223 protein-coding genes, 7 pseudogenes and 1 riboswitch (1 of these 231 cut by a window edge) are annotated in these 230,686 nt (G+C 43.9%); of the genes and pseudogenes, 117 read left to right on the top strand and 113 right to left on the bottom strand.

Annotated elements, in window-relative coordinates; translation table 11 throughout:
* The 5 genes from NSB28_RS01140 to NSB28_RS01120 all read left to right on the top strand — a co-directional run.
* Positions 1–409: the final stretch of an alpha/beta hydrolase gene (locus NSB28_RS01140; RefSeq protein WP_109624593.1), read on the top strand. It extends 629 nt beyond the left edge of the window; the window shows 409 of its 1,038 coding nt (coding positions 630–1,038); its start codon lies beyond the left edge, outside the window; it ends in the stop codon at positions 407–409.
* An 18-nt stretch (positions 410–427) separates the two neighbouring features.
* Positions 428–1,924: an MFS transporter gene (locus NSB28_RS01135; protein ID WP_109624594.1), complete on the top strand. Its 1,497-nt coding sequence runs from the start codon at positions 428–430 to the stop codon at positions 1,922–1,924.
* Positions 1,914–2,909: an alpha/beta hydrolase gene (locus tag NSB28_RS01130; protein ID WP_257497372.1), complete on the top strand. Its 996-nt coding sequence runs from the start codon at positions 1,914–1,916 to the stop codon at positions 2,907–2,909. The genes NSB28_RS01135 and NSB28_RS01130 overlap by 11 nt, the downstream gene beginning before the upstream one ends.
* A gap of 44 nt (positions 2,910–2,953) precedes the next feature.
* Positions 2,954–5,410, top strand: coding sequence for a glycoside hydrolase family 2 protein (locus NSB28_RS01125; protein ID WP_109624596.1), 2,457 nt, complete (start codon positions 2,954–2,956; stop codon positions 5,408–5,410).
* A 117-nt stretch (positions 5,411–5,527) separates the two neighbouring features.
* A complete protein-coding gene (locus tag NSB28_RS01120) occupies positions 5,528–8,125 on the top strand; it encodes a glycosyl hydrolase (protein WP_109624597.1) in 2,598 nt (865 codons plus the stop codon).
* A gap of 484 nt (positions 8,126–8,609) precedes the next feature.
* On the opposite strand, the gene NSB28_RS01115 is transcribed toward NSB28_RS01120, so the two are convergent.
* The gene (locus NSB28_RS01115; RefSeq protein ID WP_109624598.1) at positions 8,610–9,713 is read right to left on the bottom strand and encodes a DNA alkylation repair protein; all 1,104 of its coding nucleotides are present in this window, start codon (positions 9,711–9,713) and stop codon (positions 8,610–8,612) included.
* Positions 9,714–9,964: 251 nt separating this feature from the next.
* Here NSB28_RS01115 and NSB28_RS01110 point away from each other — a divergent pair, with 251 nt between their 5' ends.
* The 22 genes and pseudogenes from NSB28_RS01110 to NSB28_RS24935 form a co-directional block, all read left to right on the top strand.
* Complete coding sequence (locus NSB28_RS01110; protein ID WP_109624599.1) at positions 9,965–10,789, top strand: nitroreductase family protein; 825 nt, start codon at positions 9,965–9,967, stop codon at positions 10,787–10,789.
* A gap of 284 nt (positions 10,790–11,073) precedes the next feature.
* The gene (locus tag NSB28_RS01105) at positions 11,074–11,739 is read left to right on the top strand and encodes a response regulator transcription factor (RefSeq protein WP_109624601.1); all 666 of its coding nucleotides are present in this window, start codon (positions 11,074–11,076) and stop codon (positions 11,737–11,739) included.
* Positions 11,736–13,151 (top strand): HAMP domain-containing sensor histidine kinase, encoded by a 1,416-nt coding sequence (locus tag NSB28_RS01100; RefSeq protein ID WP_109624602.1) that lies wholly within the window; start codon positions 11,736–11,738, stop codon positions 13,149–13,151. Before NSB28_RS01105 ends, NSB28_RS01100 begins: the two co-directional genes overlap by 4 nt.
* A gap of 109 nt (positions 13,152–13,260) precedes the next feature.
* The gene (locus NSB28_RS01095) at positions 13,261–14,493 is read left to right on the top strand and encodes an ABC transporter permease (RefSeq protein ID WP_109624603.1); all 1,233 of its coding nucleotides are present in this window, start codon (positions 13,261–13,263) and stop codon (positions 14,491–14,493) included.
* A gap of 11 nt (positions 14,494–14,504) precedes the next feature.
* Positions 14,505–15,896: an ABC transporter permease gene (locus tag NSB28_RS01090; RefSeq protein WP_109624604.1), complete on the top strand. Its 1,392-nt coding sequence runs from the start codon at positions 14,505–14,507 to the stop codon at positions 15,894–15,896.
* Positions 15,897–15,909: 13 nt separating this feature from the next.
* A complete protein-coding gene (locus tag NSB28_RS01085; RefSeq protein WP_109624605.1) occupies positions 15,910–16,581 on the top strand; it encodes an ATP-binding cassette domain-containing protein in 672 nt (223 codons plus the stop codon).
* Positions 16,582–16,937: 356 nt separating this feature from the next.
* Entirely contained in the window at positions 16,938–17,114 is a 177-nt protein-coding gene (locus NSB28_RS25055) for a Type 1 glutamine amidotransferase-like domain-containing protein (RefSeq protein WP_416388931.1), read from the top strand.
* Positions 17,115–17,592: 478 nt separating this feature from the next.
* Positions 17,593–18,450 carry an AraC family transcriptional regulator gene (locus NSB28_RS01080; protein WP_109624606.1) on the top strand — a complete coding sequence of 286 codons (858 nt, stop codon included), beginning with the start codon at positions 17,593–17,595 and terminating at the stop codon, positions 18,448–18,450.
* A gap of 32 nt (positions 18,451–18,482) precedes the next feature.
* Positions 18,483–18,983 (top strand): GyrI-like domain-containing protein, encoded by a 501-nt coding sequence (locus NSB28_RS01075; RefSeq protein WP_109624607.1) that lies wholly within the window; start codon positions 18,483–18,485, stop codon positions 18,981–18,983.
* Positions 18,984–18,999: 16 nt separating this feature from the next.
* Positions 19,000–19,488 (top strand): hypothetical protein, encoded by a 489-nt coding sequence (locus NSB28_RS01070; RefSeq protein ID WP_109624608.1) that lies wholly within the window; start codon positions 19,000–19,002, stop codon positions 19,486–19,488.
* Positions 19,489–19,914: 426 nt separating this feature from the next.
* The gene (locus NSB28_RS01065) at positions 19,915–20,079 is read left to right on the top strand and encodes a DUF6440 family protein (RefSeq protein ID WP_109624822.1); all 165 of its coding nucleotides are present in this window, start codon (positions 19,915–19,917) and stop codon (positions 20,077–20,079) included.
* Between the two features lie 24 nt (positions 20,080–20,103).
* Positions 20,104–20,898: an MBL fold metallo-hydrolase gene (locus NSB28_RS01060; RefSeq protein ID WP_109624610.1), complete on the top strand. Its 795-nt coding sequence runs from the start codon at positions 20,104–20,106 to the stop codon at positions 20,896–20,898.
* Between the two features lie 44 nt (positions 20,899–20,942).
* Complete coding sequence (locus NSB28_RS01055) at positions 20,943–21,116, top strand: pyridoxamine 5'-phosphate oxidase family protein (protein WP_330665322.1); 174 nt, start codon at positions 20,943–20,945, stop codon at positions 21,114–21,116.
* 26 nt (positions 21,117–21,142) lie between these two features.
* Positions 21,143–21,760 (top strand): DJ-1/PfpI family protein, encoded by a 618-nt coding sequence (locus NSB28_RS01050; RefSeq protein WP_109624611.1) that lies wholly within the window; start codon positions 21,143–21,145, stop codon positions 21,758–21,760.
* Positions 21,761–22,387, top strand: coding sequence for a DUF1905 domain-containing protein (locus NSB28_RS01045; RefSeq protein ID WP_109624612.1), 627 nt, complete (start codon positions 21,761–21,763; stop codon positions 22,385–22,387). It abuts the gene before it with no gap.
* A gap of 59 nt (positions 22,388–22,446) precedes the next feature.
* Positions 22,447–22,860 carry a hypothetical protein gene (locus tag NSB28_RS01040; RefSeq protein ID WP_257497371.1) on the top strand — a complete coding sequence of 138 codons (414 nt, stop codon included), beginning with the start codon at positions 22,447–22,449 and terminating at the stop codon, positions 22,858–22,860.
* A 51-nt stretch (positions 22,861–22,911) separates the two neighbouring features.
* Positions 22,912–23,349 carry a hypothetical protein gene (locus NSB28_RS01035; RefSeq protein WP_109624614.1) on the top strand — a complete coding sequence of 146 codons (438 nt, stop codon included), beginning with the start codon at positions 22,912–22,914 and terminating at the stop codon, positions 23,347–23,349.
* A gap of 177 nt (positions 23,350–23,526) precedes the next feature.
* A complete protein-coding gene (locus NSB28_RS01030; RefSeq protein ID WP_257497370.1) occupies positions 23,527–24,600 on the top strand; it encodes an alpha/beta fold hydrolase in 1,074 nt (357 codons plus the stop codon).
* A 184-nt stretch (positions 24,601–24,784) separates the two neighbouring features.
* Complete coding sequence (locus NSB28_RS01025) at positions 24,785–25,027, top strand: hypothetical protein (protein WP_257497369.1); 243 nt, start codon at positions 24,785–24,787, stop codon at positions 25,025–25,027.
* Between the two features lie 482 nt (positions 25,028–25,509).
* Positions 25,510–26,793, top strand: a pseudogene (locus tag NSB28_RS01020) (MATE family efflux transporter).
* Between the two features lie 38 nt (positions 26,794–26,831).
* Positions 26,832–28,460 carry a ribosomal protection-like ABC-F family protein gene (abc-f, locus tag NSB28_RS01015; protein ID WP_109624824.1) on the top strand — a complete coding sequence of 543 codons (1,629 nt, stop codon included), beginning with the start codon at positions 26,832–26,834 and terminating at the stop codon, positions 28,458–28,460.
* A gap of 208 nt (positions 28,461–28,668) precedes the next feature.
* A pseudogene (locus tag NSB28_RS24935) lies at positions 28,669–28,791 on the top strand (acetyltransferase); the annotation flags it as partial.
* 216 nt (positions 28,792–29,007) lie between these two features.
* On the opposite strand, the gene NSB28_RS25050 reads toward NSB28_RS24935, so the two are convergent.
* The 5 genes and pseudogenes from NSB28_RS25050 to NSB28_RS00985 all read right to left on the bottom strand — a co-directional run bounded on the left by NSB28_RS25050 (position 29,008) and on the right by NSB28_RS00985 (position 32,515).
* Positions 29,008–29,373: a CPBP family intramembrane glutamic endopeptidase gene (locus NSB28_RS25050; RefSeq protein WP_392391491.1), complete on the bottom strand. Its 366-nt coding sequence runs from the start codon at positions 29,371–29,373 to the stop codon at positions 29,008–29,010.
* A 236-nt stretch (positions 29,374–29,609) separates the two neighbouring features.
* The gene (locus tag NSB28_RS01000; protein WP_109624616.1) at positions 29,610–30,317 is read right to left on the bottom strand and encodes a hypothetical protein; all 708 of its coding nucleotides are present in this window, start codon (positions 30,315–30,317) and stop codon (positions 29,610–29,612) included.
* Complete coding sequence (locus tag NSB28_RS00995) at positions 30,314–31,039, bottom strand: ABC transporter ATP-binding protein (protein WP_257497368.1); 726 nt, start codon at positions 31,037–31,039, stop codon at positions 30,314–30,316. The genes NSB28_RS01000 and NSB28_RS00995 overlap by 4 nt, the downstream gene beginning before the upstream one ends.
* A gap of 89 nt (positions 31,040–31,128) precedes the next feature.
* Positions 31,129–31,419, bottom strand: a pseudogene (locus NSB28_RS00990) (MFS transporter); the annotation flags it as partial.
* A gap of 67 nt (positions 31,420–31,486) precedes the next feature.
* Entirely contained in the window at positions 31,487–32,515 is a 1,029-nt protein-coding gene (locus tag NSB28_RS00985) for a MerR family transcriptional regulator (RefSeq protein ID WP_109624618.1), read from the bottom strand.
* Between the two features lie 161 nt (positions 32,516–32,676).
* On the opposite strand from NSB28_RS00985, the pseudogene NSB28_RS24930 reads away from it, so the two are divergent.
* Positions 32,677–32,760: pseudogene (locus tag NSB28_RS24930) on the top strand (transcriptional regulator); the annotation flags it as partial.
* A gap of 580 nt (positions 32,761–33,340) precedes the next feature.
* Positions 33,341–34,723: a group II intron reverse transcriptase/maturase gene (gene ltrA / locus NSB28_RS00975; protein ID WP_109624825.1), complete on the top strand. Its 1,383-nt coding sequence runs from the start codon at positions 33,341–33,343 to the stop codon at positions 34,721–34,723.
* Between the two features lie 261 nt (positions 34,724–34,984).
* Here ltrA and NSB28_RS00970 read toward each other — a convergent pair.
* A pseudogene (locus tag NSB28_RS00970) lies at positions 34,985–35,523 on the bottom strand (DUF6017 domain-containing protein); the annotation flags it as partial.
* A gap of 383 nt (positions 35,524–35,906) precedes the next feature.
* Here NSB28_RS00970 and NSB28_RS00965 point away from each other — a divergent pair.
* The 21 genes from NSB28_RS00965 (at position 35,907) to NSB28_RS00870 (ending at position 52,024) form a co-directional block, all read left to right on the top strand.
* Positions 35,907–36,320 (top strand): LemA family protein, encoded by a 414-nt coding sequence (locus tag NSB28_RS00965; RefSeq protein ID WP_109624620.1) that lies wholly within the window; start codon positions 35,907–35,909, stop codon positions 36,318–36,320.
* A gap of 301 nt (positions 36,321–36,621) precedes the next feature.
* A complete protein-coding gene (locus NSB28_RS00960) occupies positions 36,622–36,954 on the top strand; it encodes a DUF3795 domain-containing protein (protein WP_109624621.1) in 333 nt (110 codons plus the stop codon).
* 45 nt (positions 36,955–36,999) lie between these two features.
* On the top strand, positions 37,000–37,359 hold the full coding sequence (locus tag NSB28_RS00955; protein WP_257497367.1) for a hypothetical protein: 360 nt from the start codon (positions 37,000–37,002) through the stop codon (positions 37,357–37,359).
* Positions 37,337–37,504, top strand: coding sequence for a hypothetical protein (locus NSB28_RS24925; protein WP_334304783.1), 168 nt, complete (start codon positions 37,337–37,339; stop codon positions 37,502–37,504). Before NSB28_RS00955 ends, NSB28_RS24925 begins: the two co-directional genes overlap by 23 nt.
* A gap of 20 nt (positions 37,505–37,524) precedes the next feature.
* On the top strand, positions 37,525–37,998 hold the full coding sequence (locus NSB28_RS00950; protein ID WP_109624826.1) for a GyrI-like domain-containing protein: 474 nt from the start codon (positions 37,525–37,527) through the stop codon (positions 37,996–37,998).
* Between the two features lie 54 nt (positions 37,999–38,052).
* The gene (locus NSB28_RS00945) at positions 38,053–38,556 is read left to right on the top strand and encodes a flavodoxin family protein (protein ID WP_257497366.1); all 504 of its coding nucleotides are present in this window, start codon (positions 38,053–38,055) and stop codon (positions 38,554–38,556) included.
* A 201-nt stretch (positions 38,557–38,757) separates the two neighbouring features.
* Entirely contained in the window at positions 38,758–38,931 is a 174-nt protein-coding gene (locus NSB28_RS00940) for a hypothetical protein (RefSeq protein WP_257497365.1), read from the top strand.
* Positions 38,900–39,199 (top strand): YciI family protein, encoded by a 300-nt coding sequence (locus NSB28_RS00935; protein WP_109624623.1) that lies wholly within the window; start codon positions 38,900–38,902, stop codon positions 39,197–39,199. Before NSB28_RS00940 ends, NSB28_RS00935 begins: the two co-directional genes overlap by 32 nt.
* Before the next feature lie 214 nt (positions 39,200–39,413).
* Positions 39,414–40,127, top strand: a complete 714-nt coding sequence (locus tag NSB28_RS00930) for a LytR/AlgR family response regulator transcription factor (protein ID WP_109624624.1) — start codon at positions 39,414–39,416, stop codon at positions 40,125–40,127.
* A gap of 569 nt (positions 40,128–40,696) precedes the next feature.
* Positions 40,697–41,422, top strand: coding sequence for an ATP-binding protein (locus NSB28_RS00925; RefSeq protein WP_257497364.1), 726 nt, complete (start codon positions 40,697–40,699; stop codon positions 41,420–41,422).
* 175 nt (positions 41,423–41,597) lie between these two features.
* Positions 41,598–42,263, top strand: a complete 666-nt coding sequence (locus NSB28_RS00920) for an ABC transporter ATP-binding protein (RefSeq protein WP_109624626.1) — start codon at positions 41,598–41,600, stop codon at positions 42,261–42,263.
* A 12-nt stretch (positions 42,264–42,275) separates the two neighbouring features.
* Positions 42,276–44,684 carry an ABC transporter permease gene (locus tag NSB28_RS00915; protein WP_109624627.1) on the top strand — a complete coding sequence of 803 codons (2,409 nt, stop codon included), beginning with the start codon at positions 42,276–42,278 and terminating at the stop codon, positions 44,682–44,684.
* A 483-nt stretch (positions 44,685–45,167) separates the two neighbouring features.
* Positions 45,168–45,875 carry a lantibiotic protection ABC transporter ATP-binding protein gene (locus tag NSB28_RS00910; protein ID WP_109624628.1) on the top strand — a complete coding sequence of 236 codons (708 nt, stop codon included), beginning with the start codon at positions 45,168–45,170 and terminating at the stop codon, positions 45,873–45,875.
* Positions 45,872–46,594: a lantibiotic immunity ABC transporter MutE/EpiE family permease subunit gene (locus NSB28_RS00905; protein ID WP_109624629.1), complete on the top strand. Its 723-nt coding sequence runs from the start codon at positions 45,872–45,874 to the stop codon at positions 46,592–46,594. Before NSB28_RS00910 ends, NSB28_RS00905 begins: the two co-directional genes overlap by 4 nt.
* A 1-nt stretch (position 46,595) precedes the next feature.
* Complete coding sequence (locus NSB28_RS00900; protein WP_257497363.1) at positions 46,596–47,348, top strand: lantibiotic immunity ABC transporter MutG family permease subunit; 753 nt, start codon at positions 46,596–46,598, stop codon at positions 47,346–47,348.
* Between the two features lie 29 nt (positions 47,349–47,377).
* Entirely contained in the window at positions 47,378–48,037 is a 660-nt protein-coding gene (locus NSB28_RS00895; protein ID WP_109624631.1) for a response regulator transcription factor, read from the top strand.
* Positions 48,028–49,383 (top strand): sensor histidine kinase, encoded by a 1,356-nt coding sequence (locus NSB28_RS00890; protein ID WP_109624632.1) that lies wholly within the window; start codon positions 48,028–48,030, stop codon positions 49,381–49,383. Before NSB28_RS00895 ends, NSB28_RS00890 begins: the two co-directional genes overlap by 10 nt.
* A 52-nt stretch (positions 49,384–49,435) precedes the next feature.
* Positions 49,436–49,954, top strand: a complete 519-nt coding sequence (locus tag NSB28_RS00885; protein ID WP_109624633.1) for a tetratricopeptide repeat protein — start codon at positions 49,436–49,438, stop codon at positions 49,952–49,954.
* 70 nt (positions 49,955–50,024) lie between these two features.
* Positions 50,025–50,813 carry a class I SAM-dependent methyltransferase gene (locus NSB28_RS00880; protein ID WP_109624634.1) on the top strand — a complete coding sequence of 263 codons (789 nt, stop codon included), beginning with the start codon at positions 50,025–50,027 and terminating at the stop codon, positions 50,811–50,813.
* A 77-nt stretch (positions 50,814–50,890) separates the two neighbouring features.
* The gene (locus NSB28_RS00875) at positions 50,891–51,379 is read left to right on the top strand and encodes a hypothetical protein (RefSeq protein ID WP_109624635.1); all 489 of its coding nucleotides are present in this window, start codon (positions 50,891–50,893) and stop codon (positions 51,377–51,379) included.
* A 156-nt stretch (positions 51,380–51,535) separates the two neighbouring features.
* Positions 51,536–52,024 (top strand): hypothetical protein, encoded by a 489-nt coding sequence (locus NSB28_RS00870; RefSeq protein WP_148408722.1) that lies wholly within the window; start codon positions 51,536–51,538, stop codon positions 52,022–52,024.
* 735 nt (positions 52,025–52,759) lie between these two features.
* On the opposite strand, the gene NSB28_RS00865 is transcribed toward NSB28_RS00870, so the two are convergent.
* Complete coding sequence (locus NSB28_RS00865; protein WP_109624637.1) at positions 52,760–53,431, bottom strand: DUF5680 domain-containing protein; 672 nt, start codon at positions 53,429–53,431, stop codon at positions 52,760–52,762.
* An 854-nt stretch (positions 53,432–54,285) separates the two neighbouring features.
* Between NSB28_RS00865 and NSB28_RS00860 the strand changes: the two genes are divergently transcribed.
* The 4 genes from NSB28_RS00860 to NSB28_RS00845 all read left to right on the top strand — a co-directional run bounded on the left by NSB28_RS00860 (position 54,286) and on the right by NSB28_RS00845 (position 57,751).
* Complete coding sequence (locus NSB28_RS00860) at positions 54,286–55,239, top strand: GNAT family N-acetyltransferase (RefSeq protein ID WP_109624638.1); 954 nt, start codon at positions 54,286–54,288, stop codon at positions 55,237–55,239.
* A 641-nt stretch (positions 55,240–55,880) separates the two neighbouring features.
* Entirely contained in the window at positions 55,881–56,213 is a 333-nt protein-coding gene (locus NSB28_RS00855; RefSeq protein WP_109624639.1) for a DUF3795 domain-containing protein, read from the top strand.
* A 61-nt stretch (positions 56,214–56,274) separates the two neighbouring features.
* Positions 56,275–57,030, top strand: coding sequence for a class I SAM-dependent methyltransferase (locus NSB28_RS00850; RefSeq protein ID WP_109624640.1), 756 nt, complete (start codon positions 56,275–56,277; stop codon positions 57,028–57,030).
* A gap of 94 nt (positions 57,031–57,124) precedes the next feature.
* The gene (locus NSB28_RS00845) at positions 57,125–57,751 is read left to right on the top strand and encodes a CatA-like O-acetyltransferase, family 2 (protein WP_109624641.1); all 627 of its coding nucleotides are present in this window, start codon (positions 57,125–57,127) and stop codon (positions 57,749–57,751) included.
* A 167-nt stretch (positions 57,752–57,918) separates the two neighbouring features.
* Here the strand turns inward: NSB28_RS00845 and NSB28_RS00840 are convergent, their stop codons facing one another.
* Positions 57,919–59,157, bottom strand: coding sequence for an AraC family transcriptional regulator (locus NSB28_RS00840; RefSeq protein WP_109624642.1), 1,239 nt, complete (start codon positions 59,155–59,157; stop codon positions 57,919–57,921).
* 169 nt (positions 59,158–59,326) lie between these two features.
* Between NSB28_RS00840 and NSB28_RS00835 the strand changes: the two genes are divergently transcribed.
* The 22 genes and pseudogenes from NSB28_RS00835 to NSB28_RS00735 all read left to right on the top strand — a co-directional run bounded on the left by NSB28_RS00835 (position 59,327) and on the right by NSB28_RS00735 (position 79,212).
* Positions 59,327–60,172, top strand: coding sequence for an HAD family hydrolase (locus tag NSB28_RS00835; protein ID WP_109624643.1), 846 nt, complete (start codon positions 59,327–59,329; stop codon positions 60,170–60,172).
* 57 nt (positions 60,173–60,229) lie between these two features.
* Entirely contained in the window at positions 60,230–61,939 is a 1,710-nt protein-coding gene (locus NSB28_RS00830; protein WP_109624644.1) for a glycoside hydrolase family 3 protein, read from the top strand.
* A gap of 29 nt (positions 61,940–61,968) precedes the next feature.
* Positions 61,969–63,372: an MFS transporter gene (locus tag NSB28_RS00825; RefSeq protein ID WP_109624645.1), complete on the top strand. Its 1,404-nt coding sequence runs from the start codon at positions 61,969–61,971 to the stop codon at positions 63,370–63,372.
* 115 nt (positions 63,373–63,487) lie between these two features.
* Positions 63,488–64,714: an NAD(P)-dependent oxidoreductase gene (locus NSB28_RS00820; RefSeq protein WP_109624646.1), complete on the top strand. Its 1,227-nt coding sequence runs from the start codon at positions 63,488–63,490 to the stop codon at positions 64,712–64,714.
* Between the two features lie 94 nt (positions 64,715–64,808).
* A complete protein-coding gene (locus NSB28_RS00815; protein ID WP_109624647.1) occupies positions 64,809–66,500 on the top strand; it encodes an AAA family ATPase in 1,692 nt (563 codons plus the stop codon).
* A 169-nt stretch (positions 66,501–66,669) separates the two neighbouring features.
* On the top strand, positions 66,670–67,347 hold the full coding sequence (locus NSB28_RS00810) for a response regulator transcription factor (protein WP_109624648.1): 678 nt from the start codon (positions 66,670–66,672) through the stop codon (positions 67,345–67,347).
* Positions 67,331–68,731 carry a sensor histidine kinase gene (locus tag NSB28_RS00805; protein WP_109624649.1) on the top strand — a complete coding sequence of 467 codons (1,401 nt, stop codon included), beginning with the start codon at positions 67,331–67,333 and terminating at the stop codon, positions 68,729–68,731. The genes NSB28_RS00810 and NSB28_RS00805 overlap by 17 nt, the downstream gene beginning before the upstream one ends.
* Before the next feature lie 266 nt (positions 68,732–68,997).
* The gene (locus NSB28_RS00800; RefSeq protein ID WP_109624650.1) at positions 68,998–69,549 is read left to right on the top strand and encodes a hypothetical protein; all 552 of its coding nucleotides are present in this window, start codon (positions 68,998–69,000) and stop codon (positions 69,547–69,549) included.
* 151 nt (positions 69,550–69,700) lie between these two features.
* Positions 69,701–70,780, top strand: a complete 1,080-nt coding sequence (locus NSB28_RS00795; protein WP_257497362.1) for an ABC transporter permease — start codon at positions 69,701–69,703, stop codon at positions 70,778–70,780.
* Position 70,781: 1 nt separating this feature from the next.
* Positions 70,782–72,209: an ABC transporter permease gene (locus tag NSB28_RS00790; protein WP_109624652.1), complete on the top strand. Its 1,428-nt coding sequence runs from the start codon at positions 70,782–70,784 to the stop codon at positions 72,207–72,209.
* A gap of 15 nt (positions 72,210–72,224) precedes the next feature.
* Positions 72,225–72,890 (top strand): ABC transporter ATP-binding protein, encoded by a 666-nt coding sequence (locus NSB28_RS00785; RefSeq protein ID WP_109624653.1) that lies wholly within the window; start codon positions 72,225–72,227, stop codon positions 72,888–72,890.
* Between the two features lie 187 nt (positions 72,891–73,077).
* Positions 73,078–73,629, top strand: a complete 552-nt coding sequence (locus NSB28_RS00780) for a TetR/AcrR family transcriptional regulator (protein ID WP_109624654.1) — start codon at positions 73,078–73,080, stop codon at positions 73,627–73,629.
* The gene (locus tag NSB28_RS00775) at positions 73,619–73,903 is read left to right on the top strand and encodes a hypothetical protein (protein ID WP_109624655.1); all 285 of its coding nucleotides are present in this window, start codon (positions 73,619–73,621) and stop codon (positions 73,901–73,903) included. The genes NSB28_RS00780 and NSB28_RS00775 overlap by 11 nt, the downstream gene beginning before the upstream one ends.
* Positions 73,890–74,330 (top strand): hypothetical protein, encoded by a 441-nt coding sequence (locus tag NSB28_RS00770; RefSeq protein ID WP_109624656.1) that lies wholly within the window; start codon positions 73,890–73,892, stop codon positions 74,328–74,330. Before NSB28_RS00775 ends, NSB28_RS00770 begins: the two co-directional genes overlap by 14 nt.
* Before the next feature lie 131 nt (positions 74,331–74,461).
* On the top strand, positions 74,462–75,109 hold the full coding sequence (locus tag NSB28_RS00765; protein WP_257497361.1) for a hypothetical protein: 648 nt from the start codon (positions 74,462–74,464) through the stop codon (positions 75,107–75,109).
* Positions 75,110–75,480: 371 nt separating this feature from the next.
* Entirely contained in the window at positions 75,481–75,753 is a 273-nt protein-coding gene (locus tag NSB28_RS00760) for a hypothetical protein (RefSeq protein ID WP_109624658.1), read from the top strand.
* A 297-nt stretch (positions 75,754–76,050) separates the two neighbouring features.
* Positions 76,051–76,291, top strand: a pseudogene (locus NSB28_RS00755) (hypothetical protein).
* Positions 76,292–76,577: 286 nt separating this feature from the next.
* Complete coding sequence (locus tag NSB28_RS00750; protein WP_109624659.1) at positions 76,578–77,039, top strand: YbhB/YbcL family Raf kinase inhibitor-like protein; 462 nt, start codon at positions 76,578–76,580, stop codon at positions 77,037–77,039.
* Between the two features lie 42 nt (positions 77,040–77,081).
* Positions 77,082–77,804: an MBL fold metallo-hydrolase gene (locus tag NSB28_RS00745; protein WP_257497360.1), complete on the top strand. Its 723-nt coding sequence runs from the start codon at positions 77,082–77,084 to the stop codon at positions 77,802–77,804.
* A 64-nt stretch (positions 77,805–77,868) separates the two neighbouring features.
* Positions 77,869–78,438: a GNAT family N-acetyltransferase gene (locus NSB28_RS00740; protein ID WP_109624660.1), complete on the top strand. Its 570-nt coding sequence runs from the start codon at positions 77,869–77,871 to the stop codon at positions 78,436–78,438.
* Positions 78,405–78,716, top strand: coding sequence for a DUF3795 domain-containing protein (locus NSB28_RS25045; protein ID WP_109624661.1), 312 nt, complete (start codon positions 78,405–78,407; stop codon positions 78,714–78,716). Before NSB28_RS00740 ends, NSB28_RS25045 begins: the two co-directional genes overlap by 34 nt.
* Before the next feature lie 46 nt (positions 78,717–78,762).
* Positions 78,763–79,212 (top strand): hypothetical protein, encoded by a 450-nt coding sequence (locus NSB28_RS00735; protein WP_109624662.1) that lies wholly within the window; start codon positions 78,763–78,765, stop codon positions 79,210–79,212.
* Positions 79,213–79,434: 222 nt separating this feature from the next.
* On the opposite strand, the gene NSB28_RS00725 is transcribed toward NSB28_RS00735, so the two are convergent.
* Complete coding sequence (locus NSB28_RS00725; RefSeq protein ID WP_109624663.1) at positions 79,435–79,749, bottom strand: hypothetical protein; 315 nt, start codon at positions 79,747–79,749, stop codon at positions 79,435–79,437.
* Positions 79,750–80,472: 723 nt separating this feature from the next.
* Here NSB28_RS00725 and NSB28_RS00720 point away from each other — a divergent pair.
* The 25 genes from NSB28_RS00720 to NSB28_RS00600 all read left to right on the top strand — a co-directional run bounded on the left by NSB28_RS00720 (position 80,473) and on the right by NSB28_RS00600 (position 103,013).
* Positions 80,473–82,338 carry a TIGR03960 family B12-binding radical SAM protein gene (locus NSB28_RS00720; RefSeq protein WP_109624665.1) on the top strand — a complete coding sequence of 622 codons (1,866 nt, stop codon included), beginning with the start codon at positions 80,473–80,475 and terminating at the stop codon, positions 82,336–82,338.
* Positions 82,322–83,062 carry a TIGR03936 family radical SAM-associated protein gene (locus NSB28_RS00715; RefSeq protein ID WP_109624666.1) on the top strand — a complete coding sequence of 247 codons (741 nt, stop codon included), beginning with the start codon at positions 82,322–82,324 and terminating at the stop codon, positions 83,060–83,062. Before NSB28_RS00720 ends, NSB28_RS00715 begins: the two co-directional genes overlap by 17 nt.
* The gene (locus tag NSB28_RS00710; RefSeq protein ID WP_257497359.1) at positions 82,992–84,269 is read left to right on the top strand and encodes a ribonuclease E/G; all 1,278 of its coding nucleotides are present in this window, start codon (positions 82,992–82,994) and stop codon (positions 84,267–84,269) included. The genes NSB28_RS00715 and NSB28_RS00710 overlap by 71 nt, the downstream gene beginning before the upstream one ends.
* Before the next feature lie 46 nt (positions 84,270–84,315).
* A complete protein-coding gene (locus NSB28_RS00705) occupies positions 84,316–85,152 on the top strand; it encodes a PHP domain-containing protein (RefSeq protein WP_109624668.1) in 837 nt (278 codons plus the stop codon).
* 5 nt (positions 85,153–85,157) lie between these two features.
* A complete protein-coding gene (locus tag NSB28_RS00700; RefSeq protein WP_109624669.1) occupies positions 85,158–85,523 on the top strand; it encodes a VOC family protein in 366 nt (121 codons plus the stop codon).
* A 145-nt stretch (positions 85,524–85,668) separates the two neighbouring features.
* Positions 85,669–85,974, top strand: a complete 306-nt coding sequence (rplU, locus tag NSB28_RS00695; RefSeq protein WP_109624670.1) for a 50S ribosomal protein L21 — start codon at positions 85,669–85,671, stop codon at positions 85,972–85,974.
* A gap of 6 nt (positions 85,975–85,980) precedes the next feature.
* Positions 85,981–86,304 (top strand): ribosomal-processing cysteine protease Prp, encoded by a 324-nt coding sequence (locus NSB28_RS00690; protein WP_109624671.1) that lies wholly within the window; start codon positions 85,981–85,983, stop codon positions 86,302–86,304.
* Between the two features lie 2 nt (positions 86,305–86,306).
* Complete coding sequence (gene rpmA / locus NSB28_RS00685) at positions 86,307–86,594, top strand: 50S ribosomal protein L27 (RefSeq protein WP_109624672.1); 288 nt, start codon at positions 86,307–86,309, stop codon at positions 86,592–86,594.
* Positions 86,595–86,724: 130 nt separating this feature from the next.
* Entirely contained in the window at positions 86,725–88,017 is a 1,293-nt protein-coding gene (gene obgE / locus NSB28_RS00680) for a GTPase ObgE (RefSeq protein WP_109624673.1), read from the top strand.
* 8 nt (positions 88,018–88,025) lie between these two features.
* Positions 88,026–88,319: a ribosome assembly RNA-binding protein YhbY gene (gene yhbY / locus NSB28_RS00675; protein WP_109624674.1), complete on the top strand. Its 294-nt coding sequence runs from the start codon at positions 88,026–88,028 to the stop codon at positions 88,317–88,319.
* A gap of 15 nt (positions 88,320–88,334) precedes the next feature.
* Entirely contained in the window at positions 88,335–88,973 is a 639-nt protein-coding gene (nadD, locus tag NSB28_RS00670) for a nicotinate-nucleotide adenylyltransferase (protein WP_109624675.1), read from the top strand.
* Positions 88,966–89,553, top strand: coding sequence for a bis(5'-nucleosyl)-tetraphosphatase (symmetrical) YqeK (yqeK, locus tag NSB28_RS00665; RefSeq protein ID WP_109624676.1), 588 nt, complete (start codon positions 88,966–88,968; stop codon positions 89,551–89,553). Before nadD ends, yqeK begins: the two co-directional genes overlap by 8 nt.
* Positions 89,554–89,557: 4 nt before the next feature.
* A complete protein-coding gene (gene rsfS, locus NSB28_RS00660) occupies positions 89,558–89,911 on the top strand; it encodes a ribosome silencing factor (protein ID WP_243134602.1) in 354 nt (117 codons plus the stop codon).
* 338 nt (positions 89,912–90,249) lie between these two features.
* Complete coding sequence (locus tag NSB28_RS00655) at positions 90,250–91,101, top strand: MurR/RpiR family transcriptional regulator (protein WP_109624678.1); 852 nt, start codon at positions 90,250–90,252, stop codon at positions 91,099–91,101.
* Positions 91,102–91,127: 26 nt separating this feature from the next.
* A complete protein-coding gene (murQ, locus tag NSB28_RS00650; RefSeq protein WP_109624828.1) occupies positions 91,128–92,084 on the top strand; it encodes an N-acetylmuramic acid 6-phosphate etherase in 957 nt (318 codons plus the stop codon).
* Positions 92,081–93,481: an ABC transporter substrate-binding protein gene (locus NSB28_RS00645; RefSeq protein ID WP_109624679.1), complete on the top strand. Its 1,401-nt coding sequence runs from the start codon at positions 92,081–92,083 to the stop codon at positions 93,479–93,481. The genes murQ and NSB28_RS00645 overlap by 4 nt, the downstream gene beginning before the upstream one ends.
* A 54-nt stretch (positions 93,482–93,535) precedes the next feature.
* Positions 93,536–94,423 (top strand): carbohydrate ABC transporter permease, encoded by an 888-nt coding sequence (locus tag NSB28_RS00640; protein ID WP_109624680.1) that lies wholly within the window; start codon positions 93,536–93,538, stop codon positions 94,421–94,423.
* Positions 94,424–94,434: 11 nt separating this feature from the next.
* Positions 94,435–95,298: a carbohydrate ABC transporter permease gene (locus tag NSB28_RS00635; protein WP_109624681.1), complete on the top strand. Its 864-nt coding sequence runs from the start codon at positions 94,435–94,437 to the stop codon at positions 95,296–95,298.
* 46 nt (positions 95,299–95,344) lie between these two features.
* A complete protein-coding gene (locus NSB28_RS00630; protein WP_109624682.1) occupies positions 95,345–96,298 on the top strand; it encodes an N-acetylglucosamine kinase in 954 nt (317 codons plus the stop codon).
* Entirely contained in the window at positions 96,295–97,209 is a 915-nt protein-coding gene (locus NSB28_RS00625; protein WP_109624683.1) for an ROK family protein, read from the top strand. Before NSB28_RS00630 ends, NSB28_RS00625 begins: the two co-directional genes overlap by 4 nt.
* Positions 97,184–98,518 (top strand): 6-phospho-beta-glucosidase, encoded by a 1,335-nt coding sequence (locus tag NSB28_RS00620; protein WP_109624684.1) that lies wholly within the window; start codon positions 97,184–97,186, stop codon positions 98,516–98,518. Before NSB28_RS00625 ends, NSB28_RS00620 begins: the two co-directional genes overlap by 26 nt.
* 13 nt (positions 98,519–98,531) lie before the next feature.
* Positions 98,532–99,506 carry a GNAT family N-acetyltransferase gene (locus NSB28_RS00615; RefSeq protein WP_257497358.1) on the top strand — a complete coding sequence of 325 codons (975 nt, stop codon included), beginning with the start codon at positions 98,532–98,534 and terminating at the stop codon, positions 99,504–99,506.
* 19 nt (positions 99,507–99,525) lie between these two features.
* Positions 99,526–100,236: a PIG-L deacetylase family protein gene (locus NSB28_RS00610; RefSeq protein ID WP_109624686.1), complete on the top strand. Its 711-nt coding sequence runs from the start codon at positions 99,526–99,528 to the stop codon at positions 100,234–100,236.
* 38 nt (positions 100,237–100,274) lie between these two features.
* Complete coding sequence (locus NSB28_RS00605; RefSeq protein ID WP_109624687.1) at positions 100,275–101,414, top strand: exo-beta-N-acetylmuramidase NamZ family protein; 1,140 nt, start codon at positions 100,275–100,277, stop codon at positions 101,412–101,414.
* 12 nt (positions 101,415–101,426) lie between these two features.
* Entirely contained in the window at positions 101,427–103,013 is a 1,587-nt protein-coding gene (locus NSB28_RS00600; RefSeq protein ID WP_109624688.1) for a glycoside hydrolase family 3 protein, read from the top strand.
* Here the strand turns inward: NSB28_RS00600 and NSB28_RS00595 are convergent.
* A complete protein-coding gene (locus tag NSB28_RS00595; protein ID WP_109624689.1) occupies positions 102,952–103,782 on the bottom strand; it encodes an AraC family transcriptional regulator in 831 nt (276 codons plus the stop codon). The genes NSB28_RS00600 and NSB28_RS00595 overlap by 62 nt on opposite strands.
* Positions 103,783–104,150: 368 nt before the next feature.
* Between NSB28_RS00595 and NSB28_RS00590 the strand changes: the two genes are divergently transcribed.
* The 5 genes from NSB28_RS00590 (at position 104,151) to gnpA (ending at position 109,902) form a co-directional block, all read left to right on the top strand.
* On the top strand, positions 104,151–105,479 hold the full coding sequence (locus NSB28_RS00590) for a carbohydrate ABC transporter substrate-binding protein (protein WP_109624690.1): 1,329 nt from the start codon (positions 104,151–104,153) through the stop codon (positions 105,477–105,479).
* Between the two features lie 224 nt (positions 105,480–105,703).
* A complete protein-coding gene (locus tag NSB28_RS00585) occupies positions 105,704–106,594 on the top strand; it encodes a carbohydrate ABC transporter permease (RefSeq protein WP_109624691.1) in 891 nt (296 codons plus the stop codon).
* 11 nt (positions 106,595–106,605) lie between these two features.
* On the top strand, positions 106,606–107,499 hold the full coding sequence (locus NSB28_RS00580) for a carbohydrate ABC transporter permease (protein WP_109624692.1): 894 nt from the start codon (positions 106,606–106,608) through the stop codon (positions 107,497–107,499).
* 12 nt (positions 107,500–107,511) lie between these two features.
* Positions 107,512–107,691, top strand: coding sequence for a DUF6903 family protein (locus tag NSB28_RS00575; protein WP_109624693.1), 180 nt, complete (start codon positions 107,512–107,514; stop codon positions 107,689–107,691).
* Between the two features lie 54 nt (positions 107,692–107,745).
* A complete protein-coding gene (gene gnpA, locus NSB28_RS00570; protein WP_109624694.1) occupies positions 107,746–109,902 on the top strand; it encodes a 1,3-beta-galactosyl-N-acetylhexosamine phosphorylase in 2,157 nt (718 codons plus the stop codon).
* A 50-nt stretch (positions 109,903–109,952) separates the two neighbouring features.
* Here the strand turns inward: gnpA and lexA are convergent, their stop codons facing one another.
* Positions 109,953–110,576, bottom strand: coding sequence for a transcriptional repressor LexA (lexA, locus tag NSB28_RS00565; RefSeq protein WP_109624829.1), 624 nt, complete (start codon positions 110,574–110,576; stop codon positions 109,953–109,955).
* Between the two features lie 242 nt (positions 110,577–110,818).
* Here lexA and NSB28_RS00560 point away from each other — a divergent pair, with 242 nt between their 5' ends.
* The gene (locus NSB28_RS00560) at positions 110,819–111,205 is read left to right on the top strand and encodes a LysM peptidoglycan-binding domain-containing protein (RefSeq protein WP_109624695.1); all 387 of its coding nucleotides are present in this window, start codon (positions 110,819–110,821) and stop codon (positions 111,203–111,205) included.
* Between the two features lie 185 nt (positions 111,206–111,390).
* On the opposite strand, the gene NSB28_RS00555 is transcribed toward NSB28_RS00560, so the two are convergent.
* Positions 111,391–112,380 (bottom strand): DUF4097 family beta strand repeat-containing protein, encoded by a 990-nt coding sequence (locus tag NSB28_RS00555; RefSeq protein WP_257497357.1) that lies wholly within the window; start codon positions 112,378–112,380, stop codon positions 111,391–111,393.
* A 59-nt stretch (positions 112,381–112,439) separates the two neighbouring features.
* A complete protein-coding gene (locus NSB28_RS00550; protein WP_109624697.1) occupies positions 112,440–112,766 on the bottom strand; it encodes a PadR family transcriptional regulator in 327 nt (108 codons plus the stop codon).
* A 231-nt stretch (positions 112,767–112,997) separates the two neighbouring features.
* Here NSB28_RS00550 and NSB28_RS00545 point away from each other — a divergent pair, with 231 nt between their 5' ends.
* Entirely contained in the window at positions 112,998–114,059 is a 1,062-nt protein-coding gene (locus NSB28_RS00545; protein WP_109624698.1) for a tyrosine-type recombinase/integrase, read from the top strand.
* 99 nt (positions 114,060–114,158) lie between these two features.
* Here NSB28_RS00545 and NSB28_RS00540 read toward each other — a convergent pair whose 3' ends face one another.
* The 8 genes from NSB28_RS00540 to NSB28_RS00505 all read right to left on the bottom strand — a co-directional run bounded on the left by NSB28_RS00540 (position 114,159) and on the right by NSB28_RS00505 (position 125,037).
* Positions 114,159–115,925, bottom strand: a complete 1,767-nt coding sequence (locus NSB28_RS00540; RefSeq protein WP_109624699.1) for an ABC transporter ATP-binding protein — start codon at positions 115,923–115,925, stop codon at positions 114,159–114,161.
* Positions 115,918–117,696 carry an ABC transporter ATP-binding protein gene (locus NSB28_RS00535; protein ID WP_109624700.1) on the bottom strand — a complete coding sequence of 593 codons (1,779 nt, stop codon included), beginning with the start codon at positions 117,694–117,696 and terminating at the stop codon, positions 115,918–115,920. The genes NSB28_RS00540 and NSB28_RS00535 overlap by 8 nt, the downstream gene beginning before the upstream one ends.
* Positions 117,662–119,134: an ABC transporter ATP-binding protein gene (locus NSB28_RS00530; RefSeq protein ID WP_109624701.1), complete on the bottom strand. Its 1,473-nt coding sequence runs from the start codon at positions 119,132–119,134 to the stop codon at positions 117,662–117,664. The genes NSB28_RS00535 and NSB28_RS00530 overlap by 35 nt, the downstream gene beginning before the upstream one ends.
* On the bottom strand, positions 119,131–119,865 hold the full coding sequence (locus NSB28_RS00525; RefSeq protein WP_109624702.1) for an energy-coupling factor transporter transmembrane component T: 735 nt from the start codon (positions 119,863–119,865) through the stop codon (positions 119,131–119,133). Before NSB28_RS00525 ends, NSB28_RS00530 begins: the two co-directional genes overlap by 4 nt.
* The gene (locus NSB28_RS00520) at positions 119,865–120,461 is read right to left on the bottom strand and encodes an MptD family putative ECF transporter S component (RefSeq protein ID WP_109624703.1); all 597 of its coding nucleotides are present in this window, start codon (positions 120,459–120,461) and stop codon (positions 119,865–119,867) included. Before NSB28_RS00520 ends, NSB28_RS00525 begins: the two co-directional genes overlap by 1 nt.
* Positions 120,462–120,600: 139 nt before the next feature.
* Complete coding sequence (locus NSB28_RS00515) at positions 120,601–121,560, bottom strand: helix-turn-helix transcriptional regulator (protein WP_109624704.1); 960 nt, start codon at positions 121,558–121,560, stop codon at positions 120,601–120,603.
* 23 nt (positions 121,561–121,583) lie between these two features.
* Positions 121,584–122,117: a methylated-DNA--[protein]-cysteine S-methyltransferase gene (locus tag NSB28_RS00510; RefSeq protein ID WP_109624705.1), complete on the bottom strand. Its 534-nt coding sequence runs from the start codon at positions 122,115–122,117 to the stop codon at positions 121,584–121,586.
* 175 nt (positions 122,118–122,292) lie between these two features.
* The gene (locus tag NSB28_RS00505; RefSeq protein ID WP_109624706.1) at positions 122,293–125,037 is read right to left on the bottom strand and encodes an ATP-binding cassette domain-containing protein; all 2,745 of its coding nucleotides are present in this window, start codon (positions 125,035–125,037) and stop codon (positions 122,293–122,295) included.
* A gap of 191 nt (positions 125,038–125,228) precedes the next feature.
* Here NSB28_RS00505 and NSB28_RS00500 point away from each other — a divergent pair, with 191 nt between their 5' ends.
* Both NSB28_RS00500 and NSB28_RS00495 read left to right on the top strand, forming a co-directional pair.
* Positions 125,229–125,918 carry a response regulator transcription factor gene (locus NSB28_RS00500; protein ID WP_109624707.1) on the top strand — a complete coding sequence of 230 codons (690 nt, stop codon included), beginning with the start codon at positions 125,229–125,231 and terminating at the stop codon, positions 125,916–125,918.
* Positions 125,899–126,942 carry a HAMP domain-containing sensor histidine kinase gene (locus NSB28_RS00495; protein WP_109624708.1) on the top strand — a complete coding sequence of 348 codons (1,044 nt, stop codon included), beginning with the start codon at positions 125,899–125,901 and terminating at the stop codon, positions 126,940–126,942. The genes NSB28_RS00500 and NSB28_RS00495 overlap by 20 nt, the downstream gene beginning before the upstream one ends.
* A gap of 3 nt (positions 126,943–126,945) precedes the next feature.
* Here NSB28_RS00495 and NSB28_RS00490 read toward each other — a convergent pair whose 3' ends face one another.
* Positions 126,946–127,506, bottom strand: coding sequence for a MarR family winged helix-turn-helix transcriptional regulator (locus NSB28_RS00490; protein ID WP_109624709.1), 561 nt, complete (start codon positions 127,504–127,506; stop codon positions 126,946–126,948).
* 184 nt (positions 127,507–127,690) lie between these two features.
* Between NSB28_RS00490 and NSB28_RS00485 the strand changes: the two genes are divergently transcribed.
* Positions 127,691–128,530: a MerR family transcriptional regulator gene (locus tag NSB28_RS00485; protein ID WP_109624710.1), complete on the top strand. Its 840-nt coding sequence runs from the start codon at positions 127,691–127,693 to the stop codon at positions 128,528–128,530.
* A gap of 1 nt (position 128,531) precedes the next feature.
* On the opposite strand, the gene NSB28_RS00480 is transcribed toward NSB28_RS00485, so the two are convergent.
* From NSB28_RS00480 to NSB28_RS00370, 23 genes are all read right to left on the bottom strand, one after another.
* Complete coding sequence (locus NSB28_RS00480; RefSeq protein WP_109624711.1) at positions 128,532–129,062, bottom strand: hypothetical protein; 531 nt, start codon at positions 129,060–129,062, stop codon at positions 128,532–128,534.
* A gap of 51 nt (positions 129,063–129,113) precedes the next feature.
* Positions 129,114–130,172 carry a sensor histidine kinase gene (locus NSB28_RS00475; protein WP_109624712.1) on the bottom strand — a complete coding sequence of 353 codons (1,059 nt, stop codon included), beginning with the start codon at positions 130,170–130,172 and terminating at the stop codon, positions 129,114–129,116.
* The gene (locus tag NSB28_RS00470; protein ID WP_109624713.1) at positions 130,169–130,840 is read right to left on the bottom strand and encodes a response regulator transcription factor; all 672 of its coding nucleotides are present in this window, start codon (positions 130,838–130,840) and stop codon (positions 130,169–130,171) included. Before NSB28_RS00470 ends, NSB28_RS00475 begins: the two co-directional genes overlap by 4 nt.
* 179 nt (positions 130,841–131,019) lie before the next feature.
* Positions 131,020–134,400 carry a response regulator gene (locus tag NSB28_RS00465; protein ID WP_257497356.1) on the bottom strand — a complete coding sequence of 1,127 codons (3,381 nt, stop codon included), beginning with the start codon at positions 134,398–134,400 and terminating at the stop codon, positions 131,020–131,022.
* Positions 134,397–135,689, bottom strand: coding sequence for an ABC transporter substrate-binding protein (locus NSB28_RS00460; protein ID WP_109624715.1), 1,293 nt, complete (start codon positions 135,687–135,689; stop codon positions 134,397–134,399). Before NSB28_RS00460 ends, NSB28_RS00465 begins: the two co-directional genes overlap by 4 nt.
* Positions 135,690–135,805: 116 nt before the next feature.
* Positions 135,806–136,798, bottom strand: a complete 993-nt coding sequence (locus NSB28_RS00455; protein WP_109624716.1) for a helix-turn-helix domain-containing protein — start codon at positions 136,796–136,798, stop codon at positions 135,806–135,808.
* Between the two features lie 231 nt (positions 136,799–137,029).
* The gene (locus tag NSB28_RS00450) at positions 137,030–137,431 is read right to left on the bottom strand and encodes a hypothetical protein (RefSeq protein ID WP_109624717.1); all 402 of its coding nucleotides are present in this window, start codon (positions 137,429–137,431) and stop codon (positions 137,030–137,032) included.
* Positions 137,432–137,569: 138 nt separating this feature from the next.
* Positions 137,570–138,856, bottom strand: a complete 1,287-nt coding sequence (gene hisIE / locus NSB28_RS00445; protein WP_109624718.1) for a bifunctional phosphoribosyl-AMP cyclohydrolase/phosphoribosyl-ATP diphosphatase HisIE — start codon at positions 138,854–138,856, stop codon at positions 137,570–137,572.
* Between the two features lies 1 nt (position 138,857).
* Entirely contained in the window at positions 138,858–139,454 is a 597-nt protein-coding gene (gene hisB / locus NSB28_RS00440; protein WP_257497355.1) for an imidazoleglycerol-phosphate dehydratase HisB, read from the bottom strand.
* A complete protein-coding gene (gene hisD / locus NSB28_RS00435) occupies positions 139,447–140,754 on the bottom strand; it encodes a histidinol dehydrogenase (protein WP_109624720.1) in 1,308 nt (435 codons plus the stop codon). Before hisD ends, hisB begins: the two co-directional genes overlap by 8 nt.
* Before the next feature lie 13 nt (positions 140,755–140,767).
* Positions 140,768–141,403, bottom strand: coding sequence for an ATP phosphoribosyltransferase (gene hisG / locus NSB28_RS00430; protein WP_109624721.1), 636 nt, complete (start codon positions 141,401–141,403; stop codon positions 140,768–140,770).
* Complete coding sequence (hisZ, locus tag NSB28_RS00425) at positions 141,400–142,635, bottom strand: ATP phosphoribosyltransferase regulatory subunit (RefSeq protein WP_109624722.1); 1,236 nt, start codon at positions 142,633–142,635, stop codon at positions 141,400–141,402. Before hisZ ends, hisG begins: the two co-directional genes overlap by 4 nt.
* A gap of 105 nt (positions 142,636–142,740) precedes the next feature.
* Positions 142,741–143,274, bottom strand: a complete 534-nt coding sequence (locus NSB28_RS00420; protein WP_109624723.1) for a Holliday junction resolvase RecU — start codon at positions 143,272–143,274, stop codon at positions 142,741–142,743.
* Position 143,275: 1 nt separating this feature from the next.
* Positions 143,276–144,298, bottom strand: coding sequence for an RluA family pseudouridine synthase (locus NSB28_RS00415; RefSeq protein ID WP_109624724.1), 1,023 nt, complete (start codon positions 144,296–144,298; stop codon positions 143,276–143,278).
* Between the two features lie 18 nt (positions 144,299–144,316).
* On the bottom strand, positions 144,317–144,967 hold the full coding sequence (locus NSB28_RS00410) for a hypothetical protein (protein WP_109624725.1): 651 nt from the start codon (positions 144,965–144,967) through the stop codon (positions 144,317–144,319).
* Positions 144,968–144,993: 26 nt separating this feature from the next.
* A complete protein-coding gene (locus NSB28_RS00405) occupies positions 144,994–145,605 on the bottom strand; it encodes a hypothetical protein (RefSeq protein ID WP_109624830.1) in 612 nt (203 codons plus the stop codon).
* Positions 145,606–145,612: 7 nt separating this feature from the next.
* Positions 145,613–146,401: an SDR family NAD(P)-dependent oxidoreductase gene (locus tag NSB28_RS00400; RefSeq protein ID WP_109624726.1), complete on the bottom strand. Its 789-nt coding sequence runs from the start codon at positions 146,399–146,401 to the stop codon at positions 145,613–145,615.
* A 13-nt stretch (positions 146,402–146,414) separates the two neighbouring features.
* Entirely contained in the window at positions 146,415–148,322 is a 1,908-nt protein-coding gene (locus tag NSB28_RS00395) for a YgiQ family radical SAM protein (RefSeq protein WP_109624727.1), read from the bottom strand.
* Positions 148,315–149,004, bottom strand: coding sequence for an HAD family hydrolase (locus NSB28_RS00390; protein WP_109624831.1), 690 nt, complete (start codon positions 149,002–149,004; stop codon positions 148,315–148,317). Before NSB28_RS00390 ends, NSB28_RS00395 begins: the two co-directional genes overlap by 8 nt.
* Positions 149,001–149,735 (bottom strand): pseudouridine synthase, encoded by a 735-nt coding sequence (locus NSB28_RS00385; protein ID WP_109624728.1) that lies wholly within the window; start codon positions 149,733–149,735, stop codon positions 149,001–149,003. Before NSB28_RS00385 ends, NSB28_RS00390 begins: the two co-directional genes overlap by 4 nt.
* A gap of 21 nt (positions 149,736–149,756) precedes the next feature.
* Positions 149,757–151,133: an RsmF rRNA methyltransferase first C-terminal domain-containing protein gene (locus NSB28_RS00380; protein WP_109624729.1), complete on the bottom strand. Its 1,377-nt coding sequence runs from the start codon at positions 151,131–151,133 to the stop codon at positions 149,757–149,759.
* A 29-nt stretch (positions 151,134–151,162) separates the two neighbouring features.
* A complete protein-coding gene (locus tag NSB28_RS00375) occupies positions 151,163–151,969 on the bottom strand; it encodes a GTP pyrophosphokinase (RefSeq protein WP_109624730.1) in 807 nt (268 codons plus the stop codon).
* Between the two features lie 82 nt (positions 151,970–152,051).
* A complete protein-coding gene (locus NSB28_RS00370; RefSeq protein WP_257497354.1) occupies positions 152,052–152,909 on the bottom strand; it encodes a M23 family metallopeptidase in 858 nt (285 codons plus the stop codon).
* Between the two features lie 171 nt (positions 152,910–153,080).
* Between NSB28_RS00370 and NSB28_RS00365 the strand changes: the two genes are divergently transcribed.
* A complete protein-coding gene (locus NSB28_RS00365; protein WP_257497353.1) occupies positions 153,081–154,010 on the top strand; it encodes a hypothetical protein in 930 nt (309 codons plus the stop codon).
* A gap of 64 nt (positions 154,011–154,074) precedes the next feature.
* On the opposite strand, the gene NSB28_RS00360 is transcribed toward NSB28_RS00365, so the two are convergent.
* From NSB28_RS00360 to NSB28_RS00280, 17 genes and pseudogenes are all read right to left on the bottom strand, one after another.
* Positions 154,075–154,698: an ATPase gene (locus tag NSB28_RS00360; protein WP_109624733.1), complete on the bottom strand. Its 624-nt coding sequence runs from the start codon at positions 154,696–154,698 to the stop codon at positions 154,075–154,077.
* A 40-nt stretch (positions 154,699–154,738) separates the two neighbouring features.
* Positions 154,739–155,230 carry a pantetheine-phosphate adenylyltransferase gene (coaD, locus tag NSB28_RS00355; RefSeq protein WP_109624734.1) on the bottom strand — a complete coding sequence of 164 codons (492 nt, stop codon included), beginning with the start codon at positions 155,228–155,230 and terminating at the stop codon, positions 154,739–154,741.
* A gap of 3 nt (positions 155,231–155,233) precedes the next feature.
* Positions 155,234–155,794, bottom strand: a pseudogene (rsmD, locus tag NSB28_RS00350) (16S rRNA (guanine(966)-N(2))-methyltransferase RsmD); the annotation flags it as partial.
* 140 nt (positions 155,795–155,934) lie between these two features.
* Entirely contained in the window at positions 155,935–156,597 is a 663-nt protein-coding gene (gene phoU / locus NSB28_RS00345) for a phosphate signaling complex protein PhoU (protein WP_187374063.1), read from the bottom strand.
* 16 nt (positions 156,598–156,613) lie between these two features.
* The gene (pstB, locus tag NSB28_RS00340; protein WP_109624737.1) at positions 156,614–157,378 is read right to left on the bottom strand and encodes a phosphate ABC transporter ATP-binding protein PstB; all 765 of its coding nucleotides are present in this window, start codon (positions 157,376–157,378) and stop codon (positions 156,614–156,616) included.
* A gap of 4 nt (positions 157,379–157,382) precedes the next feature.
* A complete protein-coding gene (gene pstA, locus NSB28_RS00335; RefSeq protein ID WP_109624738.1) occupies positions 157,383–158,522 on the bottom strand; it encodes a phosphate ABC transporter permease PstA in 1,140 nt (379 codons plus the stop codon).
* Positions 158,522–159,418 (bottom strand): phosphate ABC transporter permease subunit PstC, encoded by an 897-nt coding sequence (gene pstC / locus NSB28_RS00330; RefSeq protein ID WP_109624739.1) that lies wholly within the window; start codon positions 159,416–159,418, stop codon positions 158,522–158,524. Before pstC ends, pstA begins: the two co-directional genes overlap by 1 nt.
* Before the next feature lie 52 nt (positions 159,419–159,470).
* Positions 159,471–160,424: a phosphate ABC transporter substrate-binding protein gene (locus NSB28_RS00325; protein WP_109624740.1), complete on the bottom strand. Its 954-nt coding sequence runs from the start codon at positions 160,422–160,424 to the stop codon at positions 159,471–159,473.
* A 169-nt stretch (positions 160,425–160,593) separates the two neighbouring features.
* A complete protein-coding gene (locus NSB28_RS00320; protein WP_109624741.1) occupies positions 160,594–162,255 on the bottom strand; it encodes an ATP-binding protein in 1,662 nt (553 codons plus the stop codon).
* Positions 162,256–162,278: 23 nt separating this feature from the next.
* Positions 162,279–162,950 (bottom strand): winged helix-turn-helix domain-containing protein, encoded by a 672-nt coding sequence (locus NSB28_RS00315; RefSeq protein ID WP_109624833.1) that lies wholly within the window; start codon positions 162,948–162,950, stop codon positions 162,279–162,281.
* A gap of 29 nt (positions 162,951–162,979) precedes the next feature.
* Positions 162,980–164,656, bottom strand: coding sequence for a Na/Pi cotransporter family protein (locus NSB28_RS00310; RefSeq protein WP_109624742.1), 1,677 nt, complete (start codon positions 164,654–164,656; stop codon positions 162,980–162,982).
* A gap of 15 nt (positions 164,657–164,671) precedes the next feature.
* Positions 164,672–165,064, bottom strand: a complete 393-nt coding sequence (locus NSB28_RS00305; protein ID WP_109624743.1) for a methylglyoxal synthase — start codon at positions 165,062–165,064, stop codon at positions 164,672–164,674.
* Positions 165,065–165,290: 226 nt separating this feature from the next.
* The gene (locus NSB28_RS00300) at positions 165,291–165,560 is read right to left on the bottom strand and encodes an alpha/beta-type small acid-soluble spore protein (RefSeq protein ID WP_243134595.1); all 270 of its coding nucleotides are present in this window, start codon (positions 165,558–165,560) and stop codon (positions 165,291–165,293) included.
* A gap of 247 nt (positions 165,561–165,807) precedes the next feature.
* Entirely contained in the window at positions 165,808–166,266 is a 459-nt protein-coding gene (locus NSB28_RS00295) for a DUF6465 family protein (RefSeq protein ID WP_109624744.1), read from the bottom strand.
* 119 nt (positions 166,267–166,385) lie between these two features.
* Positions 166,386–168,440 carry an ATP-dependent DNA helicase RecG gene (recG, locus tag NSB28_RS00290; protein ID WP_109624745.1) on the bottom strand — a complete coding sequence of 685 codons (2,055 nt, stop codon included), beginning with the start codon at positions 168,438–168,440 and terminating at the stop codon, positions 166,386–166,388.
* Between the two features lie 10 nt (positions 168,441–168,450).
* Positions 168,451–170,130, bottom strand: a complete 1,680-nt coding sequence (locus NSB28_RS00285) for a DAK2 domain-containing protein (RefSeq protein WP_109624746.1) — start codon at positions 170,128–170,130, stop codon at positions 168,451–168,453.
* Between the two features lie 13 nt (positions 170,131–170,143).
* On the bottom strand, positions 170,144–170,500 hold the full coding sequence (locus NSB28_RS00280) for an Asp23/Gls24 family envelope stress response protein (protein WP_109624747.1): 357 nt from the start codon (positions 170,498–170,500) through the stop codon (positions 170,144–170,146).
* Between the two features lie 240 nt (positions 170,501–170,740).
* Here NSB28_RS00280 and rpmB point away from each other — a divergent pair, with 240 nt between their 5' ends.
* Complete coding sequence (gene rpmB, locus NSB28_RS00275) at positions 170,741–170,926, top strand: 50S ribosomal protein L28 (protein ID WP_109624748.1); 186 nt, start codon at positions 170,741–170,743, stop codon at positions 170,924–170,926.
* An 84-nt stretch (positions 170,927–171,010) separates the two neighbouring features.
* Here the strand turns inward: rpmB and NSB28_RS00270 are convergent, their stop codons facing one another.
* The 25 genes from NSB28_RS00270 to NSB28_RS00150 all read right to left on the bottom strand — a co-directional run bounded on the left by NSB28_RS00270 (position 171,011) and on the right by NSB28_RS00150 (position 199,159).
* A complete protein-coding gene (locus NSB28_RS00270) occupies positions 171,011–171,148 on the bottom strand; it encodes a hypothetical protein (protein WP_187374062.1) in 138 nt (45 codons plus the stop codon).
* Between the two features lie 131 nt (positions 171,149–171,279).
* Complete coding sequence (locus NSB28_RS00265; RefSeq protein WP_109624749.1) at positions 171,280–171,705, bottom strand: GerW family sporulation protein; 426 nt, start codon at positions 171,703–171,705, stop codon at positions 171,280–171,282.
* A gap of 38 nt (positions 171,706–171,743) precedes the next feature.
* Entirely contained in the window at positions 171,744–172,796 is a 1,053-nt protein-coding gene (locus tag NSB28_RS00260; RefSeq protein ID WP_109624750.1) for a DUF2953 domain-containing protein, read from the bottom strand.
* A 4-nt stretch (positions 172,797–172,800) separates the two neighbouring features.
* On the bottom strand, positions 172,801–173,166 hold the full coding sequence (locus tag NSB28_RS00255; protein ID WP_109624834.1) for a hypothetical protein: 366 nt from the start codon (positions 173,164–173,166) through the stop codon (positions 172,801–172,803).
* A 46-nt stretch (positions 173,167–173,212) separates the two neighbouring features.
* Positions 173,213–174,760 carry a phosphate--AMP phosphotransferase gene (locus NSB28_RS00250; protein WP_109624751.1) on the bottom strand — a complete coding sequence of 516 codons (1,548 nt, stop codon included), beginning with the start codon at positions 174,758–174,760 and terminating at the stop codon, positions 173,213–173,215.
* Between the two features lie 165 nt (positions 174,761–174,925).
* Positions 174,926–175,378: an NUDIX hydrolase gene (locus tag NSB28_RS00245; RefSeq protein WP_109624752.1), complete on the bottom strand. Its 453-nt coding sequence runs from the start codon at positions 175,376–175,378 to the stop codon at positions 174,926–174,928.
* Between the two features lie 74 nt (positions 175,379–175,452).
* Positions 175,453–176,814: a peptidoglycan D,D-transpeptidase FtsI family protein gene (locus NSB28_RS00240; RefSeq protein WP_243134644.1), complete on the bottom strand. Its 1,362-nt coding sequence runs from the start codon at positions 176,812–176,814 to the stop codon at positions 175,453–175,455.
* 82 nt (positions 176,815–176,896) lie between these two features.
* The gene (locus NSB28_RS00235) at positions 176,897–178,327 is read right to left on the bottom strand and encodes an FtsW/RodA/SpoVE family cell cycle protein (protein ID WP_109624753.1); all 1,431 of its coding nucleotides are present in this window, start codon (positions 178,325–178,327) and stop codon (positions 176,897–176,899) included.
* A gap of 8 nt (positions 178,328–178,335) precedes the next feature.
* Positions 178,336–180,681 carry a U32 family peptidase gene (locus tag NSB28_RS00230; RefSeq protein WP_109624754.1) on the bottom strand — a complete coding sequence of 782 codons (2,346 nt, stop codon included), beginning with the start codon at positions 180,679–180,681 and terminating at the stop codon, positions 178,336–178,338.
* 50 nt (positions 180,682–180,731) lie between these two features.
* Complete coding sequence (locus NSB28_RS00225) at positions 180,732–181,079, bottom strand: cell division protein ZapA (protein ID WP_109624755.1); 348 nt, start codon at positions 181,077–181,079, stop codon at positions 180,732–180,734.
* Positions 181,080–181,153: 74 nt separating this feature from the next.
* Positions 181,154–182,164 (bottom strand): Holliday junction branch migration DNA helicase RuvB, encoded by a 1,011-nt coding sequence (gene ruvB, locus NSB28_RS00220; protein ID WP_109624756.1) that lies wholly within the window; start codon positions 182,162–182,164, stop codon positions 181,154–181,156.
* Positions 182,165–182,230: 66 nt separating this feature from the next.
* Complete coding sequence (gene ruvA / locus NSB28_RS00215) at positions 182,231–182,851, bottom strand: Holliday junction branch migration protein RuvA (protein WP_109624757.1); 621 nt, start codon at positions 182,849–182,851, stop codon at positions 182,231–182,233.
* Positions 182,848–183,342: a Gx transporter family protein gene (locus NSB28_RS00210; protein ID WP_109624758.1), complete on the bottom strand. Its 495-nt coding sequence runs from the start codon at positions 183,340–183,342 to the stop codon at positions 182,848–182,850. Before NSB28_RS00210 ends, ruvA begins: the two co-directional genes overlap by 4 nt.
* A 4-nt stretch (positions 183,343–183,346) precedes the next feature.
* Positions 183,347–183,703 carry a NusG domain II-containing protein gene (locus NSB28_RS00205; RefSeq protein ID WP_109624759.1) on the bottom strand — a complete coding sequence of 119 codons (357 nt, stop codon included), beginning with the start codon at positions 183,701–183,703 and terminating at the stop codon, positions 183,347–183,349.
* A complete protein-coding gene (locus tag NSB28_RS00200; RefSeq protein ID WP_109624760.1) occupies positions 183,690–184,316 on the bottom strand; it encodes a histidine phosphatase family protein in 627 nt (208 codons plus the stop codon). The genes NSB28_RS00205 and NSB28_RS00200 overlap by 14 nt, the downstream gene beginning before the upstream one ends.
* Positions 184,309–184,701 (bottom strand): bifunctional adenosylcobinamide kinase/adenosylcobinamide-phosphate guanylyltransferase, encoded by a 393-nt coding sequence (locus tag NSB28_RS00195; protein WP_109624761.1) that lies wholly within the window; start codon positions 184,699–184,701, stop codon positions 184,309–184,311. Before NSB28_RS00195 ends, NSB28_RS00200 begins: the two co-directional genes overlap by 8 nt.
* A 32-nt stretch (positions 184,702–184,733) precedes the next feature.
* Entirely contained in the window at positions 184,734–185,498 is a 765-nt protein-coding gene (locus NSB28_RS00190; protein ID WP_109624762.1) for an adenosylcobinamide-GDP ribazoletransferase, read from the bottom strand.
* The gene (locus tag NSB28_RS00185) at positions 185,482–186,021 is read right to left on the bottom strand and encodes a bifunctional adenosylcobinamide kinase/adenosylcobinamide-phosphate guanylyltransferase (RefSeq protein WP_109624763.1); all 540 of its coding nucleotides are present in this window, start codon (positions 186,019–186,021) and stop codon (positions 185,482–185,484) included. Before NSB28_RS00185 ends, NSB28_RS00190 begins: the two co-directional genes overlap by 17 nt.
* A gap of 12 nt (positions 186,022–186,033) precedes the next feature.
* Positions 186,034–187,083 carry a nicotinate-nucleotide--dimethylbenzimidazole phosphoribosyltransferase gene (cobT, locus tag NSB28_RS00180; protein ID WP_109624764.1) on the bottom strand — a complete coding sequence of 350 codons (1,050 nt, stop codon included), beginning with the start codon at positions 187,081–187,083 and terminating at the stop codon, positions 186,034–186,036.
* 158 nt (positions 187,084–187,241) lie between these two features.
* Positions 187,242–188,441 (bottom strand): cation:proton antiporter, encoded by a 1,200-nt coding sequence (locus tag NSB28_RS00175; RefSeq protein ID WP_109624765.1) that lies wholly within the window; start codon positions 188,439–188,441, stop codon positions 187,242–187,244.
* Positions 188,442–188,576: 135 nt separating this feature from the next.
* Positions 188,577–190,562, bottom strand: coding sequence for a VgrG-related protein (locus NSB28_RS00170; protein ID WP_257497352.1), 1,986 nt, complete (start codon positions 190,560–190,562; stop codon positions 188,577–188,579).
* A gap of 156 nt (positions 190,563–190,718) precedes the next feature.
* Positions 190,719–192,131, bottom strand: a complete 1,413-nt coding sequence (locus NSB28_RS00165) for an NCS2 family permease (protein ID WP_109624767.1) — start codon at positions 192,129–192,131, stop codon at positions 190,719–190,721.
* Between the two features lie 89 nt (positions 192,132–192,220).
* A complete protein-coding gene (spoIVA, locus tag NSB28_RS00160) occupies positions 192,221–193,690 on the bottom strand; it encodes a stage IV sporulation protein A (RefSeq protein ID WP_109624768.1) in 1,470 nt (489 codons plus the stop codon).
* Between the two features lie 60 nt (positions 193,691–193,750).
* The gene (locus NSB28_RS00155; protein ID WP_109624769.1) at positions 193,751–197,620 is read right to left on the bottom strand and encodes a diguanylate cyclase domain-containing protein; all 3,870 of its coding nucleotides are present in this window, start codon (positions 197,618–197,620) and stop codon (positions 193,751–193,753) included.
* Between the two features lie 27 nt (positions 197,621–197,647).
* Complete coding sequence (locus NSB28_RS00150) at positions 197,648–199,159, bottom strand: 4Fe-4S dicluster domain-containing protein (protein ID WP_109624770.1); 1,512 nt, start codon at positions 199,157–199,159, stop codon at positions 197,648–197,650.
* A 349-nt stretch (positions 199,160–199,508) separates the two neighbouring features.
* Here NSB28_RS00150 and NSB28_RS00145 point away from each other — a divergent pair, with 349 nt between their 5' ends.
* Entirely contained in the window at positions 199,509–200,378 is an 870-nt protein-coding gene (locus NSB28_RS00145; RefSeq protein ID WP_109624771.1) for a homocysteine S-methyltransferase family protein, read from the top strand.
* Positions 200,379–200,667: 289 nt separating this feature from the next.
* Positions 200,668–200,854, bottom strand: a riboswitch (cobalamin riboswitch).
* A 192-nt stretch (positions 200,855–201,046) separates the two neighbouring features.
* Here the strand turns inward: NSB28_RS00145 and NSB28_RS00140 are convergent.
* Positions 201,047–202,573, bottom strand: a complete 1,527-nt coding sequence (locus NSB28_RS00140; protein ID WP_109624772.1) for a PucR family transcriptional regulator — start codon at positions 202,571–202,573, stop codon at positions 201,047–201,049.
* 155 nt (positions 202,574–202,728) lie between these two features.
* On the opposite strand from NSB28_RS00140, the gene NSB28_RS00135 reads away from it, so the two are divergent.
* From NSB28_RS00135 to NSB28_RS00125, 3 genes are all read left to right on the top strand, one after another.
* A complete protein-coding gene (locus NSB28_RS00135) occupies positions 202,729–203,364 on the top strand; it encodes a corrinoid protein (RefSeq protein WP_109624773.1) in 636 nt (211 codons plus the stop codon).
* 81 nt (positions 203,365–203,445) lie between these two features.
* Complete coding sequence (locus tag NSB28_RS00130; RefSeq protein ID WP_187374060.1) at positions 203,446–203,991, top strand: DUF2284 domain-containing protein; 546 nt, start codon at positions 203,446–203,448, stop codon at positions 203,989–203,991.
* 5 nt (positions 203,992–203,996) lie between these two features.
* Positions 203,997–204,650 (top strand): cobalamin B12-binding domain-containing protein, encoded by a 654-nt coding sequence (locus tag NSB28_RS00125; RefSeq protein WP_109624774.1) that lies wholly within the window; start codon positions 203,997–203,999, stop codon positions 204,648–204,650.
* Between the two features lie 125 nt (positions 204,651–204,775).
* Here the strand turns inward: NSB28_RS00125 and NSB28_RS00120 are convergent, their stop codons facing one another.
* The 24 genes from NSB28_RS00120 to NSB28_RS00005 all read right to left on the bottom strand — a co-directional run bounded on the left by NSB28_RS00120 (position 204,776) and on the right by NSB28_RS00005 (position 230,485).
* Entirely contained in the window at positions 204,776–205,627 is an 852-nt protein-coding gene (locus tag NSB28_RS00120; RefSeq protein ID WP_109624775.1) for a bifunctional 5,10-methylenetetrahydrofolate dehydrogenase/5,10-methenyltetrahydrofolate cyclohydrolase, read from the bottom strand.
* Positions 205,628–205,643: 16 nt separating this feature from the next.
* The gene (locus NSB28_RS00115; RefSeq protein ID WP_109624776.1) at positions 205,644–206,273 is read right to left on the bottom strand and encodes a cyclodeaminase/cyclohydrolase family protein; all 630 of its coding nucleotides are present in this window, start codon (positions 206,271–206,273) and stop codon (positions 205,644–205,646) included.
* Between the two features lie 15 nt (positions 206,274–206,288).
* Entirely contained in the window at positions 206,289–207,962 is a 1,674-nt protein-coding gene (locus tag NSB28_RS00110) for a formate--tetrahydrofolate ligase (RefSeq protein WP_148408630.1), read from the bottom strand.
* A gap of 94 nt (positions 207,963–208,056) precedes the next feature.
* Positions 208,057–208,695 carry a DUF3786 domain-containing protein gene (locus NSB28_RS00105; protein ID WP_109748830.1) on the bottom strand — a complete coding sequence of 213 codons (639 nt, stop codon included), beginning with the start codon at positions 208,693–208,695 and terminating at the stop codon, positions 208,057–208,059.
* 8 nt (positions 208,696–208,703) lie between these two features.
* Positions 208,704–210,623, bottom strand: coding sequence for a corrinoid activation/regeneration protein AcsV (gene acsV, locus NSB28_RS00100; protein ID WP_109748829.1), 1,920 nt, complete (start codon positions 210,621–210,623; stop codon positions 208,704–208,706).
* 3 nt (positions 210,624–210,626) lie between these two features.
* Entirely contained in the window at positions 210,627–211,412 is a 786-nt protein-coding gene (gene acsE, locus NSB28_RS00095; protein WP_109748828.1) for a carbon monoxide dehydrogenase/acetyl-CoA synthase methytransferase subunit, read from the bottom strand.
* A 62-nt stretch (positions 211,413–211,474) separates the two neighbouring features.
* Complete coding sequence (gene acsC / locus NSB28_RS00090; protein ID WP_109748827.1) at positions 211,475–212,815, bottom strand: acetyl-CoA decarbonylase/synthase complex subunit gamma; 1,341 nt, start codon at positions 212,813–212,815, stop codon at positions 211,475–211,477.
* 26 nt (positions 212,816–212,841) lie between these two features.
* Positions 212,842–213,783 (bottom strand): acetyl-CoA decarbonylase/synthase complex subunit delta, encoded by a 942-nt coding sequence (gene acsD, locus NSB28_RS00085; RefSeq protein ID WP_109748826.1) that lies wholly within the window; start codon positions 213,781–213,783, stop codon positions 212,842–212,844.
* 111 nt (positions 213,784–213,894) lie between these two features.
* Positions 213,895–216,024 (bottom strand): acetyl-CoA decarbonylase/synthase complex subunit alpha/beta, encoded by a 2,130-nt coding sequence (gene acsB, locus NSB28_RS00080; protein WP_109748825.1) that lies wholly within the window; start codon positions 216,022–216,024, stop codon positions 213,895–213,897.
* A 16-nt stretch (positions 216,025–216,040) separates the two neighbouring features.
* Positions 216,041–216,811 (bottom strand): ATP-binding protein, encoded by a 771-nt coding sequence (locus NSB28_RS00075; RefSeq protein WP_109748824.1) that lies wholly within the window; start codon positions 216,809–216,811, stop codon positions 216,041–216,043.
* 45 nt (positions 216,812–216,856) lie between these two features.
* Positions 216,857–218,749, bottom strand: a complete 1,893-nt coding sequence (gene cooS / locus NSB28_RS00070) for an anaerobic carbon-monoxide dehydrogenase catalytic subunit (RefSeq protein ID WP_109748823.1) — start codon at positions 218,747–218,749, stop codon at positions 216,857–216,859.
* A gap of 156 nt (positions 218,750–218,905) precedes the next feature.
* The gene (locus NSB28_RS00065; protein ID WP_109748822.1) at positions 218,906–219,679 is read right to left on the bottom strand and encodes an ATP-binding protein; all 774 of its coding nucleotides are present in this window, start codon (positions 219,677–219,679) and stop codon (positions 218,906–218,908) included.
* Between the two features lie 45 nt (positions 219,680–219,724).
* Positions 219,725–220,600: a methylenetetrahydrofolate reductase gene (locus tag NSB28_RS00060; protein WP_109748821.1), complete on the bottom strand. Its 876-nt coding sequence runs from the start codon at positions 220,598–220,600 to the stop codon at positions 219,725–219,727.
* Positions 220,601–220,658: 58 nt separating this feature from the next.
* Positions 220,659–220,853 (bottom strand): CooT family nickel-binding protein, encoded by a 195-nt coding sequence (locus NSB28_RS00055; RefSeq protein WP_109748820.1) that lies wholly within the window; start codon positions 220,851–220,853, stop codon positions 220,659–220,661.
* A 12-nt stretch (positions 220,854–220,865) separates the two neighbouring features.
* Entirely contained in the window at positions 220,866–221,261 is a 396-nt protein-coding gene (locus NSB28_RS00050; protein WP_109748819.1) for a DUF8180 domain-containing protein, read from the bottom strand.
* Positions 221,262–221,502: 241 nt separating this feature from the next.
* The gene (locus NSB28_RS00045; RefSeq protein WP_109748818.1) at positions 221,503–221,997 is read right to left on the bottom strand and encodes a hypothetical protein; all 495 of its coding nucleotides are present in this window, start codon (positions 221,995–221,997) and stop codon (positions 221,503–221,505) included.
* The gene (locus tag NSB28_RS00040; RefSeq protein WP_109748817.1) at positions 221,994–222,857 is read right to left on the bottom strand and encodes a hypothetical protein; all 864 of its coding nucleotides are present in this window, start codon (positions 222,855–222,857) and stop codon (positions 221,994–221,996) included. Before NSB28_RS00040 ends, NSB28_RS00045 begins: the two co-directional genes overlap by 4 nt.
* 106 nt (positions 222,858–222,963) lie before the next feature.
* The gene (locus NSB28_RS00035; RefSeq protein ID WP_109748816.1) at positions 222,964–223,761 is read right to left on the bottom strand and encodes an ABC transporter ATP-binding protein; all 798 of its coding nucleotides are present in this window, start codon (positions 223,759–223,761) and stop codon (positions 222,964–222,966) included.
* Positions 223,754–224,674, bottom strand: coding sequence for an ABC transporter permease (locus NSB28_RS00030; protein WP_276538600.1), 921 nt, complete (start codon positions 224,672–224,674; stop codon positions 223,754–223,756). Before NSB28_RS00030 ends, NSB28_RS00035 begins: the two co-directional genes overlap by 8 nt.
* 144 nt (positions 224,675–224,818) lie before the next feature.
* Positions 224,819–225,994, bottom strand: coding sequence for an ABC transporter substrate-binding protein (locus tag NSB28_RS00025; protein ID WP_243134592.1), 1,176 nt, complete (start codon positions 225,992–225,994; stop codon positions 224,819–224,821).
* Between the two features lie 140 nt (positions 225,995–226,134).
* A complete protein-coding gene (locus NSB28_RS00020; protein ID WP_109748814.1) occupies positions 226,135–227,145 on the bottom strand; it encodes an NAD(P)H-dependent glycerol-3-phosphate dehydrogenase in 1,011 nt (336 codons plus the stop codon).
* The gene (gene plsY, locus NSB28_RS00015; protein ID WP_109748813.1) at positions 227,145–227,801 is read right to left on the bottom strand and encodes a glycerol-3-phosphate 1-O-acyltransferase PlsY; all 657 of its coding nucleotides are present in this window, start codon (positions 227,799–227,801) and stop codon (positions 227,145–227,147) included. The genes NSB28_RS00020 and plsY overlap by 1 nt, the downstream gene beginning before the upstream one ends.
* A gap of 1 nt (position 227,802) precedes the next feature.
* Entirely contained in the window at positions 227,803–229,131 is a 1,329-nt protein-coding gene (gene der / locus NSB28_RS00010) for a ribosome biogenesis GTPase Der (protein ID WP_109748812.1), read from the bottom strand.
* On the bottom strand, positions 229,124–230,485 hold the full coding sequence (locus tag NSB28_RS00005; protein WP_109748811.1) for a DUF512 domain-containing protein: 1,362 nt from the start codon (positions 230,483–230,485) through the stop codon (positions 229,124–229,126). Before NSB28_RS00005 ends, der begins: the two co-directional genes overlap by 8 nt.
* Between the last annotated feature and the right edge of the window lie 201 nt (positions 230,486–230,686).

The raw sequence follows: 230,686 nt of genomic DNA, 5'->3' as shown, positions 1-230,686 counted from the left end.
TTTTTCAACCGGAGAAGTGTCAGACATCGGACTGGGACAGGGCTGCAGCCGGATCCCTCAGTGGGTTCCGAATTCCGTCGGGTTTCTCTGGGATATCTTCGGACGGCTTACTCCGAAAGGAATGGGAGCCCCTGCTTGTCAGACCAAGATAAATGGAGACGCTGAACCGGTTCTGTCAGTGAGGTGTTCGATCCGCCATCTCAGGAAGTTTGTTACAGAGGTCAAGGAGCTTACTCCCGTACTCAATGCTATTGACGCTTATTCCAGCGGCATCTTTAAAGAGTCTGGGAAAGTGATAGCAGATCAATTTAATTTGGGATTTCTTATGGAGGCGCTTGGCAGGACAAAGGAAGAGATTGAAGATTTAGACAAGCTGCTCAGACAAGTTCCAAATCAAATAGATAAATAACAAGCGAGAAAGGAGATTATGATGAAAAAATTATTTGGGAAAAAAGAAATCAATATGGCGTCAGATGCAAAGGTAGGATGGGGCGAGCATCTCGCCTATGGCGTCGGAAATGCAGCAAACGACGTATCCGGAACTATGATCGGAAACTACATTTTAATCTATTATACGATGGTTCTGGGGATGGATGTGCTGCTTGCCACCAGTGTACTGGCTGCATCCAGAATGATGGATGGATTATCTGATCTGATCATGGGACGCATTATTGACCGCACGCAGACCAAGATTGGAAAAGCGAAACCATGGTATTTTCGATTCATTCTGCCTACGGTGATCTCCATGCTTCTCGTCTTTAATGTGCCTCATAGCATCGGGATGGCAGGTCAGGTGATTTATATGTTTCTCACCTATAATTTGGTGACAACAATCTGCGGTACAGCCCTTGGGATTTCCTTTACGTCATTAAATGGTCTGATGACTACTAACCAGAGCTCAAGAGGAAGAAACGGCGTTGTGGCAAGAATATTCAGTCTGGCAACTGGTATTTTTACCAGCAACACGATTTTCCGTTTTGCAAGGTTCTTTGGCGGCGGAGATGAATATAGTCAGAAAGGATGGAGTATGGCTATGATTGTTTACGCGGTTATCTTTGTCTGCCTGACATTGATTCATCACTTTTTTACACATGAACGTGTAAATCAGGTGAGAAATGAAAATGAGATCGCAGATAAAACACTCCGCTCCGTGACAGGGGAGAAAATTAGCGCGGGTAAATCACTGCTGTCTCTTATTAAAAATAAATTCTGGGTAACTACTTTGGTTGTGTGCGTATTTATTTCCGTATTACTGACGATAAATATTACTATGGCGGTATATTTTTCTCAGTATATTATGAATGATCTGGATGCTCAGGGCATAATTGTATCTCTTATAAGTCTGACGGCGATTCCTGGTACGCTTATCAGTCTTCCCCTTATGACCAGACTGGGAAAACGAAACGTTATACTTGTAGGGCTGGGAATAAACCTGATCGGCTGCCTGTTGCCTGTGTTCTCAATGAATACTATGGTTATCTACATGGGCAGTATTATTAAAGGTTTAGGATACGGAATTACAGCAGGTCCCACGGGCAGTATTATCCAGGATACGCTTACTTACGGTGAGTGGAAGAACGGCTTCAGTAATATGGGGATGGGTAACGCGGCAAATTCTTTTGCTATGAAAGCGAGCGGAAGTCTTGGGACGATTATTGTTGGTTTTATGCTCAGCATATCGGGCTTTGTGGAGCAGTCACTGGTTCAGTCTCAGCAAACGTTGAATATGATTAGCTTCGGATATATCTGGATGCCGGCGCTTATGGCGATTACCTGCATTATTATAATGCTGTTTTATACCTTGGATAAGATTTATCCACAAATTGAGGCAGATCTGAAAGAGGGAAAATATGCTCCCGGTGTTCAAAAGGAAGCCGCTGTAACTGCGGATGAGGAAAAAGGTGACAAACATTATGAAAACTAAATTTGATCGAAGAGCAAGATTTATCCAGAATACAGCCTGTAGGAAGTATTTTAAGCGCAAACCGAATTCTTTTGACGCACAGTCGGAAGCCGTGGATATTGTAAGAGAGGATGGCGTGCGTGTGATTACGGATATTCCTTATGGAACGAAGTACCCGAATAGTTTTTTGGATATTTATCTCCCGAAGAAAGAATGGATGGAGAGCGCAGGAGAAAACGGAGTACCTGTGTTCGTCTACTTTCACGGCGGCGGATTCCTTTTTGGGAACCGCCGCATGGGAGATCCGCTGACTAAGGACCCCACCGGCATGAGGGAATGGTTCGGATATTTTTTAGACAAAGGGATCGGAGTAGTCAGTGCAAGCTACGCCTTTGCTCCGGAATACAGATTCCCTGTTCAGATTGAACAGGTAGATCAGGTATTGGGATTTTTAGGCGGGCATGGGAAAGAGTATGGATTGGATTCTGACCAGATGCTACTGGGAGGCGGAAGTGCTGGGGCGGACATGACTGAAATATATGGACTGGTGATTTCCGACAGTTCCTATGCTGCCCAATTTCCTTTTGTACCGACAGTCCGGCGTGAGCAGATAAAAGGTCTTATTATCGATGAAGCTGCCCTGTGCTTTCATACATTTAAAAACCCAAAGGGGATGGATACGATGTTGGGATGCTGGGTGGGAGAGGAAGATTTCCTACATGGTCCGAATTCCATCCTCTGTGATGTGCCGGAACATATTGCGGACAGTTATATTCCGACTTTTGTTACCGGAAGCACTGCGGATCATTTCTTTATCCAGTCTGCTTTGAAATTGAAAGTCAAATTGGACGAGATTGGCGTTCGATGTGATCTGTATTATCCGCCCCTTTCCATGGGGGAGTTTGGTCATGGCTTTCTTTCTCAGGCTGAAACTACGGCAGGCAAAGCAGGAAATGAAAAGATGATAAGATTTATAGATGCCGTGTTAGGAAAGTTAGGAAAATAGGTTGAACTATCCAATATATTCGGCGGATAAGGAGGAATTATATCATGCTTAGAGAAAATTTTAATGATAACTGGAAGGTCTGCAGGAGTGTTGCCGCTCTGGACGCGCTTTTTTATCCGGAGAAAGTGCAGGAACCTCAGTCCGTGACACTGCCACATGACGCCATGATATGCTCAGGGCGGAGTCCGGAATATCCAACGGCAGGAGGAGGCGCCTTTTTTAAAGCAGAAAATCTGGAATATACCAAAACTTTCTTTGTCCCGAAAGAAGATCAGGGCAAAGTCATCTATCTGGAATTCGAGGGCGTGATGCAGTATGCATTCGTCTGGGTAAACGGAGGATTCGCGGGGCAGCACCCCTATGCCTATTCAAATTTTTATGTGAACATCACAGATTTTCTCCGTTTTGGAGAAGAGAATACGGTCAAAGTAATCGCCAAAAATGGAGCACAGCCTAATTCCAGATGGTATTCCGGCGGCGGGATCTACCGCAATGTGAAAATTATAAAGGGAGAACCTCTGCATATCTCCATGGATGGAGTGATGATATCTACCCCGATTGCTGAATCCGATCGGGCAGTTGTGGAGGTTCGGACAAAGATAGAAAATGAGAATCTCGGATTTCGATGCGGATGGCTGAAAACCGTGATCCGGGATGAAGATGGTGCGGAAGTGGCGAAAGAGCGCACGAAATTTCATATTTTTTCTGAGGGAACACTCACGGTACAGCAGCGAATCTATGTAAAGAATCCTAAGCTGTGGAACCTTGACGCCCCGTATCTGTATACCTGTGAGAGCATTCTGGAATCGGAGGAAATCAGAGATAAGACAGCGGTCTCGTTTGGAATCCGTTCGTTGACTCTGGACCCGGAACGGGGACTGCAGCTCAATGGAAGAACAGTCAAACTGAAAGGCGGCTGTATCCATCACGACAATGGGATGTTGGGGGCCGCTGCGTTTGAAGATGCGGAACTGCGCCGGGCAAGGCTGCATAAAAAGGCAGGCTACAATGCCCTGCGCTCCGCCCACTATCCGATGTCGAAAGCAATGCTGGACGCCTGCGACCGGACAGGACTGTTGGTCATGGATGAGTTTACAGATGTATGGACGAGCTGTAAATGTGATTTTGACTACGGTTTCAGCTTTGCTGAGTGGTGGGAGCGGGATGTAGAACAGATGGTGTACAAGGATTATAACCATCCCTGCGTAGTACTGTATTCCATTGGCAACGAGATACCGGAAGCCGGCTCTCCTACAGATGCGTCATGGGGGAGAAAAATCGCGGAAAAAATACGGTCCATCGACAAGACCCGGTATATTACCAATGCGCTCAATCTTCCGGGAGCAATACTGGATGTAGTTGTGCCTATGATGAGAGCGCAGAAACCGGAAAGCGCAGGTGCGAAGAGCGGCGAGATCAATCAGGTATCCAAAGATATGCAGCAGGATATGCGCTCATGGATTTTAAACAGCGATATCCTGCAGGAGCGGATTGAAGAATCCTGCGGCGTGTTGGATGTGATAGGATATAATTATACGACAGAGCGATATGAAAACGAACCGAAACTATCCCCGAACCGGATCGTGGTAGGTTCGGAGACTTCTCCGGCGGCTTTGGCAGAAAACTGGGAACTGGTGGAAAAGCATGGATATCTCATTGGAGATTTCAGCTGGACTTCATGGGATTATCTGGGTGAAGTAGGAATTGGTCATTTCGGATACGAAGATGATAAGATAGACAGATTTTACGGGGATTATCCGTGGATTGCTGCATATAGCGGAGATTTCGATCTGACAGGTTTCAGGCGTCCTATATCTTATTGGAGGGAAATCATATGGGGAGGAAGAAATCATACGCCGTATATCGCGGTACAGCGGCCGGGGCGTTATGGTCAGAAGCCGGCTGACGGCAATCATATCTGGACGGATTCTATCTCTTCATGGACATGGCCCGGATATGAGGGGCATCCGATCATAGCTGAAGTCTATTCGGACGCCGAGGAGGCGGAACTTTTTATCAACGGTATCTCTCAGGGAAGAAAACCTGTCGGAGACGAGTTTAAAAAGTTCTATTGCAAGTGGGATACCGTGTATGAAACAGGCGAAGTCGAGGCGGTAACTTATATCGCAGGGAAAGAGGTTGGACGCTTCCATCTGAAAACGGCCGGTACACCGCGCTTGTGGGTTAAAAAAGAAAGCGAGAGCCTCCGTGCCGGCACGAATGACCTGTGCTTTATTAATATTGAACTGGCCGATGAAAATGGTATCTTGAATACTGCTGTCCAGAAAGATGTTACAGTTTCACTGACAGGGGCAGGCATCCTGCAGGCCAGCGGCTCGGCAGATCCGAGAACCGGGGAAAATTATTATGACACGACTCATAAGACCTTTTATGGACGCGTACTGGCAGTGGTACGTGCAGGAGAGGAAAAGGGAACTGCAAGACTGACTGTATCGGCAGAAGGAATGGACAGTGTCGTTGTAGAGATACCTGTAGTCTGAAAAATAAGACATGCGGAAGGAGATTTTGAAAATGACAAACGACGCAACTTTTGAATTAATGGCAAAAGCGCAGGGAACTTCGGATGCGGATTTGTACTGTTAAAAAGGAGGAGAAGCATGTTAAAAACAATCAATGAGTGTTTAAATGGAATGGAAGAAAACTATATTCTTCCATTTCTATGGCTCCATGGAGAAGACGAAGCCACATTAAGATCCTATATGACAGCAATCCATGAAGCCAATATCAGGGCAGTTTGCTTAGAATCCAGACCTCATCCTGATTTTCTGGGGCCAAAGTGGTGGCAGGATCTTGATATCATTCTGGATGAGGCAAAAAAACGGAATATGAAGGTGTGGATATTGGACGACCAGCATTACCCAACAGGAGCAGCTGCCGGAGCAGTAAAGACAGCACCGGCAGAACTTCACAAACAATATCTTGCCTGTAACAGGACGGATATTTTCGGACCTCAGCGAAGGGTTCGGCTTGATATAGGTAAACTGGCATCGACGCCGCAAAATCCGATCGCACCTCAGCCGCTGGACTATGATGATGATTGTCTGCTGGCAATTGTTGCCGCCCGTCTGGACGGCGGTATAGGCAACGGTCCAGATCATGTGGAAGAGGCAGTCGTCCTGACAGGCAAGATTGAAGAGGGATATCTCATCTGGGACGTGCCGGCGGGAATGTGGAGAGTATTTGCGTTCTATGTTACCCACAACGGCGCATCTCCTGATTCCATCAATCTTGTAGCTCCGGATTCTTGTAAAATACTTTTGGATACGGTATACGAAGCTCATTACGCGCGCTATGCGGATGAATTCGGAAAAACAATCGCCGGATTTTTCTCAGATGAGCCTTTCCTCGGAAATCCTTCTGGAAATGCGCTGGGATGTATCGTAGGAAAAACAAGAATGCCGCTTCCGTGGAGTAAAGAAATGGAAACAGCATTAAAAGAACTCTGGGGAGAAAACTATCCAGTAAATCTTCCCGCACTTTGGGGAGAGATGGGAACCGCAGAGGAAACCGCAGATATCCGGAATACATTTATGAACGCACTTACAGATCTGGTAAAGAAAAGTTTCAGCGAGCAGATCGGAAACTGGTGCAGAGATCACGGTGTGGAATATATCGGTCACATTATCGAAGATAATAATGCTTCCGAAGGATTAGGCGCCAGCGTAGGACATTACTTCCGGGGACTCTGGGGGCAGGATATGGCGGGAATCGACGATATCGGTGCGCAGATTACCGTTGGCGGCGCAAATGTGGAGCATATATCTATTGCCGGTTCCGGAGACGGAGAATTTTATCATCATGTTCTGGGGAAACTCGGTTCGTCCCTGGCGCATATTGACCCTAAGAAGAAGGACCGCTGTGTATGCGAGTGTTTTGGCGCGTATGGCTGGACAGAAGGAACTCAGACCATGAAGTATATTGCGGATCACCTTCTTGCTGACGGTGTGAATCATTTTGTACCTCATGCTTTTTCCGCAAAGGCGTTTCCAGATTTTGACTGTCCGCCCCACTTCTATGCGGGAGGAGAGGATATCCTGTTCCCTGCTTTTGGAAAACTGATGGCGTATATGAACCGTACCGCGCATATTTTGTCTGCTTATCAGCATACTGCCCCTGTTGCCGTCCTCTATCATGCGGAAGCTGCATGGAGCGGACAGCGTTGGATGAAGATGCAGAAGTGTGCACGGATTCTACGGGAACACCAGATTGATTTTGATATTCTTCCATCAGAAGTGTTAGTATTGAAAGACAAGATTTTAACAGTGAATGGAAGGCAGTATAAAGCTCTTGTGATTCCGGGATGCGAATATTTGGGAGAGAAAGCAGCTGCATTCTGTAAAAAGGCAAAAGCAGTTGATTTCCCAGTATATTTTTCGGATTTTGCTCCAAAGAATGTTCAGGGAACGACAGTAGGACTTTTGGATTTGGCAGATATACTAGCCGATATGACAGATGTAACACTTACTCCGTTCCATACGGATATCCGGATTTATCGCGGGATTAAAAAAGGAGAAGGACATGTCTATTTTTTGTTCAATGAGTCTACATGGTCGTCCTTTGAAGGAAGATTAAAAGTCAAAGCTGATGGAAAATGCTATAGATACGATCCTATGGAAAACAGAATCTTCCGACGTAAACTGGCGGGAGGCAGTATACCGGTACGATTAAATCCGATGGAGAGTGCGCTGTTTATAGTGACAGATGCAGAAATAGAGGCAACAGAAGAACTTCCAGAGATGACAGGAACTGCTTTGCTGAACGGAAAATGGACGATTTCCCTTAAAGAAAACGGAGAATTTGTTCCCTATGAGGTTACGGAACGTCTGGACGGTATCATGAAGGACGGATGGTCAGGAACCATCTGTTATGAGTATCAGATTCCGGGGGGAACGCTTCCGGGAGATGCAGACTATATTATGCTAAAGCTCCCGCAAGTCAGAGAGACAGCAGAAGTATGGTGTAATGGGAAATATGTGGGAAATGCGATAGCCGCACCATTTTGTTTTGAACTGACTCATGCATGGAAGAAGGGAAAGAACCTTTTGCGTATTGAAGTGACTTCTACTATGGAACAAAAGGTAAAGGCTGCAAGCGGCGGAAAAGATTGGTTTATATCAATGCAGAAAGTATGGTACGGATATGGCATGAGTGATATTCCTGTGCTGGAGTATTGTAAAAAAGAAGAAAAAGTATAACAAGAATTTTATTAAGACTAAGAAGATGCTATTTCTTTGCAAGAGGGGATAGCATCTTTTAGTTTGTGTGCTGAGCATGGCACTCATCTTGCTGGTGAAAGTCCAGCCACGGGTATTTACCGCCAAGTGTAGTGAACCACAAGTCGGTATCAGTAATGGTATGCATGGAGGAAGTGGTGTAGCAAAGTTCTCGATCCTACGAACAGAAACTTGATAAGGCGATAAGGTGGGTAAGATTGCAAATCAAAGCCCTAATTGTAAACGTAAACCGAAGTTGTAAATCAAGAGGTTGTGGGACGAAAGATTAGTGTCTTACCTCGGGAGACCCTATCACGCGCCGGAAGGTGTGGTCGAAGTATCTAATTCAAGACTGGGCTGGTACAGAAGAAGTGGGATGAATATAGTAAATTTCATAATCAGTAAGGATTTACTTGAAAATAGGATAAAAGACGGAGCAGGATTGCTCAATTCTTTATCCTATTACCTAAGTAATCAGTACTTCAAAATCCAATTTACCTTTTTCAGTGCCATTTACAACAATTGTAAGGGAATGGATTCCCGGGTAATGTTTTCTTGAACTTAAATCTTTAAAAGACAGTGTTTTTACATAGGTTTTTTCTTGATTTTCCATAAATGAAGTTTCAGTTATTTGAAATATTTTTCGGCTTTGCCCACCGTTTGCTTTCACGTAATGAACGCCATACTCTAACCGTACTTTAGCTGCTTTTTTTGCTCTGACTTTAAAGGAAAAGGTCATATCCTCACCGATGGAAACGGATACGGCTCCCAGCGCGAAGTCGTAAACATCCACACAACTGGCATCAGCAACTCCAAAGATAGCCAGCACATCCCTGTTGCCCATTTTTAGAAGTGTTCTGCATCCATGTTTTATGATCCAATCAGTAAACTCGTTTTTCCCATACCAATCTATGGCGGTTTGTACAACAAGGTGAGGATGGGTTTTGGAAATATCATTCAGATTATTGGCCACACTTTTACGGACATACAGCGACGGGTCTGCTTTCAGTTGTTCTAAAATACCAAGCACTAACGTGGGGTCTTTTTTAAAGCTGGGCAGTACTTGGCCCCACGGCAGCGCAGGACGGCAGCCCTCACTGGCAAGCCGCCTGACATGCTCATTGTCATGTTCCGCCCATATGGACATCTGTGCCATCATACGCTTTTCATGGTTTATAATAAATGGCCTTACGGCAAACTCAGCAGTTGAGTATTGGGTATACCTCTCCAATGCAGCAATCGACAAATTCCAATGGCACTCATCCTGCCCATAGACTTCAACAAAATCAGGCAAGTAAATGAAAGCATTGTCATGAAATCCCGCAGGATACCCTGCAACAACCTGGTCAAGGATAGCAAGTGCCTGTTCGTAATCAGAAGGCAAATATTTTCCTAAATTTGTTGAGATTTGCCGCATACGGCCTTTCAGCGCTAATGTATCCCAGGTCTTATCCATAATGTCACTTACAAAATCACTGTCCTGAAACGAAGGATATACAGCCTTAATGCGTAAAGCCAATTCATGAATTGAATTGCCATTATAATATTTGTCTTTCATTAATGCGGGCATTTGCTTTCTCCTTTCATCTGATAAATCTTCTTTACCGAAATCAGACAATCATAATATCTTTTATTTTAATATCCGCTTGTGTAAATGTCAAATAGCTCATTATTCGCCATGATTTCTTAGTATCGGCCAGAACCTGGACAGTGTCGATCCTATTCAAAGAAAAGAACAGACAAAACTATTGTCTGTGTCATATCCTTCTAGAAATGTTTATATGGGTATGATAAGATGATATTTATATAAGGAGGAGTGAAATGGAACGATTTAATGCGCTGATCAAAAAGGACGGTTCAGGCAGACTGACTATCATAGAAATCCCGTTCAATGCAAAAGAGGTATTCCATAAATCCAGGGGAGCCATTTATGTAAGCGGTACAATCAATGGTATCGAATACCGAAGTAAATTGCTTTCCCGCGGCAGCGGAAAATTTGTTATGGTTCTAGATAAAGCGATGCAAAAGTCCATAGGATTTGACGGGCAGGAAATGACTGTGAATATCACGATGGCCTCCGAAGATTTGGAAGCTGTTGCAGGGGAGCCTGATAAAATTGTTGATGTTACATGCGGTCTGGATGTGCTTACTGCCATAAAAACACGGCAAAGCATACGAAAATTCACTGCCAAACCAGTTAGTGAGGATATGGTATCCGCTATTCTTTATGCGGGCATGTGTGCTCCTACGGCAAAAGATAAGCGCCCATACCATTTTATTGTGATAAGAGACAGATGTGTGCTATCCATGCTGGCCCAGCAAAATTCAAATGCCGCTATGTTGGAGTCCTCCGCAGGGGCAATTATAGTTTGCGGCGATAAAAGCAGAGAGGGGATCAAAGAGTTCCTGTATGCAGATTGTGCCGCTGCTGCACAAAACATACTGCTCTGTATTCACGGCTTAGGTCTTGGAGGCGTTTGGTGTGGGGTAGTGCCCAATTCTGATTGGAGAAAGCTGCTCATTGGGCAATTAGCACTCCCCAATAAGCTGGAACCCATTTCCGTGATTGCATTTGGTTGGCCGGATGAAGAAAAGGAATTATGTCCCCGATGGGAAACTGCAAAGGTTCATTATGATAAGTGGTAGCGCATTTACAGAATTGCTGTTGTATGTATTGGAAATGTTTTTGAAAAAGAGATATCCGAACAGGCAGGATGATTTCTATACCAGAGCGAGAATGATCTATGTTATCACCGGTCAAGTTGCTAAAGATATACTTTGTGCTCAAAGCGTATCTCAAAGAGAGGATTATATACAGATTTTCATAAACGAAATCATTCATCTTTCATTTGACCAATAATCAATTCAAAGTGAAATTTCATATTAGCTCCATAATACTGTGATAAAATCCAATCAAAGGAGGTGTACACATGGCTACATTACTGATAGTTGAGGACGATAAGGACACGAATGAGGCAGTATGCGATTACCTGCAGGAAGTGGGGCATCATACAATATCTGCTTTGGATGGGGAAGAGGCGATCCGTCTTTTTTCCTGCCATAAAATTGAGCTTGTTGTTCTGGACATTATGCTGCCTAAGATCAGCGGCCTGGTTGTCTTGAATACCATTCGCAAAAAAGACCAGACACCTGTTCTTATGCTGACGGCAATGGAAGATGAATACACGCAGATCGCAAGCTTTGACGGATTGGCGGACGACTATATAACAAAGCCTTTTTCTTTGGTCATTCTGGGCAAGAGGATAGAGGCCCTGCTGCGCCGGAGCTGCAGGAAAGAAAACGCGGCCATATGGAACTACGGCACACTGAAGGTTAATTTCTCTGCCTACTCCGCTCAGGATTCCAGAGGAGTGATTGAGATCACTGCCAAGGAACTGGAACTGCTCAGGTTTATGGTGGAACACAGGGGGCTGGTGCTGACGCGTACTCAGATTCTGGATGCGGTATGGGGGGAAAGTTCCTATGTCATTGACCGTCTGGTGGATACATATGTTAAAAATCTGCGTAAAAAGCTGAGTTTGGATTGTATCAAAACAATAAAAGGCGTTGGCTATAAACTTGAGGAAGAGAAATGAAAAAGTTAAAAGTATTTCCTAAGACTTTTTTATATACCCTGGGCCTGATGCTGATCATCGTTCTGCTTTCCCATGTGTTAATCTACTTCCTGATGCCGAAGGCATACCATCATCAGAAACAAAAAGCATTAGAAACGGATATTTCTTTGCTGGAGCAGGAAATCACAGAGACAGTGCCGGAGGACAGGCTTTCTGCGGTGACATCCTTTGCCGCCGGGTGGAAAGCAAATATTTCTGTATACTATGAGGGCCTTACCTATGAGGTAAACCTGCTCGGAGAGGAGAGTGACACATTTGACGCCCCGGGCGCCGGTAAGGAAGATACTATTGTCATATTTAGTAAAGATGAGCATGGCTCGAAAATATCCCTGGCTGAAAATGCTAACGGCGGTGCTGACTTTTTTAGGGTCTCACAGAAGTTCTCAGATGGAAAAGGATATGTTCAGGCGGTTGTGTCCCGTCAGCAGATAGAGGAAGCGGTCAGTGCAGTTTTAGCTATACTTCCATTGACTGCTGTGATATGTACTGTAATATCTGCTCTGTTTGCATTTTTTTATTCCAGAATGCTTACCAGGCCTATCTGTCAGATCAGCAGTGCCACGGAAAAAATGCAGCGGTTAGAACCAGAGGCTCATTGCATGAATGAAACACAGGATGAGATTGGTGCGTTGGCGGATAATGTAAATGGCTTATACCATAATCTTCTGACGACGATCCATGAATTAGAGCGGGAGATCAGGAAAGTGGAAGAGGCGGACCAGCAGAAAACAAATTTTCTCCGTGCAGCGTCCCATGAACTGAAAACTCCGGTTACAGCCGTGAATGCCATGCTGGAGAATATGATATTAGGCGTGGGCAGGTATAAAGACAGGGATACATATCTTGCCAGATGTAAGAAGCTGATGGAAGGGCTGGCAGATATGATACGGGATATCCTTGACACAACCAGGCCGCAGTTTTCCGGTGGGCAGGAGCTTATAAAAATTGATCTTGCAAATACCCTCAAAGGTGTTGCAGAGCCGTATGAAATCATAGCAAAGACAAAGGAAATCAAGTTTCACATGCAGCTTGATGAGTCTGTTGTTTTGCAGCTTCCAGGAGGTATGATCGAGAAGGCGCTTTCTAACATTGTAGCAAATGCGGTTTCTTATACAAGAGAAGGGGGTGTCATTTCTATTTATTTAGGGGAGGGCCGGATTATTATAGAAAATGAGTGCGACGCTATATCGCCTGATCATCTTTCCCATATTTTTGAGCCATTTTACCGGACGGACTATGGACGCAGCAGGGCGACAGGCGGAAATGGGCTGGGGTTGTATATTGTGTCGTCTATTCTCAAGTCTCTCGGCATCAAATACAGATTTGTTCCCTCTGAGGTGCTCAATGGGATGTCCTTTCAGATTTTATTCTAGCTTCATATTATTTTAAGCTTCAGATTTCATACTGGCTCCACATACCGCCCATATAGTTTCCATATACAGTTGTTAAGATACCTCCATCACACGATAGGAGGTATTCTTTTTGGACATTTTAAAGCGGGCCATTCTTTTTAGCATACGGAAAAGGGACAAAAGCCTTACCTTGTTTTTATTATTGGCTTTGATTACGTTATTTACCACAGTTGGCTTTTCTGTGCTGACCGCCGCACAGACGGCAGCGGCCAGGCTTCGGGAAACCGTAGGGGCATCCTTTACGCTTCAGGGGAAGCCTGTGGACTTTGATTTCAGCAGAGACGGGGACCATTACAGCACACAGCTCGCTCCTGTATCTCAGCAGATGATTGATGCGATCACAAATAAAAAGGAGATAAAAGGCTATAATGCCTGTCAAACGGCTCCAGTGTATAGCAGTGACTTGTACTTCACATCCGGTGCGTCATACGGGACAATAGCTGCAAATACGGCGACAGAGTGGAACCGTACTTTCAACAACGGAACTCTGACTCTGGATAGGGGGAAGCATCTTGCTGGAGAAGGGCATGGGATGGCTCTGATCAGCCGGGAGCTGGCAAAGGAAAATGATCTGGATGTGGGTGACAGTATCTCTCTTTCTTTATCAAAAGATGATTTCGTTGCAAATGCAGTGACATTACAGATTGCAGGTATCTATGTGAGCGATCCGGATATGGAGTTTGACTTGGACACTATTTTTACAGGACATGATAGTTATTGGGAATTAACCGGGGATACCCCAGGTACTTATTCCGGCAGTGTGGACTTTTTCGTGACTGATCCCGCCAGGCTCGAGCTGGTTATCGAGCAGATCCGGAAAGAGGCATCTGTCAGGTGGGATGACTACATACTGCAGGCAGATGACACGGAATATAAGGGTATAGCCAGTCAGCTGACATCCATGAAACGGCTTACCACACTCTTGATTGTCTCATCGGTTGTTGTCAGTGCGGTTATCCTGTTTCTGATTCTTTCTATGCGGATAAAGAGCCGTATCCATGAGATTGGCATATTGCTTGCGGTTGGGGGGTCAAAAGGCGCAGTCATCATGCAGTTTATGACAGAGGCAATAGTGCTACTGTTTCTGGCAATCCTTGTTTCCTGTCCGATCAGTTATGGGGCAGCAGTGCAGATTGAGACTTTCCTGCAGAACAGGATAGGGGTGATCAGCATAGCTGTTCCTGTCCACAGACTCTTGCTTCAATATGCCGCTGAGACAGCCATTATCTTATTTGGCGTGGCAGCAGCCTCTTATCCCATTATCAAACGGAAACCAAAAGAGATTTTATCCCAAATGAGTTAAGGAGAAAATTTATGAATTTATGGAAACGGGCATTGCTCTATACAATGCGAAAGAAAGGAAAAACCGTGATTCTGTTTCTTGTTTTGTTTGTTATGTCCACCTTTGTCCTCACCGGACTTGCTATCCGGTCAGCAGCCGACCGGTCTGCAGGAGAGCTGCGGAAGTCTGTGGGCGGCAGCATCAAACTGATCCGGGATGAGGAGAAAACCCAGAATTGGACTTATGAACAGGGAATAGGCGGTACGATGGTCGGTTACACTGGTACGCCCATTACGGATAATGAAATAGAGAAGATCATGCAGGTAAAAGGGATAAAAAGCTATAACGGTATAGGATATGGAAGCGTCTATGCACGGGATTTTTCGTTTATTTCAGGGATCCAATTCAGCGCCGGAAGCGATTACAGCAGCCTGCCCTCTGTAACACACTCTGAAGCTTTCAATTATTTTCGGCGAAAGGCTTTTCGGCTAATAAAAGGGCGGCATATCACTCCGGAGGATGACCATGTTGTCTTGATCAGCACTGCTCTTGCAGATAAAAACGGTTTGAAGCTGGACGATTCAATCACAGTCCGATGCGCCAATGATGCAGGGGAATATCCGGATGTGTCACTGAAGATCATTGGGATTTATAAAAGTACGATAGAGGAGGGGAAATTTAATACGACTTCCACAGATAAGAGAAACCGTTTGATCATTGACCACCGGGCTATGAAGGAAATCATGCAGACGGACACCATACAATATGATAATGGTATAGAGTTTTTTGTGGACGACCCAAAGGAAATTGAGAGGATTACGGCGGAAATTCAGAAGCTGGATCTTGACTGGAATTGCTTTAAGCTGACAGTGGATAATTCAGCATATGAAGCAGTCGCGTCTTCTTTGACTGCCATGCAGAGTATGGTAACGGGACTGATCATAGGGATTGGTGTTGTAAGTGCTGGAGTTCTGGTATTGATTGTTCATATGTGGATCAGGCAGAGGGTGCGGGAAACAGGTATCTTACTTTCCCTGGGAGTGGGTAAATTCAGGATCATTTTGCAGCATATTGCTGAGACTATGTTCATTGCTCTGGCTGCATTCGGATTGTCTTACTTTTCCAGCAGCTTGATCGCGCAGGGATCAAGTGACCTGTTGTTCGCACAGGCAGCAGAATCACAGCCGGATATTGAATTTGAGATTCCGGATGATGGGAGAGAGTATATGGATCTCACAGGAGAATTTATTCCATACGATACTTCCGCAATGGTGAGTCCGGACAACATAGAAGTTCAGGTAACACGAAACCATTTGCTTCTGGTATATATGATGGGAATGTGTATCGTCGTGTTTTCTGTCACACTTGCATCCCGATCAGTCGTAAAGATGAAACCCGGAAATATTTTATCCCAAATGAGTTAAGGAGGAGACGAGAATGAGCATTTTACTGGAAGCGAGGAACCTGCAATATGCATATGAGACGAAAAACAATAAGCAGGTACTCCGAAATATCAATGCGCAAATGGAACAGGGCAGGATGTACGCCATCCTGGGACCATCCGGGTGTGGCAAGACTACGCTGCTTTCTCTGCTGGGCGGCCTTGACAGTCCTGCCGGAGGTCAGGTACTGTACCAGGGAATTGATATAGAAAAAACAGGACTCGCAAAGCACCGGCAAAGAAATGTGGCATTTATCTTCCAGAATTACAATCTGATTGATTATCTGACACCCATTGAGAATGTAGCACTGACTTCAAAGCGTCCGGCTCTGCCTGTTTTGGAGAAGCTGGGTCTGACAGCGGAGGAGGCCAGCCGGAATGTGATGAAGCTGTCAGGAGGCCAGCAGCAGCGTGTGGCCATTGCACGGGCTCTGGCCAGTGACGCAAAGGTAATACTTGCGGATGAACCAACTGGTAATCTGGATGAGGATACAGCTTCTGAGATTACTGCTATTCTCAAAGAGGCGGCTCACAGTCTGGGCAAATGCGTTATCGTTGTTACACACTCCAATGATCTGGCAGGACAGGCGGATATTATAATGCGGCTGCGGAAAGGGAACTTACAGATTTTGGATAGTTTTAAGATAAATGGGGAAATTGAAAAATAGTGTTATGGTTCTTTAAAGAAAACGCGATGCTGGAAAATGACAGATTGATATGTTAGTATAGAATCATAATAAAGAAGACAGGGAGGTATTTTCATGTGTATGAGAATAAATGCATAGCAAGGGCTATTGCATACGATGACAAAAGTATCACTTACAATCGTGAAATAGTAGCTCTTGTTAATCTGAAATGATAAAACAGGAAGAGCAGTGTTAAAGTCATGATAACGGGGTGATAAAATGAAGAGAATGTTTTTAGTATCTATGTTTCAAAATGTTTCAGATATTTTGGAAACAGTTGGACTGGATTTGATAAATAAGACTGTAACTTATATACCTACGGCAAGTAGGGCAGAAAAATTGGGTTTTTTCGTCATCCTGATATAGGATATTCTGCAAAAATGGATCGTATAGAAAAAGCTCCTGGTTTAAAAAGTTACGAGGTGTTAAATCTGATTGATTTTTATGTAGTCCCTCATTATAAGAACTGGGAAAGGCGGCAGAGGATATTATCAACACATATTCTGACAGCTTAGAATTGAAAAGTATCTGTGATAACCAGGCAATACTTATAGAAGACAGTAAAGTTCAGATATTAGGTAAACCGTCCAAGAAATAAAGCAGGAGTAAGGAACTGTTATTTATTAGTTTGCCCAATACACAAAAGACTTCGGGATGTTGATTCCGAAGTCTTTTGTTATTTAAGTACGTAATAATATTTGATAAGAAAAACCTGATAGTATGGAAGAACTAATCAGGTTAAAGAGATCTTGTGTAGACAAGCCGGAAATTTTATCGTATTTGCTGGTCAGTGTCAATAGAAAATCGCGCACATTTATGCGGACAAAATAGAGGAATGAGAGAAATAATATGTGGAAACATATTCCTGCTGAAAAGGGTATGAAATGATGATAACATGCCTTTATGCAACCTATCCGAGCGGTGCACAAAAAGAGAGGAAATACTCTTCCTAATAAGATATAATGATACCATTATAATGAAAGGGGCAGAAGCGTGGAGTGGACTGAGAGATTACAGACGATTATTGATTATGTAGAAGATCACCTGCAGCGGAAACAGGAACCGCTTAATCAGCAGGAAGTTTCTGAACTTGCAGAGTGTTCCTTTGATTTTTTCCAAAAGGTATTTTCCTACATGAATGGTACCAGCTTTTCGGAGTATATCCGTTCCAGAAAACTCACTTTAGCGGGATATGATTTAAAGAGCACGGATAAGAGAGTGGTTGAAATCAGTTATCAATATGGATATGATTCCCCTACATCTTTTACAAAGGCGTTCCAGAAATTTCATGGGATGACACCAAAGGAAGCCAGAAGCGGGAATAGAAAGTTAAGGGTAGTGCCGAAGATGCAGATCTCAGTGAAGCAGCAATATTTCTGGAGGCTGGAACAAAAACCGGCTTTTCGTTTAGTTGGAAAGAGTATTCGGTGTGCCAATGGAGAACAGTCTTCAAAAATACCAGAATTTTGGAGTGAATGTCAAAAGGCCGGCACTTTCTCCCAGTTGATTTCGACAGACACAGGAAATCCGAAGGGGTTGTTTGGCCTGTACCGCTATGGGGAAAGCAGTTCAAAGGATATTGAGTATTCTATTATGGTGGCGGCGAACGGAAGGTTGCCTGAAGGATGCAGTGAGGTCAGAATCCCAGAATCCACATGGGCAGTATTTGACTGTCGGGGAGCAGTGCCGCCAGCCATTCAGAGCGGCTGGAAATACCTGCAGGAGGAATGGCTGGTAAGATATCCATTTGAACATGCAGATTGTCCGGAACTGGAATGGTACAGCTTTGGCAACTCATATGAGAGGGATTATCTGAGTCAGATCTGGATACCGGTGGCAAGCCGGATGTAGGAAAGAATATATATAAATAGGAGGACAGGAGCATGGATTTACCATTTCGTATAGAAAAAAGAAACAGCTTTCGTGTTATCGGTTATTCGATACAAACAACAAACCAGAAAGGAGAGGGGAGAAAGGCCATCCCCTTACACTGGACCCATATAAAGGAAGATGGGCTTGAAAAACAATTAATAGAGACAGCTAATCAGGAGTTTCATGGATTATTTGGCATAAATATTTATAACACTGACCCAAAAGATTCCAGAAAATTTGAATATCTCGTTGCGGTTCCAAGCAATAGTGATATTTATGATGGTCTTTCAGAATACACTGTGCCGGCCAGAACCTGGGCAGTGTTCCCATGTACGCAGGAAACCATAGGAAAAACGGAGGCCCAGGCCATCACAAAATGGCTTCCAAAATCGAAATACAGACCGTTAAATAAAGGGTATATTACCGGCAGGATGAAATCTGGGGCACCGGATATAGAATGTTATGGAAAAGACGGGCAGGTTGAAGTATGGATCGCAGTCAAAGAAAAGTAGGGAGGAACTGATTACTATGGATAAGAAGATAGAGTTTCATGATTTTATTGCTACGGTTCCCGCGGAGAATCAGGATTTTGTGAAAGAGATGCATGATAAATTGCTGGAGCATGGATGTAAAATAGAGATTAAGACTGCCAAAAGTGGTTACATGGTTTCTTACATATATAATAAGAAGACAGTCGCCAATTATGTGTTCCGCAGAAAAGGAATGCTTGTTCGGATTTATGGAGTCCATGTGAATGACTATGAAAATATTCTGGAAACACTGCCGGATGAAATGGTTCGCTCCATTCAGAAAGCACCCATATGTAAACGTTTGGCAGATCCGGACGCTTGCAATCCAAAATGCTCAAAGGGGTATGACTTTTGGCTGAAGGGCGAGCACTACCAGAAGTGCCGTAATAGTGCTTTTCTGTTTATGGTCTGTCCAGAAAACAACCCCTCTATCCAGACATTATTATTACACGAAGCAGAAGCATGGGAAAAATCCAATTATGAGTAGAAGGAATAGAAAAACTGATAAATAAATATAATTTGCATGAGGATTTTATCTTTTGCAGATTTCATCCATGCTCCTATAAAAATGAGATGCCCCATTGTTTGTGTCATATCGTTCAAGAAGTGTTTGTATGGGTATGATAAGATGATATTTATAGCAAGAGTAGGAAAGTCCGCCGATGAAAGGGAAATGCCTTGCACCAATACCAAATAGCTTACAGCCAAAAAGACGCTGAAAGGCTAGATGGGTTGTCTGTTCTTCTGGCAAGTCTTTCCGGATTTTACCGGCACCAGCTGAAAATGATGCAAGGATACATTAAGGAACCGGGGAAGAGGCAGGAATATGACGCATATATCAATGGCTGGCTCAAGGACATTGAAACTATGAAACGAATGGTGTGACTGCTTTTTCCAAGTATCAAGTAACTGCATAGAAATTGAAATTCTGCGGGAATTCAATTGGAACGGAAGGGAAAAGATTTTTATTGATAAGGAAACAGAGGTAAACTGTATTTTTGTACAGGCAGGTGTGGGTGGTTTGACACCATTACTTGACGCTGATGGGAAACCAGTAATAACCAGGAGCTGGAATTAAATCTGAATTTGTAAAGGAGATTTTATGAGAATAACTTCATTAGTTGAAAATACGACTAAGTCAGAACTTAAAACAAAACACGGACTTTCCTTATATATTGAAACGAAATCACATAAAATTTTATTTGATTTAGGTTCAGATAACACATTATTTGAAAATGCTATGAAAAGAAATATAGATATTTCAAAAGTGGATACTGTTATTATTTCTCATGGGCATTTTGACCACGGAGGAGCATTGAAAAAGTTTTTAGATATTAATTCTCTGGCAAATATCTATGTGCAAAAAGAAGCCTTTGAACCACATTACAGTAAAACCTTATTTCTTAAAATACCAGTTGGAATTGATAGTACGCTTAAATCTAATAGGCAAATCAAACTATTAAATGGTAATTATAAAATTGATGAAGAATTATCGTTGTTTACAGTAAGTAAAACAAATAAATTTTATTCCCCTGCCAATAATGCTCTTTATGATAAAAAGGGCAAAGATACTTTTGTACACGAACAAAACTTGATTATTTCAGAAAACAAAGTAGTAGTTATTATGGGGTGTGGGCATGCTGGTGTTGTAAATATCATGGAAGAAGCAAAGAAGTATCAACCACATTTTTGTATTGGTGGTTTTCATTTGTTCAACCCACTTACAAAGAAAACAGTATCAAAAGAATTGTTAAACAGTATTGCTATGGAATTACAAAAGTATAAAGATATTGAATTTTATACTTGTCATTGCACTGGTGAAAAGGCATATCATTATCTATCTCAACAAATGGATAATATGAATTATATATCTTGCGGTAATGTTATCGAAATCTAAGTATATATTTAATCAAATTTGAATTTATTACTGTGGCCGGCTGTATGGAAATGTTGGATGATGCCACCAGAAAGGAAATGATATCGCGAGAAGGTGACACCATGTATTTTTCTGATGGGGTTGATCCGGATTACTGTGTTCTTAAATTTGATGCGGAGAGTGGGCGTTATAACACGAACTTCTATTCTGAATCCTTTGGAGTTGGTGGAGATGAATGAACTGAAAATAATTAGGAGAAAACGATATGAAAAAATGTATTTTGTTTGTAATCTTGGAGCAGTATGCGGACTGGGAAGCAGCGTATCTATCCTCCGCTCTCTATATGTTAGGATGCGGAAAGTATGAAGTTAAAACAGTATCTTTGACCAGGGAACCTGTTTCTTCCATTGGCGGTTTTTGTGTATTGCCTGATTTTGATATTGCTTCCACTCCAGCCGATTATGAGGCATTGATTTTAATTGGCGGAATGTCCTGGAGAAATGACGAAGCACGGAAAGTCAAACCACTTGTGGATGAATGTCTGGCGGCCGGGAGGGTTTTGGGCGGTATCTGCGATGCTTCGGCATTTCTTGGAACCGTGGGCGCTTTGAACGAAGTCTTCCACACAAGCAACGATTTGAACGACCTGAGGCAATGGGCTGGTAAAGCATATACAGGAGAAAAGAACTATATTATGAGGCAGGCTGTAAGTGACCGGAATATCATCACGGCAAACGGCACGGCTCCTTTGGAATTTGCCAAAGAAGTAATGCTCGTATTAAAGGCGGCATCGGAAAAAGCCATTACAGAATGGTTTGAGCTTCATAAACTTGGATATTATAATGTGGCGCTGCCACAGGCTGCAGCCAGTTGGAATGATTGACTGTCTGATTATACATGGAGAAGTAAAAAGGACGGTTCAGGCAGGCTGACTATCGTTGAAATCCCATTCAATGCAAAAGAGGTATTTCATAAACCCAAGGGATCCGTTTATGTAAGTGGTACAATCAATGGCATCGAATACCGAAGTAAATTGCTGTCCCGCGGCAGCGGAAAATTTGTTATGGTTTCAGATAAAGCGATGCAAAAGTCCATAGGATTTGACGGGCAGGAAATGACTGCGAATATCACGATGGCCTCCGAAGATTTGGAAGCTGTTACAGGGGAGCCTGATAAAATTGCTGATGTTAAATGCGGCCTGGATGTGCTTACCGCCATAAAAACACGGCAAAGCATACGAAACCATTTTATTGTGATAAGAGACAGATGTGTGCTATCCATGCTGGCCCAGCAAAATTCAAATGCCGCTATGTTGGAGTTCTCCGCAGGAGCAATTATAGTTTGCGGTGATAAAAACAGGGAAGGGATCGAAGAGTTCCTGTATGCAGATTGTGCCGCCGCTGCACAAAACATACTGCTCTGTATTCACGGCTTAGGTCTTGGAGGCGTTTGGTGTGGGGTAGTGCCCAATTCTGATTGGCGAAAGCTGCCGGCGTTCGGTTCTAAATGAAGAGAAGAAGGGTTTGGCGGTATCTGCGGACTTTATATGGACACATTTCCCAATGGAAGATGGAAAATCCTGAGGCCGATAATAATGTTCTTGGCTCTTTCGTCATTTACATACCTCGGAAAGAATTTGAAAAAATTGAAACAACAGGGGAATTTGGTCAAATTCATTTTGAAACATTAAATTCAGATGTGTTAGTACACGCCAACAAATCAGTTTTAGTTCTTGATCTGGATGCTGATCAATTGGAACACAATATTACACTCGAGGGTTCCGAAGCAAATGCATTTCGAGAGGTCTCTGTTTATTTCGATAAATTACCGGATAATGTCAGAATGGATATAAACACGGTTCAAGACGGTATAGTAAATGATCCGCAGAACATACTTAAACACAACAGGTTTGAATCAGGATTAGTGAAACCTGTCATAAGTATCAATAATACAAAAGATATAAATATTTACGTAGAAGAATGAAATTGTCTATTGATTTGAAAAATCGAAAGTTGATAAGGAGCTAAAAGAAAAATGTGTGAAGAATGTTACTCTGATGAAAATAGAATTACGCCATTGCTAAATCCTTTGGATTGCTTAGAAAACCATACTCAATATATTTGTGGAACTTGTGGGCGCTGCATTTGTATTGAACACGACCCAAACAGAGGATTGCAGAGGTGGAATTTTCCTTTTAAGTCATTGGAAATTGCAAAACTTTATTTACGAACAGCCGACTATACAACGAAAAAATCATGTGGTATTTATGAGATAGAGAACAGTAAAGGAAGAGTAGCTTATAAAATATTCGCAGGGAATGAGGATTTACATCTATTTTTGAAAAAGAATAAAGATAAGAAATGCAAACAAATGACACCTGTGTTTGCTGTTGGAGAGTATAAAGAATATCCACATGCAGAAGTACGAAAATTAACTTCTGGTGAAATAAAACAATATATGAGCGAACGTTAAATTCTGGTTTTATAGTATGTCTTAAGTAATATTGAAAGGGTGTATTTTCTCTAAAAAACCAATCCGCTCCATCATCATGTTTATCAAAGGCTGTGATTGGCTTTTTGGAGGTATAAAAATGGGAGAATAAAAGAGCACACCGAAAAGGCACCTCACAAAAGGAGGAAGATAGTCATCATGGTATATTTAGTTATTGGCATTATTTTTATGGGTTTTTTGATTATTTTTATCAATAGCCCAGGTAAACTCCCACCGTTAGAAGATACACAAGGAAATCTGATTTCAGATTCTATCTCCGAAAAAGTATGGATTGAAGTCAATGGGATTAAGCAGGGGATGTTTATTCGAGGAGAGAATATCCAAAATCCAATAATACTGTATCTTCATGGCGGCCCCGGTACACCAATGCTACAATTCATCACATATTTGGAAAAAGAGGAGCGCCTGGAAAAGTATTTTACGGTTTGCTACTGGGATCAGCGCGGTTCGGGAATGACATACAATAAATCAACTGATCCGTCAACGATGACGGTATCGCAAATGGTGGAAGATACACGCGCAGTAACTGAGTACGTTAAATCTCGCTTTGGACAAAATAAAATATACCTGATTGGTCACTCCTGGGGATCGTACCTTGGTGTTAAAACCATAGAAAAATATCCCGAAAATTATCTTGCGTATATTGGTATTGGTCAAGTGACAAATCAGGTGGAATCGGAACGACTGGCATATGAATTTATGTTAAACCATGCACAAGAAATAAACGACCAGGAGGTGATGAAACAGCTAGGAAAGTATGATCCGTATGCTGACGGTTTTCCACAGCTTGATTACCTTGTGAAAGGCAGGACAAATATGCTCAATAAATACGGAATTGGGCATTTACATCAAGGACTTTCCTCTACTGACATACCTAAATCACTCTCTGTATTTAAGGGATATACATTGATTGAAAAAGTAAACTGGTTTCTTGGTGCTGATTTTTCAATGGTACATCTGTTTCCAACCGTATTAGAGGATAATCTTTTCATATCGTCTACAAAATTTGAAGTTCCGTTTTATATTATACAAGGTGATTATGATTACATGGTATCTCAAGTCCTGGCAGAAAAATATTTAGAGGTTATCGAGGCTCCTAAAAAAGAATTTTTTTCATTTGCAAATTCCGCTCATTCGCCTAACATGGAAGAACCGGAAAAGTTTATTGATATTCTTCGTGATATAGCATTAGAAAATTCACCCGAAGAATAATGTTTGGCTACTTCTGGACATTTTGTCCATATGTTGATACGGAAAAACCGAATTAAAGTAAGCAATCAAGTACATCTTTGGCGGAGAAGGCGTAGTTAGTGGTTTTCTGGTAAAAGACACACCACATGGACGCGTCTTAGCCAAATAGCACAAGTGGTTTGACTTAGACCAGGAGGAGAATATTATGATTCGACAATTAAGCGGTTTTTTTACAAAGCCGCAAATATATGCTTCTAGCACTGGAGAGTTCTGGAATGACACACATATATCCAAAGGGATGCTGGCGGCACATCTCAATCCGCAGGAGGATGCGGCAACCCGAAAGCATGAATTTCTTGACCGGTCGGTTCAATGGATTTCTAAAATTGCACCGCCAGCCCAGATACGTTTCCGCCATTTATCTCTATTGAAAAGTAAATGTGTTTAAAATATGTTATTACGATATAGATGAGAGGATTTAAGCTGCTGTTTACAGAATGAACAGTGAGGCATTTAATTTAGAAATGAAAGACTTCTTGTAAGACACTTGACAAGTAAGTTTTATTTCTTTTATAATTAAGTTATGAAAAAGAGGAAAAGGGGTGAACACAATGCTGTTGTTTGGGAAGTTCTGCATTGGATCCAGCTCTGCACAATCATATAAGACAGGACATTGTGTGGAGCCCAATCAGATAAACAGATTTATTTGAGAGGTAGGGCTGTATAGATCAGAGGATTCTGATTTAAGAGCCTTATTTGTGTTACCTTTTGAACAACTCAGATGATTGGATATTTGGCCGTGGACAATGTTTTGTCTGCGGCCTTTTGTTGTTAAGTTCCGCTATGTCTTTATTGTAGCATGGAAAAAGCAGAGGGCCACGCCGTTGGGTATGGCTGCCTCTGCTTTTATTTTTTGAAAGGACTATTAAAATGGAAAATATAGAACAGGATTTGACGGTGGGGAGTGTTCCCAAGAAACTGATACGATTTGCAGTACCTCTATTGGGCGCAAACATACTGCAGTCGCTTTATAGTATGGTGGATATGCTGGTTGTGGGGCAGGACTGTTTTGGCCGCTCAATACAAAGGGGCAAATGATGAGCAGGGACAAAAAGAGACCATTGGAACCTTATTCAGCCTGTCTTTTATTGTCTCCATCATTGTTACAATCGCAGGATTACTGGTATATTCCCCTCTTTTTTCCCTTCTCCAGGTGCCTGCGGAGGCGATGGAAGATGCCTGTGCTTATATGCAGGTCATCTGTGTGGGAACGATATTTGTTTTTGGCTATAATGCGGTGTGTTCGCTCATGAAGGGTTTTGGAGATTCCAAAAGTCCGCTGTACTTTGTGACCATAGCTGCAGTGATAAATGTTTTTTTTGATTTTTTATTTGTTGGTCCTATGGGTATGGGGACAAAGGGGGCAGCTTATGCAACTGTTTTTTCACAGGGGATATCCTTAGTTGTCTCTGTTATACATTTGAAACAAAAAAAATTTATATTTGATTTTAAGCTGAGAAGTTTTGCCGTTCAAAAAGAGAAGCTGATCATTATTTTGAAGGTGGGTTTACCAACAGCTCTTCAAATGGTGATCGTCAATATCTCATATCTGCTGATCACGGGAGTGCTGAATACCTTTGGTGTTTCGGTGGCGGCAGCTTCTGGTATTGGACTAAAGGTAAATACCTTTGCAGGTATGCCGTGCTGGGCCATCGGGCAGGCGGTAACTGCTATGGCGGGGCAAAATATGGGAGCACATGATACGGAAAGAGTAAAGAAAACCACGCGGTACGGATTATTGATAAATACTTTTGCCACGTTTCTTACAGTTGTATTGGTCCAAATTTTTGCAGAAGCCATTATTATGCTTTTTGACCCTGCCGGTACAGAGGTGATCACAGAAGGAGTCATGTATCTTTGTATCTGCTGTAGTATCAACAGTCTGGTTTATGCAGTAATGTACACGCTGGATTCTTTTGCGATCGGCGCAGGCTCTGCGAATATTGCCATGTGTAATGCTTTTTGGGATGCCGTGATCGTGAGACTGCCGGTCTGTTGGCTACTGGCGTTTACCATGCAGATGGGGCTATAGGTGTATATATTGGTCAGGCGTTGTCTCCCGTTTTGCCTGCTCTGGCAGGTATTGTCTACTTTAGGAGTAAATCCTGGGAGACAAAAAAACTGATCGGCAATACAGAATACCATAAAAAATAATAAAATAAAAATTAAAATGGAAAGGTTTGGTTATGACTATGAATGGCAGTAATATGAATCTCGCCTTTGGTTTGGAAGTAATCTATGAGGACGCAGAATTTCAAGTGAATGATCATGATAAAGTAGGTATTGTTGGTGTCAATGGCTCCGGGAAAACCACATTGTTCCGTGTTCTACTGCGGGAGCAGGAATTAGACAGCGGAAGTATTAACACGCACAATGCACGAATTGGTTATCTGCCCCAGGAAATTGCGGTGGAGGATGAATCCTGTACGGTGCTTGAGTACCTGCAGGAGGGACGTCCCATTGGCAGGCTGGAGACAGAGCTGGACCGGATTTATCAGAAGTTGGAACAGGCGGATGTTTCGGAGCAGGGGATATTGCTTACACGAATGGAGAAGATCCAGACCCGTTTAGAGTTTTTCGACTATTATAATGCGGAAAGTATTCTGCTTGATATGATAGACCGTATGCAGATTGACATTGATCTGTTGGAAACGCCGCTTAGCCGGCTGTCCGGCGGGCAGAAATCAAAGATAGCTTTCGCGCGTGTTCTGTACTCAAAATCTGAAATCCTGCTTTTAGATGAACCCACAAATCATTTAGATGCAGCTTCAAAAGAGTTTGTGACGGATTTTCTCAAAAATTATAAGGGGCTGGTATTGATCATCAGCCATGATGTGACCTTTCTTGATGAGATCATAAATAAGATACTGTTCATCAATAAAGTGACGCATAAAATATCCATCTATGACGGCGATTATAAAACTTACAAAAAGAAATATGCGGAGGAACGGCGTCTGCGTGAACGGATCATTGCTCAGGAGGAAAAAGAAATCAGGGAACTGGAAGATTTTGTACGGCGGGCAAACCAGGCAAGCCGTACCAATCATGCGATCAAACGCATGGGACAGGAACGGGAGCTGCGTCTGGAGAAAAAACGGAGCAGGCAGCACAGCCGTGAACGGGTTTATAAGCGTGTTAAAATGGATATCCACCCTGTGCGGGAGAGCGGGGATATCCCATTACAGGTGAAAAACCTGTCATTTTGTTATCCGGATCAGCCGTATCTCTACAAAGATTTGTCGTTTCAAATAAAAAGAAAAGAGCGTTTTTTGGTGGTTGGCAAAAACGGTGTGGGAAAATCCACACTGCTCAAGCTGGTCATGGGTATTCTTACCCCTGATGCGGGGGAAGTCCGGTTTCATCCGAAAACGGATGTGGCTTATTATGCCCAGGAACTGGAACAACTTGATCTGCAAAAAACTGTTTTTGAGAATGTACAGACAGAAGGATATGCCGTTAAGGAGTTGCGATCTGTTTTAAGCAATTTTCTTTTTTATGAAGATGATATCAATAAAAAAGTAGAGGTTCTGTCTCCCGGTGAAAAAGCCCGCATTGCACTATGCAGGATTTTGCTGCAAAAGGCAAACTTTCTGCTTCTTGACGAGCCCACGAATCACTTGGACCCTGAAACACAGAGTATCATTGGCAAAAACTTTGATCTTTTTGAAGGTACCATTATGGTTGTCAGTCATAACCCGTGGTTCGTTGAGCAGATTGGCATCAACCGGGTGCTGATCTTACCTGCCGGCAGAGTCGTGGATTATTCCCGTGAAATGCTGGAATACTATTATGGCTTTAATAATATAGAGGAGGACTATTAAAATGGCGGATTCAAAGAAATTATATCCCAGAACAGGGGATAAACAGACGATTTACTTAAAAAATGCAATTACTGACCCGAGCATTCAGGTAGGCGATTATACAATGTACAATGATTTTGTCAATGACCCAACAGATTTTGAGAAAAATAATGTTCTGTATCATTATCCCATAAACCATGACCGTTTGATGATTGGCAGATTCTGCTCGATCGGATGCGGGGCAATTATCGGTGCCCGCGCTGTAGTGACAAAGGACGTATCACCATATACCATTGTAGGAGGTATTCCTGCAAAATCCATCAGAAAGCGTTATTCGGAGGAAAGAATTGCAAAGAACATAAAAGCAATTCAAAACGGCCGTTTATATCAGTTGAAATAAAGCTTGTACGGGATTGCCGGTGCTGATCATGATGTACCCGGCAGTCCCGAAAAGCAGGAGATGGATCTGCAGGCTGTGGATTCCCGTTATTGATAAACTGTTTTATTTAGGCAGATGTATATTAGTTTAATGAAATTATATAGTTAAAATAAATATATATGTGTGGATTTACCTTAGCAAACACTTTCGGCGTTTTTTCTCAATTAACAATATCAGCATAATCGCTGCTATCTGCAAAGCATAGACAACAAGTGTTTTTACGCTTGGAGAATTGTTCAAGGAAGTGAGTGTATACATTCCACCTAAAACGGTGTTACTCCAAGCATGGATTAAGATTGTTACCCAAATGCACTTTGTCAGCCGATAGGCAGCCGCAAGGGTCATTCCCAAAGTAGTGCAATACAGGGTAAAGGCAATAAAGTTCATATCTCCCTGTGTAGAGTTTGGTATGAACCACAATGGTAAATGCCAAACACCCCAAATTACCCCCTCGATGAGTGCAGCTGCTAAAAACGAAAACCGTTTTTCAAGCAAAGGCTGAAAAACACCCCGCCAACCGATTTCCTCTAAGCCCCCGCCCCAAAGCCGATTACTGTAAAATAGAGAAAAAGAGTAATGTTTTCACTTAACAGATTGAAACGATACAACGCAATTAGCTAAAGTTCTGTTCCCCATGCGATTGCAAAGGTATAAAACAAATAACGCCACATCATACTCAATTCTTCTTTGAGATAAATTTTCTTTGACTCATAATAAGCTCTCCTTTGCCACTATATTTCCATGCGGTTTACTTTGTGGGAGACATTAAGGGTGAGCAGAATACCTCCAATCAGAGCCGCTGTTGAGAGAAATAAAACTGGTAGAAACTGCTCATTGATTGCCGCTACAGGATTTATCAAAAGCATACTTAGTATAACAGCGGAAATAATGGTTACAGAATTTGACTTTTTGATGAAGCCGATTCTGATCGCGCATAACGCTATACCGTCCGCAAGGCACACCAATACCAAAGCGTTTCTAAACGCTAACATAAAATCGCCCAGTACCAGGGTATCATTTACCATTTGGAGAACTGAATCTGTCCCGATAAAAATCAGAAAGCCGCCATATTCAGTTAAGAACATTGTGGTGCTGATGAAAAGCAAAATTACCGCCGCTTTTGCCCATACAACAGATTTGCGATTTATGGGATAGCTGAATAAGAGGATTGCACCCACGCCACAATATTCTTTTGTCAAATAGCGATAACCCATAGCAGAAGCCAATATCGAAAAAGATATCAAAGCAACCGCATTACAGATTGCCGCGATTCCTTGATAGGTGGAGAATAGGATAGCTGCATTTTTGTCTCCTGAATCCAAATGGGGTACCCATGCAAGTATGTATGTCAGCCCCATAATGCACACGAATATGGCAATAGCAGAAAAAAAATAAGGCTTTATGTTTGTCTTTTTTAGCTCTAATTTTAGTATGTTCATGCTCCTGCACCTCCGCTCATAATCTGAAAGAAATATTCCTCCAAGCCGTTCGGGTATTGTTTCTTGATTTCGGATATAGCCACCTCTTGCACAACGTTTCCGTTTGTAAGAACGCCAACCACATCCGCAATATGCTCAACCTCGCTCAGAACATGGCTTGAAATAAGTAGTGTCATGCCGTCTTTTGCCAGAGATAAGAACAAATTTCTTATTTGCCGGATTCCCATAGGGTCAAGCCCGTTGATTGGCTCGTCTAAAATCAAAATCTGGGGAGAGTGGCTGATTGCCCGTCCGATAGCAAGCCGTTGTTTCATTCCAAGAGAAAATTTAGAAACAGGCTGCTTTCCTGTATCGCCAAGCCCCACCATTTCTAATACTTGCTCGATTTTCCCAAAGCTGTGTTCCATGTAACTTAAATGAATTTCCAAGTTCTCTCTTGCGGATAAATGGTCATAAAAGACGGGCGTTTCAATCAAAATCCCCATTTTTCCCAGGAAGTCTTTTTTGTTAATCGACAATGTTTCCCCCTGCACTTTTATGTTTCCGGCGGTCGGGGATAGCAAGCCTGTGATTAACTTAAACATGGTGGTCTTGCCTGCGCCGTTTGCACCAAGAAGTCCGTAAATCGTGCCGCTTTGCACAGTTAGATTACAGCCCCGCAAAACCTCCTTGCCTTCAAATACCTTTGTCAAATTACGAATTTCTACTGCTGTATTCGTCATAATGGTTTCTTCCTCCTAATTTAATAAGTATCTTTTTTGAGCGCACGGCAATCACCAAGGATATCATACTTGCGCCGATGATAATGTATTCCTAAGAGCCATGAAAATACCGTAATGACACCCGCCGTCAGAAAATCTAAACAGACCATAATATTTCGTTTGTTCACACGGTCAGCCAGTACCCCGCACAAAAGTGACAACACAATCATGGGCAAAAAAGAACAGGCTGTCACAATGCCAAACAAAGTTGGCGAACCTGTTTTTCTTAATAAATATAATGGCAAGGAAAAACGCAGGATTGCATTGCCAAATAGCGATACTATCTGACCGACAACCACAAGCGTATAATCCTTGCCATACTTTTTTGTGTTATTCATCATAGCCACCTCCCTTTACCAATAAGTTTAAGGGTGGGGGTAACCCCCAAGTCAATAGGGGATTTTTTCTTTATTTCAAAGGGATAAACACCTCGTAAAAATTGTGCTCTGTATGCCCTGAAAGCTCAACAAAACGAATGAAGATATAGACAACACCTTTGAAAGTTTCTTTATGTTCTTCTGCCCAGCCATAGGCGGCAAAAAACATTTTTTCCATAACGGAATCATCGTGACTGTCCGCTTCCAATACAGTATGCAGACATTTACCACTTTCAAGATATGTTTTTTCTCCAGCCTGCACTTTTTTTGCAGCACGCCTTACAAGGCACATCTTTGTCCCTTTATACCCGGTTTGGTCAAAGGTAACTGCACGAACAAGACTTGATAAAATATCGTCCTCCTGCAAATCTATGAACGCAAGCACTCTGTCCTTGTAATCATTAAGGGACGATACTGCATCAAAAGTTTCAAGCGCCAAATACAGCGGCAGCTCTTTCACCGTGAATAATTTAGACGAAAGGGCAGCATACTCACAAAATACCTTTGTTTCGGCAAGACGTTTTAGAATACGCTGTTGTATGTGGATATTATTTTCTACCTCGCTTATTTTTCTACTTAACGAGGTGATACCGTCACGCTCCCCGGATTCCATAAGTTCTTTTATTTCAAGCGGCGTAAAACCGCGCTTCTTGTAAAAATCAATGGACATTAAGCAGGAAACGTCCTCAAAGGTAAATTCGCGGTATTGGCTGTTTTTGTTTCTTTGTGGCTCTATCAGCCCGATTTCCTCGTAATAGCGCAGTGTTTCCCTCGTAAGTCCGAGGTTTTTATAAATATCATTGGCACGATAAACAGCATTGTTCTCTGAATCCATGCGGTTAATTTTATGTAGTTCCCCCTGCAATTCGGGGTTATCACCAACTATAACTTTGTTTGTAGAAAACCGATTGTCCACAGGTTTTTCAGCGTGTGCGGGTATTAGCCATGTTTTGCCCTTTTTCATTGCCCCTGCAATTTTTCCTGCCTTGCAGTAGTAAGCCACCATGCGGCTTGAAACATTCCATATTTGTGACATTTCATTGGCTGTTAAAAATTCCATTTTGTTTCCCTCCTACAGCCATTATACTTCGTATATCTGAAATTCACAAGATTGTGTGTGTTGACTGTTTTGATAATATACTCTATTACTATCCATACTATGAAATGTACACTCATATCCAAACGAATAGAATGAAAAGTAAAATGTAGGCAGCACGAAAGGCGCGGGGATATTCAAGAAATAAATTAGCAGACGAGCTGAACATTGCGCCCCGCTATATTGCGTCTATTAAGAACAGCGGATAGTAAACACCACGGCAAAAGAGGTTAAGGAAGTCGAAAGTGAGGACAAATAACCATGTCCTCTACAAAACAGAACAGGTATTAGGAAACGTTGTAATCTTTTTAAGATTGCAGCGTTTTTCTTGTGCGCCCGGCGGCGCACGTTTCTAACCGGTGCAAGTCCGGAATCCGCCCGGTAGTGGGAAGGATATAGCCGAAGGCAAGGGTGTCCATCGTGAGGTGGAATCTGAAGGAAGCCGGATGTGGGGAACATACTAACCCATGGGCAAATCTCTGGTCTGACGAACAGAAATCACATCAGGCTATGCATGAGGGTAAGACTACAAGACAAGCCGAAGCCCAATAACTACACGGAATCATGTATGGTAAATGTGGCAGATGGATGGAGAGAAAGAAACGTGTGGTACCCGGGGAGGTCTGTATGAAATGCTCCGAAAGGAATAACCACCGTACAAGGAAACGAGGCGGTGCTGAACATACAGAAGTCAGCCGAGGTCATAGTAGCCGAGAGGTGAAGGACCGAATCAATAGGAGTTTCAAGTATGACCGAGAAAGGAGAGAATGACCAGTGAATGCAGAAAACATGAAAGATAATGGCTGTTTGCAAAGAGATAGTGCGGAACATGAAGGGTATGCGAAAGCGCATCGGTCATTTCATTCGATATGGAAAGAAAGAAACAGTGCACAGCCGGAACTCTTGGAGAAGATACTGTACAAAGACAATCTAAACAGAGCTTATAAAAGAGTGAAGGCAAACAAGGGAGCACCGGGAATCGACGGAATTACAGTCGAGGAAATAGGTGCATATCTCAAGGAAAATCAACAGACTATTATTGCAAGAATCTATAAAGGGAAATATACCCCAGACGCGGTAAGAAGAGTTGAAATTCCAAAACCAGACGGTGGAGTACGAAAGCTTGGTATTCCAACAGTCAAAGACCGTATATTCCAACAAGCCATAACGCAGCAGCTCACGCCAATATATGAGCCGTTGTTCTCGGACAACAGTTACGGCTACCGTCCAGGAAGATGCGCAAAAGATGCCATGAAACGGATAAAGGAGCACGCAGAACAGGGGTACACCCATGCGGTGTCCTTAGATTTATCCAAATATTTCGATACCTTGAATCATGAAAAGTTATTAAATCTTTTACGCAAAAACGTAAAGGATGAAAGAGTGATACAGTGGATAAAGAGGTATCTGAAAAGAGGTGTTATGGAGAACGGTGTAGTCATGGAAACGGAAGAAGGTTCGCCACAGGGAGGAAATATCTCACCCTTACTGGCGAATATCTATCTGAATGAGTTTGACCAGGAGTATGAGAAACGCGGCGTGAAGTTTGTCCGGTATGCGGATGATATCGTTCTGTTGGCAAAGAGTGACAGAGCTGCAAAACGATTGCTTGAAACAAGCACGAAATATCTCGAAGGGCCCCTAAAACTAAAAGTGAACCAAGAGAAAAGCCGTGTAGTCAGTATATTTGCAATCCGAAATTTTAAGTTTCTTGGCTTTACATTGGGAAAGAACGGAAAGGGTATTTATATCCGAGTTCATGGGAAGTCATGGAAGAAGATGAAGTCAAAGCTGAAAGGACTTAGTGCCCGAAGGTCTGTTCAGAGTATTCGTCCCGCATTGGAAAAGATAAAAGTCTTTATGCGAGGCTGGCTGAATTATTATGGAATTGCGGATATGAAGAATCGGATAGATGATTTAAACTCATGGCTATATCATAGAATACGCATGTGTATATGGAAACAATGGAAGAAACCGAAAACCAAGAAAAGAAATCTAATGAAACTTGGAATACCCGAATACTTTGCACATCAGGCGGCGAATAGCCGAAAGAAACACTGGTATGTATCGGGAATGGGTGCGGTCAACAGAGCACTAACAAAAGAAAGACTGATAAGCAGTGGTTTTTATGATTTAGCCACAGCCTATCAGTCAGTGCACGTCAACTATTGAAAGCGCCGTGTACCGAACGGTACGCACGGTGCTGTGAGAGGACGGGAGCTAGTCACTCCCTCCTACTCGATTTCGTAGGATTGGAAAAGTGCAAGTTTCCATTGTTGTAGGTAGTGAGAAGAAAGTTTCGTAGCAAGCATAGGAAGTGGTAGCCACACTTAATTTGCGTCCCCTGTCTTTGTTCTTCACCTTTTCCCGGTTCGCCTTCAGCATGTCTTCGTCCCTGCCCATGAAAAAGACAAGGTAACGAGACAGGGCTGTCTTTCGTGCGGTGCATACCGTTTCAAACATGATTTCCACAATCTCATTCAGACAGTCGCTGTCAATACTGCTGTCCTGCAAGAGAAAGTCATACTTGATACTGTCCTTGATGATTTCCCGGTATATCTCTATTGCGCTCTGTTGGGACGCTTCCGTTCCTGCGGCTCTGCCGCGCCCAAAAGTGAGGGGGTAGGGGAAAGGATAGGAATGGAATAGGTACTTGGTAAACCCATAATAGATAAATCTGTTTTGGGTAAGTCAGTTCTTTGTATCTCTTTATTTAATTGCGTTGGATTTTCCAATATCAGACAATCCAATTCCGGCGAGGGCTGCGGCTGCTCGTAAATGGTATACTCGATAGCGGTCATTTTGCCTTTGTCGTCGCGTCCCTGCCGCCTTGTGATATACCCGGCTTTTTCAAGCTCCTATATGGCGGTGCGGATAGCGTCGATACTTTCCCGGTTGATGTAGGACAGTTCCGCAAGGGTATAGTCCCAGTCCTCCGGCAAGGACAGCATTTGCGACAACAAGCCATTTGCTGTGGGGGTGTCACGCGGTAGAAAGTCGTTTTTGAGGGATTAGGTATATTTCCCTTGCTCGGTCAGAACCGCGCCCGCAAAGCCCCATGATACAGGGCTTCCTTTGCCCCTACTGCGCGACATGAGGGCATAAAAAAAGCAGCGTTCCTGTTTTTCCGTGTGGGAATAGGTAACGCCGCCTGTCTGGTGGCGTGTCGTACTTCTCTATTTGATTGCTGATGTGCCACTCCATTTCCAAACGGCGGTATGGGGTCTATCTTCAAAAGGATTTCGGCGGCATATCAAAGCTCGCTCCGCAAGTAGTAAATTGGTAGTAAAATCAGCCTACAATCCTTTGAAAATGCCCGTAAATCAAGGGCTTTTCGAGATAATCAAGTAATTTAATTCCAAATCTGTTGGAGACAGTCAAAGGCTATGCTGATTTCGAGAGGACCACCCTGGAAGCTGTGGTAAATGCCCGCGCAAGCGCCATAGGGGCCACGGATTTTGAGAAGATAGCGGCTGCCAATCAAAAGCTGTCGGCAGCACTCCATCAGTTTTTAGCCCTGGGGGAAGCATATCCGGACTTGAAAGCAAACAATAATTTTATGCAGCTCCAGCGAGAACTAACGGAAACGGAGAATAAAATTGCTTTGTCCAGACAGTTCTATAACGATACGGCATTTAAATACAATAATGCTATCGAAATGTTTCCCGCCAGTGTGATAGCAGGGCTTTGCGGTTTTCATCCTATACCATTCTGGGAAACCACAGAACGCGGGAATATTTCAATTAAGGCAGAGGATATGAAATTGTAAACGCCTCGGTGATCATACGGCCAATACTTATTTCATGTTCAATGCCAAAAGCAGTTAGTCTATATGAGTGACTGCTTTTTTTTATACCAGAAAAGAGTTATACCCTAAATACAAAGGGAAGTATATCTGCAATACGTTGTCTATGGAAGGATACCTGATGATCTATGCTAAATGATGAACAACTGGATATACCCCCTTTAGTGGTATACTTATATTTTGATATGCTGTATAATTAATCCTATCATACAAACTGTAGAAGAAAGCTTAGTTTAAAAAATTAAATTGTTGGAGGTACATAACTATGAAGGATAAGATTGCATACTGTGGATTGAACTGCGAAAAATGTGACGCATATATTGCAACGATCAATGATGACCAGGAGTTGCGTGAGAAAACTGCAAAACTCTGGGCTGAGTTAAATAATGCACCCATTCTGCCTGAACATATCAACTGTGAGGGGTGTCGTACTGATGGGGCAAAAACTGTATACTGCGATAGTTTTTGCGATATTCGTCAGTGCGCATTGAAAAAAGGTGTGGCCACATGTGGTGACTGCCCGAATATGGAAAAGTGTGAAACGCTTGGAATGATCATCTCAAATAATCCAGATGCTCTGCAAAATCTGAAAGGATAGACTACATATTTTGATAACTCTTAATTTCATTGAAGGGATAGAATAATGAGAATCGAAACAAAGCGACTTAATATTATTGCACTTACCCCAGAGCAGCTTGAATTATGGACGAATAACATTAGAGAGCTTGAAGAGGAACTACTATGCTTATATAAGGCGGAACCTATGGAGGGCTTGTTTCGTGAAATCGTATGCGGACAAGTTGAAAAGGCTCAAAAAGACCCAGCCAATTACCTTTGGCATACTTTTTGTCAGGCGTTTGGTAATTGGGCTTTGAAGCAGGAGGAAGTAAAACATATTATTTCTGAAACGTGCAGAAATCGCAGAACGCTTTACCATAATAAACGAGTGGTTAAGAACTGCTTTTCATACAGAGCAGAAAGTGGTTTTCCCCTATGGGAATAAATATGGTTGGGGAATAGGGCATTATAAAAAGAAAAAACTTCTATGTATGGTATTATGGCATGGCTTGAGGGAAAAATTGATGAAAATGGAGATCCAATTAAAGATAAGTCTGAGTAAACTTCCAGTCTGTAGTGGAGGAAATTAGAATTCGGAGGAAAAATGATAATGTCAAGTTTAGAAGTGAACATAGAATATATCGAACAACAAACAGTATACGGATTGTGGCAAAAGTCAAATGACAGAACTATTTCCAAAGATATTAAGGTTCTTTCCAAACAGTATCATGCCGTGGTTTCCATGCCAGAGGGAAAGGTGCTACCCTATTTTGTCCTGTCCAGAAATTACAATGAGCAAAGCCGCGATTTTGAATTATTTATTGGCAGTGTGATTGACAAAGGCGATTTAGAAAGCTATGTCCTCCCGGCCAGCGAGTACGCCAAAATCACAGTAAAGCCTAAAATGGGCTTTTTGTGGGGTGTTTCTATTGGAGAGGCAAAACAATATTTCTATACGAAATGGTTGCCTACAAGTTCCTTTGAAGCATTGAATTTGGAATATGAGTATCACACAGAAAGAAGCACGGGAAAGCAACCGACGATTGACATTATCTTTGCCATTCGACACAAAGCTATCAATTAAAATTTGTACGTTATAGGCAAATAAAATTTATATTTTGTGAACGAGGTGAGGGCTGTGAACATATTGATACTATATTATTCTGGTGTAGTTAACACTAAAATGGTTGCCGAAAAAATATTTGATTTACTGCATGGTTTGCATGAAGTTACCCTTGCTTCTATTGAAAAATTAACAACGGATATAACCATAGATAATTATGATAGTTTGGTGATAGGTTTCCCCACCATTCATGCTTCCCCTGCACAACCAATACTTACTTTTATCGAACAGATAAAGCAACTAAAAAAATCTATTCCAACTTTTCTTTTTACAACCTGTGGATTATATTCAGCAAATACTTTACGGATATTTGCTAAACAGTGTGAGAAGAAAAACATCATTACGATTTTAAGTAAGAATTATCGCTGTGCTGCTACTGATGGCGTTCTAATTGCACCTACCATGAATATATGGTCATGCCATGAGAAACGATTAGACAAAAAAGTGGAGAACGATGTCAGCGATTTTATGTGGAAAATGCATTATGAATTGTCCTGCGCAATGTATCTACAAGGATGACAAAGGATACCCATTGTTTGATAATGAAAAGTGCATACATTGTTATAGATGAATTCGCCATTGTCCTAAAAAGGCATTGTCATTGTCAAAGAAGTGTCCCCCATTAAAAACATTGTACTATTAATGAACAATTGGAATAAGGTTCTACAGCATAGACTACATGATTGGGGAATTCGGCTGCCGCCGCAGGGCTTTGGTAAAATGATTGTGGTGGACTTGGCAGGCAGGATTGCCCTCTGCCCTGACGGCATACGAATTGTGGTACAGCCTGAACCGGAAAATAAGGCTTCCTGCGGCCTGAAAGATTATTCGACAAATCAAAAGTTTCGGAGGAAATTGGAAAATGGAAAAATCAATGTACATGATGATGATTGAGAAAAGTAAGACCTATAATAGAATCACAAAGAAAGTGGTTGAAGAACATGTTGCAAACATAAGAAAATTAGATGATGAAAATAAGCTGGAAATCTGCGGAGTTTTTAAAGGTTATCCAGGGGTGGCAGGTATGTATATCTTGAAAGTAGAAAACCGTGAGGAAGCAAAGAAAATTTGTGATAATGAGCCATTGGTTGTTGGGGGATATGCAACATACAAACTGATAGATTTTTTTGTTGCAAATCGGGATAACAATTATCTGCTCTAACAGAAAGTGTTTCATATATTTGAATGGCTGTTCGTTGGAATAGCACCGCTTGCTATGAGTGGCGCAATCGTTGGAGGTTGCTTGACACGGAAGAAATGATTTACCATTTCCATAATCTTGATTTCTGATACGACTTTTTATATAATAAAATTGTGGCTTTGAGCATACGGACTACACAGATTTGACGTTCTATATTAACGAGGAGATTACGGATGTGTTTAAGATAGCAATCTGCGATGATGAGCAAGCTCTTATCGTTGAGTTAAAGAATAATTTAAAAAGATATGCAGACGAAACGGAAACGACGTTCTGTTTCTTTGAATTTCATGATGGAATGGAACTGATTGAAAATTATCAGCCAGACTTTGACCTGATCTTTATGGATATAAAGATGGAGAGGCTGAACGGTTTGAAAACTGCTGAGGAGATCCGAAAGACTGATAGTACGGTAGGCTTATTTTTCCTGACATCTCTATCCAGGTATGTGTGGAAGGGCTATGAATATGGAGCATTAAATTATCTGCTTAAACCGATCAAATACGGCAGGCTTAAAATGGAGCTTGACCGCTTTTTCTCACGCTATCAAGTGGGAGAGGAATTATATATCAGCTTTTCAAACGATAACGGAAAATTCAAAGTGCTGTATAAAGATCTGCGTTATGCCGAAACCGCCAAGCGCAATGTACTTCTTCACTTTGAGAGCGGAGAACAGGTTATTTACAAGAGCATGAAAGAAATCGCTTCGCTTTTAGAAGCGCAGCAGCAGTTTGTCCGTTGTCATGTAAGTTATATCGTGAATATGGCGTATGTGAAAAGTGTGGAAAATCTGGAGGTGGTTTTGACCACAGGCCAGCATGTTCCTATCAGCCAGCCGAAACGGAAAGATTTTATGCAGCGACTGGCGGATTACTGGGGGGATATGCTGTGATGTGGCTTTATTATTTGTTGGATGTCACCGCAACAATAGTGGAAGCGGTTATTTTTTATGTGATCACTTTATGTTTCTGTCATACCTGCCGCTTTCAAAAGGCAGTCAGCCGGGTTGTACCACCTGTTATTTATGCAATCGTAGTTATCATTTTAACATTTTTTACAGACATAGGGGCATATCGTATGTTCATTTTATTGTCTTTGATGGTAGGGCTGATTTTGCTATTTTATAAAGAGCCTTTCCAGCGTGCACTGATTGTTATGGAGTTAACATTTCTAGTGCAGATACCGCTTTCTGAGTCTGTGGGATTGTCTATTATGAATTTTGTTTATCACGGTGATGTGATGATGCAAATAGATGGAACATCCATTATTAAATGGCAGGTATATATTTTTTTAATATTGATAAAGCTGCTGTTTTTGACAGTAACTTATCGGCTGCTAAAGAATTTCAAATGCGAAATTCAGCTAAAAGATACTGCCATATTATTCGTCAGTTTCCTTTTGGTGTTCTGCATATCGTTCGCCAGTACATACAGTTTTCTGGACTTAGGATCCTTTGATACCTTGGCTTTGGATTTGGTTACATCTTTTCTGGGGGTATTCTTTATCATACAGTTTCTGTATTCTCGAAATGTATCGTTCCTCCGAGAGCAGGAACAGAAAGACAAGCTGCAGATCGCACAGCTACAGCAGCAGTATGCCTATTACCGGGATAAAGCAAAAAACGAGGAATGTATCCGTTCTATCTATCATGATATGAAAAATCACCTGCTTGTGCTTGAGGGCAGTCATGGGACAGAAGCTGCCTGTAAGATGGTGCAGCAGCTGCGTTCACAAATTGCCGGCTACGAGGATTATATCCATACCGGCAATGATTTCCTTGATATCATCATCAGGGACAAGGCGGAAAAAGCCCGTGAAAAGTGTATTGATTTTTCAGCAAGCCTTGATTTCAGTAATATAGATTTTATTGAGCCGCTTGATATCAGTACCTTTTTCGGTAACGGGATAGATAATGCGATTGAAGCGAGTGAAGGGTTGGCTGAGGATGAACGGGTGATACTTGTCAAGGCGCGCAAGGTGCAGGATTTTGTGTCTATCTTGATAGAGAACAACTGTACAGACGATCCCCACAGCGGCAGCCGCACAACAAAGACAGATACGTTCCTGCATGGTTTAGGCATTTCCAATATGAAAAAGGCGGCCGAAAAGTATAACGGCATTTGCACCACAGTGCAGAAAAATGGGAAATTTACCATGAAGATTTTGCTGCCTGTTCCCAAGAGGTAAAATTCAGTATCATCATCTGCCACCGAGAGGTTTTCACTTATGAAAGCCTCTCTTTTTTCTGTTCATTTATTAGATTTTGCGGTGTAGATGTTAGATTTTGTGTCTGCTATTGCCCTTTTTTATATGTGGTATAAGATTATCCGTAATATGCTCAAAACTTAAGGAGGAAATTTATATGCCAATTTTATGTGCATCTCATTTGAAAAAATATTATGGTAAGGACGAGAACCTTGTCAAAGCACTTGACAATGTGAATGTATCTGTAGACAAAGGACAATTTGTTGCTGTTATCGGAACATCGGGCAGCGGAAAATCCACCCTGCTCAATATGCTCGGCGGCTTGGATGTCCCTACTTCAGGCAGTGTGCAGGTGGAAGATCAGAGCATTGAAAAAATGAGCGAGGAACAGCTCACAGTGTTCCGCAGAAGGAGGATAGGATTTATCTTTCAAAACTACAACCTTATCCCTTATCTGACTGCATATGAGAATATCGTGCTGCCTGTCCGCCTTGACGGAAAAAAAGAGGATAAGGGGTTTTTAAAGGAAATCGTACAGTTCCTGGAACTTGACAAGAAGCTGCAAAATTATCCGAGCCATCTTTCCGGCGGTCAGCAGCAGCGTGTGGCGATTTCGAGGGCATTGGTGTCCAAGCCGGCCATTATCCTTGCGGATGAGCCAACAGGAAACCTTGACAGCCGAACAGGCGATAAGGTTATCGATCTTTTGAAAATGACAAGTGAAAAGTTCAGCCAGACGATCGTGATGATCACCCACAACTCTAAAATCGCGGAAAAGGCAGATGTGCAGATCCGCATTGAGGATGGAAAAATTCGTTCATAAGGGAGTGAAAAAATGAGCAGTAATAAAATAACGAAAAAAATGATTTCTCAGATGTCAAGGCAGAGTCTGAAATCCAGCCGTATGCGCAACATCTTTGTGATGATCACCATTGTTCTGGCGTCTGCCCTGCTGATGGCAATCCTGATGTATACAGCCGGTCAGCAGGAATATACGAAAAGGCAGCTTTCTCATATGCAGCAGGTAGGATATTTCAACCTCTCTGAAGGTCAAGCAGAAGCCCTGGAAGCAGACGAGCGTATTGCTTATCAAATCCAGGTCAAGACAGGTACGCCTTCTGAAATGGATGGTTTTGAGATCATCCCTTTCTATGTGGACGAGATGTCCGATAAGATCCAGATCGGAGAGCTGGAATCCGGCACACTGCCAGAAGGAGAAGATGAAATTGCGGTACAGGGAGCAATGCTTGAAAAAGTGGGGATTGCTCCGGAGATTGGCAGTCAGGTCACTTTAGACTTTTATGATGGAAATACAGAAACCTTTACGGTAGCGGGTATTTTGAAGGGCGGCGAAGCCGCCAAGCGGTTTTCTGTATTCTTTTCCCGAAGCTATGCCGAAAATGGAAGCCAGCTAAAAGATTCTCCATATGAGGTCTACGCGAAATTGTATGGTGCGGCCACAATGCATCCTGAAGAATGTAAGGAAGCAATGTACCTGATCGGCAGCGATGCAGGTATTGAGAGAAAGTACATCAACCCGTCAAAACCTTTCCTGGACTCTTTATCCATCAATATGCAGGATGTTTTAATTTTTGGCTTGGTTGGTGTTGTCATCCTGCTTGCCTGTATCCTGGTCATTTACGGCGTGTTTTATCTGTCTGTTATCGGAAAAATACACCAGTTCGGGCAGCTTTGCACCATTGGCATGACAAAAAAACAAATGAAAAAACTGGTGTCAAAGGAAGGCCGCAGGCTGTTTCTATATGCTTCTCCTATCGGCATCCTCATTGGCGGTGTGGCAGGTTACTTTATCATTCCCTCAGGCTTTGATTTATGGAACACCCTGCTGATCGCGGCCTGCGTGTTTATCATCATCTGTCTCATCACAATGATTTCCGTACATAAGCCTGCAAAACTGGCAGCGTTGGTATCCCCTATGGAAGCGCTGCGTTATGTACCGCAGGACGATATGGAAAAGACCGCTAACAAGAAGATGTGCCGCAGCCTTACCCCGTTTGGTCTGGGCGTGATGAACTTTTCCAAAAATAAAAAGAAATCAGTTATCACGATGCTTTCTCTTGCTTTTGGTGGTATACTCTTTATGGTAGCAGCTACTTATATCTCTTCCTTTGACAAGGCAAATTATTCAAGGCAGTCGCATTTTACACATGCAGAGTTTGATATTTTCTATTCACAGTTTGCTATAGAACTAAACGAAAATGGAATGAGCGAGCTGCAGTCAAAAGTGCCCCTTGACAGTCAGATGATCCAGGAGATCATAGCTATTGACGGTGTGGAAGGAGTGGAACAATTAAAAAATTTTGGCATCATATATGACTTTCCAAAACTAGATGAGTTTAACAACAAGGATACGGTCTATCCTCTGAACGATGAAGAAACGAAAACTATCGGGAATTATATAGAGGAGGGTTCGGCTGACTATGATAAACTGATGTCCGGTGATTATGTACTGGTAACTGGTAATTCCAATGTCATGGAAATTTATGGATGGCAGTTTCATGTTGGAGATGTGTTGACATTCCATTATTATGATGGGACTCAGATGGCAGAGAAGGAGGTAACGATTCTCGGGATCTTGAATGATCAATATACTCTGGATAACGACCATCTGGAAGGCTGGTTCCTAATGCCTGAACAGGTTATTTTGAATTTAGTATCCTATGATAGCCTGAATTCCAATCTGCTTGTATCAACTGACCCTGAGAAGGAAGCTGCTGTTGGCGAAGTCTTAAGCCAGATGGTAGATGAAAGAATGGAATTGGATATGCAGACACTTGCTGACAGAAAGATTGCAGATGCACATACAGTCAATACTCTTTTCGGAGCGATCAGCGGACTTGCCATCTTTATCATGACGTTCAGCGTTTTAAGTATGATGAACACGCTGATCACCAATATCGTAACCCGGAAACAAGAGCTTGCAATGCTTGAATCCATCGGTATGGCGAAAGCTCAAATCCGCAAAATGCTCTTGGGAGAGAGCCTGTTTTTGGTCCTTATGACTGTGGGCACCACAATGACTATCGGTACGATGTGCGGTTATGTTCTAAGTAAGATGCTTTACAATAGGGGGGCTTTCTATATGGCGTTTAAGTTCCCGACGGTTTTTGCGCTTGTGTATGCGGCTGTACTGATCGCAATACCACTTATCATCATCCTGGTGTCTATGAAGAGCTTTTCAAAGGAGGCTCTTGTGGAACGCCTTAGAGGGGTGGAGTGTTGATGAGTGGATAATGACAAAAAGCACGGTTAGAATTTGTAGGAGAAGAATGGTTTTGCCAAAAAAGAATAATAACGCCATAGATGCGATTGCAGAAACAGAAACAGGCGATGGACTTTCGGCGGTATCGGAGAACATCCGGGAGGGATACGAGTATAATTAAGTAGGTACTATTTGAACGGAAAAATTAAACATAGTAACTTTGTGACATCGTGTCGCAAAGTATGAGCCAGCAGAATCTAAATGAACTGCTGGCTTTTTGTCGTTACAGATGAAAATAGCATTAGACTCAAAACAGAAGTTACAACATAGCAGAGGAGGTAGATCATTGATTCATTCCACAGATGCGGGTATCACTGCTCTATGGACGATTTTGGCAGCGGTTATTCGAATGTTAAAGGTTTTTTTAATATTTGCAAATCTCTATGAAATCTTCAAAATTAGTCCTTATAATGAATTTGAGATAAAGAAAGGATATGAAAGATTATGAAAACAATTTTAAAAACAACAAATCTTTGTAAGTCTTTTAAAAATCAAAAGGCAGTAGACAATGTGTCGCTTAGTATTCATGAGAACTCAATATATGGATTACTGGGACCGAATGGAGCAGGAAAATCAACAATCCTAAAAATGATTGTTGGTATATTAAAGCCTACTTCTGGAAAAATTCAAATCGATGACCATGACTGGTGCCGTAATGATTTAAGAAATATCGGTGCTTTAATAGAAATGCCCCCATTGTATGAAAATTTGACCGCATATGAGAACCTAAAGGTTCGTACATTAGCGTTGGGATTGCCAGACACAAGAATTTTAGAGGTTCTTGATATTGTAAATTTAACTGATACAGGCAGGAAAAAAGCAAAGCAATTCTCCTTAGGAATGAAACAACGTCTTGGAATAGCACTTGCTCTATTGCCAAATCCTAAAATTTTAATTTTAGATGAACCGACAAACGGGCTAGATCCGATAGGTATTCAAGAATTACGAGAGTTTATCCGTTCTTTGCCATCTAAAGACATAACAGTAATCTTATCCAGTCATATTTTATCTGAGGTTGAACAAATTGCTGATGAAATTGGTATTATCGCAAATGGAACATTGGGATATGAAAACCAAATTGATAGCAGTGCAAATTTAGAAGATATTTTTATGAATGTTGTTATGAAAACGGAAAGGAGAAATATGAAATGAGTACCTTGATTCGTTCTGAAATTCTAAAAACAAAACATACATTTCCCTTAAGGTTAGTTATTATTTCTCCCCTTTTCACTATTTTATTAGGACTTGTTTTAAGTGGAACATCTGCTCAGCCTGCTTCTTATAATTGGTGGTACGAGATACTGCTTCCTATTACGCTGTCAATTTTGTGTGCAAGCACAATCATTCGTGAAAAGAAAACACATTATCAAAATGTACTATGCTTATCCAGCAGCCGAAACAAAGTATGGCTAAGTAAAATGACAGCGGTAGCTATTTTACTATTGATTTCAAACTTGATAATGTGGATTGGATGTACAATATTAGGGACTGTTGCGGAAACAAAGATTTCAATACTTAATGGTTTTGTCAGTTGCATACTCTTGACAGTAACATATTTATGGCAAATTCCATTTATTATGATGTTATGTAAATTTGGCAGCTATCTGTTCTCAATATTGCTTTCCATTGGCGGGAATGTTATCATATCGCTATTGGGTGCTGAGAAAAACTATTTTCTTATCAACTTATATGCGATTCCCGCAAGAATAGTTTGTCCGTTTTTAGGTATCCATCCTAATGGACTGGCTATAGAAACAGGCTCTTACTTATTGGATAAAGGAATTGTTTTTCCGGCGTTGTTCATTAGTTTAGTGACAGCTGCTTTATTAACAATACTTTCCTCTAAATTATTGTCAAATGAGGTTAAATAAAATGGTTGATTTCATTAGATATACGAAAAGTGATTTGTACAAGCTAAAATATTCCAGCTTTTATTTCATACACCTCGCTTTACCAATCTGTGGAGTTGGTTTACTTCTTTTGTATACAGCATTTTCCTCAATAAGTGAATTAAATGTAGTATCATCGTTCTTTCAAATTTTTGCAATATGTTATCCTTTTGTCATTGCCATTGTTTGTAATATAGTTGAAGAACAGGAAATGGGTGCAGGATATTCTCAAAATCTGCTTACACTTCCTCATAGGGGATTTGCAGTTTTATCAAAATTTCTTATCCTTATAACCTTTGGGTTTTTAGCAATGATAGGGAGTGCCGCTCTTTTCTATATATTGCTCCCTATTTTTAGAGATACTGCAGCACTTTCCATTGAAATTTTTCTATTTCCTGCCTTGGTCTTATGGTCTGCCAACATTATGTTTTATGCAGTTTATTTCATGATATCTTTTAGGTTTGGCAAAAACACTTGTATAGGATTGGGTGCTGTTGGCAGTCTATTGGCAGCATTATTGCAAACGGGATTAGGAACAGGGATTTGGTTTGTCATACCATATGGAATTGGTATTCATCTGAGTGATTATGCTTTAAATTATGCATTACGTATAGAAGCTATACAAAATGCAGAAATAACCACCGCTATAGTGATTTGTATTGTATTAACAGTTTTATTGGTAATCCTCTTAATGATTTGGTTTAGAAAATATAGTGGTAAACATACAGTGGAATAAAAACTTAAAACAAGAAATGGGGTGTTTATATGGCAAATATTTTAGTGATAGATGATGAAGCAGCAATGTTACATCTTATAGAAAGAATACTTGAAAAAGATAAGCACAATGTAACTCTATGTAAAGATGCCAAAAATGTTTTAAATTTTGACTTTAGAAAATTTGATTTGATTTTATTGGATATTATGATGCCAGAAATAAACGGGTTCGAGGTCTGTGAAAAGATTCGTTTTTATGTTGATTGCCCAATTATTTTTTTGACAGCAAAGACGCAAGAAATAGATATTATTAGGGGCTTGGGCATAGGTGGAGATGATTATATTACAAAACCCTTTAGTGCAAGTGAATTACAGGCTCGTATCAATGCACATTTACGCAGAGATACCAGAGAAAAAAAGTATTCCGTATTGATTTCGGGAGTGACCTTTTTACTGAATGCAAAAGAAATTAGGATAGATTCAACAAAAGTGCCGCTTACAAAAAGTGAATATGAAATTTGTGAGTATTTAGCATTAAACAGAGGTCAGGTGTTTTCAAGAGAACAAATTTATGAGGCAATATTCGGATTTGACGGAGAAAGTGACGATACAGTAATTGCCACCCATATTAAAAATATTCGTAATAAATTATCGGAATTTGATATATCCCCTATAGAAACGGTTTGGGGGTGCGGTTATAAATGGGTGTAAAAAAACTACGAACTATTTTTATGAGATATATTTTATTAGTCGCCTGTGGTATTATTTTAATAGGTGCTGTCAATATTGGAACATATATGTTTTGTGTGAATACAGATGTTATAGTCCCAACCGTAAAAATTGATGAAGAAATCAGTGATGCCAGCGATAAGTTAAAAAACTCCAAAGAATTAGATTTCACTGATGTTCCGTTTTTTTGTGAATACTCTCTTTTTTCAAAAAATGGAAATTTAGAAAAAAGCTCTCTTGAAACTAAAACTGCTAAATCATTTTGGAATATAAATATCCTTAATCACAAAGACAGTGAACGCCCATATCGCTATAAAACGATTGATCGCGGCAATGAAATACTAATTTTGCGTTATCGCATTGCATCGCAATTTAAAAATGAGATGTTAAGAAGTTTCTTCCCTGTTGCAGATATACCTGTCTTAATTATAGCTTTCATTGAAATGATTGCTTTATTGATTTTTGTGTCACACTTGTTCGGTAAATATACAGGGGGTAAAATTCGGAAATTACTTATCGTGACTCAGAAGATAGAGGAACAAGATTTAGATTTCACAGTAAATAATAGTGGTATTTTTGAAATCAATGAAGCTCTAAAAGCATTAGAGCACATGAAAAATGAATTAAAGAAATCACTTATGGCCCAATGGAAAGCAGATAAAATACAACAAGAACAAATATCTGCACTTGCACATGATTTAAAAACGCCTTTAACCATTCTGCGCGGAAACACAGAATTATTGTATGATACAGAGCTTGTGGATAAACAAAAAGAATGTGCTGATTATATTATGAGCAGTTATGAAAAAATGTACAATTACGTGCAAATTTTAATTGATGTCACAAAATCTAAAATCCCACTTTCTTTTTCATTAGAGCAAACGAAAATTGCTGAAATTTTAAAGGAAGTGAAAGTAAACGTGAAAGGCTTATGTGCCGTAAAAAATATTACTTTAAAATGGAATGAAGATTATAACACTGATTATATTCTTGCAGATAAAGAACAGTTGTTAAGAGCCGTCTTGAATGTCGCTTCAAATGCTGTTGATTATACACCAGATAACGGTAATATTTTGTTTGATATTTATGAAGATATTCAGTATTTCAACATTGCTGTTTCTGATACGGGAAAGGGATTTTCTCCGGAGGCCTTGAAACGTGCAAAGGAACAATTTTATATGGGTGATAACAGCCGGACTTCTGGTATACATTATGGAATGGGGCTGTATATTACAAATACGATTATCAAACAACATAAAGGGCAGTTATTACTTGATAATTCTGTTGAAACTCATGGAGCAAAGGTTACTGTACAAATCCCTTTGTAGCGAATGAGTGAAGCATTCAAAAATCCATTTATGTGATTGAGGAGGATATCATATGTCATCAGGAAAACCGGTTGTGCGTCAAATCGCGTGGCTGTCAATAGTTCCACAGCTTTTTATAATGGGGATACTGGTTTTAATTTTTCATACATTTATAAAACCTTTTAAGTCCGCACTCATACTTGCCATGATAACTTATTTGGCAGTTTCTTTAATATTGCGTAGCTGTGTTCCGCATCATCACAGAAAAGGTATTTTATTATATAAGCAGGGAAATTATCTGAAAGCTATTGAAGAGTTTAAAAAAAGCTATAATTTCTTTTGCAGGCATACTTGGATTGATAAATACCGCTGTATCACATTACTATCTTCCAGTAGATCTTCCTATACGGAAATGGCATTGCTGAATATTGCTTTTTGCTATGCGCAAGCTAAAAATGCAAAGCTTTCAAAGGAGTATTATCAAAAGGTACTTGAGTTTTTTCCTGAAAGTGAGATGGCTAAAAGCGCATTAAATATGATATCTTCGTTTGAATGTGAAGATGATGATATTGAGAATGAATCTGTACTATAAAATGAACATTATATAAGATTTGTAACATCTGGTTTATTTCTAAAAAATTATAATTTGGAGGTGCGCAGACATGAATATAACAGATAAAAATATTGATGGTGGGAAAGCTTTTGACTGGGGAAAAACTTCGGCGGATTATGCAAGATTTCGGGATATTTATCCGCAGGAATTTTATGATAGGATCATAAGCCGTAAATTATGTATAAATGGTCAAAAGGTACTTGATATGGGAACCGGGACCGGAGTTCTGCCCAGGAATATGTACCGCTATGGAGCAAAATGGACAGGTACAGACATATCCGTAAATCAAATTGAGCAGGCAAAAATTCTTTCAGAGGGAATGGATATCGATTACTATGCATTATCAGCAGAAAATGTGGATTTTTCAGATGAGTCATTTGATGTAATTACTGCATGTCAATGTTTCTGGTATTTCAACCACGAGGAAACTGTGTCTAAGTTTTATCGGATGCTAAAGCCAAACGGACGTATTCTTGTCTTGTATATGGCCTGGCTGCCTTACGAAGATAAAATTGCAGGAGCAAGCGAAAAACTTGTGCTGAAATATAGTCCAAAGTGGAGCGGTGCAGGGGAGACGGTTCATCCAATATTTATACCTGACTGTTATAATGAAAAATTTGAATTAGTTTTTCATGAGGAATATCCTTTATATGTACATTTCACTCGAGAAAGCTGGAATGGAAGAATGAAAGCCTGCCGGGGAATTGGTGCTTCACTTACGGAAGAAGAAATTGCCATGTGGGAACAAGAACATAAAAGATTACTTACCGAAAATGCACCTGATGAGTTCGATGTTTTGCATTATTGTGCCATGGCTGAACTTAAAAAGAAGCAGTGACTCAATTCCCGCACTCCAACAAGCAGAAAGGGATGGGGTGTCAATAGTGAATTGTCCTAATACGAGGAGGGGATGAGTTGAAATATACATATCGGGATGAATATTATTATGGGTATTTAGAAGACCGTGTCAGTATTGCACATATTGTAATTTGGACTGCATTAGGGATGTATGCAGATGATTTTCTTTTATTGAGGATTGTATTTTTTTGTTTGGCAGCAGCTTTCGGTATTAATGGCTATAGGATTGCAACAAAGAGATATAAGAAGGCAATGGCAATCCGGCATAAGATGATGGAGCGGGGATATCGCTGCATTGGTAAGGTCATTAATGCTGGCGGGGAAAAAGAGAATGTTGAGCATGAATACTACGATGATGATGGAATAAAAAAAGATTTTAATACAACAAGGCCGAATTACTGGATTGAAGTTGAATACACTGACAGTAAAGATGGACAGGTGAAACGGGCACGGGCAGAGCGCTTCGGAAAGAAAACAAAATCTTTGATCGGAAGAAGAGCAGATGTGTATCTCTACAATGGAAGTATATATATAGACATTCCTTAGGGGTAAAATGAAACCTGTCATTGATGGAGGAAAGTGGTGGAATGGCCAGGAGTGTAATATCGTACAAGAATTCTGATTTTTATTGTACTATAATAAATAATTCATAAGATGTAGATTTATAAATGACAGAGAAAAATGATGGATGGGGGTGGTTTTATGAAAGATTTAATCGCTATTGTTTTGTTCTTTGCGATCACAGTGACGTATATCGTTATTGTTGGAATCATTCAGCATAAGTTGACGAAACGGCTGAAAGGAAAAGGGCAGCAGTTCAAGGAAGAAGCGGAGCAGGATGGAAGGAAGGTAACCGCTTATTTAGATCATTATGATGAACTACATGTTCAGAATTATGACGAAAAAACCGAACAATTTTCCAGTGGAGAAACTGAATATATTGCCACCTATTATTATGTAGCTCCAAATGGTAAAAAGTATAAAATGCACGAACTTGACTGCCATTTTAAGTGCATCCCCAGTGAGGAAAGGACTCTCTACCTGCATCCGCGGAATTATCACAAATACTATAAGGGAAATATGTCATTGGGTAAACATCCAAACATATTTATGGTATTTACCGTAATCTGCTGGATAGGGCTTTACTATTGGATCATGACGGTTTTTGTTGCGCCTGTTCTCCTGCATTAGATTTCCAAAAGAGGAAAGGGAGTAACCATGAAAAAAAACATTGCAACAAAACAGATCACGCACTGGCAGAAACTTGACAGGCTGGTTTTCCTTGTACCGCTATTTGTATTCTTTTTCTTATAGGCTGCCTTAGTGGCTGCCTGATGCCGTTTCTTCTTTTTCTGGGGATGGGGATAGCCGCAGTCCAAATTGAAAAGAGCGGCTGGCTGGACAAAGCAGAGGGTTTTCTGTCGGCAGCTCCACAATCTTTTGGTATTGAACAAATGAACTATCTTTTATCATCGCCGGATATGGTGATTGGAATTGCTTTGAGAGCTTTTTTGTGATATCGTTTTTGGCAATTCTGCTGCTGCCTATTTCTGCGGTGCTTCGTATGATACTATCTGCATCGAAAAAAATCCTGTGGTTAAAGCGGACGGATACAGGCGAGCTTTTGACAGCTCAGATTTCCGGTCTGAAAAATTTTCTTCATGACTTCTCTAACCTAGCGGAAGCGGAGAAATAGCAGCTTATTCTTTGGGATGATTTTTTGATATATGCTGTGGTACTTGAAGAAAATGAGCGCATCATAGAAGACATTTTCAGGATGAAAGATTTGCGGTATCGAAATTTTATATTAACTTCTTATAAGTCTTTATAACGGAGCGGCAAAGCCCTTGTAAATCAAAGTTTTTCTCCACTTTTGCTTAAATCCTGCGTTATAAATCTCCCCCACAAAATTCAAATTTGTAGATTCTAATTTGTTGTTCCACCATGAAAATAACACTCATAAACTTTCTCTGTATTACAATAGATTTCTTCATATCCTTGAAACCATGTAAAATCACCAACCACATTGCATTTATATGTATATTCCCCTGATTGATAATACTCTGGTCCACGATATGGCATTTTCATATCTGCTTTTCTTAATGCTTCTTTTAAAAAATCTCCACTAAACTGCTGACCTAACACTTGTCCACAATAATTCATCGCATACTGCACATTATCTTTATGCCATATTACCTCTTCACCAGCGAATTTCTCTCCGCCAACGTATGTATCATGATACATATAAGGGGCATTAGTATAGGTAAAATCGTGGGAGTTCAATCTGGTCGGTGACGTTTCATTCATATATGCAGCATATGTATTCACATTTGCCTCTAATCGGAACAAAATCAACCGTTCAATATCCTTATCTTGTGTATCTGTAATATTCAGACTACATTCCTGTTCTTTCACTAGATAGTCAACAGTAATATTAAAAAAATTACTTATACCTATAAGATTTGTTATGTCAGGATATGTATGTCCTGCCTCCCATTTTGCTACAGCTTGTCTTGAAACGGATAATTTTTCTGAAAGTTCTTCTTGAGTTAGTCCATTATTTTTGCGTATCATTTGCAATTTTTCTGAAAACATCATTTTCACCTCCATATCAATAATATATCAGGGATAAATGTTCCACAATAAACCAGTAGTTGCTAAATTGCTACTATCACTATATAAATGTCTATTTATCACTCTTCCATAAAATGTCGATTATCTCTTGCGGGCATAACTTTTATATCACTTTAATAATACCGTATTTCTATCAATATTTCCACAATGCCTTATGGGCACCCAGTTAGGAAATAGACAAAGGGTTTGGGATACTCCCAACAAGCAGATCGCAGCAGGCACAAAGCGTGTATTGAGATTGGCAGGTTATTCTACTATTTTTTATTGATTAAGATCCACTTTAACGCCTTACAAGCGTTCATAAGTGTTTATAAGTATCGCCGCAAGTGGCTTAAATCAAAGGCTTTTGCATATCTTCTTATTTCTCGTTATATCTCCTTACAGCATGGTTTTGGAAGTCGGGCACCATTTGGGCACCACGAGCTTCCGTGGAACATTTTTCAATTATCAGTTTTGTTCCATTTCTTTCCGACCCTTTCAGTGTAACTTTTGGAATAGCAAGCATAGGAAGAGGGTACCCTCTTCTCAAAAATTACTTGTTGGGAAGTATCCCAAGCCCTCTCTGAAATTTGCGAATGGCTATCCAGTGTAAGTTTATAAAATAGCATAGAACTATTCTTGTATGTATGGTATAATTTCCAATAAATTAATAGAGAAAAGCGTATGTTTTGTAGTAACACAATATCACAAGATTTTCTTGTGTTCATATAGATAATTTCACACAAAGGAGTTGATGTAATATGAGAAATAATATTAGTTACATTCCAATGTGGAGGGTGACTATACTTTAACTCTCCACCAATTGAAAGAGGTATAGTATGGAAATTAAAGATTTTGAAAGACAACATATTGATGAAGCAAAAGCAATCGCTCATGCGTGTTATGATGAAGAACAACAAGCTGTAAAGGCTTTACCAACAGTAAGTGACATTCCTGACTTAAGCGATTTTGCGGAGAACGGATTAGGCATAGCGGCATTCGATGGCGGAGATATGGTAGGTTTTTTAAATTGTTATTCACCCTTTGATAATGCATTTGGTTCCACGGATGTGAAAGGAGTTTTTTCTCCCATGGGCGCGCACGCAGCAGTTTCTACGAACCGTTCAAAAATTTATGCGGCCATGTATCAAGCTGCGGGTGCAAAGTGGGTAAGGGCTGGAGCCGTTTCTCATGCAATTTGCCTATACGCCCATGATGAAGAGCTGCAACGGCAATTTTATTGTTATGGTTTCGGACTGCGCTGTATGGATGCCGTTCGCCCCATGGAATTGATTGACTGCAAACCTTGTGCAGGTTATGACTTTTCCGAAATATCAAAAGATGATTATCATTTTATCTATCCGCTTGACTTGGCATTAAACCGCCATTGCCAACAAAGTCCGTTCTTTATGAATCGCAAGCCCGAAACACGGGAGGAATTTATGGTATCCTCTTTGAAAGAGGGTGCACGGTATTTTGCGGCGAAACAGAACAGTAAGTTTTGTGCATTTTTGAAAATTGCAGCTTCGGGGGAAACATTCATTGCAACCGGAGATACCTATCGTCATATTAATAGTGCGTATTGCCTACCGGAGCACAGAGGCAAGGGTGTATATCAAAATTTGTTGAACTTCACAATATCTACACTGAAAGCAGAAGGCTATACTCAACTTGGAGTAGACTTTGAAAGCTTCAACCCTACTGCCTACGGATTTTGGCTAAAATACTTTACGGCCTACTCTCATGGCGTAGTACGGAGAATTGACGAACGGATTATGCAACTCAGATTATAGACAAGTAGCAGAATCAGCGACCCTTGTCAATGATAAAATGAACGGCTTTGCCGTCTTTGACAAGTCCATCTGCCCCTGATCATTTGTAATTAAGAGGGTGAAAGCTAAGAGTGCTTTCGCCCTCTTACTATAATAGGAATATAGTCACACAGTAGGAGCCGATACGGCTTGATTTAAGCGGCTTTCAAAGCGCGAAGAACACATGGTAAGGGTTCTATACTCCTATATCCTTCAAATTGCCATTCCATTGCGTAACAGGAATGACGGATGAATTTCTGAATTTTAAGGCTTGATTTTCCCATGTCTTTTTATAATTTTTTATTCGTCTTTATATGCTTTCGCGAAATCCGGGCACCATTTGGGCACCAAAGCGTCAAAAAATCAACCGTAAACGCACACAGTAAATCACTATAAATCCAGCAGCCATGTGGGTTTGCAGTTTTCTTACTTGTATGGATACGAGAAATGCAACACTATTTTTTATTACAGTGAAGAAATAAGTCTGTGCTAAATCATGAGCAGCTGGATATACCCCCTTCAATGATATACTTATATTTTGATATGATGTATAATTAGTTTTATCATACATACTGTGGTAGAAAGCTTAATTCAAAAAAATAAATTGTTGGAGGTACATAACTATGAAGGATAAGATTGCATTCTGCGGATTGGACTGTGAAAAATGTGACGCATATATTGCAACGATTAATGATGATCAGGCGCTGCGTGAGAAAACTGCAAAACTTTGGGCTGAGTTAAATAATGCACCCATTCTGCCTGAACATATCAACTGTGAGGGGTGTCGTGCTGATGGAGCAAAAACTGTATACTGTGATAGTTTTTGCGGTATTCGTCAGTGCGCATTGAAAAAAGGTGTGGCCACATGTGGTGACTGCCTGGAAATGGAAAAGTGTGAAACGCTCGGAATGATCATCTCAAATAGTCCCGATGCTCTAAAGAATCTGAAAGGATAAACTGGAGGATTATTTATTGGGGAAAAATTGAATTTGTAAACGAAAAGAGGAATTGAATATTATGAATATAGAAAACAGCATTATGGCTACAAAGCAAGGATTTGAAGATAGTTTTAATTCGGGGGATTATTACAATAAGCAGACACAAGATGGACATCATTTGAAAAACATTCTTGATTTCTTGCCATTTAAAGCGGACATGAAGATTTTAGATTTAGGTACAGGAAGTGGCTATTTGTCTTTTCCTATTGCAAAAAAATATCCAAATATATCTGTCATTGGAGTGGATATTGTTGAAAGGGCATTAGAAGTCAATCGTTTTAAGGCAAAAGAAGAAAATGTCCAAAACATTAGTTTTATAACCTATGATGGTGTTAACTTTCCATTTGCTGATAATGAGTTTGACATGGTTATTTCCAGATATGCGTTACATCATTTTCCAGATATACAAAAAAGTATTTCTGAGATCAGCCGTGTTATTAAATCAGATGGCTTCTTGTTTATTTCAGACCCTACACCTAACGTCAATGATACCAGCCGATTTGTTGACGGATACATGCAGCAAAAAAAAGATGGTCATATTAAGTTTTATACAAAAGACGAATGGTTACAAATATGCGGAAAGAATGGGCTGCGATTCGAAAAATCTTTTGACAGCACTATTCGGTTTCCGAGGAAAAAAGATACAGCTTATGGATTTGATGAATTATTAAAGAAACATGATAAAGAGATTATTGATAGTTATGAACTTGAAGTAGTGGGAAATGAAATATATATAACTGAACGGGTTAATAATATTTTATTTTGTAAACAATAAATCCCGGTTTGTAGGGGGGATTTAAATTTGCCCACATATTGGGGGCAGCGATAATATACTTTATTGGTTTGAAAAAAGCGAAAGGGCTAGTATAATGAGTGTAAGAGAAGTAAATCCTAAAGATACAGCAAGAGCCTCGGCATATGAGCTATGGATGAAAGCTCTGAATCCGATGGTCACATTTTTTAAGACCTACGACGTGATGCCGTTAATTAAAGCAAGCAAAAGTCATGGCATGAAGTTCAATATGCTGCTAGATTTCTGTATTGGTAAAGCGGCAGTGTCTGTAAAAGAATTTTATCTGCTGCCTGTGGGAGATAAGCTGATGCAGTATGATAAAATCGCTGTCAATACCATTGTTGCAAATAAAGACGGGGAAGTCAGTTCCTGCGATATTGCATTTACGGATGACTTAGAAAAATTCAATGCTGATTATCTGCAATATACAAAAGAGGTACATGATACCTGTACCGACCATGACCTGTCTGAGAATTATATGATTATTGGCACATCTGCGATTGTGAATGTAGAGTTAGATGGCGCTGTGGGTATGAATAGTGGTATTTTCAATAATCCATTTATTATATGGGGAAAATACCGCATTGATGGCGATAAGGCACTTTTGTCTATCTCGTTTCAGTTCCACCATACGCAAATGGATGGTGCACACGCAGGTAAATTTTTAAAAAACCTGCAGGATGAAATTGAGAATATGAGATAAAGTAATAATATCCGTTGAGTGCTATTGGCATCAATCGCAGACACAGCAAAAACAGATCTGGAAGATTATCTCGTGATGATCCAAAGCTTAAAAAAGCCTGGATTTCACGAGATAATTTCATTTCCGGGGTTGAAAGGTTAAAAACTAGAATTAAACGACAACCCTTTTTAAGGCTGCTCCGGATGCAGGATGGACTTTTGGTACTGCTTCGGCGACATGCCAAGGAAACGCCGGAACATTCGTATAAAATAATTGATATCGTTGTATCCGCAGGAAGCGGCAATGGTTGTGATTGACAGGGAAGAGGCATTAATCAGTGTGACTGCCCTGCGTATACGTACCTGATGAATATAATTAGTCAGGGTTATCCCGGTTTCTTTTTTAAAGAGACCGGAGAGGTAGTTTTTACTCATACTGAACATTTCCGCAAAAAATGCGAGGCTTAAATCTTCCGCATAGTGAAAGTCGATATAGGAAATGACTTCTTTCACAACCTTAGAGTAGCCGGTCATGGAATGATTTTTCACCATCAGGCAGTATTTGCGCAGCATATCTGCAGAGAGGTGATCCAGCGCTCTTTCTGTACGCGCTTCATTGATCAGGATGGCAAATTTCCCGGAAAGGTCATCGATATAAAGAGGGGGCACCCCTCCCGATTCCACGGCCTTGCGAAAGAGTGTATTCAGGATAATGACCCCATGCCTTTTATTCTGCAGGGCATTGTCTGATCTGGGCCGAAGCTGGAAGGTCTGGAACTTTTGGTATAATTCATGAGCCTTCTTGTCATCACCTGCGGAGATGGCAGCCAGCATCTGGTTCTCCACCTCGTAACGCTCTTCAATCGTACTGACAGAAATCTGCGGCCTCTCGCGCAGCTTTAAAATCATGGGGGAGTTTTCCATATGAAATTCATTCTTGTCGGGCAAGTGTGTAACTGTATATTCTGTGTGAAACAGTCCCTGTGACAGGTTCAGGACGAGGGACTCAAAACTCTCCATATCAGGGAGTACCGGCGTGGAGCCATAAAAAAGCCGGATGTCTTGATACAACTGGTCCGGAATGTGCATCCGCTCCATAATCTGCTGTACCTGTTCCTCTGGCGGTCTGCTTTCAAGATAAGGGCCAATCACAAAATGAGGAGATTCGTAATCATACAAATACTGGGAAGGGATATGCAGGAGTATGTGAAACATACCGAAAGCATCTTCATACCGGACGAGCCTGCCTGGAGTTATGTACTGTTCCAAAAAAACCTGAAGGGTCTGATAATTGTAGTCCTCATAAAGACGAAGGCGCAAGCCGTTGTCAGTCTGGGAAAGATTTGAGTTATCTTTGAAGATTACACAGCAGCCTACATTGCAGGCTGTGACAGCCTGATAAAAGAGATCCAGTTGTTTATGTTCCATAGTTTGCCACCTCGAAAAGGGAATATATCATTCGTCAAAATAAGACAAAATAGTTTTTATATATAAAATAGCATAATATTGTGCTAAAAACAATGGATATTATTATTCTTTTATAGAGGGAAAACAGGTATGCTAATTACATCAGAAGAGAAAGAGAGGACATGAAACAATGAGGAATCCCTTTTCGGATTTTAGTAAAAAGAAAGAATATCTTGTCTGCATTGATTCGGACGGATGTGCCATAGACAGTATGGATATCAAACATATCCGCTGTTTTGGTCCGTGTATGGTAACAGAATGGGGACTGGATGCACACAGGGAGGAGATCCTGAAGCGCTGGAATCAGGTAAACCTCTATTCTATGACAAGAGGGATCAACCGTTTCAGGGGTCTTGCTGCGGCTCTTGAGGAAGCGGACCGGCTATATACAAAGATCGAAGATGTACAGACATTTGTAAAATGGACGGAGGATTCCGATGAGTTGTCTAATGCAGCGCTTGAACAGGCGATTGGCGAAACGGGCAGTATTTGTATGAAAAAGGCACTGAACTGGTCGCAGGAAGTAAATAAAGCAATCACAGAACTGCCGAAAGAGGATATCAAACCCTTTGGCCATGTTCAGGACGTCATCAAGAAACTTCATGAGACCTGTGATATTGCTATTGTATCCTCGGCCAATTATGAGGCTGTGAGAGAAGAATGGACGAGATTTAAACTTCTCACACATGTAGATGTGCTTCTGGCGCAGAATGCGGGATCCAAGAAAAGCTGTATTGAAAGGCTGCTGGCTTATGGGTATGTGAGAGAACATGTCCTGATGGCAGGAGATGCGCCGGGAGACATGGATGCGGCACAATCAAACGGCGTCCTGTATTATCCGATTCTCGTATCCCGTGAGTCCGAAAGTTGGGAACAACTCGAGGCCGCAGTAGAAAGGATGAAAAACAATACATTCCAGGGTAAATATCAGAAGGGACTGATACAGCAGTTTGTAGACAACCTGACGAGGCCATAACAAATAAGAAGAAAGAAACAGATGAAACATATTCTTGAAAAAGCAGGAGGAACCAACATGGTAAATTTAAAAGAAAAACCTTATTATCTGAATGAAGAACAGATCCAGTGGGTGGAAGACACGATTGCTGGGATGACCACAGAGGAAAAAATCGGGCAGCTTTTTGTCAACATGGTATCAAACGGGGAAGAAAGAAAACCGGAGAATATTAAAAAAATTTTGGATACCTACCATCCGGGGGCAATCCGTTACCACAATGCACCAAAAGAGGAATTGTGGGAGATGGCAGACTGCCTGCAAAAGACGACAAAAATCCCGCTTCTGATTGCATCGAACTGTGAAGCAGGTGGAAATGGAGGAACAAAGGGCGGGACGCCGATTGCAAACGGGGCGGCTATGGCAGCGATCGATTCAGAGGAAGCGGTATTTAAGATGGCGGAAATATCCGCGCGGGAAGCGGCTGCGGTAGGATGCAACTGGAACTTTGCACCGGTTGTAGACCTGACCTATAACTGGAGAAATACAATTGTGCAGCTGCGGGCATTCAATGATAATCCGGACGATGTCATCCGTTATGCAAAATCATTTTTCAAGGGAATGAAGACGCAGAATATGGCTACCTGTATGAAACACTTCCCGGGAGACGGAACAGAGGAAAATGACCAGCACCTGATTATGGGAATCAATGAGTTCGGCTGTGAGAAGTGGGACCAGACATACGGTAAAGTTTACAGGGAGCTGATAGAGGAAGGTGTCATGACAATCATGGCCGGACATATCGCACTTCCTGCATATTCTAAGAAGCTGCGCCCCGGCATCAGGGATGAGGATATCCTTCCGGCAACACTGGCACCGGAACTGATTACCGGCCTTTTAAAGGGGCAGCTGGGATTCAACGGTCTTGTCGTAACAGATGCTTCCCACATGATCGGAATGTTCGGTGCAACAATACCAAGAAGCCGCCAGGTTCCGCAGGCAATAGCGGCAGGCTGCGACATGTACCTGTTTTTCAATGAAAGGGAGGAAGATTTCGGTTACATGATGGAAGGCTACAAAAACGGAACGATCACGGAGGAACGCCTAAACGATGCACTTCACAGGATTCTCGGGGTGAAGGCGGCACTGAACCTTCACACGCTTCAGAAGGAAGGTGCTCTGACAGCGCCGAAAGAAAACCTTTCAGTGGTTGGGTGTGAGGAACACCACAGGGCATCGAGAGCATTCGCAGACAAGTATGTGACGCTGGTGAAGGACCGTCTGCACTACCTGCCGATGACACCGGAAAAATACAAACGAATAAAACTGATGTATATCGGCTCGGAGGCGACTGTAATCGCGGGTATGAAGTTTGAGTCTAATGATAAGAACATCATCGAGGATATCGTTTCCCAGCTTGAAGAAGCAGGATTCCAGGTGGATTCTGAGGTTCCGGCGAAGAAAGGCAAAATAGAGGAATTTAAAAAGAATTATGACTGTGTACTCCTGATTCTAAATGTACAGGGATTCGCCCAGTACAATACCATGCGCGTCAAATGGGATGAACCTGCAAAACAGCCCTGGTATATGTCAGAACTCCCGACATTTGTTGTATCCTTAAGTAATACAAATAACCTGATTGATGTGCCGATGGCAAGGTGCTACATCAATTCTTATATGGACCATCACGAGAGTTTCGCGGCAACACTGGAGAAGATGATGGGCAGAAGCGAGTTTAAGGGACGGTACAATGAAAATGTATTCTGCGGAAGATGGGAGACAAGATTCTGATACCAGAATCATTTCAGGAGGGAAGGAAGATGAATGAAAAAGCAGTAAAACCATTTGGCCTGAAAGATAAAATCGGCTATATGTTCGGTGATTTCGGAAATGATTTCACATTTATGTTTTCCAGTACTTTTCTCATGGTATTTTACATGAAGGTACTTGGTATCAGCGGGGCGGCCGTGGGTACATTATTCCTTGTGGCAAGGTTTGTGGATGCATTTACGGATGTCACAATGGGCAGAATCGTGGATACATGCAAGCCTGGAAAAGACGGGAAATTCAAGCGCTGGATCCGGATCATGGCTGGTCCGGTGGCAATTGCCAGTTTCCTGATGTACCAGTCATCTCTGGCTGACGCTTCAATGACGGTAAAGATGATCTATATGTATGTTACATATATCCTGTGGGGAAGTATCTGCTACACCGGGATCAATATACCATACGGTTCTATGGCATCCGCGATCACAGATGTCCCGGAAGAGCGTACCGCACTTTCCACATTCAGGAGTATCGGTGCAACACTGGCACAGCTTGTGATCGGTGTGGGTGGTCCGATGATCATCTATATGACCGATGCATCCGGCACACAGGTAATCCGGAATGACGGGAAAATCTTCCCGGTGGTCGCAGGTATCTTCTCAGTATGCGCAATTATCTGTTACATCATCTGCTATAAGTGTACGATAGAGCGCATCAAGATCCAGCCAGACCCGAATGCGGAGAAAATCTCCCTGGCAAAAACTTTTGGAGCAATTTTCTCCAACAGGGCGCTGCTTGGGATTATAGGCGCAGCCATTTTCCTTCTGCTGAGTTCGCTGATGCTTTCCAGCGTCAATACCTATCTCTATGCGGACTATTTTAGCAATATAAAAGCACTTTCTGTTTACAATATGATCACGATGGTATGCTCCCTGCTCATGGCAACAATTACAGGAGCCGTTGTTAAGAAATACGGGAAGAAAGAATCAGCGGCCGCCGCAACCATTTTTACAGGGACAGTTTTCCTTGCGCTTGGCTTCCTGAATGTGAAACATGTATGGGTATTTGCTATCGCGGCAGCTGTTGGCTATCTGGGGGTCAACTACTTTAACCTGATTATCTGGGCAAACATTATTGACGTCATCGATGATGTGGAAGTAAAGAGTGGCAAAAGAGAGGATGGAACGGTCTATGCGGTCTATTCTTTTGCAAGAAAAGTAGGGCAGGCACTTGCAGGGGGACTCGGCGGGTATGCGCTTGGCATCATCGGATATGAATCTGCCGCAAAAACCCAGACAGCCGAAGTACTAAGCGGCCTTTATAAACTGGCAACGATTGTTCCGGGAATCCTTTTTATCTGTGTTGCCTTAATGCTGATATTTGTATATCCGCTGACAAAGAAGAAGGTAGAAGCCAACGTAGAATTTCTCAGGGCAAAGAGAAACAAAAAGAATTAGGCATAAAACATTTGGCTGCAATTTTGAGAAGGACATGCTATACTATAGATACGAAAAAAACAACCAAACTGGATAAAGATGCTACAAATACCGGAAGTGAAGGAGGAATTATATTATGGCTGCACATGTACTTGATGAGGCGAACCGCTGCCTGAACTGCAAAAAGCCGCAGTGCCAAAAAGGGTGTCCCATCGGCACTCCGATACCGGAAGTCATCCGGCTGATGCTGGACGGCCATCTGGATGAAGCGGGCCGGAAACTGTTTGAGAACAACCCTCTGACTACGGTATGCAGCCTGATCTGCAATCATGAGAAACAATGCGAAGGACACTGTGTACTTGCAAGGAAAGGTGCACCGGTACATTTTTCTACGATTGAAAACTATATCTCCGGCACGTACAGTTCTAAAATGGTAAAAGGCCCGGCACCGTCCAACGGGATGCGTACAGCTATTATCGGCTCCGGCCCGGCAGGACTTACCATAGCTGTACTCCTTGCCCGAAAAGGTTATCAGGTAACCATATTCGAAAGCAAAGATAAGATCGGTGGTGTGCTCCGTTACGGAATACCGGAGTTCCGCCTGCCAAAAAGTATACTGGATGACTTTGAGTACCGGCACCTGCGTCTGAAAGGAATCAAAGTCAGGCCAAATACAACGATTGGAGGCGCCATCACAATTGATGATCTTTTGAGAGACGGCTACCGGTCTATCTTCATCGGAACCGGTGTGTGGCGCCCGAATGCCCTGCATATCAAAGGTGAGACACTTGGGCACGTACACTACGGAATCAACTACCTGAACAATCCGGACAGTTTTCACCTTGGGGAGAAGGTTATCGTAATCGGGGCAGGAAATGCGGCGATGGATGTAGCCAGAACAGCACTGAGAAAAGGCGTCAGGGAACTTCAGTGCTTTTCAAGGGAATCCACGGCAGCAGCAAGCCGTCATGAATTCGATTATGCGGTTTTAGAGGGCGTAGAATTCATATACCTGAAAATTCCACTGGAAATCACCGATGAAGGCGTCATTTTTGCGGATGTGCAAGAAAATGAAGACGGCACGGTGGAACGTATTTCCGGTACAGAAACACTGTATCACGCTGACAGTGTCATCATCTCAATCAGCCAGGGACCACGGAACCAACTGGTGAACACGACGAAAGGCCTGGAAGCCAACTCCCACGGTTTACTGCTGGCAGATGAAAAAGGCCGGACCTCAAGACCAGAGATTTTTGCAAGCGGGGATGTCGTAAACGGGGCGCGGACCGTCGTAGAAGCGGTCGCCCATTCTAAGATCGTAGCCGAGTCGATGGATCTGTATATGAGAGGAATTTCCTCTTAAGGCAACGAACTTCTGACGCTGCAAATAGGATTACATCCAGGTAACGGCATGTGAAAGGCGAAAGCAGGCGTTGGAAATTTGGTGGTAAAGAAAAATGAAAAAGGCATTGCCAATTGGTGTAGACAATTTTGAAAAGCTTGTGACTGGCGGCTATTATTACGTGGATAAGACACTTTTTATTAAAGAACTTCTGGATTTAAAAGGAAAGGTGAACCTTTTCACCCGCCCCAGACGGTTTGGGAAGACCTTAAATTTAAGCATGCTCCGCTATTTTTTTGAAGATGTGAGAGAACCCGTACAGAAAAGCCAAAACCGGAAACTTTTTGAAGGGCTTAAGATCATGGCAGCTGGAGAGGAATATACGGCTCAAATGGGAATCTATGCTGTGATCAACCTGACCCTTAAATCTGCAAAGCAGGCCAGTTTTGAATCAGCGTACTATAAAATTAAAGAAGAGATCGCAGAGGAATTTAAGCGGCATAGCTTCCTGATGAAAGAAGGCGTGCTTTCAAAGACAGAACTGCAGCAGTATCAGGAAATAGCAGAAGGGAAGGCAGGATACGATGCCTATTCCGGAGCATTAAAATTTTTAAGCAGATGCCTTTATCTGGCAACGGGAGAAAAGACGGTCCTCCTTTTGGATGAATATGATGTGCCATTGGAAAGTTCTCATTTTGCAGGTTTCTATGATAAAATGGTCAATTTTATCCGTTCTCTTTTTGAATCTGCATTAAAGACTAACGATTATCTGAAGTTTGCTGTGATCACGGGATGCTTTCGGATATCCAAAGAGAGCATATTCACAGGGCTCAACCACCTGAACATCATTTCTGTGATGGATAAGAGATACAGCGAGCATTTTGGATTTACGGAACCGGAAGTACGTGGAGCAATGGCATACTACCAGAGGGAAGAACGATTCCCTGCTATGAAGGAATGGTATGACGGATACCAGTTTGGGGATACGGAAGTGTATAATCCCTGGAGTGTGATAAAATTTCTTTATGACCTGGATGCGGATGCACATGCATTCCCACGTCCTTACTGGATCAATACCAGTTCCAATGAGATCATCAAGGACATGATCGCCCGGGCGGACAGGGAAACCAAAGGGCAGATTGAAATGCTTCTGGAGGGAGAACCTCTGGAAATCCGTGTACATGAAGAAATCACTTATGAGGATATCCATGAAAATGGTGAGAACCTGTGGAATTTCCTGTATTTTACCGGATATCTGACAAAGGAGAGTGAATTTTTCAAGGAGTCTTCCATATTTCTGAATGTCCGCATCCCCAATATGGAAGTTCGGAGCATCTATCAAAGCACCATCCTCTACTGGTTCCGTGAGAGGATCAAGAAGCGCGGATTCCAGGATCTGTATCGGGCAATGGAGGAAGGCGATGCCGGGAAGATGGGCGAAATCCTGGGGGAGCAGCTTTTGTCCACCATCAGCTTTTATGACAGTGCAGAGAATTTCTACCATGGCTTTCTGACCGGAATATTGAGCCAGAGTGAGTCATATCTGGTAAAGTCTAACCGGGAATCAGGGAATAGACGCTCCGATCTGATGGTAAGGAGCCCTTCCCTGCGGGGCAGAGCATTTATCATTGAGGTGAAGGTATCTGACAGTATTGACAATCTGGAAGGCGATGCCAGAAAGGCCTTGGACCAGATTTATGAAAAAGGTTACATGGAAGAACTGCGCACAGAAGGTTATCGGAAGATAGCTTGCTATGGGATCTCATTTTTCCGAAAAGACTGTGAAGTTTGCTGTAACGGCATATAAAACAGAATCATTAAGACCATACAAAAAGAAGCTGTGTTCTGCAGCTTATTTTTGTATGGCCTAATACCGGCAATAAGAAAGGAGGATGCATTTGATATTAAATCTTCTGATTTCTACACACAAACTACAAGGTAGTGTGGTATCATAGAAATATTTAAGGAGTGATAGTATGAAAACGATATTGATTATTGAAGATGATCTCGATATACAGGAGATGCTGCAATTCTTTTTAGAGGATCAAGAGTATAGGGTGATCACAACTGATAATGGAATTGATGGTGTTAGTATATTCAGAAAAGAGAAACCAGATTTAGTCTTATTAGATATTATGCTTCCTAAAATGGATGGTTATGCTGTATGTGAACTGATACGCAGAGAATCAGGGGTTCCAATCATTATGATCAGTGCGCTTGGAAGTGAAAAGGACCAGTTAAAAGGCTTTGAATTGCAGATTGACGATTATATTCCCAAACCTGTATCCCTTCCTATCATGATGAAAAAAATTGAGGCTGTGCTGAGGCGTTATGAGATGTCCGGACAGGAAATGAAAGAGGAGCTTCATTATAAGGAAATGACACTGATGGTAGATAACTACCGGGTAAAAGTCGGCAGGCAGGAGGTTGACCTGACACAAAAAGAATACGAGATTCTAAAGGAATTACTGGAGAATCAGGGGAAGGTTATTACCAGAGACAGTTTCTTGAATCGTTTGTGGAAATATGAATATGATGGGGAAGAGCGTGCAGTTGATAACCACATAAAAAATTTGAGAAAAAAATTAGGAGATGCAGGGAACTATATAGAGACAGTAAGGGGAGTGGGATACCGGATTGAAAAAATATATTAAAGAACATTTGGCAGTGAAAATTTTCATACTGACGGCTGTGCTTCTGTTTGCAGTCAGCGGTTTCATCTATGGTATGGTTGCATTTGGGGTGTCAAAGAGTTATTTGGCAGAGTTAGATGAAAGTTTGGATGAATCAACAAAGAATTTAATCACCCAGTTAACCCAGGTATCAGAATCAGAGATGGAAACCATGTTGAAGATGTATGCCTTGGAATATGGTCTTTCCATTACGCTTAAGGATAAAAATGGAAAAGATTTAAAATCTTTTGGCCAGATTGAATATAAATTAGATCCGGATACTGACAGCGAAAAATCCCAGATAAGCAAAGGGATAACAAAAACGTACTTTATACAGCGCAAAAGCGGTCCTGATTATCAGATCCTGTTATTTGGGACAAAGCAGAGGGCAAATGCGGCATTAAATTCACTGAATCGGATATTGCCGGTATTGATTGGTATTTCAATTTTTATCTCACTTGTCATTGCATTGTTTTACAGCAGATATGTGACAAATCCTATCTTAAAATTGAGCAAGGTATCAAAAAGACTGTCGGCGCTGGATTTTCAGATTCGCTGCCCGGAAAACCGCAGTGATGAAATTGGAGTGTTAGGAGAAAATTTGAATCAACTGTCTGAAAAACTAGAGGAGGCGTTAGGTGAATTAAAAGAAAAAAATTTGTTGCTGCAGGAGGATATCCTGCATGAAAAAGAGATGGAACAGCAGCAGCTTGCATTTTTCTCAGCAGTTTCCCATGAACTCAAGACACCGGTTACGGTTCTGAAAGGACAGATACAGGGAATGTTATATGGAATAGGGGGTTACAAAGACAGGGACAAATATTTGAAGCGTTCTTATGAGGTGGTTGATTCCATGGATGGGATGATCCGGGAGATATTGTCTGTTGCCCGGATAAAATCATCTGGTTTCGTTTTGAATCGGGTAAGGGTATCTTTAAATAAAATGGTTCAGGGCGTCATCCGTAATCTGGAAGATATAGCAATTGATAAGGGAATCCAGATACACACCGCCCTTTTGGAACATGCCGAGGTCATGGCTGACGAGGCGCAGTTTGAAAAAGTCCTCAGTAACGTGATTGGAAATGCGGTCAAATATACACCAGACAATGGAAACATCTGGATAGAGATTTTCAGAGAAGATGGGAAATTGGTGATTTCTGTTGAAAATGAAGCGGATAAGATCCCAGAAGAAGAAATCCCCAGACTGTTTGATGCATTCTATAGGAGGGACAGGTCACGAAACAGGAAAACAGGAGGGAGCGGGCTGGGCCTTTATATAGTAAAGATGATTATAGAGCTTCATGGATTTTGCTGTCAGTTCCATAATACAGAGAATGGGGTAGAGATTAAAATTACATGTACCTGATAAGAGGCCAATAATTAGAAATAGATAAGCGGGGTATCGTAAACACAAAGTTTACGGTATCCTGTTTTTTCGTGGTGTAACAAATAGAAACTACACATTAACTACGCATAAAAAACGAGATAAACATAAATTACGCAGGTATATTTGTATTTAGAAGGGAGGAAATAATGGCCAGTAAAAGAAATGATTCAGAATATCCAAAGAAAAAAGGAATGTGCCAACGATATATAAAAATATGAAAATTAAAAAATTGGAGGTAAATCATTATGAAGAAAAAAATAATTGCATTTATGACGGTTCTGGCTTTAGGGACGGCGGCGATTACCGGGTGTGGTGATAGTGCAGCTTCAAATAAAGATAATATCACGAATAAGAAAGAAAATAATGCTGGAAGCAGCGGACAAGAGGATAATACATCAAATGCAAATACTGAAAACAATATCAACAGTGCAGAAGGCCGGTATGATGGCGGTTCAGAAAATATTACGGCTATGTTAGAGAATGCAGATGTCACAGCAACGGTAGTAGAATTTTCTGAATCGGGATGTAAGGTGATACAGGGAGAAAATACAAAGGATGAAGCCAGGCAGGCTGCTGCAGGGAATGATGGAAGCGAGGGAAATCAGATTACTGTTGTTTATGGCGATAACGTAAAATTTCAGTTAGCAACTGCAAGCGCTGGTGACAGTGATGCAACATTGGAGGATTCTGATAAATCCGAGTTGAAAAAGCAATCTAACATATATCTATTCGGGACGTATCAAGAGGATGGGACTTTTTTGGCAGACAAGGTAATCATCTATAGAACGCTAAGATAACAGAGGTGAAGTGATGAATTTTTATAAGAGATCAATCAGATACCTTTTCCGAAAGCGATCCAAAACTGCCATTTTATTCTTCGTACTGCTGATTGCGGAAACTATGATCCTTTGTACCGTCACAATATTAAGAGCTTCCGAGGAAGCAAAAATGGGTCTGCAGGAGAAAACAAAAGCAAAGGTAGTCGCTGAAATCACGGATGAAAATCATCCTATTACAGCAGATGATATTGAAGAACTTAAAAAATTGGAAAATATAAAAGACATCAATAGAATGGCAAAGACACAGGGATATCCAGATGGGTTTCGTCTATATACGGGGAGTGATGATACATCAAAGGAAAACAATCAGGTTCAGTTTGTTGCATACGATGATTTAGAATCAGATGGTCCATTTTCAGATGGGCAGCTTCGCATGATGGAAGGAGAATATCCCAGTGCCCAGAATCAAGTGGTGATAAATCAAAAGCTTGCAGATATGAACCAATGGAAACTTGGGGCTGAGCTGTCATTGCACAATGAAATGGGAACAGAAGTAAAAGCAGTTATAGCTGGATTTTATAGTTCGGGAATGGAATCTAAGCAGACAGGCAATACCCTGGCAGTTTACCGGATAGAGAATACAATCTACGGGGCGCCGGAGCTGGCATTACAGTTACAGGCACAAAAAGGCTACGAAAGTGTCTCTATATACGCTAAAAATCCAGAACAGCTTTCGGTTGTGGAACAGAAGGTATCCCAGATATTCGGAGAAAGAGTGGAGCTGGCAAAGTCGGACGCCCTCTATCAACAGATAGAGCAGCCTCTTGAACAAGTGGTGCGGGTGGTTAAATTAATGCAGTTTTTGACAATGGGTACAGCGGCTATTGTAATCACGCTTCTCCTGTGCATGTGGATGCGGGCAAGAAAAAAAGAAACAGCAATCTATATCAGTTTGGGCGAGCATAAAGTGAATATATTTCTTCAGATGCTTCTGGAGAGTTTTATGGTGTTTCTATTAGCTACAGCAGCCTCTGTCTTGACAGGCAGCTATATTGCCAAAGCTTTAAAAAAAATGCTGTTTTCAGAGAACCAGATACCTTCACTTGCCTTGAAGATTGGAATACAGGGAACGGACATAGGCTGGCTGGTATCTGCCGGACTGGGGATATTATTGCTGGCGGTGGGGATTTCACTGGTTCCTGTCCTGCTTACAAATCCAAAAGATACTTTATCAGAAATGGAGGGTTAGGATGAACGTGGTACAACGAGGGCTTCGGTCCATAATCAGGAAACCTGTAAAGAGTATACTTTTGCTGTTGGTGGTAGTGGTGATCAGCAGTTTCTTTATGGCAGGTCTGGCAGGCCAGTCTGCCAGCATTAAAACGCAGGATGCGACACGTCAGGCAGTGGGAGCAACATTTCGGCTGGAAGGTAATGAGGCAAACCGGCACAAAAGATTAGATGAAGCTGCAAAGAAAATTAGTGAGGGGGAAGACGGAACCTATAATGGCGTTATATTTAAACATTTTGCGGACGGTTCATCAATGGTAAAAACAGATAATTCATTTGAAACGATAAAACCAGAGGATGCAGAGAAAATTGCCCAAGTGGATGGGATTGAAGAATATAATCTGATTACTGTTTCAACTGTAGTGAATCCTGTCAATTTTAAACGTATTGAAGACTCAGATGTGGACCAAAGCAATGATTTAGGCGGGGTCAATATACGGGGAAATCGTATTATGGAAATGGATATGGATGTATCTGCGGGAAAGATTGAAATTGTGGATGGGCGGATGATTCAGGAAAATGAGACAAATGTCTGTGTCATTTCTGAAGAACTGGCTCAGTTCAATCAGATTACACTGGGGGCTGAACTTCAGTTCAACAATGTAAAGGATAAAGAAAATTCCCGGATATATAGTGCTAAAGTTGTGGGAATATACAAGACGACCCAGAAAATAAAACCAGTAATGTCGGGAGATTCCTACCGTTCGGAGAATACCATCTTTACAGATTTGCATTTCCCAGAGAAAGCCTCCGGCGAAGAGGGAAATCCGCTGTTCCAATATGCAATTTTTAGGGTTGATGATGTGAGGGCGTATGACCGGATCAAAGCAGAGATTGAGAAAGCAGACATTGACTGGGAGCGGTATGATTTGATTGACAGCGATGGAAACATAAAGAGTATGGCTGAAAATTTTAATGACATGGAAAAAATGAGCAAGATGTTACTAGTACTTGTATCGGCCGCTAGTTTCCTGATTTTGGTCTTGATTTTTTTGTTTTGGATGAAGAACAGAACACAGGAGATTGGGATACTGATGGCATTAGGAGAGTCAAAGAAAAGGATATGGCTGCAATTTCTGACAGAAGCATTATTGATAGGAAGTATAGGCTTTGTTCTTTCACTTGGGGTATCTCCGCTTTTATCGAATGCAACTGCCTCCTATTTGGCCCGGCAGACACAGGAACAGGCTGCAGCAGATGCCGGAAGCGTTTCCACGGACTATGTGGCACCGGAACTGACCATACAGGATACAGAAATATCAATAACAGGAAACATGGTTGCCATAGATGCAGGGGTAATAGCCGGATTATTGGCGTTTTCAGTTACTATAGCCGGAATTACCATCATGCGGAAAAAACCAAAGGAGATTTTGAGTGAAATGAGCTGAAAGGAGCAGCATGTTATGCCAGAAAAATATGATGAAAAGACGATATTGGAAGTCAGGAAAGTAAATTACCATTATAAAGCGAACAGAGATAAAAAGATTTTAGACAATATTTCCTACTGCTTTGAAGAGGAAAATGTATATGCGATCTTAGGTCCAAGTGGTTCCGGGAAAACTACATTTTTATCTTTACTGGCAGGTCTGGATGTACCGGTGACAGGAAAAATCCTCTATAAAGGGGAAGACATCCAAAAGGAAGGGTTGAACCATCATCGGAAAGAAAATGTTTCTTTGGTGTTTCAGAGTTATAATCTGATTGATTACTTGACCCCAAAGGAGAATGTGATGTTGGGTGGAAAAGAAAATCCGGAAAAACTTTTAGCGGCAGTGGGGATTTCAGAGGGGGATTGGAACAGAAAAATACTGCAGCTGTCAGGAGGCCAGCAGCAGAGAGTAGCCATAGCAAGAGCACTGGCCAGTCCCGCTAAAGTATTATTGGCAGATGAACCTACGGGAAATCTGGACGAAGAGATAGCAGAGGAGATAATTGAGATTTTGCGGAAAAGCGCCCATGATTTAGGTAAATGTGTGATAGTGGTTACACACAGCAAAGCGGTTGCTGATGCTGCCGATATGGTTATTAAGATAAATTCAGGCAAAATTGAAGAAATTAAAAACTTTTAAATTGGGACCGGCATTCTGAAATACATTTTGAGATCGGTGCCGGACTTTTATGGCTTGTCCGGAAGTCTTAAAATCATACTTTACTTTAATTTTTTATGAACTATCAACCAGAGGAATTGACAAAAATCTTTGTACGGCATATAATAACATTGATATATAACTTAGTTATGTAATGGAGGGGACATTTATGCCACCAAAGGTTAAGATACCCAGAGAAGCAATTATTGAAAAAGCATTTGAGTTGACAAAAGCATATGGTTTTGAAAAAGTAACCGCACGTTTCCTTGCCAGTGAATTAAAATGTTCTACTCAACCAGTGTTTCATGCTTTTCGCAATATGGAAGAACTAAAGGAAGAAGTTTACAAAAAGACGCAAAAACTATTTGAAGAGACCATGCTGCAACAGCCATCAGATACAGAAACGCCCTATTTTTTAAGTATGGGACTAAAGTATGTGGAGCTGGCTCAGAAGGAAAAAAATCTGTTTCGTCTTCTATGTATGTCCGATAGTGGAACAAGACTTGAAAGCCTTTACGATCTGGCTAAACACGTTCCTGTTCCGATTGATCGGGGAGTGTTTGTGAAAACATGGATATTTACGCATGGTATAGCAACTATTGTTTCTACGAACACGACAAACATTGCACCCGAAGAAATAAGGCAGTTACTTATAGAAGCGTGTGCCGGTTTCAAATTATATCACAATGAAAATAAAGGGGGGTCGGCATATGAAACATAAGAATATGCGCTATGACAACCGCTATAAATATAAGCTGAATATGCTTGAACCGGGACTTATAATGATGAAAATCATTGGAGTATTATTTGTTATTGGTATTTTATTTTGGGTGGCAGGATGGCATTGGTTTTCCGCACTTTCTTTGTTTTTGGCAGGAGCCGTATTTGCTGCTTTGTTAATCTTAGCAGCCATTGAAGCACATCAGGACAAGGTGTTAAATGAGATTGCCATGCGAGAAAATGATGAATTGGAGAAAAAACATGAAATCGGTTAAAAATTATGTGTATACAGAACGTGCACATTTTATGTGTCCTAATATGCACTTTGGAATTATGGCAAAGATAGATAGTCATTATGAGGAAGGACAGTTAAGGCAAAGTATAGATATTCTTCAAAAGGCTCACCCGTTTCTGCAAAGTTTAATTGCAGAGGAAACGGACACTGGCAGATTATATTATCAAATACAAGATTGTTTGAATATTCCAGTGTTGGTAAAGGACGAAGCTGCTTTGTGGCAGCAAGATTATGAAGAAATATCTGTCCGTGGGTGGAATGTCAAGAAAGAATGTCTGCTAAAAGTGGTGGTTTATCCAAATGAAAATGGATTTCAAATACTTTTTATTGCCCACCATCTTTTGTGTGACGGCAGAGGGTTTTACAGCTGGCAGAGGAATTTGCAGAGCATTATGCTAACGGGATAATGCCGCAATTTGCCCCGGAATGTTTAATTCAAGGCTTAAACGATCTTCCCTCAAACAGCGACTTGCCGCTTATCAGTAAATTGATTGTAGGAGACGCAAATAGGAAATGGAAAAAAGAGGGACAGAAGGTTATGTATGGGCAATATAGCATATTTGAAAGAGCCTATATTCAAAAATGCAAAATGAAACAGGAAATTTTCACCATTTGCAATCAGGAGTTGGAAGAAATACAGGCTTCATGCAAACAACATGGCATTACTGTAAATGACTATCTGATTGCAAAAATGATGTTGGACGAGAATACAAATAAGGTGGTTATTGCAGCTGATATTCGTAATCAGACAAAATGTTACAGACAAGGGGCAATGGGAAATTATTCTACTGCTTTTAGCGTTTCTGTGAAAAAGAACGAGAAAAATATAATTTCCCTTGCAAAGCGCGCAGCGTCACAAATCATAAATATATGCAGGCACCCACAGAAAGAAATGCTTGTGCTTGCCTGTTATATACATATGCAGCCAGAGCTGATTGACGCTGTAGCAATATCTACATTAGGAGATTTTGAAAGTAAAGCAGGAACATTTGTGGGAAGAAATATGTTTGGATTTGGCTCCCAAAACGGTTATAGTATAACCAATTTAGGGAAAATTGAAAGTAATATAATTGCAGAAGCTATTTTTATACCACCTGCTTCACCTGCCAACAAAAAAACTTGGGGGGTGCTAACGGTGAATAACCATATGAAAATATGCGCGTCAAATTTAATTACAGAGCAGTAGCTGTCATAATCATTAAATCCCGGCTGCTCATATTGACTTGGCGGCTAATTGAACCCACATTTTAAGATGGATGCCCAGTTACTTTTGGCATACAGAAAACGAACAACGGTCATTTCGGAGTCTGCTTCTGAAATGAGATAGAAAACAAGAAAAAAAGGAGAAGGAGAAAGCATTGAGGTCGATGCTGGCGGAAATGGAAAGGAAGCTGATATACTTGTGAGTACATGATATGACAGAGATATCACAGCTCCGCATTCGATTTGCGCCTTCTTTTTAATTGTAACGATGCAGTGTGGATGGTATACTAATAATGAATCCACAGTATTTTCAAGTTATTGGAAGTGTGGATTTTAAAGATATGGAGGTAACAGATGTTTTTTAAGAAAAAAGATAGAATAAGGAAAAGAGTCATTTGTCCGATTTCGGTAATAATTCAAATAATACAGGATACTATTGATATTGATGCCGGAATGAGTGAGTTTGTCATCAATTTTGAAGGAAAAGAACATAAGGTAGGTTTTACAAGTGACTTCAGTAGAAGCCGAGGCTTTTCAGTAGAAGCCGAGGCTTTTTTGACCCGATGTTTTACCTTGACGAACAGGAGTTTGATAACTTCCAGGCATTCAAAACAGAGGCAGTCTTAGAGGGTGAAATTTTCGCACAGAGAACTGATGACGTCGAGATTATTGATGCTGACAACGGTGCCGTAAAATTTCCGTGGTATACAGAACTCGAAAAATATGTTGTATAGAGATTGACTATATGAAAACAATCGTTTTATTCATTGCAATGAGTCTTAACGTATATATTTCAGATAAAAATGGAAGTGTAGGCTGGATATGTGGCCATATACAGGCTTGACAAGTTATGTAATAACTAAGAGAAAAATTTGAATTTTTAACTGAAATTTTTTGTATTTTGCGAAGGGAGAATATTGATTTATGCTTTCAATATTAGGTGCAGTATTATTTGGAGTTATAGCAACTATAACAGTTCTTGTTGCTTGCGGTTTGCCTTTGGGCGAATTTACAATGGGTGGACAACAGTTTCTTCTTTGCCGCTTACCTATCTTTGAATACTATTATGAACATGATTTCAAAAAGTAGGAAAGAAAAATATGTAATGACTCCGCTTTCACTTATAGCCGGAATATGTTTTTGGATAACGGCATTTCAGATGTAGTATGTAAAATGAGGATAATCTACAGTGCGTCAAATTCCAGGTTATGGTAGAAAAAATATAATTTGGAGAAAAAATGAAACTAACATATAGAAAAGCGATAAAAAATGATTCGGAATTATTTCTGCCAATGGAAAACAATCTATCAAATTGACTTTTGATGAAATTTCTGACATTGCAGGGATAGCCATAGACCATTCATTTTTAAAATATAAAAAAGAACTAATGGAGTATGTTTAATGAAAATTTGAAGTTTTAGGGCTAAATAAATTGAAAGGTAATTATTGTTATGGAAAAGACGGAATTAAATTTTGTGTGTACCGGAATGAAAACGGGTAAAAAAATCCCGATTGAATATACTGGGCGAGGACAAAACATATCGCCAGAGTTTATTATTAAAAATTTGTTGCCCAATGCCAAAACATTAGCCATTACGTTAGAGGATTTGACACATCCAATAAAAAAATTTACCCATTGGATTATTTGGAATATTCCTGCAACTGATAAAATCGAGAAAGGAATTCCAGCGGGTAAGATAGTGTTGGGAAATGCAGTTCAAGGGGTTGGATATGGTTTCCATCAATATGCTGGGCCTAAACCTCCGAAAGGGAAAAAGCATATCTACCTCTTTACTATCTATGCTTTGGATTGTGAATTAAATTTAAGTGCCAATTCTATGAAAGGAACTTTTTTAAGAAGGGCAAAAGGTCATATTATTCAAAGCGGAAATGTAATAGGTGAATTTGAGTAGCACACCGACAGATGATTTTTGGGATGATAATAGAGGAGATGTATGAAAATATATAATGCCGGAAACAGAGTCATGAATACATATCTTTACCAGATTAATGATGGGTTTGTTATGATTGATACAGGCTATGAAAATAATTATACAAAATGTACTTCGTCTATGAAACGAAAAGGAATTTCTTGGGCTAATATTAAATATATTTTTCTAACACATGCCCATGATGACCATGCCGGTTTTCTGAAAGAGGCATTGGATAAGCATCCCAATATTACTTGTATTATAAGTGATAAAGCATTTTCAGTTTTGGCAAGAGGACAAAATTCCTTTGAGGGTGGCTGCAGTAGTAGGCTTGCACTGTTCTTTTGTCGCATTATGAAGTTATTGGGCAATGGAAAACATCTTTTTCCTGCAATAGATGAAACCTATAAAAAAAGATTTATAGAGATAACAAAAGATAATGTTTCTGGAATTGAAAAGTTATTATCTGGCAAAATATTATTCACACCAGGACATACAGCGGATTCTATTTCCTTAAAAGTGGAAAATCAAATATTTTGTGGAGATGCCGCAATGAATGGTTTGCCAAGTTTACATAGGATAACGATATGGGTAGAGAATAAAAAAGAATTTGAAAATTCGTGGAAAGTATTGTTGGATGAAAATGTAGATTATATTTACCCATCACATGGACAACGATTCAAAAGTAATGATTTGTATAAGTTCAAAACTGAAATTAGTAAGCTTAAGTTATATCTTTTGAAGTGACAACAATATCTTCAAATCCCAGTTTATCCGAAAGAGAAATTTGAATTTGTAGAGGTAAGACAATATGAATACGCCTACATTAGAAACAAAGCGTTTGATTTTAAGAAAATTTACAGAACAAGATATGGAAGCATTATATCTAATTCTTAAAGATGAGGAAGTGAATAAGTTTTTACCGTGGTATCCCATAAAAAATATAGAGGAAACAAAGAAATTTTATGAGGAAAGATATGCTTCAAAATATGCACAACCGCAAGGCTACGCATATGCTATTTGCCTAAAAGAAGATAATTTCCCAATAGGTTATATCAACGTTGATATGGAAGAACACCATGACTTTGGTTACGGATTGCGTAAGGAGTTTTGGCATAGGGGAATTGTTACAGAAGCAGGGAAAGCCGTCGTGGGACAGGTAAAAAAAGACGGGCTAGCATATATTACAGCAACCCATGATAAAAACAATCCGAGAAGCGGAAATGTTATGAAAAAAGTAGGTATGAGATACTGCTATTCTTATGAAGAACAATGGCAACCGAAGGATATTCCCGTCATATTTAGAATGTATCAGCTCAACTTTAATGGCAACACAGATTTTGTGGTTTGGTCTGTTCGCAATGTCCTGTATACATTGTAACCAAGACGAATAATGAAGAACTAAAAGAGAAATTAGCAATCGAATATTCTACAGACACATTTGAGTTTGTAAAAGAAGATATGAATTGTACGGGGTGTCACTCGGTAGTTGGAGTAAATGAGAAAATGTGTAAAGAATGTCTTATGAGAAAGTGTGGTATGCACAAAAGCATTTCTCATTGTGCAGAATGTAATGAGTACCCATGCCAGTACATAAACAGTTATGTGCCAACTGGAAGTGAGAATCGCAAAATGCTAGATGAACTGGTAAAGAAATAAATTCCAGTTGTCAAACTGGAAAATTTGAATTTGTGAGATGATGCAGATGTTAAAAAAATATAAGTTAAGCTTTAATATTGAGGGATTACTGTTATTCCTAATTGTTATGATACCTAATTTTATTTGGTTTGCTATACCTGCGCCAAACGATATATTAAGGGTAAATTCAATTACAGAAACGTTTGATACAGTAGCTTCTGTGTGTCAAGTATTGATGATTTCCGCCTTATGTATTTTTAGAAACAGAGAAAGTAAAAAAATGTGCGGAACACCTTTTATTATCATTGTAGTAGGTTGCTGCTTACTGTATTTTACAAGTTGGATAGTTTATTATATTGGTATAGTAAATGCAATTGTTATTTTAGGATTGACTGTTTCACCATGTTTAGCTTTTTTGTTTTTTGCCGTTGATAGGAAGAATGGAATAGCAATTATTCCTATTTCGGTTTTTACGATTTGCCATTTGATATATGGAGTAGTCAATTTTATAATTTGATAAATCCCAGTTTATCTGACACAATGATTAGAATTTGCGAACTTTGAGCAAGCAAGAATTTAAGCAGCGCTTTGGTTCATTAAGCTGTTACCATTTACGTCCTGATGGATTTTCTGAAAATGACCCACCGCATATGTGTGAAAAACTAACTTGTGAAGCAGTATCTTTCGCATACGAGTTTATAAGAAAACAGCCGTGACATCATGTTACGGCTGTTAATCATCATAATAATATAAAAACAATAAATAGAATAATCAATGCTATTAAAATTATAATCAAAAAAGAAAGAGCTACTAATTTCCCGATTCTTTTTGCCTGGGCACGCCCTTCTGCCTCTAAGTTATCCAGAAACGCATTTAGCTCATCAAGTGTCTGCTGTCCAAATTCCTCTGCAATCCAGTTGGGATTGTATTTGCTGTTGTTTTTGTCGTAGTAATAGTTTACAGAAATCTCAACAGAATTTTTTGTGAATTCTCCAGCATTATTATATTTTCTATAATCGTAGTAGACAGTAAAAAATGAAAGGACAGGAATCAATGAGGCAAAATCCTCTTTTATATGCAGAAAATAGATATCAAGATTTTCAATTACAGTAAGAGGTTTCGTAATCTGTGCTATCTGTGTATCTTCATCGTAAATGGAAACAATATTCTTTTTTCCCTCTATTCTTAAAAATGTACATATATTATATCAGAGTTTTTCATGAAATCCAACTTAAGACATCTTCTAAAGTGGTGTATGATGCAGTAGAAGAAATCATTCCTTTTATGATGGAAGTCCTTCCAGGGCCGAAAAAACGTCATGAAATCGAGATTGACCATAATTATTTACTTGAAGTTCTTCTTGAAACTGCGTATAATTGAACAAGCATGCATCGTTATGCATATTGACTTCCACAGTAATAGCAACGGACTAAAATGCTACATACTGTGGGTTTTACAGTTAGCACGTTATAATTTAGAATGATGTGCTAAAACAAATAAAAGCACGCATTGCTTGCCCCAAATACAAATTTGGAGCATATAAGCTATAGTGTGTTGCGCGCATTGCAGGCTGTTGCAGCTTAATATCAAACAGTATCAAGCAGTTGCGGTTTAGAAGAAGTGTTGCAAAACAGGTAAAATCAAGTGTTTTCACTTCAGTTTTGGGTCATAGAAATCAGCTTGAAACTGCGTATTAAAAGGGGATATTTGTATTGGATATGTCAACAGGATAATAAGTATATTATTGTGTAATATTAACAAAATACAAGGAGAAACAATGAGAAAACTAGCTTTAAGTGATGAGATATTACTAAAAATCGAAAAACCGGCCCGCTACATTGGGAATGAGGTGAATTCGGTAAATAAGGACGTAAATAAGGTGGATGTGCGGTTTGCCATGTGCTTCCCGGACGTGTACGAGATCGGCATGTCGCATCTGGGCATTCAGATTTTATATGATATGCTGAATCAAAGAGAGGACACGTATTGTGAACGTGTCTACTCACCCTGGATAGATCTTGATAAAATCATGCGTGAGGAAAAGATTCCTCTGTTTACGCTGGAGTCACAGCGCCCAGTCAAAGAATGCGACTTTCTGGGGATCACGCTCCAATATGAAATGTGCTATACGAATATTCTTCAGGTACTGGAGCTGTCACTGATCCCGCTTCTGGCTGCTGACAGGGATGAGGACTGTCCTGTAGTGATTGGAGGAGGCCCCTGCGCCTATAATCCTGAACCTCTTGCGGATTTTTTTGACCTGTTTTATATAGGAGAAGGGGAGACAAGTTATTTTGCGCTGCTTGATCTTTATAAGGAAATGAAGGAGGCAGGACGCACAAGACGTGAATTTTTGGAGGCTGCGGCAGGTATACCGGGCATTTATGTGCCGTCCCTTTACCATGTGACATACAATGAAGACGGAACTATTAAGGAATTCGCACCAAATAAAGAAGGGATTCCCGCCACTGTGGAAAAGCAGGTGGTCATGAATGTCACAGACACCTACTATCCAAGCGCGCCTGTAGTTCCCTATATTAAGGTCACCCAGGACAGGGTGGTGTTGGAAATCCAGAGGGGATGTATCCGCGGGTGCAGGTTCTGCCAGGCAGGTATGCTTTACCGTCCCACAAGGGAACGGGATATTGATATGCTGAAAAAATATGCATATGAGATGCTGAAGAATACAGGACATGAGGAAATCTCCTTAAGCTCCTTAAGTTCCAGCGATTATTCCAAGTTAGAAGAGCTGGTCACATATCTGATTGATGAGTTTGGGCAGAAGGGAGTAAATATATCCCTGCCGTCCTTAAGGATCGACGCCTTTTCTCTGGATGTCATGAGCAAGGTACAGGATGTAAGAAAAAGCAGCCTGACTTTTGCGCCTGAGGCAGGCTCCCAGAGGATGAGAAATGTAATTAATAAAGGGCTGACCGAGGAAGATATCTTAAGCGGGGCCTTCCAGGCATTTAAGGGCGGCTGGAACAAGGTCAAGCTTTATTTCATGCTGGGGCTTCCAGGCGAGACGGAAGAGGATATCAGGGATATAGCACGGCTGGCTGATAAGATAGCCAGATCATATTATGAGATTCCCAAGGAGGAGAGGAACGGCAAATGCCAGATCACTGTCAGCACGTCCTTCTTCGTCCCCAAGCCTTTCACGCCTTTCCAGTGGGTAAGGATGAACACAATGGAGGAATTCCTGGAAAAAGCCCGCATAGTGAACCGGGAAGTAAAAGACCAGTTAAACCGCAAGAGCATTAAATACAACTGGCACGAGGCTGAGGTGACCATACTTGAGGGACTTCTGGCAAGAGGAGACAGGCGTGTGGGAAAGGCGATCCTTAAAGCATATGAAAATGGGGCGCTTTATGATGCCTGGTCTGAGACCTTCCATTTTGAATACTGGACTTCCGCTTTTGAAGAGACAGGAGTTGATCTGGCTTTCTATACAGACAGAGAGCGGTCAGCAGATGAGATCCTGCCATGGGATTTTATATCTATCGGTGTAACGAAGCAATTCCTTCTCAGGGAATGGGAACGTTCTAAATCAGAAGAAGTGACGAAAAACTGCAGGGCCGGCTGTTCTGGCTGCGGTGCTGCTGTTTATAAAGGAGGTGTCTGCCTTGAAGATAAGAATTAAATTTTCCAAGCAGGGTGTCATGAAATTTATCGGGCACCTGGATATCATGCGTTATTTTCAGAAAGCAATCCGAAGGGCCGATATAGATATCGTCTACTCAGAGGGCTTCAGCCCACATATGATCATGTCGTTTGCAGCCCCCCTGGGTGTTGGACTGACAAGTAATGGGGAATATATGGATATTGAGGTAAAAGGCAGCCTCTCTTCCAGGGAGGCCATCGCCCGCTTAAATGCGGTTATGGCTGATGGGATAGAGATCCTCAGCTGGCGCCAGGTACCTGAAGGAAAGGCTGGAAAAGCCATGTCACTTGTAGCGGCAGCAGACTATACTGTGACTGTCCCAAGGGGGATATTTCCCGAAAATATGGAGAAGGACGCATCAGAAATGCTTGAGTCCTTTATGGGGCAGAAAGAGATCACAATTATAAAAAAATCAAAGAAGTCAGAAAAAGAAGCAGACATTAAGCCTATGATCTACCGCTTTGAACTGCTGCCTGAGGATAAGGGGAGAGAAGAGGGCTTACAATTTAAAATGCAGCTTGCCACAGGCAGCTCTGCTAATTTAAAGCCGGAGCTTGTCATGGAAGCCTTTGCAGCATTCGCCCGCTTTGAACTCCCGCCCTTTGCAATCCGCGTAAACAGAGATGAAGTCTATGCTGACACAGGTGCAGAAGGGTGCAGGAATCTTGTCTCTCTGGAAGAACTGGGGGATGAAGTTGGCTGAGAATACTGTAACAGAGAAATTATTGATCACAAAACTGGAAGGGAATATTGTGACTGCACTTATGCGCGGCGGGCAGGTCATCGAATTCCGCTGTGAACCTGTAAAGGATAACAGACTTCTCGGAAACATCTATGTGGGACGGGTGAGGGACGTAGTTAAAAACATCCAGGCGGCGTTTATTGAGATAGGGAAAGGAATGCCCTGTTATTATTCCCTGGATGAAAATAAGACACCTTTATATACAAAAAAATCTGCGGCCAAAACCCTGGCGCAGGGAGATGAGCTGCTGGTGCAGGTGAGCCGGGAGAGCAGTAAATCCAAGGCCCCATCTGTATCCTCCTGTCTTAATTTTACTGGAAAATACCTTGTGCTTACCAGCGGGAATACAAGGGTCGGCTTTTCACAGAAACTGACGCCCCTGGAAAAGAAAAGGCTGCGTGAATGGATAGAGCCATACAGAAATGAGCAGTATGGCATAGTAGTCCGCACAAATGCCAGGAATGCAGGGCAGGCAGAGCTGGAACAGGAGCTGGAAGCTCTTTTGGGTGAGTACCGCAGGGTTACGGAAACAGCGCCCCACAGGACATGTTTTTCCCTTGTCTATGAGACGCCCAGGGACTATCTGACAGCTCTCAGGGATACTTACACCTCAGGCCTGGAGAGCATTGTTACAGATGACAGGGAACTGTATGCTTCAGTTAAAGAATATCTGAGCGTCCACCAGCCCGGGGATCTGCCGCTCCTTAAGTTTTACGAGGATGGCCTGCTGCCTCTGAATAAACTGTACAGCCTGGAAAAATCGTTAAAAGAAGCGCTTGCGCAGAAGGTATGGTTAAAATCAGGCGCCTACCTGGTCATACAGCCCACGGAGGCGCTGACGGTTATCGATGTAAATACAGGCAAATGTACACAGGGAAAATATCAGCAGGAAACTTTCCTTAAGATCAATCTGGAAGCCTGCAGGGAGATTGCAAGACAGCTGCGCCTCAGAAATGTTTCCGGCATCATTATTGTTGATTTTATAAATATGGAGGAAAAAGATTACCAGGGGCAGCTGCTTAAAGAATTTGAGCGTTTCCTGAAACAGGATCCTGTAAAATCGACACTGGTTGACATTACTCCCCTGGGGCTTGTAGAAGTGACCAGGAAAAAAGTGCGCAAACCGCTGTCAGAACAGTTTAGCCAGAGCCATTCGGCGACAATCTGACAGAGACAGACGCCTCTGACTAATATTATGAAAGAAGTGAGTGAATATGCTGAAGACAGATCTGCACCTGCACAGCCGGTTTTCAGACGGAAGCTATTCTCCGGAAGAAGCAGCGGTGCAAAGCGTGTCTGCAGGCCTGGATATTATTGCCCTGACGGATCACTTCCTGCCTCCCGATGAGGCGCTGCTGGGATCTCTGGAGAGAAAATACAGCATCACCATTCTGGGCGGGATAGAGTGCGGGACTAAAGATTCTGATACAAATCTTTCCGCGCATATCCTGGGTTACGGCATCCGTGATTATGGACCTGTCATGGAGCTCATGCAGCCTGTGCTGGACAGTGTAAACAGAAACAGTTTAAAGCAGCTGGCATTGCTTCAGGAGATGGGATATCCTGTCACGGAAGAGGAGGCCAGGAAAGAGTGCAGCGGACCGGCGCTCTACAGGCAGCATATTAATTATGTGTTGTTTAAGAAGGGGATAATCCCTGACATGTTTGGCACATGGATGAAAAGCATGTACAAAAATAACGGCCCGTTGGAAATGGCCTATGATTTCCCTGAACCCGTTCCTGTAATAAAAGCAATCACAGAGGGAGGCGGGATACCCGTCCTGGCACATCCAGGGCAGCAGCAGAATTATTGTCTTATTCCTGAATTTGTCAAAGCCGGGATAAAAGGGATCGAACTCGTACATCCCTCTAATACGCCGGAGGATATGAACTATATAAAGCTGTATGCAGAAGAAAACGGGCTTTTTGTGACAGGCGGAAGCGACTGCCATGGGGTGCTCTCCTCAAGCGGAGGTCAGATTGGGGATTATAATATGATATATGAGGACATTTCTTTTTTTCCTCTTAACACTATTTTGAAAAGGAGATAAATATTATGATACATTTTGCACATTTTAATTTTAACGTACTTGATCTGCAGAGATCTCTGGACTTCTATGACAAGGCTCTGGGGCTTAAGCCTGTCAAAGAGAGCACAGCGGCAGACGGTTCCTTTAAGCTTGTCTTTCTGGGGGACGGCATGACTGATTTTGTGCTTGAACTTACATACCTCACTGACAGGAAAGAGGCTTATGACCTGGGAGAAGGAGAATTCCACCTTGCTTTTGAGACAGACGAATATGAGAAGTTCCACCAGAGGCATAAAGAGATGGGATGCATCTGTTTTGAGAACGAGGGGATGGGAATTTACTTCATTGAAGACCCGGACGGCTACTGGATAGAAATTGTGCCTGCCAGGTAAAAAAATGTATAAAAATGGTTGACGATAATAAAAAAATATGCTAGTATACATAAGTATGCCGCTCAAAGAGGTTTAAGTGTCATGTTTGTCTTTATGACGGATATGTCTGCCGTATTTGGCGAGTAATGATAATAGGAGGTGCCATATGTACGCAATTATTGCAACAGGTGGTAAACAGTACAAAGTAGCCGAAGGCGATATCATTAACGTAGAAAAGCTTGGTGTAGAAGCAGGAGAAACCGTTACATTTGATAACGTTCTCGCAGTAAGCAATGACGGTTTAAAGGTCGGAGCTGACGTAGCAGATGCAACTGTAACCGCTAGCGTTGTTAAAAACGCTAAAGCAAAAAAAGTGATTGTCTATAAGTATAAGAGAAAAACTGGATATCACAAGAAAAACGGTCACAGACAGCAGTACACACAGGTTAAGATTGATAAAATCAACGCTTAATTGTCTATGATTACAATAACAGTATATAAAAATGAGGATCAGCAGTATGAAGGGTTTCTGTCAGAAGGCCATGCAGGATATGGCACGGAAGGCAGTGATATCATCTGTGCGGCAGTGTCTGTACTGACAGTCAATGCCATTAATTCCATTGAGAAGTTTACAGCTGACAGGTTTGCCGTAAGGCAGGACGACGGGCTCTTAGAGCTTGTGCTGGAAGGCGTGATATCGAAGGAAACATCTCTTTTACTGGATTCCATGGTACTGGGACTTATGGACATACAAAAAAATTACGGGAATGAATATATCAAACTGATATTCGAGGAGGTGTAACTATGTTAACTATGAACCTTCAGATTTTCGCTCATAAAAAGGGAGTCGGTTCTACAAAGAACGGCAGAGACTCTGAGTCTAAGAGACTTGGTGCGAAAAGAGCAGACGGACAGTTCGCTAAAGCTGGTAACATTATTTACAGACAGCGTGGAACAAAGATTCATCCGGGCGTGAACGTTGGCCGCGGCGGAGATGACACTTTATTCGCATTAGTAGACGGTGTCGTAAGATTCGAGAGAAAAGGAAGAGACAAGAAACAGGTTTCTGTCGTTCCGGTTTCAGCAGAATAATAATGATTGTGGCTTCAAATCGAATGGTTTGAAGCCATTTTTATATCTTGAAAACAAGCCCCTTGCGCATTGACGGGGCATGCGATAAAATAGACGTTGGAAAGAATATAACAGATAAGAAGGTGAGAATTTGTTTGCTGACAGGGCAAAAATATATATACGGTCAGGAAAAGGCGGCGACGGACATGTGAGCTTCAGACGTGAACTCTTTGTGCCGAACGGAGGTCCGGACGGCGGAGACGGCGGCAAGGGCGGAGATGTTATTTTTGAGGTTGACGAAGGCCTTAATACACTGTCTGATTACCGGCATAAGCAGAAATACAGCGCCGGTGACGGAGAATCCGGGAAAAAGACAAGGTGTCACGGGGCTAACGGGGAAGATCTTATATTAAAGGTTCCGGAAGGGACAGTGATCAAAGAGGCAGAGAGCGGAAAAGTTATCGCTGATATGTCAGGAGAAAACAGGCGCCAGGTCATCCTCAAAGGAGGACGGGGCGGTCTGGGAAACATGAATTTTGCCACCGCCACCATGCAGGCGCCCAAGTATGCCCAGCCGGGACAGCAGGCCAGGGAGCTCTGGGTAAGGCTGGAACTGAAGGTTATCGCTGATGTGGGGCTTGTAGGATTCCCGAATGTGGGAAAATCCACACTGCTTGCGCGGGTTACGAACGCAAAGCCTAAAATTGCCAACTATCATTTCACTACACTGAACCCGAATCTGGGTGTGGTAGACCTGGAAGGCGGAAGAGGTTTTGTGATCGCGGATATTCCGGGACTTATTGAAGGCGCTTCAGAAGGAATCGGACTCGGCCATGAATTTCTGCGCCATATTGAACGTACAAAAGTATTGATCCACATGGTGGATGCCGCTTCTACGGAAGGACGTGATCCTGTGGATGATATTGAAAAAATAAATCTGGAGCTGAAGGCCTATAATGAAGAGATAGGCGCCAGGCCCCAGGTGATCGCTGCGAACAAGATCGATGTCATCTATGAAGGTGATGAGGATCCTGTACAGCGGATAAGGGATGTTTTTGAGTCTCAGGGCATAAAAGTGTTTGCAGTTTCTGCCGTGAGCGGAAAAGGGATCAAAGAGCTGCTGTATTATGTGAGGGAGCTGCTGGATACTGTTCCTGATGAGGCTGTTGTCTTTGAACAGGAATTCTTCCCTGAGGATATGCATATAGATGAAAATCTGACTTATACAGTAGAAAAATCTGCTGAAGAAGCGAATACGTATATTGTGGAAGGGCCGAAGATCGAAAAAATGCTGGGCTACACGAACCTGGATTCTGAGAAGGGCTTTACATTCTTCCAGCGTTTCTTAAAAGAGCAGGGAATATTGGATGAACTGGAAGCTGCAGGCATCCAGGAAGGTGATACAGTTCGCATGTATGGCCTTCAGTTCGATTATTACAAATAGGAGGAAGTATGACAAGTAAACAGAGAGCTTATTTAAAAAGTCTTGCAATGACCATGGACCCGATTTTCCAGATCGGGAAATCGAGCCTGACTCCAGAAGTAACGGAAGCAGTTGCTGAGGCGCTGGCCGCAAGAGAGCTTATCAAGATAAATGTGCTGCAGAATTGTGCTGATGACCCGAAAGAGCTGGCCAATATAGTAGCAGAAAGAACACATTCCCAGGTAGTTCAGGTGATCGGGAAAAAAATCGTGCTTTACAGGGAAGGCAAGGACAACAAGAAGAAAATCCTGCTGCCGCTGTAATACGGGGATCTGGCGATGGATACAAAAAAGATGCGGAAGGTTGGCATTATGGGAGGGACATTTGATCCCATCCATATAGGCCATCTGATTTTGGGAGAAAATGCTTTTCTGCAGTTTGGGCTGGATCAGGTACTGTTCATGCCGTCAGGCAATCCGCCCCATAAGCGGGACAGGAGAGGACGGGCCAGTACCCTGCAGCGCGTGGAAATGGTACAGGAGGCCATCGGGCCAAACAGCCATTTTGCCCTTTCGCTGGCAGAAACCCATGATGAGGGCTACACTTATACGAAGGAGACACTGGAGCGCCTTAAGGCGGAAAATCCGGATACTGAGTACTATTTTATCATAGGCGCAGATTCTCTGTTCAGTTTTGAGAGCTGGAAGGAGCCGGAAAAGATCTGCGGCCTGTGTACTCTTGTGGCGGCAGTGAGAAATCATATTTCCGGGGAAGAGATGGATGCTCAGATATGTTATCTGAAGGAAAAGCTGGGAGCGCAGATACTAAAGCTGGATACCCCGAATATTGACATTTCATCCGGTACTATACGCAGCTGGCTTTCTCTGGGAAAATCGATACGCTACTATGTGCCTGATGAAGTGATCCGTTATATTGAAAAACATGGACTTTATAAAGAGTGTGATGACAATGAGTAAAAATAATTTAGAAGTAATGCGTAAAAAGCTAAAGAAAAATCTGGACAGCTACAGGTACCATCATACCCTTGGCGTGATGTACACAGCTGCCTCCCTGGCAATGTGTTATGGGATGGATATTATCCAGGCCGAGACCGCAGGACTTCTGCACGACTGTGCCAAATGCTATACGGATGAGGAACAGCTGGCGCTCTGCTATAAATACAATATAGAAGTCACAGAGGCGGAACAGAAGAGCCCATATCTGCTTCATGCAAAGCTGGGTGCCTATTTTGCCTCAAGAAGCTATGGAGTAAGCGACCAGGAAATACTGGATGCCATCAGATACCATACTACAGGAAGGCCTGGCATGACAGACCTGGAGAAGGTGATCTATCTGGCGGATTATATAGAGCCCATGCGTGACAAGGCATCCAACCTGAAGAGAATACGCAGGCTGGCTTTTGTAAGCCTGGATGAAGCCATGTATTCTGTACTGAAGGATACCCTGCATTATCTGGAAAACTCTCCAAAGTCAGTCGATCCTGCAACAGAGGAAGCGTATGAGTATTACGCAAAAAAATTATATGAAAAGGAGTGAATTTATGGACAACCGTTCAAAAGAGATGGCGCGCTTGGCATGTGCGGCGCTGGAGGACAAAAAAGCAGAAGATTTAAAGGTAATCAATATCGGTGATGTCTCCGTCCTGGCAGATTATTTTATCATAGCCAGCGGAACTAACAGGAATCAGGTGCAGGCGCTCACAGACAATGTGGAAGAGGAGCTGGGTAAGGCTGGTTATACTCCTAAACAGATTGAAGGCTACAGCACTGCAAACTGGATATTGATGGATTACGGCGATATTATTATCCATGTATTTGATACAGAAAACAGGCTCTTTTATGATCTGGAAAGGATCTGGAGAGACGGAAAAAGCGTATCCGTAGAAGAATTATAAGTTTCTTAAAATAAATATCTTTAAGGACAGCCGGCAGTATTGCACGATCAAACTGCCGGCTGTATTTATATCTTTATGTTTTTATATTTTATCTATATTACCTCTCAGCCCATTTCAGGCATATACATTTTACGAAATTGCAGATTAAAGGCAGTAAATTAAGTGAAAGTACCAATAAGTGAAACAAAGTACCATAAGTAAGCAAAAATATAGACAGATATGTTTCACATATGTATAATGAACACAATAAATGAACTAAAAAAACAAAAATATAGGTGGTATTGCATAGCAGAATTTACACGATATAGATAATACATTGGAAGGATTGGTCAGAATGCATGGACAGTGTTTTAGTAAGACTGCGTGAATATTATGGTCAGGCAAGCAATACAGAAAAGAGCATCATTTCTTTTCTGCTGGAAAATCCTGAGGAAGCGGTAGAAATGAGCATCCACCAGCTGGCGGACAGAGTGTATGCTTCTGCGTCAACGATCACAAGACTGTGTCATAAGACGGGGTTTCCACAATACAAGAGATTTCAGAAAGCGCTTCTTTATGAGCTTGCGGTCCGCAAAGAAAATGTGCTGGGACTGGATTATGAAATACACCGGGATGATACCCTTGAAAACCTGGTGGATAAGATCACTTATAAGAGTATTGCTTCCCTGGAAGATACAAGAAGCTTAATTGATATTGATACGCTTGATAAGTGTCTTGACCTTCTTAAAAATGCTAGGATGGCCGCCTTTTTTGGGATTGGCGCTTCGCTGCTGGTGGCAAAAGACGCTTATCTGAAGTTTTTGAGAATCAACAAGCCCTGCCAGGTATGTGAAGATTTTCATGCTCAATTAGTACAGGCAAAGATAATGGGGCGGCAGGATGTGGCAGTTATTATCAGCTACTCCGGGCAGACCAGGGAGATGATCTCCTGCGCAAAGATCTTAAAAAATGCTCAGGTGCCCATAATTGCCATCACTTGTTTTAAGGAGTCCCCGCTGTCTAAGCTTACGGACTATAACCTGTATGTAACGGCAACAGAGTATGCCTTTAAAACGGGAAAGCTGGCATCAAGGCTTGCCCAGCTGAATGTGATCGACATTTTATATGTGGCTTATATTCAGCGGAATTATGAATCATGTATGGTTTCCCTGAAGAAAACTTATATATCAAAAACTGATACTCAGGATTGAAGGAGAGGGATGTGATGTACAGAGAAATGGTAGATTTGGAGAAAATGTCAACGGAAATGCGCAATGCAGAGACTATGGCATTGGATGAAATGACGCCTCTTGAAATTATCACGATAATGAATCAGGAGGACGAACATGTAGCGGGGGTGGTCAAAAGAGAACTTCCCAGGATAGCCCAGGCGATTGAGTGGACAACAAAAAGCCTGCAGTGCGGAGGAAGGATTATTTACATAGGAGCGGGTACAAGCGGACGTCTTGGCATTTTAGATGCCTCAGAGTGCCCCCCTACTTTTGGAGTATCCTATGACTGCGTAGTGGGCATTATTGCAGGAGGAAAGGAGGCGTTTATTAAAGCAGCCGAGGGTGCAGAAGATAATTCCGGTCTTGGAAGAGATGATCTGATACACATAAATCTGACAAGTAAAGATACGGTGATCGGAATTGCCGCAAGCGGAAGAACACCGTATGTGCTGGGCGCGCTGGACTACGCAAAGAAAACCGGGTGCAGGACAGTTGCCATTGTCTGCAATGAGAATATGGAAATGAGCAGGGCAGCGGATATTGGGATTGAACTTTTGACAGGGCCGGAGATACTGACAGGTTCTACCCGGCTGAAAGCAGGTACAGCGGAAAAAATGGTTTTAAATATGATCTCTACAGCAAGTATGGTAGGGATCGGAAAAGTATATGAGAACCTGATGGTAGATGTACAGCAGACAAATGAAAAACTTGTATGCCGCGCAGAGAATATCGTCATGGAGGCTGTGGAGTGCAGCAGAGAAGAAGCCAGGAAAGCGTTAAAGGAAGCAGGAGGGGAAGCAAAACTGGCGATCACAAGAATGCTCCTGAACTGTAATATTGCAAAAGCCCGTAAGCTGTTGGAGGATGCTCAGGGAAAGATCCGGCAGGCAGTCATAAATGGGAAAAAGGAAACAGAACAACCAATTATTTCAAAACAAGGTGTAGAAGGAGGACAAAAATGAAAGGTAAAAAATTATGGGGATTTGGTATGGCGGCAGTGATGCTGGCGTCAATGTTTACAGGAAAGATCAGTGCAGAGGCTTCCGGAGATAAAGATGTGGTAACAGCCCTGCTGCCTCCTGTATCAGCTACTTATCAGGACAAGATCAACTCCTATGTGGAAGCGTTCAACAAAGAAAATCCGGGGATCGAGATCCAGGTGACAACGGCGAGCTGGGAAGATGTCACACAGAAATTAGATGTGCAGGTAAACGCAGGATCTCCGCCTGACATTGCATTTATAGGTTCTGACGGTCTTTCTAAATATGTGGATTCCGGCATGGCAGTAGATATATCTAAATATGCTGATGAAGAAATGATGGCGGATTTTGACCAGGATATACTGAATTATTTTAAAAACGGAGATGGAATGTACGGGTTCCCGGCCTATTGTGAGGTGCAGTGTATCGGCGGAAACCGTCAGTTCCTGGAAGAAGCCGGCATTGACTGGAAAAAGGTGCAGGAAGAGGGCTGGAGTTATGATGAGTTCAGGGAAGCGATCAATAACGGAGTTGTAAAAGACGGTGATGATGTCAGCCGTTATGGTTTCCTGTTTGCCTGCGCAGGTGTGACAGCGAAGGATTATTTCAGTATTTTCGTAAGAAATGCGGGCATGCCGTCAGCATTTGACAAGGATTTAAAATATTCTTATACCAGCACCAAAATGCTGGACTTCTTAACAGATCTGCGGGCATTGATCGATGACGGAGCTATGCCGAAAGAACTGGGGTCCATCGATGCTGGAAAACGCTGGAACATGTTCCTGACCGGACAGACAATGATCACAGGAAAAGGGCTGTCTTCCTTTGAAAAAAGCGCCCGGGATAATAATGAAAAATTGAAAAATAGTGACAGCAGCGCCGTGGAAAACAGTATTGAAGTAGACTACATTGTTCTTCCTGTACCGGTATTTGACGGAGGGGAACAGCAGGCATACGGGGCTGTGGATGGTTATATCTGCCTTACAGGTGAGAGGAATCCTGATGAGGAGCATCTGAAAAACGTAGCTAAGGTAGCTTATTATCTGGCAAGCGGAGAACGCGCGGCACAGACATGCCAGGAATTATACCTGAATCCGATCTGCGAGAGCGGACGCAAAGCATATGATGAGCTCTCTCCCATTGAAGGCAAAAATGAAGATAATACAAAGGCAGTACAGACACTGTTGACACAGGTTGGTGAAGCCAGACCGGATATCCCCGCAGAGTTAAGCGCTAATGCGATCAAGATAGAGGATGAGGTCATAGTGCCGAAATTCCAGGGATTATTGGCCGGAGAAGTTTCACCGGAAGAAATGTATCAGGCTATCAAGGATGCGGCATACGAAAGGTTTGGCGAAGACGGCTGTGTAAATAATTAAGTATTAGGGGATGCTGCCGCTGCTGTGCAGTATCCCCTGGAAAGAGAGAAGACGATGGCGAATAAAAAACATAAACTGAAAAAAGATGCTCTCTGGGGTTATGTTTTCATACTTGTACCCCTTACAACCTTTATTATTTTCACCCTGTATCCTGTTATTTCTGCTGCAATTACAAGCTTTCAGCATTATAAGCCGCTGAAAACGACATGGGTGGGCTTTGACAATTATGTATCCACCTTTAAGAATGCATTATTTTACAAAGCTCTGAAAAACACACTTGTCTATACTGTATTTGCAGTGCCTATATCCATGTTCCTATCCTTTTCCATATCTTTGTTTATTCTTCCATTTAAGAAAAGAGTACAGACGATATTTAAGGCAGCGTTCTATCTTCCGGCAATTGCCTCCGGCGTGGCGCTTTCTTTTGTATGGAAATGGATATATGATCCTATGCCTACAGGGTTGTTAAACAGCATTCTGCATATCTTTGGCATCAGCAGCCAGAACTGGCTTGGAAGCTCTAAGACGGCTATGGCATCCCTGATCATAATGGCTGTCTTTTCGGGACTTGGGACCAGCATTATCATTTATATTGCGGCTCTTCTTGGGATCGATTCTACGTATTATGAAGCAGCAGATATTGACGGCGCGTCCTTTTTCCAGAAAGTGCGCTATGTGGTGTGGCCTATGGTAAAGCCGACCACGGTATTTCTGGCTATCACAGGTGTCATCAATGGATTCCAGTCATTCCAGAATGCCTACCTGATGACAGGCGGAGGGCCGGATAATGCGACTACTATGGCAGGGCTTTTGATTTTCAACAGGGCGTTTAAATACTTTGAGTATGGGGAAGCGTGCGCCCAGGCTCTGATCCTGGCTGCGATTATTGCTGTATTTGCAGTCTTTCAGTTCAAGCTGAGCGCAAATGACGTGGAATATTAGGAGGAGCGAAGATGGGACTATATAAAAACTATGGAAAGAATCAAAGGTATAGAAAAATTCTGAGAAATTTACTCTTAGCCCTTTTGCTCATCACCATTGCTGCACTTACCATTTTCCCGATCTACTATATGGTGATCTCCTCCTTTGGAGCGCCCACTGAAGCTGCGGGAGCCAGCTATTCACTGATACCGAAAAATTTTACACTGGATTCTTATAAATTTTTCTTTGGCTACAGCAAATATTCCTTCCGTTGGATTTTAAATTCACTGATCGTCGCGTCAACTGTGACTGTCAGTAATGTGGTATTTGCAAGCCTGGCGGGTTATGCATTTGCAAAGCTGCGTTTTCCGGGGTGTAAATTTTTCTTTTTCCTTTTGCTGGTAGCTATGATGGTGCCTTATCAGGTGACCCAGGTGCCTCTCTATATTCTTGTGGTGAATGTGCTGAAGATCCAGGATACATACACGGCTCTTATCGCCCCCACACTTATTACATGCTACAACGTATTTCTGGCTAAGCAGTTTTTTACATCCCTTCCCACTTCTATCATGGAGTCAGCCAAGATCGAGGGATGCAGCCAGCCCATGATCGTGTGGAAGATCGTTGTGCCGTTGTCTAAAACTATCTTGTCAGTTATGGCTATCATGACGTTTTTAGGGGAATGGAATACATTTTTCTGGCCGTTCCTTGTATCGAACCAGGAGTATATGCAGACCATCCAGGTGGGGCTTAAGAATTTCAGTTTTGCCAATACGACTTATTTTGCTCCAATGATGGCTGGTGCAACTATCTCAGCGCTTCCAATGTTTATCCTGTTCTTTTCTCTTCAGAGATATTTTCTGGAAGGAGTGACTGTGGGAGCAGTGAAAGGGTAGGCGCAGGAAAACAGAGGCAGACTTTGAAAGGGCAGAGAGGATTGTTATGGAAATATATGAGCAGACGCAGGGCAGGAATTACATTCTTGCAGTTGACGGAGGCGGAACGAAAACAATATTTTTGGTGGCCGACTGCAGAGGCAATGTTATCACCAGGCTGGAAGCGGGCCCTTTGAATCTGAATGGCCAGAAGAAAGAGGCGGTGCGGGATATGCTGCTGGATGCAGCCGGCCGTCTGAAACAAAGGGGCTTTGAACCGGCACATTGTATGCAGGCAGGCATCGGGACGGCGGGCATCAGTAATCCTGAGTCAGCCGGTTTATTAAAAGAAATTTTCAGAAGCGCAGGATTTATTTGTGAGATCAATATGTTTGGAGATCATGAGACAGCTCTGGCTGCTGCATTTCCTTCCTGTGAGGGCTGTATTTTAATTGCAGGAACGGGGTCTGTCTGCATGGGAATGATGGAGTCAGAGGGCAATAAAAAGCTGTACAGGGCCGGAGGTTACGGGCATCTTATTGACGATGGGGGCAGCGCTTATTTTATTGGAAAAGAAATACTCTCTGCAGCAGTACAAAGTGAGGACTGCAGGGAAAAGAAGACGATACTCACTCAAATGATTTTTAAAAAGCTGCATCTGTCTTGTGTGGAAGAGATGATCAGATGGGTCTATGATGAGAAGAGGACAAAAAATGAAATTGCAGCCCTGGCGGTTTTATGCGGTGACGCTGCGGGTGAAAGGGATAAGACAGCATGTGAAATACTTGACAGAAGCGCAGATGAACTGGCAAAGCTGGCAAAAGCTGTGCTGTGCCATATGCCGGGAAAGCATGATCTGGTATTTTCAGGAAGTGTCCTGCTTAAAAATGAGCATGTCTGCAGGAAGACACAAGAACTGCTGTTAGAGGAATTTCCGGATATTCATATAAAACTGGCAAAAACAGAGTCGGCGGAGGGGACACTCAGGCTGATGATGAAGAGAAAGGCAGGAGCAAAATGAAAAAATATCTGGCAGTTGATATAGGAGGAACCTTTATTAAGTACAGCCTGATAACCGGCGGTTATCATGTCTTAGAGGAAGGTGATGAGCCTACGCTTAAAGATCCGGAACAGTTTTTAGATCAGGTCAAAAATCTGGTAAGAAGATATTGTCAGGATATATGCGGCATAGCTGTCTGCATGGGAGGCTTTATCAACCCTGTTACAGGAGAAAATACGGATTACAGCGTAGGTGAAAATTTCCGGAGGTATAATTTAAAAAAAGAGCTGACTGATGCCTTTGGGATGCATGTAATGATTGAAAATGACAGTAACTGCGCCGCTGTAGGAGAATTGGTGAAAGGGGCCGGCAGAGGGGCCAGGCAGTTGTGCATGCTGACCTTCGGCACAGGAATCGGCGGGGCAATGATCATAAATGGGGGGCTGTACCGGGGAAGCCATTATAAGGCAGCAGAAGCCGGGCTGGTAAAACTGGGTTTCTGCAGGGAGAGCTGTTCCGGAAACACGGCGCTGGAGGGAGAAAGCGCCGGGGCCACTTCTGTGTTGGTAAAAGAAGTATCACATGCTCTTGGAAGGAAAGTGGACGGTGTCTATATTTTTGAACATTTGGACGATCCTGTTATCTTCGGAATCTACCGTGAATGGCTGAAAAAGGCGGCAATGATCACCGGAAATATGGCAATGCTTATGGACCCTGAGAAAGTACTGATAGGCGGGGCTGTATCACATCAGCCCCGGTTTTTACAGGACCTGTCAGAAGAAGTCTACTGCCTTTATCCCCAGCTAAAGGCATATACAGCAATTGAAGCGTGCCGTCTTGGAAATCAGGCCGGGAGGATAGGCGCCTTGTATTTATACATGAAGGCATATGAAAAGGAGGAGGCAGATGAACTTGACAGAGAATATATATAAAGGCAGAGGCGTTAAGGTTGTTACCATCGGAGGCGGCTCCAGCTATACGCCGGAGCTGGTGGAAGGCTTTATAAAGCGTTTTGATACACTTCCGGTGACTGAACTGTGGCTTGTGGATGTGGAAGAGGGGGCAGAAAAAATGAACATAGTCGCCGGACTGGCAAGAAGAATGGCAGCCCGGGCAGGTGTCCCCATGGAGATATATACGACTCTGGACAGGAGAAAGGCGCTCTCAGGAGCCGATTTTGTCACGACCCAGCTTCGCGTGGGGCAGCTGGAAGCAAGGATAAAGGATGAGAGGATCCCTCTTGCCCACGGCATACTCGGACAGGAGACTAACGGGGCCGGGGGACTGTTTAAAGGACTTAGGACACTTCCTGTCATTGCCGGCATCTGCCGCGATATGAAGGAAATATGTCCGGATGCATGGCTGATCAATTTTACAAATCCTGTGGGTATGGTGATGGAAGGAATACACCGGTATACGGATTTTGATAAGATCATAGGTCTCTGCAATGTGCCGCTGGGGATGCACAAAGCAATAGCTGATTTGCTGAAACGCCCCATGGATGAGGTGAAGGTAGAATTTGGGGGACTGAACCATATGGTATTTGCCACCCGGGTGGAGGCAGACGGAGCTGATGTCACCAGGGAAGTAATAAAACTCTGGGGGGACCAGAGCGTTTCGAATATCACATCTATTTCCTGGGATCCTGATTTTATGGATGCACTGGGGGTGATCCCCTGCTCTTATCACAGGTATTTTTACATGACTAAAGAATATCTGGAAGAAGCTCTTGAGAAATATCAGAAGCATGAAGTGAGGGCTGAGTTTGTCAAGGGTGTGGAGGATGAACTTTTTGCCCTGTACAAAGATCCCACGCTCTGTGAGAAGCCAAAACAGCTGGAGAAGCGGGGCGGGGCATATTACAGTGATGCGGCGTGCAGTCTGATCAATTCCATTTACAATGACAAAGGAGATATCCAGGTGGTAAATACTGTAAACAGAGGCGCCGTAGAAAATTTCGAAGATGATGAAATCGTAGAGGTGAGCTGCCGTATTACCAGGAATGGACCTGTACCTGTCAAAATTGGCAGGCTGCCCAAAGCAGTGAACGGACTCATTCAGCAGATCAAATCATTTGAAATTGCAGGATCAGAAGCAGCCTTTACCGGGGATAAAAAGAAAGTCCTTCTGGCGCTGATGATTAATCCGCTGGTGATGTCCCAGAAGACAGCGAAAGCCGTAATGGAAGAATTGCTGGAGGCACACAGGGAATATCTGCCGCAGTTCTATGGCCGCAAATAACGGAGGGGATCTGATGAGGACGATTGATATTACAGCGGGCAGCAGGGAAGCAAAGCAGGCATACAGCCTGTATGAGCAGGCTTGTGAAGAGCAGGATATGCTCCATCTTCCGCTCACAGACCGGGAATTTGAAGAAAAATTTCTGCTCCCACAGGAGGGAATGGAGAAAATATCACTTATTCTGGAAGGCGGCAGGGCATTTGCGTCAGGTGTGGCTGACCGGCTGACAGGAAAACTGTTTGTGACTATGGCTGTGACAGAGAAAAGCAGCAGAAGGCAGGGGTTTGGAAGAGCAGTATTATATGATCTGGAAAAACGCCTTATGGAATTGAACGGTAAGAAGGAGCTGGAGATTTCTTTTTTTAATCCCGTACCCCTGCCCTGGGGGATCACAGGAGATAAAAAGATAGAACACCCTAATACTCCGGGAGTTGATGTCCGTTCAGATGCATATATATTCCTGAAGAATTGCGGATACAGGGATTTTGCCATGCAGAACAGCTACTATCTGGAACTGTCAGATTATAAGCTTCCGGAGAAGATGGCGGAAAAAAGACTGCAGCTGGAAAAAGAGGGGATCACATTTACTTTTTATGATCCAGATGTACATACACATATGGAAAAAATGCTCCGGGATTTTCAGAATCCGCTGTGGGAGAAAGAGCTGCTTAAAGAGACCTCCCGGGAGAGGGGCGGCAGACCGGTGCTTGTTCCTGTTTATCAGGGACGTGTCTGCGGATTTGCAGGCCCGCTGGATGTGGAAAAGAGTAAAAGAGGATATTTTTCCGGTATTGGGATTGATGAAGCTTTCCGGGGAAAAGGCCTTGCAAAGGTTTTATTTTGCCTTCTGTGTGAAGGACTCAAGGAGAGGGGCGCGGAATTTATGACATTGTTCACCGGTGAAAATAATCCTGCAAGGAATATCTATGAGGCAGTGGGATTTTCCATTATACGGTCATGGGCAGATATGAGAAAACGCCAGTTGTAATATTTCAGGAGGAACATCTATGGAAATGATAGAAAAGCAGAAAACTATTATGGCAGTGGGAGGACATGTGGGGGATGCAGAATTGACCTGCGGCGGTGTACTGGCCAGCCTGTCATTAAAAGGATACAGGGTCATCACGGTGGCTCTGACAGGGGGTGAGAGAGGGAATCCGCCTCATCTTACGCCGGAAGAATACAGGATACAAAAAGAATGTGAGGCAGAAGAGTTTGCCCGGCTGTTAAATGGACAGGCTCTTGTTTATCCTTACGTGGACGGGGAACTCCCTGATAATGAAGAAGTAAGGCTCAGGCTCTGTGATGATATACGCAGATACAAGCCGGCAGCTGTTATGACACATTGGAAATATAGTATGCACAAGGACCATGAGCTGACTCACAGGATCGTAAAGGATGCCTGGTTCTATGCCGGGCTTCCGGGACTTAGGAGAACGGAGGACGCCTGGTTTGCCAGGGGGCCTTACTACGCCCAGAACTGGGAGGATGCAGAGGGATTTACGCCCTATTTATATATGGAGGTAACAAAAGAAGGGTTTGAATTGTGGAATGAGGCAGTTTCAAAGCACTGGTTTGCAGTAAACAGCCCGTCTTTCCCATATAAGGAATACTATTCTCATCTCATGAGATGTAATGGCTGTCTTGCAAGAAAGGAATATGCAGAGGCATTTACCATAGATGAGGATGCGAAGAAACTGGTACTGACGGAATTTTAGGCAGGTATGATCCAAATAATTTGAGAGGCGGCAGGCATATGGTGTTAAATGGAATAGATAATATTGATGATTATGAAGCGTGGTTTGCACATAAGAGGCTGGGCCTTATCACTTCAGTGTCAGGTACAGACAGCAGGCTGGTATCCACCATTGATATTCTGCGCAGTAAATTTACGCTGGCAGCGCTTTTTAGCCCGGAGCACGGGATACGCGGCAACGTGGATGCAGGCGGCGATGTAGATGCATATGTGGATCCGTATACGCAGATACCTGTTTACAGCTTATACCGAAAGGATTCAAAGCGTCTTACTAAAGAGATGCTGGAAGCCGTGGATACGCTTGTCTACGATATACAGGATCTGGGTGTGAGGTATTATACTTTTATCTCCACCATGTACTATGCCATGCAGGAATGCGAAAGATGCCAGAAGGAAATGATCATTCTGGACCGCATCAATCCCCTGGGGGACCGGGTGGAGGGAAATCTGATCCAGGAAAGCTTTCAAAGCTTTGTGGGGGCATATCCCCTCTGTATGAGGTATGGGCTGACTGCCGGGGAACTGGCTGAGATGATCTATCAGGAGCAGCAGTTTCGCTTTCCGCTGAAGGTTTTGCCGGTAAAAGGGTGGAAAAGAAAAAGCCTTTTTTCAGATACAGAAAGGGTCTGGGTGATGCCAAGCCTTGGGATTCCACGGTTTGAGACAGCGCTTTTGTACCCCGGCACCTGTCTGTTTGAGGGCACTAATCTGTCTGAGGGCAGAGGTACATCAGCTCCTTTTGAGCTGATCGGCGCTCCATATGCAGACGGATACAAGCTGGCAAGGCATATGAATCATAAAAATCTGCCCGGTGCAGTATTTTCACCGGCGTATTTCACGCCTTTTAGTTCTAAGTACCGGGGAGAGGCGTGTGAGGGTGTCCATATACATATTACGGACAAGGATGCATTTTGTTCAGTGACGGCTGGACTTTCGCTTCTGTTTGCTTTCCGTGAATGTTATCCCCGGGATTTTTCCTTCCTGCCGCCCTGTAAAGAGGGAGAGCGGAGCATGATAGAGCTGCTGTTCGGAAACGGAAGCATACTGGAAGAAGGCGTACAGGAGGAAAAACTGCTTTCAGAGTTTGAGGCGGACAGCAGGCGGTTTTATGAGAGAAAATCAGAATTTCACCTGTATTAAGGAGAGCTTGTTATGAATTTAGATCAGAAGATTGGCCAGTTGATCGTTACCGGATTTCCGGGCAGTAAACCGGACCAGGCATTTATGGATCTGGTAAAGAAGGATAAAGTGGGAAATGTTATTTTCTTCTCATATAACATAAAAAGCAGGCAGCAGGCGGCGTGCCTGTGCAGGGAATTACAAGGCTGTATTAGGGAAGAGACGGGTGTATTGCCGTTTATTACCGTTGATGAAGAGGGCGGCGTAGTTTCCAGGCTTCCGGATGATGCCGCAGTTCTTCCGTCCGCAATGGCCCAGGGAAGGGCAGGAAAGTTAAGCAGTATCTACGAAGGCTCTAAAATAGTGGGGGAGGAGTTAAAAGCCCTTGGTATAAATTTTAATCTGGCTCCTGTACTTGACATTAACAGCAATCCGAGAAATCCTGTCATTGGAGTCAGAAGCTTTGGGGAAAATGCCGGCCTTGTGAGCAGATGCGCCGCGCAGGCAGTGCGCGGTTTTCTGGATGCAGGGATCATGTGCAGCGGCAAGCATTTTCCCGGACACGGCGATACAGATGTAGATTCTCATTTAGGCCTGCCATGTATAGATAAGAGCCGGGAAGAGTTAGAACAGGAAGAGCTTCTGCCCTTTTGCCATGCCATTTCCATGGGGATACCGGCGATCACGATTGCCCATACTCTGTTGCCTGCATATGAAACTGAAAAAATCCCCTGTACAATGTCAAAGAAAATCATTACAGGCCTGCTCCGTGAAAAATTGAAGTTTAACGGCCTGGTAATCACTGACTGTATGGAAATGGATGCAATAAAGAAGTTTTACGGGACGCCGGCAGGTGCTGTGGAAGCCCTGCGTGCGGGGGCTGATCTTGTATTTATTTCCCATACTGCCCGGACAGTATATGAGTCCATAGAGGAGATCAAAAGAGCGGTAGGAGACGGCAGAATTGCCATGAGCAGAATAGATGAGGCGGTACAGAGGATCCTGAAATATAAAGCAGTCTATGCCGCAGAGATGCTGACGGATATAAAGGCAGATCCTCAGAATGATCTGTCTCTTGCCAAAACGGCTGCCCAGAAAAAGTTCATGGATGATTTTTACAGAGAATGTATTTACATCCACAAGCCGGAAGGAGCAGAGAAGATAGAAGCAGGGCCTGCTCCCTTATGGATAGGTCCATATCCGGCAAGGACATCCCTGGCAGAAAATGAAAAAGACCACACTTTCTCTTTTTCATCTTATCTGAAAAATAAATTCGGGGGCGACAGTTTCTTTATTTCTTTAGATCCGTCCCCTGAGGAGATCAGTATGGCCTTAAAGAAAACAAAAAACTGCAGTTCTATAGCAGTGGGAACCATAAATGCCCATATGAATGCAGGGCAGGCAGAACTTGTAAGAGAACTTGCAAAGACCGGCAAACCCATGGCAGCGGCCGCCCTCAGAAATCCCTATGATTTGCAAGGGATCCCTGAAAGTATTTTTCAGGCCGCACTTTATGAGTACAGCGAAAGAGCGCTGAAGGAATTCAGCGAACTCATTTTCACTGGGCCTTGCGGACCATCTTCCTGTAGTTCTGGGCTGTCATCCCGCAGTTCTTTTTAAAGCTTTGGGCAAAATAACTCTGGGATGAAAAGCCGGAAAGCTGTGCAATATCTGCTATATTGTGGTCTGTGCTTTGAAGAAGAGCTTTGCTGGCCTGAATTCTTTTTTCGATCAGGTAATTCATCGGGGAAAGTCCGTAAAATTTTGTAAAAGCATGAGCAAAGTAAAATTTGTTCAGATGAACCATGTCCGCCAGAGAATCTAACGATATGTCATCTTTATAGTTAGAATCTATATATCTTTTCACAATGCTGCATTCTTTACTCGTCTTCTGGGAGGAGACTATCTCAAAAGCACAGTCTGTCTGGCGGACAAGATTCACGATGAGGATCTCCAGCAGATTCTGGCAGACCAGTTCATAATTTTTATCTTTATTTTCCATCTCGCTGAGCATAGCCGTAAAATAAGACATGAGATCTCTATTTGTATTGCTGCAGTTAATGATCTTAAACTCCTCTGAACCGCTAAAAGAAAAGCTGAGCCCTTCCACTCCCAGTATAACATATTCAAGAGGAGTAGTATCCAGTGAAACCTCTGTATGCATAATGTTTGGGTTGATGATCACCAGATCATGCTTCACAATGGGGAAGGTCTCGTCCTCGACGATAAAGCTCCCGCCTCCGTCCTTCACATAAAAAAGCTCTGTAAAATAATGGCTGTGCTTCAGGCTGGCCCAGTCTCCCTCGTAGCGGGAAGATGTCACATACAGCAGCTTTACATCTATATTTTTCTGCGTATCGCCGCTCATCTGGTATCGCAGCATTCCCATATAAAACCCTCCTTTGTATTAACAGTTCTGACACATTTTGTTAGTTATATTGCGGTTACATAAAATACCGGGTATACGGCAGGTATCTTATTTGTCAGGAAAATTTGATTTATATTATTTATTAAGTTGATAAAAATTGGCATTTTAAAATTTTGTTTGTGCATATTTTGCCAATTCTTCCAGTTTAGAAGCATGGTTTTGTGAGTTACTTTGTACAGTTTATATTTTAACATTTATTGTTTTAAATAGCAAGAAATATAAAATTTGGAGCAACATAAGGGTAGAATTTTAAGCTTATTTTTATTATTCTTAGTACATAAAGTATTGATGCTGTTAATTAAACAAGCACGTATTAAGGAGGAATTGTTATGAAGGCAAAAAAAGTAATTAGCCTGACAATGGCTGCAGCAATGGCGATGACACTGGGAATCATTCCTGAAAAGGTAGCTCATGCTGAAGGCGAAGAGCAGACACTGAACGTGGCAGTAGTGGAGACAGCTTACGGCGCTCAGATGTGGCATGATGTATGTGACGCTTTTGAAAAAGCAAATCCGGGTGTTACCATTAATCTGACCATTGACAAAAAGATGGAAGATATCATCATGCCTGCAATGAAAGCCGGAGATTACCCGGATGTTATCATGCGTGCTGTAGGAGCTGCAACCGCACTTCCGGAAACATTTATTAAAGACAACAACGTAGTGGATCTGACAGATGTCCTTTCTATGACGGTTCCGGGTGAGGAAGTCACAGTTGGTGAAAAGATCCTTCCTGGTTTTGTTGATAACTCAATCACGAATCCTTACGGGGACGGACAGACTTACCTGATGCCCATGTTCTACGCTCCATGCGGACTGTTCTACAATGCAGCTCTCCTTGAAGAAAAAGGATGGGAAGTTCCTGAGACATGGGATCAGATGTGGGAGTTAGGTGACAAAGCCAAAGAAGAAGGCATTTCACTCTTTACATATCCTCATGCAGGATACTTTGACGCATTCTTCTATGCAATGCTCCATGAATCAATGGGCACTGAAATGTTCCAGAAAGCTCTCCGCTATGAAGAAGGCATCTGGGATACACCGGAAGCAACAAAGGTATTTGATATCATCACAAAACTTACAACTTACACAGAGCCGACAACACCTGGAAATGCAAACGACAATGACTTCCAGAAGAATCAGCAGCTCATCCTTGACAACAAGGCACTGTTCATGCCGAACGGCAACTGGGTAATCGGTGAGATGGCAGAAGCTCCGAGAGCTGAAGGCTTCGAATGGGGATTCACGGCTCTTCCGGCACTTGAAGAAGGCGGAGAACGCGCTTCCTATACATTCTTTGAGCAGACATGGATGCCAAAGGGCGCTGTTAACCAGGATCTTGGAAAACAGTTCATCGCTTATCTGTACTCTGATGAAGCAGCAGATATCTTCGCAACAGTCGGCAATGCAGTTCAGCCTATCAAGGGAATGTCTGACAAGCTTGACGGCGATGCCAAACTTTACTATTCCGTATACGATACAGGCGCTGTTGCAGTAATGGATGCTTTCGCAACAACAGATCCTGTTGAAGGAATCACAGTTCGTACAACATTCTTTGATCCGGTTGACTCTCTTGTAACAGGAGACAAGACAGAAGAAGAGTGGGTTGAGCAGATCAAGAAGGACAGCGATGAATTAAGGGCTGCTCTGAAAGAATAATATATAAGCTCAATTCACAGATATGGCAATTGAATTTGAACCGGCTCCTGTATTTTCTGTAAAATACAGGTAATGAAAAAAGCAGTCAGTGGATGGTTTACATTGTTCACTGCCTGCTTTTTCTAAAGATGTCGGATGTCCGAAACATCAGCAGCCGCTGCCAAAGTCATGCATGCCTGGCTTTGGACCGCTGACTGCGGAAATAAAAGATTGGAGATGAGCCAATGAAACAAAGAAAAGGAAGAGGGAGATTTATCTTTTTATGTCTTGCTCCCGCAGCGATTCTGTTCATTATATTTATGATTATCCCTACTATCGACGTATTCAGGATGTCCCTGTTTAAGTGGGGCGGATATACGGCAGACAAGACATTTGTGGGGCTGCAGAACTTCGTCAAGCTGTTCAAGAGCGACAAATTTTACCAGGCGTTCCAGAATTCAGTTCTGCTCATCGTGCTGGTAACAATCATTACCTTCAGCTTATCCCTTGTATTTGCAGCTATTCTGTCAAGGGAGAAGATCAAAGGACAGGGCTTTTTCAGGGTAATCTTTTACATACCGAATATCTTATCTGTTGTCGTTATCAGTGCGATTTTTTCAGCAATCTACGACCCGACACAGGGACTTTTAAATTCCATCCTGAATCTTTTCAGGGGAGGAGAAAATCCTATCCTGTGGCTGGGCGACCGGAAGATCGTTATATACAGTATTATAATCGCAATGGTCTGGCAGGCGATCGGTTATTACATGGTTATGTACATGGCCAGTATGGCAAATGTACCGGAGAGCCTTTATGAATCAGCCAGCCTTGAGGGCGCCGGAAGAATAAAGCAGTTCTTTTCAATCACCCTCCCGCTGATCTGGACGAATATCAGAACAACACTGACATTCTTTATTATCAGTACGATCAACATGAGTTTCCTGTTCGTAAGGGCGATGACAAACGGCGGACCTGATAATGCATCCAGCGTGTTCCTGAGCTACATGTACCAGGAAGCCTATACAAACTCATCTTACGGGTATGGTATGGCGATCGGTGCAGTTGTATTTATCTTCTCGTTTGCTTTGGCCGGCGTTCTGAATGCTGTCACCAAGCGTGATGAAATCGAATTTTAGGGGGGATGAACATGAAGAATTCAAATAAAGGACAGATTAAAGAGAGTTCAAAGGTTGCCAAGGTCGTCATTTATGTGATACTGATCTTCCTGGCGATCACGATTATTGTTCCTGTGTTCTGGGTGTTTATGGCCTCTATTAAAGAGAACCAGGAATTTTACAGAAGCCCGTGGGCGCTTCCGGCAGGCGTACACCTCCAGAACTTTGCGGATGCATGGGAAAAGGCCAGCATGGGCTCTTACATGCTCAATTCCGTGATCGTAACGGTGATCGCAATCGCCCTGCTTATTGTAATTGCCCTTCCGGCTGCCTATGTTCTTGCCAGATTCAAATTCAAGAGCAGCAAATTCTGGAATGTGCTTTTTATGGCAGGACTGTTTATCAACGTAAACTATATCGTAGTTCCGATCTTCCTTATGCTGAATAATGCAGATATATTTATGAGGAAGGTTTTTGGAGGGCCGTTTTTCCTGAATAACCTGTTTATTCTGGCAGTCGTATATGCGTCAACGGCGCTTCCGTTTACCATCTACCTTCTGTCAGGATATTTCAAATCTCTGGCTAAGGATTATGAAGAAGCCGCATATGTGGACGGCGCGGGATATTTCAGAACTATGGTACAGGTTATCATGCCTATGGCTAAGCCGAGTATCGTGACAATTATCTTATTCAACTTCCTGTCATTCTGGAATGAATATATCATTTCCATGACACTGCTGGTAAAACCGGAACTCAAGACACTTCCGGTAGGCCTTATGAACCTTATGGCAGCACAGAGAGCGGCAGTACAGTATGGCCAGATGTATGCAGGCCTTGTAATTGTAATGCTGCCTACATTGTTACTCTATATCTGTGTGCAGAAGAAGCTGACCCAGGGCATGACCCTCGGCGGGCTGAAAGGTTAAGGAGGAGAGACTATGAGCGAATCCGCAAAGAAAATTATAACAGCCATTGTTATACTTATTATCTTTATCGTATGCCTTGCCCTTGTTATTGTAGGACAGAGGAACATAGGCCTGAGCGGCCTGCTGACAATGCTGGCCGGGCTGGCAGGACTTGTATTCCTGCTCTGGCTGTACAACCGACAATACAAATAGAGGGGCAGCTGTTCAGTACCACTACAGTTATTCTTATAATCAGGAGGATTTTTTATGAACCATCTTAAAGGACGTGTAACCATCCCTACAGATATAGATGTCATCCCGCAGACCCTGGAGATCCTGGATCTCTGGGGGGCCGATGCTATCCGTGACTGCGATGGCACAGATTTTCCGGCAGAGCTGCGCAGCGCTGATGCCAAAATATATTCTACTTATTACACAACAAGAAAAGATAATGCGTGGGCACTTGCAAATCCGGATGAAATCCAGCAGATGTATCTCATGACTCCCTTCTACACAGCAGATTCTGACTCCCTGTCAATCCATCTGATGAAGGGGCTGTATCCGGACATGCTGACGCCAAACTGCCGGGATGATATCAGACGCTGGTGGGAGGTTATGGACCGCACTTCGGGCGACCCTGTCCCTGCTGAGAAATGGAGCTATGAGGAAGCCACAGGAGATGTGACTATCCAGACTGTTCCCTTCCATGAGTATACAGTAAGCTTCCTTGCCTATATCATGTGGGATCCTGTACATATGTATAATGCCGTGACAAATGACTGGAAAGACGTGGAGCATCAGATCACTTTTGATGTGCGCCAGCCCAAAACCCATGATTTTACCATGAAGCGTCTCCGCAGATTTATCGAGGATCATCCATATGTGAATGTGCTCCGTTTTACCACCTTTTTCCATCAGTTCACACTTGTGTTTGATGAACTTGCACGGGAGAAGTATGTTGACTGGTATGGTTATTCAGCCTCTGTCAGTCCATACATACTGGAGCAGTTTGAAAAAGAGGCCGGATATAAGTTCAGGCCCGAATATATTATTGACCAGGGCTATTATAACAACCAATACAGGATACCTTCAAAAGAATACCAGGATTTTCAGGCTTTCCAGAGAAGGGAAGTAGCTAAGATCGCCAAAGAAATGGTGGATATCACACATGAGTGCGGCAGAGAGGCCATGATGTTTCTGGGAGACCACTGGATTGGAACAGAACCGTTTATGGAGGAATTTGCATCTATAGGCCTGGATTCTGTTGTGGGCAGTGTGGGGAATGGTTCAACCCTTCGTCTGATCAGCGATATAAAGGGAGTAAGATATACAGAAGGGCGACTGCTTCCTTACTTTTTCCCTGATACCTTTTATGAAGGCGGAGATCCGGTAAAAGAAGCAAAGTATAACTGGGTTACGGCAAGAAGGGCTATTCTGAGAAAGCCGGTTGACCGCATCGGCTACGGCGGATATCTGAAGCTGGCTCTGCAGTTCCCGGATTTCGTGGATTATGTAAAATCTGTCTGCGAGGAGTTCCGCACATTATATGAAAATATTAAGGGCTGCGTACCCTATTGTGTTAAGAAAGTCGCCGTATTAAACTGCTGGGGCAAAATGAGAGCCTGGGGAGCCCATATGGTACATCATGCACTTTACCAGAAGCAGAATTATTCCTATGCCGGAATAATCGAAGCCCTGTCAGGCGCTCCCTTTGATGTGTCATTCATAAGTTTCCAGGATATATGTGAGGATCCGGGAATCTTAAATGATATTGATGTCCTTATAAATGTGGGTGACGCCGATACTGCTCATACAGGCGGAGAGTGGTGGTGCAATCCAAAAGTTGTGTCTGCCATAAGGGAATTCGTCTACAACGGCGGCGGGATCATTGGCGTTGGGGAACCGACAGCACATCAGGCGAACGGCCATTTCTTCCAGCTTTCAGGTATCCTGGGAGTGGAAGAGGAGAGAGGCTTTACCCTTGGATATGACAAATATAACTGGGAAAACCACAGCCACTTTATAACAGAGGACGCCGGTGAAACAATTGATTTTGGAGAGGGAAAGAAAAACATCTACGCCCTGGAGGGAACCACCATTCTTGTACAGAATGAGAAGGAAGTCCAGCTGGCTGTCAATGAATACGGAAAAGGACGCTCTGTCTACATCAGCGGTCTTCCCTACAGCTTTGAGAACAGCCGCCTGCTTTACCGTTCCATCCTCTGGAGCACCCATGATGAAGAAAACCTTCACAGCTGGTTCTCAAGCAATTATAATGCAGAGGTACATGCCTATATTGAAAGCGGAAAGTACTGTGTGGTAAATAACACATATGAACCGCTTGACACGGTCATCTACCGTGGAGATTCCAGCAGCTTTGAACTTCACCTGGATGCAAATGAGATTAAATGGTATGAAATTTAGTAATTAATTAAAAAGAGGCACGCCATAATAAATACGGCGTACCTCTTTTTTTACTGAAGGAAACGGAAGATACCAATTACCTTTCCTAAGATTGTCAGCTGGTCTTTTTCTACAATAATAGGTTCCATAGTGTCATTTTCCGGCTGCAGGCGGTAATACCCGTCTTCTTTGTAATATGTCTTCACTGTGGCAGAGTCTTCAATAAGGGCGACAACAATGTCTCCGTTATTCGCTGTTGACTGTTCCTGAACGAGAATCTGATCACCGTCATAGATTCCCACATTGATCATACTTTCTCCCTTTACAACCAGCATAAAAGTCTGGGCATTCGGCATATATTCCGCCGGAATGGGGAAGTAGCTCTCTACATTTTCCACTGCAAGGATAGGCTGGCCTGCAGCTACCTTGCCTACAACAGGCACATTTACAAGTTCACGCCGTGTAAGATTAAAATTGTCATCCAGGATCTCGATAGCTCTGGGCTTTGTAGGGTCTCTCTTGATGTATCCGTTTTTCTCCAGAGTCTCCAGATGAGAGTGGACAGAAGAGGTGGATTTTAAATGGACAGCTTCACAGATTTCACGAACAGCAGGCGGAAATCCTCTGTTGATAATTTCATTTTTTATGTATTCTAATATTTCAGCTTGTTTTTTAGAAATTTTCCCATATGCCATGTCTGATTCCTCCGTATGTATATCGTTTTTAATATCATAACACATTTTCCAGAAAATCGCAAACAGATATTCGGAAATTATGTTCGCAAATTTATAATATCCCATTGACAAACGTCTGTTTGGATATTATAATAATAGCAAACAGACGTTCCAAATAAGTGTTCGCATCAAATGTTCGAAAAATGTCGAAATAATAACTATTTATATCAAAAAACATTCGGAGAACCAGGGAGGTTATCAAAATGAACGAAAGAGAAAAAGCAGGAAGAAATAATAAGTCAGCATATAGCCGCCGCAGGAAGGCAGCCATCAGAAGACGCCAGGTAATGCGCTGTAAATGTATCATAGGACTCTGCACCTTACTTATTTCCATAGGGGCCGCAGCATCAGTATTTGGAAACCTGAAAGTAAATGCAGATGATACAAAGCAGCTTTATAAATACTATACCGATGTACGGGTAGAGCGCGGTGACACCCTCTATGACATCGCAGCAGCCAACATGTCAGAGGGATATGATTCCATACAGGACTATTTAAAAGAAGTCAGAGTCATTAATTCCGTATATACAGACGATATTTATTATGGACAGACTTTAGTAGTTCCATATTATTCGGAGGAACTGAAGTAGAGTCCTTAATAAATATACTAAAACTCCCCAAAATGGGCTCAGCCGGGTGAATTTACCAAGAGCAGAGCCCATCTCTTTATGCTATAGATGTATACTACAAACTCAAGTTTTTCTTATAGATCTCTATGCGATGATAAAAACCCCTCTTGTATATATACCATTCAGGGGTTTTTATCTCAAAATGTCTATCTTACAAATTCCACCTGTATACGCCCGTTGCTGGTTCTGGCCACCAGATTTTTCTTCTGTTCCGGATAAGAATAATTCGGCAGATTACAGGATGCGTTTGATGTATGGCTCTGTATAGCGTAATCACGCATATCGCCATGTATCGTTCCTGTTATGGCTGCATTTGAAGTCTTCAGGACAATCTTGTCACACTCAATATTATGCACGCCTATAGCTCCATTTTTAGTTGTGAGCATCAATGCATTTGACATTGCACAGCTGTCTGCGGCTATATGTGCATTACTTGTTTCTGCCTCCATCTCATCTCCATGGATATTATCCAGGTTCAGTGAACCATTGCTTGTTTTCATAAATACAGACTTACAAATGAAGTTTATGGCAGTTATTTTGGCATTGCTGGTTAGGAATTTTGCATTTGACAAGTTCTTTAATCCTTTAACATTAATACTTCCATTTGTAGTTTTTACAGACAGGTTGCCTTCAAAATCCTCCGGTACTTCCACGACGATCCTTCTGGGGCCCTGAAACAAGCTGAAGAAATTGAAAGAAAAGCTGCGCATTCTATGGATAAATGTAAATTCTCCGTCAATTGTATTTGAAGACACAGTATCAACTCCATCCCTCGGTTTGAAATCAACTTTTACAGAACCTTCACGTACCGGGATTACGTCAACAGGTATGTTGCTGGCGTCTATTATGATTGTATGGATCTTAGTGTTTTCAGAGCGGTACTCCTCTTTGCCGGAAAATCTGCTCTTAGACGGAAGCGCGCTTAACATCTCACCATATTCGGCATATTCTTTTCTGATTCTTGCCGCCACCTGGTCTGCAGGACCAAATTCATTGATGATCTCATCTTCTGTCTTTCCCAGTTCCATGCCGTCCATTATTAATTCATTGTAGTACTCCCTCAATTGGTTTTTGTCTTCTTCATTTAACTCTATAAGCTGGCTCATCAGTAATTGTAAAAATTCTTCCTGCTTCATAATCATATCCTCCTGATCCTTCTATCTGTTTTATTTTCATTTGTAACTGAATAGTTACTTTATTCTACTGTATCTGTTTTTGCATTCTCATGTACAAATTGATAGATACTCTTCATCTCTTCCCACTCATCCAGAAATTCATTTATCCGCTGCAGTCCGGTATCTGTGATCTGATAATATTTTCGTACCCGCCCATTATAATCTTTTTTATACGTAGTCAGACATCCTGCGTTCTCCAGCCTCTTCAGCAAGGGATATAAAGTCGACTCGGATATCTCTATGCATTTTGAAACTTCTCCTATAATCATGTAACCATAAGACGGGCCTCTCTGCAGGACAGATAATACACAAACATCTAAGACACCCTTCTTTCTCTGTGTATCCATCAGCTACCTCCTCTCTTAACTGTCTATTACCATGCATTGAATACTATCTAATATATAGTATGTTATACGTAGTATAATCCTGATACTATGTATTGTCAAGTATTAATTTCAAAAAAGTATAAAAATATATTTTGTTATGGTTTTTCGTATAGATTGACAGCGGCACTGGAAAATGTTACTCTATATTCAGTATTGGATTATATATGTATAAAAATGAAATGGGGAAAAACAATGAATAAACGAACAACATACCACGAGCAGTCAGATGTCACTCTCACCTTAAAACTGCGTGAGATCCTGAAGACACTGCCGCCCTTTTCGAAGGATTTTTTCAGGGCTATTGAACCTACTACTACTGCCAAGACCCGGCTCTCATATGCTTACGATCTGAGAGTATTTTTTCAGTTTCTCCTGGATGAAAATCCATCTCTGAACAACTGTACCATGAAAGATATAAATACAGGTACGCTTGACAAGCTGGGGGCTCTTGATATTGAGGAATACATGGAGTATCTGAAGGTGTACAGATCACCTGAAGATAAGCAGAATACAAACGGAGAACGGGGTATAAAACGGAAAGTATCCGCTCTGCGCAGCTTTTACGCTTATTATTATAAACGTGAAATGGTCGGGCATAATCCAACGGTCCTTATTGATATGCCTAAGATCCATGAAAAAAATATTATAAGGCTTGATGCGGACGAGGTGGCATCTCTCCTGGACTATATTGAGCACTGTGGGGAAAGCCTTACCGGGCAGCAGAAAGCCTACTACGAAAAGACTAAAGAGAGGGATCTTGCCATCGTTACTCTTTTACTCGGCACAGGGATACGTGTCTCAGAGTGCGTGGGATTGGACGTGGAGGATGTGGATTTTAAAAATAACGGGGTTAAAGTCACACGAAAAGGCGGAAATGAGATGGTTGTTTATTTTGGAGAAGAGGTTGAAAAAGCTCTGAAAAATTATCTGCCCGTCCGTGAAGGGATTACCCCCATAGCCGGACATGAACATGCACTCTTCTATTCTACGCAGAAAAAGCGGATCGGTGTCCAGGCTGTTGAGAATCTTGTACGCAAATATTCACGCCAGATTACCACCACTAAAAAGATCACTCCCCATAAGCTCCGCAGTACATATGGAACCTCACTTTATCAGGAAACAGGTGATATCTATCTGGTGGCAGATGTACTTGGACATAAGGATGTAAACACCACGCGAAAGCACTATGCGGCCATGGACGATGAACGCAGGAGGAGGGCAGCCACGGCAGTGAGGCTTAGGGAGGACAATTGATTGTGCAACTCCCCGCCTCGGCAGGTGGAGGGATAAATCGCCAAATACAAGTCCGATCTTGTTGAGAAATATTCTTATTTTATAAATATAAGTATTTTTTTATGCCTGTTTTCCTTCTTTATAGGATCGAGTATTTTTCAACTGCCACTGCGCTGATTCCATCTGTGTCTTTGCCATATGACTATAGATTCCGTCAATCTGACAAAGATACTCAGGTGTTCCCTGTTCTGCCACATTTCCATCTTTTAATACCACAATTCGGTCTGCACCTGCTACCGTTCTCATTCGATGAGCAATAATAATGACTGTTTTGTTCTGTATCAATTTTGATAATGACTCCTGAATTAACGATTCATTCTCAACATCTAAAGATGCAGTTGCTTCATCCAACAAAATAATTGGAGCGTCTTTTAGAAAGGCTCTGGCAATGGAAAGTCTTTGTCTTTCTCCGCCTGACAGATCACAGCCATTTTCACCTATCATAGAATTGTACCTGTCTGGGAGTTTCTCTGCAAATTCATCACAGTGTGCAAGCTTCGCCGCTGCTATTACTTCTTCATCTGTTGCCCCTTTCCGTCCAATACGGATATTCTCCATGATCGTATTGTTGAAGAGCGTAACATCCTGAAATACTATGGAATAAAGTTCTAACAATTTTTCCGGTTCTATCTTGGAGATATCCATACCTCCAACCGTAATCGTTCCCTGATCATAATCCCAAAATCTGGTTGCCATTCGTGATACCGTAGTTTTTCCGCCGCCTGAAGGACCAATCAGGGCTGTTACTTCACCCTGTTTTGCTGTAAAGGATACGTTTTTTAATACCTGCTTCCCATCATTGTATGCAAAGCCAACATTGCTAAATTTGATATCATACCCTTTATTTGAAAGTCTGTCTGTACCTGTCTGCATAGCATGTTCTAAGATTTCATTCATTCGGCTGCATGGTACATTCAGTGCAATGATTCCACTTAAATTATCAAGTGTTGTTGTCATCGGGTCATAAATTCTTGAAACTACCAATAAAAACATGAAATAGGTAAGCACACCGATACTTCCGTCTGCTAATAATTTTCCGCCCACAAGCGCAGTGGTAGCAATTCCAAGCTTTAAAATCATTCTTGCAGAGCCATTAAATACAGCATTATTTAATTCTGTAATAATTGTTCGTTTCTCTACCGCTTTGATCTTTGCATCCAATCCAATCATGTAATCATCCTGTGAATTGTTCGCTTTCAGGTCTCTTAATGATTCCAGGCATTCCTGTATTCCGTCTGCAAATGCCATCTTCGCATCCATCTGTTTTTCCTGTTTTCTGTTTACAAATTTAGATGAAGTAAGAATAACCGCAAAAGCAACCGGAAGAACCCAAAGTGCTGCAATCGCTAATCTACAGTCAAAGAAAAACATACTGACAGCAATCAGAACCGTGGATGCAAGTGCGCCTACTAATTCCGGAATCCAATGGGAGGATGCTGTTTCAAGTAAAGCACAGTCTGCCATAATACTGCTTGTCAAATCAGCCAGATCTTTTTCGCTAAAGAAAGATAATGGAAGCTTCCGCAGCTTCTCTGCAAGTGATATTCTTCTGATGCCGCTTTCTTTGTAGGTGGAAAGAAATGTTGCATTATATTGCAAATAAGTGGTAACTAATATAAGTGCTAAGCAAAGAATACTTCCTATTACATAAAACGAAATCCTGTCTGCAGGCGCTTTCTCTTCCATTAAATCCGAAACAAGAGAATACAGCAGTCCCACCGGAAATATTAACACAAGATAAGATAAGGTACAGCATACAAACGCCTTTATCATATCCTTTGCACCACGCTCTGAGAGTGCATATTTATGTTGTAAATTCCTAATCATTTAAACTCAACCCTACTTTCCATTTTATCGCTTTTCCATATTCATTCCACATCGCAGAATAGATTCCGTTATTTTTCGTCAGATTATCATGTGTTCCGCTCTCCACTATTCTTCCTTCTTTTAATACATAGATTTTATCGCAATTTACTATGGTCGAAAGTCTATGTGCGATCATAATGACGGTCTTTCCTTTTGACAATTCCTGAAATGCTTTTTGGACTTTGATTTCATTGTCTGGATCTGCAAATGCTGTTGCTTCGTCTAATATGAGAATGGGAGCATTCTTCAGCATCACTCTTGCAATCGATAATCGCTGTTGTTCACCTCCTGAAAGGTAAATACCTTTTGCACCAATCACTGTATCCATTCCATTCGGAAGTTTTTCAAGAATGTCATCGCACTGTGCATCATGAAGTGCCTGAACCACTTCTTCTCTTGTGGCATTCTTTTTTGCCATTCTTACATTTTCAAGTACAGAAGCTTTTAATAGCTTTGAATCCTGAAATACAAAAGAAACTGTATTCATCAGCTCTTTTTCTGATAGTTCCTTTACATCAACTCCGCCAATGCTGACCTTACCGCTTGCTGCATCCCAAAATCTTGCTATCATGGATGCAAGAGTAGTTTTCCCTCCGCCTGACGCTCCAACCAGTGCAATATGGTCTCCCTGATTGATTCTTAGATTAATCCCATCCAGCGCATTTTTACTGGTTTCATTGTATCGAAAAGTTACTTCATCAAATTCAATGCTAAAATTCTTTGGAGATTTTGGTGTGGCCGGCACGGTAAGCGGCTGTATATTCATAATGGAATCAATTCGATTTAACGCATCTTCCACAATCATTACATTTTCACTGGCATACATAATTTTATTCAATGTAACTGTAATAACCGGTGTGATAATGATATAGAATATCAGGTTTAGTAAGAATTCATTCGTTACCCCATTTGATGTAAATACAAACGCTGCCGCAATTAATACTGAGAACACTGCGTTAATCACTGTTGTGTAAATCATCATGGGAACTCTCATGTCTATCGTATAAGCGATTACCCATTTTTCATATTCATCAATAGCTGCTTTGAATCTTTTGAAGGAAAAAACGGACTGTCCAAAGGTCTTTACAACGGGAATACCTCTCACATATTCCACTGCTTCATTAGACATATTTCCAAGAGAATCCTGGTACTGCTTCATTTTCTCAGCCATTCCTTTTCCTGTCATTGTGCTCATAACGGCAAATGCTGCGGCTACCGGAATCAGACTAAGCAATCCAAGTCTCCAGTCAAATACTAATAAAAGAACCAAAAGTCCCACTGGTGTTACATAGGCGCCAGTCTGATCAGGCAGCTGATGTGCCAGGTAGGTTTCTGTTGCAGCACTTGATTCGTCTACTATTTTTCTGATTTTTCCAGATCCAAAGCCTTCAAGGAATCCCATTGGGAGAGTAACAATATGATGCATTGCCTGACTTCTAATATTCGCCTGAACTCGAAATGCTGCTAAGTGAGAACACAATAAACCACACAGATAAATAAACATGGATAATATGGCAAATAGTACTGCCATCCATCCGTTATGCGTAATATTTACGGTTTCGCCAAAATTTGGCGCTACTTCCAATACTTCTTTTATGATTCTCCATATAAATAAAAATGGTGCCAATGCCATCAACGCACTGATTCCCGATAAAAGCCAGGAACTAATCGTCAAATACTTGTAATTACCTGCATATTCAAATAACTTCTGCAGGGAGCTTTTCTTTTTCATTACAATCAACCTCTTCTCTAAATTCCTTTTGTGCGTAATTCTTTACAGAATTAGTATTTAACTCTATAATGTTTGCAGATATTGCTTCTATGAATTCCATGTCATGTGTTACGACAATAATTGTTTTTCCCTTTGCTTTCAGCTTTTGAAAGATTGCAGAAACTTGAAGCATATGTTTATAATCCAGTCCACTGGTGGGTTCATCAAAAAGTAAAATATCTCGTTCTGATGCAATCGCTGTAGCAACTGCAACTCGTTGCTTTTGGCCGCCTGACAACGAGATTGGATGTCTGCCGGCATATTCTAAGAGATCCAGTTCTGCCAAAATCTCTTGTGCTTTCTCTTTGTCTTCCTGTTCCATACTAATTAAAACTTCATCAAGTACACTTTCTGTAAAAAGCTGATGGTTTACATCCTGCATCACAAGAAAACATTCAGCAAGACACTTTTTTCTTTTTATCATGGCTCCATTTTTTATCATACGTGTTTTACATTTTTTCTCTAATCCGCAAATACAGCGAAGAAATGTGCTTTTCCCCAGACCATTGTGCCCTATAATTGCAGTAATTTCATGCTCAGGGATTTGTATTTTCGATATATCTAATATCTGTTTTCCTTTCTTGTATCCAAATGTAATATCTTTAAACTCTATGTTTTTTATGTCTGTTGCTTTATGCATTTTTGATATTTTCTGTTCATTATTAGAACGAAGTCCCATGCTGTGAAGTTCTGTTTCTGATAACTTTAGAAATTCTGCTGGCTGCATATCTTTTGCTATCTTTCCAGATTCCAGAAAAATCACTCTGTCAATAAGATTCCAGATGTATGCTAATCGATGTTCTGCAATCACAATTGTTTTCCCTTGCTGTTTCCATCGTAAGATCATGTTATGAAGTAACTTCATTGAATGCACATCCAAATTAGCAGATGGTTCATCCAAAACAAATACTTCAGGAGAACTCGTTGAAACGCAGGCACAGGCAATTTTTTGTTTTTCTCCGCCGGATAGTTCAAAGATACTTCGGTCCATCAAACTTTCCATCTGAAATTCAGTAACTGTTTGATTGACTCTTTTTAATATCTCAGCTTCTCTAATACCTTGATTTTCAAGTCCAAATGCTACTTCACTTCTGGTATCCACATTAAAAAATTGGGATCTTGGGTTTTGAAATACGGTCCCTACGATTTTGGCTGTATCATATAATTCCTGGCTTTGTATTTCCTGTCCATCTACTCTTATTTTTCCTGTTAATCTACCCTCATAAAAATGTGGAATTAATCCATTAATAAGTCTGGTTATCGTTGTCTTTCCGCATCCTGACTCTCCACAAAAGAGTACCGCCTGCCCAGATGGAATCTCTAGGTTAATATCATGAAGTGCTCCATTATTTTCATTCTCGTCCCCATATTGAAAATGAACATTTTCTAAACGAATCATACTCTTACTCCTATCAAAATCAACACCCAATAGATTACTATGCAGATACTTAATCCAAGAAACAGTATATCCCATAATCCAAATCCAATTTTACAGATATTGGTTCTTTTTACTGGTGCACCAAGTCCTCTTGTCAGCGATGCTGCGGATAACTCTTCACCAATTTTTACTGAGCATGTCATAATAGGTATCAATCGATATTCCAACATTTTTCCCGGATGTTTCCCCCCCATTGCGATTCCTCTCATCCGCATTGCATCGTTAATGCTACCAGCTTCCTCTACGACCGTTGGAAAGAAACGAAACATAACGGATAAAGGAATGATAACCTGTTCCGGCATATGTATACGTTCCATTGCAGCAACAAATTCGCTCACCGTTGTCGTTGATACGGCATAGTATCCCATCATAAGCCCTGGCAAAAACGATGTAATCATTCCTGCTGTGGCAAGCATCAGAGAATTTAGAATCCCAGTTAAATGACCTAATACATAAAACTGTAGAAAGTATCCAAGCAAATACACCAATACAAAAACTATGCACTTTAACTTATTATTGCTGGTAAGTAAAAGAACGACTGGTACACACGCCAGGATAATTCTCGCCCATATGAGTTCGTTTCCGCCTGCTCCTCCTAGAACAAACACTGCAACCATTAGAAGCAATACTATCGTTGTTCTAGGATCAAGTCCAATTCCTCTTCTTTGCTTTCTACTGCTTAAAACCTCCATTATGCGATTCCTGCCTTTTTAAAATGCTTCTTAAGTAACGTTTTTCCTAATAAACCGCCAAGAATTCCGAAAACAAATGCAGCTGCTAAAAGAATAGGGCAAAGCCAGATCGGCATCAGGCTGTTTAATGTATTGATGTAATCTTCTCCAAAGCTTTGTCTGGCAGCCCAATAACTCTCACGTTTGAAGAATAGCGGTATAAAGTTTCCCCAAACCCATATACTAAATACACCACAAGTTAATACTGCTTTACTCTGGCTTTTGTAATTACCGCTCTTGTAGATCAATTCTGCTATCAGTCCTGAGAAAGCTCCTATAATCAGTGCATACTGTGCCATTCCCGTCAGCAGCATAAGAATTCCCATAATAATACTCATAATCCAAATCATTCCAAACTTTTTTACTTTCGTAAGGAATAACATAAAAGGCACTCCCGCAATCAGTGGAACCAAAACACATAGCATTGGCATCATAATCGGAATATAGCCTAACATTGCAACTGCAAATACAATCACAAAATAAATTGCTGAATAGATACCTACATTCATTAAATCCTTTCCTTGTAATTTGTTTGAACTGTCTTTCTTTGTTGACATGTCAATCCTCCTTGGTTAGTTCCCTCTAACCCATTATCATAATAATAGGTGAGCAGTTTAGTTTGGCTCACCTAACTCAATTGTTATTATATTGTTGTTTGAAACTTTTTTCTACTCCAAAAAATACAGAATGATCCATTCAGACAGACTTTCTAAATTCATTCGGTGTGATTCCCATGACACTCTTAAAGCTGCTGGCAAATTTGCTTGCATTGTCATAACCGACATTTCCCGCAATGACTGCTATATCATCTGTCGTACTTTTTAGCATTTTTGCTGCTTGTTGTATGCGGTATTCCTTTAAATATGCGTAGATGCTGTTCCCATAGACTTCTGTGAAATATTTTTTTACATTGGTTGCAGACATCTCGTATTGTTCAGACAGCTGATTGATTGTAAGTTTTTTATCTATATTTTTAATCATATAATTATGAATTTCTTTGATTATCGCAACTTGTTTCTTATTATAATATCTATTTTTTACACTCTCTGATTTAACATCCAAAACCGACATAAAAAGAAGAATCTCCATCACTTTTATCTGATAATAGGATTTGCGGATTTTTTCAGGAATCGCATATAATTCAGCAAACAGATGCTCAAAGTGGTCATTCTCACGAAACACATAACAATGCTGATTGGTCACAAATTTTTCTTTCACTTTCTTCAAGTCGATATGGATAAATTTCATCACATCCGGAATCTCTGCCTCTACTACCCCAAAATCAATTTCTATTGTCACACCATGATAGTGACTTAAAGGGAAATAGGAGTAATTCCGTACCCCATCTTTCGTATTTACCGCTATGTCTCCCTTCTTGATATATATATATTCGCCGCCTGCTGTTTCAAATTCAATTCTTCCCTCTCTGCAGTGGTTAATTTCAAAGATGTGATAAATATCGTCTTTACTGTCAATCGATATATCCTGTTTGTGAACGTCATTATACACCAGTGCAATGCCGGGAAATACTTCATACCTTGTTAAAATTGCGCTTCCTGATTCATCCTCTAATTTATAGATGATGCAGTCCTCTTCCTTCGTTGATACGATAACCTGATTTCCGTAATACTGTTTTTCTATATTCGTAGCTTTCATGTCGACCACTTTCCCTTACACATTCAACATGGATTTTTGGGTATAAATAAATGTTCCATATCCACGCCTTCAAGCTCCAAAAGTTTAATCTTGACTGCAATCCCCCCTGCATAACCCGTCAGGCTGCCGTTTGTCCCAACTACCCTGTGGCAGGGGATAATGATGGAAACCGGATTATGGCTTACTGCCCCACCGACTGCCTGGCCGGACATACTGCTCCGGCCTGTCTTCTCTGCTATTTCCCTTGCTATGTCCCCATAAGTCATGACATGTCCGTAAGGTATCCGGCAAAGGATATTCCATACACTCTGCCTGAATTCCCCTCCCGGCGGCTCAAGCATCAATTCCGATACCGCCGGTTTCTGCCCTGCAAAATATCTCTCCAGCCAATCCTTTGTATTTTTAAATATATTGAGACTGTCATCTCTCACTGTTTCGCCTGTTAAACCTGCGCAAAAATATTTTTGCCCATCTATCCACAGCCCTTCCAGGCTTTCTCCTTTTGAGGCAAGCCTGAGCAATCCTACAGGCGATAAATAATCTGTAATATAATGCATAATAACCTCCCTGCCATAGGGCACAGCTACCCTTATGTTTACTGTATCATATACAGGCCAGACCTTACGGCCTGACCTGAAGATTTAGTGTAAATGCTGGTAACTACTAAATACTGATATCATTCTATCAGGTTTCTTAGTCTGATGCAATCACAGAGATTATTATTCATTACTATTATTCTGTTCTGAGGGCGGTAACAGGATCTTTTTTTGCTGCCTTTTTTGCAGGTATAAAGCCGCCTACAAGAGTGAGCAGCATGCTTAACAGGATCAGTATAACTGCGTTCATGACAGGCAGTGAAGCATTCACTGCAGTTGTTCCGGCAACAGCATGTATGATTTCATTACCGGGTATTAAAAGAAGAAGTGTGATACCTATTCCAAGCAGTCCGGAACACAGCCCGATAATAAAAGTCTCAGCATTAAATACCTGGGATATATTATGCCTGGAAGCGCCGATGGCCCTGAGTATACCTATTTCTTTTGTGCGTTCCAGCACTGAAATATAAGTGATGATCCCAATCATAATAGACGATACTATGAGCGATACGGCAACAAAAGCAATCAATACATATGATATTACATTTATGATCGTCGTCACGGACGACATCAGCATTCCCACATAATCTGTATAGCTGATCTGATCCTCTTCCTTTGCAGTCTGATTGTATTTATCTATACAATCTGATATCGCATTTTTATCTTCAAAACTATCTGCATAAATATTAATGGCTGATGGGGCATCAAGGCTTACTACACCAAAAGCGCTCATATTATCATCATAACTTCCCGTAGAGATGTAGCTGTCATAAATAGACAGCAGGACGTCCTCATCCGGGTTCTCTAGGTAAGAGTCCAGCGCCGCTGCAAGCTGTTCTTCCCCCATATCCATCATCTGAGACGAGGCTGACTGAGTTCCAGACGGGACGCTTTCTAAAATGTCTTTAAAAAGCCGTGCCTTGTCTGATACGCCCAGAGCAGAGAGATATGTCTTTGTATTTTCAATTTTCTCATTATTATCAGCCGGTTCAAAAGCCAGTCCGTTCAGGACATTTATACTTTCATCTGCTTTCTGTGCCTGGACGATGGCACTTTGCTCTGTGTGGCTGATCAAATAGTCAGTCAGACCCTTTGTAAATCCAATTGGTGCATTTAAAGGCATTGTTTCCGTATCTTCTTTCGGACGCACCACACCAGTAACTTTTAATTTAACAGCATTTTCCAGAAGATTTTCCATTTTAGATTTATCATCGGCAATGCTGCGGAAGGTTCCATTCTCATTTTCCTCATAATAATCGCAGGAGGGAACCATATAGAATACTTTGCTGCAGATATCCTCATAGCTTAAACTCTGCGTACCTGCCTCTACAGGTTCTCCGTCCTCTATTTTTGTCATCATTTCCTTATACTCCGCAGATGGCAGTAATCCTAATTCATACAGCGTTGTTGATGATATTTCATTATTCTCATCTAAAACCAGGATAACCTCGTTATATTCTTCCGGCCAGGAACCGTATAAAACATCATAATTCTCAGTTACTGCGGTGCTGATGCCTTTTCCGTCACTGCCGGGCATGATCTCTTTGAAATTACCTGCAGACCCGGACATCATGCTGCCCATATTTCCCATACTTCCCATGTTTCCCATACTGCTCATCATTCTGCTGGAATTTGTGTCATTTTTATCTGTCAGTGTACTTCCATCTGTGTTGACAAGCACTTCATCCGGGTCATAGGCATAGACGTCAAACTTTGTATCATAAGAATATACGACACCATTCTCACCTACATACTGGTGTATTTCACTGTCCGGGTTGTCTATATATTTTTTGAAATCTGTAAGATTATTTTCTGTAAAGCTTGTTGTTATGCTGGATACCGCCTCAATAGCACTTCCATTTGAGTATACTGCATCCAGGCTGTGTCCTGTATCCTCCGAACCCGATAGTCTCCTTCCTGTTTCCATCATACTGCTCATATCAATTGTCTGTGCCTCAATAGATATGGGATATGATGTCATTGTACTTTTCTGGATATCTGAAATATACGTGTTTACTCCATTAGAAAGAGCCATTATCAAGGCAATGCCTATAATTCCGATAGAGCCTGCAAAAGCGGTCAGAAAAGTTCTTCCCTTTTTTGTTTTAAGGTTATTAAAGCTTAATGAAAGTGATGTTAAAAAAGACATGGAGGATTTTCCCATATTCTTATGTTTTGGTTTCTCAAGACTTGTATGATCCACCTCACAGGGATCAGAATCATCTTTTATCCTTCCGTCTCTTAATTTTACAATACGTGTCGCATATTTTTCGGCCAGCTCCGGATTATGGGTGACCATTACCACAAGCCTGTCATTTGCCACCTCTTTCAGCAATTCCATTACCTGGACACTTGTTTCCGTATCAAGTGCTCCTGTAGGTTCATCTGCCAGCAAAATATCAGGATCATTCACAAGAGCTCTTGCGATTGCCACTCTCTGCATCTGTCCTCCTGACATCTGGTTTGGCTTTTTATGGAACTGTCCGTCAAGGCCTACCTTTACAAGCGCTTCTTTGGCACGTTTCCGCCTCTCTGACTTGGAAATGCCGGATATTGTCAGCGACAATTCTACATTAGCCAGGACTGACTGGTGGGGGATCAGGTTATAGCTCTGAAATACAAAACCTATAGTATGATTCCTATAGGAATCCCAGTCACGGTCCTTATATTTTTTTGTTGAGATCCCATTGATGATCAGATCACCGCTGTCGTATCGGTCAAGTCCGCCTATAATATTTAGTAATGTTGTCTTTCCAGAACCGCTTGGCCCAAGAACAGCGACGAACTCATTGTCTCTTAAGTTCAGGGAAACATCATCAAGAGCAGTCTGAACTAAATCCCCTGTGATATATTCCTTCTTGATTTTTTGTATTTGAAGCATATGATGACTCCTTTCATTTGCATGCCTGTATGCTGTGTCTTACAGGACAATACTATTTTTGATTATGCTGCTTTTATTGTCTTATGCATCTTACTATACTTTGAAAAACTGAAAATAAACTCATACAATTTATTTTCAGTTTTTCTTTTGTGATATAATGATAAGTATTGGATGACAGGAGGTTTTAATACATGTTTCAGATATTAGTTGTAGAAGATGATAAAAATACATCAAAACTTATGAAGGCTGTACTTTCTCATGCCGGATATGAGGTTTTTCTTGCTTCTGACGGTCTTGCTGCATTAGATATTACAGACCATCAGCATATTGATCTGATTGTCCTTGATATTATGATGCCCAAAATGGATGGGTATAAATTTACTGAGACTGTCAGAGCCTGCGGTGATACAACACCTATCTTAATGGTTACAGCAAAACAGCTGCCGGAAGAAAAATGCAGGGGGTTTCTGGCAGGTACGGATGATTATATGGTAAAGCCCGTAAATGAGGAGGAGATGCTGCTGCGTATAAAGGCTCTGCTGAGAAGGGCCAAAATAGCAAACGAACACAAACTGTATGTTGGAAAAATAGTCCTGGATTATGATTCACTGACAGTTACCCGTGGGAATGCCAGCCAGACGCTTCCCCGTAAAGAATTTCTGCTTCTCTTTAAGCTTCTCTCCTATCCCGACAAGATATTTACCAGGTTACAGCTGATGGATGAAATCTGGGGATTGGAATCGGATACGGTAGATACAACAGTAAATGTCCATATAAACAGGCTTCGCAAAAGATTTGAAGAGTGGCCGGAATTTAAAATACAGGCTATCCGTGGTATCGGATATAAGGCGGTGATACAAAATGAAAACCAGATTAACTAAATATTTGAATAAGATACGTCTCTCTCTTCTGTTCGCTGCCACATTCTTTTTGATCATGCTGCTGGCCATGCTGCTTGTTTTACTTGGAATGATCTTATTGAACAGGCTGGGAGTGCCCCACGGCAAACCAGACGGACTTCCCCTTTTGCTGTTTGCACTTGTCAGCTTATTGGTGGGAACACTGCTGGCGGCTGTTTTCAGCCACCGGCCCTTAGCACCTATCAGAAAGATCATAGAGGCCTCAGACCAGATTGCCAGAGGCAATTACAATACCAGGATCCATCTTGTGGGACCTGATGAGTTTAAACATCTGAGCAGCAGCTTTAACCACATGGCTGAAGAGCTTGAAAGTGTTGAGATGCTCAGAAGCGATTTTGTTAATAATTTTTCCCATGAGTTTAAGACCCCCATTGTTTCTATCAGGGGATTTGCCAAAATGTTAAAACGTGATGACCTTACACAAGATGAAAAAAATGAATATCTTGATATCATTATAACAGAGTCTGAACGTTTAACAGAGCTTGCAACAAATGTACTTAATCTGTCAAAAATAGAAAAACAATCTATTTTGACGGACAAAACACATTACAATGTGAGTGAGCAGATAAGACGGGTTATTGCACTATTAGATAAAAAATGGTCGGACAAGCATATGGAGATCATATTTGACTGCGAAGAAATAATGCTTAATGCAAATGAAGAGTTAATGAACCAGGTCTGGATAAACCTGCTGGATAATGCAGTTAAATTCTCACCGGATTACGGTATGGTAGAGATAAAAATCTTCCATGATGACACTGACATTGTTTTTACTATAGCAGACCAGGGCGGAGGAATTCCGCCCGAGACAGCCAGACACATTTTTGATAAATTCTTTCAGGGGGACGTTTCTCATTCGGCTGCCGGAAATGGGATAGGACTTACAATAGCCAGGCATATTATTGAACTCCATCATGGAAGTATTTCATTAGATACAAACAATCAGATTGGGGCAAAGTTTATTATTAGAATTCCGGAAGTTTGATTTTTAATGGCAGACTATAAAGGCCTGCCTGTGTCTTTTCATGAGCTCTTCGATGAGTTCGTCAAACTGCTCATCGCCAAGATGCTCCCGGGCACGTTTCTGCCAGTCTGCCCGGTTATCTATTCTCCGGGAAGCTGCCAGCCTGGTCTCCTGAAAAGCAATGATACGGTCCAGATACTCTCCAAAATCCTGCAGTTCTTTTTCTGAAAGACAGCTGAAAATATCGCAGCTGTCTTTTTCAGCCGGACGAAACTCCCGGCCTTTTTCCGTGATATTTACTAATATTGTTTCCTTATTCCCCTCCTGCTGCGTGCACTGTACATATCCTGATTTCTCCATTCCATTTAATATTTCAATCAATATTTTCTGATGGATGTCTAACAGATATGATAAATCGCCAGTACTGATTTCAGGCTTGATTTTCAGCATCGCCAGTACACGTCCCTGTTCCCGGCCTGTATCACAAATTTGGCCATATTCTGTACAGCCATATATTTCTTGTTTGCAAAGCAGTCCCTGAACATGGGCAAGTTTTTCATATAATCCTTCATATATATTATTCATGATAAAACTCCTTACTCAACTATCTGATTTTAGCATACCAGTCATCTGTTTGTTCTTTGCTAAAATTGTGTTTCAGAATTATTAATGATTATACAGATTTTACCCATTGACTCTTCCCCTGGGGTAAGGTATAAGATGGTATAAGAATATGCCAGATGTATAGAGATCTAAAGGGAGGATTTACATGTTATCTATCGGAGAGTTTTCAAATATATGCCAGGTTTCTGCAAAAACACTTCGCTATTATGCTGAAATAGGATTGATTCTGCCTGAGGAGATCAATCCCGAAAATGGCTACAGGTATTATTCGATCAGACAATTAGAAACTATGTTATTTATCAACCGTCTGAAATCCTACAGCTTTTCTTTAGAGGAGATTAAAGCTATTCTGCATTCAAAGGAACCCCAGGAAGAAAAGCTCTGCCTGGAGCTCATCAGAAAGAAACATCTGATTGAAAGAGAAAAACTGGAACTAGTAAAAACTTTAGCACAGCTGGATGCTGATATAACAAATTTAGAACAGGGAAAGTCTATGATGTCGTATATGGATAATATTGATGTACAGCTTACAGAAGTTCCACCCATGTATCTTCTGTCTGTCCGCAAGATGGTCCATGAAAATGATTTTGAGGAAGAATACAGGAATTGCTTCGGAGAAATATTTAAGAAAATCATAGACAGGAAATTAACTGCGGCGGCTCCCCCAATGGTGCTTTTTCACAGTGAAGACTACACCCCCCTTGGGATGGATACGGAATTTGCAATTCCAGTAAAGGAGTACGCCACAGGTACAAGAGACTTTAAGCCGGGACTGTGCCTGAAAACAGTCTTAAACGGCCCTTATTCCGGTTTGCCGTCTGTATATGCCAGACAGATGGAATGGGCGGAAAAAGAAGGCTACAAAGGCCATGATGCACTTTTTGAAGTCTATATAACAGACCCCTCTCAAGTCACAAATGAAAGCGGGCTTATCACAGAAGTCTGCTATCCTGTTAGAAAGATAAAACCACTGAGGAAACATTGATTCACAGAAGCGAATGTCCCTTTTTACAGATTTCGTAGATCTCATCATATTTTTCTTCTATGAGCGGAGTTACCTTTTTTGTCCTGGATGCAGTAAGTTTGCGGTAGATAAAATATGGAAGGATCCAGCCAAGAAACCCCGGTACAGCAAGTATAATGCACAAAACTACAGCGGGAGGTGAGGCAGTTACTGCGAAGACAGATCCGGCCATAAACGCAGTACCTGTAAGCCCTGATGCAAGGGAACAGATAACCGCCATTGTTGTCCTTGATTTTTCCAGAGCTGCCAGTTCAGCCGCGCAGGCTTCAAAATGACGCTGCAGCCTGGTCAGTTCAGTTTTGTTGATTATCTTCCTGTCTCTTTTCAACTGGACTGTACATTGTCTGCCAGTATTTCTGACAGGAACATTGGCATCAGGAGTCCAGCCAAAATGTTCGTAACAGTCAAGGAAAAAAGATACCTGTTCTTCGTTTACAGTCACTTCCTTATATTCATATCCTGTAAAATCTTTTTTTGACAATCCTCTGTCCATATTTTATTCTCCTATATTCAAGCCTTTGATTTACACGGGCAATAAGCCAATTCAGACTCTCTTAAGGGCCGCAGGTACAGTAACAAGAAAGACTGTACCTGATCCTTTCCGGCTTTCTACAGAAACCGTTCCGTCTGACAGCTCCAGGACACGTTTCACCAATGCAAGCCCAAGGCCGTTTCCTTCCGTAGAATGCGATGTGTCACCCTGATAAAATTTATCAAAGATATGTTTTAAAGTTTCCTCATCCATGCCGCAGCCTGTATCTGACACGGTTACCTTTATCTGCCCCCCTTCACTCACCTGGCGGAGCAGGACTCTGCCTCCCCTGGGCGTGAATTTCAGGGCATTTGATAAAAGATTATTCCATACAAGCTCTAGAAGGCCGGGATCTGCCTCCACATATGCCCTGTCGTCAAGATCAGCATCAAATTCAATCTCCTTTTGTTCCCACATATCCTCATACTGCAGCGCACATTCACAGAGCTGTCTGCACACATCATAAATTTCCGGTACAGGCCTGATCGTCTGTTTTTCAAGTTTGTTCAGCTTCAGCATATTAGTGATCAGGCTGGACAGCCGTCTGGACGAAGACAGGATTGTCTCTGCGTACTCCATCCGCTGTTCTTCACTGATCTCTCTGCGCTGCAGAAGCTCGGCATTACTCTGAATGACTGCGAGAGGTGTTTTTATCTCATGAGAAACATTTGAAAAGAAATCTGTTTTTAATGTCTCAATACTTCCTAACTCTTCTACCATTTTATTAAAATCTTCAATCATCAGATCCAGATAATCTGCCTTATCTGACGTGTGGATGGGGGCAACATAGACGGAAAAATCTCCTTCCGCTACAAGGCGGCTCGCCCTGGCAAGCTGTTTCATAGGTTCGTCATATGTTTTCTGCATACGCCAGCGGGTAATGACTGTAATTCCCACGGCTATGAGGGACCAGTATAATATGGGGATTACCGCCTGAACCCACTCATTCCATTGTAATTTGTTCATAAGTACAATGATTCCTGTATGAATCCCTGACATTAAAAGCAGCACAACCAGATACATAGCAAATATAGACGTGGGGAACCTTGACTCCATGGAACCTTTTTTCATTTCAGCACCGCCTTATATCCAAGTCCCCTTACTGTTTTAATTTCAAAACCATCGCAGGAGGAAAATTTGTCACGAAGTTTTGTTATATAGACATCAACTGCCCTTAAGCTGGTGCTGCTGTCCAGCCCCCAAAATTCATCCATAAGCTGTGAACGTGAGAATGTCTTTTTAGGATAAGAGAGAAGTTTGTACAGGATATTGAACTCCCTTGTAGTCACAGTGATCTCCTCACCATCTATTGCTGCCGTCATACCGTCCGCATCCATTTCCAGATTTCCCACTGTCAGCCGGCGCTCCATCTCAATATTTGCCCGGCGCAGAAGCGCGCGGACGCGCATTTCCAGCTCCGCCAGTTCAATCGGCTTAACCATATAGTCATCAATTCCCAGCTTATATCCCCGCTGTTTGGAGGTTAAGTCATCTTTTGCTGACATAAAAAGAATGGGGATCTGTTTATTGATCTGCCGTACTGTCTCTGCAAATTCAAACCCGTCAGCCACGGGCATCATGATATCTGAGATAATAAGTTCATAGATATTATTGTACATTTCTTCATATGCATCATTGGCGCTCAGGACACCCTTTGCCTCGAACCCACAGTCATTTAAATAAGTGCACACCGCCTGGTTTAACCTGCTGTCATCGTCTACAACAAGAATATGAATCATAATATTTCCTCCGTCCCTGTTTCAATATCACTTTATGTATATTTCCCAGCATAGCCGTAATGGCAGCTGTATCTCTGTATTATCTTATTTTACAGCATCATAGCTCAATTAAGTTTGTACATTGTTTGAGAATTGTTTCAGAATTGTTAATCCACCTCAAAAGCGGCAGCAGTCCTATTTCACTGCCGCCGCCTCTGTGTTTCTTTCCATTTGTCTGACAAGAGATACTCTTCCAGTAACTCTTCCAGCGCTTTTACATCTATGGGTTTTGCAAAATGCGCATTCATCCCTGCACGGAGCGCATCCCGCACATCCTCCTCAAATGCGTTCGCTGTCATGGCAATGATAGGAATTTCTTTCATATCCGGCCGTTCCAGGAGACGGACAGCCTTAGCTGTCTCATACCCGTCCATTCCCGGCATCTGTATATCCATAAAAATCAAGTCGTAATGATTTTCCTCACTGGCAGCGATCTTTTCCAGCGCTTCTGCCCCATCACAGGCCTCTTCCACCTGAATTCCCAGCTCCCTTATCAGTGTACCGGCTATTTCCCGGTTGATTGCATTATCCTCAACCAGAAGAATGCATTTGCCTGAAAAATCTTTTGTAAGGCCATATATATCACCGTCATCAGGTAATTTATCTCCGCTCAGCTCATTGAGAAGATAACATATCTTGGCCCTGTAAAATGGCTTAGCCAAAAATGCTGTCACTCCGGCGCTGCGCGCCTCGCTTTCTATCTCAGCCCAGTCATAGGCTGTCAGAATGATGACAGGTATCTCTTCACCTATCCTGGCCCTGATCCTGCGGGCTATCTCCACGCCGTCCATATCCGGCATCTTCCAGTCAATGATAACAAGCCTGAACGGGTCCTGTGTATGAGATTCTTCTAAAACTAACTTCACTGCAGTTTTTCCGTCAGTGACAAACTGAGCACGCAGTCCCATATCCTCCAGAAGTTCAACGGCATCCTCACATGTCACCCTGTCGTCGTCCACAATGATGCTGCGCACGCCTACCCATTCTTCCGGAACCTCCTCCTGTTCTGCATCCTGTTTTTTCATGGAGAATGTCACCAGGAAGACGGAACCTTCACCGGGCACACTCTCTACCTGGATATCTCCATCCATCATATCAATGAGGTTCTTCGTGATCGCCATGCCAAGCCCTGTCCCCACGATCTTACTGCTTGTAGTATCCTGGGCACGTTCAAACGGCAGAAAAAGCTTCTCCAGAAATTCCGCATCCATGCCCATGCCTGTATCCTCACAGCGGAAGAGATAATTATGATAACCCTTGCGCGGACTGCTCTCCTGGTGCATCTCCACACTGACCCTGCCCCCGGCTGGTGTGTATTTTACAGCATTGCTCAGGATATTGATGCACACCTGGCTGATGCGCAGAGGATCTCCTATTACTTTTTCATTACGCAGTACTGAAAGGTGAACATCTAAGGCCAGATGCTTTGCATCTGCCTGAGACCGCACAAGTTCCACTGCCTCTGAGACTATTTCCGCCAGATTAAATGGCTCTTCCCTCAGGGATAATTTTCCGCTCTCTATCTTGGACATATCCAGGACATCATTGATCAGCCCCAGCAGATGTTTGCTTGACAGATTGATTTTTTTCAGGCATTCTGCCACCCTCTCCCTGTCATCCATGTGCGCAGCAGCGATAGCCGTCATCCCAACAATCGCGTTCATAGGTGTGCGTATATCATGGCTTATACTGGAGAGAAACTGGCTCTTAGCCGCATTGGCTGCTCTGGCGTTTTCCAGGGCGATCTGCAGCGCCATCCGCTGCTGGTCTTCCTCATATCTCTGCTCATCGATCCTTCTGGAAATCAGGATTGCAAGCTGGTCGTCAGAATAAGGATTCTCTACATAAATGACCTGTGTTGAGGTCCAGTGATAATTGCCGTCTATCAGCAGCTGTTTTGCTTCCAGAAAGATCTCTTTTTTCTCTTTTCCCAGTTCTGACCGGAGTTTCCCGGGTGCAAAACGGTTCTGGAACTCGTCATGGTAATCAGGATGTACAGAAGGCAGAAATTCTTTGTACAATTCACTGTATGAGCTTTGTCCCCCCATATTTACCATAAGTCCCGGCTTAACATATATGAATTTAAGAGTATCACACGTCAGATTTACACTGATGATTACCGGATAAACATTTGCCACAGCGCCCACAAGCAGCATGCGTTCCTGCAGATTTTCTTTTTTTGCAGCCTCTTCAGCCAGCTTTTCTTTTGTAATATCATGGAATGTGGCAATAAGGATGGCATCGCCATTTTCGTCCAGCGTCTTCTCCACAATACCAGATGCCCAGAAAAATCCGCCTTCCTGATTCAGAATACGGTTTTCAAATATATTTTTTTTATTCTCATCTGCTGTATTCTGAAAGACTTTCTCCAGATCTTCATAATCGTCAGGATGTATCACCTCATTCAGATACTTTCCTAAAGGCGCACTGTTAGGGGCATCTGCCGGATAATCCAGCATTCTCAGTCCTTCGTTGTTCAGCTGGATAAACCTGTGGGGCGTATCCACTGTTATCAGTGCGATTCCTTCCGGTACAGCATTATAGAGGTGCCCAATATAAGAAGCCTGATTGCGCAGCCTTCTGTTCATTTTATTTACATGGTAAAAATAAAAGAGAACCAGGATAAGGATGCCTGCAATTATACTCAGTATCAATATAAAGGTGCGTATCAGGATCTGATTTGTCTGTGCATCTACTACTTTTTTGGGGATGATCGAGATCAGATACCAGTCTGACTGCAGCCCCAGCGGAGTATAACAAAACACAGTACCTTCCCCCTGATAGGAAAATACAGCCCAGCCCGTCTTCATATCTTCCAGTGACCGGGCAAACTTTTCAAGCTGTCCCTGTTCATTTTCTGTGACAGAAAGCATATCAAATAAATTCTGAACAGTTTTGTTGCTGTTGGGATGGGGCGGACGTATGAGAACATCCCCTGCCGTATTAACTACATAGGAAAAACCGGCATCATTATAAAAAGAAAGAGTAAAGCTGTCCACGATACTGTCTACTTCATACTCTTTTACAAGATACCCTTCCATATTGTCCTGCATCACAGCCTTCACAGACACATTAAATGTGTTCATCCCTGTCACACTGCTTATATGAGGAGATATGATACCATTCATGTCATCAGCTGTTTCCAGCCATGCGCTGACTTCTTCATCCGGCTGTACGCCGTCCGGGAGTAAGGTTCCGTCACGGAGATAGAGAGCAACATTTTTATCAATCTGGGTGTAATCATGAAGCACTTCATCAAGCCTGTCCATCTCTTCTTTGGAAAACCTGGTCAGGGACTGAGACAATATTCCCAGTGATTCGAAATCATTATTAAGCTGTACTCTCAGCGTACTGCATCCCTGCTGAGTGCTTTCCATTATAGTGCTGATTGACTGCTGCCACAGCTGCTTCTTAACCTCACTGATAAAAAGAAAAGTAAGCAGACAAAGCACAGTGCCTATGAGGACAGCTGCAATTCCTATCTTATATTTTCCCCTTCTGGAATCTTCTTGCCTTATCACAGTTTTCCCCTTTCTGCCGCCGCTTCCCGGTCCATCCATTCCATGGCATTTTCCAGCGCCTCACCTGCCAGCAGCTGCTTAGACACATCAGCTGTTAAGTTCCATATGGGGAGGTTTAGCTGCCCGTCTGTTCCTATAACGGTCCTGTTCTCTTCGTAGCAGGAAATCAGGGGCTGTATGGCTTTAACGGTTGAAGGGCTGCCTCCCTTCAGCGGGCTGAAGGAAGACTGCTGGTCTGCAAATTTCCGGATATTTTCTTCCTTAGTAAAAAATTCTACAAATTTGACTGCAGCATCCATATTTTCGCTTTGTGCATTTATACTCAATCTCACATCAGGATTTATTACAAGCATATTTCCATCGTCCAGGATGGGAAGAGGTGCTATGGCAAATTCAAATCCAGGGTCCATCCCTTCTACCCTTCCGGCGGCCCAGGCGCCTGTAAGCATAAAGGGTGATTCCCCCTTTGCAAACTCAGTCAGATCATCCTCTGTCTTCTTTGTGTCCAGGGCCTTCTCTGCATCAATAAATCCCTTCTGTATGAATTCCTCAGCAATGGAAAACCCGGATGTGAGGTATTGGCTCAGTTTCTCAGTTCCGCTGTTCAGATTTCCAAAGACCTCACTCTGGCGGTCATCCTGATAAACAGAGTAGAACCCCTGTCCGATAGCCAGCGTTTTAAGCGAGATGTCATTATTAGCTATAACCGGAGTGATTCCCTTCTCCTTAAAAACACTGCATGTCTTTTTCCAATCCTCCAGATTTTCCGGTATTTCCTGTTTATATTCTTTTAAAAGATCCAGATTACAATACAGGCCAAAAGCAGTCACAACAGTGGGTACCCAGTGGATATGCTCTCCTTCTGCCATCTGGCTTAACATAAGATCAGTATATTCTGGTATAGAAGCAAGTCCTGACAGATCGGCAACCTGATTCTTCTCTTCCAGTTCAAGAAGTATATCATGATTAACCATAAATACATCGTCACCTTTTCCGGCTTCCATTCTTTTTTCCAGGGCATCATAATAGGCTGAGCCCTTCAGGCTCTCATAGGATACACGGATATCAGGATTTTCATCCATGAACTCTGAAATGATGCTCTCTATAACTACTACATTTTCTGGCTCGTATTTATTTCCGAAAAAAGTGAGTGTTGTAACGGTGGTCTGCTGTTCTTCATAATTCTCTACAATATTCCGTTCACTGCATCCACCCAGAATCAGGGTGCCTGCGAGGACTAACCCGCACAGCACCCTGAACCTGCCTCTTATACCGCAGCTGTTTGTCATCTGATACTTCCCCTTTATGTTTGTGCACGTTACAACGATTATAACATATTAGTGCATCAAACACAACACACGCTGCGGTGCAGAGATTCTGCTTATAATGTTTCTAATTTATTTTTCTACAGATATTTCATTGCAATATCATTCAGCTCTGCAAGAAGCTTCTCATTTCCCGGCTTTTTACAGGCCGGAACAAATATTTTAATAGTTTCTCTTGATTTTTCCTTCCTTGCCTCTTCATCCATATATTCAATAGTACGCATATTATGAAGACGCTCAGCCAGCTTCACTAAAAGCGCATTATCTGTAAGATCCGGTATATCCCGGTCCTGGTCGGAGATTTCTTTCAGTATCCCCATAGCTGCTTCAGAAATGTCCCCGGCATAATCCTCTATGCTGGCACTTGTTTTTGTGAAAGCATCGCAGAGCATACCGGCAATGACTGTATCCTCATCTGCTTCAGCCTCCGCCAGCAGAAGAGCTACATGAAGAGGATGAGTCACATACTCTTCACCTGAATACCTGTTCATACCCTGGTAAATGCTGCAGGCTGCATTATAACCACGCTTTAACCCGTCCATATCGCAGCCTCTCCCATTTTCCAGCACTGCCTCCGACAATTTTTCAAATAACTCTTCTTTTCCCATGTGCTCATCCGTCTGTGTCATAAAGATATGTCCCATATACATCTCCCTGCCTTTCTTATTATTATCGCTCCAGTTTTTTTGCAGCCCAAACACTTTCAGAAGCTCAGGAGGAAAACCGAATTCTTTTTTAAAGGCCCTGCAGAAACCGCTGGGTGACTGATAGCCGCATGACAGTGCTGCATCCAGGATCCTGCTGCCATCAAGTATTTCCTTTGAAGCACGTATCAGCCTGCGCTGCCTTATATATTCCTGAACAGCAAGGCCGCTCTCCTTCTTGAAAAGCCTGGCAAAATGATATACAGAATAGCCGGCCCATCCTGCAATCACCTCGATTTCAAGGGATTCGTCCAAATGCTCATTAATATATTTCTTAACCTTCAATATAAATTCTGTGTTTTCCACTTTCTTCACCTCCCTGTCTGGTAAATCCAGTATAAGGCAGATCTGGATTATTATCTTTGCCATTCTTGCTGTCTTGAGCTGTTTCCTGGAATAAAAAAGAATCCCGCAAGCGGGATTCTCCGCCTGCGGCGGGTCGCTTTAGCGACATGATTCCTTACCGCCGCAGTGCGATCCTCGCGGAGCGTTTTTTGTTACATAGGACGAACTTTCCTATGTAACAAAAAAACAGCCCCGGATCTCTCCGGAGCAATTATTTGCCAACACTTTTCTGATTTCTGACAATCTGCACGAGTGTCAGCGTTCATTCAGAAATGCCGCCACAGCTTCAGGCGTGGTATTCTGTGCAAGAGCTTCTGTTACCTGAACAGTGGAGAGCCCGAATACTTTCTCATCAGAGAGGTGTGCCCATATAAAGGCTCCCAGAATGGCAGCGGAGATTATCAGCCGAAGGGAAAAAGTTCCGGGAAGTCCTGATTCCTCAGGAGCACTGCAGTCTGCAGCCGCCGGACGGCTCTCATATCCATATCCTGATGTGAGGTACGCAGTCCTCTCTTTCAGCCTGGCGGCATTCTCTTCTGCTTTCCTGCGCAGCTCCATTGCTTCTTCTTCCGCACTTACATAAACATATTGCTCATCCGTATCCTGCTCTTCAGCCATCCGGGCAGGCAGGCAGTCTTCCCAGTCATCGGGCCTCATAATATCACTCCCGGCCAATAGTTTACATAATTTAATTATGTAAACTCATAACCTGCTTTTTATAAATCCTATGCCACAGGGACATGTATTAGTACAGGAATATGTATCTGGTCACGGAGCTGCGGGCAGCAGAAATTATCATCTCCTGGCGAGTTCTCTTGTGATATCTTCCCATGTCACCCCTTTTTCAGCCATCAGTACCATGACATGATAAAGGAAATCAGAAATCTCGTATTTGATTTCTTCCGGATCAGGATTTTTGGCAGCTATGATGATCTCTGTGGCTTCTTCTCCCACTTTCTTTAATATCTTGTCAATCCCCTTATCGAACAGATAATTTGTATATGACCCTTCTTTCGGATTCTGTCTGCGGTCTTCAATGACTGCAAATACATTTTCGAACACCTTCATAGGATTTGTGTCATCATAATCTTTTTTGACAAGGTTTGTGTAGAAACAGCTCCTGTTCCCTGTATGGCAGGCAGCGCCGATCTGTGCCACCCTGGCCAGCAGTGTATCTCTGTCACAATCCACAGACAGCTCCTTGACATACTGGAAGTGGCCTGAGGTCAGACCCTTTACCCAGAGTTCACTTCTGCTCCTGCTGTAATATGTCATCCGCCCTGTCTTGATAGTTATATCGAAGGCTTCCCTGTTCATATATGCCAGCATCAGGACTTCCCCTGTCTTATAATCCTGGGTGATGACAGGAATCAGCCCGTCGCTGTTTAACTTGAATTCCGTGAAGCTCAGGGAGCTTTCAAATGTATTCACGGACAGGCCGGCTTCCTTTGCAGCAGCCTTCAGCTCCATGACAGGAAAGTCAGACGCTGTCAGAACTGTGCAGCAGATACCGCTGATGCCATCTGATTCCAGCAGCTTTAATGCTCCCTCAGGATCCATGCGGCGTGAAAACGGCAGGATGGGCGCTGTAAGTTTGTGGTCCGCTTCCTTGATATTCACACCGTCCGCAAGCAGGAGCACCTCTGAGGCAAATTCCTCGATCAGTTCTTTCTTTGTATTCAGGACAGAGAGATTCTCCGTGCAGACACACATCTTATTTTTTCCGAATCTCTTTGAAGCCTCTTCCAGCAATTCTATGTTATCCTGTCTTGCAAAATTCAGAAATACCTTTCTGGCTCCTGCATAGATCAGTTTTTTTACATCTTCCAGGCGGTTAATATGTCCCCCGGCCATGATCGGAAGATCTGTCTGGCGCACGATTTCCTTTATCAGGGCTATGGCTGCCTCATGTTCCCCATCGCCTTCTGACAGATCAAACACAACAAGTTCGTCAGCTCCGTTGTGGTCATATTGTCTGGCCAGACGAATGGGATCCCCATCCTCAAAGAGTGCCGGATCATGAAAATCTTTTACTGCCCTGCCGTCCTTCAGAAACAGGTAAGGGACAAATTTCTTCTGCATATTATAAACTTCCTTTCGTTGAGAGTACATCTGTGATACGCCCGTCCTTTGACAGAGCCGCATCCAATGCTTTGGCAAATGCCTTGAACATCGCTTCGATCATATGGTGGCCGTTGCCCGGAGTGAGAACCTTGATATGCAGGTTCATGCCTGCGCTGTAGGAGACGGCATAGAAAAATTCTTTTACCATCTCTGTATCCATCTCTCCCACTCTTTCTACGGGGAATTCGGCGTCAAATGACAGATACGGCCTCCCGCACAGATCTACTGCGCAGATAACCAGAACCTCATCCATGGGCAGGATCTGGCTCCCGTAACGGCGTATCCCGGTCTTGTCACCTGCTGCTTCCCTGATGGCATTGCCAAGCACTATTCCCGTATCCTCAATAGTGTGGTGACAGTCCACACACAGATCTCCCTGGACATCCAGCTTCATGTCAAAGAAGCCGTGACGTGAAAAGCCTTCCAGCATATGGTCAAAAAATCCGATGCCTGTTCTGATCTTGGCTTTTCCGTTTCCGTCAAGATCCAGGCACATGGTGATTTTCGTCTCTTTTGTATTGCGCTCCACCGTGGCTGTTCTGGATGGATTATTCATCTTTATCCTCCCCTTCAAAACGTACCCTGATAGAGTTTGCATGGGCGGTCAGCTGTTCAGATGTGGCAAACTGTATGATGTCCTTGTGTATGGGATCAAGCGCCTCTTTAGAGTAATAGATGATACTGGATTTTTTGACAAAATCATCCACACCCAGGGGTGAGAAAAATTTGGCTGTTCCGTTTGTGGGAAGTACATGGTTCGGCCCCGCAAAGTAATCGCCAAGAGGTTCGCTGCTGTATTCCCCGATAAAAATAGCTCCCGCATTGCGGATCTTTGTCATTACCTCAAACGGATTCTTTGTCACGATCTCCAGGTGTTCACTTGCAATCTCATTTGCTGTCTCTATTGCCTCTTCCAGACTCTCTGCCAGCAGTATGTATCCGTAATTGTCCAGTGACTTCTCAATGATCTCTCTCCTTGACAGCTCTCTCAGGAAGCCGTCCACCTCCATGGATACTTTTGCCGCCAGCTCTTCACTTGTGGTGATGAGTATGGCTGAGGCCATCTCATCATGCTCTGCCTGGGAGAGCAGGTCTGCAGCCACAAACCTGGGATTGGCCGTCTCATCTGCCAGTACCAGGATCTCGCTTGGGCCGGCGATGGAGTCAATACTCACATGCCCGTATACTGCCTTTTTGGCAAGCGCCACATAGATATTGCCGGGTCCCACGATCTTATCTACCTTCGGGATGCTTTCAGTTCCAAAAGCCATGGCGGCTACCGCCTGGGCGCCTCCCGCTTTGTAGACCTCATCCGCCCCCGCCTCATGGGCTGCCACAAGTGTGGAGGGATTTACCTTTCCGTCTCTGCCCGGAGGCGTCACCATGATGATCTTATCTACGCCAGCCACCTTGGCCGGAAGAATATTCATGAGTACAGAAGAGGGGTAGACAGCCTTGCCTCCCGGAACATAGACACCGGCAGCTGCCAGAGCTGTCACCTTTTGTCCCAGCATAGTCCCGTCAGGCCTGGAATCAAACCAGCTGTACTGGCGCTGCTTCTCATGATAAGCCCTGATATTGACAAGGGCTTTTCTGATGACTTCCACAAGGGCCGGATCTGTTTTTTCATATGCTTCCGCGATCTCCGCCTCTGTCACCATTACATTTGAGGCATCTATCCTGGCCCCGTCAAAACGCTGTGTATATTCAAAAAGAGCTGCATCCCCTTTTTCTTTTACCGCCTCCACGATCTCGGCCACACGGCCTTCATACTCCCCATAGCTGTTGGGGCTTCTTTTTAAAAGATCTTCCAGAAGGTTATTTCTTGTCTCCTTCGTCAATCTCACTGTACGCATACAAGCTTCCTCCTTATATTACAGATTTAAGATCTGTCAGTATCCTGGCAATGCGTTCGTTCTCCATCTTCATGCTGACCTGGTTTACCACGACTCTGGCTGAGAGCGGGCAGATCTCCTCTAAGACCTCCAGGCCGTTCTCACGGAGTGTGCTGCCGGTCTCCACTATATCCACGATAACTTCCGAAAGCCCGACTATAGGCGCCAGCTCAATCGAACCATTGAGCTTGATGATCTCTACTGTCTGATGCTTCTGGTTATAAAAATAATCTTTGGCAATATTCGGATATTTTGTTGCCACCCTGATAAGCTCCTGATGCTTCAGCAGCTTCCTGGCTCCGGCAGGACCGCAGACACACATCCTGCATTTCCCGAATCCCAGATCCAGCACCTCATAGAGCTTCCTCTGTTCCTCCAGGATCGTATCCTTGCCTACCACACCTATATCAGCAGCTCCATACTCCACATAAGTAGGCACATCCGGTCCCTTGGAGAGGAAAAATTTCAGTTTCAGTTCTTCATTCACAAAAATCAGTTTCCTGGAGTCAGGATCCTTCATCTCCTCACATGTGATGCCGATCTTTTCAAAAAGCTCCAGTGTCTTTTTTGCCAGGCGCCCCTTTCCCAGGGCAAATGTCAAATATCTCATTTTTCTTCCTCCCACGTGCCGACCTCTGTCATACGGCTGCATACTGTCCTTCCATCTTTGCAAAGATGCCAGATCCTTGTGAGATGGTTCCTGGCGGCAAAGGAGAAGATGTCACGCCCCTCTGCCAGGGAAAGCAGGGTGACTGACATTCCTTCCTGCCGAAGCTTCTTTGAGAGAGCTACAGAATCCATCTCGAGCCCGGGCTCGCAGCACACAAGCACTTTATTTTCTTCTGAAGGAAGGTTTATCTTCTGCCTGGAGAGGGTATTTAAAAGCTGGTCCACCATGACAACAAATCCGATGGACGGGGCTTCTTTCCCAAAGTGTCCCAGCAGCCTGTCGTATCTTCCGCCTTTGATGACAGCGTCACCTGTGCCAAAAGTATATCCTCTGAAGATCACACCTGTATAGTACATATATTTATTGAGCATTCCAAGATCAAACGAAATATATCTCTCCAGCCCGTATGCAGACACGATCCTGTATATCTCCCTGAGACGTGTGATGGCTTTTATTGCCCCCTCATTTGAGGTCATGGCTTCCGCCTCATCCAGTATCACTGCTGACCCGAACAGACTGGGAAGCTTTGCGAAGAGGGCTGAGAGTTCCCGGCTCACAGGGAGATTTTCAAGGAATTCCTCCACTCCAAAATTATTTTTATTAGAGATCAGTTCCCTGAGTGTCTCCTCCTGCTCTTCATTAAAACCTGCTTCCAGAAAAAGGCTCTTATAAAAGTCTACATGACCCACGCTCACCTGGAATTCAGTAAGGCCTGCACAAAGAAGGCTGTCAATGACCATGGCGATGATCTCACCGTCTGCCTGAGGGCTGTTATCCCCGATCAGCTCTGCCCCCAGCTGCGTAGTCTCTTTTAAGCGCCCCTGGTAGCTTGAATTATTAATAAATGTATTGCCGGTATAACACAGTCTTGCGGGCATATCATCTTCCTCAAAATATTTGGCCGCCGCCCTTGCAATAGAGGGCGTGATATCCGGCCTGAGTACCAGCGTATTCCCTTCCCTGTCAAAAAACTTATAGAGCTCCTTTGATGAGACTGTCCCGACTTCTTTTGAAAATACGTCAAAAAATTCAAAAGTGGGAGTCTCTATATCACGGCAGCCATAGGACTTCAAAACCTTCCTTAGCCTGTCCTGCAGATTGAGCTTCCGCTCACACTCGTCATTGTAGATATCCCTGACACCTTCCGGTGTATGTAATAATTTATGCTTCATGACATAATCCTTTCTGATTCGCTGCGTTTCACTTTATTACTTTACAGTGATAATTTGTTAGCATATTAAATAATGCTACAATTATACTGGACTGCCGGACAAATGTCAATCCCTCCGCTCCAAATCTTTTTGCAGGGCATCCAGATAGGGTACGAGAATTCCATGGCCGCTTTTCAGGCACCAGTTCACATCAAGCTCCCCATAACAGAAGCTTTTTCTTCCTCCATCCTTTGCCCTGTCCCAGAAGAATCGCATTTTATCATATGGAAGATAAAAGATCTCGTCCCGGGAAGTAAAATACAGAATTAAAAAAGAAATGCCTCCCTGCTTTTCAAAAGCCTCCATAAAAGCCACCTGATGCTCGTGGATATTCTGAAGGGCAAATGTATCGCTGCTGCATTCCTTCGCGTCAAAGCACACGGGAATTCCCTGAACGGCGCCTATATAATCCACAGTACTCTTCTGCTCAAAATAAGCCAGGGTAATATGGCGGTTTTCTTTATCTATTTTAATTGGTGTGATCGGGGTGGGGATCTTCTGGATCAGCGCCAGCCCCTTTTCCAGGTACTGCTCATTTGAGCGGTTGATCAGATCCTCCAGTGTGGATCCCCTCAGTCCTCTTGAATTCCATGTTGCCATCTTATATCCCATCCTCACCGAACATTGACTGATCTATTTTTATCCCAAAACTGCCCGCAGCCCGGCAGAAATTTTCCGGGGGTGCAGCATAAAATGTCTTCCCGCTCAGATATTCCAGAGGCCCTGGCAGATCTGACGGCATCTGCAGCCTGTATGAATGCAGAAGCTGGTGTGTGACTCCCGCAGCTTTTTTCAATGTAAGATTCTGCACAGCATCCCCGTATTTGGCATCTCCCAGAATAGGATGCCCCACAGATGCCAGATGTGCCCTGATCTGGTGGGACCGTCCAGTTATCAGCCTCACTTTTAAAAGTGTCACTTTTTGAGACTCACATACAGGTGTGTACTCTGTGGAGATGGGGAGCGCCCCCTCTGACATCCTGCTGCTGATCACGACCTGGTTCCTGGCCTTATCTTTTTTCAGATATCCCTGTATCTTCCTGGTCCCGTCAATATGTCCCCAGACAAGGGTCAGATAATCCTTATGTATGCTTCTGTCCTTGAATACCTCCGCCATGATCTGAAGAGCAGGAAGACTTTTCCCGGCCGCCACGATCCCGCTGGTGTTCCTGTCAAGCCTGTTGCAGACAGACGGGCGGAAGCTTTTCAATGTTTCCTCAGTGATATCACCTTTCCTGAGCAGATAGGAGATCAGATATTCCACAAGCGAGACATCAGATGCCGCAGCCTTCTGGGAGAGCATTCCCGCCGGCTTATTTATCAGAACTATATGCCCGTCCTCATAAATGATCTCCGGCATCCCGTCCATCTTCACTGCCTTTGCTTGATCTACGGCCTTTATATTCTCTGTAAAAGAATCCACAGTCTCATCTGAGAGAAACAGCCTGATCTCATCTCCCACCTCTGTCTTCTCATTTCCGGCGGCCTTTCTGCCGTTTAATGTGATATTCTTCTTTCTGAGCATTTTATACAGAAAACTCTTTGGAGCCTTGTTCAGATATTTGGCCAGCAGCTTGTCCAGCCTCTGTCCGGCCTCATTTTGTGTTACCTTTATTAATTTCATCTTCTCATCCTTTGCCTGCTAATCCAGCTCCTCTTCGTCATCCAGAAAGTAAAGCTGGTCGGGAGCGCTCTCTATCACTCTCTGCATATCCTTGTAGGCATTCAGGAACCTGGCCTGGGTGTTATTCATAATGCTGAGTATCTCCTGCATCTTTATATGGAGCTTCTCATACTGCATCTCCCCTTCATTGATGCAGTCCTCTATCTCACGGTTTACCTTCTCTTTCTTTTTCAGCAGCTCTTTCTCTGTGCGCGCCGTCAGCTCTTTCTGGCGGGCTGCCGCCTCGGTCAGCATCTGGTCCGCCCTCTTCTGGGCATCCACCAGCTGCTTGGAGATGCTTAAGTAGTCCTCTTTATACTTATGATAATCAGCCTCCAGGCCGGCAGACTCTGCTTTGATGCGCTCCAGCTCCTTCTCCATGGATGCCTGCTCCTTCTGGGAGAGCTCCACAAGGGTGCGCAGCCTGGAACACTCGACCTCTTTTTTTGAAAGCTGCTGGCGCAGCTCTTTTTCCATCTCTTCCTTTGCAGCCTCCTGCTTTTCCAGCTTTCTGGCCAGCTCATTTGCCTCTCCTTTGGCTTCATAGAGCAGCTTTGATATCTGGTCATCTACATCATCTTTGTTATATCCGCCGAATACTGCTGTCTTGAATCTGATCTCCCTGTTCATCCGTATACTCTCCTCTCTTTGTGCCCTTATAATGATATTGCCATGATTGTATGCTTGATAACTTCACTCCTGCCAAGGTCAGGATATGTTTCATTTGGAGTAAATTCTATACCTTCCTCAATCTCCGCCCTGCGGGCTGCCAGACCACCGATGCGGTCCAGAAAAGGCTTCAGGTCTTTAAAAAGCTTTACATCCTCCCGGTATCCATTCCCCTTCAGAATATCCCGGATATGTTTCTCCACATAGGCGCAGTCTGCATTAGCCTTTGTGGTATATCCTACCACATGTGGGCCGCAGACTGCAATGGCCTCTATGGGAGTATTTTTATCGTAGGCAGTGATGACAAGCTCATATGCCATAGTCAGATCTCCTGCTCTCTTCCTGATCTTTTCATAGACTTCCCGGTCAAGTGGTTTCTGCATAAGCATCATGATCATGCCTACAGCAGAGCGGGCAGCCGGCAGGCAGCCTAGGATTGCCACGAAGGTAAAAAGATTCAGCCTTGTCTTAGTTTCAAACAGCCCTATAAAGAAGATTCCCAGGGGAATCGCAAAAAGGACTGCTGTTATAATACTTCTTTTTATTTTCTGTGAGTGGATATATCCCGGTTTTCCTTTGCTGATCTTTAATTTTTTCATTCTGTATTTACTTCCTTTCAGCTCCATTATGAAGGTGGTCCAGATACTGGCTTCCCATGACCAGCATTTTTACAGGCAGCAGTTTTGCAGCTATGGCCAGGGCCTTCATTGATGCCCCGTATACTGACAGCTCTCTTCCTGCCGCCGCGTCCCTGACTGCTTTTGCCGCCACTTCCCCAGGCTGTGCCATAAATTTTTTCTTATATGCAGGCATATGGCTTACCTCTTCTGCTTTATCAAAGAAAGGAGTGTCTACCGGACCGGGACACACAGCAGTCACTGTTATTCCCCTGTCATATACCTCTGCCCTAAGCGCTCTGGAGAAACTTAAGACATAGGATTTGGCTGCCGCATACACAGCGAAGCCCGGCTGCGGCAGAAAGGCCGCCGCAGAAGCCATCTGGATGATCCTGCTTCCCCTTCTCATAAACGGAAGGCAGAGGTATGTGACAGCTGTCAGCGCCTCGGCATCCAGCCGTATCATCTCCTGCTGCGGTTCCCACGAAAGCTGTACAAACTGCCCTATCTTCCCTATACCGGCAGCATTGACAAGGATCTTTATCTTGGCATTATTTTTCTTCAGCTCTGCGCGCAGGCGCTCTCTGCCCTCATCTGAGCAGAGGTCAAGGGGTAACGGCCTTATTTTTCCAGATACATGTATGGACATTGACTCCAGCTTTTTAGAATTTCTGGCGATCACCCATATTTCATCCAACTTATGGTAAAGAAGGGATATCTGTCTTGTAAACTCTAATCCAAGCCCCGAAGAGGCTCCAGTGATAATCGCAATCTTCATATTTTCCTCCATATCACTTGCTGCGGGATACCTGCCCTTTTTTACGGTGCACGTTCCTGATAGTCTTCTTCTTAGCCGGGCGGGGCTTTATCTCCTGCCTGCCGTAATCTCTGCCTGTGGCTCCTGCCACCGGCCTTATAAGGCATTTTCTGTCATAGCCTATAAGATCTGTTCTTCCCGCCTTCTTCAGAGCCTCTTCCACAAGCTCTCTGTTTTTAGGATTCCTGTACTGTATTAGCGCCCTCTGCATAGCCTTCTCATGGGGGTTAACCGGCACATAGACCTTTTCCATTGTTCTGGGATCCACACCTGTATAATACATACATGTAGAGATCGTAGAAGGCGTGGGATAAAAATCCTGTACCTGTTCAGGCATATACCCAAGATCGCGCAGATATTCAGCCAGCTCTACGGCTTCCTTCAGGGTAGAACCGGGATGTGAGGACATCAGATATGGAACCAGGAACTGTTTTTTTCCGGCTTTCTCATTCAGTTCCTTATATTTACTGACAAACTTCCTGTATACTTCATTTTCAGGTTTTCCCATCCTGCAGAGCACCTTATCAGAAATGTGCTCCGGGGCCACCTTCAGCTGGCCGCTCACATGGTGCTCCACAAGCTCTCTGAAGAAAGAATCATCCTTGTCATGGATGAGATAATCAAATCTGATCCCCGAACGGATAAATACCTTTTTCACCTTTGGCAGAGCGCGCAGCTTTTGCAGCAGGCTCAGGTAATCACTGTGGTCTATCTTCAGATTTCTGCATGGCCGGGGATACAGGCATTGCTTTTTGGGACATGCCCCCTTTGTCAGCTGCTTATCGCACGCCGGCTGCCTGAAGTTGGCTGTGGGACCTCCCACATCATGTATATATCCTTTAAAATCAGGTTCCCAGATGAATTTTTCTGCTTCCCTTAAAAGGGATTCATGGCTTCTTGTCTGGACGATCCTCCCCTGGTGGAAGGTCAGGGCACAGAAACTGCAGCCCCCGAAGCATCCCCGGTTGCTCACCAGGCTGAACTTTACTTCTTCAATAGCCGGGACCCCGCCGGCGCTGTCATAGTCAGGATGCCATGTTCTCTGGTAGGGAAGTGAGTAGATCCGGTCCATCTCAGCCTGTGTCAGCGGCGCGGCAGGCGGATTCTGAACTATATAAAGGCTGCCCCCATACGGCTCTGCAAGCCTCTTCCCGGAAAAAGGATCTGTATTACAGTATTGTGTATAAAAGCTTCTGGCATAGTTAAGCTTGTCGGCCTTTAATTCATCATAGGAGGGAAGAAGCTCATAGTCATAGACATCCTCTATCCTCCTTGTTTTAAAGACAGTGCCGTTTATGAAAGTAATATCAGATACGGCGATGCCGCTTTTCAGGGCATCCGCGATCTCCACCACAGAGCGCTCCCCCATCCCGTAGGAGATCAGGTCGGCTCCTGAATCCAGCAGGATGGAACGCTTCAGGGAATCGCTCCAATAGTCATAATGGGCCATTCTGCGCAGGCTGGCCTCTATCCCCCCGATAATAATGGGCTTATGCCTGAAAGCCTGGCGTATCAGATTGCAGTATACGATGGTAGCATTGTCAGGCCGCTTTCCCATCACCCCGCCCGGGCTGAATGCATCTGCCTTCCTCCGCTTTTTTGACACGCTGTAATGGTTCACCATGGAATCCATATTTCCGGCAGACACAAGAAAACCCAGCCGCGGCTCTCCCAAAGCCAGGATGCTGTCCTTGTTCTTCCAGTCCGGCTGGGCCAGAATACCAACACTGTAGCCATTTGACTCCAGGACACGGCTGATGACAGCATGTGCAAAGGAAGGGTGGTCTACATAGGCATCCCCCGTCACATATACAAAATCCAGCTGTTCAATTCCCTGCCTTAGCATATCTTCTTTAGAAACAGGCAAAAATCTGTTATTCATTTCCTAATACCTCATAGGTGTTCGTATAAATGTCATCATAAGTTTCGATATAATAATCTGCCCAGGCACGCTTCTTATCCCGCTGGTGTGCTGAGAATTCATCCTCTACTGCACATACTGACATACCTGCATTCTTCCCTGCCAGTATTCCCATAGGGATATCTTCAAATACAAGACAGTTTTCCGGCTTTACATCCAGGTCTGAAGCTACCTTCAGATAAATGTCAGGTGACGGCTTTCCCTTCGCCACCTCACAGGCAGTGCAGACAGAATGAAAATACCCGCCCAGTTTTCTGGCTTCCAGCACAGCGTCTACAAGGCCCCGTCCATTGCTTGTGGCGATTCCCATGCGGATATCCCTGGAGTGCATATCCTCCAGGAAGTGTCCGGCCCCAGGCTTTAGTGGGACGTGATACCTGTATTTCTCATATGCCATATCCATCCAGTCCTGCTTGATCTCCTCAAGAGTCCTTGGAAGGTCAAAATTTTCTTTAAAATATGCGGCTGTCTCTGTAAAACTCATGCCTTCTATATCCTGCTGCAGGCTCTCCGGCAGGGACAGATGATATTTCCCCAGATATTCAATATCGATGTCCTTCCACATCCACATAGAGTCCACCAGTGTCCCGTCTAAATCAAAAATAACAGCCTTTATGTTATCCAGTATTCCTTTTTTCTTCATATACATGCCCGCAGCTCCTTAATTTCTTCATCAGTCAGAGGCCTGTAGCAGCCCTTCTCCAGCTCCAGCGTAAGAGTCAGTGTACCCATGGAGAGACGTTTCAGGTAAGTGACTTTCTTTCCCACTGCCTCAAACATTCTCTTTACCTGATGGTACCTGCCCTCCTGTATCGTCACCTCTACCTCAGAATACACACATTCTTCCCGGCGCTGTATGCCCAAAACCTTCAGTTTTGCAGGCATTGTCTCTTTCTCATCCTGAATATCCAGGCCCGATGCAAACGCTTCTATATCCTCCCCGGTCACTTCTCCGCTGACAAGTGCAAAGTAAGTCTTATCCACATGCTTTTTAGGCGACAGGAGCTTGTGTGCCAGGGCGCCGTCATCTGTTATCAGCAGAAGTCCCTCTGTGTCCTTGTCCAGGCGTCCCACAGGGAAGAGATCCTCCTTCTTTGGAACATCCAGATAATCCATCACTGTTCTGGAATAATCGTCCTCTGTAGCCGTCACACATCCTGCCGGCTTGTAAAAAAGATAATAGGCCGGACCATTCTTTATTACTCTCGCGCCCCGGCAGCTGACTTCATCTGCCTGCGGGTCTATTTTATGCTCAGGTGTCTTCACTGCTGCGCCGTTGACAAACACCTCTCCCTGCCTTATATATTTCTTTACCTCACTTCTTGTACCTATCCCCTGATTTGCCAGGAATTTGTCCAGCCGTTCTTCTTTCATCTGTCTGCTCCTCTTTTTGTCTTATTGCATGCGCCATCCAGGATAATATTTATTCTTCAGCGCGCCCTGCATTCCCTTTGCCCATCCCAGTGGATACCCGTCAGCACAGACCAGGACCCAGCCGGAATACATTCCCGGAAGCTGAACAGTCTCTCCTTTTAAATACTTTCTGGCCTCAATGGAATCACCTGCAAGAGAGACACAATTAGGGTACTCTTCCTGTCTGAGGCACATGGCCAGCGCCTGAGACGGCTCAAAACGCCCTTTTTTCTGTGTTCCAAGCAGCAGCCCTGTGCGCAGGAAGCGCAGCCCCCGGATAGAGATATCGCAGAGAGGCCCGGGGATCAAATAAAGATTCTCATCTCTCACATCTATCTTTCCATCATGTTCCCGCAGCCAGGGGATATCTTCTGCAAATGCCAGGAAACTGGCTTCGGCCTTTCCCTGAGAAGATGACCCTTCCCGGGACCTGTTGCTTTTAGAGGTTCCGGCACTCCCGGCTTTCAGAAGCAGCGCTGCAAAATGCCCTTCCCCGCCGGCTCTGTGGGGCCAGATCCTGAGGCAGCGGCTCAGCCGCTCATCCATACCCGGCTCCGCTATCCCATCGCTGAAACCATCCCCCTTGCGGATATCTGCAATCTCCATCTCAGGATTATCATCTAAAACCTTCTGTATATTTTTCTCATTTTCCAGCGTTGAAAATGTGCAGGTGGAATAGAGAAGCATCCCGCCCGGCTTTAACATCTTTATGGCTGCCGAGAGTATCTCCTGCTGCAGAGGGGCATAAATTTCCGGCCCCTTTTCCTCATAGCTCTTTATCATAGAAGGATCTCTGCGGAACATGCCCTCGCCTGAACAGGGCGCATCCACAAGTATCTTATCAAAATACTCAGGAAAATAATTCAACAGCTGTTTGGGTGCTTCGCTTGTGACAAGTATATTCCTGTGTCCTGCCATCTCCAGATTCTTTAAAAGCCCCTTTGCCCTGGAATTGCTTATATCATTGGCGACAAGAAGGCCTGTGCCTCCCAGCTTTGCCGCCAGCTCCGTAGCCTTGCCTCCCGGAGCTGCACACAGATCAAGCACCTTGTCCCCATGCTCCACCGGCAGACGGCTTGCAGGGATCATAGCGCTTGGCTCCTGGATATAATAAAGGCCTGCATGGTAATGAGGATGCTTTGTCAGAGCATCCTCCTCATTATAGTAAAAGCCATTTTCCACCCAGGGTACAGGTGACATGGAAAAAGGTGTCAGCTTTAAGAATTCTTCCGTGGAAATCTTAGCGTTATTCACCCGCAGTCCGCAGGCGCTTCTGCCCTCCAGGCATTTTTCATATTCCCCGTATTCTTCCCCCAGCAGGGCCTTTATCTCTTGTACATATTTTTCCGGCAGTTTCATTTTAACTCCTTTATCTTAAGCCCTGTCTGTCAATGCCCCAGCGACTGGGCGCGGTAGCCTTCAGCAATAATATCCAGCTGCTTATGGAAACGCTGCAGCTGCTCTATGTCATTCAATTCATAAATGCGGTAAAATTCGTCCTGTATCTTGACGATCTCTCTTTTGTTTGCCAGATGATAGAGATTCTGTATATTATTAAGGATGTCTGACACAAGGTTGGCCTGTATCTGAAAGGAATTCTGCGCATCCATGATCTCACTTCTGACTGTTGACATCTCATTGTCCAGCACGATGATCGCATCTGCCGCCTTACTCAGCTTCTGCCTGATATGCTCAGGTATATTTCTCTTATACTTATACTGAAGGGAATGCTCTATAGTGGACCAGAAGTTCATAGCCAGTGTCCTGATCTGTATCTCCACCTGGATCCGTTTCCCTCCTGAGAGAGTCTGAACCTCATAGTAGACGATCATGTGGTAGCTCCTGTACCCGCTGTCCTTCATGTTGGTAATATAATCCTTCTCGCTTTTTACAGACATATCTGTGCGGCCGCGGATGATCTCCACAACCTTCTGTATATCCTCTACAAACTGGCAAATGATACGTATTCCTGCAATATCCTCCAGCTTTTCTTCTATCTCATCTATCCCTATTTTCTTTTTCTGGGCCTTTTCGAGTATGCTGGAAATCGCCTTTACCCTTCCCACAACCTGCTCAATCGGAGAATAAAGCCCTCTGTCCCTGTGTTCATGTATCAGATGTTCAAATTTTACAGTAAGTTCTTTCACTGCCAGTTCGTATGGATTGAGTATTTCTCTCCATAACTGTATTTCCATATTCTGTCTCCTTGCTATTCTTGATATTCGCAACTATCCAGTAACCAGCCAGTCACAAAATTTTTCCATTCTATATAGTATATCACAAGTCGTACTTATATTTCAACTTCTGCCCTTCAAGATAACGAAGCACCCAGTACGGATTGACTGAAATCTCTTCATAATGCTCAGTACTTATGTAAATGCCCAGATGAAGATGCACATCAAACATGCCTGTCGTCCCCTCTTCCTTACCGTACCCGCTGTCCCCCATAAACCCTAACAGCTCTCCGGCTTTCACACTGTCGCCGGGCGAAAAGTCCTTCGCATAGGATGAGAGGTGGGCATAATAAAAATAGCCTCCGTGGGGACTTCTGATCCCCAGACGCCACCCTCCCTTTTCCAGCCATCCCACCTTTTCCACAACGCCTTCTGTCATACTGACAATGGGGTAGTAACCTCTTTTATTCCCGGGAGGCATCACATCTGTGCCCTCATGCCTGCGCTCCCCTCCATAATTTCTCTTAGACATCCATGAATTGTCAAAGGAGACATCCTTCTCGCCCTCCAGATGTGCCACAGGAAAATAGACAAGGTCATTCCACACAGCCTCCGCGGCCTTTTTCAGTTCTCCGTATTCTTCTCTGCGGAAGTAATTGAAGTAACCGCGCCAGAGGGCAAAATTATCCAGTGTCAGCTCTTCATCCCCTTTCAGGCTGTACCGGTTCTGAACAAGCCAGACGCTTAAGGTCTCTCCTATCCCGCAGCCGTACAGGCCTGCTGCTTCCTCTGCCTTTGCAAGTGCCCGGGGATATACTTCCATATTCCTGAATTCAGCCGTCTCTGCTGCTCCAGGTTTCAGATTGTAGATCTTCCCCCGGACCATCATCAGCTGGGTCCCGCTCCCAATACAGAGGCACATCAGAATAGCCATAATCAATCTTATAAAGAATTTTTTCATAGACCTTTTCCTGTTACTATCTTTACATACATATAAATATATGCCGGAACAGATCTGTTCAGTACATGAGCCCGTCTTTTTCACTTCGTGCACTAAAATACATGTCTTGTGCATAGACTGTAAGAAAAAAGGAATTCAGAGCATTTTTCAAAAAGGCTCTGGTAACCGGCCGTGAAAAAATTTCTTTTTCCTGCATGTATCACTTTCTTTTTAATGCTTCTTCTTTTTATTCCCCAGCCTTCCCTCGAGGGAGCCAGGTACGGGCTGGCCCTGTGGATGGACTCTGTAGTGCCCACCCTGCTTCCTTTCATGATCCTCTCAGGCGTCCTGATGAAAGGCGGCCTTATCAAATCGCTCATGCGTTTTTTCACTCCGGCTGGCCGGCTTCTTTTTGGCATAGACAGCTACGGTACATATTCTCTGCTGGCCGGCTTTTTCTGCGGATATCCCATGGGGGCCAAGACCATCGCCGATCTGCGCCGCCAGGATCTGATGGGGCATGCCCAGGCTGCCTATTTGCTGAATTTCTGCAACAATGTGAGTCCGGCATTTGTGATCACCTTTCTTGTACTGCAGAATATAAAAGCTCCGCAACTGATGGGCCCTGTCCTTGTCATCATATTCGGCGCCCCTGTCCTTTACGGTATGGTCAGCGGGGCAAAGTACAGGCCCCTTATGAAAAAAGAAGTAAAAACAGTCAAAGAAAAAGCATCCCCGGTCCGGATTGATTTCGGACTGATAGATGCCTGCATCCTGGATTCTGTTATTACTGTTACAAAACTTGGGGCATATATTATCATGTTTTCCATTATAGCCAGGCTCATCCGTGAACTGCCCTTCCTCTCCGGGATATGGGCCGCCTCCATCGCAGGCGTCACTGAAGTGACGACAGGGATACAAGCCGTATCGGAGGCCTTTGCCGGAAATGCCCTGTGCATCCCCGCCCTGGCAGCGGTCACCTCATTCGGAGGCCTCTCCGCCCTGGCACAGACTGAAAGCATGTTAAATGGCACTGATCTGAAGATACTTCCATATCTTGTATCTAAAATAATAATCAGCGCCCTCGCATTTACGCTGGCGCTGATCTTTGTTCACGGATAGGAAATTCCTATCCGCAAGTCTCCTGGGGATGCGCAGCTGCACACGGTACAAAAGCAGTCCTTACTTATTCTTCAGCTGCAGCCTGTGTTCCCTCTTCATACTCAGGAGCTTCCTCATAGCTTCCGCCTGTGGTATAGCTGGACGGAGGCGCCTGCGGGGAGAGCTCTCTGCGGTTCTTATTGACAATGTCATAGCAGGACTGGATAGAATTTATAAAATTATTGTATTTAGCTCCTGCCGTATCAATCGTATGGCTCATGATCTTTTCTAAATTCTCGAGCATTTCATCAGCATACTGAAGCGCGCCCAAACGGATGCTGTTTGCATCATTTGTAGCGTTGTCGAGAATCTCCTGTGCCTGCTGGTTTGTCTTTTCCAGTAATTCATTTGACTGTGCATAAGCCTGCTGCATAACTTCACTCTCAGTGATCATCTGCTGTGTCTGGGAGGTGGCTTCCGCTATCATATTGTCAGCCTTGGACTGGGCGTCAGCCAGAATAGCATCTTTATTGCTGATGATCTTCTGATACCTTTTGATCTCATCCGGCGTTTTCATACGCAGCTCTCTCAATAACTCTTCCAGCTCTTCTTTATTTACAACGATCTTAGTAGAAGACAGCGGCTGGAATTTACAACTGTCTACATATTCCTCGATTTCCTCAATAATCTGCTCAATTCTGCTGCTCATTTCTATCTCTCCTTATTTTTTATTTCTGTAGGTCTTTGACTTACTTTTCATGCTTCTCCCAGATTTTATTATAAATCTTGTCCACAACGATTCCAGGGACAAATTCAGAGATATCTCCGCCGTAAGACGCCACTTCCTTAACTGTTGTTGAACTCAGATATGCATATTCAAGGCTTGTGGTCAAAAAGATAGTATCAATTTCAGGATTCAGTATCCGGTTTGTCTGGGACATCTGCAGCTCATAGTCGAAATCCGTAATAGCCCGAAGCCCCCTTACTATAAATTTGGCTCCGCGCTGTTTCGCAAAATCAACTGACAGCCCTGAAAAGGACTCAACCCTGACATTGGGTATGTCCTTCGTGACTTCTAAAAGTATATTAACACGTTCTTCCACAGAAAACAACGGTGTTTTAACGTTATTGACCAGAACTCCAACTACCAGCTCATCCACAAGAGCTGCTGAACGTGCGATAACGTCCAGATGACCGAAGGTCACCGGATCAAAACTTCCCGGATATACAGCTTTTCTCATCTCTTACTCCTTCTGCCTTCTGATAAACAGATGGGCATTTGTTTTGTATTCTTTCCTCTTTTCCAGTATGTAGCCAATTTCTTCCAGATAGCTGCAATCAGCGTTTAAGGCAGTCTCCACTATGATCAGAGTGTCCCCTGACACAAGGGAAGAATCCTTCAGGATTGACAGCGCCTCCGCCTCAAGGCCTTTATTGTAAGGCGGGTCCATGAATATAATATCAAAGGGCTCCCTGCCCTCCATCCGCCTGATGGCGCTCACCGCATCTTGTGTGATCACCTCCGCCTGTCCTTCCAGCCTTGTAAAAGCCAGGTTCTCCCTGATACACGCAGCCGCTGCGCGGTTATTCTCTACAAAGACTGACATCCCGGCCCCGCGGCTCAGCGCTTCAATGCCAATACCGCCGCTGCCGGCAAAAAGATCCAGAAAACGGCTGTCCGCTATCTCATCCTGAAGCATGTTAAAAAGTGTTTCTTTTATGCGGTCCGTAGTAGGCCTGGTCTCAAGCCCCGGAACTGTTTTTAAAGGCAGCCTTCTGGCCTTGCCTGCAATTACTCTCATTTTGCATACTCCCCTGCTGAATAGTTACATCCGTTTTATTATAGATGTTTTATGGGCCTTCTGTCAATTACTTTTAGGATTTATTAAAAACTGCCCCGCTTTACGCAGGGCAGTTTCTAATAATTATGTTAAATATATCCGTACTAAATATTCATATACTGTTCCAGGTCACCCGTCACGATGAATGCCGTCCACTCGGCAATATTCGTGGAATGGTCAGCCATCCTCTCTACATATTTGGCTATCAGCAGGTAATCCGCATATGCCCTTATATGCTCCGGGTTGTGTTTCATGGCAATGCACAGCTCATCTTTGATCTTCTCGAAATAATCATCCACTATATCATCCATCTTAGTGACTTCTTCCGTTTCCTGCACATTTTCTGTGATAAAGCTCTCTATGGTCATGCCCACCATTTTCTTCATTACATCAAACATCTCCAAGATATTTTCCGGCATGGGTATGATGGATTCTCCTGTGAGAGCGATAATATATTCAGATATATCTCCGCAGTGGTCGGCTATGCGCTCAATATCACCGATCAGGCGCATGATGGATGTCACTCTGCGCAGGTCTGTGGCTACAGGCTGCTGTTTCGCGACTATGCGTATGCATCCATGCTCCACTGTCCTCTCCAGCTCATCTATATCATCATCCTGGGCAATTATGGCCTTTGCCAGCTCCCCGTCCATCTCAGTGAGAGCCTTCTTTACAGAACCGATCATCTCTTCCAGCTTCTGCCCCATAAGACTGACCTTTTCAGTGAGCTCTTCTAATTCAGCCAAGTATATTTTTCTGGTAGTCATTGTGTTTCCCTCCAAATCAGCCGAAACGGCCTGTAATATAATCTTCAGTCTTTTTCTGTACCGGGTTATTGAAAATCTCCTCTGTCTCCCCATACTCGATGACATCCCCTGTGAGGAAAAATGCCGTCCTGTCAGAGATACGGCTGGCCTGCTGCATATTGTGAGTAACAATTATAATTGTGTATTTTTCCTTTAACTCTACAGCCAGATCCTCGATCTTCAGGGTGGAAATAGGATCCAGTGCGCTTGTGGGCTCATCCATCAATATGACTTCCGGCTCAACAGCCAGAGCTCTTGCAATGCAGATACGCTGCTGCTGGCCGCCGGACATACCCAGAGCATTCTTTTTCAGGCGGTCTTTGACCTCATCCCAGATAGCCGCCTGCTTCAGGCTTGTCTCCACGATCTCATCCAGCTGTGATTTTTTCTTGATTCCATGTATCCTTGGTCCATATGCCACGTTATCATAGATACTCATGGGGAACGGATTGGGCTGCTGAAAAACCATGCCGACTTTCTGGCGGAGCTTTATGACATCTATATCTTTGTAGATATCTGTGCCGTCCATATATATCTTTCCTTCTACCTTTACACCTTCTATAAGGTCGTTCATTCTGTTGATCGTCTTCAGGAAGGTGGACTTTCCGCAGCCGGAGGGCCCGATAAAGGCGATTATCTCGTTTTGCGGGATTTCCATATTTATCTGATTCAGCGCCTTAAAATCCCCGTAGTACAGGCTCAAATCCTGCACCGAGAATTTGGCTGGCTTCTTTTCTGCCATGGTTTTATGCTCCTTTCTTTAAAAGCCGTTTAGTGATGGCTTTTGATGCCCAATTTATGAAAATAATGATTACCAGCAGTACAATGCCGATGGCACAGGCTGTTGTCAGATCATTTTCTTCCTTCATAAGAGTATACATCTTAATCGTCAGGGTTGCGCCGCTGGCAGAATTTCCAAACAGAGCCTGCGGAATCTGCGCCACCGTCCCGGCCGTCAGAAGAAGGGCGGCCGATTCACCCACGATGCGCCCTATCCCCAGCAGCAGAGCTACCAGGATACCAGGCATGGCATTGGGCAGTATTACTTTATTTATTGTCTGAAGCTTTGTGGCCCCAAGACCAAGTGAAGATTCCCTGTATGTCTTCGGAATCGCTTTGAGAGCTTCCTCTGTAGTGGTGATGATAGTAGGAAGCAGTATGATGGAAAGTGTCAGGGCTCCTGCCAGAAGAGAATACTGCAGCCGGCATACCTTTACAAAGAACAGGGAACCGAACAGGCCATAGATAATAGAAGGAATACCCGCAAGGTTTTGTATTGCAAAATGTATGGTGGACATGAGCCGCCCCGGTTTTGCATACTCGATCAGATATACTGCTGAGAAAATTCCTACAGGCGCCGATATAAGAAGGGAGATGCCGATCATATACAGGGTCGTGACAACCATCGGCAGTATGCCTCCGCCCGGTCTTGTTATTTTCAGTTTAACATTTCCCGAAAGCCCGTTTAAGCTGGATACAGCATCGGACAGAGAACTGATGCCCTCTATTTTCAAATCCCCGGCCTTTGTAATGATATCTTTTTTTGAAACAGGGTACGCCTCATTTTTCGTATTTTTTGCTTCTTTAAGCGGAGAATCCTCATCTAATTTTGTAATTACAGCCTGTCCTTTGTCATTCAGCCCAATTACAGCTTTGATGGAAGACACGTAGCCTTCCTCCTGCCCCGAAGTCTGTTCCTGTTCTGCCGCGTCCACAGAGATATAAGTAGTCTTGTCTTCATAATCTCTTGTGAGAAAATCAATACTGATGCCCGGAAGACCTTTTATGACAATGAATCCGATAATAACCACAAGTATAAGTACAGTAAACCCTGCACAGCCATAGATCGCGCCGCGCACCAGATTGTCTTTTGCCTTCCTGCTCATTATTTGTCACCTTCCTTGTTTGTCAGCTTCAGCAGTGTGATATTTACGATCATGATAAAGATAAAAAGGATAACGCCCGTTGCAAAAAGCATCTCCTGCTGCCGCCCTGATGCGTAGCTCATCTCCATGGCGATATTAGTGGTCAGCGGCCGGACCATGGACCATATGCTGTTCGGGAGTCCCTGGGTAGGATTCCCTGCTATCATCATGACTGCCATTGTCTCACCAATCGCTCTTCCTACTCCCAGTACTGTAGCCGAGAGTATACCTGATTTTGCTGCCGGCAGCACAGCCTTGAAGATCGTCTGGATCTTCGAGGCGCCAAGCCCCAGAGAAGCTTCCCTGTAGGATTTTGGAACTGCGCGGATAGCGCTTTCGGAGAGTGAAACAATTGTCGGTAATATCATTATAGTCAGGACAATAATAACAGCCAGAAGGGACTGGCCCTGTACCATGGGCGAGATCTCTTTAATGATCGGGACTACTACGCCCAGGCCGAATGCACCGTATAATACAGAAGGAATGCCGGCCAGTAATTCTATGGCCGGCTTGATTACCCTGACTGCACCCTTCGGCGCCATTTCCGCTATGAATACAGCTGTCAGCACTCCGATCGGCACTCCTATGATGATGGCGCCCGCCGTTGCCAGCACTGAGCCTGCTATCATATAGAAGACACCATATACATTCTGGCTGGGAGCCCATCTCGTTCCCGAAATGAAATCCCAGAAGCTGTACGCATCTTCTCCAAAAAATGGATGAAGCCCCTTATAAAATACGAAGACTATAATGGCAATTACCGAAATAACCCCGGCCAATGCACAGATCAAAAAGATACCTTCAACAATTTTTTCCCATACATCCCGTTTTACATTGCGGCTTAAATTCCGGTCCATTGTCAAATTCCTTCCTTAATGTCTTGTTAAGACCTCTTTTGCTGATAAATCGTTACTTGTCTACACGGATCCCGCCATGTGTATCTACACAGGCCTGTCCGTCTGCTGAAACTGCAAAATCTAAAAATGCTTTGCCTGCGTCTGTCACCTTGTCATCATAGTAGCAGAAAAGGAATGGCCTTGACAGCGGATAATCACCTGATTTAGCCAGCTCTGCTGTCGCTTCAACACCGCCTACTGTCAGCGGTTTTACTGTATCATCGATAAATGAGAAGGATACATATCCGATTGCATTTTCATTTCCTGCAACAGCTGCCTGGACAGGTCCGTTTCCTTCTGACACAGAAGCGCTGCCTGCAAGTCCGCCTGCATCCTCAAGTCCGATCAGCTCTTCAAATGCACTTCTTGTCCCTGAGCTCTCTTCCCTTGATACTACAAAGATGTCACCATCCTCACCGCCAACCTCGCTCCAGTTTGTGATCTTTCCGGAGTAGATATCAGCCAGCTGTTCTTCTGTGATGTCTGTGACCCCTGTGTTGGCCGGGTTTACGATCACAGCAATGCCGTCATATGCAAACACTTCTGTTTTTAAAGCATCCTCTTTTTCTTCCTCTTTTAATTCCCTGGATGCAGCGCCAATATTATTTGTGCCTGATTTTGTATCTGTGATGCCGGCTGAAGAACCGCTGCCTGTATACTCGATCTTGACATCTGGATTCAGGGCTTCAAATTCATCCTTCATATCATTTAAAATCTTCTCAACAGATGTGGATCCTGTTATGATGACCGTTCCGCTTAAATCTCCTGAAGCAGTGTCACTTCCCTCTGCTGCTTCTGTCTCAGCCTTAGCTTCTGTGGGGGCTTCTGTTTTTGCTTCTGTCTTCGCCTCCGTCTTTGCCTCTGTAGCCGCTTTAGTTGCCGCTTCTGTGCTTTCATTGCCATTCCCGCATGCTGCGAGCCCTAATGTCATGATACCTGCCAGAGCCATAACTGCCAATTTTCTCATAATGAATTCCTCCAAATCTTTTTATGTTTTACAAGAATGTATTCTAAAGGAACCATATAAAAAACAATTCCTCTTTTTGTAAAATCTGTGTAAAGTAATGAGGAGGCGCCGCATTTCTGCAGCGCCTCCTCATTTTAGTACATTTTCCTGTATTACATATTCCATGTATTTATAAATGGATCGTTATAACAGTCCCTTCATCAGGGACACTGTGTATCTCAATATAACCATTATGGCACTCTACCACATGCTTGACAATAGAAAGCCCCAGGCCGGTACCTCCTGTCTGCTTCGAATGGCTCTTGTCGATCCTGTAGAACCTCTCAAATATACGTTCCTGGTATTCCCTGGGAATACCGATCCCTGTATCTGACACCTGAATGATAGGATGCTGGTCTCTCTCAGTGATAAGGACCTCTACACTTCCTCCCGGCCTGTTGTATTTTATGCCGTTCTCACACAGATTATATATGAGGTCATCCATCATAGACCTGACAGCGCACACATTCACAGTCTCACCTTCCAGCTTTAAGGTGACCCCAGCTTTTTCCGCCACATGTTCCAGCCTGTCCTCGATCTCCCCGGCCATCTTATACAGGTCCACAGTCTCCTTTGACTGGCGGATATCTTTTTCATCCAGCCGGCTGATTTTGATGATATCATTGACAAGTACGATAAGCCTGGCTGCTTCGTCATAGATCTTTCTTGCAAATCCCGGAACATCTTCAGGGGCCGCCATACCGTTTAACATAAGCTCTGCATATCCTGAAATAGAGGTGAGAGGTGTCTTTAATTCATGGGATACATTTGCTGAGAATTCTTTGCGCATCTGCTCAGCCTTCTGCTTCTGGGTGACATCCAGAATAAAGAGCACCGCTCCCCTGACCTTTCCATCCTCGATAACAGGGTTTCCGAAGACCTGCACCACTCTTTCATCCAGGTTCAGGACTGCACTGCTTATATCTCCCTTCAGGGCAGCATCAACAGTACTCTGCATCTGGTAGCTCCTGTTAAACAGGGATATACTTTTTCCTATATAATGCATGCTGGGTGCATGGAATAGATTCTTGCAGCTTCCATTGATGAAATTTATCTTTCCGGCCTCATCCAGCAGGATAAGCCCTTCATTCATATTCTCTGTGATGGTGTTAAACTTCTGCTGCTGATCCAGAAGAACATTTACCTGCTCATCGATCTTTGCATTCTGCTTTTCAATTCTGGAGAGAAGAGGCCATAATTCTTCAAAACACCCTGAGTCCATGGGCTTTTTCAGGTCGATGCTGTTGATGGGCTTTAGTATGCCCTTTGTCAGCATTCTGGCAATAAACAGGGAACAGAGCAGGACAGCCAGAGAAGCCAGCCCTATAACAGGCAGCAGCGTAAGAAATGTCTGCAGCACACTGTCACTTACAGATGATACCCTCACAAAATCTCCGTTCTGCAAGCGCACAGCGTAATAGTAAGTCTCCTCCCTGAGAGTGTCTGAGAGTCTGGACCCGGAACCATAACCATTTGCTGCCGCCTCCTGTATCTCGGGGCGCTTCAGATGGTTTTCAAGGCCTGCTGCGTCCGCATGGTTATCATACAGGACGCTCCCATCCTTCCGAATGTATGTGATGCGCAGTGATATTTCTGCTGAAAGCTGATCAAAAAAAGATACAGGATCCTCTAAAGACCCGCATGCGGCTGCCACATAGGCAGCTTCAGTCTTTGTGCTCTCCTGCATCTGTTCATGTAATGTATGATTTGAAAAGCTGACGAAAATAACAGAAATAAAGAGAATTGTCAGCAGCGCCAGACCGCATATATTCACATATATTTTTTTCTTCATCTTCTTATTCCTTTTTCCGCTGATTATTCTTCTATTTTGTATCCCACGCCCCGGATCGTCCTGATCATGTCGCCGCAGCTGCCAAGCTTCTGTCTGAGGGATCCGATATGCACATCAACTGTCCTGCTCTCGCCCTCATAGTTGTAATCCCAGATCACCTCCAGGATCCTGTCTCTTGATAGCACAATGCCCCTGTTTTTCATGAGATATACGAGAAGTTCAAATTCCTTATGTGTCAGGATGACTTCCTCTCCTGCCGCAGACACCCGGTGCTTCTGTTCATCAACTGAGAGCTCTCCCATGCTCAGAGCCTCATCTGACGGCGAAGCTTTTTGGCTTCGGCGCATCACCGCCTTCACCCGGGAGATCAGTTCCAGGACGCCAAAGGGCTTTGTGATATAATCGTCCGCTCCTGTGTCGAGGCCGATTACCTTGTCGTATTCCGTTGTCTTGGCTGTCAGCATAATGACAGGCACCTGTGACCATTTCTGGCTGTTTTTCAGTTTCTTGAGGATGGTGATCCCATCCTCATCGGGAAGCATGATATCCATAAGGATAAGAGACGGCACATCCCTGCTCATCCCCTCATAGAACTCCGTGGCGTTTTCAAAGCCCTCCCCGCAGAATCCTGCCGTCTTTAAAGCGTAGATCACTAACTCCCGTATATTTTTATCATCTTCAACAATATATATCAGTTTGTCCATTTATCTTCCTCATGATTAGTCTACTGTTCAGACATAACATACCCTGCAAGATTATACGCATGGTCTGAAATACGTTCCAGATTACTGATGATATCCAGGAATACTACCCCGTTAGTCGGCTTGCACAGCTGTTTTGAAAGGCGCTCAATATGTGTTTCCCTGAGCTCCTCCTCCATATTGTCAACCATATCCTCGTATTTCACTACCTGATTGGCGTCGTCTATGCTCTCCTTTTCCCGGGCGCTCATGGCGTAGGAGAAGGAATTGTCCACCAGATCCATGATCTCCTTTAATTCCTCCCTGGCATCATCCGAGAATACGATCTCTCCCCCTGCCCTGTTCCTGTCAATAAGCTCTGCAATATTTTCAGTATGGTCGCCCACCCTCTCAATATCGCTTACTGAATAAAACAAGTCGTTGATTATATTATGCTGATCCTCATTTAAAGAAAGATTGCTTATCTTTACCAGATACTCCGTAATCATCTTTTCCATGCTGTTGATCGTCTTTTCTGTTTCATAAACTTTATCCACAGCCTGCTGGTCATAATTAAGGACTGCATTGAAGGCCCTCTGCAGGTTTTCATGTGTTGTCCTTCCCATATGGACCACTTCCAGAATAGCATTTTCAACTGCAAATGAAGGTGTCTCCAGAATACGGTCGTCCAGATGGCGCAGGGTCACTACCTCTTCATCCTCTGAAGAGACAGAATCATCGTCATGGCTCTTCACAAAAACACCTGACAGACTTACCAGTTTATCAGCAAACGGAAAAATGAGTATGGTACATATGATATTGAAGATGGTATGGAAGATGGAGATCCCCACACTTCCGATACTTCCGTCTGCAAACGTGGGCCTCAGCCTGAACAGGAAATACATGGCAATGCCGAAGATCACAGCGCCGATCACATTAAAGGACAGGTGCATGACAGCCGCACGTTTTGCATTTCTGGGAGCGCCAAGGCTGGATAAAAGTGCAGTGAAGCAGGAACCAATATTGGAACCAAGGCTGATGTACACTGCTGATGCTGTCGTCACAACGCCACCTGTGGCTGCAAGAGTCTGCAGGATACCTACTGACGCAGAGGAGCTCTGCATAATGCCTGTGACAAGAGCGCCGATCGCAATACCCAGGAAAGGATTGCTTCCGAACAGGGCAAAAGCATTTGTAAAAATAGGGAGCTCTGTATAATCTGCAGCTGAATTTTTCATGAAATCCAGGCCGATAAAAAGCAGGCCGAGTCCGATGATGATCTCACCTGCAGTTTTTTTCTTTGCTTTTTTGGCAAACATGATAAAAAACGCACCAACGCCTACAAGAAGCGGAGCATAGAGTGAAGGAGACACAGCTTTGAAGGTATCACCCAGCTGTCCCAGGGATACGATCCAGGAGGTGATGCATGTACCTATATTCGCACCCATGATAACTCCGATGGCCTGTCCCAGTGTCATGATCCCTGCATTAACAAAACCAACCACCATAACAGTTGTGGCGCCGCTGCTCTGAATGATAGCCGTAATCAGGGCACCCACAATAACAGCCATAAAGCGGTTGTTAGTCAGGATGCCCAACAGTTCCCTCATTTTGCTGCCTGTAGATTTCTGGATGCCGTCTGACATGCTGTGCATACCAAACAGGAACATCCCCAGGCCTCCGATAAACAAAAATAGATTTTCAATGTCATTGATTGACATACAAGATATCCTCCTCTAAATTTGATTTCTCCACTCCAGATCTCCGTGGTCAAGGCCCAGTATCAGAGACTCAGCCGTAGCAATATTAGTTGCGATTGGAATATTGTAACGGTCACAGTGTTTTGAAACCATATAGATATCCGGTTCCTTAGGACTGATCATAGCAGGATTATAGAAGAATATGACCATATCTAATCCATTGCGTTCTATCATTTCCAAAAACTGCTTATCTCCCCCGATGCTTCCGGGAAGAAACTTATGTACGCGCAGATTGGTGACCTCCTCTATCCTTCTTCCGGTGGTACCTGTTGCATAGATCTCATGTTTTCCAAGGATTCTCTTGTAAGCTACGCAGAAATCCTCGATCAGATTTTTTTTCGAATTGTGTGCAATTATTCCTATATTCATGTATTTTCAACCTCGACAATAAAAAGTTATGTAACTGTTCAGTATCTATTCAGCTACAACGATATTTTGATTATATCATAGGTCACTGTAAAATGGGAAATATTTTTGATGTTTTTTTGTCGAAAAATATATTCTCCCGCAGGAAACATATTTTTCCCGGAAAAAGGGGATGCTGCATCTGCGGCATCCCCTCTGTATCCATCTGATTCAGTATTCAGAATCTAAATTAGATCTGAGACATTCCAGAGTTGCCCATGGATGAGCTGCCCATGGATGAACTTCCCATAGATGAGCTTCCGGACATCTGTCTTTCCTGTGCTTCGATCATTTTTTTAACCATATATCCGCCTACAGAACCATTCTGTTTGGATGTCAGGTTTCCGTTGTAACCATCTGTTAACGGTACACCAAGCTCATTTGCTACTTCGAATTTGAAACGGTCTAAAGCACCCTTTGCTTCTGGTACAGCTGCTGTGTTAGATGAACGATTTGACATAATAAAACGCCTCCTTTAAATTTCTTTTCTTTTCATTCTTTATTTTTAATTGTTTGCAATTGTTAGTTGCAAACATAGTATGTGGAGCATTCTTTTTTTTAAACTGGTAATTATTTCATAATCTCCAGAAGTTCCATTCCCCGAAAAAAAGGGAGACATTGCGTGAACGCTGCACCTCATACCATGATTATTATGGCCGAAATGCAGAATTCAATTCACAATGTCTCCCTTTAAAATGTAGTTTTTATTATAAGCTTATGCTTCCTGTCACACTGCTGTTGATCACGTAGTAAGCAGCATCTTCTTCAGGCTTCAGATAGATTTCCAGAGTCTCTATCTCATCCGTCTTCTTGTTGTATTCTTTTTCCCAGATCTCCTTCACACGTGAGCTCAGATCAGCCGCCGATACTTCTTTTCCAAAGCACTGGAGATAAACTGTCTCTTTTATCTCTGCGCTTTTCTTTGCTGCAGCTGTCCTTCTGGCTGTCCCGGTCTTTCTTGCGGGAGCCGTTTTCTTTGCTGTTTCCGTTTTTACTGCTGTATTTTCTGCCGTTGTTTTTTCAGTTGTCTTTTCTACAGTAGTTGCCTTAGCAGCAGGAGCTGCCGCAGCTTTAGGAGCTTCATTCTTTACAGCTGTCTTCGTATCCTTTACAGGGGCTGTCTCGACCTTCGCTGTCTCTTTTGTGAGTTTCTTTACAGTTTTCATACAATTTTCCTCCTCAAAAACTACTACCAAAATGTTGCGGTTTCACGCTGCAGTCCCACAAAATGGGCACTGCACAAATAGCATGATATACCATTTTACCGGAAATAGCAATAAAATTCTTAAAAATTCACGGTATTACAAAAATTTATACACTCTTCCATCAGCCTTTTCAGGCCTCTGTGTTCCTCCATATCCAGCTGCGGATCCACTGCCAGAACAGCCGCTGCTGCCTCAGAAGCTTCCTGCATAACAGGGGCATCATTGAATACATCCGCGATTTTAAATTCCAGCAGACCGCTCTGGCGAATACCGAATATATCCCCCGGGCCGCGCAGCTTTAAGTCCTCCTCAGCTATATAGAAGCCGTCATTTGAATGATTCAGTATCTCAAGGCGCTTCTGCGTCCGCTGATTGTCAATTGTATGCATAAATATGCAAAAAGACTGGTGTTTCCCTCTTCCCACCCGGCCTCTCAGCTGGTGAAGCTGCGCCAGGCCAAATCTTTCTGCATTTTCCACCATCATGACAGTGGCATTTGGGACATTTACCCCAACCTCCACCACGGTGGTAGATACCAGGACATGGATCTCTCCTGACAGGAACCGCTCCATGATTGCATTTTTCTCTTTAGGCTTCATTTTGCCATGCAGGTATTCCACGCACACGGAAGGAGCAAGCTCTTCTTTCAGCTGCTGAGTATAAGAGATAACATCCTCAGCCTCTATCATCTCACTCTCCTCTACCATGGGACAGATAATATATGCCTGACGCCCTTCATCCACCTGACGCTGTATAAACTGGTATGCCCTGGGTCTGTACCCGGTATTTACCACACAATTTTTTATGGGAAGCCTGTTAGAGGGCAGCTCATCTATGACCGAGATATCCAGATCCCCATAGAGGATGACAGCAAGTGTCCTGGGTATGGGCGTAGCGCTCATGACAATGGTGTGGGGTGTACTTCCTTTGGCAGCAAGAGCCTCTCTCTGGCGCACCCCGAAGCGGTGCTGTTCATCAGTGATCACAAGGCCCAGATTATCGTATTCTACTTTCTCCTGGATCAGAGCATGGGTTCCTACGATAATATCCGCCTGATGCAGCTTTATTTTTTCACAGGCCAGGCGTTTTTCCCTGGCTGTCATAGAACCCGTGAGGAGCACCGGCACAAATGCCAGCCCCTGGCTTTCGATCAGCTCCGTGAGTGCAGCAAAATGCTGTGCCGCCAGCACCTCCGTGGGCACCATAAGGCAGCCCTGGCAGCCGGCGTCTGCCGCCATAAAAAGAGCCAAAAATGCTATAATAGTCTTTCCTGAACCTACGTCCCCCTGTATGAGCCTGGCCATGACATTTTCACCTGACATGTCATGCTGTATCTCCTCCCAAACCCTTTTCTGGGCATTTGTCAGCTCATAGCCCAGGTTTTCTGCCACCTTCGATGTGAGAGAGGTCCTGGGTATGACAAAAGGACTCCTGACAGCTTCCCGGCTGGTTTTAAGCTGGTTAACTGCAAGGATAAACTGAAAAAATTCATCAAACACAAGCCTTCTTCTGGCCTGCATCATGCTCTCCTCATCTTTTGGAAAATGTATCTGTTCCAGAGCGAAACCATACTGGGCCAGATGGTATTTCTGGCGTATCCACCCGGGAAGATAGTCTTTCATATGCTCCAGACTCTCAAACGCCTGTCTGACAGCCTTGGAAACCATATTATTGGTGAGCCCCGCAGTAAGAGGATACACAGGCTGCATGATCCCCACGAGCTGCTCGTACTGCTGTACACCAAAAACAGCAGGCTGTTCCATGAACAATCTGCCGTTTTTCTCTGCAACTCTTCCTCTGAATACGTAATGAGCGCCCTTTTTCAGTGTATTTTTCAGATAGGGCATATTAAACCAGGTCAGATTCAGCACGCCGCTCTCATCCTTTACAGCGGCTGTAACGATCTGTTTCCCTTTCATCCGCTTTACAAGCACTGCAGATGCCACCATGCCATACACGGCATAGCGTCCTTCTGCTGCTGCCTGCCGGATGGGAACGATCTCTTCAAAAACATCATATCCCCGTGGATAATGGTGCAGGAGATCCTGTATTGTCCTTATCCCTGCATGTTCGAAAAGTACCCTTGTCTTCTCGCCTATGCCCTTTAATGTATCTACAGAAGAATATTCATCCATGGGCAGCTTCCTATTCTACTGAGACCACATAGTAGTAGATAGGCTGGCCGCCGCTGTAGACTTCCACATCACAGTCAGGATATGATTTCTCCAGCCCTTCTGCCAGCGCCTGGGCCTTCTCTTCAGATATCTGGTCACCATAGTAGATACTGATAAGTTCGCTGTCACCGTCCATCATAAGTTCCACTGTCTCACGCGTCACTGCCTCCGGATCGTTTCCCACAGCAAGGATGGAATGGTCACCAATTCCCATTATATCCCCCTGCCTGATCTCTTTATCATCAATATGCGTATCCCTGACAGCGTAGGTGATCTGTCCTGTCTTCACATTCTGGATCTCTTCCAGCATGACCTGCTCGTTCTCCTCAACTGACTTTTCAGGAGAATAGCTGATGATAGCCGTGATACCCTGAGGAATCGTCTTTGTGGGAATGACAATGATATTCTTATCCTTTGTCAGTACCTTTGCCTGATTTGCTGCCATGATGATATTTTTATTATTTGGAAAGATAAATACATTATCAGCATACACCTGATCTATAGCTTTGAGCATATCCTCAGTGCTGGGGTTCATAGTCTGGCCGCCCTCGATCAGGTAGTCAGCTCCCAGTCCCTTAAAGATCTCACTCATACCTTCCCCGACAGAAACAGAGATAAAGCCAACTTCCTTTTTCATCATACTGGCAATGGCTTTTTTCTCTCGTTCTTCCTCTGCCTGCTTAGCAGCCAGCTTCTCAGCATCCTTGATAAGCTTTTCCTGATGTTCTTCCCTCATATTATCTATCTTGATCCTGCTGAGAGAACCATAAGTCAAAGCTCTTGAAATTGCTTTTCCGGGATCATTGGTATGTACATGTACCTTTACAATACCATCATCGGAAACAAGCACGATAGAATCGCCGATTGATTCCAGAAATCCCTTAAAGTCCATTTCTGTCTCTTCATCATATGCTTTCTCAATCATAATAATGAATTCTGTACAATAACCAAATTTAATGTCAGCTTCTGCCTGAGGTGAGATTTTAGTAACAGTGCCTGTCTTTGGCGCACTTTCTATACTATAGTCGATCTCTTTGCCTAAAAGGACATCATAACAGCCCTTGAGCACTTCTACAAGTCCCTGTCCGCCTGAATCCACAACACCTGCTTCTTTTAACACAGGAAGCATTTCAGGAGTCTGTGAAAGGACATAATCAGCATGTGCGATTATCTCACCCACGAATTCCTCCAGTCCGATATCAGTCTCAGCCAATTCAGATGCCTTGTCCGCCGCACCTTTGGCAACTGTCAGGATCGTTCCTTCCTTTGGCTTCATTACAGCTTTGTACGCAGTCTCCACAGCTTTCTGCATGGCATTGGAAAGAATGATGGTATCAATCTCAGAATAGCTCTTGATGCCTTTTGTAAATCCTCTCAGCAGCTGAGAAAGGATAACGCCTGAATTTCCTCTTGCGCCGCGCAGTGACCCTGACGAGATTGCCTTGGAAAGTACCTCCATATCAGGGTTCTCAAGAGCAGCCACCTCCTTGGCAGCTGACATGATCGTCAGTGTCATATTAGTTCCGGTATCGCCGTCAGGCACCGGAAAGACATTCAGTTCATTTATCCATTCTTTTTTTGATTCCAGGTTTTTCGCACCAGCCAAAAACATCTTCGCGCATAGCTGGGCATTTATCGTATTTACAGACACAACGTGCTCCTCCTTAATCTATCGCTCTTACACCTTCAACATAAATATTGATCTTTTCAATTTCCATGCCGGTGAATTCTTCTACTTTGTACTTCACATTGCTGATCAGATTCTCGGCTACAGCCGAAATACTTACGCCATATGACACGATCACATGAAAATCAAGTGAGATCTTATTATCATTGAGTTCTACGTTGATGCCATGCATCAGGCTGTCCTTCCTGAGAAGTTTGACAAGGCCGTCCTTCATATTGACAGCAGCCATGCCGACAATACCAAAACACTCCACAGCCACGCTTCCGGCGTAAGTGGAGATCACATCTGCGTCAATCAATATAGAGCCTAAATCAGTATCCATACGTCCTTTCATATCGGTACCTCCGTATTTCTTTTTTTAACGATGCCGCAGTTATACAGCATCTCATATATCGTACTGTTGCTATTATACCCTGTTTCTCTGTAAAATGAAATAATAAATTTTACATTTGCGCACTTATTTCATATTTTTTTAATTTTTGCTTGCAAAATTTGGCGCCTTCTGTTAGAATAATTAGTGTTGTGAGTCTATGTAGTGGATAGTAGACGGAATATATTACAAGGAGGTGCGGTCATGGCTAAATGTGCTATTTGTGAAAAGGGTGCTCATTTCGGAAATAACGTGAGTCATTCTCATAGAAGATCAAATAAGATGTGGAAATCAAATGTAAAATCTGTGAAAGTGAAAGTTAACGGAGCTGCTAAAAAAATGTATGTATGTACTTCTTGCTTAAAAAGCGGCAGAGTTGAAAGAGCATAATTGTGTGAACGTTAAAAAACCTCTCCTTGTGAGAGGTCTTTTTTATTTCCGCAGAACAAAAGCATAAAAGCGGGGAACCCCCGCTTAACAGCTGCAGAAAATATTATAGCCGATCAGAAGAAGTGTTATCGTAAGGACGGCTACCAGAATGTTGGGCAGAAAAAGTGCCAGGAGCATTCCTATCGCTATCCAGAACAGCGTATAACCGATTATGCGTTTCATAGCCGCTCTCCGATTTATCTCTTTTCCATAATATATGCAGGAACAGCCGTTTAGATTCCCGCAGCTGTATTAAATTAATAACAGTCCAGCCTTCGGCTGCCGAACGGCAGATGGCTGAACTGTTATTTAAATTATGCTTCTTCCTTCATATCATTAATGATATCGTCTACCTTTTCTTTTTCTTTAGCTTTTTCAGAGTCCTTATCTTCATCTTTTCCTTTGGACCCATCCATGAATTTATCTACAAAATCAGGAACCATATCAAGTATCTTGGTAAGTCCGTCCTGATGTTTGATATTCACCAGCTTAGTTGAACCATTGTGGATCACAAGGACTGCGCTCGGTGACATCTTGCCGCCCATTCCGCCGCCTCCATTGTTCTTTTTATCTTCAGCCCTAGCGTTGGCAGCCACGCCGAAGGTCACGTCCACCAGGGGAAGAAGTATGGTATCCCCCACTGTAATAGCATCTCCCACTACAGTCTTTGTGGTGATAAAACTGTCCATCCCTTTAAACAGGGAATCAACAGTTGCCTGAAATGAATTGTCTGAAGCCATAATTATTTCCTCCTTAAAATTTACTGCGGCAGCCTCTGCTACGCTTTCAGTTGTTTTATCAATTTTCTGAGATCTTTATTTCTGAAAAGGATCCAGACAGTCTTTGCCACATGGCAGAGACGGACATGGCCTTTTATCAGCAGCTTTCCTTCCAGTATCAGCGGCTTGTCCGGTTCAAACTCCGGAAGCAGTTCCACCTCATAGAAGCTCATGGGAAGGATGATATACAGCCCTCCTGTCACCATCCCTGTAATGGACGGATCCTCAAAACCATACCTGAGTTTTCCCTGTATTTTCCTGGGATGAAGATGTTTCCACAGGAAACGGATCTGGTCTTTACTGAGCATAAAGACCGCCTGTGTGCCTTCGTCTTTCCATATACTGATATAATGCTCTGCCTTTTTTCTGACAGCTTCTGCTTTGTTCTGGATTCCCTGCCATTTTTTCAGCAGTTTACCGGGAATCTCAGGAATATGGACTAGTATACCGTATATTTTAAGAACTGCTGTTTTAACCTTATTATACAGTCTTTTGATCTTTTCCAGCGGGCCGGGCCTTTCAGCGCTGCTTCCTATTTGGCCGGATTTTACGTCCTCTTCTTTTTCAGGCTCCTTTGCCAAAACTGCCTTCACTTCTTTGGGCTTTTCTGGCACACTTTCCTCTTTTGGAGCATTTTCAGGCTTTGAAGCCTCTTTTTCTGGCAGCCTCTTCTTGTCCGCCGGCAGCTCCTGATCCTGGCCGGGACCTGAATCGTACTCTCCATCTTCACTGTCTTCACTGTTTTTACTTTTTTTTCTTTTTCCGGGCGGTTTTTCTTTCTTCTCCGCAGCCGGGAGAAGCTGTTTTGTGAACCCACAGATCCTGACAGTGACATACGGTTTGTTATTTTCCAGCTTCGCAGTCACCAGTATAAGATGCGCTAGCCAGCCAAATTTCCCCCGGGCCAGATTACTTCCTGTCCCTCTTTCAAAATCCAGCTGATACCTGAGAGGCACAAATAAAATCAACAGGACACCAAGCACCAGCAGTCCAAGGACCACCGCCAGAAGAATACCTATGATTTTTAGTATTGCCAAAATTATATGTAGCATATTCTCACACCTGTCGATTTCTTTTTTGATTCGGCTTCTGCCCTGGTTTTACTTTTTCAGCCAGATATCCTCTGACATCAAATGCCCCTGTGGCCTTATAGACCTCTTCAATGATGGAGACCGTGACCTGCACCGCCTCATCATAGCCTTTGGCTATCCCCACGATCAAAGGCAGGTTTCTCCTGACTGCCTTCTGCTGTAAGTATGCCGAGGAGATAATTTCTAATAAATTAGCCGGATTGGCAGCCAGCGTGATCAGATAGATATCCAGCATCCCTGCATTCTGGTTCAGTTTGCGGATGATTTTCTTCTGTCTGACGCCGGCACCCTCTCCTGCATATAGTTCAGGATACCATTTTAATCTCTGCATGTTACCATTCTTTCTGATGCGCATCTGTCCTGCATGCGGCAGATGCTTATTTCTGTTTCATTCTGGTCTCAATAGCATCAATGACAGTCTCAAGGACCTTGATCCTGGCATAATATTTACAGTTTCCCTCCACTATCACCCATGGTGCATATGTGGTAGAAGTCCTGATGAGCATCTCATCCACTGCTTCCTCATACTGATCCCATTTTTCTCTGTTGCGCCAGTCTTCATCTGTGATCTTCCAGCGTTTTTCAGGAATCGCCATCCTCTCTTTAAACCGCTTTTCCTGTTCGTCCTTATCTATCTGCATCCAAAATTTTATCACAATTGCTCCCGAATGTGCAAGATGGGCTTCCATGTCATTTATTTCCTTGTAGGCTCTCTGCCATTCATCAGTTGTACAGAAACCTTCTATTCTTTCTACCATGACGCGCCCATACCATGTCCTGTCAAATATGGCCACATGGCCGGCCTTTGGAACATTCTGCCAGAAACGCCACAGATAGTGATGTGCTTTTTCAATATCATTCGGCGCGGCAGTTGGATTCACGGCGTATCCTCTCGGATCCATGCACTCTGTCAGTCTCTTTATGGCACCGCCTTTGCCTCCTGCATCCCATCCTTCAAAGGCCAGGACGACAGGGATCCTTCGTCTGTACAGGTCGCTGTGCAGAACTGCCATCCTCCCCTGCAGCTCTTTTAATTTTTCTTTATATTCAGCCTTCGTATAGGACAGTGACAGATCCGCGCTGCTTAAGATGGAGGATCTGAGGGAGAACTTGTCCTGAATACCCTCTTCAGTACTCTCAGGTTTTGCAGTACTCTTCTGAGGATCTGCATTTTCACTTTTCTTTTCTTCTGCCCTGGCCTCTTCTTTTGCTTTCACTTCAGCCACTTTTTCTTCCAGGCGTTTTATCACAGCAGATATTATTTTTACAGCTGCATATTCCCTGTCCATGGCCTCTATGATCGTCCACGGGGCAAAATCCGTATCAGTCCTCTGAAGCATTTCCTCATTCATGACTTTGTATTCATCAAAATGCTTCTGGCGCTTCAAGTCGCCCTCCGTGACTCTCCAGGCTGTCTCTTTATTGTCCAGCAGTACCTTGTAACGCTTTGCCTGCTCTTTTTTTGTGATGTCCAGAAAGAATTTAAGGATCACATTCCCCCCGTCTGCCAGCTGCTGCTCAAATGATATAATTTCATTATATGCATATCCCAGCTGCGCATCCGGAGTGACCTTATCAAATCTGTCCACAAGCACCCTTCTGTACCAGCTGCGGTCAAAAATAGCAATCCTGCCATTCTCCGGCGTCTTTGTCCAGAACCGCCATAAGAACGGCCTCATCTGTTCCTCCTGGGATTCGCCGCTTATGGCAAATACCTGAAAGCCTCTGGGATCCAGCGGCTGTATCAGCTGGTTAATGAGCGTCCCCTTGCCGGAAGCACCAAATCCTTCAAAGACAATGATCACCGGTATCTTTAGATCCCTGCATTCTCTCTGCAGCGCTCCCAGCTTTGGAGCAAGCGAGTCCATAATCTGGCGGTATTCTTTTTTACCCATCTTTTTAGATAAATCAATCTTTTCCAGCATAGTGCCTCCCTCCCGGCCTTCCGGCCCAGATCCTTTTGTTTTATATTTTACCAAATTCTGTGAATTAATTCACCCTATTTCTTTAAATTTTTGAAATATTTAAGAAAGAAAGGTTACCATCCACAAAGAGAGGGGTGCTGCCTGTCTGACGGCAGCACCCCTCTCTTAAAAATATTTGTGATTTCCCCACAGATTCCGTTTCTTCAGATCCAGATATTCATTATAAGCCTTCTCAAGTATCGCCTTTTCATTTGAGAATTTCAAAAGATGATAAGCTTCATGAAACTTATAATAACCTGAATCCACAAAATATTCTTCACGTTGTGGCTTACTGTAATAACTGTCGGACATCATCAGATACCAGTGGACATCCTTGGCCACTGTATCCTCAGGCACATTAAAAGTATACTGGCTCTTTCCGATATACTTTATAATGGATGCCTTCACGCCGGTTTCTTCCAGCACTTCCCGGATTGCCGTATCCTTATACTCCTCGCCAGCTTCTACAGTCCCTTTCGGCAAAACCCAGCCTTCATATTTATTTTTGTAGCTTTTGTATAAAACCAGTATTTTACCACGAAATATTACCACACCGCCACAGCTCGTTGCCTCAATCATTGCAATCCCTCCTGTTATGCGTTGTGTCTTCCAGACTGGTTTTAGTATACCTCTTTTTTTATATTCATGCAACATTAATAATTGTATGAATAATAAGTGTCAAACAGGGCCTTTGCAATAGGCAGGGCCGCCGAGCTTCCTGAGCCGCCGTTTTCCGCTATAACACTTACCACTATATCAGGGTTGCTGACATTGGAAAATCCCACAAACCAGGAATGGGTTCCCTCATTTTCCCCGTCGATTTCATACTCGGCGGAACCTGTCTTTCCGGCAGCTGTATAGCCCTGTCCTGAAAGAGAGGTCGCTGTCCCCTCATTAACAGTATCCACCATATAGCCTGTAATTATTTCTGCTTCTTCAGCGCTCATCAGCTGTTTATAGCTGGAAGGCTTGCTCTGTTTTACCAGTTTTCCATCATATGTCTCTATGTGGTCTATAAAATACGGCCTCATCATATTTCCGCCGTTTGCCACGGTAGAGGTGATCATAGCCATATGCAGCGGGGAGACAAGAGTGTCACCCTGACCGATAGCAGTCATCATCTCTTCCCCGAAGGACGCATTCTTATCCAGCATGAAGCGGCTCTGGCTGGATTCCATATCTACCGGAAGACTTGTGTTAAAGAGGAAATCTTCGCACATGGAGATAAATTTCCCGTTATCAAGCTCCATACCAATATTGGCAAATGCACCGTTGCAGGAGTGATAGAATGCCTCCTGAAGACCCACAAGCCCGTGGACGCTGCCCCCATAACAGGTGATTGTAACATCCTCTTTTGAAATGCTTCCTGTACAGTTGTAGGAATAATTCTGATAATCCTGAGGATGTTCCCTCAGATAAGCCAGTGTGGTCAGGATCTTGAACGTGGAGCCAGGAGGATAGAGTCCCTGTGCCGCCCTGTTGAGCAGGGCACTGCTGCTCTCATCCGAGATAAGCGTATCCCAGTCCTCAGAAAGGGTATTTGGATCAAAATCTGGTTTTGAGACCATTGCAAGGATCCTGCCTGTGGACGGCTCCATAACAACAACCGCACCTCTGTAGGAACCAAGTGCATTGTACGCTGCCTGCTGCATCCTGGTATCCAGCGTAAGAACTACGCTGTCCCCTCTTACTTTGATATTCTGGGCCTCATTCTGCACCTGCTCCAGGATCGAGGCATGTGAAGTCAGCAGGTCATAATTGGAGGTAGACTCCACGCCTGCCCTCCCGTTGCTGGCATACCCCACCACATGGGCAAAAATATTGCTGTATGGGTAAAGACGTGTCTCATTCCCTTCAGAATCCACATTTGTGCCGGCCAGTATCTCCCCGTCAGATGAGAGGATGGAGCCTCTTATGATCATATCTTCTTTTGTGTCCTGCTTCGTATTATAGGAGTTTGTATTTATCTCGTCTGCTTTTATCACATTAAAATATACAAGATACCCTACCAGCATAAAAAACATACAGATAAAGATGTATGCCACGCGCACCAGCTCCCTGTTCCTGTTTTCCCGGGGAAGGGGCGCCCTGTCATCATCACTGCCTTTTGTAGGGGTCATATGGTCCGCCGTAGTATTCGTCTTCGTATCCTTCCGGCGGGTAGTCCTGGTAGTAACCGTCTTCGTAATATCCGTCGTAGTATCCTTCTTGATCTTCTTCAAAACGATCTTCCTCATCTTCCCTTAAAATATACAATCCCTGTATGATAGCGAACATCACCATAGTACTCACGACAGAGCTTCCGCCGTAGCTTACAAGCGGAAGGGTAACGCCTGTCATGGGGATGAATTTCATAGCTCCGCCGATAGTCAGGAATACCTGGACAGCATACATGCAGCCCAGTCCAAGAGCCACCAGCCGGTAATACTCGTCTGTAAGCCGCATGGCAATATTTACGATCATAATAAAGCAGCTCATACAGATCAATATCAGGCAGAGAGAAAATATTCCCCCCAGCTCCTCAGTGACTGCCGCAAACATGAAGTCCTGCTCAACGATCGGAATAGATTCAGGCGAACCCTGGAACAGCCCTGTTCCAAACCATCCGCCTGCACCTATGGCAAAAAGAGACTGGGCAATCTGGTATCCTCCGCCTTCATAGGACGCAAAGGGATCCCGCCAGACAGCAACCCTTGTCTTTACATGGCCAAACAGAAAATATGCCGCCACCGCAGCTACAGATCCGGCCCCCGCCCCTGCTCCCAGATACCAAAGTTTTCTTGTTGATACATAAAGCATGATCAGGTATGTGACAAAGAATATCAGCGCGCTTCCCAGGTCTGTGGATACCACAAGGATCAGGACGTGGACAGCTGCCACGGCCGTTGCGATCACCACATGCTTGAAATCTTTGGCTGCGGTCAGCAGCCCGGCCACAGCAAATACAAATATGATCTTGACAAATTCTGACGGCTGGAAAGAAAATCCGCCGAGAGATATACTCAGCTTTGCCCCTCCTGTAGTCTGGGCCAGCACAAGCACAACGCCCAGCATTCCGATACCCAGCACCACGTAGGCCCATGTGAGCTTTTTAAGAATGTGCATTTTCCGGATGATCACAGGTACAAACAGTGCGATCACTGTAGCTGCAGCCAGGATCTTGAACTGTTTGATTGACTGGTCCAGGGAGAGCCTTGTCAGCATGATAAAGCTGATTGAAGAGAGCATGCACATATTGTTGATGATCAGCTTTGATGCCCTCGGATAGAGATTCCTGAAAAGCACAAGCGTCGCAGCCAGATAGATGACCTGCGCTCCGTAAAAATAAAGAAGCTGCGATTCCTCCATCTGCAGGTAAAGTACCATAAAAGCCACGAAGTGAATGGCAAACATCAGCACATTCTGGCGCAGGAATAAAAACTCCTGTGCCTCTCCACGTTTCCTGAAAGCCACATAACTCTGCATAGTATAAATAGCTGCCAGCAAAATTAATAAATATTTTGATACCTCAATAATTAACGATACCACTTTTCCACCTATTCTACTCCTCTTTTGAAGTGCCCTTTCGTAAAATCTTGAAATGGATTGTGGGCCTTTTGGCCATAGTAAAAAGCCTTTATATATTCCTTCACAGTTAAAACTGTCTCCTGCCTGTCCTCAATTGTAAAGGACAGCCTGATACTCCCGGGATGCAGTTTCTTTATCTCCCCTGCATAGTCCAGCAGCACCAGCGGCGTACTGTTGTATATGATGTTATAACAGTAACGGCATTCTGCCGACACCGGGAAAGTTTTTCCCATCCTGTCTGTCAGCCTGCAAACTTTCTTAGCGCCCTGCTGCTTTAGGCATCTGCCGTTTGTCTTTAAAAGGCACTGGGCCGATACCATTACCGGCAGCCTGCCGTACACCAGGATCTCGCTGCCGGCACAGCCTCTCTGTGCCAGTTCTCTGGCATTGAGTTCTGCCGGAGCCGTGTCCCTGAAGATTCCCTTCTCCCGCCAGAACCTTCTGGCCTCACTGTTAAATGTGTACATATTGTGGTCCAGGATCATATCCTGTCCATACCCCATAGAAGCCAGCCAGCCATACTCTTCAAAAGCCGAGACAAGCACGCCGTCATAGCCCTCCAACTTTTCTGCCGCCCCTTCCGTTTTAAAGAGGTCCTGTGTATCCTGCCTGAATATCCTGGGCATCACATAATAGCATCTCTTTTTTGCTCTGCGGCATTTAGAAAGAATATGCTCATCCAGGGAATCCACATAGAATCCTGTTATTTCAGGAATATCCAGCAGCTCATCAAGAGCCTCATAGCTGCAAAGAGAGATCATCAGGTCCGGGCTTTTTATAATGTCATTTACAAAGCCCTGCCTGCCCTCATCATGCATATCCGACTTGTGGGCTGAGTGTCTGGCATAAGGCTTCAGAAGTTCAGTCTCAAGAAGTTCCATCCCTTCTCTTCTGAGGGCATTCAAATCCTGTACCGGTAGAAAGCAGCCTTCCTCCAGCTCAATATCTAATTTCCCGAATGTAAACGGAGAATCTCCTGTTTTTTCTGCCTGGCGCCGCACCTTTTCTTCTGTGAGGGGCTGGCTCTTAGCCTCCATCGCTATGCTGCCCTCTGCCCGGACACTGACAGTCCCGGCATTTAGTTCGAGTATAGCAGGAAATTTTTTTGAAATCATTAATTTCCCATTAATTTTTTCTTTCAATTCGGCCCTCAGATATTTCTCCTCCAGACGCTTCAGCAGCGCCTCATTTCTGACCCTTCTCAGTGTCTGCCCTGCTCTGAGTCCCTGCACGTTTTTTAGGGAAACAGTGAACTTTTCATTCTTTATATGGGCCCTGTCCAGTTTTAACTCAGGCGGCATGAGCGTGTCATTCAAATTTAAGTCCTCAAGAGCTGAAAAAACAGCCTTCCCTTTTTGTATCTGTATTACTTTTGCAGCCGGGGTCCCAAAATGGTTGGGCTGGTCCAGCGACATCATTTCCCTTCCATTTCTTGTCTTATAATAACCTTGTGAAAAACCGCCTCTGTTATAGAGGTCCATCAGCTGTATTCTGTCCTTTTCCTGCACCTTATAATCATTGGCGCCCTTATTCAGATACAGATCTATATATTTTCTGTAGATCTCCACCACACCTGCAGTGTACTCAGGCCTTTTCATACGCCCTTCGATTTTAAAGGAATAAACGCCGGCATCAGCCATCTCAGGTATCAGCTCCAGCGTACATATATCCTTTGGACTTAAAAAATACTTTTTATCCGTTCCCTCAAACTGGTACTGCAGCCTGCAAGGCTGGGCGCATCTCCCCCTGTTTCCGCTCCTGCCGCCGATCAGGCTGCTCATCAGACACTGTCCTGAGTAACAGTAGCAGAGGGCTCCATGGACAAAACTCTCTATCTCTATATCCGCAGCAGCTTTGATTCCTCTGATCTCCTTTAATGACACTTCCCTTGAGGTCACTACCCGCTTTACGCCCTCATCTTTCAGAAAGCGGCAGCCGTCAGGCCCTGTCAGGGTCATCTGGGTACTGGCGTGTATCTCCAGATCTGGAAAATATTCGCGTATAAGGGAGAGAGCCCCCACATCCTGTACGATGACGGCATCCAGCCCCCGCTCATAATATGGCTTCAGGTAGTCATAGAGCTCTTCAAGCTCTGTCTGCTTCAGCAGTGTGTTGACCGTCATATACAGCTTACGTCCGTGCAGATGGCAGTAATCGATGGCATCTGTCATTTTTGCCTGATCCAGATTATCTGCATAAGCCCGCGCCCCAAAACGCATACCGCCTATATAGACTGCATCCGCCCCGGCATTTACAGCCGCTTTCAGGCTCTCATATGATCCGGCAGGCGCCAGTAGTTCCAGTTTTTTGTCCATATCCAATCCCTTCAAGAAAGAAAAGGCTGCCTTGTCAGACAGCCCCCCTGTTATTTATTCTTCTTTTCTTCCAGCTCTTTTTCAAGAGTCTCCAGCTTGATCTGAAGATTAATAAGCTCATGTTTTAATTCATAGAGCTCCTTATCCTTGTCAGCCAGTTCCTCCTCCACCAGTTCTACCTGCCTCTTGGCCTTAAAATAATCGTCAGCAATATTGAGGGCCAGAAGAAGCCCCTTTGATTCCTTTGACTGACGGTTATATCCGTCCATTTTCTTAAATTCGGCTAATTTATTGTTAATATATGTAGCAACCTTCTGGAAATACTCTTCGCTTTCATATCCGCCCAAAGTCACGACTTTCCCTGCAATCAGGACTTCTGCTTTATTTTTGGATGACATATACAGTTCTCCCTTTCTTTTGTTTCTATTACTATTATAAACAAATTTTGTCGAATTACAACCTTTTATTTGATTCAGCCGGAAATTCCTCCGGGAGAACAGATGCCAAGATGATGATAAGCAAGTTCCGTGACCATCCTGCCTCTGGGTGTACGCAGGATAAAGCCGTTTTTGATCAGATATGGTTCATATACATCCTCCAGAGTACCGGAGTCTTCACCTATAGCTGCTGAGAGCGTATCAAGCCCTGCCGGGCCGCCTGCAAATTTATCGATCAGAGTTGTCAGTATGAGCCTGTCCGTCTGGTCCAGGCCATAGCGGTCCACCTCCAGCAGATCCAGCGCGAAAGAGGCTACGTCCTCTGTGATACGCCCGTCATACTTGACCTGCGCAAAATCCCTCACCCTTTTCAGAAGGCGGTTTGCCAGACGGGGCGTACCCCGGGAGCGCCTTGCCAGCTCCATAGCGCCCTTGTCTTCTATCTCCACCCCCAGCACCTTGGCAGAATGGATAATGATCACCTTCAATTCCTCTTCTGTATAAAACTCCAGATGATGTACTACTCCAAATCTGTCACGCAGAGGGGCTGTCAAAAGTCCGGCCCTGGTCGTTGCGCCTACAAGGGTAAATTTAGGCAGGTCCAGACGGATAGATCTGGCCGCCGCTCCTTTCCCGATCATGATATCAATACAATAATCTTCCATGGCCGGATAGAGCACTTCTTCCACCTGCCGGTTCAGCCTGTGTATCTCATCGACAAAAAGAACGTCTCCTTCCTGCAGGTTATTTAAAATAGCAGCCATCTCACCCGGTTTTTCTATAGCCGGACCTGATGTGATCTTCATGTTCACACCCATCTCATTAGCGATGATCCCTGCCAGTGTTGTCTTCCCTAATCCGGGAGGCCCGTAAAAAAGCACATGATCCAGGACATCCCCTCTCTGTTTTGCTGCTTCTATATAGATTTTCAAGTTGGCCTTGGCTTTTTCCTGGCCAATATATTCATTCAGAGTCTGCGGACGCAGACTCGGTTCAGTCTTTATATCTTCTTCAAGCTCTTCCGCTGTGATTATACGTCTTCCCATCTCTGCTCCTGCCTTCCCGGTCAATACTGTATCTGTTTATAAGGATCATTTCTTATAAGGATCATTTCATAGAAAGGACAGATGCTTAAGCGCAGCCTTTAAAATCTCTTCCACGTCCATTCCATCAGTCACTTCTGCCTGTCTGACCGCCCTCAGGGAGTCAGAATTTGAATATCCCAGTGCAGTCAGCGCCAGTACTGCCTCATTTTTAGCATCATCTGAAGGTGATGCCAAAGCTGCCTGATTTTCCTTTGTATTCGCAAGTTTTTTCTCAAATGCATCTTCCAGGCTCATCTTGTCCTTCAGCTCCAAAATCAGCTTCTGGGCAGTCTTGTTCCCTATGCCCGGTGCTCTTGAGATTGCCTTTACATCGTCCGCCAGAACTGCAAAACGCAGATCGTCTGATGAGAGTACAGACAGTATGCCCAGAGCTGCCTTGGGACCGATCCCGTTTACGTTCAGCAGCAGCCTGAAGGTTTCCAGATCGTCCTGTGTCAGAAAACCGTACAGCTGCATATCATCTTCTTTCACCTGAAGATGAGTGTATATTTTCACTTCATTTCCAGCGGAGGGCATCAGAGATGCATCCTTTGAAGTGACAGAAATCATGAATCCCACATCGTGGACATCCAGGATCAATTTTCCTTCTGATACTGCGGCGACTTCACCGCGCAAATAACCAATCATTTTTTACTTCCTTTCGGTAATCTCTTTATTATCTCCATACTCAGGATCCCTATCAGGAAACCTGTTATCACCCCTGCTATAAGCAGAAACGGGAAATAATACAACAGCCCCGCTTTCGGCAGCAACAGTCCTGCAGCCATCATCTGGCCGATATTGTGGAAAACTCCCCCCGCTATGCTCACCCCGGTCACGGAGAACCTTCCGCTCTTTTTAAGCAGTGCCATCACAGACAGACTCAGCAGAGCGCCTGCCAGACTGTAGAGGATTGCAAACATATTTCCAAACAGAAAGCCTGAAAGCAGAATACGCACTACAGACAGCAAAAGGGCAGTTGTACCTCCCCACATGTAGAGAGCTGCCACCACCACAATATTTGCCAGTCCCAGCTTTATGCCGGGAACCCCGAAAGAAAACGGGATCAGAGCTTCCACATAGCTGACGATCAGGGCTAGCGCTGTAAAAACCCCAAAATATACTGATTTTTTTCCCATGTTTCTACCCCGCTACAGCGTCAATGCCATCAGGATCCCTCTCGCCCTCTATCACTGCCACGACACGGTTCGGCAGGCATATGATGGACTCCTGGCTGCTGCTGATGGCCTTCTGGTCCATACACAGCTTATCGGGGCAGTCAGCATGGATCATTTTTGCCTCTCCGTCTTTTATCTGGATCACATTGGTACCATTGATATCGACCACCCGGTCTTCATCCAGCGGATATTCGCCAAACTCCTGTCCGTCCACCGTGATCACCACTATATTTCCCGGTTTTCTCAGCAGAAACAGCAGTATACCGGATACGAGGGCAATAGCCACAAGGACCCCTGCCAAAATCAGATCATTTCTCTTCATCGCACACCACCAGCGAGATATTCTGCAGATTCCTGCCCTCATCTGACAGCTCTGCCGCAGCCCTGACAAGGAAGCCTTCCCCGTTTGCCACATGCCATCCGTAAAAATCCCTCTCTGGAACACCATAACGTTCCATAACACTCATGATTGTGCCGCCATGAGCCACCACGGCAATACGTTTAAATCTCCCCGCAGCCTCCTTTATTATATGGCACAGAGCTCTACAGCACCGCTCCTGGAAGCCTTCCCGGGATTCTCCTCCCGGAAATGGCAGGGTTCCCTGGCTGTCCACCCAGGCCTGATAATCAGGATCTCCATCCAGTTCTTTATAATTTTTATTCTCAAAAGTTCCAAAATCACACTCTCTAAGCCCGTCTGCCAATACAGGCGCCATGTCCGGCCACAATATCCCTGCCGTCTCGACACAGCGTTTCAGAGGACTTGAATAGACGGCCTGCACAGGCCCCGGAGCCTTATTTTCAAGCAGCGCCCTCCCCTCTTCACAGAGCGGTTCATCTGTCCTGCCTATATAACGTCCTTTTTTATTTCCTTCCGTGATGGAATGACGCAGGAAAAGGATTTCCAGCTCTTCCATTCTGACCAGGTCACTCATTTTTAATCACCATTCCGATTCCGCAGACTACCCTGTCAACTCTTTTTGCAAAAGCTGCAAGCGCGCAGCAGATACGGCCTGTTTTCTCTCTGTACAGGCGTTCAAATTTATCTACAGGCACAACCCCGTATCCGAGTTCATTTGAAACTACAAGAATGTCCGGGTTCTGCCCTGTAAGCTTTTCTGCCAGGCCCAGAACTCCTTCTTCCCCCTCATTCTTCAGTACACGCCTGATGTATTCGTGGAAATGGTCGACAGCTGATGCCCCCAGAAGCTCTTCTTCCGTACATGAAGCCCCATCGGCAAATTCCTCTGCGGCCAGGCCGAATGTATTTGCTGCATATTCTTTTTTTCCCTGGCTCTCTCCTCCAATAACCAATATCATGTCTGTTCTCCTTCTTTCTGTCTAGAGCGTATTTACAGGATAAAAGATACGCATGTGACAGCCAGTGCCACAGCCAGCTCGCAGATCTGAAGGAAAAAGCCTGCCAGATCTCCCGTAATGCCTCCGAATTTTCTGTATGACATATGGCGGTAGTATGCAAATACAAGCAGGGCTGCAGCTGAGCCGGTGGCTCCATATGCAGGGCTGACCATGATCATGGCTGCTGCGGTCAGCAGGATATAGATGATCATTACTATCCTGACCGTCTTCTTTACAGCCATATCAGAAAATGTAGCCGCAAGCCCTGTATTTTTGGCAAGCCTGAAGCTTACAATGGCCAGACCGCTGAATGCCCTTGACAAAATGAAGCCCAGCGCTATGACCGGCAGAGTCCTGATTGTAATTTCTGAATATACCCCGAATGTCAGCACAAAATAACAGATCCCCACGATAATGGCAAACGCTCCCGCATGGGAATCCTTAAGTATTTCCAATTTCTGTTCCATTGGCTTATAGGAGCTGAGTGCATCGGCAGTGTCCAGCAGACCGTCCAGATGTATCCCGCCTGTGATCAATACAGGTATCAGCACCAGAACCGCCGTAAAGAGCGCATGCTCCCTCCCCCCCGGCGGCACTACACAGAAAAATGCTGCCAGAACCCCTCCGATCACCGCACCAATAAGAGGAAAAAAGCACATGGAATACTTCATATTCTCCTTGCTCCAGTCAGTCTTTGGCATTGGTATCTTTGAATACATTGAAAAAGCAATGAAAAAACTGCTAAGCAGACGCTTCATTCTTTTTTCCTCCTTTCATACAGACTGGAATTCCGTACACCACCTCTGTGACACCATCGGCCAGCCGGGCCATCTGCTGGTTTATATTTCCCAGATGCCCCATGTACTCCACCGTACTTTCATCATAAGCCATTCCGTCAGAAAAAATCTCATTTGTAACCACAACAAGATGGCGTACATCCTGCAGAAGGCGCCTTATACCAGCCATCACTGCCTCCTCAGTCTTTTCACCGGCGCCTCCTTGGGCGTACATCTCATTTGCAGCAAGATTGGACATACATTCCAAAAGGACGATATCGTCCTTTTTAAGCCGGACACTGTCAAGTCCTGTATAACATTCCACAGTTTCAAACTGCTTTCCTTCACGCATCTTCCTGTGACGTGCTATCCTTTTTGTACTCTCCTCATCAAAGCTCATCATAGTGGCAATATAGATCCTTCTGCCCTCTCCCAGGGACAGCACCAGATTCTCCGCATAAGCAGATTTTCCGCTGCCGCTCCCTCCTGTCACTACATAAAACATTTCCTTATTCTTCTAGGCCAGCGGCTTATACTCCTCCACATTGATATCCTGGAATGTACTCATGCCATTATAGACAGCGCATGCCAGATTCAAAAGAGGCATAAGCGCCACCGCGCCTGTCCCTTCACCGAGGCACATGTCACAATGCAGAGCCGCTTCAAGCTCCAGCTTCTCCAGGAGCATAGCTGCGGCCGGTTCTTTAGATACATGGGAGGCCAGCATATATTCCCTGGCTTTGGGACAGATCCGCACAGCGGCAAGAGCCGCAGCAGCCGAAATAAAGCCATCGATCACAACAGGAACTTTATGTACCGCGCCGCCCAGGAATACTCCTGCAAGCCCCGCCAGATCAAACCCGCCGACTTTGCTGAGTACATCGATGCCATCCTCAGGGTCGGGCCTGTTGATTTTTATGGCTCTGCTGATGGCATTGATCTTCCTGCCAAGCCCTTCTGTGGACAGTCCCGCGCCTCTTCCTGTAACATTCTCCACCGGAAGTCCTGTAAGGACCGACACTACAGCACTGCTTGTAGTTGTATTGCCAATTCCCATCTCTCCTGTGGCAATTATCTTATAGCCCTTTTCCTTCAGCTCACCGACCATTTCAATTCCTGTCATGATAGCTTTCTCAGCTTCTTCCCTTGTCATTGCCGGTCCCTTTGTCATATTCCTGGTGCCGTAGGCAATCTTTTTATTTATGATATTCGTATCTGCGGCAATCCCTATATCCACCGGGAAAATATCTGTGCCTGTCTCCCTGCACATGATACTGGCTGTTGCCTGCTCCTTTAAAAAATTTTCAGAGACAATGGCTGTCACTTCCTGTCCTGTCTGAGTAACACCCTCTTCCACAACACCATTGTCAGCACACATAACAACCAGTGCCTTCTTTTCCAATGAAATTGCACTGGTTCCTGTCATTCCCGCTATTTTAATGAGATAAGACTCTAATTTTCCAAGGCTGTTCAGGGGCTTGGCGATACTGTCCCACCGTCTTTTACATGCCTTTTTTGCCTCTTCGTCAGCTGCTGTCACTAAGCTTACCGCCTGCTCTACTGTCATCACTTTATCCTCCGTTTTAATAAAACCATTTGGCAACTGTTCACTGCCTTCACAGTTATACCAGTTACAACATTTGTTCTAATTATAGATGCTGTGCAAAAATGTGTCAAGATAAAAGGACAGCCAGGGGAGACTATTCATAACAGTTCAGCCCTCCACTATTCACCGTGTATACTCCCTGAACGGAGAATGGCAAATTTGGCGCAGGCAGGCCCGATCATCTCATATAACACAGAAGAAGAAAGGATAATCGTCAGAAGCTGTGTGCCCACCTGGGGCGGAAGGATCCTTTGGCCAAGAGCCGCCAGTCCGATGGACACCCCCGCCTGAGGTATCAGGCCAAGCCCCAGATAATTTCCCACTTTTTTGTCAAGATGCATGATACGGCAGGAAAACCAGGCTCCGGCATATTTACCGATTATCCTCACAAGAAAATATACAATTCCTACAAGCCCTGCTGTCTTCAGCGAGGCCACATCCAGCTTCATGCCCGACTCTATAAAAAACAGTGCCATAACAGGAGGAGTAAAATTATCCAGCTGGTGAAAAAGCTTTTTATCATTTGTCAGATTTACGTAGACTGCCCCAAACAGCATGCACGACATCAGCGGAGAGACGTCAACGAGAGCACACAGGCCGGAAATTCCCAGAAGGCCCGCGATCAGGAGGATAAGACGGCTGTCCTTGCTGCGTGCCGGCGTAATGATCCTGCTGAGCGCCCAGGCACAGGCGCCCCCCAGCAAAAGAGCCAGGACATTATACAGGGGCGGGAGCAGTACACCGCTCACAGTCAGAGTACCTTCAAAATCAGCAGTGACTACAGCTGAGACTGCACTGAAGGCAAGCAGGCAGACTGCGTCATCCAGCGCCACTACCTGCAGGAGTATACGTACAAACTCTCCTTTTGCATGATACTGCCTTATCGTCATGATAGTGCTGGCAGGCGCTGTGGCTGTAGCCACAGCCCCCAGAAGCAGCGCAAAATCAATGGATGTATGGAAGATCAGCCAGACCGACAGCGTCACAAGGATCCCTGCCATAAGGGCCTCCGCCAAAGTGACGAATATAACTGCCAATCCTGTCTGCCTCATCTTTTCCAGTTTGAAAAACTTTCCCACGCTGAAGGCAATACACGCCAGGGCAATATCGCTCACAAAATCCATGTGGTCCACAAGCCCTGACGGGATGAGCCCCAGAACACCGGGGCCTATCAGGACCCCCACAATGATATACCCAGTTACCTTGGGCAGCCGGAAAAGATTCGTCAGTCTGGTGAAGAGAAATCCTGCAATCAAAATAATGCATAATGCCAGAAGGATACCGGCTGTACCGTCCATTTGAATCTGTAACAGTGACATTCAAACACCCCCTTCTATGTACAGTGACATATCAGATATATAGTACATTATACTCCTGAATTAAAATAAAAACAGCCGCAGCGTTAAATAATTAGCGCTGCGGCTGTCCGGTATACACAGAAATCTGCTGAAATCTTATAATCCCCTTAATATCTGCAGGGCAAGATTCCTCTCGGCAATATACCTGGATGTATATGGAGGATAATCTTTTATCCTCTTCTCATATATTTTGTTGATAAATTCTTCATCTGTCATTTGGTTCGTGATGCCCGCCTTTGAGATAGCAAGTGCAGCGGTTCCGCCTCCATGCTGGATCGCATAACTGAAGACACTTCCTTTTACCACATTTGGCCTGGAGGAAATATTAATGCCCAGTGACCTCAGCGACCATTCTGTAGGCTCATAATACTGTTCATAGGCAAAGTCATCCTGGCACCTTGCAAAAAGCTCCGGCGTCTTTGCGTATATACTGTTCCAGGCCTTATATAAATCAGTATTTCCCTTCAGCTTTTCTTTAGGAATGCTTAAAAACGGAGCAAATTCCGCAAATGCCACCGGGTCACGCCCATAGCAGTACTGCAGAAGCTGCTGCAGTGAGTACCTGTAATCAAACTGGTAGTAGCCGCAGGCATTGCCTGAATCACCGCCGGTCTGGTTATAATTTCTTCCGGACTCAAACAGTGTAAAGAACAGCAGGTCACTTTGAGGTCCCGGATCGTTCTTCACAGTGCATACGCCCGCACTGTCAACACTGTATGTAACACCATTCGCCGAAATTGTTGTATTTGTCACCATGATGCCTGCATCGTTAAAATAATATGTCTTTCCATTAATATTCTGCAGCCCGGTCACGGCCTGTCCGCTTCCCCCAAAGTAATACCAGTATCCATTATATGACTTCCAGTCATTCTTCCTGGCATGTCCCCTTGGACTTATTGTATCTTCAAAATAATACATGATTCCTGCTATTTCTCTTAATCCAGTGAGCATAACACCGTTATCTGAACAATAGTAGAACTCTCCGTCAACTTCGATCAGCCCCGTGGCCATCATTCCATTATCCTGAAGGAAATACCAGCTGCTTCCTGATTTTTTCCATTCATGTGTCACCATAGCCCCGCTGCCGTTGAAATAATAATAAATGCCGTCAATCATCTGCCAGCCTGTCAGCATAGCTCCGCTGCCGTTACAATAATACGTCTTGCCGTCCACATCGATAAATCCTGTAGCCATACGTCCATCCGCCTGCAGATAATACCATTTGCTCCCTGACCTGAACCACTGGTTCTTCAGCATGGCGCCGCTTCCGTTAAAATAATAATAACTGCCGTCGATCATCTGCCAGCCTGTCAGCATAGCTCCGCTGCTGTTGCAGTAATAAGTCTTGCCGCTGTCAGTGATCCAGCCTGTCCCCATCTTTCCGTCTGACTGCACATAATACCATCTGCTGCCGGATCTCACCCATTTATTAGTCTGTATAGCTCCGCTGCTGTTCATATAGTAATAAATACCGTCGATCTTTTTCCAGCCTGTCAGCATAGCGCCATTTTCATTACAGTAATATTGCTTTCCCTTGCTGGTCACAAAGCCTGTCTGCATTTTGCATGCTTCGTCGAAAAAGTACCATTTACCGCCTATCTGTTTCCACCCGTTGCAGGCTGCGCTTCCGCTTGCATCGAAATAATACCAGACATCATCTATCTTCTTCCAGCCGCCGCTCAGCATAGCTCCTGAAGGATTCATATAGTACCATTTCCCTTTGACCTGCTGCCAGCCCGTCAGTTTTTCCCCCTCAGGAGAATAATAATACCATTTGCCGCCGATCCTATGCCAGCCGCCTTTAAAATCTGGTATCCACTTGCCGTCCTCTCCTACAAAACAGTCTCCTATGGAAGACGGCGCCCATCTGTTTGTGTACATGATGCCATCTTCACCTACATAATATTTACCGCCGATCCAGCGGCTTGTGAGCAGATTCCCCGAATCATCATAATAGACCCACTGGCTGGATGCCGTCTTGCTCCATGCGGCATCTGCATTCAGCGGATGATACAGCATGAACGAAAAAGCCAGACATCCGGCGGATATCATCAGCTTTTTTATAATGCTCCCTCTTTTCATTATCATAGTCTCCTTATTAATTTTGTTACAAAACTATTAAAGTTATTAAACATTATATAATAATTTATTAAACTTGTCAATTTAAGGATAAAAAAAAGAAACACCTTTTTCATGACAAAAAAGGTGTTTCCACAATCTTCCATATATCTTATTCAGCTAAATGAGGAAATACTTTAACAAGAATAATGCAGCCAGAATAAACATGACAATGCTTATTTTTTTCTTCTTAATATTTCCTGCCAGAAGATTAATAATTACATACGATATTGTTCCCATAGCTATTCCTTCAGAAATGCTGTAGAAAAATACCATAGCTCCAATACAGATGAACGCCGGAATTCCCTCACAGGGATCTGAAAAATCAATCAGGCCTACATTGCTGAGCATATAGAACCCTACGATAACAAGGGCAGGCGCCGTTGCAAAGGACGGGATAGCCAGGAAAATCGGTGACAGGAACAGGGCCAGGCCGAAAAGAAGGGCTGTAGTCACAGAGGTAAGTCCTGTTCTTCCACCTTCCGCCACACCTGAAGCGCTTTCAACAAAGGTAGTGACTGTAGATGTTCCCAGAACTGCACCTGCTGTAGTCGCAACAGCGTCCGCCAGCAATGCGCCCTTGATTCTTGGGAGTTTACCGTCTTTATCAAGCATATTGGCCTTTGTGGACATTCCGATCAATGTACCAAGCGTATCGAACATATCCACAAAGAGAAATGCAAATACGACCACGATAAACTGCATGACCGGAATACCGGAAAAGCTCAGGTGCCCGAATATTGGAGCGAGGCTCTTTACAGCAATTCCGCCGCTGAAATCAGGAAGCAGGGAAAAGAAGCCATTTGCCGGATTCGGGACATAGACCCCTGTTAACTGACAGATGATTCCAAGTACCCAGGTGATAAGGATCCCCCACAGGATATTGCCTTTTACTTTTTTAGCCACAAGTATCCCTGTGATAATGATGCCGATAACTGCCAGGATCACTGTTATCCCCACATCATTGAAAGTACCTGCCACAAACTTTTCACCAGCCGCCTCCGCTGCGTTTTTAAGGTTAGAATTATAGCCGTCCAGGGAGTAGAGACCCACAAGAGTGCTTCCGCCGATGACGATCTTAGCATTCTGCAGCCCGATAAATGCGATAAACAAACCGATTCCAACGCTGACAGCATGCTTTAAGCTGAATGGGATGGAATTAAATATAGCCTCCCGGACATTGACAAGTGACAGCAGGATAAAGACGATACCTTCTACAAAAACTGCCGCCAGCGCTACTTCCCACGAATAGCCCATCTGAATGACTACCGTGTATGCGAAATACGCATTGAGGCCCATGCCGGGCGCCAGGGCAAAAGGATAATTTGCGAAGGCAGCCATCAATAATGTACCTATCAATGCCGCTACTGCTGTCGCTGTGAAAACTGCACCTTTATCCATCCCGGCCTTACCCAGAATATCAGGGTTTACTGCCAGGATATAAGCCATAGTCATAAAGGTCGTTATCCCGGCAATGATCTCAGTTTTCACATTAGTGTTGTTTTCTTTCAGCTTGAAAATCTTTTCTAACATGAAATTTCCTCCTACGAAGTATTTAATTTTTTCAACAGAAAAAGTTTATCAAATATTTATAAAAAAGTAAACCTTTTTTATGACTTAATTTAAATTATAATACAAATCAGGCCGCCTTTTGAATCATTTACAATTTTTTTCATAGTATCCTGAAGTTTTAGCTGACTTTCCTCACCTATCACTGCCAATTTTGCTCTGATTCCGTCTCCTACCAGCTGTTCGATAGATTTGCCGAAGATATTTGTCTCCCAGATACCGTTCTCGCCCTTGCTGTTCTCCTTTATATATGCGATCAGGTCTTCCGCCTGCTGCTCACTTCCCACAATAGGCGCGATCTCTGTCTCTATCTCTGCCTTGATCAGATGGATGGAAGGACTGGCCGCTTTGATCTTGACCCCGAACTTGCTGCCCTGTTTGATCACAGACGGCTCATCCAGAGTGATCTCCTCCTGCCCCGGCGTGATGACTCCGTAGCCTGTTCCCCTAGCTGCTGACAGGGCTTCCTGGACCTTCTCGTATTCTTTTTTCTTTTCGGACATCTCTTTAATAGTAGATATGAGCTGATATTCTCCTGTAATAGAAACTCCTGACATCTCGCTTAACATCTCATAATAATATGTATCATCAAGCTCGATGCTTATTTTAGCAGTACCCTCACTTAACAGCACGGAGTCCAGCTTCGCTTTTTTGACATACTCATTCTGGAAGGAAAATGTTTCCCTGGAAATATCCCTGATGTGTCCCATGCTCTCCATAAATGACCTGATATCCTTCAGGATGGATTCCTTGATCTTATGATCCCTGGGAAGCGTCTCTATCCATTTCGGAACATAGAATTCCAGTTTTACAAGAGGGAATTCATAAAGTATGCGTTCCATGATCTTCATGATGTCATCTTTTCTGAGCTGCTCACAGTTTACAGCCATAGCAGATGCATGATAAGTAGCTTCCACGTATTCTACTGCCCTCTTAGCCTCGTCGCCAAAGGGGCGTTCTGAATTGACAAGCACCACAAACGGCTTCCCGATCTTCTGCAGCTCCGTGATAGCACGTTTTTCCGGTTCTATAAAATTCTCTCTGGGTATCTCGCCAAAAGTACCGTCACAGGTGACTACCACACCTATTGTTGAATGATCCGTTATAACCTTCCTTGTGCCGATCTCGGCTGCTTTTGTAAAAGGGATCTCCTTGTCGGACCAGGGAGTCTTCACCATCCGCGCCCCTGCATTTTCATCTGTTCCTGCCGCTCCGTCTACAATGTAGCCAACGCAGTCTACCAGGCGGACCTTCGCCTGCACATCTTCTGATAACTTCAGGAGAGCCCCCTCTTTAGGTATAAATTTAGGCTCAACAGTCGTGATCGTTTTGCCCTTTCCGCTGGTAGGCAGTTCATCTGTAGCCACAGCTTTTTCATTCTCAGCCATCGCAGGCAGAACCATCTGCTCCATAAACCGCCTTACAAAAGTAGATTTTCCCGTGCGCACAGGCCCTACGATTCCCAGATAGATCTCGCCGCCTGTGCGGGCCTGTATATCTTTGTACAAGTTAAATTCTTCCATGAAAATACCCCCTCGTATATACTGATATAGTATATGTGAGGAGGTTTTTATTTAGAATAATTATTTATGCAGATAACTTTCTCTGAAATCTTCAACAGGCACCGGCTTCCCGTAGAGGAATCCCTGTATGTAGCGGCACCCCAGCGTCTCCAGCAGATTTCTCTGCTCCAGCTCTTCCACGCCCTCAGCCACGACTGAGAGGCCCAGCTCCCGGCACATGTCAAAAATATGGCGCACTATGATCTGATTCTTTTTGTTATTTACAAGATCATTTACAAGACTCTTATCCAGCTTGAGCACATCAAACTGGAACAGTGCAAGCAGCATGGTATTACTGTATTTCGCGCCAAAATCATCCAGGTGCACATGAAAACCAGACTGCTTCAGCTCTTTTCCGACTCCGATGAGCGTATTCTGATCCATCTGACCGATGGTCTCGGTGACCTCCACATCCACAAGATTAGTGGGGATATTATACTTACTCAATATCATATGCAGGGTATCTGCAAGTTTTTCTTCCAACAGCGTAATTCTGGAAATATTCAGGGATATGGGGCAGACCTTAAAACCTTCATCTATCCATTGCCGGAGCATGCGGCAGACCTCCTCTACGATAAAGAGGTCCAGATACCTGATGATCCTCTCCGACTCCAGGATCGGTATAAACCTTCCCGGCGTAATAAGTCCCGTTTTCTCCGTATAATACCTGGAGAGAGCCTCCGCACTCACCACCGCACCCGTCTTAATATCCACCTTTGGCTGAAGATAGAGCATAAAATGCCCCTCTTTCAGTTCTTTTAAAAGGGCCTGGAGATTTTTCGTCTCCATGTGGCGGCTTTTGTGGCGTTTGTGGTCATAATACCTCTGCTTCGCTGCGAGCATAAGCTCATCAGCCTTCCGAAGCAGCTCCGGTATATCGGGGTCCAGCTCTGACCAGACAACCCCGACGCTGGCCCCATAATAATCAAGTTCATCGATGGCCGCCTCCATCTCCCTTGTCCTCAGACGGAACACTTCCTCCGTACAGTTGATCCAGATGATTACGAATTCATCTCCGCTCAGCCTGAATACCTGATCCTCAGCAAAAAATTTTCTGAATGCAGATGCATGGTCTTTGACAGCTTCATCTCCCTTTTTATGCCCGAAATTCTCATTGAGCTCTTTCAGGCCGTTAATATTTATTGTGAGGACACCCACTGATTTTACCGGAGTATTTTTTATCCTGTCCAAGAGCCGCACATAGCCGTTTCTGTTCAGAAGGTCTGTCAGCCCATCATGATAGCTCATATATTCAAACTTCTCTGTCAGTATTTTATTTGAAATAACATTTTCTGTAAAATAAACAATCGACTCCAGAAGAGATGTGTTCTGGTAAGATGTTTCAGGATTTTCAAGAACAAGAAACCCAGACACTTCACCCTGGTTCCTGACAGGAACAGCATAAAAAGATCTTACCCTGTACTTCCACATATTTTTATACTCATCTGTATATGGAAGCCTCAGGCTCTCAACATCCTTTACGGAGATAATGCCTGTTTCATCCAGATGCTCCATCCAGAATGTGCTGTTGAATGCATTCTCATCCATGCCTTTTGCCATCCGCGGTTCAACACCGGGCTTACAGATCTCCTGCATGCTTTTTAAGATCCCGCGCCTGTTTTTATATTCAAACACATAAGCTCTGTCAGTATTATACAAGCTTGATATGGTTTCCAGCATCGCATACATAGTTTCCCTGAGATCTTTGCTGCCAACCATTCTGCGGACGCATTCCAGCAGCATATTCCCCGCTTCCAGCTGGTGTGCCAGCTCTGCGCTCACCGCATTCTTCTCTGTAATATCTACAGCATACTCCAGGCGGGCCTTTTTCCCATGATACATCACCAGCTTATCCTTCATCATAAGGGCTCTGCCTATCCGCTGGTTCATATGCTCCCAGGAATATATCCTGTCAAAGGAAAGTCTGTCATTTGTACAGAACGGGCAGGGCTCATCCATTCCCTGCAATATCTTGTAGCACGGTTTCCCCTTGTACCCGTCTCTGCTGATATCCAGCTGGCGGCAGAGATACTGGTTCATAAACAGGATTTCATATGTCTCGGGATCACTTAAATAGATCTGCTCCTCTATGGCATCCGCGATCAGGAATGCCTCCTCACTGATCTCCACTGCTCCCTCTTCTGCCATGACAGTATGTGTATCGATTTCAGATATCACAGGCGGGATCCACTCATTCCCGGATTCCTTTTCACTGTAGACAAGACTTGTATTTTTCCCGCTGTTTTTAGCTTCATAGAGGGCAATATCTGACTTCTTATAGAGCTCTTCATATGTACTGCCGTCTTTAGGATAATATGCCACGCCTATGCTGCATGAGATATCTTCATTGCCATGGTATTTCTCACGAAACAGCTCACAGACTTTCCTCGCGCTCTCTTCAGCAGCCCTGCCATCCAGAATGCCGCGCATAAAGACAACAAACTCGTCCCCGCCTATCCGTCCGACTACATCCTTTTTCCTGAAGCTGCGCTTCAGCTGTTCCGCTATCTCACGCAGCATGCGGTCACCGTGGAGATGTCCATATTTATCATTGATCTTCTTAAAATCGTCTATATCTACGATCAGAAAAGCATGCTCTCCTGTTCTGCCCGCATCACTCTTTAAATAATCTGATATGACATTTTCCGTAGTCTTCTTATTATATACGCCCGTCAGCATATCCATCTGTGATTCATATTTGAGTTCAAGCTCCCTGCGCTTCTTATCATTGATATCTTTCAGGCAGACAAGCCCTTTCAGTTCACCGGTCAAAGGATCCTGCAGCAGATAAGCGGTAGAGACAAACCAGATGAAATTTCCCATCTCATCTGCCCGTCTGTTTTCAAAGTTTATCTCTTTCTTTCCCTCTTCAAATGCCCTCTTCAAAGCTTCCGGCTTGAACGTCTCCCAGTATTTCTCCCGCTCCTCTATGTGGACACGCCTGCTTCCCATCTCTCTGACAAAAACGGAATACTTTTTATACTGCCCGGCCTCGGCAAATAACTTTTTATCATCCACGAATTTTTCTACTGTATCAGTAGTCAGATCTACCTGGGCCCAGTAAAGCGCATCTGAAAGCATTGCCTGGCGGTACTGCTCTTCCTTGACATATGATATCTCCGCCTCTTTCTGCCGTGTGATATCCTCCAGGATACCTACAGCATCTATTGCATTGCCGTCCTTGTCATAGATGAGGTTCAAAGTATGGCGGAACCATGAAAATGTACCGTCAAAAATTTTCACTCTGGCTATGCAGGAGGCCATAGCCTCCCCCTGATTGATTCGTTCAAACATCATCCTGAAGGCAGCGGCATTATCCTCATGGATGATACCGCTTTCAATCAGGCTCCCCGGAACATTTTCCAGGCACTGCGGCAGCGCAAAGAGCTCTGATGCATGCCTGTCCATGTGCAGTGTACGGTTTTTAATGTCATAATCATAGATAATATTATTTGTCTGGGACAGTGCGATCTTCAGCTTTTGTTCGTCCAGATTGAGCTGCTGCTGCATATTCTTATATTTTGTCAGGTCCATCACATTGCAGTACATTACAACTTCATTGTTCTCAACAACAAAGAGCCCTTTCGTGCGCAGCAGGACCTTCCTGCCGTCCCTGCGGGTAATATGCTTCTCAAATTCAAAATAATTCCTTCCGTTCTGAAAGGCATTCTGGGTAACCTTGCGGATATTGTCCACGTCGCTTCTGGAGATCACTGTGATGAGCCTGTTGCCCAGCTCGATCTGCATTTCCTGGGGCGTATATCCGTAAAAATTGTAAAATCTGTCATTGGCAGCCAGCAGCGTGAAGCTGTCATCCAGACGGACTTTGCAAAGGCCCCCTATCATTATGTTATCTAAAAGTTCAAAATCCGGTGATTCAAATTTCTTCACATCTCACACCTCCAGCCTGACATGGATTTATTTCTCCTCCAGACTCTCCAGTTGTTCCTTATATGCACTGGACAGCGCACACTGTTTCTTAGCATTTTTCTTATTAATATTCACGGCTGCTGTAGATTTAGCTATGGGCTGCAGCGTACCTGCACCGGCCACGCATCCGCCGGGACAAGCCATGCCTTCCAGCAGATAACCGTCATATTTTCCTGTCTTTGCCATCTGAAGTAATTTTCTGCAGTCCGCCAGCCCTTCGGCATTGGCTACCTTTACTTCCCTGTCAGGATCCAGTTCCCTGATACAATCTACCACTGCGTTAGCCACACCGCCGCTTACTGCAAACCCTCTGCCGTCCCCACTGGCTTCTGAGAGTTCACTCTGCTCTTCTATTTTCTTTAAATCAACGCCTTTGGCTTCAAACATACCCATCACTTCTTCAAAGGTAAGTACAAAGTCCACATCGCTTCTTATAGATTTACGGCTGGCCTCCAGCTTTTTCGATGCACAGGGACCGATAAATGCCACTTTGCACTCAGGATGTTTCTTTTTGATCAGACGTCCTGTAAGCACCATAGGTGTTAGAGCCATTGATATATAGGGCGCAAACTCCGGAAAAAGCTTCTTTGCCATCACAGACCATGCCGGACAGCAGGAAGTGGCCATAAATGGCTGCTCCTTTGGAACCTCTTTCAGAAAGTCCTTTGCCTCCTCTATGGTACACAGGTCAGCTCCGATCGCCACCTCGACAACATCAGCAAAGCCCAGTTCCCTGAAGGCCGCCCTCAGTTTGTCAGGAGTCACCTTGGGGCCAAACTGCCCCACAAAAGCAGGCGCGACTGCTGCATACACCGGCACATCACTTTTGATCGCCTGGATAGTCTGGAAGATCTGTCCTTTATCCGCAATAGCGCCAAACGGGCAGTTCACAAGGCACATTCCGCAGGACACACATTTATCATAGTCAATATCAGCTCTTCCGAATTCATCACTCTTAATCGCATCCATGCCGCATACACTGGCACACGGCCTCTCCATCTTCAGAATTGCGTGGTAAGGGCACTGCTTCACACACTTGCCGCATTTAATACATTTATCCTGGTCGATCACAGAGCGGCCGTTTACGATAGATACAGCATCCTTGGGACAGACCTCCTTACAGGGATGGGCCAGGCAGCCCTGGCACGCATCTGTGACTAATACCTTTTTGTCAGGACAAGAATGGCACGCAAATTTGATGATATTTATAAGAGGTGGTTCATAATAGCGCTCCGCCACAGCGCTTTCTTCGATTCCCGCTGAAATAGGCGCGTGTTCCGTCATCTTGCGCAGAGGCAGTCCGATGGCAAGTCTCAGCCTCTCCCCTACAATCGCTCTTTCCAGAAAGACACTTTCACGGTAAGAAGCTATCTCTCCCGGAATGATTTTATAAGGCAGCTCTTCTATCCTGGAGTAGTCACCGCCTTCATATGCCAGCCTGGCCACTTCTGTGAATATCTGTCTGCGTATCCTGATTACTGAAGTTTCAATCCCTCTCATTTAGCTCCTCCTGTATCCCGTTCCCGGCCGTGCTGCGCCGTTTTATATACTTTTAAATCATATTTCCATGATCTTAATGGTTACAATTTTATCATAAATTACTTTTATTATCAAGGTATGTTATGTTATAATACTTTTGCGCGGACGGCTGAAAGTTACTGTTCACACGTCACCATCCCGAGGGTTGCAGCGCGAAACGGCGGTTTTTGCCGTTTCTGTGCATCGCGGAGCGTGTTACTGGTCACGGAGTGAACAGTAACGGCTGAAATGTTACCTTGCGGGTAACGCAGTCTTATCATGGAGGTATGTTATGAAGCTGTTATAAACTAAATATAAAGGAGCAGTGACAATGACAAAAAACGAATTCAGCAGGCTCATGGAAAAAGGCATATTATTTCTGGACGGCGCAACAGGCTCAAATCTGATCGAAGCCGGAATGCCCAGAGGCTTATGTACTGAAAAATGGATATGTGAAAATCCGGATATTCTCCTGACCCTTCAAAAAGCTTATGTTGAAGCTGGTTCTGATATACTGTACGCGCCAACCTTCGCTGCCAACAGGCTGACCCTGGAGTCACACGGACTTGAGAATGAGACAGAGCAGATCAACAAAACTCTCGCCGCCCTCTCCATTAAGGCGGCAGACGGCAAAGCCCTTGTTGCGGGTGACATTACCACAACAGGAAAGTTTCTGGCGCCCCAGGGGGATCTGTCATACGACAAGCTGCTGGGCATCTATGCAGAGCAGATTACGTATCTGGCTGATTCCGGCGTGGATCTTCTTGTCGCCGAGACAATGATCGGGATAGATGAGACACTGGCTGCTCTTGATGCAGCTGCTTCCATATGCAGCCTGCCCATCATGTGTACACTCACAGTAGAATCTGACGGCAGCCTTTTCACAGGAGGAAGCATATTTGAGGCTGCGGCTATCCTTACAGAGATGGGAGCTGATGCTATCGGTGTAAACTGTTCATCAGGACCGGACCAGCTGGAATGCATCATCCGAAACCTGAGTGCCATCACAGACCTTCCTGTAATAGCTAAGCCAAACGCAGGCCTTCCCCAGATCCTGCCGGATGGATCAGCTCATTACAATATGCAGGCGGATGAGTTTGCAGATTCAATGAAATGCCTGAAGGACGCAGGAGCTAAGATACTCGGCGGATGCTGCGGCACAACACCGGAATATATCAGAAAAATGAAAGAATTGATATAAGCATAAAAACAAGAAACGCATCTGCATCCTGATCGCCCAGGTGCAGATGCGTTTCTTTGATGAAAAAGACTGCGGAATTCTTTTCCATCTGAAATTATATCATGCCGGTTAATCTATATTCCCGATTCTTGCGGAGGTCCTCGGAAACAAATGCAAAGGCATGAAGGAGGTATGTTTGTGCAATAACTTGCTTAGAGATTCCGATAAAAAAATGCCGGCTCACCCAAAGCCTGCATCAACCTGAAAACAAAAATATGTTTCCATTATGGATGTATGACTCTACTCGGAAGTCCATCTCACATATTAAGCAGGTTTCCTGACTTACAGATCAACGCTCATCTCCTCCTTCTCGCAAATGGGTATGCAATGGATTTACGGAGACTTACTACCTGAATACAGTGACCGGATCGCTTGGGATTCTCACCCAATTCCCTCTTCAGGACAAAATGTCCTGCACTTAATATGACAATATTAAATTGCACAAGCTTATTATAGCAGAAATTACAGATTTGTCAATCACGGAGTTACTGGTCACACGTCACCATCCCGCGAGGTGTTTTCGTGCGTATTTGCACGAAAATCCCGAGGGTTGCAGCGCGAAACGGCGGTTTTTGCCGTTTCTGTGCATCGCGGAGCGTGTTACTGGTCACGGAGTGAACAGTAACCCATCACAGATTCTGCATATCCAGAAGTCTGTACGAAATCATCAGATAGAGCATCATCCCGGCATCTTCTGTCTCCAACCCTATAAGCTCCTTAATCCTGTCCATCCTGTACAGAAATGTACTTCGGTGGATAAACAGCTCCTTAGCCGACTGTACAGCATTCAGGTGATTATTCAGATAGACCCTGAGTGTCTCATAGAATTCTGTATTATGCCCTTTATCATATTCTTTGAGTTCAAGCAGTTTCTCCGAGCTGCACAGAACAGCCGGAATCTGGGCTGTGCTCTGCTCCAGCAGATAATCCAGAGCCACCTCATCGAACCTGTGAATCCACTGGTAGATATTCCTCCTGCTTCCCGTAGAAAGGCCTGCGCTGGCCTGCTTAAAGTAATAGCGGAGGTAACGGAAACCTGAAAACTCATTACTGATGCCTGCCTTCAGATAACTGTCCCTCAAAAAATAGACCAGCTTGTCAAAGACATCCTCCGTATCACCGTTAAATCTTGTCAGATTGATATATACTACAATATCTGATTCAAACTGGAATGCACAGGAGCTGTGTACAAGCGACTCAATATGTTTGCATATAAAATTAACCGACATATTCTGTTTGTCGATCATTGGCACTTTAAAATTCATACAGACATACCTGTGTTCCGGAACCCATCCATATTCAAACAGCTCCTGCTCTATCTGTGCCAGCTCCTTCTCCTCGTTTTCCACCACCTGGAGCAGGATATGATGAAGCGTATGGACATTCTCCTTTCCGTCTGCACTTCTCTTTTCCAGGATTTTACTTATGAATCCCCCAAAGGAAACAAGCGCCTCCACATCCCCCGGAACAAACTTTCTCATGATCTCAGGTATGGCTATCCTGTACCTGTAGACACCCCTGTCAAATACATTCAGGCAGAGGCTGCGGTATCCTGTGATGTATTCCGGGTAAAAAAATGCTTCTTTTTTGTTTCTCAGCTCTGCATACTGGGAATCCTGCATGAATGCTGTGCCATATTCATACAGATTGTCAGGCTTGATCAGTTCCCGGAGGCCCGGTTCCTCGTCCATTATGGAAGAATGGGCGATCAGGGATAGGTCAGAGGTAGAGATAGTTACTGGATTTCCGAACACCTTTACGCTCCTGTCCAGCATCTCCTGAAGATCCTTCTCCTCATGAAGGACTGCGTTCATCATCTGCTCCCACTCTTCATAAAAATCATATATCCTCTGTATATCATTGAACAGCTGGCAGATGCTAAAAGATCCAGAAATCTCCAGAACATTGTCAAACCCGTCATATTCTGCCTGCCCATCCTGACGGATTATGATAAAAAATGACGATGCTGCCGTCCCCAGATCCGCTTTCGGGACAGCGTCCTGCATAGCCAGGTACAATCTGTCCGGAAGCGTCTTCTCATCTTTCTCATAGAACAGAGGCCTTGCAAAAAAACGCTCTTCTGTCAAAAGCCTCCCGTCATCCATACTGTATTTCTCTTTTAAATGCTGCCTGATAAGTGCAGGACTCAGCTTCATTTTATCTACTCCTGTCTGTTTCGCACAATATATTTCTCTTCCTACACATTGTACGAAAAACCTTTTAAATTGTCAATTGTTTGTTGGATTAACAAATTCATTTTTTTCTGATACAATGGATTTAACCAATTAAAAAACACAGGAGGTATGTGAAAATGGGAAAATTACAAGAGCTTGCGGAAGCTGTAGAAAAAGGTAAGGCAAAAATTGTTCCGGGACTTGTTCAGGAATGTGTTGACGAAGGTACAGACCCTACAGTCATCCTTAACACAGGTATGATTGACGCTATGGGCGTTGTAGGTGAGAAATTCAAAAATAATGAAATATTTGTTCCTGAGATGCTTGTTGCTGCCAGAGCTATGAAAAAAGGTGTTGAAGTATTAAAACCGTATCTGGCTTCAGGAAGCGCAGGAGCTCTTGGCAAATATGTACTTGGTACTGTTGCCGGTGACTTACATGATATCGGAAAGAACCTGGTTGGCATGATGATCGAAAGTGCGGGCTTCGAAGTCATCGATTTAGGTGTTGACGTTCCAATCGAAAAATTCATTGAAACAGTTGAAGCAAATCCGGATACAAAGATTGTTGGATGCTCTGCTCTTCTAACAACAACTATGCCGGCTCTTCGCGATACAGTTAAAGCTTTAAATGAACAGCCATGGCGTTCAAATATTAAAGTCATGGTAGGCGGTGCTCCTATTACTCAGGAATTCGCAGATGAAATCGGCGCTGACTGCTATACTCCTGATGCTGCAAGTGCTGCACAGGCTGCAAAAGCTTTAGTTTCATAATAACATAGGTAACCCATATTATTAGGGCCGTTCCTGTAAAAGGGGCGGCTCTTATAAGTTAAAAGGAAAGGGTGGATATTTATGAGCATTGATATAAACAGGATCGTCACTCAGGCACTTGAACACGGCTTTACATCAGCTGCCCCTCTCTCAGTAGAAACCCTGAAGCTGCTCCCGGAAGTCCGGGATATGTGCGCATCCAATACATGCCACAAATACGGCCAGAACTGGGCCTGCCCTCCCGGCTGCGGCACACTTGAGGAGTGTGAGGCAAAACTGAGGAAATACAGCTGCGGTATCATTGTCCAGACTGTGGGAAGCATTGAAGACTCTATGGACTTTGAGGGGATGGTCGAGGTAGAGAAAGGACATCAGGAGCATTTTATCAGTTTTTCGGACATTCTCGGCAGCCAGTATCAGGTCCTTCCCATCGGTACAGGAACCTGCAGCAGATGTGCCTCATGTACATACCCGGATGCCCCCTGCCGCTTCCCTGACAAGATCACATCCTCTATGGAAGCATACGGCATGCTTGTGACCCAGGTATGCAAAGACAATAACCTGCCCTATTATTATGGCAATGACAAAATCGCTTACACAGCCTGCTATCTTATAAAGGAAAAGTAATATCCATGGAAATAAAAGACTACTTATCATTAATCTCACAGACAATCAGAAATGGACAGCCAAAGTATACAGAGCGTATGGTATTGGAGGCATTGGATCATGGCGTCACAGCCGGAGATATCCTGAACCGCTCTTTCATTCCTACTATGAAAGATATGGGGCAGCGTTATAAAGAAGACGAGGTATACATCGCCAAAATACTCTCGGCAGCCCGCGCTATGAAATACGGACTCCGTGTCTTAAAACCCAGGCTTGAAGCCGAGGGTGAGGACTCTATGCACAAAGGCAAGGTAATTCTTGGTACAGTGGTCGGAGATCTCCATGACGTTGGAAAAAATCTCGTGGGACTTATGTTCGAAAGCGCCGGATTTGAGGTGATTGACCTGGGGATCGATGTGTCAGAAAAAAAGTTCGTACAGGCCGTCAAGGATCATCCCGATGCTGCAATCGTCTGTATTTCCTCCCTGCTTACCACTTCTCTCGGCAATATGAAGAGTATCGTCAAAGCGCTGAACGGGATGGAGGAACGCAAGAATTTCAGGATAATGGTGGGAGGCGCCCCGGTCACCCAGGAATTCTCGGATGAGATCGGAGCAGATGCTTATACCGACAACGCCTACGATGCAGCTGAGGCAGCCAAAACATTCGTTCTTCCATAGAAAACTTCGTTCCCTATAGAAGAATACCCTCCGGGGAGATGCGCAGCTGCGCGCGCATCCGGTGAAAACAGAAGGAGGCCGGAAATATGTTCCGGCCTCCATTCGTTTCTTATACTTTTTCGGCTTTACTGAAGAGTTCTTGCAGCAGCCTCCACCACATGTCCCACAAGGACAGAAGTCGTAACACTTCCAACTCCCCCCGGAACAGGTGTGATAGCATCTACAACAGGCTCTGCCTCATCAAACTTTACATCACCGCAGAGTTTGCCCTCTTCATTGACATTAATGCCCACATCAATGACCGTCTGGCCTGCGCAGAGGTAGGAACCGTCTACCACTCCGGCCCGTCCTGCAGCCACAATAACGATCTCTGCCTCTTTCACGACTGAAGGCATATCCACAGTCCTGGTATGGCAGACTGTCACTGTCGCGTTCTTCTTTAAGAGCATCATCGCTGCCGGTTTTCCTACCACAAGGCTTCTTCCCACAACAACTGCCTTCTTCCCTGTACAGTCTATTCCATAGTGGTCTAGGATCTCCATACAGGCCTGAGGTGTACATGGCGGGAATCCCTGCTTTGTTCCGGCAAATACGCCTACCATTGAACCATCAGTAATTCCATCCACGTCTTTTTCCGGCTTTAACGCCTTAATAACGGCTGCCTCATCAAGATGCTTAGGAAGAGGGCGGAAAATAAGAATGCCATGTATGTTATCATCTTTATTTGCCTTATCAAGGGTTGCCATCAGCTCCTCCTGGGTCACATCAGCCGGCAGCAGGAATTTTTCATAAGCCACGCCGAGAGTCTCACAGCGTTTTGTTGCCCCTCTTTCATAGGAGACATCGTCCGGTCTTTCACCAACGCGGATTATCCCAAGTGTGGGCTTCACGCCCCTGCTCTCCAGCTCAGCGACCTGGGCCTTGATCTTTTCATTTAATGCTGCTGTTACTTCTTTTCCAAGTAATTGTTTTGCCATGCTCTTTTCGCTCCTCCTATTTCAGCCTGGAGATCACGCTGTCAAAAATCTCATCTGCCATCTTTGGATATTTTTCCAGCATGGCATCTGCCTTTGCATTCAGCTCCTGGGCGTATTCACGGTTTTTCATGGATTTTGTATTGATATACACATTCAGGCTGGCTCCCTTAAGCGCTGCCTTACAAAATGCTGCCGCCACACCTGCGTCACTGATTGCCAGGGCGGAACCTTTAGCCGCAAACTCCCGGATAAGCTCAATCGCCTCGCAGCATTTCTCCATGATCTCCATAGGCACGGAGCATGCGTCTTTTAAAACGATCTCCATGACACGTGCTTTTTCAGCCTTTTCTTCCTCTGTTTCCCTGGGCATTCCATATGCCTTTGAAAGAGGCTCAAAAACTTCTGCATCCCTCTCCACAAGAGTAAGCAGATCTTTTTGAAGGACATCACATTTGCCTTTTAATGCCCACATTTCCTCTTCTACGTCCGCATATTTCTTTTTGCCCACAGTGAGGCTTCCTACCATATTTCCAAGCGCTGTTCCAATTGCCCCGACTAAAGCGGAAGCTCCGCCGCCGCCCGGAACAGGCGCCTTAGATGCAAGTACTTCTACAAACTCATTACAAGCTGCTGTTGAAAATCCCATACCTCTTCCTCCTGATCAGAATAAACCTGAAATCTTTCCGTTCTCGTCTACGTCAATCTTCTCGGCCGCAGGTACCTTCGGAAGGCCTGGCATTGTCATGATGTCCCCTGTCAGGGCCACAATGAAGCCTGCTCCCGCTGATATCTTCAGGTTGCGCACTGTCACTTCAAATCCCTTCGGCGCTCCTAACAGGCTCTGGTTGTCTGAGAAGCTGTACTGGGTCTTTGCCACACAGATCGGGCATTTTCCAAAGCCAAGCTCCTCTAACTGGGCAGCCTGCTTCTTCGCTGCCGGTGTCAGCACCACTCCGTCTCCATGATAGATCTTCGTCACGATAGCGTTTAATTTCTCCTCGATGCTCAGGTCATCCTCGTATGAGAATGTGAAATCGTTCGGCTCCTCTACAAGGCGCACTACTTCCTCTGCAAGAGCCATTCCGCCCTCGCCGCCCTTTGCCCATACCTCGGACAGGGCCACGTTTACGCCAAGCTCCTTACATTTCCTCTCCACCAGGTCAAGCTCTGCCTTTGTGTCTGTTGGAAATGCATTGATAGCTACCACGCACGGGAGCTTATATACATTGATGATGTTAGATACGTGCTGCAACAGGTTCGGCAGACCCTTCTCCAGTGCATCCAGGTTCTCATTGTTCAGATCCGCTTTTGCCACGCCGCCGTGATGCTTTAAGGCGCGCACTGTCGCTACCATGACTACAGCATCCGGGTTCAGCCCTGCCATACGGCACTTGATGTCCAGGAACTTCTCTGCTCCCAGGTCTGCTCCGAACCCTGCCTCTGTCACCACGTAGTCTCCCAGCTTCAGAGCCAGCTTCGTAGCCATTACAGAGTTGCAGCCGTGTGCGATGTTTGCAAATGGTCCGCCGTGCACGATGGCCGGTGTGTGCTCCAGTGTCTGTACCAGGTTCGGCTTCAGGGCATCCTTTAAAAGGGCTGTCATGGCTCCCTCTGCGTGGAGGTCATGAGCTGTTACCGGCTTCTGGTCAAAGGTATATCCCACGATGATGCGTCCCAGACGTGCCTTCAGGTCATTGATGTCGTTTGCCAGGCAGAGCACTGCCATGATCTCGGAAGCAACCGTGATGTCATAGCCGTCCTCACGGGGCATCCCGTTGGTTCTTCCGCCTACTCCGTCCACTACAAAACGCAGCTGGCGGTCGTTCATGTCCACACACCTTCTCCAGGTCACCCTTCTCGGGTCGATCCCAAGGGTATTTCCCTGGTAGATATGGTTATCCAGCATGGCTGCCAGCAGGTTGTTGGCTGCGCCGATGGCATGCATGTCACCTGTGAAATGCAGGTTGATGTCCTCCATGGGCACTACCTGTGCGTATCCGCCGCCTGCTGCTCCTCCCTTCACGCCGAACACCGGCCCCAGGGACGGCTCACGCAGCGCCACCATAACGTTCTTGCCGATCTTTCTCATACCATCTGCCAGCCCAACGGTAGTGGTAGTCTTTCCTTCCCCTGCAGGAGTCGGTGAGATGGCTGTGACGAGGATGAGCTTTCCATCCTTCTTATCCGTGTCGTTCAGCATGTTGTAATCGATCTTTGCCTTGTAATTGCCGTACTGCTCCAGATATTTCTGGTCGATGCCTGCTGTCTTTGCGACCTCCAGGATCGGCTGCATTTCGGTTTCCTGTGCAATTTCGATGTCTGATTTGTAACCCATATTTTTAACTCCTTTCCAGTCAGCACATATGTGCCGCTGTTCAGTCAACATATTTTTTGTAAGGCAGTACCGGCCCAATGGTACTGCCTTACTATTATAATTTTTTCAGCGTGCCGATGGAAATATCTCCAACAACAGCCAGATCCTCCGCTTCAAAAGACAGAGGGAAATTATCAGAAAATAAAATCTGTGCTGAAGGAGGGAACTCATCATCCCCTGCCCACAATATAAACCGGACAAAGTGGTTATTAATGAATTCAAACTCATAAGCCGCGTCGCCAATCTTCAGTTCTCTCGCTCCCGCCTTCTCCATCTGTGCCTTAAACTGATCCAGTTTGCTGCCATAGGAAAAGGCCAGCCTCATTATACATCTTCCCTGGAACTGCCTGAAGTAGACTTCGCCCCATGGAACCTCCCGGTAAGTCAGATAATTTCCGGCTGGCTGGGAGGACACGCCTCTTACAAGGAAGCGGATAACAAAAATCTTTGCAGCCGTCTCTGTCTTAAGAGCTGCGTACTGTCCATCCTCTTTATCCTCCCTGGTAACAGTGAATTCCGGCCAGCTGATCCTGTAGGATTTCTGCATCAAACGTATGGTAAAGCACTGCTGCTCCTTATCATAGGGAATACCAGTCCGCGAAGAGACCTCCAAAGGGTCCAGCTTCCTGTATTCCTCCAGATAATGTTCGAAAGGAATCCTCTCTTTGTTGTCTTTTTCATATTCGATATTCATCTGCCACCTCACTGCTGTGGGAACAGGGATGCATCTGTATGCGGTATGAAGCAGGCCGCCACAAATTCATCCATGTACTGGGGTATCGCGCTGAGCTCAAGATAAGTCATATTTTTCGCGATCTCATACACCTTCCGCTCTGACTGAGTAGAATACAGCATCGCATATGCCCCTGAGAGAGATGAATTTCCAATATACTGGAACATCTCCAGAGGCACATCCGGGAACATGCCGATATGGACTGCATTGCTCATATTGATACCGCTCCCGATGCCGCCTGCCACAAAGACATGCTCGATCATGGAGATATCAAAATCACAATATGCCAGCATCGTGCGGATAGCCGAAAATATGGCTCCCTTCGCACGGATAAAGTTGTCAATATCAACTTCTGTAATCTCTACATCCTTCACGGAATCGGCGTCTTCCTCAAAAGCCAGTACATAGCTGCCCATTCCATACTTGTCTCTTTTTATCCTTTTTCCTTCACGCACAAATTTTCCCTTTGGATCAATGATACCGCAGCGGAAAAGTTCGCTTATGACATCTATGATACCTGAACCGCAGATACCGATCGGCTTCTGACCTTCATTTCCCACTATCGTCATGACAGGTTCCATAGTATCCTTATCTATCGTACAGGCTTCGATAGCCCCGTCTGTGGCCCTCATGCCGCAGCTGATATCCCCGCCCTCAAATGCCGGGCCTGCCGAGCAGGCGCAGCTGATCATGAAGTCAGAGTTTCCGAATACAATTTCACCATTAGTTCCAAGATCGATAAACAGGGAAAATTCAGGTTTATTCCAGAGCATGCTGACAAACGCTCCCGCCGTAATATCGCCGCCCACATAGCTTCCTATGTTCGGCGCCACTATGATATGGGAATCCGGATTGATCGCAATCCCTATATCTGAGGCAAAGAGTGAATTTGTCTTAAAAAATGCCGGTATGTATGGTTCTGTGCGGAGAGGATCCGCATTGATCCCCATCAGGAGATGGTTCATGGTGGAGTTGCCTGCCACACACATACGGTATATATGCATAGGATCCATATGGATCTCTTTACACATCTGCCTGATCAGCGGATTGAGAGTCTCCTCTATGATCGCTTTCTGCAGCCTCTCTTTTCCGCCCGGTTTAGCTGATTCGATGATCCTGTTGATGACATCCGCACCATACCGGATCTGTCCGTTTCCTGACGAAGCCTTCGCCAGGATACTTCCATCCAGCATATTGATAATGATAGCCGAGACAGTCGTTGTACCTATGTCAACTGCCAGTCCCCCTACCACAACATTTTCTTCTTTTGTGAAAATATCATAGACAAATACATCTTTATTTGTCTTGCGGATAATCACCTGCACCTGAAAATTTCCTGCCCGCAGGATATCGGGAAGCTTCTTCAGAACAGAATACGGTATCTGAATGGATGTTCTCTCACTTACCTTCTGAAGAACCCGGGTAAATCTCTCATTGTCCGGCATCGTATCATCCAGGGTGGGCACTTCCATACTCACCTGCACAACATCCAGATTATTAGCAAGTGTGATGCCCGCCTCTTCTACCTGTTCTTTCAAATCATCAAATATCTTCACTTCATCAGGAGAACTCAAGTCTGCGACTTTCATTCTGCTCTTATAGGCCGATGCTATATCCGGGACAAGCACCTCTACGTCCGCGCATATGGTGCTCACACAGGCCAGCCTCCAGCCTTTTTCATATTCCTCGTCACTGATGTGGCGAGTTTTCTTTGAATCCAATTCACCTGAAACGAGCTTCACTCTGCATTTTCCGCAAGATGCATTTCCTGAGCACGGTGCATCGATAGCTACGTTTGTTTTTCTCGCTACCTCAAGAAGGCTTTCACCGAAAGCAGCGAAGACTGTTACATCTTCGCTGTTTTCAAACTTAAAAGTAACTTTATGCATAGATTAGATCTCCAGATAGGAATCTGCGTATAAAGTATTACCTTTGAATACATCACAGGATTTGATCGTTTCCATCAGACGCAGATCACATGGATTTACGATAGCTGATGTCAGACCCTGCATCATAGCCATAGCTACAAGAGCGGAATCCATGATCGGACGGATGTGCTTAGGCATACCGTTAGAGTTATTTGAAAGACCGCCTGTAGAATTCAGTCCCATGTCAGAGAACATCTTAATAGCTTCAAGAACATCCATCTGTTTGTCCTGCATTCCCTTTACAACAAGGAATAACGGGTCAAACCAGAGATCTTCTGCTTCCATTCCATGCTCAAGGCCTCTCTCAAGCATATTCTGGCAGTGCATCATACGCTCGTCATTGTCTGACGGAACACCTTCTGCTGAGCAGAGTGCGATAACAATTGCATCATTTGCTGCAGCCAGGTCGATGTTTTCAATTCTTCCGCCTGCATCGGCAGAATTTACGATTGGTTTTCCTTTTGCACGGTTATATACAGAAATACCAGCTTCGATAGCTTTCTTATTTGCTGTGTCAAGTGCCAGCGGAACATTGTCAAATTCTGACTGGAGCAGCTGTACTGCCCATTTCATCAGTTCTTCTCCATCACTCTCAGCAGGTCCGATGTTTACATCCAGATAAGTTGCGCCTGCATCAAGCTGCTCTTTTGCACGTTTGATGATTGGTTCAGGATCTCTTTCAGCCATAGCCTTACGGATAACTGGGGAAATACAGTGGATTCTTTCACCGATTGTTATGAATTTTGCCATTGTTTGTTCTCCTTTTTATTTTAAAAATTATTTGCTGCATGTAACTGGAAAATGCCGGACAGTTACATATCTTTCAGGAATTTAACAAGCTGAACTGCTTCGTTTGGTCCGACGATGATCTCCCATCCAGGAAGCTTCGCCTCTAATTCACCTTTCAGTACAGCTACTTTACCAGGAAGCACAAGCTTTCTGCATTTGATCTTTCCTTCAATATCTGCTTCTGCAAAATATTTTGCGATCGTAGATGCTGAGAATTTTCCAGCAGCCCAGGATGTCAGAACAGAAAGTCCGCCTGCATCGCTGATGATCAGGTTACATGGTACTCCTGAACGCTCCAGCTCTCCTGATACTACGAAGTATGTAAGAGCAAAGTCAACAGTTGTCAGACAGATGGAATTTTCATCTCCGCCGTTGATTGGGTAAATACCCGGCTCAACCTTCATTGGCTTCTGAGGATCTGTGAATACATTCTGCCTTAATCCGTATAATGGAAGAGCCTGCGCATAGCTCATTTCTTCCATAACTACGATTGAACCATATTTCAGTGTGAACAGTGAAGCAAGAGCTGCCTGCATATGGATATCTCCCTTAGCAAGAGCTGCTGCATTGACAAGTGAAGGATAACCAAATGTCCTGTCACCGTCTTTGATTGCAGAACGTCTGATCTGCACTGCATTTGCAAAAGCTTCTTTAACAGATGCACATCCAACATCCAGGATCAGGTCTTTGTTTCCAAGAGCTTCCAGCTTTTCAACTGTTGTGTGGAGTTCATTCAAATCAGCTCCCCTGACTCCCAGAACAACTCCTGCTTCCTTTGCCAGTGTATTCATTGCCTCATAGTTAGAAGCATCTGCTCCGTTTAAAACAGGTTTGGAGTCTTTGCATACTTCCAAAGCTGCTTTAGCTGTATCTACATCTGTACATCCAAGAACTAAAGTTCTGCCAAGAGCAGCTGCCTTCTTTACTGTCTCCACATAATCTGTCTTGCCTTCAGCGCTGTAGTTTACGTAGATCATTTCTACGTACATTCTCTCGCCGATACGCTCATAATCTACATTCGGTACTGCTGCCAGACGTGCGTCTATTGCAGCTTCATCCATACAGTTGCATACTGCGACAGCATATCTTGTCTTGCTTACAAAAGTCTTCTCATGTCTTTCCAGAACGGTCTCTCCGCCCAGTGTCAGCTCTGCATCACCAGTTCCGACTTTCAATGTCTTCATTGGCGGCGCTGTGGCTGCAGACAGTGTTGCAAGTGCATCCGGTGAGAAATGCGGACAAGCGCTGATATCCATTGCCCCCTGTGCAACCTTCATTGAGAAAGCCATACATGTAGGGCATCCGCATTCTTTACAGTTTTTCTTAGGTGATAATTTAAATATATCCAGACCTTTAAGTGCCATAATCTATTTTCCTCCTTAAGCAGCAATTATACTAATTCTTTTACTAATTTTGAAATAGTTGCAATTGATACAGGATGCTTCAGGATTACAGCATTAGATCCGGAAGCCAGGACTGCTGCTGCTGTCTCTACTTCCATATCGATTCCACGCTGTTCTGCGTCACCCCATTCAGGCATATCCGCTTCTGAAGCAACAGCTTCCTTCACGCCCCATACTTCTGATGCTACAGGTGTAATGATCGGCATCTGAAGCATATTGTCGTTCTGGGAAAGAGCGGCTGCTTTTACCCTCTGCATAGTGGATACAACGTATTCAAAACCATAACCTGCTGCTGCAGTACCTACGTTCATAACAACGTTAGTGCTGCTGACACCCAACTGTGAAAGTAATACATTTAACTGTTTTGCAAGGTTGATATCAACTGCTGATTCAGCACCTACGATCTGCTTATAAGCCAGTCCTGCTGCTGCGCCGACTGTCTTGTAGTTTTCTTCTTTTGCTGCCAGGAGCACTGCATTTTTTCCATCCAGCACTTCTGCTGCTTTTGCAAGAAGCTCTGCATCTTTTTCTGCATTCTTGCATCCTGCAATAACAAGCGGAAGATCAACTGCTTCTGCAACTTCTTTTACCATTCCGATTAATTCTTCTGTGGATTTATCTGCTCCGTTCGGGTCTCCGCCTTCCAGTCTGAAGCACAGAAAATCAACACCTTCTAAGGATGCTGCCTTCTTAGCCATGTCAGCTATGCTCTCGCATCCTTCGTAATACTTTTTGACACACTCCGGCTCATTTTCCAGAATTCCGTCAGTGATCTCCACACCTACCTTCGGCGCATTTTCTACAGGCGCATCAAATGTATAAAAAGGCAGTACATTTTCTCCACCTATAGCAATTTTTTTGTCTCCGCAACCTAATTCAACCGTGTTGATATTTGCATTGAACTTTCCTGATTTTGCATTAAACGGCATTTTAAATAGACCTCCTTCATGATTTAGACTGTTGTAGAACAATGTCTGCACATATTCTACAACAGCCTGGTAAAAATTTCAATAAATGCTCAGTTTTTTGAACATGTTATATTACATCATCGGCTCCATAGAAAGTGCCGGATGTCCTTTTTCTTCCAGATAAGCCAGTAATGTCTCCGGATCTTCCGCTACGGTCTCATCACCAACCATATCTGTGAAATTATCTATTCCATAAAGCTCTTTTGCTGTCGCATTAAGTCTTTCAGCAACTGTTTCCTTAAGTTCCTTAGGCATCCATACGATTCTGGCGATTCCGCCCTCAGCCTTCATGAACTTCTTGGAAGCGATGAAATGCTTGCCGTGTCCCATGAATCCAGGTGTCTGTACTCCGCCGCCTGTCATAGAAGCCAGTTCAGGGAATGTCATACCGATAGGAGTCATTCCTGCATATTCACGGTTTACGATACATACGCCGTTTGACAGAGGCTCGATACCGCAGATACACTCAAAGCATCCGCAGGATGTCATCGGGTCTTCGATGATGGAATACAGAGTAACATTTTCCAGAGCTCCCTGTGAATATTTTCTTACAGCATCATTTACATCCTGGTAAGCACCTGTTCTCTCATCGATCAGGCCGCCCTTTGTGATAACCTGGCATGGTCCCTGAGGATCCAGCTCATTAGTAGCCTTAGCATCCAGCCATGACACAGCGCCGCAAAGTCCAAGTCTTTCAGGCGTAACCACGCAGACATGAGACGGTGAGAATGCCTGGCACATGATACAGCTGTAATATACATCAACACCTTCATCTGTCAGAGTGCTGAGTCTCTCATCACGTTTATCAAATGACGGTATTGCCAGCTCATGGCGCAGTTTTGTACACATTTCAGGATCCGTGATAACTTTGACCTGACATTTGTCTACAACAGCTGCAAACTCGCTCTTTACTTTAGCATAGAGCACTTCACCAATGTGTTTTGCACGGAAGCCTGCATTATATGTATCCTTGCTTATACGGATACGGATCATATCTCTCTGGCCTGTATGCATCATACCTTCCACGCAGTTTAAGTAGCTGTGGAATTTACGCTCAAATACAGGTTCAAAGTCAGACTGCATGCTCTTGCCGCCTACTTCTACAATGTAACCGATATTGTGTTTGCTTCCGACTTCAAATTCATCCAGATCCGGCCCGATCACTTCAATCTTATGATCTTCGATCTCTGTAACATCTTTAGACTGTACAAGCTCGAAGCAGTCAACTCTGGAACCGTCGAATTCTACCTGCATGTCACCGCGGCGGATGATCTCGCCTTCAAATGCGCTGGCAAACGCAACAGGAATATCGATATTTGTGATCTTGATCTTGATATCTCTTGCTTCCAGAGAAGTCGCATTAAACTTGGATACGTCTTCCTGAACAATAAGGCTCTTCGGCACACGGAAGATATTCTCTGTCTCATTTGTGATTACAGGGAATCCAAGTGCAATAGCACCTGCACCGCATGCTACAACTACATCATCAAGAGGTCCGAAAGCATTAACAAATGCCGGAACACGCTCGAATGTGTATTTCATAAGTCCTGCAGCATCTCCAGGAGTGATATTTCCGAAGATCAGGGCAGCCCTGACAGCTACAGATACTACATGGATCACGCTTGTCACGTCTTTTCCAAGAGGGATCACACGTACATTTGCCCCTGTCTTATATCCCATTTCCTCACACTGGTCAATGATTCCGCCTACGAGGGTAACAAGGATACCCTGTGCCTGATAGCTCTTTACAAGCGCCACGCCCTCTTCTGCTGTAGGCGCACTGCCCAGGATAACTGCCACGCCCGGGATATCTCCTGTAACAAGGGGAACACCCAGCTCACGGATAATGGCATCTGCCAGATGTCCGTAGCACGGCTCTGCATATGGTGCTGCACCGTCAATATATTTTAAAACTTCGATAAACTCTGCGCAGAGAGCTGTTGCCACGCCTGACATGAAAGCGTCATTAAGACGGTTTTCTCTTGTCATCAGTGTTTTTACAACGCCTAATGCATTTTTTAAATCTCCCAGATTTCCAACCTTTGTTCCAGTTACGCCATAGTAACATGGAAGGCTGTATGCTGTATTTGGGAAGCTGACAGCTTTATCTGCACCATGCTGTGCGATCGCATTGTCGATAGCCGCTTCTGTCAATCCGTATACAGCATCATTTCCGTTAAATACTCTTTCAAATAATGTCACTGTGTTATACCTCCAATCAGATATTCGCTTGATCGATTTTTTCTTTTATTTTTCTTATTTCATCAGTTGCAGACCTGCTGACATCATAGGGAGACTGCCCCCGGCGGTCCGCATCCATGATCTCAGGATTGTAATGGATAAATCCCAGAAGGTCTTCAGAAGGGATCTTGGATCTGATAAATTCCTCATCAGCATCATCACGGACTTTGTTGGCCACCACACGGACGTGCTTTACACCCAGCTGTTCCGCCAGACGCTTTACATTTCCATATGTCTGGATACTCCTTGCGCCCGGCTCTATCACTACAACGAACTGGTCCATTCCCTCTGTGGTCCCCCTGCCCAGATGCTCCAGGCCGGCTTCCATGTCCAGGATCACTACATCATCGCTTCTTAACACAAGATGGTTTATGATCCTTTTAAGCATTACATGCTCCGGGCAGACACAGCCGCTTCCGGCTGTATCAACTGTTCCAAGCACGAGCAGCTTTACACCATTCTTCGTCTTAGAGTAGGTGTCGGGAATATCATCCACTTTCGGATTGATGCGGTAGAATCTGTTGTCATCGCTGGCACCTGTCCGTTCCTGAACCAGTTTCCGCATTTTGGTAATAGGAATAATCTGTCCTATCTCTTCATCTGTAAACCCCAGCGCCAGCCCTAAGTTGGCATCCGGATCAACATCAGCCGCCAGTACATGCTTTCCTTCTTCCGCATACAGTCTGGCAAGCGTTGCCGCAAATGTAGTCTTTCCCACTCCGCCTTTACCGGTAACTGCTATTTTCATGAAACTCATCCACCTTCTAAAATTATTTAATATCTATATCCGGGATCAGATTCCAAGAGCTGCTCTCTTTTCTTCGATTCTTGCCATCATAGCATCGCCCAGCTTGTCAATGTCTTTCTCTACTGTGTATGCAGCTTCCACCCAGTCTCTGATTCCGCTTGTAAGCAGCTCAGCTACTTTATCTGAACCAGATACATAAGGATCAACTCCAAGATATGTGTCGATACCTGTAGCCACAACATAGTTTCCAATAGAAACTGCCTTCTCTGACATCCATTCAGGAGCACAGCCCACTACAGGAAGCTGAGAAATGTTCAGTCCTGAATCTTTTGCAAGCTCTGCTACAAGGTTCATCATACGGCTGATATCAACACAGGATCCCATATGAAGTACAGGAGGGATATCTGCCAGTTCGCATACTCTCTTCAGACCTGCGCCGCAGAGATCTTTAGCCTGTTTGTCCATAAGTCCTGCCTTTGCAGCTGCCTGTGCAGAACATCCTGAAGCCACGATGATAACATCGTTTGCGATCAGCTTCTTCATCAGTTCGATATGTGCAGAGTCAGGCCTGATCTTCGGATTGTTACATCCTACCATAGCCACGGCGCCGCGGATAACACCTGATGTGATACATTCGATCAGCGGTTTTGTTGTTCCAAGTTCGTCTACCTGAGAGTTTGTAACACCGTCAAGAGTCTTTACAATAGCCTCTAAGGAATATCCGACTGTTGCTTTCTGTTTCATATCCGGAATGTATACAAGGTCCGGTTTTCTGTTTTCAAAGTTGTCAATTGCAGCCTTAACGATCGCTTTAGCGTTTTCAGCAGCAGTCTCAGCATTAAATCTGATAAACTCTGAATCCGGCATCTGGGCGATCGGAGAAGTTGTAATAAACTTAGTATGGAAGCATTTGCTCAGAGGCCCAAGTGCCGGGAAGATACACTGCACATCGACTACGATTGCTTCACATGCGCCTGTCAGGACAACATTTTCCTGCTGCAGGAAGTTTCCGGCCATAGGGATCCCGCGGCGCATTGCCACTTCATTTGAAGTACAGCAGACACCTGAAACAGTGATTCCCTTAGCTCCTTTTGATTTTGCATATGCGATCATCTCAGGATCATCTGCATATTCACAGATCATCTCTGAAAGTGAAGGATCATGTCCGTGGACAACGATGTTTACATTTTCCACTTCCATAACACCTAAGTTAGCTTCTGTATCGATTGGCTTCGGTGTTCCGAAAAGGACATCAGAAAACTCTGTGCCGGCCATGGAACCGCCCCATCCGTCTGAAAGGCCTGATCTTAAGGACTGTCTGATCAGAGCTTCAGGGAGTGAGGAACATCCCATATGGGTCATATGTAAAGAACATGATACTTCGCGGTCGATAGCGCGCGGTGCGATCTCTTCTCTTTCCCAGATCTCCTGTGTGTGCTTTGGAGCTCTCTTCAGGAATCTCTGAGTTCCGAATACTTTGCCGTACTCTTCCAGGCCTAATACAGCTACCTCATGAGCCAGATCATAGATATCTTTTCCTTCTGTCTCAACGCCCCATTCCTTTGCGATCTTCATCAGCTTTTCAGGATCTTTTACCTTGTAAGCTCCATCCGGTGATGAGCAGTAAAGTGTATGGCAGATTTCACGTCCATGGTCTGAATGTGTAGCGGAGCCGCCTGCTGTAAATTTCAGGTAGTTCCTGGCTACGATACCGTGAACGTCACATCCGCAGATTCCGCGCGGAGCCTTTGGTGTGATACGGCATGGTCCCATTGAACAGATACGGCAGCAGACACCCTGCTCACCGAATTTACAGTGAGGAGTCTGGTTCTTCACACGAAGCTGCCATGCATCGGCACCGACTTTTGCGCCGGTTTCCAGCAATCTGTTTGTAGCCGCTTCAAATTCTTCTACTGTTGTTAACTTAAAGTTTCCCATTATAAACCTCCTTTAATATTGGGTGAATTTTAAGGCGTGTTTTTTTATCCCATCCGCCCCCACGGGATATTTCTCTTTGAAATAAATTCCCCAAAAGTAAGAAAATGCCACTTATGGGGAATGAATTCACTACATAGGTTATGCATCAGACCGGTATCAGCAGATCTCCAGGCCGTCAAGAATCTCGTACAGGGCTTTTCTGACAGGAGAGTCTTTCGGAAGCTGTGTTGTAGGTTTTCCTTCACAGTCGTACTCGTATACATCCGTATCCTGCGGCACAACACCGATAAGTGTCAGCCCCTGTATCTCAATTTCTTCTTTGATGCCGTCATTTAATTTACCCTCGGGAGCCCTGTTGATGATCAGGCCCGTCTTCTTCGGGTTCAGACTGCATTCTTTTACCAGCTTTGCAATCCTTCCTACTGCCTGTATGCCTCTTCGTGAACAGTCACTGACAAGGATCATGGTATCCACCTTCGGGAGGATACCTCTGCTGATATGCTCCATGCCCGCTTCATTGTCCACTACCAGATATTTGTAATTCGGCGTCAGCTTAGCGAGCTGTGTCTGAAGCAGCCCGTTGACAAAACAATAGCACCCTTTTCCCTGGGTTCTGCCCATGACAAGAAGATCATAGTCATCTTCCTCCACCAGGCAGCGGTTAAACATGATCTCTGTATAATCCGCCTTTGACATACTGGCCGGAATAGGGTTGTTCACGCTGTTCTCTGCCCGGGCAACTTCCTCCCTCACATCCCCCAGCGTCATATCAACATCGACGCCCAACACTTCGTTCAGATTAGAGTTTGCATCTGCATCGACTGCAAGAACGGGAGTTTTTCTCTTGTCACAGAGATACTGGACCATAAGACCGCACAGGGTAGTCTTGCCCACTCCCCCTTTACCTGCAACTGCAATTGTATAAGCCATATTCGGCGCCTCCTGTAATTCTAAATATAATGATTATTTATTGGATCAGTCTTTTTTTGCACGAAGTCCTGACTTTGTCAGAATTTCTGAAACTGCAGCTGATTTATTCAATGCGTACAGATGGATACCATCCACACCCATTCCAATAAACTGGTACAGCTGATGTACTGTATATTCTATCCCTGCAGCTTTGAATCCTTCCGGATCATTGTAATGCTTGCTGATCACTTCAGCCAGGTCTCTCGGGATTGAGCATCCGTTCATAGAGAGTGCCATACGGATCGTAGCATCTTTGTTGAGTACAGGCATTACACCTACGTCTACAGGAAGTGTGATTCCCGCTTTGCGGATTGAATCATACCATCTCTTGAAAGCTTCGATATCAAAGCAGAGCTGAGTCATAATATAGTCAGCGCCGGCATCCTGTTTCATTTTCAGATGTGCGATATCCTCTTCAAAGGTCGGGCACTGGATGTGCTTTTCCGGATCACCTGCCATAGCGATGGTGAATTTGTCACCAAACTGTTCACGGATATATGCCACAAGTTCATTCGCGTAATTGAAATCCCCTCTTGTGCCTTCCCAGCCAGCCGGCAGGTCACCGCGCAGTGCAAGGATATGGTCAACCCCATTATCCAGATAAGCCTGCAGTTCAGCTTTTACTTTGTCCTTTGTGTTACCAATACAGGTAAAGTGTGTTACCGCTCTGTGTCCGCTGTCAGCGATCGCTTTGCAGATCTCAGAGTTCCTTCCGGCATTTGAGCCGCCTGCCCCATATGTGCAGCTGATAAAATCCGGGTCAAATTTATACAGCTCATTCAGGCATTCCAGAAGCGGTTCCATAGGCTGTTCTGCCTTGGGTGGGAACACTTCGAAAGAAAATGATGTTCTTTCTTTCATTACTTCAACTATACTCTTCATTTTTGTTTTACCTCCGCTTTCTTTATACAAAAATATGTACTTTTATATCAACCGTCCGCTACTCGGGACAGTTAATTTTGACAACACCGCCGGTCAGATCCACCATAGAGATGGTACCTTCCACCACTTTGCGTTCCCCCATCACATCGGTGAGGGTGATCTCTGTTCCGTTCACATCTATCCTGCTTACATACTCCAGGACAATGCTCTCCGGTTCCGGTTTGCTGATATTATAAACGGTTGCCAGACACATCTGTCATTCCTCCTATTGCTCTTCCTTGACAAGCGCCAGCGCAACTCCCAGATACATATTGCCTTTCTGGAATTCATCCACTGCTTTCTTAATCTGCTCCGCAGCCTTTTCCTGTCCGGACTGTCTCAGCTTCTCAGCCATCTGGTCCAGCTCAGCCGCATGATGCTCATTATGGGAAAGCATGTAGGTCAGAAGCGCCTCATTTTGATTGACGGGCTTGCATCCCTGACACTCACTTGTACATTCCTTGCCCGCACATGCTGATTCCCCGTGGGAATGTTCATGTGCTTCTTCGTGTCCGTGCTCGTGGGTGTGCTCATGCGAATGCTCATATGTATGCGTGTGCGCATGGGTATGCTCATGTCCGTGAGGGCATATATTCCCGTTCTCATCCTTAACGATATGCATTTTTCTTTCACCGCCCCTTTCTTTAAAAGATTTTATGATTCTTAAGATTTTGTTAATTTTTTATCATAGAGTCTAAACGCATACCCTATATGGGGTTATTATAACATAATGCCTATCTATTCTCAACAACGCCTTTTGTACTTTTTTAAATAATTTGAGTAATTTTACTAATAATGACATCATATAATATTCCCTGCGTTTTGACCATTCTACACATTGTCAAATTTTTAGCGTTGTGCTCCTACAGATTGATGGTAGTTTTCTTTCTGCCCGAAGATGAGCTGTCAAAATATTCAAATTTAATGCTGCTTACACCATCCTTCACCTGTATATACCTCTCAATACTGCCGCTTTTTCCCGCCGGCAGAATCCCCAGGGCTGCCTCCTCAAAAGGATTGCCGCTGTCATACCTGTCACTTTCGTATATATCATCATAGCCTTTGCCGCTGAAGTACCCCATCAGCTGATAATGAGATGCCGCCTGGGATCCGCTGTTGTAGTATTCAATTGTTATTTTATAGTAATAATAACCCTCCTGGGCCTCTATGCCATCCAGGTCACTGAGCCGCTCAGAATCCGTATTCAGGACAGCCAGTCTGCTTCCGCTTGCATTTCCGCCCATAAACTCCGGGTTCTCGTCAAGTACATTTCCAATGACTCCCGCCAGCATAAGGACAACAATTATGACCAGCCAGACTTTCCCGGCCTTCTTTGAATTTCCTGTACCTTTGCTCATGATGCCACCCCTTCCTCTATCTGCAGATTTACCCTGCATATAAATTCCGGTATTCCCTCCTGTTCATATGAACTCCATCCGGGAATGCAGATATCTATATCCTCTGCAGTATCATCTGTTACAAACAGCAGCTTGATCTCGCCGTTTTCAAGAGATATGTACGGAGATGCGGCTTCAAAATCAAAAAAGCCTTCAAGACGTGCATTCTCCAGGCTGTACTGCTCTACCGGATTCAGATAAGCTGTACCGCATTCTGCATAAAGGCTGCCGTACTGCATCTCTGTATCCTCATCAGGAGATTTTCTGTAATTTTTCTGCACGCTGGCTGTCACAACCACAAGCTTTTTTCCTTCCGGCATGAATTCATCTAAAACTTCGTTTTCCATTACCCTGGCTCCATCAAAACGAAAGCTGGTATAACCGGAAGTTATGTATTCTCCCCGTAGTTTCCTTACCTCTGTGATATCCTTCACTGTTGTCATTTCTTTGTTCCTTTTCTCTGCCGAATCAGCTATGAAAACAGCCGCTGCTGCCGCCAAGATTATAATGATAACAGCCACAACCAGTTTTTTCTTTAAAGCCCCCCTGCCTTTCCCCCTCTTCTCATCTGTATTTGTCTTATACGAATATGTAACCTTTTTATGGGGCTCTCCGCTGTCGTATTTATCATGGAGCTGTTCGTGTACTCCGGACATTCCCGGCTGCCGGTAGTCTTCAGACATCCCGAACCTGTCCTTCCCCTCCTCTGCAAAATACTCCATGTCGTCCTTTCCGTCAGGACGGTTAAATGCTGCGCATTTAGGACAGATCCCATAATGTTTTTCATAATCAAAATAAGTTTTACACCGTTTGCACTGCATAACTTCCCCCTCTTTCTAAAAAAACAAAGTTTCCTATAAAATAAAAAAATTGCTAATCTTATGATACTGTATTATCACAAAATTAGCAATCTTTTATTCCAGCTCACTATTTAGCAAGCAGCATCCTGTCATTGGCGAATTCCCCTCCGCTGACCTGGTCAAATTTTTCCAGAAGATCAGATACCTGGAGTTTGGCCTTTTCTTCCCCCTTCACATCGTATATGATCCTGCCTTCATGCATCATCACAAGACGGTTGCCCAATCGGAGTGCATCCTTCATATTATGGGTAATCATGATAGCAGTCAGATTTTCTGTCTCTATGATCTTTTCCGTCAGATCCAGCACCTTTTTGGCAGTCTTGGGATCCAGGGCCGCTGTATGCTCATCCAGCAAAAGTACTTTCGGCTTCTTGAGGGTAGCCATGAGCAGCGTCAGCGCCTGTCTTTGTCCGCCGGACAAAAGGCCTACTTTTGCAGTCATTCTCTCTTCCAGGCCCAGGCCCAGCATTTCAAGCTTTTCTTTATATAACTCTCTCTCTTTGTGGGAGATCCCCATACGCAGGCCCCTGGACGCACCTCTTCTGGATGCCAGCGCCAGATTCTCTTCTATCTGCATGCCGGCAGCTGTGCCTGTCATAGGGTCCTGGAACACTCTTCCAAGGTATTTCGCCCTTTTATGTTCCGGCAGCCTTGTCACATTAATATCATCTATATATATGCTTCCTGCATCTACGGGCCATACCCCGGCCACTGCGTTCAGCATCGTAGATTTCCCGGCCCCGTTCCCGCCAATGACGGTGACAAAATCTCCCTCTTCCAGCTGGAGTGACAAACCCTTAAGCGCCATTTTTTCGTTAATGGTCCCCGCGTTAAATGTCTTTTTTACGTCTGATATCTTAAGCATTCCCGGCACCTCCCCGTTTTACCTTCTTGGAAAAATACGTTTCTTTCATATACGGGATCGCCAGGAATACGGCAACTACAAGCGCTGAGAAAAGCTTGAGGTCATTTGACTCCAGTCCCATCCACATTACGATCTGCATTACCAGGTAATATATAATGGCGCCAAACACTACAGACAAAAGCCTGAAGGCAAAGTTTCCATTAATTTTTCCGAATACGACCTGCCCGATGATAACAGCAGCAAGACCAATGACAATGGCTCCCCTGCCGGCATTTACATCTGAAAATCCCTGATACTGCGCATAGAGCCCGCTTGCGAGGGCCACAATGCCGTTTGACAGCATAAGTCCTATTATTTTGCCCTTATTCGTATTGATACCCTGGGCTCTTGACATATTCGGGTTAGAACCAGTAGCCCTGATGGCACATCCTAATTCAGTTCCAAAAAACCAATACAGCAGCGCAATAATGATAATTATGAAAACAGCGGTGACAAATATCGTATTTTTATAGAATTCCACGCCTTTGACATACCTCAGGGATACCAGGAGGTCATACTTGTCCACACTGATGGCCTGATTGGATTTACCCATCATAATCCTCAGATTGACAGAATACAGCCCCAGCTGTGTGAGGATACCCGAAAGAATAGCCGGGATCCCCATAACAGTGTGAAAGATACCCGTAACAAGCCCTGCCAGCATGCCTGCACCGAAGGCTGCAAGAAGAGCTACCCATACAGGAAAGCCGTTCACCATCATAATGATGCAGACGGCGCCTCCTGTACACATGGTACCATCCACCGTCAGGTCTGCCAGGTCCAGGATTTTATAAGTTATGTATACGCCTATGGCCATTATCCCCCATATCAGCCCCTGGGCACAGGCCCCCGGCAAAGCATTTAAAAGCGCCATGATTTTCACTTTTCATTTCCTCCTAAAGATGTAATAATTTTTTCCCACACTGATCAAATCCTTCTCACAAAAACATTTATCATGAGATAAAAAGCGGCAAAAAGGGGGAACCCTTTTGCCGCTTTCTTCTGCATTAACTGGCGATTACTCTGTTTCAATAGCCACATAATCATCCGGCGGTGTAATCTTGAGAGCTTCACATCTGGATGGGATATATTCCTTTGTAACATTTGGAGCGGATTCAATTGCCATTGTAGTAATATCAGCGCCGTTTACCAGGATATCATATGCCATCTCACCAGCCTTGTATCCGATATCATAGTAGCTGATTGAAAGTGTAGCCACGCCGCATCCTTTACAGATTCCTTCTTCTCCGGCGATTACCGGGATTCCGGCCGGCTCGCAGATATTGTTGATAACTTCTGTGTTGGAAGCTGCTGTATTATCAGTAGGTACGTAGAGTACCTCACATTCTGATATGGCGCTGTTTGTGACAGATGCAATATCATTTGAGTCAGCAAAGGTGTAAGTGTTGCATTTATATCCGAATCCTTCCAGCTCTTTCTGGATGGTCTGAGCCTGATATGCTGAATTTGCCTCAGCTGAACAGTAAAGAAGGCCTACTGTCTTGGCATCCGGAAACAGTTCATGGAGCATAGCTGCCTGTTCTGCCAGCGGCGCTAAGTCTGCTGTACCAGAGATGTTCTTGCCTGTTGTTCCGTTCCAGTCATCAATTTCCAGAGCTGTAGCATAGTCTGTAATAGATGTTCCAAGGATAGGTATCTTATCTGTTGCAGAAGCTGCTGCCTGAAGAGAAGCTGTGGCATTTGCAAGGATCAGATCCACATCTGCTGAAACAAACTGGTTTACGATGGTAGCGCATGCTGCAGAATCACCTGAAGCATTCTGCTCATCAAATTTCACATGGTCCTCACCGAGCTTTTCTACAAGAGCTTCCTTAAATCCTTTTGTTGCCGCATCAAGAGCATCATGCTGTACAAGCTGGCAGATACCAATGTTATATACTTTATCAGCATCCACATTGGCTGCCTCTGTCTTATCTTCTGCGGCCGCCTCCGTTTTAGCTTCCGTAGCTGACTCTGTCTTGGCTTCCGTCTCAGCCTCCGTGGCTGCTTCTGTCTTGGCTTCCGTCTTTGCCTCCGTAGCTGCTTCTGTCTTAGCTTCTGTCTTTGCCTCTGTAGCTGCTTCTGTCTTAGCTTCTGTTTTCGCCTCTGTCGCGGATTCTTTGCCCGAACCGCATCCTGCCAGCAGGGACACAGAAAGTCCCATTGTAAGTAAAGCTGCAATTGCCTTCTTCATAATATCGCTCTCCTCTTCCTTTATTAAGTCTGCGTGACTTCTGTGACGTTTTAACGCTTCTACGCTTTTATGCTTTTACCCGTTAAAGTGTCTTAAATCATAGTGATAATATACACTATTTCAAGGAAAAGGTCAACCACTTATTCCCATGGAATCTGTGAATTTTCCAGCTTCTTATCCCTCAGCATCAGCTCATTTACTGCATCCGCAGCATTTTTTCCCTCGAACAGCACCTTATTGACCTGCTCTATTATAGGCAGCTCCACTTCGTATTTTTTAGACAGCTCCATCGCCGCCTTGGCAGAATAAACTCCTTCTACCACCATCTTTACCTCATCCATAGCCTCCTGCATGGTATAGCCTTTTCCAAGCAGATAGCCGGCCCGTCTGTTGCGGCTGTGGACGCTGGCGCATGTTACGATCAGATCACCGATCCCCGTAAGTCCGTAGAAGGTCTCAGCTTTTCCGCCCATTTTAATACCAAGTCTGGCAATCTCCGCGATTCCCCTGGTGATAAGAGCTGCTTTCGTATTATCTCCGTAGCCCAGGCCGTCCGCCGTACCTGCAGCCAGGGCAATCACATTTTTAAGAGAGCCGCCCAGCTCGATCCCCAGCATGTCCGGGCTGGTATATACGCGGAATGTAGGGCTCATAAATATATTCTGCAGATATTCTGCAGTCTCTCTGGAATGCGCGCCTGCCACGCATGTAGTCGGAAGTCCTTTTCCCACCTCTTCTGCATGGCTGGGACCTGACAGCACAGCAGCATCCACACCCGGCATCTCTTCTTCCATGATATCTGTAAGAGTATAAAGTGTATGCTCCTCGATGCCCTTTGCCACATTTACAACGATCTGTCCCTTTTTCAGGTATTCTCTCATCATTCTTGATGTACTTCTTGTAAACGGGGAGGGCACTGCCAGTACAAGCACATCCTTGCTGTCCATAGCTTCCTTCAGGTCATCCGTAATCTGTATGTCACCGGGAAGCACTACTCCGGGAAGCTTTGTCTCGTGCTGGCGCTTTGTCTTAAGCATCTCCACTTCATCCTTGATGATGGACCACAGGACCACCTCATGACCATTGTTATGTAACAGTAACGTGAGGGCCGTGCCCCAGCTTCCCGCGCCTATAATACCTATTTTTGCCATTATTTTAACTCCCCTTCCTTTTTAGAAAGATATGTCTTACTCTCAGTTCCATCCAGCAGACGCCTGATGTTCTGCCTGTGTTTCCAGAATGCCATGACTGCCAGAAAAGCCCCGATTGCATACAGTTCATACAGATGAGGCTGTGACAGCCCAAATACGCCAAGCTGTCCCAGCACTACAAGTTCTATCATGATTCCTGCATAGACAAGCAGAGAACCCAGTGAAACAAAATGTGTCACAAAAAAGGTGGTAAAAAAGGTGATGATTCCCAGCACCGCCATGATCCAGTTAAATGACAGGACAAGGCCCGCTGTGGCAGCTATGCCTTTCCCACCCTTGAAATTAAGATAGAACGGAAAATTATGTCCCAGTATAGTCCCCGCTGCCGCATAGAACGCCAGCAATGGAGCAATGTCCGGATGGCTGGAGCCGAACAGGAGCCTCACCAGATTGACAGCAATAATACATTTTAAACAATCTCCGGCAAAAGTGATAAGGCCTGCTTTCCGTCCCAGGGTCCTCATCATATTCGTAGTCCCTGCATTCCCGCTTCCATGCTGCCTGATATCTATCCCATGGAGCCTTCCATAGATATAGCTTGTCTGAAACAGACCGAAAACATATCCTATCACGATACATAATAACCGTATTGCCATTTTAACTCTCCTTTTCTTTCCTCTCCCTTATGATAAACTTCAGTGAAGTTCCTTTAAATCCGAATGTATCACGTATCTTGTTCTCCAGGTACCTGATATATGAGAAATGTGCCAGCTCCTTATCATTAACAAAAATAACAAAAGTAGGGGGCTTAACTGAAACCTGGGTGGTATAGTAGATTTTCAGCCTCTTTCCCTTGTCACTCGGCGTCTGCTGCAGAGCCACAGCCTCTGTAATAATTTCATTCAGCACGCCTGTCTGTACACGCATGGCCTGGTTGGCAAGCACCATATCAATTGTCTCAAACAATTTAGAAAGCCTCTGGCCTGTCTGCGCAGAAATAAACATGATCTCCGCATATGGCATAAAGGAAAGAGTTTCCCTGACCTTATTCGTATACTTGTAGATCGTCTTGTCGTCCTTCTCGATGGCATCCCATTTATTTACGGCAATGACAACTCCTTTGCCTCTCTCATGGGCAATTCCTGCTATCTTTGCATCCTGCTCCGTCACGCCCTCAACAGCGTCTATCACCACAACTACTACGTCAGCTCTGTCAACAGCTGTCACAGTCCTGATAATGCTGTATCTCTCAAGCTCTTCTTTGATCTTATTCTTACGGCGCAGGCCGGCAGTATCTATAAAAATATATTCTCTGCCATCCCAGGTCACCTGTGTATCTATGGCGTCTCTCGTTGTTCCGGCCACATTCGAGACTATCACTCTGTTTTCACCCAGCAGCTTATTAATAATAGAAGATTTGCCTACATTTGGCTTTCCTACAACTGCTATCTTAGGACGCTCATCCTCTTCCTCTTCTGCTTCCACATCATCGAAATACTTTGACACCTCATCCAGCATATCTCCAATGCCCAGTTTTGAAGATGCTGATATCGGCACCGGATCGCCTATTCCAAGATTATAGAACTCATAGACATCCGGCATAAGCTTGTCAAAATTGTCCACTTTATTAACTACCAGCACTACCGGCTTATGGGAGCGCCTGAGCATATCCGCCACCTTTGAATCAGAATCCACGAGTCCCTGGCGCACATCTGTTATAAATATAATAACATCAGCCGTGTCAATAGCAATCTGTGCCTGCTCCCTCATCTGGGAGAGGATCACATCGCTGGAATCAGGTTCGATTCCTCCTGTATCAATCAGCGTAAAGTTCCTGCCCAGCCATTCAATATCTGCATAGATCCTGTCCCTGGTCACACCGGGCGTATCTTTTACAATTGATATATTCCCTCCGGCCAGAGAATTAAACAGCGTGGATTTTCCTACATTTGGCCTACCCACAATGGCCACTATCGGTTTACTCATATTTATTCACCTCATCTGCATGTGCATGTTTTCTGTCACCGTCTTCCAGTAAAATGGCTTCTACAAAAGCCCGACCGCTTGATTTTACAATATTTACCGGAGTTTGTAAAGTTCTTTCCAGCTCAGGGACCCTCATATCATCCAGAAATACATCCTCGCCGCTGCGCAGAATATTACACGGGAGCAGAAGCCTGTCCCCAAGGCTGCACCCCTTCAGCTCTGCCATAAGGTCCTGCCCTGTCAAAAGGCCCGACACAGTGATCCTCTCCCCAAAGAAATGATTTATTACCGGATAGATTGCTATTTCTACATTCGGATACTTTTCATTCAGCTTCCCTGCGAGATATTTCAAAGTATCCGCTGCCAGCACCCCCGTGGCAATAGATATCTTGTGGGTTCTCCCGTCACCTTCTCTTTTGGAGAGTTCCTCCAGGGTTTCATCGATCAGAAGCCTCAGCATCCCCACGCCGTTTTCCAGCTGAAGATATCCGTCATAGCGCTCTTCCCCCGGAAGCTCTTCCTCAGCCAGAAGGTACCATTCGTCACCCGCATGTATAAAATGTGTTCCACATTCCCTGTATATTTCATCCTGCCATTTATGGACCGTCTGCAATACTTTTTTTGCATCTTCCTTCCCAAACGGCTCCAGCTCTGCCAGACCCTCGCGGTACTTCGTGAGTCCCACAGGAACCACAGAGACACTGTGCAGATACGGCAGGTATTCTTTCAGCCTGCTTATGCTGTATTCCAGCTGGTCCCCGTCATTTACCCCTTTGCAGAGTACAATCTGCCCATTCATCTCAATACCCGCCTCAAAAAGCCTGTCAGCCTTTTTAAGGGCATCACCCGCAAACCTGTTGTTCAGCATCCTGCACCTCAGTTCAGGATCCATCGCATGAAAGGATATGTTGATCGGCTCTAAGTGGTACTGGATGATCCTGTCTATATCATGGTCACTCATATTTGTAAGCGTCACATAATTTCCCTGAAGGAAAGACAGCCTTGAATCATCATCCTTGAAATAAAGAGTGTCCCTCATCCCTCCCGGCATCTGGTCTATGAAACAGAAAATACATTTATTCCTGCAGCTGCGGTATTCATCCATCAGCGCATTTTCAAATTCCACACCCAGGTCTTCTTCATATTCTTTCTCAATTTCCAGTTCCCATTCTTCACCATCTGTTTTTTCTATCAAAAGTGTAACATTTTCATCATTCATCAGGTAGTGGTAGTCAAATACATCCTCCACCTCCTGCCCATTTATACTGACCAGCCTGTCCCCGGCCTCCAATTCCATCTCTTCCGCAATGCTGCCGGGCAGCACCTTGCTGATTATATGCATATTCTTCTTCATTCTTCACTGCTCCTATTTTCTTCTTCCACTATAATACTAAATACCTTGGGTAAATGCAAGGGATATTGCTGTTTAGGGAAGTAACAGGACGCTTTGTGCGGGATGCGGTGAGCCGTCAGGAAGAGGAGCGGTGGGGTTCGTTGTTCTGTCCGACCGCTGCGGAGTGAAAATCTAAGGCTCCGTGCCCCGCTCGAACCGCAA

Origin of the sequence: Murimonas intestini (assembly GCF_024622195.1) — a bacterium.
Taxonomy (GTDB): Bacteria; Bacillota; Clostridia; order Lachnospirales; family Lachnospiraceae; genus Murimonas; species Murimonas intestini.
The sequence above is the reverse complement of the archived record's forward strand: the minus strand, read 5'-3'. Positions and strand labels throughout refer to the sequence as shown.

Excerpts from the sequence above, each read along its gene's own strand:
- NSB28_RS00780 (WP_109624654.1), top strand. The coding sequence starts at position 73,078 with ATGCCACCAAAGGTTAAGATACCCAGAGAAGCAATTATTGAAAAAGCA.
- NSB28_RS00005 (WP_109748811.1), bottom strand. The coding sequence starts at position 230,485 with ATGAAGAAGAATATGCATATAATCAGCAAGGTGCTGCCCGGCAGCATT.
- NSB28_RS00395 (WP_109624727.1), bottom strand. The coding sequence starts at position 148,322 with ATGAATAACAGATTTTTGCCTGTTTCTAAAGAAGATATGCTAAGGCAG.
- NSB28_RS00640 (WP_109624680.1), top strand. The coding sequence starts at position 93,536 with ATGGCGAATAAAAAACATAAACTGAAAAAAGATGCTCTCTGGGGTTAT.
- NSB28_RS00720 (WP_109624665.1), top strand. The coding sequence starts at position 80,473 with ATGAGAAAACTAGCTTTAAGTGATGAGATATTACTAAAAATCGAAAAA.
- NSB28_RS00645 (WP_109624679.1), top strand. The coding sequence starts at position 92,081 with ATGAAAGGTAAAAAATTATGGGGATTTGGTATGGCGGCAGTGATGCTG.
- NSB28_RS00115 (WP_109624776.1), bottom strand. The coding sequence starts at position 206,273 with ATGGGATTTTCAACAGCAGCTTGTAATGAGTTTGTAGAAGTACTTGCA.
- NSB28_RS01035 (WP_109624614.1), top strand. The coding sequence starts at position 22,912 with ATGTGTGAAGAATGTTACTCTGATGAAAATAGAATTACGCCATTGCTA.
- NSB28_RS00815 (WP_109624647.1), top strand. The coding sequence starts at position 64,809 with ATGAAAAAGGCATTGCCAATTGGTGTAGACAATTTTGAAAAGCTTGTG.
- NSB28_RS00050 (WP_109748819.1), bottom strand. The coding sequence starts at position 221,261 with ATGCATATCGTTAAGGATGAGAACGGGAATATATGCCCTCACGGACAT.
- NSB28_RS00245 (WP_109624752.1), bottom strand. The coding sequence starts at position 175,378 with ATGATTGAGGCAACGAGCTGTGGCGGTGTGGTAATATTTCGTGGTAAA.
- NSB28_RS00590 (WP_109624690.1), top strand. The coding sequence starts at position 104,151 with ATGAAGGCAAAAAAAGTAATTAGCCTGACAATGGCTGCAGCAATGGCG.
- NSB28_RS01000 (WP_109624616.1), bottom strand. The coding sequence starts at position 30,317 with ATGAACATACTAAAATTAGAGCTAAAAAAGACAAACATAAAGCCTTAT.
- plsY (WP_109748813.1), bottom strand. The coding sequence starts at position 227,801 with ATGGCAATACGGTTATTATGTATCGTGATAGGATATGTTTTCGGTCTG.
- NSB28_RS00170 (WP_257497352.1), bottom strand. The coding sequence starts at position 190,562 with ATGAAAAGAGGGAGCATTATAAAAAAGCTGATGATATCCGCCGGATGT.
- hisG (WP_109624721.1), bottom strand. The coding sequence starts at position 141,403 with ATGAGATATTTGACATTTGCCCTGGGAAAGGGGCGCCTGGCAAAAAAG.
- NSB28_RS00860 (WP_109624638.1), top strand. The coding sequence starts at position 54,286 with ATGGAAATTAAAGATTTTGAAAGACAACATATTGATGAAGCAAAAGCA.
- NSB28_RS00835 (WP_109624643.1), top strand. The coding sequence starts at position 59,327 with ATGAGGAATCCCTTTTCGGATTTTAGTAAAAAGAAAGAATATCTTGTC.
- gnpA (WP_109624694.1), top strand. The coding sequence starts at position 107,746 with ATGAACCATCTTAAAGGACGTGTAACCATCCCTACAGATATAGATGTC.
- NSB28_RS00205 (WP_109624759.1), bottom strand. The coding sequence starts at position 183,703 with ATGAAGAGAAATGATCTGATTTTGGCAGGGGTCCTTGTGGCTATTGCC.
- yqeK (WP_109624676.1), top strand. The coding sequence starts at position 88,966 with ATGAGTAAAAATAATTTAGAAGTAATGCGTAAAAAGCTAAAGAAAAAT.
- NSB28_RS00745 (WP_257497360.1), top strand. The coding sequence starts at position 77,082 with ATGAAAATATATAATGCCGGAAACAGAGTCATGAATACATATCTTTAC.
- NSB28_RS00580 (WP_109624692.1), top strand. The coding sequence starts at position 106,606 with ATGAAGAATTCAAATAAAGGACAGATTAAAGAGAGTTCAAAGGTTGCC.
- NSB28_RS00600 (WP_109624688.1), top strand. The coding sequence starts at position 101,427 with ATGAATTTAGATCAGAAGATTGGCCAGTTGATCGTTACCGGATTTCCG.
- hisB (WP_257497355.1), bottom strand. The coding sequence starts at position 139,454 with ATGAATAATCCATCCAGAACAGCCACGGTGGAGCGCAATACAAAAGAG.
- NSB28_RS00190 (WP_109624762.1), bottom strand. The coding sequence starts at position 185,498 with ATGAAGCGTCTGCTTAGCAGTTTTTTCATTGCTTTTTCAATGTATTCA.
- NSB28_RS00250 (WP_109624751.1), bottom strand. The coding sequence starts at position 174,760 with ATGCTGGAAAAGATTGATTTATCTAAAAAGATGGGTAAAAAAGAATAC.
- NSB28_RS00505 (WP_109624706.1), bottom strand. The coding sequence starts at position 125,037 with ATGCTTCAAATACAAAAAATCAAGAAGGAATATATCACAGGGGATTTA.
- NSB28_RS00555 (WP_257497357.1), bottom strand. The coding sequence starts at position 112,380 with ATGAAGCAGGAAGAATTTTTACAATTACTGATGAGCCAGCTTATAGAG.
- NSB28_RS00865 (WP_109624637.1), bottom strand. The coding sequence starts at position 53,431 with ATGATGTTTTCAGAAAAATTGCAAATGATACGCAAAAATAATGGACTA.
- NSB28_RS00850 (WP_109624640.1), top strand. The coding sequence starts at position 56,275 with ATGAATATAGAAAACAGCATTATGGCTACAAAGCAAGGATTTGAAGAT.
- NSB28_RS01110 (WP_109624599.1), top strand. The coding sequence starts at position 9,965 with ATGGAACGATTTAATGCGCTGATCAAAAAGGACGGTTCAGGCAGACTG.
- NSB28_RS00830 (WP_109624644.1), top strand. The coding sequence starts at position 60,230 with ATGGTAAATTTAAAAGAAAAACCTTATTATCTGAATGAAGAACAGATC.
- NSB28_RS00380 (WP_109624729.1), bottom strand. The coding sequence starts at position 151,133 with ATGAAACTGCCGGAAAAATATGTACAAGAGATAAAGGCCCTGCTGGGG.
- NSB28_RS00130 (WP_187374060.1), top strand. The coding sequence starts at position 203,446 with ATGAGCATTGATATAAACAGGATCGTCACTCAGGCACTTGAACACGGC.
- NSB28_RS00545 (WP_109624698.1), top strand. The coding sequence starts at position 112,998 with ATGAATAAACGAACAACATACCACGAGCAGTCAGATGTCACTCTCACC.
- NSB28_RS00520 (WP_109624703.1), bottom strand. The coding sequence starts at position 120,461 with ATGTCAACAAAGAAAGACAGTTCAAACAAATTACAAGGAAAGGATTTA.
- NSB28_RS00845 (WP_109624641.1), top strand. The coding sequence starts at position 57,125 with ATGAGTGTAAGAGAAGTAAATCCTAAAGATACAGCAAGAGCCTCGGCA.
- NSB28_RS00765 (WP_257497361.1), top strand. The coding sequence starts at position 74,462 with ATGTATGGGCAATATAGCATATTTGAAAGAGCCTATATTCAAAAATGC.
- NSB28_RS00020 (WP_109748814.1), bottom strand. The coding sequence starts at position 227,145 with ATGGCAAAAATAGGTATTATAGGCGCGGGAAGCTGGGGCACGGCCCTC.
- NSB28_RS00700 (WP_109624669.1), top strand. The coding sequence starts at position 85,158 with ATGATACATTTTGCACATTTTAATTTTAACGTACTTGATCTGCAGAGA.
- NSB28_RS01100 (WP_109624602.1), top strand. The coding sequence starts at position 11,736 with ATGAAAAAGTTAAAAGTATTTCCTAAGACTTTTTTATATACCCTGGGC.
- NSB28_RS00615 (WP_257497358.1), top strand. The coding sequence starts at position 98,532 with ATGAGGACGATTGATATTACAGCGGGCAGCAGGGAAGCAAAGCAGGCA.
- NSB28_RS00045 (WP_109748818.1), bottom strand. The coding sequence starts at position 221,997 with ATGAGCAAAGGTACAGGAAATTCAAAGAAGGCCGGGAAAGTCTGGCTG.
- NSB28_RS00375 (WP_109624730.1), bottom strand. The coding sequence starts at position 151,969 with ATGGAAATACAGTTATGGAGAGAAATACTCAATCCATACGAACTGGCA.
- hisZ (WP_109624722.1), bottom strand. The coding sequence starts at position 142,635 with ATGAAGCATAAATTATTACATACACCGGAAGGTGTCAGGGATATCTAC.
- ltrA (WP_109624825.1), top strand. The coding sequence starts at position 33,341 with ATGAAAGATAATGGCTGTTTGCAAAGAGATAGTGCGGAACATGAAGGG.
- NSB28_RS00515 (WP_109624704.1), bottom strand. The coding sequence starts at position 121,560 with ATGAAAGCTACGAATATAGAAAAACAGTATTACGGAAATCAGGTTATC.
- NSB28_RS00825 (WP_109624645.1), top strand. The coding sequence starts at position 61,969 with ATGAATGAAAAAGCAGTAAAACCATTTGGCCTGAAAGATAAAATCGGC.
- NSB28_RS01120 (WP_109624597.1), top strand. The coding sequence starts at position 5,528 with ATGTTAAAAACAATCAATGAGTGTTTAAATGGAATGGAAGAAAACTAT.
- NSB28_RS00310 (WP_109624742.1), bottom strand. The coding sequence starts at position 164,656 with ATGTCAATCAATGACATTGAAAATCTATTTTTGTTTATCGGAGGCCTG.
- NSB28_RS00960 (WP_109624621.1), top strand. The coding sequence starts at position 36,622 with ATGAAGGATAAGATTGCATACTGTGGATTGAACTGCGAAAAATGTGAC.
- NSB28_RS00230 (WP_109624754.1), bottom strand. The coding sequence starts at position 180,681 with ATGGACAAAAAACTGGAACTACTGGCGCCTGCCGGATCATATGAGAGC.
- hisIE (WP_109624718.1), bottom strand. The coding sequence starts at position 138,856 with ATGCAGAAGAAATTTGTCCCTTACCTGTTTCTGAAGGACGGCAGGGCA.
- NSB28_RS00630 (WP_109624682.1), top strand. The coding sequence starts at position 95,345 with ATGGAAATATATGAGCAGACGCAGGGCAGGAATTACATTCTTGCAGTT.
- NSB28_RS00655 (WP_109624678.1), top strand. The coding sequence starts at position 90,250 with ATGGACAGTGTTTTAGTAAGACTGCGTGAATATTATGGTCAGGCAAGC.
- NSB28_RS00950 (WP_109624826.1), top strand. The coding sequence starts at position 37,525 with ATGTCAAGTTTAGAAGTGAACATAGAATATATCGAACAACAAACAGTA.
- NSB28_RS01115 (WP_109624598.1), bottom strand. The coding sequence starts at position 9,713 with ATGCCCGCATTAATGAAAGACAAATATTATAATGGCAATTCAATTCAT.
- NSB28_RS00480 (WP_109624711.1), bottom strand. The coding sequence starts at position 129,062 with ATGGACAGAGGATTGTCAAAAAAAGATTTTACAGGATATGAATATAAG.
- NSB28_RS00635 (WP_109624681.1), top strand. The coding sequence starts at position 94,435 with ATGGGACTATATAAAAACTATGGAAAGAATCAAAGGTATAGAAAAATT.
- NSB28_RS00030 (WP_276538600.1), bottom strand. The coding sequence starts at position 224,674 with ATGGCGCTTTTAAATGCTTTGCCGGGGGCCTGTGCCCAGGGGCTGATA.
- NSB28_RS00905 (WP_109624629.1), top strand. The coding sequence starts at position 45,872 with ATGAGTACCTTGATTCGTTCTGAAATTCTAAAAACAAAACATACATTT.
- NSB28_RS00625 (WP_109624683.1), top strand. The coding sequence starts at position 96,295 with ATGAAAAAATATCTGGCAGTTGATATAGGAGGAACCTTTATTAAGTAC.
- NSB28_RS00610 (WP_109624686.1), top strand. The coding sequence starts at position 99,526 with ATGGAAATGATAGAAAAGCAGAAAACTATTATGGCAGTGGGAGGACAT.
- NSB28_RS00195 (WP_109624761.1), bottom strand. The coding sequence starts at position 184,701 with ATGATATTGGTTATTGGAGGAGAGAGCCAGGGAAAAAAAGAATATGCA.
- NSB28_RS00255 (WP_109624834.1), bottom strand. The coding sequence starts at position 173,166 with ATGCAGAGATTAAAATGGTATCCTGAACTATATGCAGGAGAGGGTGCC.
- NSB28_RS00530 (WP_109624701.1), bottom strand. The coding sequence starts at position 119,134 with ATGATTCGTTTAGAAAATGTTCATTTTCAATATGGGGACGAGAATGAA.
- NSB28_RS00740 (WP_109624660.1), top strand. The coding sequence starts at position 77,869 with ATGAATACGCCTACATTAGAAACAAAGCGTTTGATTTTAAGAAAATTT.
- hisD (WP_109624720.1), bottom strand. The coding sequence starts at position 140,754 with ATGCGTACAGTGAGATTGACGAAGGAGACAAGAAATAACCTTCTGGAA.
- NSB28_RS00185 (WP_109624763.1), bottom strand. The coding sequence starts at position 186,021 with ATGTTTTATGTAGTGACAGGAGGGAGCGGCAGCGGAAAATCTGCTTAT.
- NSB28_RS00985 (WP_109624618.1), bottom strand. The coding sequence starts at position 32,515 with ATGGAATTTTTAACAGCCAATGAAATGTCACAAATATGGAATGTTTCA.
- yhbY (WP_109624674.1), top strand. The coding sequence starts at position 88,026 with ATGACAAGTAAACAGAGAGCTTATTTAAAAAGTCTTGCAATGACCATG.
- NSB28_RS00920 (WP_109624626.1), top strand. The coding sequence starts at position 41,598 with ATGCCAATTTTATGTGCATCTCATTTGAAAAAATATTATGGTAAGGAC.
- NSB28_RS00820 (WP_109624646.1), top strand. The coding sequence starts at position 63,488 with ATGGCTGCACATGTACTTGATGAGGCGAACCGCTGCCTGAACTGCAAA.
- NSB28_RS00790 (WP_109624652.1), top strand. The coding sequence starts at position 70,782 with ATGAACGTGGTACAACGAGGGCTTCGGTCCATAATCAGGAAACCTGTA.
- NSB28_RS00510 (WP_109624705.1), bottom strand. The coding sequence starts at position 122,117 with ATGCATTATATTACAGATTATTTATCGCCTGTAGGATTGCTCAGGCTT.
- NSB28_RS00415 (WP_109624724.1), bottom strand. The coding sequence starts at position 144,298 with ATGAAATTAATAAAGGTAACACAAAATGAGGCCGGACAGAGGCTGGAC.
- NSB28_RS01105 (WP_109624601.1), top strand. The coding sequence starts at position 11,074 with ATGGCTACATTACTGATAGTTGAGGACGATAAGGACACGAATGAGGCA.
- NSB28_RS00450 (WP_109624717.1), bottom strand. The coding sequence starts at position 137,431 with ATGAGGCCCGATGACTGGGAAGACTGCCTGCCTGCCCGGATGGCTGAA.
- rsfS (WP_243134602.1), top strand. The coding sequence starts at position 89,558 with ATGGACAACCGTTCAAAAGAGATGGCGCGCTTGGCATGTGCGGCGCTG.
- NSB28_RS01050 (WP_109624611.1), top strand. The coding sequence starts at position 21,143 with ATGAAAAAATGTATTTTGTTTGTAATCTTGGAGCAGTATGCGGACTGG.
- pstC (WP_109624739.1), bottom strand. The coding sequence starts at position 159,418 with ATGGACCGGAATTTAAGCCGCAATGTAAAACGGGATGTATGGGAAAAA.
- NSB28_RS01060 (WP_109624610.1), top strand. The coding sequence starts at position 20,104 with ATGAGAATAACTTCATTAGTTGAAAATACGACTAAGTCAGAACTTAAA.
- NSB28_RS00535 (WP_109624700.1), bottom strand. The coding sequence starts at position 117,696 with ATGAAAAAGAAAAGCTCCCTGCAGAAGTTATTTGAATATGCAGGTAAT.
- NSB28_RS00240 (WP_243134644.1), bottom strand. The coding sequence starts at position 176,814 with ATGCTGGTAGGGTATCTTGTATATTTTAATGTGATAAAAGCAGACGAG.
- NSB28_RS00325 (WP_109624740.1), bottom strand. The coding sequence starts at position 160,424 with ATGAGAAAATTGGCAGTTATGGCTCTGGCAGGTATCATGACATTAGGG.
- NSB28_RS00125 (WP_109624774.1), top strand. The coding sequence starts at position 203,997 with ATGGAAATAAAAGACTACTTATCATTAATCTCACAGACAATCAGAAAT.
- cooS (WP_109748823.1), bottom strand. The coding sequence starts at position 218,749 with ATGGGAAACTTTAAGTTAACAACAGTAGAAGAATTTGAAGCGGCTACA.
- NSB28_RS00460 (WP_109624715.1), bottom strand. The coding sequence starts at position 135,689 with ATGACAAACAGCTGCGGTATAAGAGGCAGGTTCAGGGTGCTGTGCGGG.
- NSB28_RS00105 (WP_109748830.1), bottom strand. The coding sequence starts at position 208,695 with ATGAATATCGAATATGAAAAAGACAACAAAGAGAGGATTCCTTTCGAA.
- NSB28_RS00120 (WP_109624775.1), bottom strand. The coding sequence starts at position 205,627 with ATGGCAAAACAATTACTTGGAAAAGAAGTAACAGCAGCATTAAATGAA.
- NSB28_RS00110 (WP_148408630.1), bottom strand. The coding sequence starts at position 207,962 with ATGGGTTACAAATCAGACATCGAAATTGCACAGGAAACCGAAATGCAG.
- rplU (WP_109624670.1), top strand. The coding sequence starts at position 85,669 with ATGTACGCAATTATTGCAACAGGTGGTAAACAGTACAAAGTAGCCGAA.
- NSB28_RS01130 (WP_257497372.1), top strand. The coding sequence starts at position 1,914 with ATGAAAACTAAATTTGATCGAAGAGCAAGATTTATCCAGAATACAGCC.
- ruvA (WP_109624757.1), bottom strand. The coding sequence starts at position 182,851 with ATGATTGGTTATTTGCGCGGTGAAGTCGCCGCAGTATCAGAAGGAAAA.
- NSB28_RS00150 (WP_109624770.1), bottom strand. The coding sequence starts at position 199,159 with ATGAGAGGGATTGAAACTTCAGTAATCAGGATACGCAGACAGATATTC.
- NSB28_RS00890 (WP_109624632.1), top strand. The coding sequence starts at position 48,028 with ATGGGTGTAAAAAAACTACGAACTATTTTTATGAGATATATTTTATTA.
- NSB28_RS00360 (WP_109624733.1), bottom strand. The coding sequence starts at position 154,698 with ATGAGCAGCAGAATTGAGCAGATTATTGAGGAAATCGAGGAATATGTA.
- ruvB (WP_109624756.1), bottom strand. The coding sequence starts at position 182,164 with ATGGGAAGACGTATAATCACAGCGGAAGAGCTTGAAGAAGATATAAAG.
- NSB28_RS00475 (WP_109624712.1), bottom strand. The coding sequence starts at position 130,172 with ATGAAAAAAGGTTCCATGGAGTCAAGGTTCCCCACGTCTATATTTGCT.
- NSB28_RS00560 (WP_109624695.1), top strand. The coding sequence starts at position 110,819 with ATGAACGAAAGAGAAAAAGCAGGAAGAAATAATAAGTCAGCATATAGC.
- NSB28_RS00795 (WP_257497362.1), top strand. The coding sequence starts at position 69,701 with ATGGGTCTGCAGGAGAAAACAAAAGCAAAGGTAGTCGCTGAAATCACG.
- NSB28_RS00885 (WP_109624633.1), top strand. The coding sequence starts at position 49,436 with ATGTCATCAGGAAAACCGGTTGTGCGTCAAATCGCGTGGCTGTCAATA.
- NSB28_RS00910 (WP_109624628.1), top strand. The coding sequence starts at position 45,168 with ATGAAAACAATTTTAAAAACAACAAATCTTTGTAAGTCTTTTAAAAAT.
- NSB28_RS01075 (WP_109624607.1), top strand. The coding sequence starts at position 18,483 with ATGGATTTACCATTTCGTATAGAAAAAAGAAACAGCTTTCGTGTTATC.
- NSB28_RS01030 (WP_257497370.1), top strand. The coding sequence starts at position 23,527 with ATGGTATATTTAGTTATTGGCATTATTTTTATGGGTTTTTTGATTATT.
- NSB28_RS00025 (WP_243134592.1), bottom strand. The coding sequence starts at position 225,994 with ATGAAGAAGGCAATTGCAGCTTTACTTACAATGGGACTTTCTGTGTCC.
- NSB28_RS00265 (WP_109624749.1), bottom strand. The coding sequence starts at position 171,705 with ATGGCTTCAGACAATTCATTTCAGGCAACTGTTGATTCCCTGTTTAAA.
- NSB28_RS00280 (WP_109624747.1), bottom strand. The coding sequence starts at position 170,500 with ATGAAAGGACGTATGGATACTGATTTAGGCTCTATATTGATTGACGCA.
- NSB28_RS00955 (WP_257497367.1), top strand. The coding sequence starts at position 37,000 with ATGAGAATCGAAACAAAGCGACTTAATATTATTGCACTTACCCCAGAG.
- NSB28_RS00075 (WP_109748824.1), bottom strand. The coding sequence starts at position 216,811 with ATGAAAATAGCAGTTACCGGTAAAGGCGGAGTGGGAAAGACTACATTT.
- NSB28_RS00145 (WP_109624771.1), top strand. The coding sequence starts at position 199,509 with ATGACAAAAAACGAATTCAGCAGGCTCATGGAAAAAGGCATATTATTT.
- NSB28_RS00165 (WP_109624767.1), bottom strand. The coding sequence starts at position 192,131 with ATGTTAGAAAAGATTTTCAAGCTGAAAGAAAACAACACTAATGTGAAA.
- NSB28_RS00270 (WP_187374062.1), bottom strand. The coding sequence starts at position 171,148 with ATGAAACGCATAATCGGTTATACGCTGTTCTGGATAGCGATAGGAATG.
- abc-f (WP_109624824.1), top strand. The coding sequence starts at position 26,832 with ATGAATGGCAGTAATATGAATCTCGCCTTTGGTTTGGAAGTAATCTAT.
- NSB28_RS00710 (WP_257497359.1), top strand. The coding sequence starts at position 82,992 with ATGCTGACACAGGTGCAGAAGGGTGCAGGAATCTTGTCTCTCTGGAAG.
- NSB28_RS00410 (WP_109624725.1), bottom strand. The coding sequence starts at position 144,967 with ATGAACAGGGAGATCAGATTCAAGACAGCAGTATTCGGCGGATATAAC.
- NSB28_RS00735 (WP_109624662.1), top strand. The coding sequence starts at position 78,763 with ATGTTAAAAAAATATAAGTTAAGCTTTAATATTGAGGGATTACTGTTA.
- NSB28_RS00595 (WP_109624689.1), bottom strand. The coding sequence starts at position 103,782 with ATGGGAATGCTGCGATACCAGATGAGCGGCGATACGCAGAAAAATATA.
- NSB28_RS00405 (WP_109624830.1), bottom strand. The coding sequence starts at position 145,605 with ATGAAAAAATTAAAGATCAGCAAAGGAAAACCGGGATATATCCACTCA.
- NSB28_RS00900 (WP_257497363.1), top strand. The coding sequence starts at position 46,596 with ATGGTTGATTTCATTAGATATACGAAAAGTGATTTGTACAAGCTAAAA.
- NSB28_RS00800 (WP_109624650.1), top strand. The coding sequence starts at position 68,998 with ATGAAGAAAAAAATAATTGCATTTATGACGGTTCTGGCTTTAGGGACG.
- NSB28_RS00880 (WP_109624634.1), top strand. The coding sequence starts at position 50,025 with ATGAATATAACAGATAAAAATATTGATGGTGGGAAAGCTTTTGACTGG.
- NSB28_RS00035 (WP_109748816.1), bottom strand. The coding sequence starts at position 223,761 with ATGCTTAAGATATCAGACGTAAAAAAGACATTTAACGCGGGGACCATT.
- NSB28_RS00495 (WP_109624708.1), top strand. The coding sequence starts at position 125,899 with ATGAAAACCAGATTAACTAAATATTTGAATAAGATACGTCTCTCTCTT.
- phoU (WP_187374063.1), bottom strand. The coding sequence starts at position 156,597 with ATGACTACCAGAAAAATATACTTGGCTGAATTAGAAGAGCTCACTGAA.
- NSB28_RS00540 (WP_109624699.1), bottom strand. The coding sequence starts at position 115,925 with ATGATTAGGAATTTACAACATAAATATGCACTCTCAGAGCGTGGTGCA.
- NSB28_RS00065 (WP_109748822.1), bottom strand. The coding sequence starts at position 219,679 with ATGGCTTATACAATTGCAGTTGCAGGTAAAGGGGGAGTGGGCAAGACT.
- NSB28_RS00135 (WP_109624773.1), top strand. The coding sequence starts at position 202,729 with ATGGGAAAATTACAAGAGCTTGCGGAAGCTGTAGAAAAAGGTAAGGCA.
- NSB28_RS00855 (WP_109624639.1), top strand. The coding sequence starts at position 55,881 with ATGAAGGATAAGATTGCATTCTGCGGATTGGACTGTGAAAAATGTGAC.
- NSB28_RS00940 (WP_257497365.1), top strand. The coding sequence starts at position 38,758 with ATGATTGTGGTGGACTTGGCAGGCAGGATTGCCCTCTGCCCTGACGGC.
- NSB28_RS00390 (WP_109624831.1), bottom strand. The coding sequence starts at position 149,004 with ATGAAGAAAAAAGGAATACTGGATAACATAAAGGCTGTTATTTTTGAT.
- NSB28_RS00605 (WP_109624687.1), top strand. The coding sequence starts at position 100,275 with ATGGTGTTAAATGGAATAGATAATATTGATGATTATGAAGCGTGGTTT.
- NSB28_RS00550 (WP_109624697.1), bottom strand. The coding sequence starts at position 112,766 with ATGGATACACAGAGAAAGAAGGGTGTCTTAGATGTTTGTGTATTATCT.
- NSB28_RS00995 (WP_257497368.1), bottom strand. The coding sequence starts at position 31,039 with ATGACGAATACAGCAGTAGAAATTCGTAATTTGACAAAGGTATTTGAA.
- NSB28_RS00620 (WP_109624684.1), top strand. The coding sequence starts at position 97,184 with ATGAACTTGACAGAGAATATATATAAAGGCAGAGGCGTTAAGGTTGTT.
- NSB28_RS00200 (WP_109624760.1), bottom strand. The coding sequence starts at position 184,316 with ATGAGTGACCTGGTCAGAATGGAAGAGCTGGAAATCCTTTTCCTGCGT.
- NSB28_RS01085 (WP_109624605.1), top strand. The coding sequence starts at position 15,910 with ATGAGCATTTTACTGGAAGCGAGGAACCTGCAATATGCATATGAGACG.
- NSB28_RS01040 (WP_257497371.1), top strand. The coding sequence starts at position 22,447 with ATGGAAAATCCTGAGGCCGATAATAATGTTCTTGGCTCTTTCGTCATT.
- NSB28_RS00760 (WP_109624658.1), top strand. The coding sequence starts at position 75,481 with ATGTTTTTTAAGAAAAAAGATAGAATAAGGAAAAGAGTCATTTGTCCG.
- lexA (WP_109624829.1), bottom strand. The coding sequence starts at position 110,576 with ATGGCATATGGGAAAATTTCTAAAAAACAAGCTGAAATATTAGAATAC.
- recG (WP_109624745.1), bottom strand. The coding sequence starts at position 168,440 with ATGGATGAATATTCTTCTGTAGATACATTAAAGGGCATAGGCGAGAAG.
- NSB28_RS00055 (WP_109748820.1), bottom strand. The coding sequence starts at position 220,853 with ATGTGTCTGGCAACCGTTTATAATATCAGCAAACCGGAACCGGAGAGC.
- NSB28_RS00485 (WP_109624710.1), top strand. The coding sequence starts at position 127,691 with ATGTTATCTATCGGAGAGTTTTCAAATATATGCCAGGTTTCTGCAAAA.
- NSB28_RS00225 (WP_109624755.1), bottom strand. The coding sequence starts at position 181,079 with ATGTCATCCAAAAATAAAGCAGAAGTCCTGATTGCAGGGAAAGTCGTG.
- NSB28_RS00870 (WP_148408722.1), top strand. The coding sequence starts at position 51,536 with ATGAAAGATTTAATCGCTATTGTTTTGTTCTTTGCGATCACAGTGACG.
- NSB28_RS00370 (WP_257497354.1), bottom strand. The coding sequence starts at position 152,909 with ATGAAAAAATTCTTTATAAGATTGATTATGGCTATTCTGATGTGCCTC.
- spoIVA (WP_109624768.1), bottom strand. The coding sequence starts at position 193,690 with ATGGAAGAATTTAACTTGTACAAAGATATACAGGCCCGCACAGGCGGC.
- cobT (WP_109624764.1), bottom strand. The coding sequence starts at position 187,083 with ATGACAGTAGAGCAGGCGGTAAGCTTAGTGACAGCAGCTGACGAAGAG.
- NSB28_RS00470 (WP_109624713.1), bottom strand. The coding sequence starts at position 130,840 with ATGATTCATATTCTTGTTGTAGACGATGACAGCAGGTTAAACCAGGCG.
- pstB (WP_109624737.1), bottom strand. The coding sequence starts at position 157,378 with ATGGCAGAAAAGAAGCCAGCCAAATTCTCGGTGCAGGATTTGAGCCTG.
- NSB28_RS00300 (WP_243134595.1), bottom strand. The coding sequence starts at position 165,560 with ATGTCAAATCGTTCATCTAACACAGCAGCTGTACCAGAAGCAAAGGGT.
- NSB28_RS00750 (WP_109624659.1), top strand. The coding sequence starts at position 76,578 with ATGGAAAAGACGGAATTAAATTTTGTGTGTACCGGAATGAAAACGGGT.
- NSB28_RS00210 (WP_109624758.1), bottom strand. The coding sequence starts at position 183,342 with ATGGGAAAAAAATCAGTATATTTTGGGGTTTTTACAGCGCTAGCCCTG.
- NSB28_RS01070 (WP_109624608.1), top strand. The coding sequence starts at position 19,000 with ATGGATAAGAAGATAGAGTTTCATGATTTTATTGCTACGGTTCCCGCG.
- NSB28_RS00060 (WP_109748821.1), bottom strand. The coding sequence starts at position 220,600 with ATGAAGAGTATAGTTGAAGTAATGAAAGAAAGAACATCATTTTCTTTC.
- NSB28_RS00175 (WP_109624765.1), bottom strand. The coding sequence starts at position 188,441 with ATGTCACTGTTACAGATTCAAATGGACGGTACAGCCGGTATCCTTCTG.
- NSB28_RS00525 (WP_109624702.1), bottom strand. The coding sequence starts at position 119,865 with ATGGAGGTTTTAAGCAGTAGAAAGCAAAGAAGAGGAATTGGACTTGAT.
- NSB28_RS00500 (WP_109624707.1), top strand. The coding sequence starts at position 125,229 with ATGTTTCAGATATTAGTTGTAGAAGATGATAAAAATACATCAAAACTT.
- NSB28_RS00400 (WP_109624726.1), bottom strand. The coding sequence starts at position 146,401 with ATGAAGATTGCGATTATCACTGGAGCCTCTTCGGGGCTTGGATTAGAG.
- NSB28_RS00705 (WP_109624668.1), top strand. The coding sequence starts at position 84,316 with ATGCTGAAGACAGATCTGCACCTGCACAGCCGGTTTTCAGACGGAAGC.
- NSB28_RS00895 (WP_109624631.1), top strand. The coding sequence starts at position 47,378 with ATGGCAAATATTTTAGTGATAGATGATGAAGCAGCAATGTTACATCTT.
- NSB28_RS00420 (WP_109624723.1), bottom strand. The coding sequence starts at position 143,274 with ATGGCAACATGGAATTCAAGAGGACTGAGGGGATCCACACTGGAGGAT.
- acsD (WP_109748826.1), bottom strand. The coding sequence starts at position 213,783 with ATGCCGTTTAATGCAAAATCAGGAAAGTTCAATGCAAATATCAACACG.
- acsE (WP_109748828.1), bottom strand. The coding sequence starts at position 211,412 with ATGGCAAAATTCATAACAATCGGTGAAAGAATCCACTGTATTTCCCCA.
- NSB28_RS00260 (WP_109624750.1), bottom strand. The coding sequence starts at position 172,796 with ATGCTACATATAATTTTGGCAATACTAAAAATCATAGGTATTCTTCTG.
- rpmB (WP_109624748.1), top strand. The coding sequence starts at position 170,741 with ATGGCTAAATGTGCTATTTGTGAAAAGGGTGCTCATTTCGGAAATAAC.
- NSB28_RS01135 (WP_109624594.1), top strand. The coding sequence starts at position 428 with ATGATGAAAAAATTATTTGGGAAAAAAGAAATCAATATGGCGTCAGAT.
- NSB28_RS00915 (WP_109624627.1), top strand. The coding sequence starts at position 42,276 with ATGAGCAGTAATAAAATAACGAAAAAAATGATTTCTCAGATGTCAAGG.
- NSB28_RS00690 (WP_109624671.1), top strand. The coding sequence starts at position 85,981 with ATGATTACAATAACAGTATATAAAAATGAGGATCAGCAGTATGAAGGG.
- NSB28_RS00455 (WP_109624716.1), bottom strand. The coding sequence starts at position 136,798 with ATGGCAAAGATAATAATCCAGATCTGCCTTATACTGGATTTACCAGAC.
- nadD (WP_109624675.1), top strand. The coding sequence starts at position 88,335 with ATGGATACAAAAAAGATGCGGAAGGTTGGCATTATGGGAGGGACATTT.
- acsC (WP_109748827.1), bottom strand. The coding sequence starts at position 212,815 with ATGGCACTTAAAGGTCTGGATATATTTAAATTATCACCTAAGAAAAAC.
- NSB28_RS00810 (WP_109624648.1), top strand. The coding sequence starts at position 66,670 with ATGAAAACGATATTGATTATTGAAGATGATCTCGATATACAGGAGATG.
- murQ (WP_109624828.1), top strand. The coding sequence starts at position 91,128 with ATGGTAGATTTGGAGAAAATGTCAACGGAAATGCGCAATGCAGAGACT.
- NSB28_RS00840 (WP_109624642.1), bottom strand. The coding sequence starts at position 59,157 with ATGGAACATAAACAACTGGATCTCTTTTATCAGGCTGTCACAGCCTGC.
- NSB28_RS01125 (WP_109624596.1), top strand. The coding sequence starts at position 2,954 with ATGCTTAGAGAAAATTTTAATGATAACTGGAAGGTCTGCAGGAGTGTT.
- NSB28_RS01055 (WP_330665322.1), top strand. The coding sequence starts at position 20,943 with ATGGAAATGTTGGATGATGCCACCAGAAAGGAAATGATATCGCGAGAA.
- NSB28_RS01090 (WP_109624604.1), top strand. The coding sequence starts at position 14,505 with ATGAATTTATGGAAACGGGCATTGCTCTATACAATGCGAAAGAAAGGA.
- NSB28_RS00320 (WP_109624741.1), bottom strand. The coding sequence starts at position 162,255 with ATGAAGAAAAAAATATATGTGAATATATGCGGTCTGGCGCTGCTGACA.
- NSB28_RS01025 (WP_257497369.1), top strand. The coding sequence starts at position 24,785 with ATGATTCGACAATTAAGCGGTTTTTTTACAAAGCCGCAAATATATGCT.
- NSB28_RS00490 (WP_109624709.1), bottom strand. The coding sequence starts at position 127,506 with ATGAATAATATATATGAAGGATTATATGAAAAACTTGCCCATGTTCAG.
- der (WP_109748812.1), bottom strand. The coding sequence starts at position 229,131 with ATGAGTAAACCGATAGTGGCCATTGTGGGTAGGCCAAATGTAGGAAAA.
- rpmA (WP_109624672.1), top strand. The coding sequence starts at position 86,307 with ATGTTAACTATGAACCTTCAGATTTTCGCTCATAAAAAGGGAGTCGGT.
- NSB28_RS00385 (WP_109624728.1), bottom strand. The coding sequence starts at position 149,735 with ATGAAAGAAGAACGGCTGGACAAATTCCTGGCAAATCAGGGGATAGGT.
- NSB28_RS00770 (WP_109624656.1), top strand. The coding sequence starts at position 73,890 with ATGAAATCGGTTAAAAATTATGTGTATACAGAACGTGCACATTTTATG.
- NSB28_RS00575 (WP_109624693.1), top strand. The coding sequence starts at position 107,512 with ATGAGCGAATCCGCAAAGAAAATTATAACAGCCATTGTTATACTTATT.
- NSB28_RS00775 (WP_109624655.1), top strand. The coding sequence starts at position 73,619 with ATGAAACATAAGAATATGCGCTATGACAACCGCTATAAATATAAGCTG.
- NSB28_RS00935 (WP_109624623.1), top strand. The coding sequence starts at position 38,900 with ATGGAAAAATCAATGTACATGATGATGATTGAGAAAAGTAAGACCTAT.
- NSB28_RS00040 (WP_109748817.1), bottom strand. The coding sequence starts at position 222,857 with ATGCAGTGCAAACGGTGTAAAACTTATTTTGATTATGAAAAACATTAT.
- acsV (WP_109748829.1), bottom strand. The coding sequence starts at position 210,623 with ATGCATAAAGTTACTTTTAAGTTTGAAAACAGCGAAGATGTAACAGTC.
- pstA (WP_109624738.1), bottom strand. The coding sequence starts at position 158,522 with ATGAGCAGGAAGGCAAAAGACAATCTGGTGCGCGGCGCGATCTATGGC.
- NSB28_RS00140 (WP_109624772.1), bottom strand. The coding sequence starts at position 202,573 with ATGAAGCTGAGTCCTGCACTTATCAGGCAGCATTTAAAAGAGAAATAC.
- NSB28_RS00785 (WP_109624653.1), top strand. The coding sequence starts at position 72,225 with ATGCCAGAAAAATATGATGAAAAGACGATATTGGAAGTCAGGAAAGTA.
- NSB28_RS00585 (WP_109624691.1), top strand. The coding sequence starts at position 105,704 with ATGAAACAAAGAAAAGGAAGAGGGAGATTTATCTTTTTATGTCTTGCT.
- coaD (WP_109624734.1), bottom strand. The coding sequence starts at position 155,230 with ATGAGAAAAGCTGTATATCCGGGAAGTTTTGATCCGGTGACCTTCGGT.
- NSB28_RS00305 (WP_109624743.1), bottom strand. The coding sequence starts at position 165,064 with ATGAATATAGGAATAATTGCACACAATTCGAAAAAAAATCTGATCGAG.
- NSB28_RS00295 (WP_109624744.1), bottom strand. The coding sequence starts at position 166,266 with ATGAAAACTGTAAAGAAACTCACAAAAGAGACAGCGAAGGTCGAGACA.